Raw genomic sequence first — 230,686 nt, 5'->3', positions numbered from 1 at the left:
CGTATCTTGCGGCGCTTCGCCGTTGGCGATCTGGGTCGGCGTGTAGAACAGATTGATGTTCTGCTGCAGGGCGCTCAAGGCCAGGCCGACGGCAGCGCCGACCCCGACCAGAATGGCCAGAATGATGATCAGACGTTTCTTGCGCAGCGGATTCACTTGCCATTCTCCCGGCGCAGACGACGCGCCTCTTGTTGCAGATAGCGCTTGCGGGCCGCAATCGGCGCTACCACGTTGAGGATCAGCACCGCCAGACAGATGCCGTAAGCCGACCAGACATACAGGCCATGATGGCCCATGGCGAGGAAGTCGCCGAATGAAGCAAAACTCATCGAGCGGCCTCCAGACTGTGCTGCACTTCTTCTTTCACCCAACTGGCGCGGGCTTCACGCTTGAGCACTTCAAGACGCATGCGCAGCAACAGCACGGCACCAAAGAAGCAGTAGAAGCCCAGCACCGTCAGCAGCAGCGGCAGCCACATTTCCGCTGGCATCGCCGGTTTTTCCGTGAGGGTGAAGGTCGCGCCCTGGTGCAGGGTGTTCCACCACTCCACCGAGTATTTGATGATCGGGATGTTGATCACGCCGACGATGGCCAGCACCGCGCAGGCCTTGGCCGCGCTGTCGCGGTTGCTGATGGCATTGCCCAGCGCGATCACGCCGAAATACAGGAATAGCAGAATCAGCATCGAGGTCAGGCGCGCGTCCCAGACCCACCACGAGCCCCACGTCGGTTTGCCCCAGATCGCCCCGGTGACCAGCGCCACGGCGGTCATCCACGCGCCGATCGGTGCGGCGCATTGCAGGGCGACGTCGGCCAGTTTCATCTTCCACACCAGCCCGACCACACCGCACACCGCCAGCATCACGTAGATCGACTGAGCGAGCATCGCGGCAGGTACGTGAATGTAGATGATGCGAAAGCTGTTGCCTTGCTGATAATCCGGCGGCGCGAAGGCCAGGCCCCAAACGACGCCGACGCCAATCAGCAGCAACGCTGCGATGCTCAACCACGGCAGGAACTTGCTGCTGATGCCGTAGAACCACTTGGGCGAGCCGAGCTTGTGAAACCAGGTCCAGTTCATACTGTTTCCATCACGGGTGCCGCTCATCGGTGTGAGCAGTCTCAGGGTCTTTGCTGGTTAAATTTTAACCAGACCTCATTATTCGCCGACGCTGATCTTCAGGCCAGCAGCTATTGCAAAAGGTGTCAGGGTGATCGCCAGAGCGGTCAGGCTACCCAGCCACAGCAGATAACCGGTCGCCGGCATGCCTTGGAGGGCTGCCTGCAAGGCGCCACTGCCGAGGATCAACACCGGGATGTACAACGGCAGGATCAGCAGCGCCAGCAACAGGCCGCCACGTTTCAAACCGACCGTCAGTGCCGCGCCCACCGCGCCGAGCAAGCTCAGCACCGGTGTGCCCAACAGCAACGAAAACAGCAAAACCGGCAGGCAGGCGGCAGGCAAACCGAGCATCAACGCCAGCAGCGGTGAGAGCAAAACCAGAGCCAATCCAGAGAAAAGCCAGTGTGCCAGCACCTTGGCCAAGACCAGAAGTGGCAGCGGGTGCGACGAAAGGACCCACTGTTCCAGCGAGCCATCTTCGAAATCACTGCGGAACAGCCCGTCCAGCGAGAGCAGGACAGACAAAAGCGCCGCCACCCAGACTAACCCGGGGGACAGGTTTTGCAACACTTGAGTTTCCGGGCCGACGGCCAGCGGGAACAAAGCGATGACGATGGCGAAGAAAATCAGCGGATTGGCCAGTTCCGCCGGGCGGCGAAACAGCAGTCGGGATTCACGGGCAACCAGCAGGCCAAACACACTCATACTGCCCAGTTCCCCAGATCGATGTCGCGATAACCGGCCGGCATCCGGCTCAGCGTGTGGTGCGTGGTCAACACCACCAGACCGCCGCGTTCGCAGTGCCCGGCCAGATGTTCTTCGAGCTGCGCCACGCCTTGTTTATCGAGGGCAGTGAACGGCTCATCGAGAATCCACAGCGGTGGGCTGTCCAGATACAACCGCGCCAACGCCACACGGCGCTGCTGACCGGCAGACAGGCTGTGACAGGGAACATCTTCGAAGCCGCGCAATCCTACTGCTGCCAAGGCTTGCCAGATGGCCTCGCGTTCGGCGGGATGATGCAGGGCACAGAGCCAGGAGAGGTTTTCTTCCGGGGTCAGCAGATCCTTGATCCCGGCGGCGTGGCCGATCCACAGCAGGTTGCGTGCGAGTTCGCTGCGTTGTTCGGTCAGCGGCTGGCCATTGAGCAGGACTTGCCCGGCGGTCGGCTGCATCAGCCCGGACAGTAAACGTAACAGGCTGGTTTTACCGCTGCCGTTGGGGCCGCTGATCTGCACCATATCGCCGCTGGCCAGTCTCAATTCGAGATTTTCGAAGAGCAGCCGCAGATCACGTTCACACGCGAGGGCAACGGTTTGCAGGACAGGACTGGTCAAGGGATCACGGGCCTTATACGGTTCAAGTCGGCTCTGGTGCGGCCGTTAAAGAGATGCAGCATAGATGCATTGACGGCTCGATCCAGAGAGCTGGGTCAAACAATTGCTATGTTTTTTATTCGAAGCGCAAGACGGGCGGCATTATACATGCCGTGCCTTACTCTCAAGAGTGCAATTTCCTCAGGTTGTGTCCGCGTATGACAGGCGAAATGAACATCCTCCCGCTCCCGCCCACCACCCCGGCGACCGTTCGCCCGCAGGTCGGTGAGCTGCTCAAGCTGCTGACCCCGGTCGAAGGCCTGATCGGCGCCGGGCAAAGCGCCAAAGCCGAGGTGTTGTCGCTCAAGCAGGCGGATCAGACCTTTGAACTGCTATTGAAGGTCACCCTAGATAACGGTCGCCAAACCACCGTGCAGGCCAGCAGCAATCTGCCGCTGCTTCAGGGCACCAGTCTGGCGATCACTCAGCCCTCGGCGGGCAACCTGGCGATCACCGTGCAACAAGCCATCGCCAGCAGCGTCGCCACGCTCACCCGCATCGATACTGCGCAATTGCCTGTAGGCACCTTGCTGCAAGGCAAAGTATTGACCTCGCAAGTGCTGCCGCAGACGCCGGGGCAAGCCGCGGTATTCCGTTCGCTGGTCACTCTGCTCAACACCGCACAGAGCGGCAGCACCCTGACCATCGACAGCCCACAACCGCTGCGCATCGGCACCTTGCTGTCGGCGCTGGTGGAAGATGCACAAACGCTGAAGTTCCAGCCCATGAGCAGTCGTCAGGAACAATTGGCCGTGAGTCAGCAACTGCTCGGCCAACAAAGTCGTCAAGCTTCGCTGACCGGATTGCTGAACGCCCTGCAGAACCTGCCGCCGCCGACCGACCAAAGCTCTGCTGATCTGCGCGCGGTGGTCGACAAACTCCTTGCCAGCCTGCCGGACGTGCAACAACTGAGCACCGCCAAAGGCGTCGCACTGGCGCTGGCCAACAGCGGCGCGTTCCTCGAAGCAAAACTGCTGACCGGCCAGAACCCGACGCTGGCTCCGGACATGAAAGCCGATCTGCTCAAGCTGATCGCACAACTGACCCCGGGTCTGCCGAGCAGCACCAGTTTCAACGCGATCATCGCCGCCAACACCTTGGCGCAAGCGCTGCCAAGCTTCGTCCGCAACGCCCTCGGCATGCTTGGCCAGGTCAGTGCCAAACCCGTGCCCAGTAGCTTTCCGCTGCCCGAGCGTTTGCTGCAAAGTCAGGACGGCGAAGGCGATCTGGAACAGTTGTTGCGCCTCGCTGCTGCCGCCGTTTCACGCCTGCAAAGTCATCAACTGTCGAGTCTGGAGCAGACCGGCGTCACCGACGACGGGCGCCTGCTCAGCACCTGGCAGCTGGAGATCCCCATGCGCAACCTGCAGGACATCGTGCCGTTGCAGGTCAAGTTCCAACGTGAAGAAGCGCCGGAGCGAGAGCCGCAACCCAACGAACGCCGTGACGAGCGCGAGCCCAAGCAACAACTGTGGCGCGTCGATCTGGCGTTCGACATGGAACCGCTCGGGCCGATGCAGATTCAGGCGCAGTTGATCGCCGGCAGCCTTTCCAGTCAACTGTGGGCCGAACGGCCGTACACCGCCGACCTGATCGAAAGCAACCTGTTTGCCCTGCGCCAGCGCCTGCTCGATCGCGGGCTTAACGTCGGCGACATCGACTGCCACCTCGGCACGCCGCCGCAAGGCAACCAAACCCGTCTCGAACACCGCTGGGTCGACGAAACCGCATGAACGATTCCACTGCCCCACGCCAGGCCATCGCCCTCAAATACGACGGCAGCCACGCGCCAACCCTCACCGCCAAGGGTGATGACGAACTGGCCGAAGAAATCCTGCGCATTGCTCGCGATTGCGAAGTGCCGATTTATGAGAACGCTGAACTGGTGCGCTTGCTCGCGCGGATGGAATTGGGCGACAGCATTCCCGAAGAGCTGTACCGCACGATCGCCGAGATCATCGCGTTTGCGTGGAATCTGAAGGGCAAATTCCCCGAAGGGCAGGATCCGGATGCGCCGATGGTCGAGAAGCATGTAACCGATCGCGGGGATGATTACTGATCGTTCCCACGCTCTGCGTGGGAATGCCGCCCGTGACGCTCTGCGTCACATTTCACAGGCGGAACGCGGAGCGTCCCAAGATGCGTTCCCATGCAGAGCGTGGGAACGATCCCGGTACGACAATCAGTTCTTGTGAAGCTTGCGCATCAACTCCGCCTCAGCCTGGGTCAACCCACAGGACTGAGTCAGTTCATCGACGCTTGCGCCCATCCCCACCAGCTTCGCCGCCTGGGCGAATGACAGGCTCGACGGGTCGCGCTGTTCCAGCTGAACGATTTTGTCCGGCAACGGACCGACTACCGCGCGCAGCTCGTGCAGGGCTTCGCCCATGCGCACGTTGCCGTTCTGGTAATCGTCGACACGTTTGGCCAGGTCCTTGATGCGCTGATCACGCAACGCATCGCCCTGAGCCTGTTGCGCAGCGATCACTCGCTGCGCCTTGATGTACGACACAAACATTGCCAGTGTGCCTGCCCAGAAGAGGAACAGGACAATGACCGCGACCTCGAGAATCAATCAGATGCTCTCCAGTTCCGACCATTCTTCTTCGCTCATCATCTTGTCCAGCTCGACCAGGATCAGCAACTCGTTGTTCTTGTTGCACACGCCCTGGATGAACTTGGCCGACTCTTCGTTACCGACGTTCGGCGCCGTCTCGATTTCCGACTGACGCAGGTAAACCACTTCGGCCACGCTGTCGACCATGATGCCGACGACTTGCTTGTCGGCTTCGATGATGACGATACGGGTGTTGTCGCTGATCTCACCGGTGCTCAGGCCGAAGCGCTGACGGGTGTCGATCACGGTGACCACGTTACCGCGCAGGTTGATGATGCCCAGCACGTAGCTCGGCGCGCCCGGCACCGGAGCGATCTCGGTGTAGCGCAACACTTCCTGAACGCGCATCACATTGATGCCGTAGGTTTCGTTGTCCAGTTTGAAGGTCACCCATTGCAGGATCGGATCTTCAGAACCTTTTGCATTCGTCGCCTGACTACTCATACCCTGACCCCTCGAAAAAACCGCTCTGGGCGGTGTGTGTTCTGTGTGGCGGCATTCAACAATGCCGTCGCCTGATTGTTATGTCGGCTGCTACGTCGGTTTATGTAGCGGCTTGTGGCCGCCGAGGTGCTTTGCCCCACCGCTGGCGATCAACTCGGCCAGTGCGGAAACGTCAAGCAATGCACACATGTGCTCAATCACGGTGCCGGCGAGCCATGGCCGCTGACCCCGGTGACTTCTCCATTTGATTTCATTCGGGTCCAGACGCAACGAGCGGCTGACCTGATGCACCGCCAGCCCCCACTCGTAACCTTGTACCGAAATCACGTACTGCAAGCCCTGACGGAAGTCATCGCGATAGCGATCCGGCATGACCCAGCGCGCGGTGTCCAACACTTTCAGGTTGCCGGCCTGGCTCGGCAGAATCCCGAGGAACCATTCCGGCTGACCGAACAACGGCGTCAGCTCGTGGCCGGCCAACGAATAAATCGAGCCGAGGCACACCAGCGGCACGGCCAGCGTCAGCCCGGCGACGTCGAACAGCAGGCATTCGAACGCTTCCGAAGCCCAGGCCGGACGGCCGTCGGTTTCCACCGGTGGCGGCGTGTTGTTCGGCGGCAGATGCACTTCCACCAGAGGCGGCACCAGCGTCTGCTCGACGGGTGCGGGCGCAACCGGAGCAGGTGCTGGAGCCGCTTCGACCACGGCCGGTTCCGGCGCGGTTTTCAACAATTGGGTTTGCAGCAGCGGTGCGAGTGTCGACACTGGCGCGCGAACCGGCTCTGCTGTTTCGATCAATGCAACCGGTGCCTTGGCAGCCGGCGCAGCAACTGGTGAAACAACCGGCGCGACGGGTTTGGCCGCTTTCTGCGCATCACGCGCCTGCTCTTCCAGCACCGCTGCCTGGAACTCATCCAGCGCCTCAGTGCTTTCGACAACTTCAGGCTGCGCCTCGATGACAGGCGGCAGCTCCTCAGGAATTTCCTGCAGCAAATTATCCAGATAAGACTGCAACGCCAATTGCGGACGCGAGGTGAGTTTGACCGGGCGATTCATGCTCACGCCACCTGCGGAACAAGTTGTTGCGCCAACAGATGCTTGAGCAGCGCGCGATACGCCAGCACGCCACGGCTCTTGCCGTCGAATTGCGAAGGTGTGACACCGGCACGGCTGGCGTCGCGCAGACGGGTATCGACCGGGATGTAACCCTGCCAGATCTCCTCGGGGAATTTGTCGCGCAGCACACGCAAGGTGTGCATCGATGCCTGGGTACGGCGATCGAAAAGCGTCGGCACGATGCTGAACGGCAGCGCCTGTTTGCGCGAGCGGTTGATCATCGCCAGGGTGTTGACCATGCGCTCCAGACCTTTGACGGCCAGATGCTCGGTCTGCACCGGGATCACCAGTTGCTGGCTCGCTGCGAGGGCGTTGACCATCAGCACGCCTAGCAACGGCGGGCTGTCGATGACCGCGTAATCGAAGTCCTGCCATAGCTGCGCCAGACTCTTGGCGATCACCAGACCCAAGCCACTCTGCCCCGGCGACTGACGCTCAAGCGTCGCCAGCGCGGTGCTCGACGGCAGCAGGGAAATACGTTCGTCACTGGTCGACAACAGCAACTGCCCCGGCAGGCCTTGCGGCACGCTGCCCTTGTGCAGAAACAGGTCGTAGTTGCTGTGTTCCAGGCTGTCGGGGTCGTAGCCGAAATAGCTGGTCATCGAGCCGTGTGGGTCGAGATCGACCACAACCACGCGCTTGCCCGCCTCGGCCAGCAATCCGGCTAAAGCGATGGAAGATGTGGTTTTACCGACACCACCCTTTTGATTGGCGACTGCCCAGACTCTCATTCAGTTCGTTCCTCCCGGCCGATATGCTCGACCGAGACATAGCTCAGCGTGTTAATGCGGGTGACGGAGAATTGACGGCACTCTCGCGTCCCGGCGTCTTGACCGGGGTCGGTGCAGTTTGTGTGCCAGCACGCTTCAACGCAGCGTCCGGTTGCGCGTTAGCGGTTCCAGTGCCCGTGAGGCTGCGGCGCACATCGAGGTTTCGCGAGACCACCAGAACCACCCGGCGGTTTTTCCCCCGGCCTTCAGCGGTAGCGTTGTTGGCCACCGGTTGAAACTCGCCGTAACCCACCGACGCTAGACGACCAGGATTCACGCCCTGCATCGCCAGCATGCGCACGATGCTCGCTGAACGCGCCGAGGACAGCTCCCAGTTGGTCGGGTACTGCGCGGTGCGGATCGGTTGATCATCGGTGAAGCCTTCGACGTGGATCGGGTTGTCGAACGGTTTCAGAATCGCCGCCACCTTGTCGATGATGTTGAACGCAATGTCGCTCGGCATGGCGTCGCCACTGCCGAACAACAGGCTGGAGTTGAGTTCGATCTCGACCCACAACTCGTTGCCGCGCACGGTCATCTGGTTCGAGCTGATCAAGTCACCGAAGGCAGCGCTGATGTCATCGGCGATGCTTTTCAGCGGATCGCTGGCGCCGGCGATACCGGCGTCGATCTGCTCGGCGTCCTTGACCAGCGGCTTGGCCGGGGTCACGGTCTTCGGTCGTTCGTCGCCGATCTGGATCGGTTTCAGCGCGCGGTCGGAGTCTTTGAAAACGCCGACCAGCGCTTCGGAAATTTCCTTGTACTTGCCTTCGTTGATCGACGAAATCGAGTACATCACCACGAAGAACGCGAACAGCAACGTGATGAAGTCAGCGTAGGAAACCAGCCAGCGTTCGTGGTTGACGTGTTCTTCCTGATGCCTGCGACGAGCCATGAGGTTATTCCCTTAATCCATGAAGCCTTGCAGCTTCAACTCAATGGAGCGAGGGTTTTCACCTTCGGCGATCGACAGGATCCCTTCCAACAACATTTCGCGATAACGCGACTGCCGCAACGCAATTGACTTCAGTTTTGCGGCGATCGGCAGCAACACCAGGTTGGCACTGGCCACACCGTAGATGGTCGCGACGAACGCCACGGCGATACCGCTGCCCAGTTGCGTCGGATCGGCGAGGTTGCCCATCACATGGATCAGGCCCATCACCGCACCGATGATGCCGATGGTTGGCGCGTAGCCGCCCATGCTTTCAAAGACTTTTGCCGCTTCGATGTCGCGCGCTTCCTGGGTGTAGAAGTCCACCTCAAGGATGCTGCGGATCGCTTCCGGCTCGGCGCCGTCGACCAGCAGTTGCAGGCCTTTGCGCGAGTAATTGTCGGGTTCGGCATCGGCCACGCCTTCCAGGCCCAACAAGCCTTCCTTGCGCGCGGTGAGGCTCCAGTTGACGACGCGATCAATGCCACCGGCCAGATCGACCCGTGGCGGAAACAGAATCCAGGCGAGGATCTGCATGGCGCGCTTGAACGCGCTCATCGGCGATTGCAGCAGTGCGGCACCGATGGTGCCGCCCAGTACGATCAATGCCGCCGGGCCGTTGGCCAGCGCACCGAGGTGACCCCCTTCCAGGTAGTTACCGCCGATGATGGCGACGAACGCCATGATGATCCCGATAAGGCTTAGAACATCCATCAGATACACGCCTCGACAATGTGTTTGCCGATGTCGTCGAGGCTGTACACCGCGTCGGCGAGGTCGGCTTTGACGATGGCCATCGGCATGCCGTAGATCACGCAACTGGCTTCGTCCTGCGCCCAGACCGCGCTGCCGCCCTGCTTGAGCAGGCGCGCGCCTTCACGCCCGTCGGCGCCCATGCCGGTCAACACCACCGCCAGAACTTTGTCACCGTAGGACTTCGCTGCGGAACCGAAGGTGATGTCCACGCACGGCTTGTAGTTCAGACGTTCGTCGCCCGGCAGAATTTTCACCGCGCCACGGCCATCGATCATCATTTGCTTGCCACCCGGGGCGAGCAACGCCAGGCCCGGACGCAGGATGTCGCCATCCTCGGCTTCCTTGACGCTGATGCGGCAGAGCTTGTCGAGACGCTCGGCAAAAGCTTTGGTGAACGCCGCCGGCATGTGCTGGATCAGCACGATCGGCGCCGGGAAATTCGCCGGCAATTGCGTCAGCACCCGTTGCAGAGCGACCGGACCGCCCGTCGAGGTACCGATGGCAACCAGTTTGTAGGCTTTGCGTTTCGGTGCTGGCGACGAAGCGCTGGCCGCCGGGGCGCGAGTTGGCGCCGGCGCTGGAGCCGGACGTGCCGGGGCGCTGGAGCTGTGACTGCTGCTGTGGCTGCCGAAACTCGACGGCGCCGGAGCAGGCGTCGGTGCCGGTGCTGCGGCTGGAGCCGGGGCACTGTAAGCACTGAAACGACGGTTACTGCGCGAGATGCTATGCACCTTCTCGCACAGCAGTTGCTTGACCTTCTCGGGATTGCGCGAGATGTCTTCGAAATTCTTCGGCAGAAAATCCACCGCGCCGGCGTCCAGCGCATCCAGGGTGACCCGGGCGCCTTCATGCGTCAGCGAGGAGAACATCAACACCGGGGTCGGGCAGCGCTGCATGATGTGCCGCACTGCCGTGATGCCGTCCATCATCGGCATCTCGTAGTCCATGGTGATCACGTCCGGCTTTAGCGCCAGCGCCTGATCAATCGCCTCTTTACCGTTGGTAGCGGTGCCGACCACCTGAATGCTCGGATCCGCTGAAAGAATTTCCGAGACGCGGCGGCGGAAAAAACCCGAATCGTCCACCACCAGGACTTTGACTGCCATAAACACTCCATTAGGTGCAGCGGGACGTCATCGCCCCGCCGCCCCGGATTCAAATACGCCGTGCGGCGTAACGCTTGAGCATGCTTGGAACATCGAGAATCAGCGCGATGCGGCCGTCACCGGTGATGGTGGCGCCGGACATGCCCGGAGTGCCCTGCAGCATTTTGCCCAATGGCTTGATGACCACTTCTTCCTGACCGACCAGCTGATCGACGACGAAGCCGATCCGCTGAGTGCCCACCGAAAGGATCACCACGTGGCCTTCACGCTGCTCTTCGTGAGCGGCGGAGCTGACCAGCCAGCGCTTGAGGTAGAACAATGGCAGCGCCTTGTCCCGCACGATCACCACTTCCTGACCGTCGACGACGTTGGTGGTCGACAGGTCGAGGTGGAAGATTTCGTTGACGTTGACCAACGGGAACGCAAACGCCTGATTGCCGAGCATGACCATCAGGGTTGGCATGATCGCGAGGGTCAGCGGCACCTTGATGACGATTTTCGAGCCCTGGCCCTTGGTCGAGTAGATGTTGATCGAACCGTTGAGCTGGGAAATCTTGGTCTTCACCACGTCCATGCCGACACCGCGGCCGGACACGTCGGAGATCTCGGTCTTGGTCGAGAAACCCGGAGCGAAAATCAGGTTGTAGCACTCGGTATCGCTGAGGCGATCGGCCGCGTCCTTGTCCATCACACCGCGTTTTACCGCGATGGCGCGCAGGACGTTCGGGTCCATGCCTTTGCCGTCATCGGAAATCGACAGCAGGATATGGTCGCCTTCCTGCTCGGCCGCCAGTACCACACGACCGCCACGGGCCTTGCCCGATGCCTCGCGTTCTTCCGGCGACTCGATGCCGTGGTCGACCGCGTTGCGCACCAAGTGGACCAGCGGGTCGGCCAGGGCCTCGACAAGGTTTTTGTCGAGGTCGGTTTCTTCACCCACCAGTTCCAGGTTGATCTCTTTCTTCAACTGACGCGCGAGGTCGCGAACCAGACGCGGGAAGCGCCCGAAGACCTTTTTGATCGGCTGCATCCGGGTCTTCATCACCGCGGTCTGCAAGTCAGCCGTGACCACGTCGAGGTTCGACACGGCCTTGGACATGGCTTCGTCGCCGCTGTTGAGGCCCAGACGCACCAGACGGTTACGCACCAGCACCAGCTCGCCGACCATGTTCATGATTTCGTCGAGACGTGCCGTGTCGACACGCACGGTGGTCTCGGCTTCGCTCGCCGGTTTTTCCGGTGGCGGTGTCGCCGGCGCACGGGCCGGAGCCGGTGCAGCAGCGGCGGCGGCCGGTTTTGGCGCTTCTGCTTTCGGCTCAGGCTTGGCGGCAGGCTTGGGCGCTGCAGCAGCGGCCGGTGCCTTGGCAGCAGGCGTGGCGACGGTCGAAGCACTGCCAGCAGCAGCGGTGCCGACTTCGGAGAACTTGCCTTTACCGTGCAATTCGTCGAGCAGCGATTCGAACTCGTGATCACTGATCAGATCGCTGCCGGCCGCCGCGGCGGTTGGAGCAGCAGGCGCAGGTGCCGAAGCAATCGCCGACTCCAGCGCGTCCACGGCAAAGTTGCCCTTGCCATGCAGTTGATCGAGCAAGGCTTCGAATTCGTCGTCGGTGATGTCCGAGCTGTCGCCCGCCGCTGGCGCTGCCGGAGCCGCCGCAGCCGGTGCCACGGCATCCGCCGCGAACTGACCTTTGCCGTGCAACTGATCGAGCAACGACTCGAACTCGGCATCGGTGATTTCATCGCTTGCGGCTTCATTGGCCGTTTGCGCAGGAGCAACTGCCGGGGCTTCGGCTTCGGCCTTGACGGCGTTCAGCGAATCCAGCAGTTGTTCGAATTCGTTATCGGTGATGTCGCCCGACGCGTCGCCTTCGACGACCAGTTCTTCGATCATCTCGGCCACTGGCGAAGCCGGGGCTGCGTCTGCCGATTGCGGTTCGGCCAGACGCGCCAGGGCGGCCAGCAGTTCCGGGGTGGCAGCGGTGATCGGTGCACGCTCACGAACCTCAGTGAACATACTGTTCACCGCGTCCAGTGCTTCGAGGACAACGTCCATCAGTTCTGCATCAACGCGACGCTCACCCTTGCGCAGGATGTCGAACACGTTTTCGGCGATGTGACAGCACTCCACCAGCTCATTGAGCTGAAGGAAGCCGGCGCCCCCTTTTACAGTGTGGAAACCGCGAAAAATTGCGTTGAGCAGATCTGCGTCATCCGGACGGCTTTCCAGCTCGACCAGTTGTTCGGACAGTTGCTCAAGAATCTCGCCGGCCTCAACCAGGAAATCCTGAAGGATCTCTTCATCGGCGCCGAAGCTCATTAATGGGGTGCTCCTACAGGTCTAAAAACCCAAAAAACCCAAATTCCAAAATTCTAGAATCCAAGGCTGGATAACAAATCGTCCACATCGTCCTGACCGGACACAACGTCTTCTCGTTTATCGGCATGAATCTGCGGACCTTCACCCTGCGAGAGATGTTTTTGTGGATCTTTTTCTGCAAGCATCGCGGCGCGGTCATGTTCGATGCCCGCAAAGCGGTCAACCTGACTGGCCATGAGTACGAGTTTGAGCAAATTGCTTTCGACTTCGGTGACCAGTTGGGTCACACGCTTGATCACCTGACCGGTCAGATCCTGGTAATCCTGGGCCAGCAGGATGTCGTTGAGATTGCTCGACACCGCACGGTTGTCCGTGCTGCTGCGTGACAGAAAACCGTCGACCCGGCGCGCCAGTTCGCGGAACTCTTCAGCCCCGACCTCGCGACGCATGAAGCGACCCCAATCGGCGCTCAAGGTCTGGGCTTCATCAGCCAGACTGTTGACCACCGGCGTGGCGCTTTCCACCAGATCCATGGTGCGGTTGGCCGCGGCTTCTGTCAGCTTGACCACATAGCCCAGGCGTTCGGTGGCGTCGGTGATTTGCGACACTTCCTCGGCCTGCGGCATGTTCGGATCGATCTGGAAATTGACGATCGCACTGTGCAGTTCACGTGTGAGCTTGCCGACTTCCTGATACAGGCCACGGTCACGGGTCTGATTGAGCTCATGGATCAGTTGCACAGCGTCGCCGAACCTGCCTTTTTCAAGGCTTTCGACCAGTTCGACCGCGTGTTTTTTCAGGGTCGATTCGAAATCGCCCTGTGAAGATTCGTTATGCTCCATAGCTCCCCCGCGCGTTCATCAGCCGATGCGTTCGAAAATCTTCTCGATTTTGTCTTTCAACGCCTGAGCCGTGAAAGGTTTGACTACGTAGCCGTTCACACCGGCCTGAGCGGCCTCGATGATCTGCTCGCGCTTGGCTTCTGCAGTCACCATCAGCACTGGCAGGTGCTTGAGTTTTTCATCGGCACGCACGTGACGCAGCAGGTCGATACCGGTCATGCCCGGCATGTTCCAGTCCGTTACCAGAAAGTCGATGCTGCCGCTGTTGAGCACCGGAATGGCAGTCACGCCATCGTCAGCCTCGACGGTGTTGGTGAACCCAAGATCACGCAGCAGGTTCTTGATGATCCGCCGCATCGTTGAGAAGTCATCAACGATGAGGATTTTCATGTCTTTGTTCAATTCGACCTCCAAGCAGTCTTAAACGCGCCCAGCACCTGGACGCGCCACTTCAATCAATCGGCGCAGCACTCGAAGACTGTCTGGAGCACAACAGAGCAAGACCGGTGCTGTTCATCACCGCACCAGCCTCGTTCGCAGTGTCCCCACACCGCCTTCAGCGCGCTCGCCACTCCCCCAAACGCCCCCGCAAACGGGCCGCGCACTGGCTGTGTAACTGGCTGACCCGCGATTCACTGACGCCAAGGACTTCACCGATTTCCTTGAGGTTCAGCTCTTCGTCGTAGTACAGCGCCAACACCAGTCGCTCACGCTCCGGCAAATTGGCAATCGCGTCCGCCAGCGCGGCCTGGAAACGTTCATCTTCCAGATCGCGTGACGGCTCAAGATGAGCACTCGCGCCATCCTCGTGCAGCCCTTCGTGTTCGCCGTCCTGCAACAGGTCGTCGAAACTGAACAGGCGGCTGCCCAAGGTGTCATTCAAAATCCCGTAATAATCGTCGAGACTCAATTGGAGTTCGGCTGCAACCTCGTGATCTTTAGCGTCACGGCCGGTTTTAGCTTCAATTGAGCGAATTGCGTCGCTGACCATCCGGGTATTGCGGTGAACCGAGCGTGGCGCCCAGTCCCCTTTGCGCACTTCGTCGAGCATCGCGCCGCGGATTCGTATGCCCGCGTACGTTTCGAAACTGGCGCCTTTGCTGGCGTCATATTTGGTCGAGACTTCGAGCAGGCCGATCATCCCGGCCTGGATCAGGTCTTCGACCTGCACACTCGCCGGCAATCGCGCCAGCAAGTGATAGGCAATGCGTTTGACCAGTGGCGCGTAACGCTCGATCAACTCGTACTGCGCGTCACGTGCCGACTTCTTGTAGTAGTTCATACCGCTTGCGGTCATAGCACGGGCCCTGCCGTTTGCTGCACGAGGCGCTCGACGAAAAACTCAAGGTGGCCACGCGGGTTGGCGGGCAGCGGCCAGGTATCGACCTTCTGCGCGATCGCCTTGAACGCCAGTGCGCACTTGGAACGCGGAAAGGCTTCGTACACCGCGCGCTGCTTCTGCACCGCTTTACGCACGCTTTCGTCGTAAGGCACGGCGCCGACGTATTGTAGGGCCACGTCAAGGAAGCGATCCGTGACCTTGGTCAACTTGGCGAACAGGTTGCGCCCTTCCTGCGGGCTCTGCGCCATGTTGGCGAGGACGCGGAAGCGGTTCATGCCGTAATCGCGGTTGAGCAGTTTGATCAGCGCGTAGGCGTCGGTAATGGAAGTCGGCTCGTCGCAGACCACCAGCAACACTTCCTGGGCTGCGCGCACGAAACTGACTACCGAGTCACCAATACCCGCAGCGGTGTCAATCACCAGCACATCGAGATTGTCGCCGATGTCGCTGAACGCCTGAATCAGACCGGCATGCTGCGCCGGGCTCAGGTGCACCATGCTCTGCGTGCCGGACGCGGCCGGCACGATGCGAATGCCACCAGGGCCTTGCAACAGCACGTCGCGCAATTCGCAACGGCCTTCGATCACGTCGGCCAATGTGCGTTTAGGGGTCAGACCCAACAAAACGTCGACGTTCGCCAGTCCCAGATCGGCGTCCAGCAGCATGACCCGACGGCCAAGCTCTGCCAGAGCCAGAGACAAGTTCACTGACACGTTAGTCTTGCCGACGCCACCTTTGCCGCCGGTCACCGCGATCACCTGTACGGGATGCATGCTGCCCATGTTATTTCTTTACCTTGTCTTGCATAGACGGAGGCCACATTACTGGCTGCGCGTTCACAACCGGAACAATGCATGGCAGACCATCGATGTAGGTACAAAAACTGTTCATGAATACCTCAGCCTACCTGCTTGGTCGGGCTGTGATAGATATCAGCGAACATGTCAGCCATGGCTTCTTCGCTGGGTTCTTCCTGCATTTGCACGCTGACGGCGCGGCTGACCAGTTGATGACGGCGCGGCAGATGCAAATCATCTGGAATCCGTGGGCCATCGGTCAGGTACGCGACCGGCAATTCATGACTGATCGCCAGGCTCAACACTTCGCCAAGGCTGGCCGTTTCATCCAGTTTAGTCAGGATGCACCCGGCGAGCCCGCAACGCTTGTAACTGTGATAAGCGGCGGTTAGAACCTGTTTCTGGCTGGTGGTTGCCAAGACCAGATAATTTTTTGAACGGATGCCACGTCCGGCCAGACTTTCGAGCTGCATGCGCAGAGCCGGATCGCTGGCTTGCAGGCCGGCAGTATCGATCAACACCACGCGTTTGCGCAGCAATGGATCCAGCGCCTGCACCAGCGATTGGCCCGGATCGACGTGGGTCACCGGCACATTGAGAATGCGGCCCAGCGTCTTCAGTTGTTCCTGGGCGCCGATACGGAAACTGTCCATGCTCACCAGCGCGACATTCTGCGCGCCGTACTTGAGCACGTAACGCGCGGCCAGCTTGGCCAGCGTGGTGGTCTTGCCCATGCCGGCAGGGCCGACCATGGCAATCACACCACCCTCTTCCAGCGGCTCGACTTCCGGTACGGCAATCATCCGTGCCAAGTGCGCGAGCAGCATGCGCCAGGCCTGACGGGGTTCTTCGATATCGGTGATCATCGCCAGCAGATCGCGCGACAGCGGGCCGGACAGGCCGATACGCTGCAGACGGCGATACAGATTGGCTTGCGCCGGACGGCTGCCTTGCAGCTGATTCCAGGCCAGAGTGCCGAGCTGAACTTCCATCAGCTCACGCAGGCTGTTCAATTCAAAGCGCATTGAATCCAAGGCACGCGGATCAACGCCGGCCGATGGCTGCGCAGGCGTCGGGGCCGGACGCGACGGAGCGGCGTAAGTCGGCTCGGTCAGCGGTTCAGCGGCGGTCAGCGGCAGGCCAGCGGTCAATGGCAGACCGGCAAAGATCTGACGATTGCTGTTGCCATCGGCTTCGCCACGCAGGCTCAACTCGGCTTGGGCAGTGACGATGCGCGACTGGGTCTTGCGCAGCTCGTCTTCAAGTTCCATGTTCGGAACCCGTGGCGCCAGCGCCGACAATTTGTAATCCAGTGCCGCCGTCAACTCGACACCGCCGGCAATGCGGCGATTGCCAATGATGGCGGCATCAGCGCCCAGCTCATCACGAACCAGCTTCATGGCCTGACGCATATCGGCGGCAAAGAAACGCTTAACTTGCATAAACCACTACCTCAGCCGTTGGGCCCTACTGTCGCAACGATGGTCACTTGCTTGTTGTCCGGTATTTCCTGGTAGGCCAGCACATGCAGCCCAGGGACTGCGAGGCGGCCAAAGCGCGAGAGCATCGCGCGGATCGGGCCAGCGACCAAAAGGATCACCGGCTGACCTTGCATTTCCTGACGCTGCGCCGCTTCGATGAGCGAACGCTGCAGCTTCTCGGCCATGCTTGGCTCCAGCAGAACGCCCTCTTCCGAGCCTTGTCCTGCCTTCTGCAGACTATTGAGCAATATTTGTTCCAACCTTGGTTCCAAGGTGATCACAGGCAGCTCGGACTCAGTGCCTACAATGCTTTGGACGATGGCGCGCGATACGCCGACCCGCACAGCGGCGACCAACGCGGCGGTATCTTGACTCTTCGCGGCGTTGTTGGCGATGGCTTCGGCGATGCTGCGGATATCCCGCACCGGCACGTGTTCGGCGAGCAGCGCTTGCAGCACTTTGAGCAACTGCGACAACGACACCACGCCCGGCACCAGCTCTTCTGCCAGTTTCGGCGAGCTTTTGGCCAGCAATTGCATGAGTTGCTGCACTTCTTCGTGGCCAATCAGCTCACTGGAGTGCTTGTACAGAATCTGGTTCAAGTGCGTCGCGACCACGGTGCTGGCGTCGACCACCGTGTAACCGAGCGATTGTGCCTGGGCACGCTGGCTGATTTCGATCCACACCGCCTCGAGGCCGAAAGCCGGATCTTTGGCGTTGATACCGTTGAGCGTGCCGTAGACCTGACCCGGGTTGATCGCCAGTTCGCGATCCGGATAGATCTCGGCTTCGGCGAGAATCACGCCCATCAGCGTCAGGCGATAGGCGCTTGGCGCCAGATCGAGGTTGTCGCGGATGTGCACAGTCGGCATCAGGAAGCCCAGATCCTGCGAGAGCTTCTTGCGCACGCCCTTGATCCGCGCCAGCAATTGCCCGCCCTGATTGCGGTCCACCAGCGGAATCAAGCGATAACCGACTTCCAGACCGATCATGTCGATCGGCGTCACGTCGTCCCAGCCCAGCTCTTTGGTTTCCATGGCGCGGGCCGGCGACGGCAACAATTCCTGCTGGCGCTTGACCTCTTCCAGCGCCACGACCTTGGCCACGTTCTGCTTCTTCCAGAACAGGTACGCGCCGCCAGCGGCCAGCGCGGCCATGCTCAGGAACGAGAAGTGCGGCATGCCGGGCACCAGGCCCATGACCGCCATCAGACCGGCGGCCACCGCCAGCGCTTTCGGCGAGGCGAACATCTGGCGATTGATCTGCTTGCCCATGTCTTCCGAACCGGAAGCACGAGTCACCATGATCGCCGCGGCTGTAGATAACAACAGTGATGGCAATTGCGCCACCAAACCGTCACCGATGGTCAGCAAGGCGTAAACCTTGCCGGCGTCGGCGAAGGTCATGTTGTGCTGGAAGATACCGACGGCCATACCACCGATGAGGTTGATGAACAGAATCAGCAGGCCGGCGATGGCGTCACCACGGACGAACTTGCTGGCACCGTCCATCGAACCGTAGAACTCAGCCTCTTGGGCAACTTCCTGACGGCGCGCCTTGGCCTGGTTCTGGTCGATCAGACCGGCGTTGAGGTCGGCGTCGATCGCCATTTGTTTGCCGGGCATCGCATCGAGGGTGAAACGCGCGCTCACCTCGGAAATCCGCCCGGCACCCTTGGTCACCACGACGAAGTTGATGATCATCAGAATCGCGAAGACCACGATACCGACCACGTAGTTACCGCCGATCACCACTTCACCGAAGGCCTGGATCACCTTACCGGCAGCGGCGTGGCCGTCCTGACCGTGGAGCATCACCACCCGCGTCGAGGCCACGTTCAACGCCAGCCGCAGCAACGTCGCGACCAGCAGAATCGTCGGGAACACGGCGAAATCCAGCGGCCGCAGCGCATACACGCAGACCAGCAGGACAACAATCGACAGGGCAATGTTGAAGGTGAAAAACACGTCGAGCAGGAACGGTGGCACCGGCAACATCATCATCGCCAGCATCACCAGCAACAGCAACGGCACGCCCAGATTGCCTCGACTTAAATCGGCAACGTTTGTGCGTGCTGTGTTGAATAACTGAGAGCGATCCACCGGTTTTCCCCGTTCCTTTAAAGCAAACTTTTGACGCCCAGAGCGGGCTCACGGCGGGTACTGCAAGAAGCTTTCCAACTTTTGCCGGGGAGTGAAATCGAGAGAAAAAACATGATCAGTGTAGGAGTGAGCCTGCTCGCGATAGCGGTTTGTCTGGTTCGAATTCATCGACTGAAAAAAAACCATCGCGAGCAGGCTCACTCCTACAGGGGACCGCATTCCAAATGTCAGATTGGAATGCAATCCAAATGTGGGAGCGAGCCTGCTCGCGAAGGGGCCAATGAAGTCAGCGCAAATCGCCTTTTAAACTCAATTGTTTAAAAGACAACTTCAGACACGCCTTCGAGGCTACAAATCCTTGCGCCATTGCCTACAGCCAAGCCAGAATCCGCCGGCTTGTGCGCTTTGGGGTCGGGTTCTATTGTGGGTCGGTCGCTGACGAATCAGCGATCGGGTTTAGCGATCCGATACCTTACAGACGCTCAATCCCCAGTCTCAATTGCAGTTTTGTCTATCTGCACTTGGCGTCATGGTGGCTGTGCGTGGGAGACCTTCGGGTCTACCCGGGGTTTCTGTGACCCGGATCGCTAACCTGCGTACAGCCGCCACCTTTACTTGTTTAGCGATGAGCCGTGGCGGCCAAATCAACCACGGAGTCTCACCATGATCAAACCAACACCCAACCCACCCGAAACCGACCTCGCCTCCGCCTACGAATCCCTCGATTCAAAAAAACTCAACGACGCCGCCGAGCGCGCCCTCGATCACTATCTCTGCCCACCCGGCTCCACCCCACCGCCCCGTAGAACCCGCCGGATGTACGCCGTTACCGCCGACTTCAAAAACGAGGAACTGCTGGCCGATGCCAGCGAAACCCTCGCTTCAGCCAGAACCATCGCCCATGACTTCGCCCACCTCATACCCGCGTCGCAACGCAGGACGCTGCTGGGTATCGCGCAATTGATCATGCTCGGCGAACTGGCGGTGAATCGGGTGATGGATAATCTGGATTTGCCGCAGTAGCGCCTCCTCCCGATGATCGTTCCCACGCTCCCGCGTGGGAACGCCTCCACGGACGCTCCGCGTTCGGCTTTGGAAGCGACGCGGGCGTCCCGGGCTGCATTCCCACGCAGCGCGTGGTAACGACCAATCTCTAAGGTTTTTCAGCTTCGAATCGACCTCTCCCAACATTACCACCCGTCGGATTCAAGCCCGCACCTGTCAGATCTGACAGGTGCGCGATCCCCCGTTTAGCCGTTCAATCACTCCGTCACTTCCCGCCACGGAGTCCCCGCCCATGTCCGCCAAAGACCAGCCCGACAACGCCACGCTGCTGCTCAAAGAACTCAAGATCCCCGGCCGTACCGCGCAGCCGGTGTCCGAGAATCCTACGGTCTGGGGCATCAACCGCGCCGCGGCGCTGGACAATTTTCCGCGTCAGGGGCTGTTGTGCCAAGCCGGGCCTTGGGCGCCAATGAATCCGCGCGACGGGCTGGTGGGTTACAAAAACAACACCCTGGAAATATTGCGCGAAACCGTCGACGAGGACCATGTCAACACCGAGCTGCAAATGTTCATAGCGGCGCGGCACATCACCGAGGGCACGTACACCTTGTCCTACAGCGTCACCCGCCTGGGCCAGGTGCCCGAGAAATCGGAAGAGATGCTGGTGCTGGTCAAACTCACCCGCCCCGGTGGCGAGGATCATAGCGAAGAGCCCGGGCATCCGCATCTGGTCATGACCATCCCTGAAGAGATTCTCAAGGGGGGTATCGACAAGGATAACGTCGACGATGGCGTACCGATCACCATTGGCAACGCCGATGGCAAGTCACCCTATCCATTCGCCGCGGCCGGCGATGTAATCCGGGTCAGCTGGGGCGGTGTATTTGTACTCAGCGCTGCGTTGACTCAGGCGCAGGCTGATGGCACGGAGGCGATCATCGTAAAAATCGACGCAGACACCATCCGCAAGGCGGGCGACTCCGACGACTCGGGTCTGGCTGTGGTTTTCGAGGTTTACGACCTGGTCGACAATCGATCCTCGGACTGGAGTGTCGAACAACGGGTGTTGGTGGCGGTGGACAAAACGCGCTTGGTCGCGCCATTGCTCAAGGAGGCGCTGAACAATGTGCTGGACGTCGACAAACTGGGCGACGCCGACGGCACAGCGCAGGTCTGGGTGTCAGGCAGTTCGTTCAAGGTCGGCGACATCCCCATTTTGACAATCAAGGGAACGCCACAAGAAGGCCCGCCGGTTGATATTGAAGTGCCGGGTGAAGCGTTGGTCAGCGTACCGACCACCCATGAAACCAAAATCGCCAATAGCCTCCTGCGCCAATTGGCAAAAAGCCAGATCGCCCTGTCCTATCGCCTGCAAAAGGCCGATGGCTCTGCTGATCTACCTGCCAAAACCCAGTTCATCAGCGTTATCGGCGAGGTGCAGCGGCTGGAGGCGCCCAAGGCACTGGACGCGAAGCAAGGTGCCATCGATCCGCTGGACCCGGAACTGAAACAGGTGCGCATCGAAATCCCCTTCGACGCTGCGTTTCTCCCTGGCCAGACAATCAAACTGTTCTGGCTGGGCACCCGCCCCGATCTGGATACCTACCTGCCCACCCTGCCGCTGCGGCCGATTACCCAAGGTGATTACGACGCCAAGGAACCGCTGCTGATCCTCGTCGACAAGAAGCACCTGACACCGATCATCGGCGGCAAGCTGGAGTTGTATTACCAGTTGTTCATCGAGGATTCGCTGTTCAACCAGATGGATCGATTCAACAAGACCCGCGCCATCCGCGAGTCGAAACACGCCGACATCCTGCAAATCGGCGAACCGCGCAAAGAGTTGCCACAGCCCACGGTAGAAGGCGTGGTCGACGGCGTCCTGCCGCCCGATACCAACGGCACCCACCTGATTGTGGGCTACCTCAAGACCGTAGATAAAGATGTGCTGATTTATCAGTGGGAAGGTTCAAAAACCGGAGTGGACAGCGATTCACTCAAACTCAGCGAGTTCACCGCTGGCCAGCCTGTGCCGTTTACCATCAAGGCTGACCTGATCAAGGGCAACGAAGGCGGAACGGTAAAAGCCTCGTACGAACTCAAGCGCGCGGCGGGTGGGACGAGTTATTCGGATACGTTGGAATTCAGTGTCGGCGTGGCGCTGGATCTGAAAGAGCCGAAGATCAAGCAAGCTCCGAACGACACCAGCCTTGATCCGCTCGATGCCCAGAACGCACTGACGGCGGTGATCGATTATGACGGCATGCTGGTCGGCGACGAGATTATCGTCCGCTGGATCGGCGCGCCCGGAACGTTGCCTGGCGGCTCGGACACCACCGAACCATGGCCAGTCACCAGCATTGGCCCGCAGGAAATTCCGCTCGCTGTTTCGGTGCTCGCCTTCAACCTCGCGAAGTCAATCACGCTGGACTATTCCGTGACACGCGGCACTCAGGATCCGAAAGACTCGCGGAAGCGTTCGTTGGCGGTGCTACCAATTGCTCAAAGCAGTCTGCCCAAGCCGCTGATCGTGCAGGCATCCGAAGAAGGCGAAGGCCCCGAACTGGACGTCAGCCGGTTGACCACGAACGCCACCCTTCGCGCGAACAGTTACCCGCTTATTGCGTTGAAACAATATGTCTGGCTCAAAGCGAAAGGGACTTTGAAAGGCGGGGGTGTGTATTCGAAAACCTTCTGGCAACCGCCGAATTCGCAAACCAATGCGACATGGATCAACCAGGGTTTTTACACCCATGTGTTTCCTCTGGCGGACTTGCAAAACCTCGAAGATGAAAGCGACCTTATATTGGAGTTCAAGTCAGGCTTTAGTGGTACTCAGGTTGAGAGTGAGGCCGTGACGTTTGCCCTGCGTAGCTACAAGATCAAGGCCTATGAAAACATAGTGCCGACCCTCGACTCGGTAAAAGGCTCACCCAGCGGAAATGACATTCCTCACGGCAGCCCTACCGTAGAAACAGCTGTCACGCTGAGTGGAACGGCCACGCCTAATACAAAAATCGATCTGGCCAATAACGGCGCACTGATGCCGAATACTGAAATTCAAGTAGATTTAAAGGGAGAATGGACATTTCAACTAACGGGTCTGGTGGCCGGGAATATCTACAAACTGGGCGCCCGACGCGAGGACGGCACACTCTCCAATGCCCGCGATGTTGTAGTGGTCGCGCTGGTAGTGCCGACGCTGACCTGCGTGAAGGGCTCGCCGAGCGGTGTCGAAATCCCCAACGCAGGGTTTACGGTAGAAACCGCCGTAACGCTGTCCGGGGTTGCCGCCAAGGGTCAGCAAATCGAAGTATTCGATGATGCAACTTCAACAGGCAAACCGACTGCCGATCCCGCGACGGGCAAATGGGAGCTGCCGGTTACAGGCCTGAGCGTGGCCGCGCACAGTTTCAAGGCCAAAGCATTGTATGGCACGGGTGCCGAGTCGGCAGTCAGGACGCTGACTGTGACAACGGCTACCACACCGAGTCTCGATCACGTATTGGATGTCAATGGCAAGGAAGTGCCAGAAGGCGCCAGTACCGTTAGTACAACGCTGACACTCAAAGGCAAAGCAAGCCTCGGCCAGCAAGTGGAAATTTATGAAGGTAGGGAACCGAACGCAACCTCAAAAGGCACGGCGACTGCCGATGCAATCTCAGGGGAATGGGACAAAGAGATCTTCGTAGAACTGGGTGCGCGGGTCTTGTATGCCCAAGCGCTTTATCAAGTGAGCCCAGAGCACTCGAATATACGGCTATTGACAGTAGCGCAACCTATTCTTGAGGACTTTGAGTCGGTCACCCCGGGAAAGTTAACTGTTACAGGGCAGAGACTTGACGCCGGAATATTTACACTGACAGCACGTACTCTTTACCCATACGACTATATACAAATTCGTACAATGACTCTCAACCACAATCATTGCAAAGGTTTAGCAATTTATAACTACAAAGGAACTAACTCGCAGCCAGACAACCCAAATCTAAAGTATGAGATCGCACTCAAGAATGGCGTGGCAAGCAGAATAAGCTTTTGGATAGCCCAAGGAAACATAACCCAACCAAATTATTACCTACTTGCAGAGTTCCTTGACTCTTCCGGAAAAACCATACACTCGCTACGCCACGAATACGACCCCAATTATCTTGAGTACAAATACGATTCTGGAAACCTGAGCGGTATTAAATCCATACTAATCTCGACCTCCGGCCAATATTACGTTGATTACTTAGAAATAATTTCATAAGCATTAACCCAAAGCAATCCACCTAACACTTTCTGAAAAGGAGAATGAAAGGGGACAGATTTAATTAACCGAGATTTAAACAGCGAGACTTGATCGAGACTTTTCTGCTGACCGGGATGGCCCTTTCGCGAGCAAGCTCGCTCCCACAGGGAAACGCATTCCAAATGTGGGAGTGAGCTTGCTCACGAATGGGCCAGTGAAGTCAGCGCAAATCGCCTTTTAAACTCAGGTGTTTAAAAGACACTTCCAGACATGCCTTACAGGCTACAAATTCTTGCGTCTTTGCCTACAGCTACGCCAGAATCCGCCGGCTTGTGCGCCTTAGGGTCGGGTTCTATTGTGGTGCGGTCGCTGACGAATCAGCGATCGGGTCTCGCAGCCCGTTGATCTCTGGACGCACAACATCCGCTTTGCTTATGGCGGCTGTACGTGGGAGACCTTCGGGTCTGCCGGTTCTAGAGTCCCGGTCTGCGACCCGCGTATAGCTGCCACCCTCATTCGTCTCGCAGCGAACGCTGGCAGCTCCAATGACTCTAGGAGCTTCACCATGATCAAACCAACACCCAACCCACCCGAAACTGACGCCACCTCCCCCTACGAATCCCTCGATTCAAAAAAGCTCCACGAAGCCGCCGACCGCGCCCTCGATCACTACCTCTGCCCACCCGGCTCCACCCCACCACCGCGCAGAACCCGCCGGATGTACGCCGTTACTGCCGACTTCAAAAACGAGGAACTGCTGGCCGATGCCAGCGAAACCCTCGCTTCAGCCAGAACCATCGCCCATGACTTCGCCCACCTCATACCCGCGTCGCAACGCAGGACGCTGTTGGGGATCGCGCAGTTGATCATGCTCGGCGAACTGGCGGTGAATCGGGTGATGGATAATCTGGATTTGCCGCAGTAGCGCCTCCTCCCGATGATCGTTCCCACGCTCCCGCGTGGGAACGCCTCCACGGACGCTCCGCGTTCGGCTTTGGAAGCGACGCGGAGCGTTCCGGGCTGTATTCCCACGCAGCGCGTGGTAACGACCAGTCTCTAAGGTTTTTCAGCTTCGAATCGACCTTTCCCAACATTACCACCCGTCGGATTCAAGCCCGCACCTGTCAGATCTGACAGGTGCGCGATCCCCCGTTTAGCCGTTCAATCACTCCGTCACTTCCCGCCACGGAGCTCTCGCCATGTCCAGCCCGAACAAACCTCTGTTACTTGAGGAACTCAGCATCCCCGGTCGCAGCAAAGACCCGGTGTCGAGGGATCCCGATATCTGGGGCATCAACATCGCCGCCGCGCTGGGCAACTTTCCGCTTCACGGCCTGCTGAACCTGGCAGGGCCATGGGGGAACATGGCGCCTGGCGACGAGTTGAAAGTTTATTGGAACACCGGCATAGAAGTGTTGAGCAAGACCGTCGTCAAGGACGAGGTCAACACAAAACTGCGCATGTTCGTGCCTCCGCGGCACATGGTCGACGGCCAGTTCGCGGTGTCCTATTCCGTCAAGCCGTTGGGTGGCGTGGCTGAATCGTCCGAAGTCATGCTGGTGGTGGTCAAGCTGACGCGCCCGGGCGGCCATGATGACAACGGTGATGGCGGGCATTCCAAGCTGATCATGATCATTGCGCAGGACATTCTTGACGGCGGCATCGACAAGGACAACGTGGCCGATGGCGTGGAGATCCGCATTGGCGAGGCCGATGACAAACCGCCCTATCCCAACGCTGCGGCCGGCGATGTTTGTCGCGTAAGTTGGGGCGGGATCTACGTGCTCAGCGAGCCGCTGACCCAGGAGCAGGCCGAAGGCAAGACACCGATCACCGTGACCATCGACGAAAAGACCATCCGCGACGCCGGTGATGCAGAGTTTCCCGGCGTGGCCGTGGTGTTCGAGGTGTACGACAAGGTCTTCAACCGCTCCGAGGACTGGAGCCCCGAACAGCGTGTGGTGGTGGCCGTTGATGCGACCCGGCTGGGCGCGCCGTTGCTCAAGGAAACGGTAAACAATGTGCTGGACGTCGACAAACTGGGCGACGCCGACGGCACCGTACAGATCATCGCCACCGACACGAGCAATTTCAAAATCGGCGACATCCCGTTCATCAGGATCAAGGGCACGCCGGTCGAAGGTGCGCCGATTGATCGGGAAGTAGAAGGCACTGCTTTGACCAGCGTGCCGAGCGTTATTGAAATCAAGGCTCCCAACGCCGTGCTGCGCCAGTTGGCCAAGTCGCAGATCACCTTGTCTTACCGCCTGAAAAAGGCCGACAGCTCCGCCGACCTAAAATCCAAAAGCCAATTCATCCGCGCCATTGGCGAAGTCCAGCGGCTGGCCGCACCGGACGTGCTGGATGAGGATTCCGGTGCACTCGACCCCACACTGGCCCAGATACGCCTGGAAATTCCATTCGATAAATCCTTCGTCGAAGGCCAGGTCCTCCAGCCGGTCATGCTGGGCACCACGCCAGGCCTCAAACCGTACCTGCCTGAACTGCCAACCCGCCCCATCACCCGCAACGACATCGTCGCGGCCGAGCCGTTGTCTTACAACATCGATGGCAAACACCTGACCCCGGTCAACGGCGGCACAGCGGAGTTCTATTACCAGCAACTGATCGCGGATGCGGTATTCGCCAAGCTGGACGCGTACGAGGCATCCCGCGCCATCCGCGAGTCGATCCACAGCAAAATCCTGCGCGTCGGCGAAGCACGTCTGGAACTGCCGCAACCGGAGGTGGCCGGCGTGGTGGACGGCGTTCTGCCCGCCGACACGGCCGGCACCACCCTGACGGTGCCGTACACGGAAACAGTCAAAGACGATGAAGTGTTCATGTTCTGGACCGGCTCGATCACCGGCGAATACTCCGACTCGATCAAGCTGAGCGAATTCACCGCCGGTGAGCGAGTGCCGTTCCCCATCCCGGCCGCAGCGATCAAGGGCAATGAAGGCGGCACGGTGGTCGCCCGGTACGAGATCAAACGCGTGGCGGGCGGGACGAGTTATGCCGAGCCGTTGGAGTTCAGTGTCGGCGTGGCGCTGGATCTGAAAGAGCCGAAGATCAAGCAAGCACCGAACGACACCAGCCTTGACCCGCTGGATGCCCAGAACGCACTGACGGCGGTGATCGACTATGCCGGCATGCTGGTCGGCGACAAGATTATTGTCCGCTGGATCGGCGCTGCCGGCACGTTGCCTGCCGGCTCGGACACCACCGAACCATGGCCAGTCACCCGCGTTGGCCCGCAAGAAATCCCGCTGGACGTCTCGGTGATCGCCTTCAACCTCGCCAAGTCAATCACGCTGAACTATTCCGTGACACGCGGCACCCAGGATCCGAAAGACTCGCGGACGCGTACGCTGGCGGTGTTGCAACTGCGCGTGGATCTTTCGCACTCGCCGAAGATCATTCAGGCCGCCAACGGTGGTGACGGCACTGAGCTGGATGTGTCGACGCTCACTGCTGCGGCCACTCTTCGTGGCGGTTTCTGGCCGCACATTGCCGATGGCCAGCGTGTCTGGATGCGGGTGGAAGGCACAAAAAAAGACGGAACCGAGTACAAGCGCGTCGTTTGGACAGGTCCCGGCGATGCCGTTAACGCTCTCTGGATGTCGCAGCGTTACCTCGATGCGTCCCTGCCCCTGGCTGATCTGCAGTCGCTGGAGGATCTCAGCCCACTGAACGTGTTGTTCATGGCCTCCCCGGATCGCAGCACGGATGAAAACCTGGCGCTGAGTTTTCCGGTGCGCACGTATACGGTCAAAAACGTCGTAGAGGTGCTGCCGACTATTGAGTCAATCAAGGAATCACCCGGTGGGGACGAAATCCCACACGGCAGCCCGACAGTCAAAACAGCGGTCACGCTGAGTGGTAAGGCCACCCCGGGCAAAAAAATCGATCTGACCAATAACGGCGTATTGATGCCGAATACCGAAATTCAAGTAGATTCAAAGGGGGAATGGACATTTCAACTGACGGGGCTAGTTGCTGGAACTACCTACAAGCTGCGCGCCCGACGCAAGGACGGCACACTGTCCGATGCTCGCGATGTTGTTGTGGTCGCGCTGGTAGTGCCGACGCTGGACAATGTGCTGGATGACAAAGGGAAGGAGGTGCTGGAGGGTACAACTACGGTCAGCACCGATCTGATACTTAAAGGCACAGCGAGCTACGGTCAGAAGGTCGAAATTTTTGAAGGAAACGGCCCGAGCCACACCTCCAAGGGAGTGGCCACAGCCTCGACAACAACAGGCAGATGGGAGTTGTCGATTACTGTTGCAATGGGTGCCCGGAGGTTATACGCAGGGTCGCTGTATACTCCGTCCCCGCAATGGTCAAATGTGCGCACACTGACTGTGACGGCGGCTGCCGCACCAACGTTGACCTCCGTCAAGGGCTCGCCGAGCGGTGTCGAAATCCCCAACGCGGGGTTTACGGTAGAAACTGCCGTAATGCTGTCCGGGGTCGCTGCCAAGGGTCAGAAGGTCGAAATCTTTGACGACACTGTCTCCAAAGGTCAGGCAACGGCACATGCCACAACCGGTGTCTGGACGTTGCTCGTCAGTGCTCTGGCTATGACAGCACACAGCTTTACCGCCAAGGCGTTGTACGGTTCCGGTGCCGCGTCGTCCGCTCGCACTTTTACTATAATTGCCGCGGGAGGATATGAAGACTGGAGAGGTGTACCTAGTCAAGTTCTCGAGACAAATATCACTAAAAAATTCAATAGCGGATTGGAAATAACTCCTTTTGAACTTCTCCCATCTGTAAAGCACTTCATAAATAATGCGGGTCAGCTGGTTTTACAGAATGTAAGCAAAACAAAATTCGAATGGGCAGGTTCCGTAACAAAAATCTCTTTAACGTACAGGGAGATCTTCCAAAATGTTCACAAGATACGTTTTTATGACTCCAATGGAATTCTTATTGATGAACGAATTCTTCCCATAAGCAGTTTCACCTCCAAATTATTCAGCTATCAAGCTTCTTCCGGGAGACAAGTTTCATATTTCGAAATATGGGCCACACACGACTCAGCAACTCACCGCTTTTACATTGAGACCATAAAGTGGTTTAACTAGTAAAAAATGGACGGATTTATTTACCTTCCTTTAAAGCAAAATTTTGACGCCCAGAGTGGACTCACGGCTACCGCAAGAAACCTTCCAGCTTTTGCCAATGATTTAAACGGAGGGTTTTTAAACGTGAGTTTTCTACTGGCCGAACGGGCCCGTGAGGTCAGCACAGGGTGCCTATTAAACTCCAGCGTTTAGAAGACACCTCCAGACACGCCTTACAGGCTACAAATTCTTGCGCCTTTGCCTACAGCTACGCCAGAATCCGCCGGCTTGTGCGCTTTGGGGTCGGGTTCTATTGTGGTTCGGTCGCTGACGAATCAGCGATCGGGTTTAGCGACTCGGACCATCTCAGTGCATCAGCGTTCGTGGCTTCGTTGTGGGACTCTTCGCCCGCAATTACGTTATGGCGGCTGTATGCGGGAGACCTTTGGGTCTACCGGGGTGCCTGTGACCGGTTCGCTAACCTGCGTACAGCTGCCACCTTCACTTGTTTAGCGACAGGGAAAGAGTGGCTCCATAACCTCAGGAGCTTCACCATGATCAAACCAACACCCAACCCACCCGAAACCGACGCCACTTCCCCCTACGAATCCCTCGATTCAAAAAAACTCCACGAAGCCGCCGACCGCGCCCTCGATCACTACCTCTGCCCACCCGGCTCCACCCCACCGCCACGTAAAACCCGCCGGATGTACGCCGTCACCGCCGACTTCAAAAACGAGGAGTTGCTGGCCGATGCCAGCGAAACCCTCGCTTCAGCCAGAACCATCGCCCATGACTTCGCCCACCTCATCCCCGCGTCGCAGCGCAGGACGCTGTTGGGGATCGCGCAACTGATCATGCTCGGGGAGTTGGCAGTGAATCGGGTGATGGATAATCTGGAGTTGCCGCAGTAGTACAGTTCTGTGACAAGCCTTGAGTGACGCGTTGTGTCTGCTGATGTCTTCGCGGGCAAGCCCGCTCCCACACGGATCGGGGTCGATCACAAACCTGCATTACACGACTTGCTCCAGGCGGCGATCCGACGAAGGCGACCTTACAGCCAACCTGTGTTTTCAAGCATCAAAAACCGCCGCACCGCACAATCGGGACGGCGGTTTTTTAACGCCGGTTACTTCGCGGTCAGTATCTGCTTCGGCGCAATATTGCCGAAGCCGAGCTGGTCGCGGCCAACATAGCGCGTACCCCGTAAAACTTGCTCACCTTCGACCTCAACGTAATCCTCATCCATGTACATCAACACGACCTTGGTCACCGGTGCAATGCCCCCTGGCCTCGTCAGGTCACTTTGCAGCAAGTTGAGCATCCAATGAAACTGGATGACCGGCAAATCTTCGATTTCGATCTGACCCGTATCATCCAGCGATCTGAAATCTCTGCGTGCAGTCACGCGTAACTTGTGACCAACCGGCACAAACTCCGGTTTGCCATAACGCACCTGCCGATGAGGGCCGGTAAACCATTGATCGCTGTAGTACTTGGGTGAGGTGAAGAGTTCGAACAAAGCCTGATTGTCGCGAATGTTTCCCGCTGCATCGAACAGGTAGTTGTAGGAATAGTGGTCAGCCAGGCCATCCAGTTCAGGCCTGATCGCATTGACCGGGTTGTCGAGATAGTTCGGAATATATGCATTGGCCATCTTTTTGAAATGGGTGAAATCCAGATCCATGTCGAACGTGACGGTGTAACGGATGGCCCGCTCCTTCGGGTTCTGTTCCAGTCGCCCTGAAACATATTCCAGGCCCATGCCCTCGAGATTTCGGTAAATGCGCTCTGCCATGATCGTACTCTCCTGATTCGGTTAACTTGCGTCCCTATCTCGACGCCATGGACAGTCGTTCGTCTACTGTCAGAGTTGACAGGTGGATGGCATTTCCAGACCAACGGTCTCTCTGGAAAAGGGGACGGGTTTATTTACCAGTGATTTAACATCGGGGTTTGATCGAGATTTTTCTGCTGACCGGGATGGCCCTTTCGCGAGCAAGCTCGCTCCCACAGGGAAACGCATTGCAAATGTGGGAGCGAGCTTGCTCGCGAAGGGGCCAGTGAAGTCAGCGCAAATCGCCTTTTAAACTCAGGTGTTTAAAAGACACTTCCAGACATGCCTTACAGGCTACAAATTCTTGCGCCTTTGCCTACAGCTACGCCAGAATCCGCCGGCTTGTGCGCCTTGGGGTGGGATTCTATTGTGGGTCGGTCGCTGACGAATCAGCGATCGGGTTTAGCGACTCGAACTCAAGTCAAAGGTGCATCGGCGTTCCAGGCTTCGTTGCGGATCTGTATTTTCGCAATTTCGTCATGGTGGCTGTATGCGGGAGACTATCGGGTCTGCCGGGTGCCTTTGACCGGTTCGCTAACCTGCGTACAGCCGCCACCCCTCCTGTTTAGCGACAGGATTTGGCGGCTCCACCTCAAAGGAGTTTCACCATGATCAAAACAACACCCAACCCACCCGAAACCGACGCCACTTCCCCCTACGAATCCCTCGATTCAAAAAAACTCCACGAAGCCGCCGACCGCGCCCTCGATCACTACCTCTGCCCACCCGGCTCCACGCCGCCGCCACGCAAAACCCGCCGGATGTACGCCGTTACTGCCGACTTCAAAAACGAGGAACTGTTGGCCGATGCCAGCGAAACCCTCGCTTCAGCCAGAACCATCGCCCATGACTTCGCCCACCTCATACCCGCATCGCAGCGCAGGACGCTGCTGGGTATCGCGCAACTGATCATGCTCGGCGAGCTGGCGGTGAATCGGGTGATGGATAATCTGGAGTTGCCGCAGTAGCGACACGCGATGATCGTTCCCACGCTCCTGCGTGGGAATGCCTCAACGGACGCTCCGCGTTCGGCTTTGGAAGGGACGCGGAGCGTCCCGGGCTGCATTCCCACGCAGAGCGTGGGAACGATCAAAACCGGTGGCCCATTGAACAGGGCCGGCGGTTTTTTCGTTTTAGTGGCTTTGAGATAGATTGCTCAATACCGAAGGATTTTCACTTTTCCATTTTTGCTTTTTGGCATTTCGAACTCGACCTCGCCGCCCACTTTGACGTTTGCCTGTTGGGCATCGGCCAATGGAATGCTGAATCGGTACTCTTTGGCGGTCAGAAAAAAACCCGTGGCTTCGGCAAAGGAAAGGGATCGTCCCGATTGCTTCGGCGTGATGGTGCCTCTTCCGGTTTTTTCATCGTAGCTGCTGAAAACTCCTTTCATTGCCTTGCTCCCTTGCACTCGCCCGCCCGGCCGCGCCAGCGCGCGACAGCACCTTTCATCAAACTGCAAAATAGCGGCGAGCGCACCTGTCAGAGTTGACAGTAAAGGGAGATCTCAGACCAATGGCTGCAAACCAACATCAGGAATCCCGACGCAGATCCGGCGGAATCGGCAAGTCGTCCTTGAGTGGATCCGGGCGTTTGCCCTTGCCGGCGCGGTATTGGCGGATCTGGTAGACGTAGGCCAAGACCTGGGCAACCGCCAGATACAGCCCGCCGGGAATTTCCTGATCGAGTTCGGTGGAGTAGTAGATCGAACGCGCCAGCCCCGGCGATTCAAGAAGCATGACGTTGTTGGCCACGGCGATTTCGCGGATTTTCAGCGCGAGGAAGTCGCTGCCCTTGGCCAGCAGTATCGGCGCCCCGCCCTTCTCCGAGTCGTACTTGAGGGCGACGGCGTAGTGGGTCGGGTTGGTGATGACTACATCGGCGTCGGGAATCGCCGCCATCATCCGCCGCTGGGACATTTCGCGCTGGGTCTGGCGGATGCGCTGTTTGACTTCCGGGCGCCCTTCCTGGTCCTTGTGCTCGTCGCGCACTTCCTGCTTGGTCATCAGCAGTTTTTTGTGCGCTTCCCAGAGCTGCACCGGCACGTCGACGGCGGCGATGATGATCAGGCCGCAGGCCAGCCACAAGGTGCTCCAGCCAACCAGCGTGACGCTGTGAATGATCGCCATTTCAAGCGGCTCGTGGGCGATGCGCATCAAGTCATCGACATCCGATGACAGCACCACCAACGCTACCCCCAACGTGACCAGAAACTTGGCCAGCGCCTTGAGCAGCTCGACCACAGCCTTGAACGAAAACATCCGTTTCAAGCCTGCCGCCGGGTTCATCCGGCTGAATTTGGGCGCCATGGAACCGGCCGCAAACAGCCAGCCACCGAGGGAGATCGGCCCGATCAGGGCCGCCAGCAATAGCGTGATCATGAACGGCTGAATGGCCACCAGCGCCATCTGACCTGACTTCAACAGAAATGCGCCCATGGAACCCTGATCCATGATCACTTCACGGGACAGCGTGAAGTTCAGGCGCATCAGCTCCATCAGGTCTTCGGCGAGCATGCCGCCGAACACCAGCAGCGCACCGGCGCCGGCCATCATCACGGCGAGGGTATTGAGCTCTTTGGAACGGGCAATCTCACCCTTCTCACGGGAGTCTTTTTTGCGTTTGTCCGTGGGGTCTTCTGTTTTGTCCTGACCGCTTTCGCTCTCTGCCATGACTCAGCGCGCCCGTGCCAGTTCGCGTAACAACTGCAAGGCCTCGGTGGCCAGCGGCTGATACTGATTGAGAATGTCCGCCAGACCGACCCAGACAATAAACAGACCGAGCACCAGGGTCAGCGGAAAACCAATGGAGAAAATGTTCAGTTGCGGCGCGGCGCGGGTCATCACGCCAAACGCGATGTTGACCACCAGCAATGCGGTGACTGCCGGCAATACCAGCAACAACGCCGCACCGAGAACCCAGCCGAGTTTGCCGGCCAGTTCCCAGTAATGCGCCGTCATCAGGCCGCTGCCGACCGGTAGCGTAGTGAAGCTTTCGGTGAGGACTTCGAACACCACCAGATGGCCGTTCATCGACAGGAACAGCAGCGTCACGAGCATGGTGAAGAACTGCCCGATCACCGCCACCGACACCCCGTTGGCCGGGTCGACCATCGAGGCGAAGCCCATGCCCATCTGGATCGCGACGATCTGCCCGGCCACGGCAAAGGCCTGGAAAAACAGTTGCAGGGAAAACCCGAGTACCGCACCGACGAGAATCTGCTCGGCAATCATCAGCAAACCGCTGAGATCCAGCGGACTGACCGCCGGCATCGGCGGCAGGCTCGGGGCAATGCACACGGTGATGGCCACGGCGAAATACAGGCGGATCCGCCGCGACACCAGGGTGGTGCCGAACACCGGCATCACCATCAGCATCGAGGCGACGCGAAACAGCGGCAACATGAACGACGCCACCCAGGTACTGATCTGGGTGTCGGTCAGCTGAAGCAGCGATTGCATGGCTTAGCCGATGACCATCGGAATGTTTTTGTACAACTGAATGATGTATTCCATGAACGTCTGCACGATCCACGGACCGCCGATGATCAGGGTTACCAGCATCACCAGCAGACGCGGCAGGAAGCTCAAGGTCTGTTCGTTGATCTGCGTCGCGGCCTGGAACATCGCCACCAGCAAACCGACCAGCAGGCTCGGCACCACCAGAATCGCGACCATCAATGTGGTCAGCCAAAGGGCTTCACGAAAGATATCGACCGCAACTTCCGGCGTCATGGCGAGACACCTCCGAAACTGCTGGCCAGGGTGCCGATGATCAGCGCCCAGCCATCCACCAGCACGAACAACATGATCTTGAACGGCAGCGAAATGATCAGCGGCGAGAGCATCATCATACCCATCGCCATCAGCACACTGGCCACGACGAGGTCGATGATCAGGAACGGAATGAAGATCATGAAGCCGATCTGGAACGCGGTTTTCAGCTCGGAGGTGACGAACGCCGGCACCAGAATGGTCAGCGGCGCCTGATCCGGCGTGGCGATGTCGGTGCGCTTGGACAGGCGCATGAACAGCTCAAGATCGCTGGTGCGGGTCTGGGCGAGCATGAAATCCTTGATCGGCACCTGGGCTTTTTCCACCGCTTGCTGAGCAGTGAGGGTTTCCGCCAGATATGGCTGCAGCGCATCCTTGTTCACCCGGTCAAACACTGGGGCCATGATGAACAGCGTCAGGAACAGCGCCATGCCGGTGAGAATCTGGTTCGACGGCGTCTGTTGCAGACCGAGGGCCTGACGCAGGATCGAGAAGACGATGATGATCCGGGTGAAACTGGTCATCAGAATCACGGCCGCCGGAATGAAGCTCAGGGCGGTCATGATCAGCAGGATCTGCAGACTGACCGAATATTCCTGCGCGCCATCGGCGTTGGTGCCCAGCGTGATCGCCGGGATCGACAACGGATCGGCGGCGAACGCCAGTGGCGCGGCCAGCAACAGGGCCAGCGTCAAGACGATGCGTAGCGCACCCATTACTTCGTATCCTTCTGATCCTTGCCGAGAATCTTCAGCAGATGCTGAGCAAATTCCGGGCTCGCTTTTTCACTGGTCGCAGGCACGTCGACCGGTTCCTTGAGCACATGCAAAGCGGTGATGGTGCCGGGGCTGAGGCCGAGCAGAATCTGCTCGTTGCCAACCTGGACCAGCAGCAAGCGGTCTCGTGGGCTGAGGGCGCGCGAACCGATCAGCTCGATCACCTGGCCCTTGCCTGCCGGCCCTGCCTGCTGCACCCGGCGCAACAGCCAGGCGAGGAAGAAGATCAACCCCAGCACCAGCAACAGGCCAAATACCAGTTGCGTCAATTGCCCGGCCACGCCGCTGGTGACCATCGGCGCGGTCGCGGCAGGTACCGTGGTGGCGGTCGACGGCTCGGCGGCGAGCACGCTCAGCGGCAATGCCAACAGAGCCCAGAGAAACCGTTTCACTCAGCGCAGCTTCTTGATGCGTTCGCTTGGGCTGATCACGTCGGTCAGGCGGATGCCGAACTTCTCGTTGACCACCACTACTTCGCCGTGCGCAATCAGCGTGCCGTTGACCAGCACGTCCAACGGCTCACCGGCCAGACGATCGAGCTCGATCACCGAACCCTGGTTGAGTTGCAGCAGGTTGCGGATGTTGATGTCGGTGCTGCCGACTTCCATCGATATCGATACCGGGATGTCGAGGATCACGTCCAGGTTCGGACCGTCCAGCGTCACCGGATCGTTGTTCTTCGGCACGCTGCCGAACTCTTCCATCGGCAGACGCGAGCCGCTGGCTGCGTCGGCGGCCAGCAGCGCGTCGATATCAGCTTGACCGTCACCGGTTTCTTCCAGGGCCGCAGCCCATTCGTCAGCCAGTGCCTGGTCGTCCTGGGCGTTCATATCGTCGTTCATCATTTGTCCTCGGCGGGCAACAATTCAGCTAAATGTGTGGGGGGGGGTAAAAGCGCCGCCTCAGCGACGCTCGATCGGCTCGATCACCTGCAACGCGAGGTTGCCTTTGTGCGAGCCCATCTTGACCTTGAAGGCCGGCACGCCGTTGGCGCGCATGATCATTTCTTCCGGCATTTCGACCGGGATCACATCCCCCGGCTGCATGTGCAGGATGTCGCGCAGCTTCAACTGGCGGCGAGCGACGGTGGCACCGATTGGTACGTCGACATCGAGCACGTCCTGGCGCAGGGCGTTGACCCAGCGCTCGTCCTGATCGTCGAGATCCGACTGGAAACCGGCGTCGAGCATTTCGCGCACCGGCTCGATCATCGAGTACGGCATGGTCACGTGCAGATCGCCGCCACCGCCATCGAGCTCGATGTGGAAGGTGGAGACCACGATCGCTTCGCTCGGGCCGACGATGTTGGCCATGGCCGGGTTCACTTCCGAGTTGATGTACTCGAAATTGACTTCCATGATCGCCTGCCAGGCTTCTTTCAAATCGACGAAAGCCTGCTCCAGCACCATGCGCACCACGCGCAGTTCGGTCGGGGTGAATTCACGCCCTTCGATCTTGGCGTGACGGCCGTCGCCGCCGAAGAAGTTGTCCACCAGTTTGAACACCAGTTTGGCGTCGAGGATGAACAGCGCGGTGCCGCGTAGCGGTTTGATCTTGACCAGGTTGAGGCTGGTCGGCACGTACAGCGAGTGTACGTATTCGCCGAACTTCATTACCTGCACGCCACCGACGGCAACGTCCGCCGAGCGGCGCAGCATGTTGAACATGCTGATGCGGGTGTAGCGGGCAAAACGCTCGTTGATCATTTCCAGAGTCGGCATGCGTCCACGGACGATGCGATCCTGACTGGTCAGGTCGTAGCTTTTGACACTGCCGGGTTCGGCAGCGTTATCGGTCTGTACCAGACCATCGTCGACGCCATGCAACAGCGCGTCGATTTCATCCTGGGACAGCAGATCCTGCACGGCCATGTCGTGTTCCTACTGCAGTACGAAATTAGTGAAAAGCAACTGTTCGATCACCACTTTGCCCAGCTCTTTCTGCGCCACTTCTTGGACGCTGGCTGTGGCCTTCTGGCGCAACATCTCCTGGCCGACCGGGGTCGCCAAGGTGGCGAAATCCTGACCGGAGAAGAGCATCACCAGGTTGTTGCGGATCACTGGCATGTGCACTTTGAGCGCTTCCAGATCCGCCTGATTGCGCGCCAGCATGGTGATGCTCACCTGCATGTAGCGCTGACGGCCGTTCTGGTTGTAGTTGGCAACGAAGGCCGGCGCCATTGGCTCGAAGATCGCCGGCTGCTTACCGACGGGCGCCGCTTCGGCGGCCTCGGCAGGCTTGCTCTGGGCACTGTGCATGAAGAACCAGGTCGCCCCCACGGATGCACCAATGGCCAACAGCAACGCCAGCACGATCATGATGATCAGCTTGAGTTTGCCTTTGGTTGCGGGGTCTTTTACTGCTGCTGTTTCGCTCTTCGCCATGCCAATAATCCGTCACTAATCGGGTTTTCACAGTCGCACGGCAAGGCAAGAGCAAGTGTTATGCCAGAAGTGTCGGTGGCAGCGCAGACAACGCTAAAGTCAAAAGCGACCCTCACCCCAGCCCTCTCCCGGAGGGAGAGGGGGCCGACCGAGGTGTCAGACGTCAAATATCGACCTGAAAGACCGAGTCGATTATGGATTCAGCACGTGCTTACAGGTCGGCGCTTTTCTCCAGCATCCCCCAATCAGTCTCCTCTCCCTCCGGGAGAGGGCTAGGGTGAGGGTTCTCAGGGGCCGATCGAGGTGTCTTGCTTCATACGCCGATCTGAGAGATCGAGTCGAGGTGTCTTGTTTCATATACCGATCTGAGAGACCGAGTCGATTATGGATTCAGCACCGCGCTGACAGGTCGGCGTATTTCTCCAGCATCCCCCAATCAGTCCCCTCTCCCTCCGGGAGAGGGCTAGGGTGAGGGTTCTCAGGGGCCGATCGAGGTGTCTTGCTTCATACGCCGATCTGAGAGATCGACTCGAGGTGTCTTGTTTCATATACCGATCTGAGAGATCGACTCGAGGTGTCTTGTTTCATATACCGATCTGAGAGACCGAGTCGATTATGGATTCAGCACCACGCTTACAGGTCGGCGTATTTCTACAGCATCCCCCAATCAGTCCCCTCTCCCTCCGGGAAAGGGCTAGAGTGGGGGTTCTCAGGGGCCGATCGAGGTGTCTTGCTTCATACGCCGATCTGAGAGATCGACTCGAGGTATCTTGTTTCATATACCGATCTGAGAGACCGAGTCGATTATGGATTCAGCACCACGCTGACAGGTCGGCGTATTTCTACAGCATCCCCCAATCAGTCCCCTCTCCCTTCGGGAGAGGGCTAGGGTGAGGGGCTCTTGATTTTGATCAGGCGTAATAGTCGACCGCGCTTGTGCCGATCACGCTGGTGGTTTGAGCCGCGGCTTCAGCAATGGCAACTGGTGCCGATTCTTCATCCGCCGAATCGAGGCGACCACCAGCAGCGCTGGTGCGACCGCTCTGGCCCTGCTGCGCCTGTTCCTGACCTTGCTGCCCCTGCCAGCCACGGTTCTGGTCGGAGACACTGACGTCGACCTGGCCCATGCCCTGCTGGTTGAACATGTCGCGCAGACGATGCATCTGCCCATCCAGCGCTTCACGCACGCTTGGATGTGCACTCATGAACGTCACCTGGGTTTGCTGATCCGGCACCATGTTGACGCGAATATCCAGACGCCCCAACTCGGCCGGCTGCAACTGAATATCTGCCGCCTTCAGATTGGCGCTCGACAGATACATGACGCGGTTGACCACTTCTTCGGTCCAGCCGCTCTGATGCATGGCGATTGGCTGGTTCACCGGCACCGCGTTCGCGGTTTTCGGCGTGGCGGCCTGCGTCAGTGCCGCCAGACGGTTGGCGAAGTCATCGACACGGGTATCGCTGGTGGCGTTCTTGAGGTCCTTGAGGCCATCGTCGATCAAGCCGCTGAACGCTTTCTCGCCCCCCTGGCTGGTGCTGTCCTTGTCGGCTTGCACATCGAGCATGCTGGCCATGCCGGCGGCGAAGTTTTGCGCCGCAGTCAATTCGCCGTCAGCCTGAGCCTGTGCGGGCGTCGTTTTCGGTTGCGCCTGACTGGCGGCAGAAATGTGCCCGCCCTGCTCCATCGCCATGCGCACGGCCGGCATCGAGTCGAGCGGATCGGCCGAGGGGTCGAAATCGCTGTCGGTAGCCGGTGCCGGATCTTTGACCACACCCGGCAGTGCGGCAAGCGCAGGGGTTTCGACTTCAGGCTGGGCGCTGGCGACAACGGCCGGCGCCGGCGCCACGGGCGCCGCGACCACCGGTTGCGCTGCGGCGACCAATGCCGGATCGAGCGCCGGGTCTACCGGTGCAGCATCAACCACCAAGGGCGGGGACGTGTCAGTACTTTCATCGCTGGTGGCGGCTGTGGTGTCATCGGTCGCAGCGGGTTTATCGGCAGGCAAGTCGTTGCCGCTATCGGCAACCACCGGTTGCGCGGCGGCAGACTGATCCTTGCCAATGTCCTTTTTGCCGCTGTTGTCAGCGACCTTGTCGCGCGGCGACTTGGGCGCATTATCAGTGGTTGCAACAGCCTTGCTCGATCCCTGATCGGCGAACACTTTGGCGAAGCTTGAGGCTTTATCCCCGGCATCTACGGCCATGGCCGACGATTTGGCTGAGGCAGCTTGCGCCTTGGCCTGAGCGGCATTCTGAAGAAGGATGTTGGGGGTCGCAGGCATGAAACGGTCTCCGCTGCACTGGGATCGTAGGTACAGTTGCGGAGATAGCTGCAAGTGCCGGGCCAGTTTTGTCCGACGCTTGAGAAAAGCGCCGGACGGCGGGATCAGTGCGTGTGAGCGGGATGTTTTTCGCTTTCGTAAACCGGGCGAACTTCAGCAAATTCGCCGCTGATCTCAGCGACCAGTTTGACTATTTCCGCCGGGCTCTTGTCTTTGGCGTCCGATTCGAGCTCTTGGCAGAGCGCCGCCAAGCGGACAGCCCCCATGTTGCTGGCGCTGCCCTTGAAGCTATGGGCAACTTCCGACAACACCTTGGCATCAGAGGTCTTTTGCAACTCGCCCAAGCGACTTTCGGAATCCGCCAGAAAGGTATCCAGAAGCTCCGGATAACCCTCCTCCATGACTTCGCGCAGTACGCTCAGCGCCTCGCGATCAATATGTGTGTCAGCCACTTGTTCACTCCTTGATCAAGAATTGCGCGAATTATGCCTGAACCTCCCAGGAAAACTCCACGCGGGCACTGCGACCTTCGTCGGACCAACTGGCGTTACGCCCCAATTGCCGCACCAGACTGACGCCGCGTCCCGACAAACGGACTCCGTCCAGCGGTCGCTCCATGACCCGCGCCACATCAAACCCCTTGCCACTGTCCTCAACACGAATCACCAGACAACCGCCCTCGCCTTGTGGCTGCACCTGCAAATGCACGCGAACAAAACCATCCTGCAGAGCCTCCAGCCGATCATTGCGCTGCTGATAATAGCGGGCGAACCCGACCGCATCGCGCTTGAGACTGGAGTCCAGCCCAAGCACGCCATGCTCCAGCGCATTGGAATACAACTCGGCCAGCACGCTGTACAAAGCACCACTCTGCGCCCGCAACCCATGCACCTCAAGCAACAACTGCAACAGGTACGGCAACGGATTGAAGCGCTTAAGCGTGGCGCCGCGAAATTCGAAACTCACCGACCAGTCGAGCGGACAAGACTGGCCGCTGTCGGAATACACCGGCGTCGACGGCTTGACCTGCGCCGGTTCCAGCAGGCTGACCTCGACCATGCTGACATCGTCGCGCGCCTCGCCGCGAAAATCCCGCAACGCCTGCTCGATATCTTCGAACAAGCGATCCGGCTCGCGATTGGCGGCGAACACCCGCTGCAAACGCTCTACACCGAACAACTGATCGTTGGCATCACTGGTGTCGATCACGCCGTCGGACAACAGGAACACCCGATCACCAATGGCCATCGGGTGCACTTCCGTACGGTCATCGAACGCCTGCGCGCTCAACACCCCCAACGGCAAGTGCCGTGCAGCCAATGGCGCGCGCTCACCCGAGGCGATGCGATGCAGATAACCGTCGGGCATGCCGCCGTTCCACACTTCGACCGAACGTCGCTGAAAACTCAGGCAGAGCAACGTGGCACAACAGAACATGTCCACCGGCAGGATGCGTTTGAGCTTGGCATTCATCTCGCGCAGGGTTTCGGCGAGGCCGTAGCCCTTGGCGGTCATGCCGTAGAACACCTCGGCCAAGGGCATCGCCCCGACCGCAGCCGGCAGGCCATGGCCAGTGAAATCACCCAGCAGCACATGCATGTCACCCGCCGGCGTGTAGGCCGCCAGCAGCAGGTCACCGTTGAACAAGGCATAGGGCGATTGCAGGTAACGGATATTCGCCGCGCTCAGACAGCCGGAGTGCGCAACCTTGTCGAACACTGCTTTGGCTACGCGCTGTTCGTTGAGCAGGTAATCATGGTGTTTGGCGATCAGGTCGCGCTGTTGCAGCACGGTGGCCTGCAAACGGCGCAAGCGATCCATCGCCTTGATTTTGGCGGCAAGGATCACCTGGTTGTAAGGCTTCGCCAGAAAGTCGTCACCACCGGCCTCCAGACATCGGGCCAGCGCTTCGCTTTCGGTCAGCGAGGTGAGGAAGATGATCGGCACCAGCGTCTCGCCCGCCAGCGCCTTGATTTGCCGCGCAGCCTCGAAGCCGTCCATCACCGGCATCATTGCGTCCATCAGTACCAGATCAGGTTGTTGCCGACGAAACAGATCGACCGCTTCGGCACCGTTGGCCGCCGTCAGCACTTCATGGCCCTGGCGACGAACGATGGTCGACAGCAGCATGCGGTCGGCGGCGCTGTCTTCGGCGATCAGAATGATCAGCGGCTCTTGCGCCTGCATGGCCGTCAACTGATGTCGAAGAGTTTGTCGAAATTGGAGATGGCGAGGATCTTGCGCACATCCGAATTCGGATTCACCACCCGAATATCCGAATCATCACCACCGGCGTGATCACGCAAGAGCAACAGCATGCCAAGGGCGGAACTGTCCAGATAAGTGGTTTCTTTCAGATCCAGCTCGTAGGAATTGGGCTCTGGATCGACGCGCTCATAAGAATTGCGAAATTCTTGATGTTTGCCGAAATCGAATCGGCCTTTGACCGATATCTTAAGTTTCTTCCCATCCGGAGAGACTTCTGCAACGACTGACATTGACTGGCTTCCTTGTCATTGACGAACGTGTACAAGGTTTAGCACTTGGTAGACCCGTGGGCAAGGTGTAACACAGGAACAAAATGTGGGAGCGAGTCTGCTCGCGAAGGCGTCGTGCCAGTCAACAATTGAGTCAACTGACCGAATGCATTCGCGAGCAGGCTCACTCCCACAGGGTCTAGCGGTGCGATTTAGAACGGATTCTGCCGCGGCAAGCGCTGCGACAACTCATCCAGCAGCTTCTGCTCGCGCTTGTCTTCAAGGCGTTGCGCCTCTTCGCGATAACGCTGCACCAGTTTGCGCAAGCCTTCGACCTTGGCGAACGCCTGTTGCCATTCCTCACGGGCCTTTTCGAGTTTGTTCTGGTGCCAGACCAGGCTTTGCCGCTGCTGGTCGACGGCGGTGTCGAGCTGCGCCAGAAAGCCCTGAAAGCCCAGTAGCCATTGCCCGCTCACGCCGGTGCTGCCGCGCACGATCCATTGCTGCGAGTAATCCAGACGGAAGGCATTGAGGTCGGCCAGTTTGCTTTCAGCGACCTTCACCTGCCCCTGAAAATAGCCCAGGCGTTGCACCGCGGCTTTCTCGGCCTGCTCGGCCATGTCCACCACCGGCGCCAGACGCGCGGCTCGACTGACGGTAGCCATGAGCGGTTAGCCGCCCGCCGCAGGGGCAAACAGGGTTTCCAGATAAGCCTGGCTTTCGCCCATGTTGATTTTGTCGTTGAGGCCCTGACGCTGGTAGCGGACCAATTGCGGTTGCAGGGAGATCGCCAGATCGGTCTCGCGGTCGCCACCGGCAACGTAGGCGCCGACGCTGATCAGATCGCGACTCTGCTGATAGCGCGACCACAACTGCTTGAAGTATTGCGCGCGCTGCATGTGATCCGGCGAAACCACCGCCGGCATCACCCGGCTGATCGACGCTTCGATGTCGATGGCCGGATAGTGCCCTTCTTCGGCCAGACGCCGGGACAACACGATGTGGCCGTCGAGCACGCCTCGGGCCGAGTCGGCAATCGGGTCCTGCTGGTCATCGCCTTCGGACAGCACGGTGTAGAACGCGGTGATCGAACCGCCGCCCTTCTCGGCGTTACCGGCCCGCTCAACCAGTTTCGGCAATTTGGCGAACACCGACGGCGGATAACCCTTGGTCGCCGGCGGCTCGCCGATGGCCAAAGCGATTTCCCGCTGGGCCTGGGCAAAACGGGTCAACGAATCCATCAGCAACAGGACATTCTTGCCCTTGTCGCGGAAATACTCGGCGATGCGCGTGCAGTACATCGCCGCACGCAGACGCATCAGCGGCGCATCGTCCGCCGGCGAGGCGACGACCACGGAACGTTTGAGGCCTTCTTCACCGAGGCTGTGCTCGATGAACTCCTTAACTTCGCGACCCCGCTCACCGATCAGGCCGACGACGATAATGTCGGCCTCGGTGAAGCGGGTCATCATGCCCAGCAGTACCGATTTACCGACACCGGTACCGGCGAACAGACCCAGACGCTGGCCGCGACCGACCGTCAGCAAACCGTTGATGCAACGGATACCGACGTCCAGCGGTACGCTGATCGGGTCACGGTTGAGCGGGTTGATTGTCGGGCCGTCCATCGGCACCCAGTCTTCGGCTTTCATGCCGCCCTTGCCGTCCAGCGCGCGACCGGCACCGTCGAGTACGCGTCCGAGCATGCTCATGCCCATCGGCAACCGACCGGTATCCGCGAGCGGCACCACGCGCGCGCCAGGGGCGATGCCGGCGACACTGCCGACCGGCATCAGAAAGACTTTGCTGCCGGAAAACCCCATGACTTCCGCTTCCACCTGGGACGGGTGATAGCTGTCGTCATTGATCACCAGGCAACGCGTGCCCATCGCGGCGCGCAGGCCTTCGGCTTCGAGGGTGAGGCCGACCATGCGCAGCAGGCGACCCTCAAGAATCGGCGCGCCGGCAATCTCGGTGGCCTCAGCGTAACTGCTCAGGCGCTTGGCGAAACTGGTGCGTTCAAGGCGCATCGGGTTCGTCCGCGAGCGGCTCTTCAGGCGTGGCCGCCGGTTTTACGTCTTCCGGAATATCCAGAGTCAGATCCGCATCAGCCGGGTGCAAAGCCTGTTCATGCAACTGATCGAACAGTTTGGCCATAACCTGAGTGACGCGGGTTTCGATGCTCGCATCGATGCGACTGTGCTCGGTTTCAACCCGGCAACCACCCGGCAACAGCAATTCATCTTCGACAATGCGCCAGGTTTCCTCATGACGTTCGCGCAGGGCCTTGGCCTGTTCGAAGTCCTGCGGATTGACGTACAGACGCACGTTGTCGACGCCCAGCGGCAACAGCTTGAGGGCGTCGCGCATGACGTGTTCGATCTGGCTGGAATCGATGGCCAGTTCGCGCTTGATCACCTGTTTGGTGATGTGTTGCACGAGGTCGACCAGCGACTTTTCGATCTGCGTGTCTTGCTCGGCGATGGGCTCGAACAGGTTCACCATCAACTGCTCAAGGCTGGCGAGTTTGGCGGTGAGCGCCACCTCGGCTTCCTGACGCACCTTGAGCGTGGCGCTGTGAAAACCTTCTTTTTCGCCGATGCCGAAGCCCTCGTTGTAAGCCTCCTGACGGATGCTTTCGAGTTCTTCCAGGGTCAGTGGCTGGACTTCTTCCAGCGGCACTTCTTCCATTTCCGGCGGTTCGGGCTCCGGCTCAGGCTCGGGTTCCGGTTTCGGCGGGTCGAAGCTGGGCATGGCCCAGGATTCGAAACCACGGACATCGCGGGCGCGGATCAGATCCGTCACATCGTCGTCGTGCTTGTCCATGGGCTTAGATCATTTCCTCGCCACCTTTGCCACCGAGCACGATCTCGCCGGCTTCGGCCATACGACGGGCAATGGTGAGGATTTCTTTCTGTGCGGTTTCGACGTCGCTGACGCGCACCGGGCCTTTGGCCTCGAGGTCGTCGCGCAACAGTTCGGCGGCACGTTTGGACATGTTCTTGAAGATCTTCTCTTTGACACCTTCGTCCGAACCCTTGAGGGCCAGCACCAGCACGTCGGAAGACACTTCGCGCAGCAACGCCTGAATGCCACGGTCGTCGACATCGGCGAGGTTGTTGAACACGAACATGAGGTCTTCGATCTGACCGGACAGGTCTTCGTCGACTTCGCGGATCGAGTCCATGAGCTGGCCTTCGATCGAGCTGTCGAGGAAGTTCATGATGTCCGCCGCACGCTTGATGCCACCCAGGGTGGTGCGCGAGGCATTCGAGTTGCCGGAGAACTGCTTCTCGAGAATCTGGTTGAGTTCTTTCAATGCTGCCGGTTGCACGGTGTTCAACGACGAGACGCGCAGGATGATGTCCAGACGCACTTTGTGGTCGAAGTTGCCGAGTACTTCACCGGCCTGATCCGGGTCGAGGTACGCCACCACGATCGCCTGGATCTGCGGGTGCTCGTAACGGATCACGTCGGCGACGGCGCGCGGTTCCATCCACTTCAGGCTGTCGAGGCCACTGGTGTTGCCACCGAGCAGGATGCGGTCGATCAGGCCGTTGGCCTTGTCTTCACCCAGGGCCTGGGTGAGCATTTTGCGCACGTAGTCGTCGGAACCGACGCCGAGGCTGGTCTGGTCGCCGACGATGTCGACGAACTCGCTCATGACCTGCTCAACCTGCTCGCGATGGACATTGCCCATCTGCGCCATGGCCACGCCGACGCGCTGAACCTCTTTCGGGCCCATGTGGCGCAGCACTTGCGCGGCATCGGTCGAACCCAGGGACAGCAGCAGAATCGCGGCTTTGTCGACCTTGTTCAGTTTGACGGTTGCGGCTCGGTTATCACTCATCTGCGTTAATCCACTCTTTCACGACCTGAGCCACGCGACCCGGATCCTCGGCCACCAGACTCTTGATTGCATTCAGTTGCGCGTCATAACCCTCACTTGGGCTCGGCAACAGAATGCTCTGCGGACCACCGAGGCTCACGCGGTCGTTGGAAAGTTCGCCGTCCAGGCCGCCCATCCCGCCGAGTTCCACGTCGCTGCCAAGACCGGCCAGCTCCTTGCCTCTGCCGCCGCCGGTGATGTTGTTGAGCACCGGACGCAGCACACCAAACACCAGCACCAGGATGAACAACACACCCAGCACTTGTTTGACGATGTCCCAGAACCATGGCTGGGAGTAGAACGGAATATCGGCAATCACTTCGCCGCGCTCGGCGGAGAACGGCATGTTGATCACGCTGACGCTGTCGCCACGGCTGGCGTCGAAACCGACCGCGTCCTGGACCAGACGGGTGAAGCGCGCCAATTCGTCGGCGCTCCAAGGCGCACGGCTGGTTTCACCGTTGGCCGCGTTGACCTTGACCTGATCGTCGACCACCACCGACACCGACAGGCGATTCAGGCGACCCTGCTGCTGTTTGGTGTGGCTGATGGAACGGTCGAGTTCGAAGTTCTTGGTCGATTGTTGACGCTTGTCGGCCGGGTACGGCGCGAGCATTGGCTGGCCGGTGGCCGGGTCCATGATCTGCTGACCGTTGGCATCAACCAATGGCTGACCTGGCTGCACCATGGCGGCCGGCGCGGCGGCGCCACCGGTGGTTTGCGGTGCCGAGGCTGGCGACGGCGGCTGGTTGCTCAGGGCACCCGGCACGCCTTGCGGGCCATTGCTGGCAGTGCGTTGCTCGTTGACCGACTGCTCGCTGCGCAACGCCGGTTGATCCGGGTTGAACTGCTCGGCAGTCGACTCGACCGCATTGAAATCGATATCGGCCGAGACTTCAGCCTTGTAGCGATCGTTGCCCAGTACCGGCTGCAGAATGTTGTGTACACGCTGGGTGAGCATGCTTTCCATGCGGCGGCTGTAATCGAACTGCTTGCCGGCCATGGTCATTTCGGAGTTTTCCGCCTGATCAGAGAGCAGGTTGCCCTTCTGGTCGACGACGGTGATCTGCGACTTGCTCAACTCGGGAACGGAAGTCGCCACCAGATTGATGATCGCGATGACCTGACCTGGCTCCAGCGAACGACCGCTGTACAGCTCAACCAATACCGAAGCGCTTGGCTTGCGCTCGTCACGGACGAACACCGAGCTTTTCGGAATCGCCAGATGCACGCGGGCACCTTTGACGTTGTTCAGGCTGGAAATGGTCCGCGCCAGTTCGCCTTCGAGGCCGCGACGATAACGCGTGGCTTCCATGAACTGGCTGGTGCCCAGACCTTGTTCCTTGTCGAGGATTTCGAAACCGATATTGCCGTCGCTGGGAGTGACACCAGCAGCAGCGAGTTTCATCCGCGCACGGGACAAGTCATCGGCCTTGACCAGCAAGGCGCCGGAGTTCGGTTCAACGTTGTAAGGAATGTCGGCGGCGGCCAGGGTTTCCATGACCTGTTTGGCGTCCATGCCGGCAAGGCTGCCGTACAACGGACGGTAATCCGGCTGCTGCGACCACAGCACCACGGCAAAGCCAATCGCCACGCTCGCAGCCAGGCCGACCAACAGGCCCACCTGACGCAGCATGGTCATCTCGGAGAGGTTTTCCAGGAAGGACAGGCCGAACAGCGGCGGTTTGCCGTCTATCGGGGTGGCCTTGGCCGGAACGTTATCGGCGACTGCTTCTGCCATGACTCAATCTCGTCCTTATACCGGCATCTGCATGATGTCTTGATAAGCCTGAACCAGTTTGTTGCGCACCTGGGTCAGAGCCTGGAACGACACGCTGGCTTTCTGCGAAGCGATCATCACATCGGTCAGATCGACACCGCTTTTGCCCACTTCGAATGCGTTGGCCAACTGAGTCGACGCGGTCTGGGTATCGCTGACTTTGTTGATCGCCTGACCGAGCATGTCGGAAAAGCTGCTGCCTCCCAGCTCAGGGACAGCGGTCGTCGATTTCGGCGCAGACATGGCGTCCAATTTCATGGCCTTCATGTCCATCATCAACCGATTAAATTCAATACCTTGGCTCATGGTCTACTCTCTTGGGCGGCCCGCAATTTTTTGACACTCACTCGGCGGGTACACAGGTATTAGCAACAAGGGTGCCAGCTCACGGGCACCCCTTCAGAAAAGCATTTTCAAATCGTTGCATCAGGCGTCAGGTGGCGAACAGATAGCCTTCGACGTCCATCCCGGCATCGCGCATTTGCGCCAGTTTGTAGCGCAGGGTGCGCGGGCTGATACCGAGTTTTTCGGCGGCCTCCTTGCGACGGCCACGCTCGGCGCGCAGGGTGTCGATGATCATCTGAAACTCCCGGCGGCGCAGGTCATCGCCCAGGGCGCCAGCCGAATCCGCTTCGATTTCCACCTCGCGAAGCAGCGCTGGCACCGGCGCGGCGACGGGCATCGCGGTGTACGTCACGGGACCGGCCAGACAGAAATCCTGCGGCTGAATCAAACCGCCCTGCTGCAAAATCAGCGCCCGTTGAATGGCGTTATCCAGTTCGCGCACATTGCCCGGCCATGGGTAGGCGGTCAGGCACGTTTGCGCTTCAGGCGAGAGTTTCGCTGCGGCGTGCTTCATTTTATTGACGTGTTTGGTCAGCAACCTCTCGGCCAACGGCAAGATATCGGCAGTGCGCTCGCGAAGTGGACGCCAAGCCAGGGGAAACACCGACAGACGGTAAAAAAGGTCTTCACGGAAACGCCCGGCCGCCACTTCGCCGGCCAGATCACGGTTGGTGGTGGCGACCACGCGAATATCCAGGGCGATCGGCTTGCGCGCACCGACGCGCTCGACCTCGCGCTCCTGCAACACGCGCAGCAGTTTGGCTTGCAGGCCGAGAGGCATTTCGGAAATTTCGTCGAGCAACAATGTGCCGCCGTCAGCCTGTTCGAACTTGCCGGCTTGTGCGGCAATGGCGCCGGTGAACGAGCCTTTCTCATGGCCAAACAGCGTTGCTTCGAGCATGTTGTCCGGGATCGCGGCGCAGTTGATCGCAATGAACGGCTGACTGGAGCGATGGGATTGCTGGTGAATGTAGCGCGCCAGCACTTCTTTACCGGTGCCGGACTCGCCCGAGATCAGCACCGTGGAATCGCTGCGCGCCACTCGCGCGGCCAACTCGAGCAACTGCGCACTGGCGGGCTCGACTGCCACCGGACCTTCGCCTTCGTTTGCGCCAATGCTGCCCAGCGCATGCCGTGCCACCAGATCGAGCAAGGCCTTCGGCTCAAAAGGCTTGACCAGATAGTCCGCCGCACCTTGGCGCATCGCATCGACTGCACGCTCGACCGCGCCGTGCGCGGTCATCAGCAACACGGGCAATTGCGGTTGGCGTGCACGCAGCAGGGAGAGCAATTGATGACCGTCCATGCCCGGCATGTTGACGTCACTGACCACCAGACTGAACGCCTCACGCCCGACCGCCGTCAGCGCATCTTCAGCGCAACCGACCGCGTGGTAATCGTGGCCGGCCAACAGCAATGTATCGGCCAGCGCCTCGCGCAACGAGCGGTCATCCTCGACCAGCAAAACCTTGATGCCCATGTCTTTCACTCAGCTCCCTGAACAGCGGAAAACAGCGGCAGGATGACCTGCGCGCACGTACCGCGCCCGACCCGCGAACGCAGACGCAATTCTCCCTGATGCGCCCGGGCCACAGCCTTGACCACGGTCAGGCCCAGGCCGGTGCCGGTGACTTTGGTGGTGAAAAATGGCTCGCCGAGCCGCGCCAGAATGGCCGGTTCAATGCCGCTGCCGCTGTCGCTGATGCTCAGGCGCAGGCTGTTGTCGCGGCTGTAGCAATGCACTTTCAGACGCACATCACCGGCACTGGCCTGAATCGCGTTTTCGATCAAGTTCAAAAGCGCCCCCACCAGTGTGTCGCGATTGCACAGCAGCTCGCCGGCATGACTGTCGCACTGCCAGCGAATGGGCAGATCCTGCACGTGGGTCAGCGCCGCCGCTTGCAGCGCCTGCATCAAGGCATTCGGGGTCAGGCGATCAGTCAGCGGCAATTCACCGCGAGCGAACACCAGCATGTCGCGCACTTGATGCTCGAGTTCATGCAAACGTTCCTTCAGACGCCCGGCGAAACGCTGCTGAGTGGCGACCGGCAACTCTTGCTCAGTCAAATGACTGGCGTAGAGCAAAGCGGCGGACAGTGGCGTGCGGATCTGATGGGCCAGAGAGGCGACCATGCGCCCCAGCGAGGACAAACGTTCATGGCGCGCCAGTTGGTCCTGCAGATGACGGGTTTCTGTCAGATCGTTGAGCAGCACCAATTGCCCCGGCTCGGCATCCAGTGAGCGGGTGGCAATCGACAGGCGTCGACCATTTTTCAGGGAAATTTCATGACCGTCGTCTTCACGCGGGGCAAAGCAACGCGCAATCACATGGCGCCACAACTCGCCTTCAAGCGGCAGGCCGAGCAGTTCGATGGCGGCCGGGTTGGCTTCGCGCACCATGCCGTGACCGTCAATGACGATGACGCCACCGGGCAACAGATCCAGGAGGTTTTGCAGACGGTTGGCCAAGCGTTCTTTTTCTGCCAGTTCCTGCATGCGCTGGGCACTGACCACCGCCAGCTCACCCTTGAGCTCGGTCACCCGCGCTTCAAGCATGCTGTAGGAGTCCGTCAGTTGGCTGGACATCTGGCTGAACAGCTCGAATGCCTGCTCAAGACCCTGTCGGCTTGCCTGCTCTACGGAGGACGGCTGCCCCTCGGGACTGGAGGCAGAAGACATCTGGGCTTGGGGCATTGTGCTTTCTCGCTTGGCTGACCGTCAGTTAAACGGAACGTTGCGAGGGCTGTAGCAATACCCGTGCCTAAAAAAAACTGCTTATAAATTAAGCAGTTGAAAAACAGGCGTCAATCCTCCGCCTGTTCGTCTCCATCGCGCCGGCTCATGCCGTACTTGCGCATCTTCTCGACCAGCGTGGTACGGCGGATACGCAGACGTTCAGCCGCGCGCGCCACAATGCCGTTGGCATCGTCCAGCGCCTGTTGAATCAGGCCCTGCTCCAGACCACCGAGGTAGTCCTTCAGATCCAGGCCTTCCGGCGGCAGCATGGCATTGGCGGTGAAGTCCGGCGTATGGCCGTTGATCGCCACGCGCTCTTCGAGATCGCTGCGCAGGCTGTCGACCATTTGCTCGTCTTCGTCATCGACGTAACGGAATTTTTTCGGCAACTCGACCACGCCGATCACCCCGTACGGGTGCATGATCGCCATGCGCTCGACGAGGTTGGCCAGCTCGCGGACGTTGCCCGGCCAGCCGTGACGGCACAGCGACATGATCGCTGCCGAGTTGAAACGGATCGAACCGCGCTTCTCATGTTCCATGCGCGAGATCAGTTCGTTCATCAGCAACGGAATGTCTTCGACGCGCTCACGCAGCGGCGCCATCTCGATCGGGAACACGTTCAGGCGATAGTAAAGGTCTTCGCGGAAGGTGCCGATCTCGATCATGCTTTCGAGATTCTTGTGGGTCGCGGCGATGATGCGCACGTCGACGCTCTGGGTCTTGTTGCTGCCCACGCGCTCGAAAGTGCGCTCTTGCAGAACGCGCAGCAGCTTGACCTGCATCGGCAGCGGCATGTCGCCGATTTCGTCGAGAAACAGCGTACCGCCGTTGGCCAATTCGAAACGGCCGGCACGGCTGGTGATCGCACCGGTGAAGGCGCCCTTTTCATGGCCGAACAATTCGCTTTCGAGCAGCTCTGCCGGGATCGCCCCGCAGTTGACCGGCACGAATGGCGCATCGCGACGCTTGGAATGGTAATGCAGGTTACGCGCAACCACTTCCTTGCCGGTGCCGGACTCGCCGAGGATCAGCACACTGGCGTCGGTGTCGGCGACTTGCTGCATCATCTGGCGCACGTGCTGGATCGCCCGGCTGGTGCCGACAAGGCTGCGGAACAGGTTGGGCTCGCGATGACGACCGCGCTCGCGGGCCTGGTCATACATCTCGCGATAGACCTGGGCACGGTGCAGGGAGTCGAGCAGTTTGCTGTAGCTGGGCGGCATTTCGAGAGTCGAAAGCACACGGCGACGCTGGTCTTCAGGCAGGTCAACGGAAGAATTATCGCCCATCAACAAAACCGGAAGGAACTCATCCCAGGTCGAGAGTGTCTTTAGCAAGCCCAAAAGCGCGCCAGGAGCATTAACCGTCCCGATCAGTACGCAAATGACCTCACGACTAGACGACAAAGAGCCGACTGCCTGCTGCCAGTCATGGCTGCCGCAGGGTAAATTTTCTTCGCCGAGAAAATTTAGAATCACCGCCAGGTCGCGGCGGCGGACGCTATCGTCATCGATCAGCAGAATTTTGGTTTCACGCCACATGCAATAGCAACTTCCCTAGTCAACTCAATGCCCGAAATTAGGGGCAAGCGAGACGCTTGCAGGACACCATGTGCCTGTAGACGCCTGAAATCTGAAAACAGCCACTAGTTAAGTCAAAAAACCGTGCACAGTCAAATTTATGGCGCACATGTCTGGATTAACTGGGGGTTAATTAACCAAACAGATGGTAAACCTTTGCCGCCTTTTGCGCTTGGGTGATCTGCGACATCTCGTTGGCTATCGCCTGCCGCTCACCCATGGCCACCTCAAGAAGGTCCTTGTAGACGTGGAGCAACTCCTCAAGGTTGTCGCGCAATGCGACCTCGTCCAGCGCAGCCTCAGCCATGACGTCTTCCATGCAGGAACGGCAAGCCAGATCCAGCTCACCAATGGCTTCCCAGTTGCGCTCGGCCAGGGCACTGACCAACGCTTCTCGGGTATCGGCGATTCGCTGCAATACAAGACTCATGGCGCTCTCCTTAAAACTGTGGACCTGGTGGAGCAATACCGTCCCAGCCTTCCTTTACCGTGCGCAGGAGACCGGCAACTTCGTCGAGAATCTTCGGATCACTCTTGACGTTGGCCTCAGCCAATCGCTTCATCATGTAGATGTAGAGCTGGTTGAGTTCAGCTACCGCATCGGCGCTGTTTTCCAGATCGAGACCTTCACACAGGCCACCAATGATGCCCACGGCCTTGCTGATAGCCGTGCACTTGGCAGCAATGTCCTTGCGCTCAATGGCGCCTTTGGCCTCAGCGATACGCCCCAGACCACCTTCCATCAACATTTGCACCAGGCGGTGCGGGCTCGCTTCGGACGTCTGGGCATGTGCGCCGACTTTCTGGTATTGCCGAAGGGCTAACATCGGATTCATGTTCTACCTCATTGCCACAATGACTCGTATATCCAGTGTATCGCCAACGAGTCAGAGAACTTTAGATCAAAAGACAAAAACCCGGCACACGCCGATAAAGCGTAGCCGGGTTTTTGTCGTGCCTGCCTGTTACTTCGCGGACTGCTGAGCGGTCAGCGAGCTGAAGAACGAGGTAATGTTGCTCGCCGTCGCCTTCATCTGCCCTACCAGCAAGTCCATGGCGTTGTACTTTGCAGTCAACGTCTTGGTCAGGTTGGAAACACGCAAATCCAGCGCCAACTGCTGCTCGGTCAGGCTTTTGGTGTTTTTGGTAAGGATGGCCATACGCTGATCAAGCAAACCGGTACCGGACTTATTATCCGCTGGTGGCTTGAGGTACGGGTCCACCGCTTTGCTCATACGCGCCAACAGACCATTGGTGTCGTCGGTGCCAGTGAACAATTGCTGAACCTGACCAGTCATGCCTGGCTGGTCCATGGTTTTGTTGAATGCAGCGGTATCGAACGTCAGGTTACCGGTATTGCGGTCGGTCATTACACCCAACTGCGACAGCACCGCCAACGGACCGCCAGCGCCCTTGGCCGTCAACTCGCCACGAATATCGGCAATCAGTGCGCGCGGCATCGCATCGCCTGTGAATGCCGCTTGCACGGTCAGCTTGCCATCGGCATCCGGCGTAGCCTTGGACAGCGTATCGATGGTGGTCTTCAAGGTGTTGTAAGCGTCGACGAACGACTGAATCGATGCCTGCAGCCCCTTGGTATTGGCGTCCACGCTGACAACCGTCGGCTTGGCCGGCGTACCTTCGCTGACAGTCGTCAGATTCAAGGTCAGACCACTGATTGCGCCGCTCACCGTGTTGCTTTTGCTGGTGACTTCAAGGCCGTCGATGGTCAGTTTGGCGTTTTTCGCAACGCCGTTGACGGCGCCTGAAGCACCTGCAGCCGGGCTGGCGCCCATCGGCTGGGTACCATCGATTTCCAGACCGGCAATACCGCTGACGGAGAGGTCAGAACCTTCGCCGGTCTTGCTCGAACTGATCACCAGGCGCGAAGCACCGCTGCTGTCGGTCACGATGTTGGCGGAAATGCCGTTGGCGCCCTGAGCCTTGTTGATGGCGTCGCGGGTGGTCTGCAACGTGGCATCGGCCGGGATGTCGACATTGTAATCAGTGCCATTCTGACTGATTTTCAGGGTACCACTCGGAATGGCACTGGCGGCACCGCCGGCGAAAGAGGCGCTGGCGACTTTCGAGCCCGTGGCCAACTGACTGACAACAACGTTGTAATTACCCGCAACCGCGCTGCTATCGGAAGTAGCGGTCAGGTTCGTATTGCTGGAAGTCGCGGTGAAACCGGCAAATGCAGGGTTGGTCTTGCTGCTCAGATTGGCCATCGCCGTCTGGAAGGTGGTCAGCGCACTCTTCAACGAACCGATGCCGGAAATCTTCAGCGTATTGGCTTTGGTTGCGGTATCGATCTGGGTCTGCTTCGGCGCCTTGTCGGCGTTGACCAGCGCAGTGACGATCGCACCGATGTCCAGGCCGGAACCCAGTCCGGTACCCGGTAGAATTGGACTTGCCATGTGCATCTCCCTTCAGATTGTTGCCATTCTTTTGACCGTTACACGCGTCCTGAGAACGTACAAACATTATTCATGCCAGCTATCAGACTTTGGCGTCGAACAACACGTGGCTCGCATTGGCGAGGCTGTCTGCCAGCTTGAGGGCTTCTGCGGAGGGAATCTGTCGAACGACTTCACCCGTCTCGCTTGCGATCACCTTGACGATGACCTTCCCGGAATGCTCGTCGATCGAGAACTCCAGATTGCGCTTGATCGATTGGACAAACTTCTCGATCTCCTGCACCGCCAGTTTCAACTTGGCGTCGTCCGTAACCTGACTCTTGGCAGCGACCGGCGCTTCAGTCTTGGCAACTTTCGGCGTTTCTGACGGTTTGTCAGTAACCGGCGTGACTGGCTTGGGAGCCGGATAAGACTGGTTAAGCTTGACGCTCATGTCCATGCTCATCACCTCCTAACGTAAAAGGGCGAGAGAGCACGACCAGCGCACTCCCCCGCCCAAACTTGTTCCGAAATTACTGAAGCAGCTTCAGTACAGCGGAAGGCAGTTGGTTGGCTTGAGCCAGAACGGAGGTCGAAGCCTGCTGCAGAGTTTGCTGCTTGGTCAGGTTAGCAGTTTCTGCGGCGAAGTCGGTGTCTTGTACACGACCCTGTGCAGCAGTGGTGTTCTCAACGATGTTCTGCAGGTTGGCGATGGTGCTGGTCAGACGGTTTTGCGAAGCACCGAGGCTGGCACGGGTGTCACCGATTGCAGCGATAGCAGCGTCGATTGCAGTGATAGCGTTGTCGATGTTGCTACCGGCGTTTGCAGCGTCAGTACCGGTCAGAGCCAGAGTACCTTTGTCCACGGACAGGCTGACGGCGTCGAACTTGGAGCTCAGTACCAGGTCGATGTGGTTAGCAGTACCGGTGTTTGCGCCAACTTGCAGAGTCACAGTACCAGCCGAACCGTCCAGCAGGTTTTTGCCGTTCAGGTTGGTGGAAGCTGCGATACGGGTGATTTCGTCCGACATGTCGGCGAATTCTTTGTTGGTCGCTTTCTGGTCAGCAGTGCCGTTGGTGCCGGTACGTGCTTTAACAGCCAGTTCACGCATACGCTGCAGGATGTCGGTAGTAGCTTGCAGAGCGCCTTCAGCGGTCTGAGCAACGGAGATACCGTCGTTGGCGTTCTGGATAGCCTGGTTGCCACCGCGGATTTGCGATTGCATACGAGTGGAGATCTGCAGGCCAGCGGCGTCGTCTTTAGCGCTGTTGATTTTCAGGCCGGAAGACAGGCGCTGCATCGAAGTCGACAGAGCGTCGGAAGCGCGGTTCAGGTTTTTCTGAACGTTCAACGATGTGGTGTTGGTGTTTACTGTTAAAGCCATGACGAATTCCTCGTTGGTTGGGTACTGCGGCTTCCGGCCCTGGCAACCGCCGGGTATGGCCTAGAGAACCTTCGTAATAGTTATCGTCGGGATTGCAGGTTGCTTGAGGGCTTTTTGAAAAAAAATTGCCATCACCCGGCCACCCCCACGAAAACAAAGACTTAGCAGTACACCAGCCGCGAAAAAATGACGCCATAAAACCGACTGCTGCGCAAACCTGCGGGCCAGTGCTGTCGGCGTGTTCAGGCCGGGACGCTGTGCAGCAATTCGACCAGTTCGTACTCCATATAGTCAGCCAGTCCCAGCCAGTCCTGGCGTTCCTGGCAATCGAGCATCTGCGTGAGGACCTGTGCCCACAGCTGCTGGGTATCAGCGGGTGCGGACATCAATAACTGCTGCGCTCCCTCAAAGACATCGATCATGATCAACGCAGCCTCGACATCACGCCCCAGTCGAAACAGACCTGCACACTGACGGCATTCACCGACGCACGTTTCCATCGCCGTCATTGCACAAACTCCTGATTGAATTGCGTTCCGGCGATCAGTGCGCCCTCCCTGCTGCTGTTGAAAAACTGCACGTGCGGATGCTCAGCGATAAAGCGCTCAAGCACGCACAAATAACCACGGAAGTTCAGTTGCGTGCTGACCCGCCGGCCATTGCCGTCGCGCACCCAGTGCCGCGCCTGATTCACCCCGGGCCCCAAATCGCCATCACTCCAGCCGGCATGAGTCTTGTTCATCGGGAAGGCGAAGTCAGCGCCGAACAGGGTGATGCGGGCCGCGCCCATTTTCACTGCCAGATCCACTGCCGGGTGAATCACGCTGCCACCTACATGCAGTTCCCCGCGCGGATACTGCTCACGCAATTGCGCATACACCGGACTGGCCGAGTAGCCGCCATAGCGCTTGCCCTTCCACGCGCGCAATACCTCGGGATCGCTCATCGGCAAGTAGACCAGCGGGATATCGTCGGATGCTTCAAACGGCAGATGCCGAAAGCTGATGCGTTGATCAATGGTCACCACCAGATCCGGCACAATCCCGTGCTCAAGCAACGGCCGGTAAGCCGTGTCGACACAGATGATCAGTGGACGCTGGGCCCGAGCACGGATGGCCGCCAAACGCTCGAAATGCCCTTCAAGGGTCGGGCCGGTGCCGATCACGTAGATCTCGTGCCCGGTGCGCGTGCCAAACAGTTGCGCCACATCGTCATCGCCGAGCAGCACCGGCAAACATTCCTGCAAACGCTGTTGAATGAATGGCGACTGCGCATCGAATTCACGATTGTTGAAACTCAGATGAACTTCGTTGACCAGCCGATCGCGGATCTTCGCGTTGAAGTCATCGGCCAGCAACATTTCGGCAGGCAGCGCAAAAAACGGCGAGCAAATGTCCGAGAGGTCACCGGCGTAGAACACCTCGACGCATGGATCTTCCAGCCACTGGCGCTGATCAAGCAGTTGCAGCACTAGCGCGAACAACGCGCCGTTGAGGATGTGCACGTACAACCGTTGCAGGCCTTCGCGCTCCAGCAGCACAACTGGCAAATCCCCGAGGGCGGTGCCATAGACGTGCAACTGCGGCTTGTCGGGCAGGCTGGCGGCCTGAGTCTGCGCTTCATGGAGGCGATCGTGGCGACTGGTGAGTTGAATGCCGTTGACGCTCAGCGTCGAGCCAATTCCCTCAACGAGTTCAGCCGCTACGGACGCACTGTCTTCGGCCATCAGTCGCTCGAACAGCGCCGGCCAGCGCCGTTGCAACACCTCGGCATTGGCTTGAAAAAACTCGCTCATGGCGCCTCGCGCTCCGTTTCAGGCAAAAAAATAGCGTTCAAGGTTAACCTTGAACGCTATTTTTGTATCCGTCGTTTTTGATCGGACTCAAGGGCGATAGATGATCGCCGAGCCCCACGACAGACCTACACCGAAACCGCTGAGCGCAATGCGCTGCCAGTCGGAATCGATCACGTGTTTTTCCAGCAGTAACGGAATGCTCGACGACACGGTGTTACCGGTCTCGACCATGTCCTTGATGAATTTTTCCGGCTCGCCTTCGAAGCGCCGCGCCACGGCATCGACAATCGCCGCACTGCCCTGGTGAATGCAAAAGGCATCGATGTCATCGGCCTTCAGACCGGAATCATCCAGCAGTTCATGCAAGTGTGCAGGGACTTTAAGCAGTGCGAAGTTGAACACCTGACGACCGTTCATGAAGAACACGCCATCGGTGACTTTCAGGTGCGGCGCGCCGGAACCGTCGGTGCCGAACTTGGCCTTGCCCAGCGCCCAGGTCGGATCTTCGCCCATCCACGTGGCGGTAGCGGCGTCGCCGAACAGCATGGTGGTGTTGCGATCTTCCGGGTCAACGATTTTCGAATACGGGTCAGCGGTGATCAGCAGGCCGTTCTTCAGGCCGGCGGCTTCCATGAAGCCCTTGATCGCGTAGATGCCATAGACGTAACCGGAACAGCCCAGGGAAATATCGAACGCGGCAACGTTGGTCGGCAGACCGAGTTTGTCCTGCACGATCGCAGCGGTGTGTGGCAGGCCTTCTTCGTCACCGTTCTGGGTGACGACAATCAACGCATCAATCGATTCACGCTTCAGATCAGGGTTGCTGGCGAACAGCGCATTGGCCGCTTCCACGCACAGATCGGAAGTTTCTTGCTCAGCGTCTTTGCGCGGCAGGAATGCCGAGCCGATCTTGCCAAGGATGAATTCTTCATCCTTCTCGAATTTTGCACCTTGTGCGTAATTGTCCACGCCGGCTACAGGAACGTAGCTCGCAATGCTTTTTATGCCAATCATTACGGCTTCCCAATAAAAAACAGCCCAAGACCACCGCTCGCAAGGATTTCGAGGGGCGCCGACAAACAGAAAACGGCCGCCACAACGGGCAGCCACGGGGAGCGCAAAGGGCTATCACTGGAATCGAAAACGAGCCAGGCGCCATCTCCCCGATCAATACAATACAGTGAAGATGCGCGTTATGACTCGCAGGTCACGCTATTTTGCCGAATCGGTGCAGATCGGCTTATTCGACCAACGACCAGTCCAGCGGCGTGCCACGCTTGATTGGCGTGCGCGCGCGGCGACCGAGGACGGCGTCGGTGTGCTTGGGCGGCAGACCGAGACCCGGGCGAATGGCGCGCAGGTTGTCCCCGCTAAAGGTGTCACCGGCGGCCATATCGGCGGTGACGTACAGCGAGCGGCGATAGGCCAGCGACTTGCGCTCGGCCTCGGTTACACCGTAATGCACTTGGCCCATGGCTTGCCAGGCGCGCTCGGTTTCCAGCACCAGGCTGGCCATTTCCGCCGGTTCCAGCGAGAAACTGGCATCCACACCGCCCGCTGAACGGTCGAGGGTGAAATGCTTTTCCACCACCGTTGCCCCCAGAGCCACCGCCGCGACCGACACACCAACGCCCATCGAGTGATCCGACAGCCCCACCTCGCAACCGAACAATTCACGCAAATGCGGGATCGTGCGCACGTTGCTGTTGAGCGGTGTCGCCGGGTAGGTGCTGGTGCATTTGAGCAGCACCAGATCCTTGCAGCCGGCTTCACGCGCGGCGCGTACGGTTTCATCCAGTTCGGCGATGCTGGCCATGCCCGTGGAGATGATCAGCGGTTTGCCGGTGGCGGCCACGCGGCGAATCAACGGCAAATCGGTGTTTTCGAAACTGGCGATCTTGTAGGCCGGCACATCAAGGCTTTCGAGAAAGTCCACCGCGGTGTCATCGAACGGTGTCGAGAAGGCGAGCATGCCCAATTCTTTGGCCCGAGCGAAAATCGGCGCGTGCCATTCCCAAGGCGTGTGGGCTTTTTCATACAAGTCATAGAGCGAAGTGCCCGCCCACAGACTGGCGGGGTCCTTGATGAAGAATTCGCCTTCAGCCAGGTCCAGAGTCATGGTCTCGGCCGTATAGGTTTGCAGCTTCAAGGCATGCGCCCCGGCCTTGGCCGCCGCTTCGACGATTTGCAGGGCCACATCCAGCGACTGGTTATGGTTGCCGCTCATCTCGGCGATGATGAAGGGCGGCGCATCGGCACCGATCGAGCGGTTGCCGATCTTGAAACTAGTCATGGGGGTGATCCTTTAAAACACGGGTGAACGCACAGGCCCCTTGGGTAAACCCGGCGTCACGAAATACATTCAGTGAGGGCCGATTGTCCGGCGATACCTGAGCAGTCAGCGCCGTCACTTGCGGCCAGTGGCGGGTGACGAACGCTTCGCTCCGCGCCAGCAGCGACTTGCCCCAGCCCAGGCCGGAACGGCCCTCAAGCAGATAGATCGACACTTCAGCAGCAAATCCGCGCAGGTCGTAACGCAGAACGCCGACCGGGCCGTCATCGGCCTCGGCGATCAACAGCAAACGCTGCGGGTTGCGCAGACTGGCGGTCAGCCAGTTGAGGTGCTGCGGCCAGTCAATTTCCGCGTTGGCCTGCGACCAGCGTCGCACGGCCTCGGCATTGCGACCATCGAACAACAGTTGCGCATCCTCTTGCGTGGCGGGCCGGATAGTCAGCACCGCGCCGGATAACGCAGCGGCCACTCGCAAGGCGCCGCGACCGTCGACCAATTGCCGCGAACGCTCGGCCAGACTCTGGCGCAGATAATAATTGCCGGTGACAAAACCGATGGCATCGCGCAGTTGCTCGACACTGACCTGCTCGCGGGCGCCCATGAACACATGCGCCCCCGCTGCCGCCATCACTTCACCGTTGTTCTGCTGGTTGTTCGACACTGCAATGCAGATCGTCGGCAAGCCCAGCGCTGCGCGCTCCCAACTGGTGCCGCCGCCGGCGCCGATAAACAGATCCGCTTCAGTCATGCGCTGATGGAAATCGCTGACGAAACTGTGCAAGCGCCAGTTCGATCGCGTTTCGGCCAGTGCCTGCATCTGCACCCACGCCGGGTTGTCAGCGCCAGCGACGAAGTCCACTTGCAGTTCGGTGAAATCCGCCAGGGCCAGCATCGCGTGATGGGTTTGCATCGCCGCATCGAAGCCGCCGAAATTCACCAGCACACGTCGCGCTTTGGCTTTGATCTCGATCGGTGAGCAGTCGAATTCTTCGCGCAGCATGGCGAAGCGCGGGCCGAGCAACGTCCGGCAACCCTCGGGCAACAACGGCGCATAGTTTTCGCTGAGACCGGACAAATTCTGATTGAGCAAAAGATCGACGCTGTAGCGCCGGGTCGCCAGATCATCCACTGCAGCGATGCGATGCGCCCAGCGCCGTGCCGCAGTTTGCCAGTGATGATCGAGGCCGTAGTGATCGACGATGATCCAGTCAAACTCGGCCTGACCTTCAAGCTGCGCACCCAGCGCGTCGATGTCGGCCTGCCACGGCAGCATCGATTCGATGGCTTGCAGTGGATCTTCATAGGCGTAACGCTCAGGCAACGCGAACGTTTCAAAACCCTCGGCGTTCAATGCGTCCAGACGATGCCCTGGCAACCGCCGGCAAGCGAACGCGACATGACTGCCCTGCGCGCGCAGCACCCGCGCCAGTGTCAGGCAACGGGCAATGTGACCGCTGCCGATAGACGGCGAGGCGTCGGCGCGAATCAGCACTCTCATTGCAGTTCTCCGCCGGCCTTGAGCGCGGCGTACAAGTATTCGGCGCGTTTCCAGTCCTCAGGCGTGTCGATGTCCTGCACCAGATGCCGGGGCAGAACCACCGGCAGACTGGCTGGCGAATACACCACCTCACCGCGTAACCAGGCCTCACTGCGCCCCCAGTAAAACTGACCGGCATCCTGAAATGCCTCGGGCAGATCCTGCGAGCGGGTATTGCGGAATTCCGGATACAACGCCTTCAAGGCGCCCCGCTCGTCCAGCGTCAACGCACGCTGCACCGGAAAACCGAAACTGCACACGGAAAACGCAAATGACTTGTCGGGATGCTGCGCCAGCAACTCGATGCCCTGGCGCAAATAATACGCCTGCAGCAGAGGCGCCGTGGCGTACACACAGCAGGCGTAATCGAAGGCTGGCAGTTGCTGCAAGGCATGCACAATCACCGCCGCGGTGCCGGTGAAATCATCAGCCAGCGCCGCCGGACGCAGGAACGGCACCTGCGCCCCGTGGGCTCGCGCCACGTCAGCTATTTCGGCGTCGTCGGTACTGACCACGACCTGATCGAACAAGCCTGAATCCAGCGCCGTGCGAATTGAACGGACAATCATCGGCACGCCATCGAACGGCAAAAGATTCTTGCGCGGGAGGCGTTTGCTGCCGCCACGGGCGGGGATGATTGCAACACAGCTCACACTTGATTACTCCTCAAGAACCAGCCGACGCAATTGCTCGACCACGTAATCCTGCTGCTCATCGCTCAACAGGGGAAACAGCGGCAGACTGATCGCCTCGGTGTAGTAACGCTCAGCCTCGGGGAAGTCGCCCTCGGCAAAACCCAGGTCGCGATAGTACGGCTGCAAGTGCACGGGAATATAGTGCAGATTCACGCCGACACCGGCGGCACGCAAGCCTTCGAACACCTGACGATGGCTGAGGCCGATGCGCTCGGTCTGCAAGCGAATGACGTAAAGATGCCAGGCAGATTCTGCCTCTGGCTGAGGACTGGGCAACGTCACCGGCAGATACGTCAGCAGGCGATCATAACGCGCGGCCAACTCACGGCGGCGGGCGATAAACTCGTCGAGTTTGCCCAGTTGCGACAAACCCAACGCCGCCTGCAAATCAGTGATGCGGTAATTGAAGCCCAGCTCGGTCTGCTGGTAGTACCACGGCCCATGACTGGGCTCGGTCATTTGTTGCGGATCACGGGTCATGCCGTGGCTGCGCAGACGCAGCAGGCGCTCGGCCAGTTGGGGGCGATTGGTCAGCACCATGCCGCCTTCGGCGCTGGTGATGATTTTCACCGGGTGGAAACTGAACACGGTCATGGCGGCAAACTCGCCGCAACCGACCGGGCGCCCGGCGTAACTTGCACCGACGGCGTGCGAGGCATCCTCGATCACCGTGAAGTTGTAGCGCTCGGCCAGTTCAGCAATGCGCCGCATGTCGCAGCTCTGCCCGGAAAACGCCACCGCCACCAGCACTTTCGGCAAGGTGCCGTCCTGCTCGGCCTGATCGAGTTTCGCTTCAAGGGCGAAGGCATCGAGATTCCAGGTCAGCGGATCGATGTCGACGAAGTCGACCTCGGCGCCGCAATAGCGCCCGCAGTTGGCCGAGGCGAGAAAGGTGTTCGGCGTGGTCCACAACCGATCGCCCGGCCCCAGACCAGCAGCCAGACAAGCAATGTGCAGCGCCGCCGTGGCGTTGCACACCGCAACGGCGAAGTCTGCCTGGCAACGTTCGGCCATCGCCTGCTCGAAGCGCTCGATGGTCGGCCCTTGGGTCAGCCAGTCCGATTGCAGCACCTCGACGACGGCATCGATGTCTGCCTGATCGAGGCTCTGCCGACCATAGGGAATCATGCCGAGAGCTTCGCGTGCAGGTCGGCGATCTGCCCGACCGAGAGAAAGTGCGGATTGGTGTCGGAGCGATATTCGAAATCTTCGCTCACGGCACGCCCCTGCTCGCCAAGCTTGTCGATGGCAAAATCGACATCGACGCTGGTGAAGCGGATCGACGGCTGGATGGTGTAGTGATCCTCGAACTCAAGGGTCATGCGCGCGTCGTCCAGCGGCACCATCAATTCATGCAGCTTCTCGCCGGGACGAATGCCAACGTTCTTGTGCGGCAGATGCTCAGCCATGCCGCGCGCCAGATCGACAACGCGGATCGACGGGATCTTCGGCACGAACACTTCGCCACCGTGCATGCGCGCGAAGCTGTCGAGGACGAATTGCACGCCGTGGTCGAGGGTGATCCAGAACCGCGTCATGCGCTCATCGGTGATCGGTAACTCCTGCGCACCGTCAGCGATCAGCTTGCTGAAGAACGGCACCACCGAACCCCGGGAACCGGCCACGTTGCCATAGCGCACTACGGCGAAACGGGTTTCCTGCTCGCCGGCAATGTTGTTGGCGGCGACGAACAATTTGTCCGAGAGCAACTTGGTCGCGCCGTACAGGTTGATCGGGCTGGCCGCCTTGTCGGTGGACAACGCCACGACTTTTTTCACGCCGTTATCGATGGCGGCGGCAATGATGTTCTCCGCGCCATTGACGTTGGTGCGAATGCATTCGGTCGGGTTGTATTCCGCCGCCGGCACTTGTTTCAACGCGGCGGCATGCACCACGTAGTCGATACCGCGCATGGCCTGACGCAGACGGTCAGCGTCACGCACGTCACCGATGAAATAACGCATGCACGGTGCGTTGAACGTCTGCTGCATTTCGTACTGTTTCAGTTCATCACGGGAGAACACCACCACGCGCTTGGGCTGGTATTGCTCCAGCAGACGGGCGATGAACTTGCGCCCGAACGAGCCGGTGCCGCCGGAGATGAAAATCGATTTACCGTTGAACATAGGTTGATTCCTGTCCGGCACGCTTAGGCGAGCAACTGTGCCCAATTGATCGAGCGGTTTTCGCCCAGGGTAAAACCTTTGCCGGTCAGGGCCAGGTTGGCGTTGTAAGCCGGATCCTGCGCGAAGGCATCACTCCATTTCTCACGCAGTGCCGCCAGTGCTTGCGGCGCCTGCGGCAGCTCGCCGGTATGCAGCAACTGCACCGAAGGTGTCCAGACAGTGAGCAAACCGTTCTGACCGGCTTTGAGGCACAAATCGACATCGCTGAACCCGTCAGCAAACGTCACTTCGTCCAGACCGCCGAGAGCATTGAACAGCTCTTTGCCCACCATCAGGCAGACCTTCGACACAGCCGAGTAATTCTGCTCGACGGCCAAACGCTGCATGTAGCCCCCGGCCGCGTGTTTTTCGCCGATGAACGCCGAACCCACACCATCGTTCAGACCCAGAATCAAACCAGCCTGGGAGATCTTGCCATCGCGATCGACCAGTTTGGCACCGACGATGCCCACTTCCGGACGTTGGGCCTGGTTGAGCAACGAGTCGATCCAGTTCGGGTTGACGACTTCGCTGTCAGCGGCCAGCAACACCAGATACTCGCCTCGCGCCTGCTCGCTGGCGGCGTTATACAACGCCACTTCACCGAGCGTTTGATCGGCACGCAAGATATTGACGCGGGGGTTGCGCAACTGACCCAGCCAGTCGTTGACCGCCGCCGACTGATTCGGGTTAGCCGCCACCAGCAGTTCATAACGGCTGTAGCGGGTTCTGAGCAGCACACCCTCCACGCAACGGCGCAGCGCTGGCAGGTCATCACTGGCCGGCACAATGATCGACACCATTGGCAGTTCGGTATGACGATAATCGACCTGCCAGGTGCCTGGCAGCGACGAAGTGACCTTGGCGTTGTAGCCGCGATTACCCAAATGACGCAGCAACGCCAGGCGCTCGTGGGCATTCTCTTGCAGCGCAGCGGCCTGAGTGATCAGCAGCGGCTCGTCGAGGTGCGCCAGACCGCCGAGACCGCCCTGCTCAATCAGGCGCAACAACAGGTCAAACTCCAGCGCCTTGCTGAAGTCGGCCTGATAACCGCCCGCTTCAAGGAAAACGTCCCGTCGAATCAGCCAGTGGCGCGCCATCAGCGATGGAACGCTTTGCAGCAAATCGAGGTTGAAACCCGGGCGGAACACATCCACCAGCGCACCGTCTTCAGTGCGCTGGATTTCATCGGTGGCGACCGCGCGAAGATCCGTGGCTGACATCAACTCCAGGCCAGCGCGCAACAGGCCACCGGCGGTAAATTCATCGCCCACGTTGGCCAGCAGCAACCAGTCGCTTGGAGACTGCGCGGCGCTCAGGTTGAGTTTGTCGATGAAGTTGCCCGGCGTGACCCGGACAAAGTGCAGGGTATTTTGCGCGGTGGTCGCAGACTGCGGCTCGCCCGTGGTGAAAACCACGATCTTGAAGGCTTTGCTGTGCCCTTCGACGAGGCTGTCGAGGGTGACCTGCAGCTTGTCGACGTCGTTGTCCAGATCCAGCAGGAAAATGCCGAATTGTGGTCCGCCATTGTTCGCCGCCAGATGCGCAGCAATCAAACTGACCTGCTCAGCATCCGGCTTGCGGGCTGCCATCCATTCGAGCAAACGGCCTGAACGCATCTTGTTGAAGACCGGGTAGTGATCGACGTTAGACACGGCTTCAAGACCGGCCTCCCAATCAGCCATTTCCTGCGCTTGATCCTCTTCGCCGAGGACCTGCAGGTGCTCGGCCAGGCGCTTGACCACGCGACGGTTGAACGCGTTGGTGTCATGGGCCTGCCACAAACGGTCGAGGACACTTTCCGCCGTATCGTTATTGCGCGACTGCAGCAGGTACTCCTGCCGAGTCCAGATGCCTTCGAGCTTTTCCAGTTGAATACGCCCGGCCGGCATCGCGTGCAGCAGAAACTCGAACTGGGTCAGCAAGTCAAAAAAGCGCTGGTTGTAGAACGGCATCTCGACGTATTGCCGTGGCCCGAATTTGCGCACAGGCGCATTGGTCAGGGGGTTCCAGGTCGACTCGAAAATCACCTCGGCCGTCAACGCCCGCCCGGTGACCAGGCTGTCGGTCATGGCCGCGAAGCTTTCCAGGGCAAACGCCTTGCGCTGCGCCTGGTCGAGATCGTTGATCCCTGTCGGCAGCGACGCGAGGAATTCGGCGAAGGCTTCACGCTCGGCTACCGACTTGGAATCGGTGTACGACAGCGCGTGATACACCTCGGTGTTGTGGTCGGAGAAACCGACGTTGATCTCACGCACGACATAAGGAATCGGCAGGATCCGCGCCTTGGCGTTCGCCAGCAGGAAATAGGAGTGACCGATCTCCTGCCATTCGAAACTGGTGCCCGCCGGCAATGCCGCGTACCAGTCCTGAATGATCGAGGTACGGCATACGCCATAGAACGGCGGCACGTACTGGTGCATGAAATCGAGGACCCGATCCTCGGCGCGCTCTGAGGCGTAGTCTTCGCAGATTTTCTTGTCGCGGCGGTAGTAGGTGACGCTGCCTGCCAGCGCCAGGTACATCAGGCAATAGCCGTGGCACAAACCATAGTCGCGGTTCGCTTCCAGGAAGTTGACCGATTCAGCCAGCGACTCGTGCAGGATGAAGTCGTCGTCGGCGGCGAACACCATATAAGGCGTGGTCAGCTGCGCAACGCCGTAGGTCAGTTTGGCCTGCATGCCCCAGTAGGCGAATTGCGGCAGGTGCTGATAATCGACCGCCGAAAAATCACCTTCCGGGCGCTCGGGAGAAGAGTCCAGCACCAGGACTTTGCAAGGCAGAGTGCTGTAATACTGCAGCGCTCGACGCAGAAACGCCGGGCGGTTGTGGGTGATCAGTACCACCGTCAGCAACTCGCTCAATGGCAGCTTTTGTTCAGAAACAGACTTGCCTTGCATAACTTCTCCCACGACCGGCGAAACCGCCCGAAAAACGCTTTGATGATGGAACTGATTAACGAACCCGACGCAGATAACCGTCCGACGCAACGGTGATCAGCAGCTTGTCTTGCATCGCCTGATCGATCTCGAAATCGTCGTTCTCTTTGAGGTACGCCCAGACGGCGGTTTTCGGGTTGTCGCCCGGGCCCCATGGCCGATCCGGGAAGGCATCGGCGGGCATGTCTTCGACCACCGTATCCATGACCACGCAATAGCTGTCGAGCGACACCAGTGGTGCGTAAAAACGCAACTCTTCAAGGACATGCTCGTGGGTGTGATTGGAATCGAGTACGACGATGACTTTCTTGCCGGCGGCCGCCTGACGCACCTGCTCGACCACCGCCGGATCGAGGCTCGAACCTTCGATCATGCTGATGCGCTTGATCATCGGGTGGCTTTCGATGGCCTCGCGATTGTGCGCACGGATATCGCGATCAATGCCCAGCACTTCGCCGTGCCCCTGCAACTCCAGCAGCGAGGCGTAGTAAATGATCGAACCGCCATGGGCGATACCGCATTCGATCACCAGATCCGGCTTGATCCGCCAGATCAGTTCCTGCATCGCCATCATGTCTTGCGGCAATTGAATGATCGGACGGCCCATCCATGAGAAGTGATAGGTGTATTTATGCTTGGCCGACTGGTTGTAGAACTCCTGGGCCAGCGCCTTCAAATCCTTGTCCTGGCCCTGGGCAGTCACTTCGGCCTGGCACTCCGCCTCGAAGGCTTTGATTACGTTATCGCTCATTGTCCGGTCTCGCTGAAAAGTCATTTGATAATCACGCTGCCAAAAAGGCATTCGCTTGCAGGCGCATCAGTCGATGCGTTGCGCCTCGAGTAACTGTTGTAATCGGTCGACCACGGCCCAGAACGCCAGGGGTTCATGTGTCGGATAGGGGTAATGCCCCAAATTCAAATTGATCGAAGCGCCGCGCTCGCGCAGGCGTTGCTCGACCAGTGCTCTTACCGAAACCGGCTGACCGCTGGCGCAATTGATCACGCCGTTGAAGTCGTGGTTGTGCAGGATCGCAGCGAGGTAACCGGCAGCACGTTCAATGGCCAGAAAATCGCGCAATTGCTCGCCGGCCGACATGTTGAACGTGGGCTCACCGGCATCGATTGCGCGATCCAGTGCCGCCAACAGACTGTTGGGGTTTTGCCCTTCGCCATGCAGATAAAACAGGCGCGCCCACTGCAAGGTGAACGGTTGTTCCTGCTGCAGATTCTGCAAGAACAGGTGCAGTGTGTGTTTGGCCAGACCGTAAGGATTGCTCGGCTTTGGCTCGGTGCTTTCGCTGAGCGGCCCGCTTTGCATGCCGTATTCAAAACAGGTGCCGGTGACCAGAACCTGCTGCACGCCCGCCTCGACTGCGCTTTTGATAAAGCGGTAATCGGCCATCAGGTTGTGTTCGAAATGGAACAGCGCCCGATAGTTCGGCAAGCCTGGCCAGGCCAGATGCGCCAGCGCATCGATGCCTTCGACCAACGCAGCGACATCGAGATCGGCGGCGTGAATATCCGCGCTCACAAACTCGACGTCGTTGATCCACGGCATGCCTTGCGCCGTTTCCGCGTTGCGCGCCACGGCGCGGATTTCACAACCACGCGCCAGCAATGCGGCAACCAGATGCCGGCCGACAAAGCCCGTGGCTCCGGTGACCAGAACCTTCACAGCACTTTCAACTCAGGCACGGCAATCACAAAGCGCCCGTCCCACTGACGCACTTGCGTCAGTTGCTGACTGACTTCGTGCAGCAGGTTCCATGGCAGCACCAGCACGTAATCCGGTTTTTCGATGTCGATCTGCGCCGGCGCAACAATCGGAATCCGACTGCCCGGCAAAAACTTACCCTGCTTGTGCGGGTTGGCATCGGCCACCCAGGCGAGCAGGTCCGGTTTGACCCCGGCGTAGTTGAGCAAAGTATTGCCCTTGGCCGCCGCGCCGTAACCGACCACACGTTTGCCGTCGGCCTTGGCCTGCAAGAGGAAGCGCAGCAGTTCATGCTTGATGCGTTCAGCGGCGGGCGCGAGGGTCGCGTAGTACTCGGCGGTTTTCACCCCGGCATCGAGTTCGGCTTGCAACTGTTGTTGCACCGCCGCTTGCACCGCGCGGCGCTCGCCATCCTTGCGCTGGACGAATACGCGCAACGAACCGCCATGGGTGGCCAGTTGGCTGACGTCGAACACTTCCAGACCATTGCGCTCGCACAGGGTCTGCACGGCGGTCAGCGACAAGTACGAATAGTGTTCGTGATACAGCGTGTCGAACTGCGCGCCGGCTATCAGTGTCAGCAGTTGCGGAAATTCGAAAGTGGCCACGCCGGTAGGCTTGAGCAGCGTTGCGAAGCCGCCGAGGAAATCATTGATGTCCGGCACATGCGCGAGCACGTTGTTGGCCGCCATCAGGTCAGCGCCCCAGCCTTCGCTTTTCAATTGCGCAGCAGTGTTGCGACCGAAAAACAGTTCGCGGATTTCCAGACCTTTCTCGCGTGCGGCTTGCGCGGTGCTGCGCGTCGGCTCGACGCCCAGGCACGGAATGCCGCGACCGGCGACGTATTGCAGCAGGTAACCATCGTTGGCGGCGACCTCGACCACGCGGCTATCGGCGCTCAGGCCGAAGCGCTCGACCATGTCGGCGACATAGCGCTCGGCATGGGCCAGCCAGGTGCTGGAGAACGAACTGAAGTAGGCGTACTCGGCGTCGAACAAGCTGTCGGCACTGGTGTAATCCTCGGTCTGCACCAGCCAGCATTGCTGGCACACCGCGACCTTCAGCGGCACCCACTGCTCGGCCTGCTCAAGGCGATCGGCGTGGACGTAGGCGTTGGACGGCGGCGAGGTGCCGAGGTCGATCAGCGGCAGGCTCAGCGGTGCGGCGCACCCACGGCAGTTCATAGACGCACTCCAGCGAAGTGTTGATCGAGCGCGGGATGGCTGGAATCACGCGCTGACAAATTATTGACAGGCAACGGCCAGGCAATCGCCAGCCGTGGATCGTTCACCGACAGACCGCCCTCGTGCTCCGGCGCGTAATCGGCGCTGTGCAGGTAGAGCAATTCGGCGTCTTCGGTCAGGGTCTGGAAACCGTGGGCGAACCCGGCCGGAATCAACAGGCTGCGACCGTCACCGGCTTTCAGGTGCTCGGCGTGCCAGTGCAGAAACGTTTCCGAGTCGGGACGCAGATCCACTGCCACGTCCCACACTTCACCGCGCAGGCAGGTGATCAGTTTGGCTTCAGGGGCGTTGGCATTCTGATAATGCAAACCACGCACACTGCCCTTCTCGCGGGTGCAGGAGTGGTTGATCTGGCGGATATGGAATTCACTGCCGAACGCACTCAGGCTGCCTTCGCAGAACAGCCGGGCGAAGTGCCCGCGCTGATCTTCGAAGCGCTTGTGCTGGACGCTGAACAGTCCGGCCAGCGGCAACGCTTTCAGAGAAAACTCACTCACAGCGCGCCTCGGTACAGGTTCAATTGGCCGAGGGTGACGCTGCGCATGTCATCGCCGTTCTGCCACGCCAGGTGCCAGTCGAGGGTCTGGGTCAGGCAGGCTTGCAAGGTCCAGCGTGGCTGCCAGCCAAGCACTTGCCGCGCGCGACTGCTGTCCAGACGCAGCAGGCCGGCCTCGTGCAATTCACTTTTTTCGATGCGCAGCCCGCGCGCCTGTGGCCAGCGACTGGCAAGCAATTCGACCACTTCGCCGACGCTGCACATGTCCGCCTCGCCCGGGCCGAAGTTCCACGCCCCGGCGTATTCCGGGCCTTGTTCGTAGAGGCCGGCGGCCAGTTGCAGGTAACCGGCCAGCGGCTCCAGCGCGTGCTGCCACGGGCGCACGGCTTGCGGGTAACGCAGGGTCACCGGCTCGTCGGCGGTCCACGCTTTGAGTACGTCGGGAATCAGTCGCTCAGGGGCAAAATCGCCGCCGCCGAGGACGTTGCCAGCACGCGCGGTGGCCAGAGCCAGGCCGTGTTCGGCGTACTTGTCCGCCGGGAAAAATGACGCGGCATAAGACTGTGCGAGCAGTTCACAGCAAGCCTTGCTGCTGCTGTACGGATCGTGGCCACCAAGGGCTTCGTCTTCGCGGTAGGGCCATAGCCATTCCTTGTTGGCGTAGACCTTGTCGGTGGTCACTAGCACACAGGCGCGCACGCAACCGACCTGACGAATCGCCTCGAGCAGGTTCAGCGTGCCCATGACGTTGCTGGAATAAGTGCCGAGTGGGTCGCGATAGCCTTCGCGCACCAGCGGCTGAGCGGCCAGGTGCAGAACGATTTCCGGCTCGGTGTCGGCGATGATTTCCAGCAGAGCGCCAAGATCACGCAGATCACCGCGCTGATCGTTGATGCCTTCGTGCACGCGCGCCAACTCGAACAGGCTCGGTTCAGTCGACGGATCGAGGGAAAAACCGCTGACTTGCGCACCGAGGCTTTGCAGCCACAGGGTCAGCCAACTGCCTTTGAAACCGGTGTGTCCGGTGACGAGGACGCGCTTGCCGCGCCAGAAATCCGCACTCAGGCCCATTGCTTCCATGGGGCCTCCCCGCTCTGCCACAGGGCTTCGAGATGGTTCTTGTCGCGCAGGGTGTCCATGGGCTGCCAGAAGCCGTCGTGCTCAAAGGCGTGCAACTGCTCTTCGCTGGCCAAACGCGCCAGTGGCTCCGCTTCCCAAGTGGTTTCATCGCCATCGATGTACGACAGGATTTTGGGTGACAGCACGAAGAAACCACCGTTGATCCAGCCGCCATCACCACGAGGCTTTTCAGTAAAACCGAGGACCTGATCGCCATGGCGTTGCAGGGCACCGTAACGGCCTGGCGGTTGAACGGCAGTGACTGTCGCCAGACGACCGTGAGATTGATGGAATTTCACCAGATCACCGATGTTCAGGTCGGACACGCCGTCGCCATAGGTGAAGCAGAACGCCTCTTCATCTTTCAGGTAGCGGCTGGCACGCAGCAGACGGCCACCGGTCATGGTTTCTTCGCCGGTGTCGATCAGGGTAACGCTCCACGGCTCGCTGTAATTCTGGTGCACGTCCATACGGTTTTCGCGCATGTTGAAGGTGACGTCGGAGGTGTGCAGGAAGTAGTTGGCGAAGAAGTCCTTGATCGCATAACCCTTGTAGCCGAGGCAGATCACGAAGTCATGGATCCCGTGGGCGGAATACTGCTTCATGATGTGCCAGAGAATTGGCTTGCCGCCGATCTCGATCATCGGCTTGGGCTTGAGGTGCGACTCTTCACTGATGCGAGTGCCGAGGCCACCCGCCAAAATTACTGCCTTCATCGTCTCCCCTCTTGTTCGTCACCGGCTGCGCGCAGCTTTCTTGAGCTTTGCGGGCCATCTGGCTCAACCTTTCGCCGGTCCGGGCGCCGGCGGGATGACCGCTAGCGCTCGTTTTATGGCGATTTACCGGGGACTTGCAGGAAACGCGCCAGCTCGATGAGCCAATCGGCGGGCACAAAAAAGGGGCTGATCCAGTTCTTGCAAACCAGGTCAGCCCCCCGAAACGTCAAACGAAGCCTTCACGTTTCTTGCAGGCGCGAAAGTGCCTGATTCAACGATTAGCCGAACATGTTGAACGCATCATTGCTGGTTGGCAGGCCGATGTACTGGCCGTCAGCCGTCTTGATGACATCCATAGTGGCGGAACCGGCGAACCAGTCCTTCAGACGCACGCCTTCATCGGGAGTCTGACCGTCGAAAACACTGTATTTATGCAGGTAAAGGTCATTGCCGACGCGATCAAACAGCAGTTGCTGAGCGTTGATGTTTGTCAGGACCAACGTGTCGCCTTGACTGACACCATCATCCTGAATGGTCACCAATTTCCCGCTGGTGACGGTGTAGGTGTCATCACCTTCGCCGCCAAACGCCGAACCGGCGTTCTGCAGAATCAGCTTGTCAGCGCCGGCCCCGCCGAACAGCGAGAAACCGCTACCGGTACCGGTCAGCACATCGTTGCCTTCGCCACCGTCGGCCATGCCGTGCACCATGGTAATGGTGTCATTGCCGGCTTCACCAAAGGCCTGGGTGCCCCGGTCATCGGGCGCGCCAACGATGGTGTCGTCGCCATTGCCGCCATACAGCAGGTCAGCCTGCGGCCCACCCGCTGCAACATTAACGGCGAACGGCCCGAGCTGGGTGTACACGCTGCCATAGATGACATCGTTGCCATCCCCGCCATAAATGACGTCGTTACCCAGACCACCCTCCAGACTATTGGCGGCTGCGTTGCCGGTCAGCGTGTCATTGAAGCTCGTCCCGATCAGACTCTCGACATTGATGAATACATCACCTTCGGCATCGCCACCCTGACTGACGCCGGTCTGCAGATTGATCGTCACGGCGGTGGCGTTGTTGGCGTACCAGACCGTGTCGATGCCTTCACGGCCGTCGAACACATCGGCACCAGCGCCGCCAACAAAGTTGTCGTTGGCAGTCGAGCCCAGGAACGTGTCGGCGAAATTGCTGCCCTGGAAGATCTCGATCCCGGCAAAAGTGTCTCCCGCGGCATCACCGGCGTTGACATTGGTCTTCAGGTCGATGGTCACTGCGCCGTCCGAAGACTCATAGCTGACCATATCGATACCGGTACCGCCATTGAGTGCCAGTGCGGCGGAACTGCCGACAAAGATATCGTTGAACCTGGAACCCGTGATCGCTTCGATGCTGTCGTAGGTGTCGCCCATCGCGATGCCGCTGCTGACGCCGGTTTTCAGGTTGATGCTGACGCCCACAATGCTTTCGTCATAGGAAACCGTGTCCATGCCCGCGCCGCCGAAGAACTGGTCGGCACCGCCACCGCCAAACAGCACATCGTTACCGATACCACCCGTGATGATGTTGTCGCCGGCATTGCCATAACCGGTAAATGCGACCGTCCCGGTGTAAGTCAGGCGTTCGACGTTAGCCGCCAGGGTGTGTTCTTTGTAGCTGACCCGCACTTCATCATTGCCGCCACCGGCTTGCTCGATGACCGTCACACTGCCGCCGTTGACGAAGTAGACGTCATCACCGGCACCGCCTTCGAAGGTCACGGTACTCAGGGGAGCGGCGGTGAAGCTATCGTTGAAGGCCGAGCCGATGACTTTTTCGATGGCGGCCAGGGTATCGCCCTCGGCGTCGCCACCAGTGCCTGCCAGACCGATACCCGGGCGGACATCAATGTTGATGGCAGCGTCGGAAGTCGAGTAATCGACCGTGTCGGTGCCAGTCCCGCCGTCGAACGCAAATGCCCGGCCATCGGCGATGAAGGTGTCGTTGAAGTTCGAACCACGGATTGCTTCGATGCTGTCGTAGGTATCGCCCGCACCGATTCCGGAATTGACGCCGGTTTTCAGGTTGAGCGTGACGCCCACGGTGCTGTCGGTGTACGCCACGGTATCCATGCCGGCACCGCCGAAGAACTGGTCGGCACCGCCACCACCCAGCAATGTGTCATTGCCGTTGCCGCCAGTGATGATGTTGTCGCTGGCATTGCCGTAGCCGGTGAAGGATTCGGCTCCAACGTAGGTCAAACGCTCAACGTTGGCGGCCAGCTTATGTTCCTTGTAGCTGACCCGCACTTCGTCGTTGCCGCCACCGGTTTGCTCGATGACCGTCACACTGCCGCCGTTGACGAAGTAGACGTCATCACCGGCACCGCCTTCGAAGGTCACGGTACTCACGGGAGCGGCGGTGAAGGTGTCGTTGAAAGCCGAACCGATGACTTTTTCAATGGCGGCCAGGGTATCGCCCTCGGCGTCGCCACCGCTGCCTGCCAGACCGATACCCGGACGGACATCAACGTTGATGGCAGCGTCGGAGGTCGAGTAATCGACCGTGTCGGTGCCAGTCCCGCCGTCGAACGCAAATGCCCGGCCATCGGCGATGAAGGTGTCGTTGAAGTTCGAACCACGGATCGCTTCGATGCTGTCGTAGGTGTCACCCGCGCCGATTCCGGAATTGACGCCGGTTTTCAGGTTGATATTCATGCCCACGGTGCTGTCGGTGTACGCCACGGTATCCATGCCGGCACCGCCGAAGAACTGGTCGGCACCGCCACCACCCAGCAATGTGTCATTGCCGTTGCCGCCGGTGATGATGTTGTCGCTGGCATTGCCGTAGCCGGTGAAGGATTCGGCTCCAACGTAGGTCAAACGCTCAACGTTGGCGGCCAGCTTATGTTCCTTGTAGCTGACCCGCACCTCATCATTGCCGCCACCGGTTTGCTCGATGACCGTCACACTGCCGCCGTTGACGAAGTAGACGTCATCACCGGCACCGCCCTCGAAGGTCACGGTACTCACGGGAGCGGCGGTGAAGGTGTCGTTGAAAGCCGAGCCGATGACTTTTTCAATGGCGGCCAGGGTATCGCCCTCGGCGTCGCCACCGCTGCCTGCCAGACCGATACCCGGACGGACATCGACGTTGATGGCAGCGTCGGAGGTCGAGTAATCCACCGTGTCGGTGCCAGTCCCGCCGTCGAACGCAAATGCCCGGCCATCGGCGATGAAGGTGTCGTTGTACTTCGAGCCGGTAATCGCTTCGATGCTGTTGTAGGTATCGCCCGCACCGATTCCGGAATTGACGCCGGTTTTCAGGTTGAGCGTGACGCCCACGGTACTGTCGTCATAGGACACAGTGTCCATGCCCGCACCGCCGAAGAACTGGTCAGCACCGCCACCACCCAACAGCGTGTCATTGCCGTTGCCGCCAGTGATGATGTTGTCGCTGGCATTGCCCTTACCGGTAAAAGTCTCGGTACCCACGTAAGTCAGGCGTTCGACGTTAGCCGCCAGGGTGTGTTCTTTGTAGCTGACCCGCACTTCATCATTGCCGCCACCGGCTTGCTCGATGACCGTCACACTGCCGCCGTTGACGAAGTAGACGTCATCACCGGCACCGCCCTCGAAGGTCACGGTACTCAGGGGAGCTGCGGTGAAGCTGTCGTTGAAGGCCGAGCCGATGACTTTTTCGATCGCGGCCAGGGTATCGCCCTCGGCGTCGCCACCGCTGCCTGCCAGACCGATACCCGGACGGACATCGACGTTGATGGCTTCGGCAGAGGCCGAGTAATCGACCGTGTCGGTGCCAGTCCCGCCGTCGAACGCGAATACCCGACCATCGGCGATGAAGGTGTCGTTGTACTTCGAGCCGGTAATCGCTTCGATGCTGTTGTAGGTATCGCCCGCACCGATTCCGGAATTGACGCCGGTTTTCAGGTTGAGCGTGACGCCCACGGTACTGTCGTCATAGGACACAGTGTCCATGCCCGCACCGCCGAAGAACTGGTCGGCACCGCCACCACCCAACAGCGTGTCATTGCCGTTGCCGCCAGTGATGATGTTGTCGCTGGCATTGCCCTTACCGGTAAAAGTCTCGGTACCCACGTAAGTCAGGCGCTCGACGTTGGCCGCCAGGGTGTGTTCCTTGTAGCTGACCCGCACTTCATCGTTGCCGCCACCGGTTTGCTCGATGACCGTCACACTGCCGCCGTTGACGAAGTAAACGTCATCACCGGCACCGCCCTCGAAGGTTACGGTGCTGAGGGGAGCGGCGGTGAAGGTGTCGTTGAAGGCCGAACCGATGACTTTTTCGATGGCGGCCAGGGTATCGCCCTGCGCATCGCCACCAGTGCCTGCCAGACCGATACCCGGACGGACATCAACGTTGATGGCAGCGTCGGAAGTCGAGTAATCGACCGTGTCGGTGCCCGTGCCGCCGTCGAACGCAAATGCCCGGCCATCGGCGATGAAGGTGTCGTTGTACTTCGAGCCGGTAATCGCTTCGATGCTGTTGTAGGTATCGCCCGCACCGATTCCGGAATTGACGCCGGTTTTCAGGTTGAGCGTGACGCCCACGGTACTGTCGTCATAGGACACAGTGTCCATGCCCGCGCCGCCGAAGAACTGGTCAGCACCGCCACCACCCAACAGCGTGTCATTGCCGTTGCCGCCAGTGATGATGTTGTCGCTGGCATTGCCCTTACCGGTAAAAGTCTCGGTACCCACGTAAGTCAGGCGTTCGACGTTAGCCGCCAGGGTGTGTTCCTTGTAGCTGACCCGCACTTCATCGTTGCCGCCACCGGCTTGCTCGATGACCGTCACACTGCCACCGTTAACGAAGTAGACGTCATCACCGGCACCGCCCTCGAAGGTCACGGTACTCAGGGGAGCTGCGGTGAAGCTGTCGTTGAAGGCCGAACCGATGACTTTTTCGATGGCGGCCAGGGTATCGCCCTCGGCATCGCCACCGCTGCCTGCCAGACCGATACCCGGACGGACATCGACGTTGATGGCTTCGGCAGAGGCCGAGTAATCGACCGTGTCAGAACCTGCACCACCATCAATCTTGTCCGCACCGGCACTGCCCTTGATCAGATCATTGCCAGCCAGACCATTGATCTCATCATCACCACTGGTACCGATCAGCGTATCCGCGCCGCTTGTCCCGTTGATAACTGCCATTACTTCTTCCTTGCCTTGTTAAGAACCGGTACCGGCTCGCGCAGCGATTACACGTCATCGCGGCGAACGTTAAAGACTTACGAATGTGTTGCTATCGACAGAAAAGGGTCGCAGCTTGAGGCTGCGCAAAAAAATGTATCAAAACGGCTGCAAAGACGAATTTCAAAAAAACAGGCGACTCGAAAGTCGCCTGTTTTTTTTGGTAAACCCGAATGATAACTATCAGGTTCGCCCTCCTGCCTGCACCTTCAATCCCGTTGCAGGATCGACAGTGCTCGATTCAGCGATCAACCAAACATGGCAAACGCATCGTTATTGGCTGGCAGGTTGATGATTTGCCCGTTCGCCGTTTGAATTTGCTCGATGGTGTCGAAGCCGGCGTACCAACCCTTCAGCTGCACACCTTCCTGCGGCGTCGTGCCCGGAGCAAAACTCGAACGGTGCAGATACAGATCATCACCGACACGATCAATCAACAGTTCTGAACTGCTGATATACGACAGCACCAGTTTGTCCTCGCGGCTCGCGCCGTCATCCTGGATGGTCACCAGACCCGGGGTGCCGATTGTGTAAAGGTCGTTATCCTCGCCACCGTTGGCAAAACCGCTGGACTTCAACACCAGTTGATCTTTCCCTGCACCGCCAAACAATGCAAAGCCCAAGCCTGTACCGGTCAGCAGATCACCGTCCTCGCCACCGTCTGCCATGCCGTGAACCACGGTGATGACATCGCCACCGGCCTCGCCATACACGCGGCTTCCCACATCATTACTTGCAGTGAAAATGGTGTCGTTGCCATTGCCGCCATAGATTGTGTCGGCCTGCGGCCCGTTGACCTGCCCGTCGAGGGAGAACGGCCCGATCGAGGAAACCAGTCCGCCGTAGAGGTAATCGTTGCCGTCACCACCGAAGATGATGTCATCTCCCAATCCGCCTTCCAGGTAGTTGATGCCAGCATCGCCGGTCAGGCTGTCATTGAGGTGACTGCCCACGACACGCTCGATATTGCGCAATACATCGCCTTGCGCATCGCCACCCTCGTTGATATTGGTCAGCAGGTTGATGCTCACCCCGCTAGTGCTGGTGATGTACATCGCCGTATCTTGTCCCTCGCGACCATCGATTACATCCGCACCCAGGCCTCCGATGAAAACATCAGCAAGTCGAGAACCTGACAACGTGTCATCGAAGTGGCTGCCCTGAAAGAATTCGATGTTGGCGAAAGTGTCGCCCGCGGCTTCTCCAGAGTTGACATTGCTGATCAGGTCGAGGGTGATTGCAGCGTCGGAAAACTCGTAACTGATCAGGTCCTGACCGAAGCCACCGTCAACGCCCATAGCGGCGGCGCCACCGTAGAAGATATCGTCGAGCCCCGAACCCTTGACCGCTTCGATACCGCTAAAGGTGTCCCCGGCACCGATACCGGAATAGACATTGGTTTTCAGGTTGATGACCATCGCCGCCGTGCTGTCGTTATAACTGACGATGTCATAACCGGCACCGCCGATGAATTGGTCGGCACCCGCGCCACCGTACAGCGTGTCGTTGCCCGAACCGCCGGTGATGACGTTGTCGCTGTCGTTGCCGTAACCGATAAAGGCTTTGTCGCCGATATAGGTCAGACGCTCGACGTTCGCCGCCAGCCGCGTGCCACTTGGATTGATCGCTGTTACACGCACCTCATCGTTGCCGCCCCCGGCCTGCTCGACGATGGTCGGCGTAACGCCGGTGTTGATGTAGTAGATGTCATCGCCCGCGCCACCTTCAAGGCGAATGGCTGTGGCGGTGTGGTCAGGGCCCGACGTCAGGACGTCGTTGAACGCTGAGCCGATCACGTTCTCGATGCCGGTCAAGGTGCTGCCCTCGGCATCCCCGCCCTTGCCGACCGCGCCAGTGCCGAAGCGAACTTCCACATTGACCCCGGCGCTGGAGGTCGAATAATCAACCGTATCGACACCGCCACCGCCATCGAACGCCATGCCACGACCGTCGCCGACAAACGTGTCGTTGAAGTTTGAGCCTTTGATCACTTCGATATCGGTGTAGGTGTCGCCTGCCGCGATCCCGGTATGCACACCGGTTTTCAGATTGATCGTGACAGCAGTCGATTTGCTGTCGGTGTAACCCACGGTGTCGATTCCAGCACCGCCGATGAACTGATCGGCGCCCGCGCCACCGTACAGCGTGTCGTTGCCCGAACCGCCGGTGATGACGTTGTCGCTGTCGTTGCCGTAACCGATAAAGGCTTTGTCGCCGATATAGGTCAGACGCTCGACGTTCGCCGCCAGCCGCGTGCCACTTGGATTGATCGCTGTTACACGCACCTCATCGTTGCCGCCACCGGCCTGTTCGACGATGGTCGGCGTAACGCCGGTGTTGATGTAGTAGATGTCATCGCCCGCGCCACCTTCCAGGCGAATGGCTGTGGCGGTGTGGTCAGGGCCCGACGTCAGGACGTCGTTGAACGCCGAGCCGATCACGTTCTCGATGCCGGTCAAGGTGCTGCCCTCGGCATCCCCGCCCTTGCCAACCGCGCCAGTGCCGAAGCGAACTTCCACATTGACCCCGGCGCTGGAGGTCGAATAATCAACCGTATCGACACCGCCGCCGCCATCGAACGCCATGCCACGACCGTCGCCGACAAACGTGTCGTTGAAGTTGGAGCCTTTGATCACTTCGATATCGGTGTAGGTGTCGCCTGCCGCGATCCCGGTATGCACACCGGTTTTCAGATTGATCGTGACAGCAGTCGATTTGCTGTCGGTGTAACCCACGGTGTCGATTCCAGCACCGCCGACGAACTGGTCGGCGCCCGCGCCACCGTACAGCGTGTCGTTGCCCGAACCGCCGGTGATGACGTTGTCGCTGTCGTTGCCGTAACCGATAAAGGCTTTGTCGCCGATATAGGTCAGACGCTCGACGTTCACCGCCAGCCGCGTGCCACTTGGATTGATCGCTGTTACACGCACCTCATCGTTGCCGCCACCGGCCTGCTCGACGATGGTCGGCGTAACGCCGGTGTTGATGTAGTAAATGTCATCGCCCGCGCCACCTTCCAGGCGAATGGCTGTGGCGGTGTGGTCAGGGCCCGACGTCAGGACGTCGTTGAACGCTGAGCCGATCACGTTCTCGATGCCGGTCAGAAGATCGCCTTCGGCATCCCCACCCTTGCCGACTGCTCCCGTACCGAAGCGAACCTCAACATTTACGCCGGCGTTCGAGTTCGAATAATCAACCGTATCGACACCAGAGCCACCATCGATCTTGTCCGCACCGCCGCTGCCCTTGATCACATCATTGCCACCCAAGGCGTTGATCTCGTCATCGCCACTGGTACCTGTCAGCGTATCCACGCCGTTTGTCCCGTTTATAACTGCCATTTACTTCTTCCTTGCCTTGTTGTTGAACCAGATACCATCAAATAACGCTGGGGTTAATCTTGTTTGAATCGTGCTTCGAGCTCATGACCGCGGTCATTTCATGCAAGACCAGAAGGGAAAATATCCACTTGAGACGAAACAAAAACAGGCGACACAAGGTCGCCTGTTTTCGTCACCCGATCTCTCCATCACAACCGGCATGGAAAGCATCGGGGTGCGCTATCAACCGAACATGGCAAACCCATCGCCATTGATCGGCAGAACATCACCGTTGGCAGCCTTGAAGTGTTCGATGGTGTTGCCACCCGCGAACCAGTCCTGCAATTTGACACCTTGCTGGGTTGGGTCGGACGGTGGGAAATATCCGTCGCTGAGGTACAGATCATCGCCAACCCGCGCCAGCTGCAACGTGTCAGCCGAGCGGATGTTATTCAGGATCAAGGTGTCATTGGTGCTGACCCCGTCATCGCGAATAGTCACCAGCAGGCTGGTGTTGACGATATAGGTATCATCCCCCTCGCCGCCGTTGGCAAAGCCGTCAGCAGGCGCTTTCCACGGGAACACGTCCTTGAGGCCAATGTTCAGCAAGTCATTGCCCGCGCCGCCAAGCAACACGAAGTTGTCGCCCGTGCCGGTCAGGGTGTCATTACCGTCACCACCGTCGGCCTTGCCATGAGCAACAATAATGGTGTCTCTGCCCGCCTCACCATAGGCTACGGTGCCAACGTCGTCGGCTGCACTGTAGATGTAGTCGTCGCCATTGCCGCCATACAGCAAGTCCGCCTGCGGCCCGCTGGAAATACCCGCCAGGCTGAACGGTGCGACCGGGGAAACCAGTCCGCCATACAGGGTGTCACTGCCACCACCGCCATACAGCACGTCATTGCCCAACCCGCCCTCCAGGAGGCTGCCGACCGCGCTGGCTGTGATCGTGTCGTTGAAGTGACTTCCCACCACGCGCTCGATATTAAGCAAGATATCGCCTTGCGCGTCCCCGCCCTGGTTTACGTTGGTAGTCAGGTTGATGTTCACGCCAGCAGAACTGTTGACGTACCACGCACTGTCGAACCCTTCACGCCCATCGATCCGGTCGGCACCGGCGCCACCGACAAAGATGTCAGTGTTGGCCGATCCGGACAATATGTCGTCGAAGTTGCTGCCCTGGTAAATTTCGAAACCGGCGAACGTGTCGCCAGCCGCGTCACCTGCGTTGGCATTGGTTTTCAGGTCAATGGTCACGGCGCTATCGGATTGCTCATAGCTGACCAGATCGACACCATCGGATCCATCCATGGCCATGGCTGTACCGGAGCCGATAAAGATATCGCCGACCTTGGAGCCGAGGAATCTTTCGATGCCTGAATACGTGTCACCCGCGGCAATTCCGGAATTTATCCCGGTCTTGAAGTTCAGGGTCACACCAACGGTGCTATCGGTATAACCGGCGGTGTCCATGCCCGCGCCGCCAATAAACTGGTCAGCGCCGTCACCACCGAACAACACGTCGTTGCCGATACCGCCAGTGATGATGTTGTCGATAGCATTGCCGTAACCGGTGAACGCGCCGGTGCCGGTGTAGGTCAGACGCTCGACGTTGGCGTTAAGGCCTTGCACACCATAGTTGGTGCGCACTTCATCATTGCCACCGCCCACTTGTTCGATGACCGTGCCTCCAGCACCGTTGATGATGTAAACATCATCGCCCGCGCCGCCCTCAAAGGTCGCCGTGAGCAGGTCAATGCTGAAGGTATCGTTGAATGCGGTACCGATGACCTTCTCGATGTTGATCAGGGTATCGCCTTCCGAATCGCCGCCAATGCCTGCACGGCCCGGAGTGTTGTAACGGATGTCGACGTTGATGCCGGCAGCCGAAGTCGAATAGTCCACAGTATCCATGTTGCCGAGGCTGCCATCGAAGGCGATGGCCCGGCTATCAGCGACGAAGGTGTCGTTGAAGTTCGAACCGCGGATGCCTTCGATGTCGGTGAAAGTGTCACCGGTAGCAATACCGCTGTGCACACCGGTCTTCAGGTTGACGGTCACGCCGACGGTGCTGTCGGTGTAGCCCGCGACGTCAAAACCGGCACCGCCGATAAACTGGTCTGCGCCAGCGCCACCGAACAACACGTCGTTGCCTATACCGCCGGTAATAATGTTATCGCTGGCATTGCCGTAACCGGTGAACGCGCCGGTGCCGGTGTAGGTCAGACGCTCGACGTTGGCGTTAAGGCCTTGCACACCATAGTTGGTGCGCACTTCATCATTGCCACCGCCCACCTGTTCGATGACCGTGCCTCCAGCACCATTGATGATGTAAACATCATCGCCCGCGCCGCCCTCAAAGGTCGCCGTGAGCAGGTCAATGCTGAAGGTATCGTTGAACGCGGAACCGATGACCTTCTCGATGTTGATCAGGGTATCGCCTTCCGAATCGCCGCCAATGCCTGCACGGCCCGGAGTGTTGTAACGGATGTCGACGTTGATGCCGGCAGCCGAAGTCGAATAGTCCACAGTATCCATGTTGCCGAGGCTGCCATCGAAGGCGATGGCCCGGCTATCAGCGACGAAGGTGTCGTTGAAGTTCGAACCGCGGATGCCTTCGATGTCGGTGAAAGTGTCACCGGTAGCAATACCGCTGTGCACACCGGTCTTCAGGTTGACGGTCACGCCGACGGTGCTGTCGGTGTAGCCCGCGATGTCGAAACCGGCACCGCCGATAAACTGGTCGGCGCCAGCGCCACCGAACAACACGTCATTGCCGATACCGCCGGTAATAATGTTATCGCTGGCATTGCCGTAACCGGTGAACGCGCCGGTGCCGGTGTAGGTCAGACGCTCGACGTTGGCGTTAAGGCCCTGCACACCATAGTTGGTGCGCACTTCATCATTGCCACCGCCCACCTGTTCGATGACCGTGCCTCCAGCACCATTGATGATGTAAACATCATCGCCCGCGCCGCCCTCAAAGGTCGCCGTGAGCAGGTCAATGCTGAAGGTATCGTTGAACGCGGAACCGATGACCTTCTCGATGTTGATCAGGGTATCGCCTTCCGAATCGCCGCCAATGCCTGCACGGCCCGGAGTGTTGTAACGGATGTCGACGTTGATGCCGGCAGCCGAAGTCGAATAGTCCACAGTATCCATGTTGCCGAGGCTGCCATCGAAGGCGATGGCCCGGCCATCAGCGACGAAGGTGTCGTTGAAGTTCGATCCGCGGATGCCTTCGATGTCGGTGAAAGTGTCACCGGTAGCAATACCGCTGTGCGCACCGGTCTTCAGGTTGACGGTCACGCCGACGGTGCTGTCGGTGTAGCCCGCGACGTCAAAACCGGCACCGCCGATAAACTGGTCTGCGCCAGCGCCACCGAACAACACGTCATTGCCCGCGCCGCCAGTGATGATGTTGTCGCTGGCGTTGCCGTAACCGATAAACGCGCCGGTACCGGTATAGGTCAGGCGCTCGACGTTGGCATTCAGAGCGATTTGACCGAAGGTGGTCCGCACTTCGTCGTTGCCGCCGCCCACCTGCTCGATGACCGTCGCATTGCCAGTGTTGAGGATGTACACGTCATCGCCCGCGCCACCTTCGAAGGTGGCCGAGATGGTATCGATGCTGAAGGTATCGTTGAAGGCCGAACCGATAACCTTCTCGATGTTGAACAGGGTATCGCCTTCGGAGTCGCCACCGATTCCGGCACGGCCTGGCACGGTGTAGCGGATGTCGACGTTGATCGCGGCCGCCGAAGTCGAGTAATCCACCGTGTCGATGCCTGTGCCGCCATCGAAGGCAATGGCCCGGCTATCGGCGACGAAGGTGTCGTTGTAGTTCGAACCTCGGATGCTTTCGATATCGACGAAAGTGTCACCCTTGGCAATCCCCGAGTTGACACCGGTCTTCAGGTTCACAGTCACGCCGACGGTGCTGTCGGTATAGCCCGCGATGTCGAAACCGGCACCGCCGATAAACTGGTCAGCGCCGTCACCACCAAACAGGGTGTCGTTGCCGATGCCGCCAGTAATGATGTTGTCGCTGGCGTTGCCGTAACCGGTGAACGCGCCGGTACCGGTGTAGGTCAGACGCTCGACGTTGGCATTCAGGCCTATCACGCCGTAGTTGGTGCGCACTTCATCATTGCCGCCGCCCACCTGTTCAATGACCGTCGCATTGCCAGTATTGAGTATGTACACGTCATCGCCCGCGCCACCTTCGAAGGTGGCCGAGATGGTATCGATGCTGAAAGTATCGTTGAACGCCGAACCGATAACCTTCTCGATGTTGAACAGGGTATCGCCTTCGGAGTCGCCACCGATGCCGGCACGGCCTGGCATGGTGTAGCGGATGTCGACGTTGATCGCGGCCGCCGAAGTCGAGTAATCCACCGTGTCGATGCCTGTGCCGCCATCGAAGGCAATGGCCCGGCTATCGGCGACGAAGGTGTCGTTGTAGTTCGAACCTCGGATGCTTTCGATATCGACGAAAGTGTCACCCTTGGCAATCCCCGAGTTGACGCCGGTCTTCAGGTTCACGGTCACGCCGACGGTGCTGTCGGTATAGCCCGCGATGTCAAAACCGGCACCGCCGATAAACTGGTCAGCGCCGTCACCACCAAACAGGGTGTCGTTGCCGATGCCGCCAGTAATGATGTTGTCGCTGGCATTGCCGTAACCGGTGAACGCGCCAGTACCGGTATAGGTCAGACGCTCGACGTTGGCGTTCAGGCCTATCACGCCATAGTTGGTGCGCACTTCATCATTGCCGCCGCCCACCTGCTCGATGACCGTCGCATTGCCAGTGTTGAGGATGTACACGTCATCGCCCGCGCCACCTTCGAAGGTCGCCGAGATGGAATCGATGCTGAAAGTATCGTTGAACGCCGAACCGATAACCTTCTCGATGTTGAACAGGGTATCGCCTTCGGAGTCGCCACCGATGCCGGCACGGCCTGGCATGGTGTAGCGGATGTCGACGTTGATCGCGGCCGCCGAAGTCGAGTAATCCACTGTGTCGATGCCTGTGCCGCCATCGAAGGCAATGGCCCGGCTATCGGCGACGAAGGTGTCGTTGTAGTTCGAACCTCGGATGCTTTCGATATCGACGAAAGTGTCACCCTTGGCAATCCCCGAGTTGACGCCGGTCTTCAGGTTCACGGTCACGCCGACGGTGCTGTCGGTATAGCCCGCGATGTCAAAACCGGCACCGCCGATAAACTGGTCAGCGCCGTCACCACCAAACAGGGTGTCGTTGCCGATGCCGCCAGTAATGATGTTGTCGCTGGCATTGCCGTAACCGGTGAACGCGCCAGTACCGGTATAGGTCAGACGCTCGACGTTGGCGTTCAGGCCTATCACGCCATAGTTGGTGCGCACTTCATCATTGCCGCCGCCCACCTGTTCGATGACCGTCGAGTTGCCACTGTTGAGGATGTAGACATCATCGCCCGCACCACCTTCGAAGGTCGCCGAGATGGAATCGATGCTGAAAGTATCGTTGAAGGCCGTACCAATGACCTTCTCGACGTTGAACAGAGTATCGCCTTCGGAGTCGCCACCGATGCCCGCACGCCCTGGGGTGGTGTAGCGAATATCGACGTTGATGCCTGCGGCAGACGCCGAGTAATCCACCGTGTCGATACCTGCACCGCCGTCGATCTTGTCCGCACCGGCACCACCCAGAATCAGGTCGTTTGCGCCGAGACCATTGATCTCATCATCACCACTGGTACCGATCAGCGTATCCGCGCCGTTTGTCCCATTAATAACAGCCATTACTTCTTCCTTGCCTTGTTGTGAACCGGTACCGGTTCGCGTGGCGATCACACGTCATCGCGGCGAACGATAAAGAACCATGAATGTGTTGATATCGACAGGAATGGATCGCAACTTGAGCCGTTGCAAAAAAATGTATTGGCGTTGATACAAATACGAATGCACGGAGCAAAAAAAAACAGGCGACTGCAAAGTCGCCTGTTTTTATGTAGCCGGAGCTGATCGATCAATCCGCCAGCCAGCCATGCTCCCAGTAACGCAGGTTATCGCCGCGCAACACGTAGTCGCGCAGCACCACTTCACGCAATTCGTCGCCCATGCGGTAGCTGGCGTCCGGGTCAGCCAGGTGCATGCGAATCGCCTGCAGCCACTCATCCGTAGTGTTGGTCTTGATCCGCGTGCACGGCAGGTAACCGCGGTAGGCCTCGGTGTCGGTGCAGATCACCGGGTAGCCGCAAGCGCCATACTCCAGCAGCCGCAGATTGCTCTTGCAGTCATTGAAGATGTGGAACTCCAGCGGCGCCAGAGCCAAATCAAGATTGAGGCTGGCCAGTTTCGCCGGATACGCATCGAGGCCGATCACGCCGTGGAACTCATGCATGTAAGGGCGCAGATCATCCGGGCACATGCCGAAAAATACCCAGTCGACTTCATCCGCCAGTTCGCGCACGACATCGGCAATCACCGCCAGGTCACCATGGTGACTGGTGCCGCCGCCCCAGCCGACGCGCGGTTTTTTCGAGGTGCGGCGCTGGCTGCGCAGGTTGCTCCAGAACTCTTTGGCCAACATGTTCGGCACCACACGGATGTCGTGATGCATGTCCGACAAGGCGTTGGCCAACGGCGCCGTCGAGACCACGACGCGGTCGCACAGGCCGATCGCACGGCGAACGATACGCTCCATCTCATGCTTGTCCGGCATGTTGCGGATGTGCGCGTTGCGATGGGGCACATCGATGACGTAGTCGTCCAGCTCATAGATGCGCCGGGCGTTGAAGTAATTGCACAGCAGCGGAATTTCGTTGACCGACGAGGCGGTGTAACGCCCCTGCAGAACGATCACATCAGGCGACATGCGCTCGATTTCAACTATCGGCGGCAGGTTCACGCTATAGCGAATCTGCCCCTGTACCCGACCTGCCGCTTCGAGTTCGATCAGCGGCTGCGTGATCCTATAGTGACCGACTGCGGTGGCGTTGAGCGGCAACCCGAGAATCTTCGGCAAGGTGCTATTGCTGAAAGGACTCCACCCGGCGCGCAGGCCTGGCTCGAGGGTGAAGCTCGAAGCGGTGTGCTTGTGCAGCGAAAGATTGGGATTGTAGGCAGGGTCGCGGGCAATGACCGGCAGCCAGCGCTTGAAGAACGTTTCTTCCTGCTGATTGTGCGAGACGCCCTCTTCATTGATGACCGCCTCGACGGGCTGTGCGCCCAGCGCCAGCACCGCATAAGGCGTCCACACCACAAGATAACCCTGACGGGCGACGCGCAGAGCCAGGTCCACTTCATGCAGCATGCGTGGCAGGCTCTGCTCGTCCAGCCCGTCAACCGCATCGAACACCGACTTGCGCACCATCAGGCAATCGGCGCCGACGGCACTCAGGTCCTGAACGGCCTGCAACCGGAACATATACCCGGACGACTGCATGGCCTGACCATAAAACGGCAGACCGGCCGGCCCCTGCAAACCGAGCACCAGCCCCGCATGCAACACATAGCCATCGGGGTTGAAGATCTTGGCACCGACGATGCCGACTTCCGGGCGCTGGGCGTGATTGAGCAACTCGTCGAGCCAGTCAGCCTGAGTAATCACGGTGTAGGGGTTGAGCAGCAGGACGTATTCGCCCCTGGCATGGCCAACGGCAAAGTTGCGCAATGCGGCGACGTTACCCTGCTGCGGATACGTCAGCACGCGCACCCGCTCGCTGCCCAGTTGCGCCATGCCGTCCAGCCAGGCACGGGCTTCGGCAGTTTCGCTGGCGTTGTCGACCAGCAACAGCTCGTACTCGCTATAGGCGGTTTTTTCCAGCAGGCTCTCGACACAGCGCTGCAAGGCTGCAATCTGATCGCGAGTGCAAAGGATGATCGAGACCAGCGGCCGATGGGCATGCCGGTAATCGACTCGATTGAGCAGCTCGACGCTGCCGCGACGCAGATCGTGGACGATGCCCAGGCGATCAAGATGCGCCGACAGCAATCGCGCGTTGTTATCTGTTACAGCGGGCAGCGACAACCACTGGGCCAGGTCGAAGGACGACTCAATGGCAATCTCGGCCAGATGCCCCACCACCTGAGTGCCTTGATCCTCAACCATGCGCCAGAGGATGTCGTGAGGCGCGAGTTCGGTAAACGTCGAGTCGAAGCCGCCGAGCGCCAGGAAGGTCTCGCGCCGGAACGCCAGGGCGCGGCCGACATACGGGTAGGTGCGCATCAGATCCAGGTTGAAATCAGGCTTGAATGCCGGTTCCGCCGACTCGCCCGCACGCAAACTGCCTTCATCGCTGTACAGACAGTGCAAAGCGCTGTTGAAGGCGATGCGCTCGGCCATCATCAGCAAGGCCGGGGCCACCAGACGATCACCGGCGCGCAGCAGATAAAACCAGTCGGCGCCTTCCAGTTGTGGCAGCAACTGGTTGATCTGTTGCAGCTGGTCGTCCTGTAACGGCAAATGGAACACACGCCCATCCAGTACCGGTTCAGCGCAGTCGCTGGACAGCACCAGTGTCAGTTCGGGCGGATAGATCTGCGCGGCGAGACTTGCCAGCGTGCGCTCCAGCGCCGCAGGACTGCCCTGCTCATCCACCACGATGGGCACGATGCGCGGAGTGGATGGCCAGCCCGCCAGGGTGTCGGGCAGCAATCTGCTCTGGACGTCACTGAGCCTGCGGCACTCCAGCCATTGCGAATAGAGTTCGGAAAAGCTCTGGCTGTCAGCGCCAACCTGCCAGATCTGGGCGCTCTGTTTGGTACCGAGCGTTCGGCTCAGCGGCAGTTCTATCCAGACGCGGGGCGACTCATCCGCTTTGGGCAATGGCACATAACGCGCCCACCCCTTCGCAGGCGCCGACTCTCCGCTGCGCGCCTCGAGCATCTGCAGCAGCCATTTCTGCTCGACCCCCAACGCATCCTTCATCGCTTGCTGGCTGCTCAGACGATCCGGATACAGGCGCTCGATACTTAACACATGATTGGAGATAACCACGTTGCCGCGTCGCAGCAAGCACACGAACAACGCAAAATCGAGGCTGGCGACAAAGCAGTGTTCAGGCTGGGTCAACGCCGGCAGTAACTCGACAATGTCGGCGCGACGGAACAAGGCATTACTGAAGCCACCGAGGAGGTTCGACGGGAACGTCTCGAACAGCGCCAGCAGATCATCACCTTTGAACAGGCCGCTGATCGGCGATAGTGGCGTGTTTTCCAGCCGTGAAGGCAGCACCATGTCGTCGGCATCCCAGAACAGACGCTGGGCCAGCACCAGATTGACCTCGTCATGCTCAACGAGCACTTGGGCCTGACGCTCGATGCAACTGGTGAACAGCTGATCGTCGTCGCACAGAAACTTGATGAATTCGCCCTGCGCCTGATCCAGGCAGACCTGCAGGTTGCCGACCATTCCCAGGGTATGCGGATTGCGCACGTAACGCACGGCAACCCCGCTCTGCTCGATCATCGCGGTGACAATGGCTTCGATTTCAGGGCCACGACTGTCGTCGCAGACAATGATTTCAAGATTGCCGTAACCCTGACTGACGGCGCTGCGCAATGCCCGCTCGAAGAAGCGCGGATTGAAGGCTGGTATGACAAGGCTGACAAGGGGAAGTGACTGCACGGCGGACTCGCTAGCGGCGGGAACCCGACCGGAACTGCGAGCCCTCTGAAACCGCGAAAAAAGACATTGAAAACTCAAGAGCCGAAGTTTCGGGCGCTTGCGCGCCCGTCACCGTCAGATCTTGTTGAACAGCCCCAACTGGCTGATCTTGCTGAACGCCAATTGCGCAGCCTGCAACATGGTCTGCTGCAAGGTCAGGCGAGTCATGACTTCGGCCGGATCGGAATCGCGGATCGAGCCTTGTGTCGTCGTGTTGGCAGTGCTCAGGCTGTCGTTGGTGACACTTTGCATATCCAGCGACTGGCCACGGGCACCGATCGACGTGACTGCGCTGCCAATCTGGTTGGTCGCGGCGTCGAGGTTGCCGATACCGGCTTCCATCGCGCCCTGCAGTTTTTGCTTGGCAACCGGGTCACCATCGATTGGCGTGTTCAGTGCGGTGATCATCTGGCCCAGAGTGTCGAGCACGTTCTGGGTCTGATGGTTGTTCGGCTGGATCGAAAACTGATCACCGCTCGCCGGGGCGCTACCCAGTGCGAACGTCACACCAGCCGCCGTCGCATTGCCACCGACCACAGTGCCCGAAGACACAGGCTTGCTGTCTGCCGTGACCGGCGCCGCGTACAGATCAAACGCGGTGGCGCTGGTGAACTTGAGAACCGCCCCACCCTGCGGGAACGCCGCGTTGTAGGCCGCCTGGTCGGTGATGCTGGAACCGGTGATCACCGCAGTCGACGGGTTGCCCGGACTGCGTGCGGTGGTGAACGTGTCCGGGGTCACCGCCAGCTGAAAGCTGTGACCGGCAATGACCGCGTCCGGGTTGGTGTCACCCGCCTTCAGGTTGATGTTCAACTGCATGTCAACGCCGCGGAAGCTGAAGCTCTGGTTGGCGCCGCTGGTGTTGCTGATCACGCCGTTCTTGCTGGCATCAGCGGTCACGTCGTTACCCAGCGCATCGGTGATTTTCATCTGTGTGCTGCTGACGAAACTGACGGTATACGGCTGGCCAGCGGTGAACTGGGCATTGTAGGTAGCTTCAGTGCCGACGGTGCCGTTGGACAGCACCACACGGCCATCATCCACTGCCGGAGCAGTCCGGGTGACGTTGGTGCGAGCGGTGTTGATGGTCTGCTGGAACGCATCCCAACCGGTGGTGTTGGTGCCGACCGACAGGCCATCGCCGATGCCCAGATTGATGGTGGTCTGGTCACCGTTGTAGCTGTAGCTGCCGTCGCTGTTTTGCGAATACGGAGCCGTGTCGGTTTTCGAACCGGAGAACAGGTAATTGCCGTTGGCATCCTTGGAGTTCATCAGGCCCAGCACTTGTTTCTGGATCTCGCCCAGCTCCGAAGCATAAGCCTGGCGGTCCTTGTCGGTGATCGTGCCGTTGTTGGCTGCCAGCGACAGCTCCTTGGCTCGCGACAACGCCGTGGTGATGGCGTCCAGCGTGGACTCCTGCACGGTCAACGCACTTTTGGTGGTGCTGATGTTGGTGGTGTACTGATCCAGCATCGCGGCCTGTTGGCCCAACTGCAGCAAACGACCGGCACCGACCGGATCATCGGAGGCATTGGTGATGCGCTGCAGGCTGCTCGCCTCGCTGGCGGTGGCAACAGCCTTGTTGAAGTTACGCTGATAGTCCGACGCTTGCGTGCCGTAATACTGGGCGGTGGAAATGCGCATGAATTACGACTCCTTAAAGGCTGTTGATCAGCGTGGCGAAAGTTTCCTGCGCAGCTTTGATGATCTGCGAAGACGCTGTGTAGTACTGCTGGTATTTGACCAGGTTGCCGGTTTCTTCATCCAGGTTGACCCCGGACAGCGAATCCCGCGCACCTTTGGCGTTATCCAGAATCGCCGTGGTCGCGGTGCTGTCGGACTTGCCTTGAGCGGTCTTGGTGCCGACGTTGGTCACCAGTTTGTTATAGGCATCGGTCAGGCTGATGCCCTTGCTCGCCGACCCAGTGTCGACGGTCTGTTTGGTCTGCAGGCCAACCAGCGCTTGCGCGTTGCGGTTGTCCGACGACGCCGCACCGGTCAGGTTCATGGTGAAGGTTTCGCCAGGCTTCGGCGTGCCGCCAATGGTGGTCTGCACGGAGAAGGTTTTCTGCACGTTCGGCGTGACGCTGGTGTCCATGACCGGATTGCCGCTGGCATCGACGATGCCGACTTTCAGGTCCAGCGTGTTCGATTGACCGGGAACGATGGTGCCACTGCTGATGAGGCCGCCCTTGGCATCCACAAAACTGTAAGACTGGCTGCCACCGCTGACGTCACCAAACACCAGCTTGACTGGCGTCGAATTCTTCAGCGCCGCCTGCATGTCGGCCTGAGCAGTCGGGCTGTAGATGTCGATCTTGTCGCTGAGCGTCGGCTGGGTGTAAGTCCCCAGACCGGCAGCGCTGGCCACGCCGGTCAACGGACCTGCCGCAGCGATTTTCTTCGGATCGGTGAGCACCGTCTGGATGCTCGCGGCCGCATTGCGGGTCGGGGTCACTTTGAAGCTGTCACCGGCGCTCAACGCACCACCCTTCAGCGCGAGGGTGAAACCGTCGATCACTGGCGGTGGATTGGTCGTGGTGCTGAAGGTGCCCAGATCGGTGCCGTCGGAACGCTTGACCGAGTAGTCGGTGGCGCTGGTGAACGTGATCTGATAATCGCTGGTGGTCAGCTTGCCGCTGTCCTTGATGGTGACGTCAAGGTTGCCCGAGCCTGCGCTGTTGCCATCCTTCGCGATGCTGCGCTGGCTGATCAGCGCGGCACTGTTGATGTTGTTGAACAACGCTGCGCCGAAGTCACCGTTTTTGTCGATACCCTGGGCTTGCTGGCTGTTGACCTGATCAGCAATCACCAGCGCCACTCGCCCCAATTCATTGAGCGACGGGTCCAGGACTTCTTTGCGATAGGTCAGCAGACCACCGATTTCGCCACCGCTGATCACCGAGGTGATGTCGATGGTGCTCGAACCGCGATCCATCTGGATGCCCATGCGCGATGGGTCATCCTTGAGCGGCACAGTGCTCAGGGAGTTGGCGGAGTTGCCAATGACCAGTGGCTGGCCGCTACCGACGTAGATGTCGAAGCTGGTGCCACGCTCGACGACCTGCGCGCCGGTCAGCTCGGACAGCTGGCGCACGGCTTCGTTACGGCTGTCGAGCAGATCGTTCGGCGCACCACCACTGGTGGAGATCTCGCCGATCTTCTGGTTCAGGTTGGCAATCGAGGTGGCCAGCTTGTTCACCTGAGCCGCCATGTCGCCAAGGCTGCCATTGATGGTGGTGTTCTGGTCGTTGAGCTGTTTGGCGAGGGAGTTGAAACGGCTGGTCAGCGCCTGCGCACCGGTCAGCACCGATTGACGGGAGGTGTCATCGGTCGCGGACGTCGACACGCCCTGCATCGAGGTGAAGAATTTTTGCAGTACACCGGTCAGGCCGGTGTTGGTGTCGGACAGCATGGAATCCAGCGGCGTGGCCTGAGCCAGGTACGAGGCCGCTTCGCTGTTGAGCGAGGTCGCCGTGTGCAGCTGGGATTCCAGGTAAGAGTTGTACACCCGACGCACATCAGCCAGGGTCGTACCCGTGCCGATGAAAACGCTGCCGTACTGTTGCGAGGATTTGGTGCCCTGCACGGTTTGCTGACGTGAATAACCGGCGGTGTCGACGTTGGCAATGTTGTTGCCTGTCGTAGCCAAAGAGGACTGGCTGGCCGACAGTCCCGACATCCCGATATTGAGCAAACTCATGGTTCAGACCTTATACCTTGTGCCTTATAAAGGCGTGGTGGATACACCCGCCGCAGCGTAGTTTTGGAAACTGTTCATCTGCTTGGCAATCTGCGAAATCTTGCTTGCGTAGTTCGGGTCGGTGGCGTAACCGGCCTTTTGCAACTCGCGTACAAACTGTTCTGGGTTATCGGCAGACTTCACGACATCTTGATAGCGATTATTGGACTGCAGCAAAGTCACCAGATCGTGGAAGCTGTCCTTGTACGAGGCGTAGGAACGGAACTCGGCCGTCTCCTTGACCATCTGCCCGTCGCGGAACTCACTGGTAATCGCCCGCGCCGAATCGCCCTTCCAGTTGCTGCTCGCCTTGATGCCGAACAGGTTGTGGCTGCTACTGCCATCCTGAGCACGCATGACCGACTTGCCCCAACCGGTTTCCAACGCCGCTTGTGCCACCAGATAACGTGGATCGACGCCGATGCGGTCGGCCGCTTCCTTGGCCATCGGCAGCATGGTGTTGACGAATTCGTCGGCGGAACTGAAGGCTTTCTTCGCGGGTGCCAGCGGAATCTGCGCCATGGCGCGACCGTAGACCTGCATTTGCCCGCCCGCGGCCTTTTCGGTCTCGGCACGCGCCAGCCAGTCGCCGTTGTACAGCGGACCGGCACCGGTTGAGGCGGCGGTCGTGGCGCGCTGCGGCAATTGCGTTGCCGCTGCCGGCGTGGCTGATGGCACTAGCCCGGCGAGCAAACGATCGGCCAGTTTCGGCGGCAAGGCCAGACGACGCTGGTTGATCATTTCCATGTCGTTGCGATGGGCGAGTTGCGTGTTCGGCGCACTCACCGAACGCGACGCCCACAATGGGCGCTCGCCATTGAGCCGCGACAACGGGCCGTTGGTAGCCACGGTGCCGGCGGCAACCGGTGTGACCACGGCCGCAGCTTTCGCCTTGGCTTCTTCCTGCTTGGCAGCCGACGCTGCAGCTGCCTCGCCCGGTGCCAGCGGTTTGTTCTTCGACATTTGACGCATCAGCACATCGGCCAGACCGATACCCCCGCCCTCGCGGGACATGGAAACGGCCAGTTGCTGATCGTACATTTCCTGATACTGCTTGGCCGCCGGCGTGTTCAGCGGATTGTCTTCGCCCAGGGCGTTGGTCGCCGAACGCATCGACTTGAGCATCTCACCAAGGAACAGCGATTCGAATTCCTGCGCCACTTTGCGCAGGTTCGCATCACTGTTCTTGTCGCCGACCTTGAGCTGGTTCAGGCGATTGAGGTCCGAGTAGGAACCCGAATCGCTGCTGCTGACCAGACCGCTTTTGCGCATATCCATAAGGGTCGGCCTCAGATCACTATCAGGTCGGCTTGCAACGCGCCGGCCTGCTTCAAGGCTTCGAGGATCGCCATCAAGTCACCCGGTGCCGCGCCGACCTGGTTCACCGCACGCACGATCTCGTCGAGGGTGGTGCCCGGGCCGAACTTGAACATCGGTTTGGCTTCCTGCTCGGCGTTTACACGCGAGCGCGGCACGACAGCGGTCTGGCCGTTTGACAGTGGACCTGGCTGGCTGACAATCGGATCTTCGGTGATGGTCACGGTCAGGCTGCCGTGGGTCACGGCGGCTGGCGAAACCTTGACGTTCTGACCGATAACGATGGTGCCGGTACGCGAGTTGATGATGACTTTCGCCACCGCCTGACCCGGATCGACTTCGAGGTTTTCCAGGATCGACAGGTAGTCGACGCGCTGGCTCGGATCAAGTGGCGCAGTGACACGAATCGAGCCGCCGTCGATGGCTTGTGCGACGCCAGGGCCGAGCATGTCGTTGATCTTGTCGACGATACGCTTGGCGGTGGTGAAGTCGGAGCGATTGAGGTTCAGCGTCAGGCTGTTGCCCTGGTTGAAACCGCTCGGCACCGAACGCTCCACCGACGCACCGCCGGGGATGCGACCGGCCGACGGAACGTTGACGGTGATCTTCGAACCGTCACGGCCTTCGGCGTCAAAACCGCCGACCACCAGGTTGCCCTGAGCGACCGCGTAGACGTTGCCGTCGATACCCTTGAGCGGGGTCAGCAACAGCGTGCCGCCGCGCAAGCTCTTGGAGTTACCGATCGAGGACACGGTAATGTCGACCTGCTGACCCGGCTTGGCGAACGCCGGCAAATCGGCACTGATCGACACCGCCGCGACGTTTTTCAACTGCACATTGCCCGATCCCGGCGGTACCTTGATGCCGAACTGCGAGAGCATGTTGTTGAAAGTCTGCAGGGTGAACGGGGTCTGCGTCGTCTGGTCGCCGGTGCCGTTAAGCCCGACCACCAGGCCGTAACCGATCAACTGGTTGGAACGCACGCCGGAAATGCTGGCGATGTCCTTCAACCGTTCGGCTTGTGCATTGAAGGCCGCCGACATCAACAGCGCGGCCACCATAAGGCTTTTCAGATTCAACGTAGCCACCTAGAAAGGGAACAGCGGGCTGAGGAAGAAACGGTCGAACCAGCCTGGCTGACTCGTATCGGCAAATGCGCCGGTACCCGAGTAGGTGATGCGTGCATCGGCGACCCGGGTCGACGACACGGTGTTGTCCGTGGCGATGTCATCGGCGCGCACCAGACCGGCGATGCGTACCAGTTCGTCACCGGTGTTCAGCGTCAGCCACTTCTCGCCACGCACAGCGATGATGCCGTTGGGCAGCACGTCAGCGACGGTCACGGTGATCGAACCGGTCAGGCTGTTGCTCTGCCCCGACTTGGCGTCGCCCTTGGTCGAGCGGTCGGCACTGTAGCCGGCGTTCAGACTCAGGTCGTTGCCGCCGATCGGGTTGTTGGTGGTCAGGCTGGAGCCGAACAACGAGGTCAGACCGATCTTGTTGTCGCTGTTCTTGTCCATCTGCGAATTGGCGTTCTTGCTCGCCTGCGTGCGCTCGTTCAGGGTGATGGTGATGATGTCACCGACCCGGAAAGCCTTGCGATCGCTGTACAGGTTCTGCTCGAAACCGGCCTGATAGATCGAGCCGTTATTGGCAGCAGCCGGCAGCGGCGTGCGCGGCAACACCGGGGCGTAGTAAGGGTCATTGGGCTTGGGCGTCGGGGCGACGCAGCCCGCGAGCGAGACGACCCCACTCAATGCCAGAACAGATACAAAGCGATTCATGACCCTACCTCACGGTGTTGCAGGCGACCTCATGGCCGCCTCATAGACTTGATTACAGATTCTGCGTTACGAACGAGAGCATCTGGTCGGCGGTGGAGATCACCTTGGAGTTCATCTCGTAAGCGCGCTGAGTGGTGATCATGTTGACCATCTCTTCCACGGTGCTGACGTTGGAGGTTTCCAGGGTGTTCTGCAGGGTGGTACCGAAACCGGCCAGACCCGGGGTGCCGACTTGCGGCGCGCCGGAAGCAGCAGTTTCCAGGAACAGGTTGTTGCCCACCGCTTGCAGACCGGCCGGGTTGATGAAGTCGGCGGTTTGCAGGTTGCCGATCACCTGAGAGGCGGCGTTGCCAGCGACAGTGATAGACACGGTGCCGTCACGGCCGACGGTGAAGGTCTGGGCATCGTTCGGAATGACGATGGCCGGTTCCAGAGCGAAACCGCTGGCGTTAACGATCTGGCCATTGGAATCGAGGTGGAAGGTACCGTCACGGGTGTACGACGTGGTGCCGTCCGGTTGCAGGATCTGGAAGAAACCGCGACCGTCGATGGCCATGTCCAGCGGCTGCTCGGTGGTTTGCAGGCTGCCGGCGGTGAAGTTCTTCTGGGTGCCGACAATGCGCACACCGGTACCCAATTGCAGACCCGACGGCAGTTCGCTGTCTTGAGTCGACTGGGCGCCTGGCTGGCGTTTGATCTGATAGAGCAAGTCCTGGAACTCGGCGCGATCACGTTTGAAACCCGTGGTCGACACGTTCGCCAGGTTGTTGGAAATGGTGGTCAGGTTGGTGTCCTGGGCGGACAGACCGGTTTTGGCAACCCATAGAGCCGGAAGCATTCGATTCTCCTCGTGCGCCTGTTTTTCGGCGCGACGTTCTGATAATTAGCTGATCTGCAAGACCCGAGCCATGGCCTGGTCGTCGTCTTTGGCGGTGTTCATCATCTTGACGTGCAACTCGAACTGCTTGGCCAGGGCCAGCACCGAGGTCATCTCTTCAACGGCGTTGACGTTGCTCGACTCAAGGAAACCCGACACCAGTTTGACGTTGGCATCGGCCTGCGCCGGCTGGCCGTCCTTGGTGTAGATCGAGCCGTCGAGGCCCTTGTTCATGTTCTTGATGTCCGGGTTGACCAGTTTGATCCGGTCGACTTCCGCCATGACGCGCGGGCCTTCGCCCATCGCACGAATACTGATGGTGCCGTCTTCACCGACTTCGATCTGCTGCTCGGGCGGCACGGCGATCGGGCCGCCATTGCCGATCACCGGCATGCCGTTGCCGGCGCGCAGCACGCCGAGGGCGTCAACGTTGAGGCTGCCGGTGCGCACGTAGCTTTCGCCGCCGTTAGGGTTCTGCACGGCAATGAAACCGTTGCCGGTCACGGCGACGTCGAGGTCACGGCCGGTCTGTACCAGCGAACCCGGGGTGAAGTCGGTGGCGGGCCGTTCGCTCATGGCAAACGCACGCGCCGGAAAGCTGTCACCGAACACCGGCATCGAACGCGCCTGCTCCAGGTCGCGCTGAAAACCGTTGGTGGAGATGTTCGCCAGGTTGTTGGCATGAGCCTTCTGCGCCAGCGCGTTCTGGCTGGCGCCGGTCATTGCCACATAAAGGTACTTGTCCACACTCTTTCCTCTGCATGCCGGACGTTTGCCGCCCACCGCTGTACTGCTGAGCCATAAGCAATTTGCAGACCAACTTTTTTCTGGCGGGCAAAGACCCGGTAAACAAAGGACTTGAGGGATGTAGCGGGGGAATTGGAAATGTATCGAAGTCGAAAAACCGGCGGTGTTATGCCGCTTCGCGGCAATCCCGGCTAATGATCGTTCCCGCGCTCCGCGTGGGGATGCAGCCCGGGACGCTCCGCGTCCGAAACCGGACGCAGAGCGTCCATTGAGGCATTCCCACGCAGAGCGTGGGAACGATCATTCGCTGCTGCCGGGGTCTTTGCCGACTTCGTATTCACGCAGCTTGTTGGCAATGGTGGTGTGCGAAACACCCAACCGCTTACCCAACTGCCGACTGCTCGGATGCTCGGAATACAAGCGCTCCAGCACCGCTTTCTCGAACCGCCCGACAATCTCGTCCAGCCCACCCTCCAGCGAGAAATCGCCAAGCGGCTGACGCACGCCGTAATCCGGCAGACGAATATGCTCGGCCTTCACCGTACCGCCGTCGCACAGCGAAACCGCCTGGAACAGCACGTTCTCCAGCTGCCGCACGTTGCCCGGCCAGTGGTAATGACTGAGCCGATCCATCGCCGCCGGTGCCAGTTTCGGGAGCGAGCAACCGATCTGCCGACTGGCCTGATCGAGGAAGTGCTCGACCAGCGGCGTCAGTCCATCAAGGCATTCGCGCAACGGCGGGATGTGCAGGGAGAGCACGTTCAAGCGGTGATACAAGTCCTGGCGAAATTCACCGCGCGCGCACAACTCCGATAAGTCCACTTGCGTCGCGCAAATCACCCGCACATCCAGATAAACCTCTTCATCACTGCCAACGCGACGGAAGCAACCGTCCTGCAGAAAGCGCAGCAGCTTCACCTGCAAGCGCGGGCTCATTTCACCGACGCCGTCGAGAAACAGCGTGCCGCCTGCGGTCAGCTCCAGCAGGCCGAGTTTGCCTTCGGCCCGCGCCCCTTCGAAGGCGCCGGGGCCGTAGCCGAACAGCTCGGTCTCGGCCATCGACTCCGGCAAACCTGCGCAGTTGAGCGCCATCAGCGGCGACTGTCCGCGCGGGCTGGCAAGATGACAGGCACGCGCGAGCAATTCCTTACCGGTGCCGGTTTCGCCTTCAATCAATAGCGGCGCATCCAGTGGTGCCATGCGCCGCGCTTCACGCACCACGGCGGCCATCACTTTCGAACTCTGGAAGATGCTGTCGAAGCCCCGCAGCTCCTGCTTGCGCACGTTGTAGATGCGCTCGCCAACGCGGTCGGCGCGATGCAAGGTCAGCACCGCGCCGGCCATGGCTTCGCTGTCATCGTGTTCCGATTGCAGCGGCGCGATATCGGCGAGAAAGACGTCGCCCTTGACCTTGACGCGCATGCCGTTGATTCGCGATTTATTGGCGCGCACCAGCTCTGGCAAGTCGAAATCTTCGGCGTAGCGCGACAGCGGAATGCCCGGCACCTCGTCCACTCGCACCCCGAGCAGCTGCGCCGCCGCGCGATTGGCAGCGACGATCGAGCCGCCCATGTCGATCGACAGCACCGGAAACTCCAGCGCACCGAGCAAGGCGTTCAATTCCATGTGCCGTCGTTCGCTGGGCATCAGCCCTACCCGCTTGACGCCGAACACCCCGGCGATCGCCTCGAACTTGGGGCGCAATGCCTGGAACTGGATGTTGATCAGGTTCGGGCAGTGCAGGTAGATCGCATTGCCGTGTTCGCCGCCGACCTCACCGCGTGCGACGTTGATCCCGTAGGCCACCAGCAGGTTGAGAATGTCGCGCAGGATGCCGATGCGGTTCTGGCAGTGGACTTTGATGCGCATAGGAGAAAACCCGCCAAACCAGTCATAAGGTTAAATACAAAACCTGTGGGAGCGAACCTGCTCGCGAAGACGGCGGCACATTCAACATTAATGTGTCAGGCAGATCGCATTCGCGAGCAGGCTCGCTCCCACAAGGGATAGCACCACGACTTTTCTGTCGAGGCGCGCAGATAGTTGTCAAGATTATGTGACAGCCACCAGGCTTTTCAAACCTGAAAATCACCGAAAATGCGCGACGGCGGCCAAACCGTAACGATAACTTTACGAATTAAAGAGAAATTTCCTACGCGCAGACGATTCAACCTACTGCACATCAACCCGCTCTCAGGTAATTCTGAGTCCATCGCTGGACATAACAAGAACGAATTCCCCTAGCAGGAGAGCAGCATGAAGCAGACGCAATACGTGGCCCGCGAGCCCGATGCGCAAGGTTTTATCGACTACCCCGCCGAAGAACACGCGGTGTGGAACACGCTGATCACTCGCCAGTTGAAAGTGATCGAAGGGCGTGCGTGCCAGGAATATCTGGACGGTATCGAAAAACTCGGTCTGCCCCACGACCGCATTCCGCAACTCGGCGAGATCAACAAGGTGCTCGGCGAGACCACCGGTTGGCAGGTCGCCCGCGTGCCGGCACTGATCCCCTTCCAGACCTTTTTTGAACTGCTGGCCAGCAAGCAATTTCCGGTCGCGACGTTCATTCGTACCCGCGAAGAGCTGGACTACCTGCAAGAGCCGGATATTTTCCACGAGATTTTTGGTCACTGCCCGCTGCTGACCAACCCGTACTTCGCAGAGTTCACTCACACCTACGGCAAACTCGGTTTGCAGGCCACCAAGGAAGAACGCGTGTACCTCGCGCGCCTGTACTGGATGACCATCGAGTTCGGCCTGGTCGACACCCCGCAAGGCAAGCGCATCTACGGTGGCGGCATCCTGTCCTCGCCGAAAGAAACCGTTTATTCGCTGTCGGACGAACCTGAGCATCAGGCCTTCGACCCGCTCGAAGCCATGCGCACGCCGTACCGCATCGACATCCTGCAACCGTTGTACTTTGTCCTGCCGAACCTTAAGCGTCTGTTCGATGTGGCCCATGAAGACATCATGGCCATGGTTCGCCAAGGCATGCAGCTGGGTCTGCACGCACCGAAGTTTCCGCCGAAACCAAAAGCCGCGTGAACCGCGACTTTTGCTGACAATTGAGCCTGTCAGTCGCCGCCACTTTGGTTTAGCGTGACGGCATTGACGGCCGACAAGCTTTAATAAAAAAAACACACTCGATTTCAGGAATACACCATGTCCACTTTGAACCAAGCCCACTGCGAAGCCTGCCGCGCCGATGCGCCACAAGTCAGCGACGAAGAACTGCCGATCCTGATCAAGCAGATCCCTGACTGGAACATCGAAGTGCGCGACAGCATCATGCAACTGGAGAAAGTTTTCCTGTTCAAGAACTTCAAGCACGCGCTGGCGTTCACCAACGCCGTCGGCGAGATCTCCGAGGCCGAAGGTCACCACCCGGGCCTGCTGACCGAGTGGGGCAAAGTCACCGTGACCTGGTGGAGCCACTCGATCAAAGGCCTGCACCGCAACGACTTCATCATGGCCGCGCGCACTGACGAAGTGGCCAAGACTGCAGAAGGACGCAAGTAATGCACTTCGACGCCATCGGCCGGGTACCCGGCGACCCGATCCTCGGCTTGATGGAGGCGTATGCGCAGGACAGCAATCCGCGCAAATTCGACTTGGGCGTTGGCGTCTACAAGGACGCTCAGGGCCTGACACCGATCCCGGAAGCGGTGAAAATCGCCGAAGCGCGGCTGGTCGAAAGCCAGGACACCAAGACCTACATCGGTGGCCACGGTAATCCGTTGTTCGGCAAAGTCATCAATGAGCTGGTGCTCGGCGCCGACTCGAAGCTGATCGCCGAACAACGTGCCGGCGCCACCCAGACGCCGGGCGGCACCGGTGCCCTGCGTCTGGCGGCCGACTTCATCGCCCAGTGCCTGCCGGGCAAAGGCGTGTGGCTGAGCAACCCGACCTGGCCGATCCACGAAACCATTTTCGCCGCGGCCGGGGTCAAGGTCAGTCACTACCCGTACGTGGGCAGTGGCAACCGCCTCGACGTCGACGCCATGCTCGCGGTGCTCAACCAAGTACCGAACGGTGATGTGGTGCTGCTGCACGCGTGCTGCCACAACCCGACCGGTTTCGATTTGAATCATGACGACTGGCAGCGCGTGCTCGATGTGGTGCGCGCGCGCAATCTGCTGCCGCTGATCGACTTTGCCTACCAGGGCTTTGGCGACGGTCTGGAACAGGATGCGTGGTCGACGCGGTTGTTCGCAGCTGAAGTGCCCGAGTTGCTGATCACCAGCTCGTGCTCGAAGAACTTCGGTTTGTACCGCGACCGTACCGGTGCGCTGATCGTCTGCGCAAAAACCGCCGACAAGCTCATCGACATCCGCAGCCAACTGGGCAACATCGCCCGCAACCTGTGGTCGACGCCGCCGGATCACGGTGCTGCTGTAGTCGCGACCATCCTCGCCGATCCAGAACTGAAAGCCCGTTGGGCCGATGAAGTGGAAGCCATGCGCCTGCGTATTGCGCAACTGCGCAGCGGCCTGGTCGAAGCGCTGGAACCGCATGGCTTGCGCGAGCATTTTGCGCATATTGGCGTGCAGCGCGGGATGTTCTCTTACACCGGGCTGTCGCCGGAGCAAGTGAAGCAACTGCGCGAGCATCACAGCGTGTACATGGTCAGCTCGGGCCGGGCGAACGTCGCCGGTATCGACGCCACGCGCCTTGCGCTGCTGGCCGAGGCCATCGCCAGCGTCTGCAAATAGTTACTGCAACACAAAACCCTGTGGGAGCGAGCCTGCTCGCGAAAACGGCGTGTCATTCAACGAAAATGTTGCCTGACACACTGCCTTCGCGAGCAGGCCCGCTCCCACATTTGTTTGTGGTGACCTTGGGGTTTTGCCCTCCCCTGCGGCCATCTGTCGCATTAATTTGAATTAAAAGTCTGATTGTCATTTTTCCTGCTGTATCCTGCGCAGGCTTTCTAAAAGCGCGGATCTACCAGATCTATCAACAGACTTAGCGAGGAGCGCAACCATGCACGAGATTCCTAATCTCCCCTTCCCAAGCCTGCACGTACCTGAGCAGACGACCACGCAACAAGCCGGTGCTCAACAGGCCGAGCCGAAAGAAGCTGTTGAGAGCCGCCCGGCCGACAACGAAGAGTAAGACCCGTCGTACAGACCGTGTGGAAAGCGCTAACATGCGCTTTCCACACTGCCTGAACCCCGAGCCCGCCATGACCGACGAATTCTCCGAAAGCCAAGCTGCCGTGCTGATCGGCGCGACCGAGAAAATGATCGAGATCTGGAATCGTCTCTCGCCCGAGAAACAAGCTGCCCTGCTCGCCCGTTTCGGCAGTGAAGAAAATGCCCTGGCTGCGCTGGTCACCACGCAACTGGTCGCCCCCGCCAAACCCTGAAGCGGCCTTCCGGCAAATAGTTTTACTTTTCCCGCCCGAGATCCGTCCGCGCCGGTATCATAAGCAGCCTATCTAATCTGCCGTTCCCGTGGATCGTTACCCATGTCGTCCTCTATGTCCGAGCCCCAGCGCCCCCTGGCGGTTACGCTGCAAGTCGTTTCCATCGTCCTCTTCACCTTTATCGGTTATCTGAACATCGGCATTCCGCTCGCGGTGTTGCCTGGCTATGTCCACAGCGACCTGGGTTTCGGCGCAGTAATCGCCGGGCTGGTGATCAGCGTGCAATACCTCGCCACCCTGCTCAGCCGTCCGTACGCCGGCAAGATCATCGACAACCAGGGCAGCAAACGCGCGGTGATGATTGGCTTGGCCGGTTGCGGCTTGAGCGGTGTGTTCATGCTGATTTCGGCGTGGACTCCGAGCATGCCAATGCTCAGTTTGATCAGCCTGTTGATCGGTCGACTGGTGCTGGGCAGCGCGGAAAGCCTTGTCGGCTCCGGCTCGATTGGCTGGGGCATTGGCCGCGTCGGTGCAGCGAACACGGCGAAAGTGATTTCCTGGAACGGCATCGCCAGTTATGGCGCACTGGCCGTCGGCGCCCCGTTCGGCGTGTGGCTGGTCGGCCAGCTGGGCTTGTGGAGCATGGGCGTCAGCATCATCTTGCTGGCGATTCTTGGTCTGGCACTGGCGTGGCCGAAAACCGCCGCACCGATTGTCGCCGGCGAACGCCTGCCGTTCATGCATGTGCTCGGCAAAGTGTTTCCCCACGGTTGCGGTCTGGCGCTGGGCTCGATCGGTTTCGGCACCATTGCCACCTTCATCACCCTGTATTACGCCACCCAGCATTGGGACAACGCCGTGCTGTGCCTGAGCCTGTTCGGCGCCAGCTTCATTGGTGCGCGACTGCTGTTCGGCAACCTGATCAACCGTCTCGGCGGCTTCCGTGTGGCGATTGCCTGCCTGTCGGTAGAAACCCTTGGCCTGCTGCTGTTGTGGCTGGCACCGGACGCGCATTGGGCGTTGGCCGGTGCAGCGTTGAGCGGGTTTGGCTTCTCGCTGGTATTCCCGGCGCTGGGTGTGGAAGCAGTGAACCTGGTGCCGGCCTCCAGCCGTGGTGCGGCGGTCGGTGCTTATTCGCTGTTCATTGATTTGTCGCTGGGGATCACCGGGCCGTTGGCCGGGGCGATTGCGGCGGGATTCGGTTTTGCCTCGATCTTCCTCTTCGCCGCCCTCGCCTCGCTAAGCGGATTGGCACTGAGCGTGTATCTGTACAAGCACACCGCCAAGTACCGCGAAGACTAGAAATCCACCTTGCCGCGCCCGGCCTTGATGCTGCCGCGCTTGGTTTTCGATTCGAGTCGGCGCTTCTTTGAGCCGAGGGTCGGCTTGGTCGGCCGGCGTTTCTTTTCCACTTTGGTGGCGCTGAGGATCAGCTCGACCAGGCGCTCCAGCGCGTCGGCACGGTTGGCTTCCTGCGTGCGATATTGCTGGGCCTTGATGATCAACACGCCGTCGCTGGTGATGCGACTGTCGCGCAGCGCCAGCAGCCGCTCCTTGTAAAACTCGGGCAAGGACGAGGCCGGAATGTCGAAGCGCAGGTGCATGGCGCTGGAGACCTTGTTGACGTTCTGCCCACCGGCGCCTTGCGCGCGAATGGCTGTCAGTTCGATCTCGGCATCCGGCAAATGCACGTTGTTGGAAATCACCAGCATGGAAAAGCGTCCGTAATCAGAATGCGCAGGATACCGCGAAACAGACCTCGAACCTGCTGAAGATCCACCCTAGGCCTTCGCTTGTTCGGAGCCGCCCAACTGCGCAACTTCTTGCGCACCTGTCGTCGAAAAAACGCCCGCCAATCGCCTGCAGCCCATGTCACACGGGCCCTGTAGCCGAGTGCGCAAGAAGTTGCACAGCACTGCGCAACTTCTTGCGCACTTTGAGGCGGTTTCCCCAGTAAAAATCGATTTATCCCGCAGTCATTCGGCACAAACCCTTGCTGCGTAATGGCCATATAGTGGCTGGCACGGATTTTGATATCAAATCGGCACTAACGCCTGCTGAACGCAGGCAGGAAAGACAGGGTAGCTCGCCGAGCCAGCCACCCTCGGTCAAAGGAATGACGCAATGAAAGACGCAATTCGCTTGGGCGACTCCACCACTCACGGTGGCAAAGTCCTCGAAGCCTTCTCCCGCACCGACCTCAACGGCAAGCCGATTGCCGGGGTCGGGCACAAGGTCAGTTGCCCGCTGTGCAAAGGGATTTTCCCGATTGCCGAGGGCAGCAGCACCTACACCGTTGATGGCACCCCCATCGCACTGGACGGCATGAAAACCGCCTGCGGCGCCGCGCTGATCGCCAGTGGCCCGAAAGGCGCTGTCGTCAGCTAATCGCGTTTTTTCACTTTGATGCGTACCTCTGAGAGGCGGCTTGTTGTCGCGCGCTCGTTGAGGTCTTCAACTTTTTGTCCTCAAAGCCCGGCCATTGTTGGCGGGTGAGATGCCGTGATGACCACTGAAACTGCCGTCGCAACACGTGAGCCCCAAGCCGCCATCGTTCCACTCAATGCCATCGACGTTCAGGACGTCGCCAGCAGTGCGGCGGCTTTCGATGCCTGGCTGCAATCCGCCACCGATGGTGTGGTCACGCTTGACCGGATCAAGAACTACGCCGGTTTTTTGCCGGTGGTCGGTAACATCATGGCGCTGGTCGATGCGCTGAGTGACATTGTCACCCTGTCGGACGCCAAGCAACGCGACTTGCTCACGTGGGCCAGCCTTGGCATCAACCTGATCGGCGTATTGCCGTTGCCGCCGTCGATGGCAGCGGCGCGCATGACCCTGCGGCCGACGCTGTTTCTGGTACGTCAGGAGATGAGGGCCAGCGGCAAGTTGTTGCTCAGCACCTCCGTGATCGAGGTGCTGGTCGGTCACCTGAACGCCTCGATCATCGGCACCCTCGATGACTTTGTTGAGCAAGCCAAAGGCAAGTTACCGGGGATTCTGGCGGACGCTGGCAAGCTCGGCGAACAAATCATCAACGAGATTGCCACCGGTATCGAAACAACGGCCCTTGGCCGGCTGGATGCCAAGGGTGATCTGGAGGAAGCCAGCGCAAGAGCAAGCGTCGGGCGCGGCCAACTGCTCAACGACCCCCTCGCGACGGCCGACAACTTTTTAGCGGCTGCCAACAGCGCCTTGAAAGCGGCAGGCAAAGGGATGGTCAACAGCGTCGCGCAGAACCTGCTGCCGAACGAGCTCCAGAAACAGATCACCACCGAGACCGGCAAACTGCGCGCGATGGGCCCGGAACTGCGCACGCAGTTGAGCAAGCTCGACGATAAAAATGTGCAGAACTCCATCGGCTGGCTGCTGCAGATCCTCTCCAGTGCCGTGATCCTGTGGCGCAAGCGCAATGCCCATGGCCAGAACGCCGCGGTCCATACCGAGAAGACCGGTAAGGCCACCCACACGGCAGCGGAAGGCGAATTGGGTGTTAACAACAAGCAAGCCCCAGCGAAAAGCGCGCCCAATCCGGAGAAAGGTCCCTGTAAATGCGCCACTGAATTCAGCATCAACTTTGCCTTGGGTTCGGAAAGCCTCAGCCATACCGATTTCAGCCTGCCCGGCCCCTTCCCGATCGAATGGACGCGCACCTACAACTCACGCCTCGACGCTTACGATCAGAGCGAACTCGGCGCTCGCTGGATCAGTGAATTCACCACACGTTTTGACTGCGTGGACGATGGTCTGACGTTCTACGGCGCCGACGGCCGCGACCACAGCTACCCACTGCCTAAAGTCGGCCTGTTCCACTACGACGCCATCGAAAACATCACCCTGGTCCGCAACAGCGAAGACCAGTTGTTGCTGTGCCGTGGTTTCGAACGCAAGGAAACCTACGTCCGCCGTGGCCAGCGTTTTGTGCTGAGCAATATCTCGCTGCGCAACGGCGCCGGGATCATGCTGCATTACGAGCATCGACACGGCGAACACTCGGTGCTCTCCGACCTGATCACCTATCAGGAAAACGACTTCACCAAAGTCCATTTGCACCTCGGCACGATGATCGACGATCACGGCCGGTTTATCGGCCTTTGGCAGATCGTTGACGGCGAACCACTGCGCCAGCTCTGCGCCTACCAGTACGACGCCTATGGCGACCTGATTCAGGCGCAGGACGAGAACGGTGCAGTCTGGTCGTATCAGTTCGAGCATCACCTGATCACCCGCTACACCGACCGCACCGGGCGCGGCATGAACCTGCAGTGGGACGGTTCGAGCGCCAAGGCCAAAGCCGTGCGCGAATGGGCCGACGACGGCAGTTTCGACACGCGTTTGGAATGGGACGAAAACATTCGTCTGACCTACGTCACTGACGCGCTCGGCAACGAAACCTGGCACTACTACGACATCCTTGGCTACACCTACCGCATCCGTTACGCCGACGAGCGTTCGGAATGGTTCTTCCGCGACGAGGCGAAGAACATCGTGCGCCGTGTGAATGCCGACGGCAGCACCGATCGCTACAGCTACGATGAACGCAGCAACCTGCTCGAACACATCCGCGCCGACCACACGGTAATGCATTACGCCTACGATGATCAGGATCTGCTGATCAAGATCAGCGATGCCGAGGGCGGTCAGTGGCAGCGCGCCTATGACGACCAAGGCAATCTGGTCGAAGCGCTCGATCCGCTGGGTAACAAAACCGAATACGCCTACAACAAATCCGGCCAGCCCACCGCGATCAAGGACGCCAACGGCAACGAAAAGACGTTGGACTACAACGACGCCGGGCAACTGGTGGAGTACGTCGATTGCTCGGGCAAAACCAGCGCGTGGGAGTACAACGAACTGGGGCAGATGATCTGCTTCACCGACGCTGCCGGCAACGCCACCGAATACCAATACAAGGCCGGCCAACCGGTGCTGATCAAGCACCCGGACAAGACCGAAGAGCGCTTTGAGCGCGACGCCGAAGGTCGGTTGTTGGCGCACGTTGATGGACTTGATCGTTGCACCACGTGGAGCTACAGCGCCGCCGGTTTGATCGCCGAGCGTGTCGATGCCGCCGAGCAAACCCTGCGCTATCGCTGGGACCGTCTCGGACGGTTAACGGCTTTGGAAAACGAAAACGAACAACGAGCGCACTTCCACTACGACCCGGTCGGTCGTCTGCTCGAAGAGCGCGGTTTCGACGGCCGCAGCACGCGCTATCAGTACGACCCACTCACCGGCCGCCTCGCGCAATCGATCAATGGCCAACGCGTCATCTCTTTGAGCTTCGACCCGATGGGCCGCTTGACCGAGCGTCGCGCCACTCTGGGCGACCAGTCGCAAAGCGAAACCTTTGCCTACGATGGCAACGGCAACCTGGTGCTGGCCGACAACGCCGACAGCCGTCTGCAATGGTTTCACGACCCGGCCGGCAATCTGCTGCGCGAACACCAACATTACCTCGGTCTGGAAAAACCTACCGTCGCGATCTGGCAGCACGAGTACGACGTGCTCAACCAACGAGTCGCCAGCGTGCGCCCGGACGGCCACCGCGTCAGCTGGCTGACGTACGGCAGCGGTCACCTGCTCGGCCTGCGCCTCGATGAACACGAACTGATCGGCTACGAACGCGACGACCTGCACCGCGAAGTCGCCCGCCATCAAGGCAACCACCTGCTGCAAACCCAGAGCTGGGACCCGGCCGGCCGCTTGCAAGAGCAACTGCTGGGACGCAGCGACGACAAATCCACCCTGCTCAAACGCGAGTACACCTACGACGCGGCCGGCCAACTGACCGACATCAACGACAGCCGCCGCGGGCCGCTCGCCTATCGTTACGATCCCGTCGGCCGACTGCTCAGCGCTACCACACGTCAAGGCGTGGAAACCTTCGCCTTCGACCCGGCCGGCAACCTGCTCGACGACAACGCGACAGAGATTCGCCGCCCGCTGGACCTGACCCCACCGCGCAGCAAACTCGTGGACAACCTGCTGCGTGAATACGCCGGCACCCACTACGACTACGACGAACGCGGCAACCAGATCCAGCGCTGGCATAACGGCCAACGCAGCGACCTGCGCTGGGACCTGTTTGATCGACTAGTGCATTTCGAAGACCCGCGCCTCAGCGTTGATTTCGCCTACGACGCACTGGGACGCCGCCTGCACAAAAACTCGCGCGCGCACTACAAACAGCGTCCTGAAGCAGGCTCTCTCTGGAACAGAAACGAACACGCGCGCAAACAACGCGAACTCGGCTGCGGCTTCACCTTGTACGGTTGGGATGGCGACAACCTCGCCTGGGAAAGCAGCCCGGCACAAAGCGATGGGGAACCGGGTCGCACGGTGCACTACGTCTTTGAACCGGGCACTTTTGTCCCTGTGGCACAGGCTGTGCGGCACGCGCCGATCGATCTGATTGGGCTGCCGGATTACAGCGGTGAATACAGCCTTGATGAAGATCCAGTGTGGAATCACAAGGCAACGGCGTTACCGTTTGATGCGTTGGCCTGGTACCAGTGTGATCACCTCGGCACGCCGCAGGAATTGACGGACTCGCACGGCAACATGGCGTGGACCGCGCAATACAAGGCGTGGGGACAGGTGACGGAGCAACGTTCGGAATGGGCGCGGCAACATGGCGTGATCAACCCGATACGGTTCCAGGGGCAGTATCACGATCATGAGACGGGGCTGCATTACAATCGGTATCGGTACTATGATCCGGGGGTTGGTCGGTTTATTAGTCAAGACCCGATAGGTTATTCGGGCGGTTTGAATCTTTACCAATATGCTCCAAACCCAAGTGGTTGGATTGATCCGTTAGGACTGGCAAAACATGATCCAAACGGTGCATATTGCCGAAACCTACAACAAAAAATGATCAATGTTCGGCAGAGCCTAGACAAACGATGGCAGGAACTGCAATCCGATGATCAGGGGTTGCCTGAATATATTGGCCCAGGAGAAAAGTTATTCCAAACGCGCAGAGGTCATAGAACCCTCATAAATAGGGAAGACCAAAATATACGGCGTCTTGAAGCTGAGTACGATGAGCAGTGCGGCGGTAACGAAAAGCCATCTTGCTCCTGCCGATTGAAAAAGTAGAAGTCTATCGTTGATTACAAAAATGAAGAGGCAGTAATGGAAGAGCTAAGAAAAGCACTATATGAGATAGAAGGAAAGGGCGCGCGCAAGCGGATAATGAAGCTCGCAACTGAATATGACCGACTGGCAATGGGGCATGATACATTCCCTCAAATATGTTTTGACCTGATTATAGAAATACTATCGACCGAAGAGCTTTTCAATAAACCGGGAATGGATGTATTTCTGATGAATATTTCAACGGATACAGAAAGGCTGTCGAAGGAGCGAAAGCAAAAACTGCTGGATACTATCCGAGATAACTACTCAAAATATGCCAATTTGGAATTTTGCTGGATTGCAGGAGACATGCTCGCACGTTATTTTGATCGCGAATATGTAATGTATGTCTTCGACACTCTATTTACCAAGTCAACATCTGAGGGTAAGGAAGGTATTGCTCTAGGCTTGGATATAATTGCGAAGCACTCCAAGCGAGATCCAAGCATCATGAAAAAAATTGAAAACATCCTGAATAACCCCAAATAAAACTGGTTGAAATCTATAAAAAAACTATAAGCAAAGAGCCGTATAACAATATGAGGGCATTCTTTGAAATAAAAGCCTTGATTTTTTGGATCTCAAGACGTCACGCTTGCGCAATATCAATTGTGGAGGAGATAAAGACAAAAATTCAGCGCGGGTTATGGCTTAATAGCAATTCGACGCCCCCTCGACGCTGGACATTTTTTGAATATTTCCTGATCGTTGTCTAACCCTTAAAAATTGTTGAATAAAAACGCAGCATGCAGTTTTTAACCCTTTAGTAAAAAATTAACTTTAATGTTGTCACGGCATGTGGAGAAAGACAATGACGTCAGCGTTTTCAAGCAAGCTTTCCAATTCCCCCCCGAGAGTTTTACAGCTTTACGCATCAACACTTTTGCAGACTTATTGCACAGCCAAGTCTTTTCAGCACTGCGCCATCAACGACTTGATAGCACACCTGAACAATTACCCTGAAAACCATACCCTAAGTGAATGGGAGAAAATGGGCGCCTTGTTGCCACTTAATGGGAGGGGCGATGATATGCCATCAGATCTTAGTGAATCGATCCCAGCACAAGATATGGAAGATTTTTGCCAGATTGTGGATAGCGCGGTCGAGGTGGGGATAGTCGATTTGTATGGCGCACCAACCGACCTGCCGGTGAAGTTCATAGAAAAGATGTCCTTGATTCTCAGCAGAAATAAAATTGATCTCCCCCCAGTTTTAGCAAGAGAGTAAAATCAACATGAGTGCAAGCGGATGCATATAAAATCCTGGCTAAGCGTTTCATACCTATATGCCATAAAAGCTATCTATACCTAAACGCTTACCATGCACCCACTGTTCGAAATGCCGGAGACTCCGCTTCCACTATTCCCCGCTACCTGTCCTGTTACTCATATCAAAGCAGCAGGCAAAAATCCGGCAGCGCGAAAGCAAGAGAACATATTACTTTTATTAATTTCATATGCTGACTGAGCTTTGACAAATAGGACAGGGAGTCTGTGTGCGGTTGTTTTTGGATTAAACAGCTTTTCTGAGGCAGTCTTCTATAAACATGGGTGCTGCAAATGAATATAGATCCTTATAAAAGAGAAGTTCTTTATAGAAAGGTTCAAGGAAAAAACTGCTTAGTCACTATCAAGAAAAGTTAGCCTCACTTGTAGGGCTACCTTTTGATGGATCGCTGCTTTTAAGTTTACCGGAAACAGATAGCGTAATCGCAGCGCTAATGACGAAGCGCGAGATCTCCTGTGTGCGCAAAGAATATTCGTTATCCACTGAAGCAATTAACTTTTCTTCGTCAGCAATCGAGAATCGGAAATACTATTTGTTAATAGATGAGGACTGGAAATATTGTGGAGCCTACATGCTCGCAAGCGGCGCTTCCCTATGTGCGAGCTTTGATTTTGATAAATCCAAAAGTGACGAGATCAGGTTAATTGACGCCGAACTTTCTATGCAAATCTCTGTTGACTATAGTGAAATTTGCGAAGAGAACATATTTGAATGCTGTATAAAAAAATATGAGTAAGCGACAGGAAATACTTGATGTTCTTGATAAGTTTTTAAGCGATATTTACGAAGAGGCTTCGAGGCATCTAAATATTGTATTAAAAAGAAATTACGGTTACTACGAGTATTCGGGCGATAGATTCAGTGCCTACTTGACGTTTCTTCCTAGTGAAGTAGACTATTATTCGACGGAGAGGAGGTTGATGCTGAAAACTTTATTACTCCTTGGATTTGTGTACCTCCGATGGAGAAGTACTTGGTAGGAAAATAGTATCTGCAAGTGGAAATTCTGCCGAGATCGGGGTGATATTGGCCTCTACTGGTGAGCCCGTCCTTACACAGTTATTAGCGTTCTTGAATAACAGCATTACCGTTTATTCGCTGGAAAGGTCCACGATCAAAAAAAGTATGGATTGCTGACACTGATACCTACGGCGAATATATGAGCAACATAAGAGTGGGCAGGAAAAAATATAAACTTTAAATCTTTGAAGTGCAAGGATGCTAAATGATTACGTCTGCTGAAGAATTTGTCGCGCTGCGCGATAGTGAAATAAAAGTCGATCATGATCGAGCAGCAATGGAAGAGGCTCCTCTTTCAGTGTGGCGCGAAGTAATTGAAAGATTTCCTGAGCATAGAAGATGGGTGGCTCACAATAAAACAGTACCACTGGAAATTCTTGAAGAGCTATGTGCGTTCGATGCCAGTGTCCGACGTTTCGTTGCATCCAAGCGAAAATTATCACTTACATTGTTCGAGCGACTTTCCTTGGATCCCTGCTCCGTGGTGAGAGGTGCAATAGCTGCAAATAGAAAAACACCTATCGAAATTCTTGAAAAGCTGCTCAATGATGAAAGCGAGAACGTTGCAAGAGTGGCGGAGTGTAATTACAAAGAAAGAAAGCCTTGATTGTGCGGCCTTGAAGTAGATCTTGCGGAGCATATAGGGGGTGGATCATATGGTCAAAAAACCAACATACACCGTCTACCCCTAACAAGATCGGCACCCTAACATCTGTTCTTGATCCGCGAGCCGTCTATTTTAATTCAAGTAAAGTGCCTCAGGGTTGATAATCCGCCCGAACTAATACTATATTAGCTTACAAAAAGCCCTGACCATATATGATTTCTACTGATTCCGATAAGCTGATTTAGCTGTTTATAGCTGGGATGGATAATCTCCACGTCGCCTAGCTTGGCTTATTAAATTTCTTGAATATAGTCCACCCCTGAAAAAATTAAGATAATGTCACCCCCTCCTTTTCTAACGATTTAAATGAAGAACATTAGTTATATGAGAACCAAGATTAAAAAGGGTAGCCACAATGAAAACCATCGTTGATATCGGGTCTGTTCTTGCTACCAAATCTGGCGGGTTTCACTTTGATAACTCATGCGACTCATTATGGTATCTGGCTACAGGCTATGATTACGGGTCGATCTTTGATTATTTGGCTCCAATTTTCTTTCGATATAATATATATACCGTACTTGCTACCGAACTCGATTCAAGTAGCAGTATTGCGAAAAAACTAGGCCTACATAAAAGAGCATTTGGAAAGCTTGGTTTGGCCGCGACGAACAAAAGAAGACATCTCGAATTAAACTTAGACATTGAGGGGAAGCATAATTTCTGCGACCTCTCAACCGTCTCCAGTAGCGAAGAGATAAAAACACTTTTGAAAGCCATATACAAAGGATGGAGTGCGTTAATATTTTTGTCAGAGATGGAGTTGGATGAAAATGATAAAAAAGAGGTCCTCAGTGTAATTGCTGAGATTTATGGAACTTCAGGTACAGACTTCTCTCAAGCTTCCTCATTAAATTTATTTCATAAAGTGTTAGCAGTACTATTTTCGAAAAAATGCATTGTTATCATGCTAGGTGAAGATCACTCTGACACTCGAGCAATATTAATCTCTGGCCCTGCCGAACAGATAGTAGAATTTTCAGAGCTTGCGAATAATTTTGCTGAAGCCGACTCCGACCCTACTCCAACACCGTTAACTCGTGAATTTACACTTAAAACTCCTTTTGTGAGAAGGCGTATGTTTTAGATATAAATAAAATCGTAAAAAATTGCATTACCCTCTTCGCGCGCCAATGGTTATTTTGACTATTGTGTACAAGCACAAAGAATCTCTCGTGAAAAGACAAGTTATTGAAGATTAATAAAACGAAGTCTGTCCCTGGTAGAATCGACAACCTTTCATCTGGTCATGACACGGGGTGCCATCCACCTCGAATCAAGTGCAGCTCATCTGAGATGAGGAGTAACCCAATCAGGTATGCAATACTCACCACCCTTAGGTAGGTAGATATGACACTGTCTATGGAACAAGTAAGCAAGGTTTCGGAGGCCTTTCATCGTTTTGAAGATGGGTTAATTATTTCTTTCGAATTTTTTTACCTTCCCAATGAACCCCTTGCCGCGCAAGTAATATTCCATGCCAGAGATCATAGAGTTAAAGGCAACGTATGGAAGAAAGTAAAGATGATAGTGGGGGCGGTGGAGGAGTTAAGTGCAAAAATCAAAGGCAATCAGTTTAACTCAATATGCTCTGGGGTTAGGATCTTGAAATTTGACGACGTCTGGTGTGTGGAAATTGATGGAAATTACGACATGGATGCCGCCCCCTCTTCACTTGCCCAGATACGCGAGGATGGAGAGCTTTACATAATTGGCCGACAGATAAAAATCCTCGAGATTGAAGACTGATTTTTATCGGTTTAGTTTTCGAAAAATCGAACCGTTGCGGAACTTCGTCCCGCGTGAGCATCCGCCACGGGACGCGCTAACCGCGATCTAGCGTTTGCACCTTTGAGCACCTGCAAGGAGAGGAAATCCTCGAGGACTAGCCTCACTCCACTTTAAGATAGCCGCTCACGGACTCACGCGCGCCTCTGGACTCTGCACCGAACTCCATCCCTATTTCGAGTATCATCTCCACCTTTGCCCCCAAGACCTCAATGCAGGAAGCATAACCATGACCAACAAAGCAGTTATCGTATTCAGCGGCGGGCAGGACTCCACCACGTGTTTGATCCACGCCCTGACCCATTACGATGAAGTCCACTGCATCACGTTCGACTATGGTCAGCGTCATCACGCTGAAATTGAAGTGGCACAGCAGCTGTCGAAAAAGCTCGGTGTGACCGTGCATAAAACGCTGGATGTGTCCTTGCTCAATGAGCTGGCCATCAGCAGCCTGACCCGCGATAACATTCCGGTCCCGACCGTGAACAGTTCCGGCGAGAGCCTGCCAAGCACCTTTGTTCCGGGGCGGAACATTCTGTTTCTGACCTTGGCTTCTATCTATGCCTATCAAGTCCAGGCCAAAACCGTCATTACCGGTGTCTGTGAAACCGACTTCTCGGGCTATCCCGATTGCCGGGATGAATTCGTCAAGGCGTTGAATAAAGCCCTTGAGTTAGGCATGGATTACAAGCTGCAACTGGATACGCCATTGATGTGGATGAACAAGGCCGAGACCTGGGCCTTGGCTGATTACCACCATCAACTGGATCTGGTTCGCGAGGAGACCCTGACTTGCTATAACGGCATCAAAGGCACTGGATGTTCCGATTGCGATGCCTGTAATCTTCGCGCAAAAGGCTTGAATGAGTTCCTGAACAATAAAGTACAGGTGACTCAACGCTTGAAAGAGAAACTTGGCTTAAAGTAATACTGCAACAACAAGCGCTCACTCAAGCATGCTGAGTGAGCGCCCTCCTCTGCTTACTGCGTCTGCGCACCCGTCAGGTATTTCTTGAACAATGATCTTGCGCCGTAGGCCGGCAAGATATTAAAGAAGGCAAAACCTACCTTGATTGCGATCTGAACGTAGATCATGCCCAGTATCGCGCTATTTTCCATCGTTCCGTAAAACGCGATATAGCAGAACAGAAAACTGTCGATGATCACGGCAAACAATGTGCTTAAAAACACTCGCAAGAACAGAAATCTGGAATTTGTCAGCTCTTTAATCTTGCACAACAGATACGAGTTTATGTTCTCGGAAACCAGAAACGATACAGAAGACGCTACAAGGACTGCCGACAACTGACTGATAACGTCATTGTAAGCCCCATCGAGCTTCCAACCCGGCAGACCCGGAAGATGGGTCGTGATGGCCAGCAGAATGATAATTGCGGCGTTGCTGATGAACGCGAACAGAATCGCTTTTCGCGCGAGCCTCAGGCCAAACGTTTCGTTGAGCAAGTCAACGATCAGAAACGTCAGCGGATAGAGGAAGGTGCCCGGCGTTACGACAATATCGAAATACTCGAGGTAGATCGGTTTTGTCGCAGCAATACTGGTGAAGATGTAAAGCGTGAACAGCATCAGGTTCAGGATGATGTAGATCATCCAGGAACTCTCATGCCGGTCATTGATTTCGTAAGCGGTGAGTGCGCCGCCCTGGGAGTAAAACTTCTTGTAGAGGTTTTTCACTTCGATTTTATTCAGATTATCCATAATCTCACTATTCAACACTTCACTTAGCTTTATTTTAATTATTTTGCCTGTCGCAATGACCATGATAACGGCCAGGCTTTTTCCATTTTCGAATCCCAGCAACTTGTACTTGCTGTTTTCCAACTCAACACTGCAATCCATTAAATCGTTCCTCGATTACATCTCCGATCACGCATACACGATCCGTATCAAAGTTGCCTTCATGGCTTATAGATAACTTCGCTGTGATTTTGTCATACACCAGCTTTTCCCTGTCGCTGGTCGATGCTCCTTTCTGCACGATTAATAGATCGCCGGGTTCATTCAGGCCGCTGATTTCGTTTTCCAAAAGCACGCCAATCAGGTTAAAGGACGAGCCAAAGTAGTAAGTCAATGGATAGATAGTAGCTAACTCGCCAATTCTTTTATCCAGACTTTGCAGCAGCATACTTTCTTTAATCACCGGAACAGCGGCCGGATTCATATTCCCCTGTGGCGAAATACTGCTTTCGATGATTTCCTTTTCTTCAAAATCAATCGTCTCTATTTCCTCGTAAGACACGCCGAAGAAATCAGAAATCTTGCGCACAGTGGACTGTTGTACATTGACCACCTTGCCTTCAAGAATGTTATAGATGGTCGTGCGGGTCAAACCACTGGAGTGGCACAGGGACAACTGAGTTTCCCCGCGACTCTTGATCAGGTATTTGATGTTGTTCTTCAGATTCTCCGATCTTTCTCTTCTGTGCATCACATGCTTACCATCCGTTGTTAACTGCAATCAATGCCACGCCCCGAATGATCATTCCGGACATACACAAGTGAGGTAGGAAATTGCAGTTATATCCCTGTCAGTGCCGCGCAGGATCATAGCATTCTCCCTCCTTGGATTCGGTATAAAAAGTCAGCTTTCACAGGCTGCTTCCGCCAACGTGCGGGGTCATTTCAGCCTCCGTACTGACTCGTCAGTTCCTGTCGACCTCCACCCGAGGCCTGAAAATCGGCACCGGGCAACGCCTGTTTTACACCCGCAGCGACTACAAAAAGAATCATTTTCTTTGAAGAATGTTCATTTTTCTGATTAATTCTGTGGCGTTCCTCAGTGAAAAATTTATGATGCGTCAATCCCGCGTCCCATTCTCGAGAGTGAAAGGTCGAAAAAACGGGCGGCCTGTACAGGGTTTAGTTTTGCACGCACAGCGGTCAAAACACGGATTCGCCTGTACAGATCTGGCAAGCAAGGACATGCGCAAATCACGCAAAACCAGGGAAGGAATCAAGCAATGGCAGTCATTACTGAACCGCTCAATCACCAGGCTGACTTGCTGCGACGCGGCCTGGCGGATCTTCGCGCAGAAGACGCCGAACTGGCGGCGATTCTCGACGCTGAAGTCACGCGTCAACAGCACACGCTTTCGTTAGTCTCCTCCTCCTGCGCAGTGCAGCCACGAACGTTGGTGGCATCCGCGTCAGTGCTGGTCAACGTGACTGCTGAAGGCATGTCCGGTAAGCGTCACAGCGCAGGATGCGAGAACGTCGAGCGGGTCGAATCAATGGCCATCCGCAGGGCGCGGGAACTGTTCGGTGCGCAATACGCCAACGTGCAGCCACACTCAGCGTCGAACGCCGTTTACCAGGTGCTCACCTCCTTGCTAGAGCCGGGCGATACCTTGCTCGGCATGGCGGTGGAGCACGGCGGTCATCTGACGCATGGTAGCCTGGCCGCGTTTTCGGGTGCCTACTACAAGGCGATCCAGTACGGCACGACAGCAGACGGCCTCATCGATTACGACAAGGTTTGCCTGCTCGCACTCGCCCATCGCCCACGCGTCATCCTCTGCGGCGCCACCGCCTATTCGCGGGTGGTGGACTTCAAGCGCTTTCGCGCAATTGCCGATGAAGCCGGGGCCATCCTGCTCGCCGACATTTCGCACATCGCCGGGCTTGTCGCCACCGGTCGCCATCCAAGCCCGATCGATGCCGCCCACGTCACCGTCACTTGCACGCACAAGCAACTGGCCGGTCCTCGCGGTGGCGTGATTCTCAGCGGTGCTGATGCGAACACCAAGATTCCCGGTTTGCGGACCACATTCAGTCGCCTGCTGGATCAAGCCGTTTACCCGCGAATGCAGGGCGCGCCGGCCGCCAACATGATCGCGGCGAAGGCTGCCGCGCTGGGTTACGCAATGTCCGCAGAATTCGATACCTGCATGGCGCAGATCCGCCGTACGGCGGATGAAATGGCCAATGCGTTTCAGGCCAAGGATTATGAAGTGGTCGGCGGCTGCAGTGAAAACCATACGGTTCTGGTTCGCTTGCGCGGTGGCATCACGGGCGCTATCGCGGAGGCGGCGCTGGGGCACTGCGGGATCATTGTCAGCAAACATCGCGTACCCGACGATCCCCGCTCGGCACTGGTTACCAGCGGGCTGCGTATCGGCACCGCTGCTCTGGCGCAACGCCGGGTCGATGTCCACGGCAGCCGCCAGATCGTCGATTTGATCGTGCGGATTCTGAACACGGTGGCGCCGCTCGGCGAACAGGATTACACCCTGGAACCCCTGCTCCTCGCGCAGTTTCGCTCAGAGGTCGAAACCCTGTGCAGGGACTATCCTTTCACCGACTATCAATAGCGCCCCAACATTTGCGGCCATAAAAAAACCCGGCACTCAGGCCGGGTTTTGTGTTTCTGCGTCAGCGCTTACTTGACAGCACCTGCCGCGTGCACGGCCTGCTGCGCACCGCGCTTGTTCTTGATCACGTAGCAGACCCACATGAACACGACCCACACCGGAATCGCATACACCGAGATCTGAATGCCCGGGATCAGCAGCATCACGCCAAGGATGAACGCGACGAACGCCAGGCAGATGTAGTTACCGTACGGATACCACAGCGCCTTGAACAGCGGCGTCTGCTGGGTCTTGTTCATGTGCTGACGGAACTTGAAGTGCGAGAAGCTGATCATCGCCCAGTTGATCACCAGCGTTGCAACCACCAGCGACATCAGCAGTTCCAGCGCATGTTGCGGGATCAGATAGTTGAGCAGCACAGCGACCAGCGTCACCGCCGCCGAAGCCAGAATCGAACGCACCGGTACACCGCGCTTGTCGATCTTCGCCAGACCTTTCGGCGCATCACCCTGCTCGGCCATGCCCAGCAGCATGCGGCTGTTGCAGTAGGTGCCGCTGTTGTACACCGACAACGCGGCGGTCAGCACCACAAAGTTGAGGATGTGCGCGGCGGTGTTGCTGCCGAGCATCGAGAACACTTGCACGAACGGGCTGCCGCTGTACGAATCGCCGGACGCGTTGAGGGTTGCCAGCAGGCTGTCCCATGGGGTCAGCGACAGCAGGATCACCAATGCACCGATGTAGAAAATCAGAATCCGGTAGATCACCTGGTTGATCGCTTTCGGGATCACGGTCTTCGGTTTGTCGGCTTCAGCAGCGGTGAAACCGAGCATTTCCAGACCGCCGAAGGAGAACATGATGATCGCCATGGCCATCACCAGACCGCTCACGCCATTGGGGAAGAAACCACCGTGCGACCACAGGTTTGTCACCGAAGCCTGCGGGCCACCATTGCCGCTGACCAGCAGGTAGCTGCCCAGCGCAATCATGCCAACGATCGCCACAACCTTGATGATCGCGAACCAGAACTCGGCTTCACCGAAGACTTTGACGTTGGCCAGGTTAATCGCGTTGATCAGCACGAAGAAGGCTGCCGCAGAAACCCAGGTCGGAATGTCCGGCGCCCAGTAGTGGATGTATTTGCCGACCGCGGTCAGCTCCGACATGCCCACCAGAATGTACAGAATCCAGCAGTTCCAGCCCGACAGGAAACCGGCAAAGCCGCCCCAGTATTTGTGCGCGAAATGGCTGAAGGAACCGGCCACCGGCTCTTCGACGATCATCTCGCCGAGCTGGCGCATGATCATGAAGGCGATGAAGCCGCAGATGGCGTAGCCGAGGATCATCGACGGGCCGGCGGATTTCAGTACCCCGGCCGAGCCGAGGAACAATCCGGTACCGATCGCGCCACCGAGGGCGATCAGTTGAATGTGGCGATTTTTCAGGCCGCGTTTCAGCTCGCCTGATTGCGAGGGTTGTCCACTCATGAAAAAGGTCTCACGCAAGGTTTGATGGTGTTCAGTAGACGTTGCTGCAAGGTTGCGATTTCAGGCAGCCCCGATCAAACCCCAGCGCAGGCACCAGGAGTTCAGCTTATTTACAACGGTCATGCGTCACCTGTTTGTTTTTATCTGTGACGAAATCGAACCCGAAACGCTTGTGGCGCCACGGAGTGAACAAGGCGGATAGCCTTGAGATTTGCGCGATTACGCAGAGGGTCACAGTTAAAACGCGGCGCATTGTACACCGCTAACCCCCCGCTGCCAGACCCCGCTGGATCAGCGTGTCGGTTGCCGGGATTGCGTGTGTCCGCCACGAAACACTCGAGCGGCTGCAAAAATTGAGTCAGGCCTTTGCAGGCCATCGGCGTGGACGAGGAAAAAACCGTCCCACGGAGAGAGGTGGAGATCAGTCACGGCGTTCATTGCGCCTCCTTCTTGTTATGCACCTGCACGACAGGCATGGGGCGCATCTCACCCTGCAAACGCCGCTGAAACAAGCGCGCCAGAGCCTTGCGCAGCGCCCGGCTGAGCAGGCTTCGGCAGCTTTTCCTTACAGCCTCCATGGAGGGTTGCATTCACTCGGCTTTTCCGGCTTTTTCGTAAACATTTCTTTACGCCGCGTAACGCAGAGTTTCCATTTCAGAAATTTCTGTCAGACGTCTGCAAATTGACGGTAGCAAGCTTGCTAATGAAACTCGCGGCTTAGTTTTTTGTTTTCAAATAAGAAAACTGCCGCCGAAAAACAGAATAAAAAGTCTATTTAAAAATTAAATGAATAATTTTTTGCATTACAAAAAACCCTGAACTAGGTTCTTCACGTCTCGCCGGCCACCTCGACCGGCCAGTCACAACCGTGAAAGTCATCTAGGAGATCGACCATGCAAGCACTGGAAAAAGACTTGGATACCGAACTGCAACTGGACGAATGGTTTGAAGCACCGACCCACGAGGCGGCTGTAGAAATGATGCAAGCCGATGCGGTAGTTCCGTTCGGCACGGCGATGTGGCCTCTGTAAGACATCTCCGGGCAGGCACGATCCGGCCGGTCGTGCCTGCCACTTTCTTCACGGTCAGTCAGGGAGGACTCATGGATAAGCCCCGCGCGATCTCGCATTTCCTTTACTACCTCGAACACCACCCTGCCCTTGCCGGTCTCGACTCGGCGAAGGTACTGCTCGGCCACACGGCGGATTACGAAGCGCTGACCGGCGCCATCGCCGAACAGGCCGGCGATCATCCTCGTTTCCAGTTCAGCGCCCGACGTCTGGACCTGGAAAGCACTGCAGCGCTGACTTCGGCAATCACCGACAGCGATCTGTACATTTTCTTCTACGACTCTTCTACCCTGCCCAATCCGCGCCCAGACGGCCCGGATTTCGTCCGCGCGCTGCAAGCGGTGATGGCGGAAAACTGGAAGAAGTCGCTGCTGTTCAAGGATTACGGCGATTATTTCTACGACACCTTCAGCGTCACCCCGCAGCGCATAGCTGGCCTGAACAGTCACCTGATTCAGCGCATGTCCCAGGCGACCACGCTGAGTTTCAAGGACGACGACGGCTCATGGTTTGAAACGCCGCTGAGCAGCATCAAGAAATGGACCGACATCAACGGCGTCGGCAACTTCGACCTGGCCCCCGGCGAAATCGCCACGCACAGCGAGGCCATTAACGGCCATGTGAAATTCAAGGGCACGTTCCTCAGCACCATTCCGTTTGCGCGCAAGTACGGCGTGCTGGAATCGCCGCTGGAGTTGTGGATCGAGAACTCGACCATCAGCCGCATCGCCACCGACGTGCCGGGGCTGGAGCATGATTTCAACAAATATCTGGACGCCAATCCGTCGAACCGGCGCATCGAGGAGTTGGGGATTGGCACCAATGAAGGCGTGAAGGATCTGTATGCGCGCAATGCCGGGTTTGAAGAGCGGCATTGTGGGTTGCATCTTGGGTTGGGCGGTGGCGCCAAGGGTAGTCATCACCTGGATCTGATCTTTTCGGGCGGGGTGTTGGCGCTGGATGACAAGCCGGTGTTTGACGGGCGCTTTGTGTTTTAGGGCCGGCACCTGATCGTTCCCACGCTCCGCGTGGGAATGCAGCCCGGGACGCTCCGCGTCCCTCTAGAGCCGAACGCGGAGCGTCCGTTGAGGCATTCCCACGCAGAGCGTTGGAACGATCGGTGCGCGCAGACAAAAAAACGCCAACCCTGAGGTTGGCGTTTTTGCTTTGGCTTGAAGCTTGCCGCTAGAAGCTCACAGCTGCCTTATTCCGGCTTCTTGCGACCAAACCCCGGACGCTGACCGGAACCGGCCGGTGCGCCACGACGCTTGCCCGACGGCTTGTCACCGTCAACCAGTTTGATCCCCGGACGCTTCGGCGCAGGCTTGGCCGGGCGCTTGTTGGTGGTGTCTGCTGGACGATCTGCCACTGGCGTACCACGACCGCTCGGAGCACCACGCTCGCCACGCTCAGTGCGACCGTTGGCCGGACGCGGAGCGCGCTCGCCGTCACGGGCGGCAACTGGCTTGCGACCTGGACGCTCGCCTTCGATCTGCGGCTCACGGCTTGGGCGTGGGCCAGTCGGCGCGCCAGCGGCTGGACGCAGCGTGCGTACGCGCTCGGTCTTGGCCATTGGACGCGACGATTTGCGCTGCATGCGCTCGAGCTTGTCTTTGCTCTTGGCGTTCAGTTGCGGCATCGCAACCGGGGTCAGGCCGACTTCAGCACTGAGGATGTCGACTTCGTACTGGCTCATTTCGCGCCAGCGGCCCATCGGCAGGTCGGAATTGAGGAACACCGGACCGAAACGCACGCGCTTCAGACGGCTGACCACCAGACCTTGCGACTCCCACAGACGACGAACCTCACGGTTACGGCCTTCCATCACCACGCAGTGATACCAGTGGTTGAAGCCTTCGCCACCCGGCGCCTGCTTGATGTCGGTGAACTTGGCCGGGCCGTCTTCCAGCACCACGCCGGCCTTCAGGCGCTCGATCATTTCGTCGTCGACTTCACCGCGTACACGCACGGCGTACTCACGGTCCATTTCGTAGGACGGGTGCATCAGGCGATTGGCCAGCTCACCGTCAGTGGTGAACATCAGCAAACCGGTGGTGTTAATGTCGAGACGACCGATGTTGATCCAGCGACCTTCTTTCGGACGCGGCAGCTTGTCGAACACGGTCGGACGGCCTTCCGGGTCGTCACGGGTGCAGATCTCGCCATCGGGTTTGTTGTACATGATCACGCGGCGCACCGATTCGGCCGCCTCTTCGCGCTTGATCACCTTGCCATCAATGGTGATGGCGTCGTGCATGTCGACGCGCAGACCGAGGGTGGCGTCTTTGCCATTGACCTTGATCCGGCCCTGGCTGATCCAGGATTCCACGTCACGGCGCGAGCCGACGCCGATACGGGCGAGGACTTTCTGCAGCTTTTCGCCTGCTGGGCCGATTTCCTGGTCGTCTTTCTGAATGATGTCGCTCATCTGGGCACCTCCCGGTGTGGTCTGTTCAGGCGGCGCCTGAAGCATTGAAATCTGGGTTCCAAGCCGAAGGGATCGGCGAAGGGTCGCGAATCATACGCGGATGTGCGCCGTCGCGCATCAGAGACTAGCTGATCGATCGACAGTTATTTCTTTTTCCGCCGACCGGCGCCACCGAGTTTGCTCAGGCGCAGCGCGGCTTCGGCCAGTACGCTGCGCTTGTCGTCCTTGTCGAGTTTCTTCCAAGCTTTGATTTCGCGCTTGCTGCGGCCGCAGCCGAGGCAGATGTCGTCGGTGAATTTGCAGAGGCTGATGCAGGGGTCTTTGGTGGAACTCATCACTCACTCCGAATATTCACCGTTTCCTGTGGGAGCGAGCCTGCTCGCGAAAGGGCCCTGTCAGTCAACGTCATCGTTGTCTGACACACCGCATTCGCGAGCAGGCTCGCTCCCACAGTTGTTCGTAATCAGTCCTCGAATTCGCGGCGTTCGGCTTCGATGGCTTCGGCCAGGGCGCGGGCTTCGGCTTCTTCTTCGCTCAGCTCCGGTTCGGGGGCTGGCGCCGGTTGTTCGAGGGCGGCGACGGCGGCCAGAAGTTTTTCGCGGGCCTCAGCGACGCCAAGAATGTCCTCTTCGGTTTCGGTTTCGGCTTCAGGCTCTGCCTCAAGTTCAACTTCAATGGAAGGCTCGGCGATCTCAACTTCGACTTCCGGCTGGGTCGTCGGTGCTTCTGCATCCGCCGCATCCCGCAGCAAATCATCAAAGTCGGTCTTGATCCCCTCCTCCATGCTGTCCAGTTCCAACAGCAAAGTATGGAAGCTGGTTTCCTCCTTCTCTTCCTCCGGCTCGGCGCTGGCATCGGCCAGTTCCTGCAAGCCTTGCGGAACCGGCGCATCGTCGAAATCGAGCACCGGATCGGTTTCCATCTCGCGCAGTTCGGCCAGCGGCGGCAGGTCTTCGAGGTTCTTCAGGTTGAAGTGATCAAGAAACATCTTGGTGGTGGCAAACATCGCCGGTTTGCCTGGCACGTCGCGGTAACCAACGACGCGAATCCACTCACGTTCCAGCAAGGTTTTGACGATGTTGCTGTTCACCGCGACCCCACGCACATCTTCAATCTCGCCACGGGTAATCGGTTGGCGATAGGCGATCAGCGCAATGGTTTCCAGCAACGCGCGCGAGTAGCGCTGCGGGCGTTCTTCCCACAAGCGGCCAACCCACGGCGAAAACTTTTCGCGAATCTGCAAGCGATACCCGGACGAGACTTCCTTGAGTTCGAACGCTCGCCCCTCACAGGACTTGCCGAGCAGGGTCAGGGCTTTCTTGAAGACCGCCGGCTCAGGGCGTTCGCCCTCTTCGAACAGTTCAAAGAGACGATCAAGGGATTGCGGCTTTCCCGAGGCCAACAGAAAGGCTTCAAGCAGGGGCGCCAGCTCGCGGGGTTCAGTCAGGTTCATGTTTCGACTCGTTATTCGGCTCGGGCTCGCACGTGGATCGCTGCGAACGGCTCATTCTGCACCAGCTCGACCAAGGATTCCTTGACCAGTTCAAGGATCGCCATAAAGGTCACCACCACACCCAGCCTGCCCTCTTCGGCCGTGAACAGCTCGACGAACGGCACAAAGCCACCGCCCTTGAGCCGTTCCAGCACATCGCTCATGCGCTCGCGGGTGGACAATGCCTCGCGGCTGACCTGGTGGCTTTCAAACATGTCGCCACGGCGCAGCACTTCGGCCATGCACATCAAAATCTCTTCCAGCGCGACATCCGGCAACAGCTTGCGCGCCCTTGCTTCCGGGGCATCGAGCTTGGGCACGATCACATCGCGGCCAACGCGGCTCAAGCCGTCGATGCCTTCGGCGGCAGCCTTGAAACGCTCGTATTCCTGCAAGCGGCGGATCAGTTCGGCGCGCGGATCATCTTCTTCGTCTTCGACGGTTTCCGCACGCGGCAGTAGCATGCGCGACTTGATCTCGGCGAGCATCGCGGCCATCACCAGATACTCGGCGGCGAGTTCCAGGCGCACCGACTGCATCAACTCGACATAGCCCATGTACTGGCGGGTGATTTCCGCCACCGGAATGTCGAGGATGTTGATGTTCTGTTTGCGGATCAGGTATAGCAGCAGGTCGAGCGGGCCTTCAAAGGCTTCGAGAAAGACTTCCAGCGCATCCGGCGGGATGTACAGGTCCAGCGGCATCTCCATGACCGCCTGGCCATAGACCATGGCAAACGGCAGCTCCTGCTGGGCGCCGGCCTGGGGATCGACAACGGTTTCCACTGCGGACATTCAGGCCTCGACCATGAACGGCGTCGGATCGCCGCAACCGACGCGGACCACTTCCGGGTCGTCGCCGGTCAAGTCGATCACGGTGGAGGCTTTGATGCCGCCGAAACCGCCGTCGATGATCAAGTCCACCTGGTGTTCGAGCAACTGGCGCATTTCGTAGGGATCGCTGAGCGGGTCGTCATCACCGGGCATGATCAGGGTCACGCTCATCAGCGGCTCGCCGAGCTCGGCCAGCAGCGCCAGCGCGATCGGATGGCTCGGCACTCGGAGGCCGATGGTGCGCTTCTTCGGATGCAGCAAAAGACGCGGCACTTCGCGGGTGGCGTTGAGAATAAAGGTGTACGGCCCCGGCAGATGCGCCTTGAGAATGCGGAAGGTGCCGGTGTCGATCTTGGCGTAATTGCCGAGTTGCGACAGGTCGCTGCAGATCAGCGCGAAGTTGTGCTTTTCATCGAGCTGACGCAGGCGACGCACGCGCTCGATCGCGGTCTTGTCGCCAATCTGGCAACCGATCGCGTAGGAAGAGTCCGTGGGATAAACCACCACCCCGCCCTTGCGAATGATCTCGACCGCCTGTTTGATCAGACGCGCTTGCGGGTTTTCCGGATGAATCTGGAAAAATTGACTCACATTTTCTACCTGTTCAGACGGCGGCAATATCTGTGTCATGTTTGAACCGACACCACAGGGGTGGAAGGTCCTCGGGAACCGGCCGGTACTGGCCGATCTCGGACCAGCCGCCAGGGCCATGGAAGTCACTGCCGGCGCTGACCAGCAGACCGAACTCACGGGCAAGGATTGCCAGGCTGCCGACCTGTTCCGCAGGCTGATGGCCATTGACCACCTCGATTGCATGCCCGCCTGCTTGAATATAGTCGGCAATCAGCTTTCGGCGCTTGCTGCGGGTGAAATCGTAGTGCCACGGATGCGCGAGGCTGACCCAGGCATTGGCGGCGCGCAGTGTGCCGACGGTGTCTTCCAGGGTCGGCCAGTGCAACTTGACGTCACCCAGCTTGCCGGCGCCAAGCCATTTGCGAAAGGCCTCGGCGCGATCCTTTACAAACCCTTCACGCACCATCCAGTCGGCAAAATGCGGACGGGCCGGGGCGTTGCCGCTGTCGCCCAGTTCCTGCTGGATTTTCCGCGCGCCGTCGAGGGCGCCGGGCATGCCTTTGAGGGCGAGCTTGCGGCTTATTTCTTCCGACCGCAGCCAGCGCCCATCGTGCAATTTGGCGATCGCCTCGACCAACGGTGCGGCGTTGACGTCGAAACCGTAGCCCAAGACATGAATGGTCGCGCCGCCCCAAGTGCAGGACAACTCGACGCCGTTGACCAGTTGCATACCCAATTCATTGGCGGCCGTACGCGCTTCGGCGAGACCTTCGAGGGTGTCGTGGTCGGTCAACGCCAGGACTCGCACGCCGTTCTCGAACGCACGCGCAACCAGAACCGCAGGCGCCAGGGCGCCATCGGAGGCCGTGCTATGGCAGTGCAAATCAACATTCACGGGGAGTTGTAACCTCAAATCAGCTGGCGCTATCGCGCGCCCATATGTTTGTTATTATGCCGCCACATCCAGCTTCTGGCTCTCACTGTGAAACAATTCATCGATTTCATCCCGCTTCTGCTGTTCTTCATCGTTTACAAACTTGATCCACGGGTCGTCGACATCGCTGGCCATGAAGTGACTGTAGGCGGTATTTACAGCGCCACGGCGATGCTGATCATCAGTTCCCTGGTGGTGTACGGCGCGTTGTTCATCAAACAGCGCAAGCTGGAAAAGAGCCAATGGCTGACCCTGATCGCCTGCCTGGTGTTCGGCAGCCTGACGCTGGCGTTCCACAGCGAAACCTTCCTCAAGTGGAAGGCGCCGGTGGTCAACTGGCTGTTCGCCGTCGCTTTCATCGGCAGCCACTTCATCGGTGACCGCCTGCTGATCAAACGCATCATGGGCCACGCGCTGACCCTGCCGGATCCGGTCTGGACCCGCCTGAACATCGCCTGGATCGCCTTTTTCCTGTTCTGCGGGGCCGCTAACCTGTTCGTCGCCTTTACCTTCCAGAGTTACTGGGTGGATTTCAAGGTGTTCGGCAGCCTGGGCATGACCCTGGTGTTCCTGGTCGCACAGGGCATTTACCTGTCGCGCCATCTGCACGATGCCGATACCACAACAACACCAAAAACCGAGGACTGACATGCTCTACGCCATCATTGCCACCGACGTCGCCAACTCGCTGGAAGCACGCCTGGCCGCACGCCCTGCGCATCTGGAACGCCTGCAAGCGCTCAAGGGCGAAGGCCGCATCGTATTGGCCGGGCCGCACCCGGCCGTCGACAGCAATGATCCGGGCGCAGCGGGTTTCACCGGCAGCCTGATCGTCGCTGAATTCGATTCCCTGAGCGCTGCGCAAGCGTGGGCCGATGCCGATCCGTACATTGCCGCTGGCGTTTACGCCAATGTGATCGTCAAGCCGTTCAAGCAAGTCCTGCCGTAACCCTTTCCCACGCGATGAACCTTCTTGGTTCATCGCGTTCTCAATCGCTCATTATTCTCGTTTGCCTGCCGACAACCTGCCCAATATCCATTTGGAAACAGGTGTCGCGATGCGCAAGGGTCCGTTGTGTCTGATGTTGGTCACGTTGTCGATCATGGCACCCGCCCATGGTGAGGAAACCACCGAAGGCGGCAACTCCACGCCATTGTCGTTAAGCGCCGGCAGCCAGATCACCGAGTTGCAGCAGCGCCTCAAGGCCAGCGAGCAGCAGCGGGAAGAACTGAACAAACAACTGCAAAATGCCGACAACACCCGTGAAAGCGCCCAGCTTGCCCGGCTGCGCCAAGAGAACCAGCGTCTCAAGCTGCAACTCAAGGAAGCCCAGGCCAGCCCGCTGCCGCGTCTGTTGACCGAGCAGCAGCAGTGGTTCGTCACGGGAGCCGGGGTAGCGCTATTGGCGCTGCTCTGCGGTATCTTTGCCAGCGGAGCAAGCCGAAAACGTCGGCAATGGCTAAATTGAGTGAGTCATGAGCGAGCTGTTACTGATTGATGATGACCAGGAGTTGTGCGAACTCCTGAGTAGCTGGTTGAGCCAGGAAGGCTTCCAGGTGCGTGCCTGCCACGATGGTCAGAGTGCGCGCAAGGCCTTGGCTGAAACCGCCCCGGCGGCGGTGGTGCTGGACGTGATGCTGCCTGACGGCAGCGGTCTGGAACTGCTCAAGCAATTGCGCAACGATCACGCCGATCTGCCGGTGCTGATGCTCTCGGCCCGTGGCGAGCCGCTGGACCGTATCCTCGGCCTGGAGCTCGGCGCCGATGATTACCTGGCCAAGCCTTGCGATCCGCGTGAACTGACCGCCCGCCTGCGCGCGGTGTTGCGCCGCAGTCACCCGGCAGCGGTATCGACCCAGCTTGAACTGGGCGATCTGAGTTTCAGCCCGGTGCGCGGTGTGGTCAGCATCGACGAGAAAGAGCTGACCCTGACCGTTTCCGAAAGCCGTCTGCTTGAAGCGCTGCTCAAGCAACCCGGCGAGCCGCTGGACAAACAGGAACTGGCGCAACTCGCCCTCGGTCGCAAACTGACCCTGTACGACCGCAGCCTCGACATGCACGTCAGCAACCTGCGCAAAAAGATCGGCCCGCACCCGGACGGTCGTCCACGGATCGTCGCCCTGCGTAGCCGCGGTTACTTCTATAGCCTCTGAACCGCGCGCGGCACGCTGCGATCGATCGTTCCCACGCTCTGCGTGGGAATGCAGCCGGGGACGCTCTGCGTCCCACAGCCTCAAGATCGCAGCGTGCCGCAGCTCCTGCACCGGATATGTGTAAGGCTTACAACAAAGCGTCTTTACCCAAGCTTTACGTAGCGCTGACCGCCGCTGACCTTGATCTCCGTAATCTGAACTCATCCGGAACGTACCGGGAACGAGACAAGGAGATACACCATGCGCAAGACTCTTATCGCTCTGATGTTCGCTGCCGCTCTGCCAACCGTCGCCATGGCCATGCCGCAAGATGGCGGCCCGATGGGTGGCCCGCTTGACGGCCCACGCCACGGCGGTCAGATGCACGGCATGCACGGCAAAGGCCCGTACAGCCAACTCGACCTGTCCCGCGAACAGCGCGAGCAGATCCGCAAGATCATGGGCGAGCAGATGCACGAGCGTAAGCAAGTGGTCGACAAGTACCTGGAAAAACTCTCGCCGGCCGACCAGAAAGCCATGAAGGACGAGATGGCGGCCAACCACAAGAAAGCCGAAACCGATGTGCGGGCGCTGCTGAAACCGGATCAACAGAAGAAATTCGACGAGATCCAGAAGAAGCAGGCCGAACGTCGCGCCGAATGGGCCGAGTTCAAGGCGTGGAAAGCGCAGCAGCCGCAAAAGGCGCAATAATGATCTAACTTCAGGCCCGACGGCTCACCACCCCGCCGGGCCTGTTTTCACCCGTTCAACTGTGGGAGCGAGCTTGCTCGCGAATGCGGTGTATCAGACACAGAAATGTTGACTGACACTCCGCTTTCGCGAGCAAGCTCGCTCCCACATGGGTTTTGCATTGTTCTGAGGATTTTCTGTGCGTTCACTGTTCTGGCGTATTCTCGCGAGCTTCTGGCTGGCCATCGCTCTGGTGGCCGGGTTGTCCATTCTGCTCGGGCACATGCTTAACCAGGACGCGTGGATTCTCAGCCGCCATCCGGGCCTCAACACCCTCGCCGGCGAATGGACACAAACCTACGAAGCTCAGGGCGAAGAAGCCGCCCAAGACATCCTCGAACAGCGCAAACGCCAATATCACATCGACGTTCAGGTGCTCAATGAATCCGGCGACCCGGTGGTGCGCGGCACCTTTCCGCGCCGCGCCGCCGCCTTCGAAGCACGCCAGAATAATGATGACCGCCGCCTGCCATGGCGGCGCCTCACTGACGAATTCACCAGTGAAAAAACCGGCGACACCTACCTGTTCATCTACCGCATCCCGCACCCGGAACTCGACTCGTGGCACCGCGAAAGTCTGCTCTGGCCATTGAGTGCGTTGGGCATCGCGCTGGTGGTGCTGACTCTGTTCAGTTTGCTGGTGACCTTCTCCATCACCCGCCCGCTCAGCCGTTTGCGCGGCGCGGTGCATGATCTGGGGCAGACCACCTATCAGCAGAACAGCCTGGCGAAACTGGCCAACCGTCGTGATGAATTCGGCGTGCTCGCCAATGACTTCAACCGCATGGGCGCACGCCTGCAAAGCTTGATTGGCAGTCAGCGTCAGTTGCTGCGCGACGTCTCTCATGAGTTGCGCTCACCGTTGGCTCGGTTGCGCATTGCCTTGGCACTGGCGGAACGCGCCAACCCTGAAGAACGGGAAAAACTCTGGCCACGCCTGACCCGCGAATGCGATCGACTGGAAGCGCTGATCAGTGAAATTCTGGTGCTGGCGCGGGTCGATGCTGACAACGCCAGTGCCGAAGACGTGGATTTGAATGCGTTGCTCGGCACGTTGCAGAAGGACGCGAAGCTGGGATCGCCCGAGCAGATCGTGCGCCTTGATGCCGAACCGCAGTTGAACCTGAAGGGCTGGCCGACCATGATCGAGCGTGCCGTCGATAACCTGCTGCGCAATGCCCAGCGCTTCAACCCGGAAGGTCAGGCGATTGAAATGCAGGCGTCGCGTCAGGGCGAAAAAATTGTCGTGAGTGTGCGTGACCATGGGCCGGGGGTGCAGGCCGAACATTTGAGCCAATTGGGCGAGCCGTTTTACCGCGCTCCGGGGCAGACGGCGGCAGGGCATGGCTTGGGGCTGGCGATTGCGCGGCGTGCGGCGGAACGCCATGGCGGGAGTTTGACGCTGGCCAATCATCCACAGGGTGGGTTTATTGCCAGTCTGGAATTGCCGTTGGTGCCGGGAGCGGTGGTGCAACCCTGAGAGCCGCCCTCACCCCAGCCCTCTCCCGGAGGGAGAGGGGGCCGACCGCGATGTCTTGCGTCATACATCGACCTGAAAAACCGAGTCGATTATGGACTCTGAACCCGTAATCAACCCTGTATCGACTTAACCCGAAATCGATTATGGACTTTGAACCCGTAATCAACTCTGTATTCGACTTAACCCGAAGTCGATTATGGGCTCTGAACCCGTAATCAACTCTGTATTCGACTTAAACCGAAATCGATTATGGATTCATTGCAGATCGCTCAAGTCGGCGTACCTCTACAGCATCCCCCAATCAGTCCCCTCTCCCTCTGGGAGAGGGCTAGGGTGAGGGGCTTTTGATCTTCAGCCCTTACCGGGCCAGGCGCTGACAAACTCAGCCAGATCAACCTTCTCCGCCACACGCGGCTCTTTCTGCGGCGTCCCAAGGTAGAGAAACGCAATTACCTCCTCACCTTCCGCCAAGCCCAAGCCTTGCGCCACATGCTTCGAATAAGCCAAATCCCCCGTACGCCACACCGCACCAATCCCCTGCGCATACGCCGCCAGCAAAATCCCGTGCGCCGCACACCCCGCCGCCAGCAACTGCTCGGCCTTCGGATATTTAACGTGCTCCTGCAATTTAGCGATCACCACAACCACCAGCGGCGCACGTAGCGGGCCGTTGCGCGCCTTGTCGATCATCGCTTCGGTGACTTCGCCTTCCTGCTGCTGCGCAGCCTCGGCCAGCAACTCGCCCATCTGCTCGCGCGCCGCGCCTTCGACGGTCAGGAAGCGATACGGCTGCAAATGCCCGTGATCCGGTGCACGTAAAGCTGCGCCAAACAGGGCTTCGCGCTGCTCGGCAGTGGGGGCCGGTTCGACCAGTCGTGGAACGGAAACACGGTTGAGCAACGCGTCGAGAGCCTGCATCGGCCACCTCCTGAAAAATATGTGCGGCTATTCTAGCTTCATCTGCCAACAGGATGCCGGTTTACATGCCCTGCCCCACGGGTAGAATGGCGCCCTTCCTACATCAGCCCGAGCGGACTTCATGGCGTTGCCGACCTTACGGATCATTGGTTTCATCATCGGCATCTTCCTGATCACCCTGGCCGTGGCCATGGTCGTGCCGATGGCCACCCTGGTGATTTTCGAGCGCACCAGCGACCTGCCGTCGTTCCTCTGGGCGAGCATGATCACCTTTGTCGCCGGCCTCGCACTGGTGATCCCTGGCCGTCCGGAACACATACACCTGCGCCCGCGCGACATGTACCTGCTGACCGTCAGCAGTTGGCTGGTGGTGTGCATTTTCGCCGCGCTGCCGTTTCTGCTGACCCAGCACATCAGCTACACCGACTCGTTTTTCGAAAGCATGTCGGGCATTACCGCCACCGGCTCGACCGTGCTCAATCATCTCGACGACATGTCACCGGGCATTCTGATGTGGCGCTCGTTGTTGCACTGGATCGGCGGCATCGGCTTTATCGGTATGGCGGTGGCGATTCTGCCGCTGCTGCGCATCGGTGGCATGCGCCTGTTCCAGACTGAATCCTCGGACCGTTCGGAAAAGGTCATGCCGCGCTCGCACATGGTGGCGCGGCTGATTGTGGCCGCTTACGTCGGCATCACCATTCTTGGCAGCCTGGCGTTCTGGTGGGCGGGAATGAGCCCGTTCGATGCGATCAACCACGCGATGTCAGCGATTTCCACCGGTGGTTTCTCGACTTCCGACCAGTCGCTGGCCAAGTGGACGCAACCGGCGGTGCACTGGGTCGCGGTGGTCATCATGATTCTCGGCAGCCTGCCGTTCACCCTGTACGTGGCGACGTTGCGCGGCAACCGCAAAGCGTTGATCAAGGATCAGCAAGTGCAGGGGTTGCTCGGCATGTTGCTGGTGACCTGGCTGGTGCTCGGCACCTGGTACTGGTGGACGACCAACCTGCATTGGCTGGATGCCTTACGACACGTGGCGCTGAACGTGACCTCGGTGGTCACCACCACAGGCTTTGCCCTCGGCGATTACAGCCTGTGGGGCAACTTCTCGCTGATGCTGTTTTTCTATCTGGGGTTTGTCGGTGGCTGTTCCGGCTCGACGGCGGGCGGGATCAAGATCTTCCGTTTCCAAGTCGCCTATATCCTGCTCAAGGCCAACCTTAATCAGCTGATTCACCCGCGCGCGGTGATCAAGCAGAAGTACAACGGTCATCGTCTCGACGAGGAGATCGTGCGCTCGATTCTGACCTTTTCGTTCTTCTTCGCCATCACCATCTGCGTGATCGCCCTGCTGCTGTCGCTGCTCGGCGTTGACTGGATGACCGCGCTGACCGGCGCCGCCAGCACCGTGTCCGGCGTCGGCCCGGGCCTGGGTGAAACCATCGGCCCGGCGGGCAACTTCGCCACCCTGCCGGATGCTGCCAAGTGGATCCTGTCGTTCGGCATGCTGCTCGGCCGACTGGAGATCATTACGGTGTTTGTGCTGTGTATTCCGGCCTTTTGGCGTCACTGACCGCACCCGGCGCCTGCAACAACCGCGTCCGGTAATCGCCGGGCGTGGTGTCGAACCAGCGGCGGAACGCGCGAAAGAAGTTGCTCGGATCGGCAAAACCCAACAGATAAGCAATTTCCAGCAAGGTCATGCTCGGCTGCGCCAGATATTGCTCGGCCAATTCGCGGCGGGTGTCATCGAGCAGTTGCTGAAAACTCGTGCCCTCCTCCTGCAAACGACGCTGCAAAGTGCGCTGCGACAAATGCAGGGTCTGCGCCACGGTGTCGCGCTTCGGTTCACCTTGTGGCAGCAGACGGCACAACACCTGGCGCGCCTTGTGGGTCACGCGGCTTTCGGAAAATCGCGCCAGATACTCCCCGGCAAAGCGGTCATGCAACAGCGCCATGGCCTCGTTGGCGGTGGGCAGCGGCGCTTCCATATCAGCCCGTTCAAAAATCAGCGCGTCGTAGGGTGCGTTGAACACCAACGGTGCGTGAAAGGCTTGTTTATAGGGTTCCAGATTATCCGGCTGATCACCCTGCACCAGCACCTTGACCGGATGCAGGGTGCGCCCGGTCAGCCAGCCGCACAGGCCCAGCGCACAGGCCAGCGACGCTTCGGCACTTTGTCGGGTCGGCGGCAGATGGTCGCCGTGCACGGTCAGAATCAGCGCGTAACCTTCTTCCAACAGGCGAAAACTCAGGTCGGCACTTTCGGCAATGATCCGCTGATAACGCACCAGTCGCTGAAAGCCTTCGGCCAGAGTATTGCTCGACATCAACGCGTAGCCAGCGACATGAAACGACGCCGGTCGCACCACTTTGCCCATGTTCAGGCCGATCGCCGGATTGCCGGACAGCTCGACCGCCCGTTGCCAGAGGCGGGTCATGGAATCTTGTGGAAAGCGCGCATCCGGATCATCCAGAGCCGTGTAATCGAGCCCCAGTTGCTTGAACAGAACCCGGCAATCCAGGCCGTCCATCTCCAATGCTTTGACAATCCCCATCGCCCAGCTTGCAGAAGTCGTTCGTTCGCTCATGGCGTTTTTCTTTTACATGAGGGGCCGCATGTTACGGCCTGATTTGCGAAGGATACTAAAGTGGCGCCGATTGTCACTGGCCCACGCCAATGATCACTCTAGACTCAAATAAGCTACCCGCAGAACAACTCGTCGCCAGAACAATAACCACAGAGAACGCGGTCGTGGAAAACATCAAGCATTTCAACAGCTTCGCTGAGTTCTATCCGTATTACCTCAGCGAGCACAGCAACACTACCTGCCGGCGCCTGCATTTCATCGGCACCTCGCTGGTGATTTTCATTCTGGCGATGACCATCGCCAAGGGCGCCTGGCTGCTGTTATTGGCCGTGCCGCTGGCCGGCTACAGCTTTGCCTGGGTCGGGCACTTCTTCTTTGAGAAGAACCGACCGGCGACTTTCCAGCATCCGCTGTACAGCCTGCTCGGCGACTTCGTCATGTACCGCGACATGATTCTGGGTCGCGTGGCGTTCTGAATGAGGGTCAGCCAATGAATGCCAATGCCCGCTTCACTCACATGAAAGACGGCACCCAAGAAGACTGGGCGATCATCGCCGCGGACTTCAGTGCCTACGCCAAACAGTTGTCCTCCCGGATCCTGGCGCACCTGAAATTGCTCGAAGGCGATTTCGGCGGTTTTCCCGTGGATCGCCTGACCCACTCACTGCAAACCGCGACCCGCGCCTTTCGTGATGGCCGCGACGAAGAATATGTGGTTTGTGCGCTGCTGCATGACATTGGCGACACACTGGGCTCGTACAACCATCCGGACATTGCTGCGGCGATTCTCAAGCCGTTCGTCAGTGCCGAAAATTTGTGGATGGTGGAGAAACACGGCGTGTTTCAGGGTTATTACTTTTTCCATCATCTGGGCATGGATCGGCATCTGCGCGAGCAATTCAAAGAGCACCCGCAGTTTCAGGCGACCGCCGAGTTTTGTGCCAAATACGATGCGGCGGCGTTTGATCCGGAGTACGACACGCTGCCATTGAGTTTCTTCGAGCCGATGATGGAACGGTTGTTTGCGCAGCCGAAGAACTCGATTTACAAGGCTGCAATGGAGGAACACACCACGGCCTGAGAACACCACGTCCCATTGTGGGAACGAGCTTGCTCGCGAATGCGCAGTGTCAGGCAGTAAACCTGTGCCTGATGCACTGCATTCGCGAGCAAGTTCGCTCCCACAGGGGATTTCGGTTGTTCAGGCGATTTCGGCGACTTTGGCAGCCCTGAGCTCAGCCTCGCGCGCCTGCGCATCCGCCAGTCGATACAACTCGATCGTGCCATCCCAATGCTCGATCAACGCCGTGCACGACTCCAACCAATCGCCACAATTGAGGTAGTCCACCTCACCCACCTTGCGGATCTCGGCATGGTGAATGTGCCCGCAGACCACGCCATGCAACTCGCGCTTCACACATTCATGAGCGATGGCTTCTTCAAAGTCGCTGATGAAACTCACCGCCGTTTTCACCTTGTGCTTCAGGTACGCCGACAACGACCAGTAACCGTAGCCATAGCGCGCACGCCAATGGTTGAGCCAGCGATTGAGGGTCAGGGTGAATTCGTAGGCGGAATCGCCGAGAAAGGCCAGCCAGCGATGATAACGGGTGATGACATCGAACTGATCGCCGTGAATCACCAATAGATGCCGCCCGTCGGCGGTGACATGCACCGCCTCGTCGACCAGTTGGATATTGCCCAGAATCAGCTTCGAATAACGGCGCAGGAATTCGTCGTGGTTGCCAGTGACGTAAATGACCTCGGTGCCGCGCTTGCTCATGGTCAGCAAGCGCCGAATCACGTTGGTATGCGCCTGCGGCCAGTACATGCCGCCGCGCAGTTTCCAGCCGTCAATGATGTCACCGACCAGATAAATCTTGTCGGCATGGTAGCCCTTGAGAAATTGCGACAAGTGCTCGGCCTGGCAATCCCGCGTGCCCAGGTGCACGTCGGAAATCCACAGGGTTCGCACCCGTTGTTTGCGGCTGGGTCTGGCGAGCTCGGCGCTGGTCATGGGCAACCCTCTGCGATGTTTTCGCCACTCTGCGCCCGCCCGGTTAATCGACCATGACAAGCATGAGTCAGTCCTGTGACAACGCATCCGGCGTACGCCGGTGTAGACTGACGGCCACTTCGGAGACAACCTGCCATGCGACCGATCCTCACCCTGCGTCAGTACACACACGATTTGATTGTGCATAGCCACGAGCACGCGCAATTGGTATTCGGGCTGTCCGGTGCGCTGGATTTCGAGGTCGAGGGCTGTGGCAGCCAAGTGCGTCAGCAGAGTTTTGTGGTTATTCCGTCCGGCGCTCATCATGCCTGCGGCAGTCCCGACGGCAGCCGCTGTCTGGTCCTCGACATCCCTGAGGGGCAATGGGTGAAGGACTCGCTGGGTGAGCACGCCGAGGCCAGCCAACGCTTGCTCGACCTGCCGGCGCGACTGTCACTCGATGCGGGGCAAAGCCAATTGGTCAGCTGGCTGGCGAACAGCCCGGTCAGCGATCCGTTGATCGCGCAACAAGGCGCGGTGTTGCTGCTGGCCAGTCTCAATCACGCGCAACCTGGCGAACTCGGCGCGCGTCGCCTGCCCTACGCCGCGCTGGATGCGCACATCGAGCAACACGCCGCTTATCCGTTGCAAGTCGCCGACCTGGCGCGCGTGGCCGGGTTGTCCAGCGCGCGCCTGCACGCACGGTTCATGGCCGAATGTGGACAGACGCCGATGGATTACATTCGCAGTCGACGCCTGCATCTGGCGGTGCAACTGCTGCGCGACACTGCATTGCCGATTGGTGAAGTAGCCAGTCGCGTCGGTTACAGCTCGCAAAGTGCGTTCTCGGCCGCAGTCCTACGTGAGTTCGGCTCATCGCCCGGCCAGCTTCGGCGCGATTCCTACGACAAAAGACGATAGCCTGCCGACAGACTTGTAGGCCGATACAGGGTTCAATGGACGTATTGATCGTTTCCGCGCTCCGCGTGGGAATGTAGCCCGTGACGCTCCGTGTCACTGGACGCAGAGCGTCCCTAGAGGCATTCCCACGCAGAGCGTGGGAACGATCAATCACAAGAAACCGTGTCTGGATTAAGGAATGCAATGACTCCGCGTACCGCCCTCGGCGCTCTGCATATCGGCGCTTTGATGTTTGGCCTGACCGGTGTGTTCGGCAAACTCGCTGCCGCGTCCCCTGCTGTGATCGTCTTTGGACGTGCGGCTTTCGCCGTTGTCGCCCTGGCATTCTTCGCCCGTTTCGCCAGCCAACACGGCTGGCAGAAACTCCAGGCCGTGGACTGGCGCCGCCTCGCCCTCAGTGGCGTGTTGCTGGCCGGGCACTGGGTGAGCTTCTTCATTTCGGTGAAAGTCGCCGGGGTCGCCATCGCGACGTTGGGTTTTGCCAGTTTCCCGGCCTTCACGGTGATTCTCGAAGGGCTGATCTTCCGCGAACGCATCCGCGCCAACGAGATTCTGCTGGTGGTACTGGTCAGCATCGGCCTGATTCTGGTAACCCCGGCCTTCGATCTCGGCAGCGGTGCGACCATCGGTTTGCTCTGGTCGGTGCTTTCGGGGCTGCTGTTTTCCCTGCTGTCGCTGACCAACCGCGCCAGCTCCGGGCGCATCCCGGCGGTGCAGGCGGCGCTGTGTCAAAACGTGGTGGTGGCATTGTGTCTTTTGCCGGTTGCAGCACCGCAACTGAGCGAGGTGCGTGCACTGGATTGGCTGTGGATCGCCCTGCTCGGGGTGTTCTGTACCGGCGTCGCCCACAGCCTGTTCGTCGCCAGCCTGGCGGTGATCAAGGCACGCACGGCGGCCGTGGTGTTTGCGATGGAACCGGTCTACGGCATCACCGTCGCCTGGCTGTTGTTCAATGAAAACCCGACGCCGAAGATGTTGATTGGCGGCGCGCTGATCATTGTTGCCATCGTTGTATCGGCGCGGATGTCAGGCCATGCCGACAAGAAAGCCGTCGCCGCCGAGGCTGCGTCTCACTGAGTGCGATCGTTGTGACCGAGATCGCGGTCAGGATCGATCTGATCGCGAACCCGCTGCTTCAACACCTTGGCCTCGGGAAACCCACCGTCAGCCTTGCGTTCCCAGATCTGCACGCCGGCACAAGTGATGTGAAATATCCCGCCGGTGCCCGGCACCAGGGAAACTTTGCCGAGGTCATCAGCAAAGGTGCTGAGCAGTTCCTGCGCCAGCCACGCGGCGCGGAGCAGCCATTGGCATTGGGTGCAATAGGTGATGACAACTTCTGCTTTTGCGACAGTCATGTTCGCTGAAACTCCTGAGACAGAGGGCGCCGCTATAATAGCCGGCTTTATCGCTTGCCCCGAGACTCACAATGCGCCGTCTGCTGTTCTGCCTGCTGCTTGGTTTCCTTCCACTGTTAGTTAACGCCAGTGAGGCGCCGCGACCGAAAGTCGGCCTGGTACTGTCCGGCGGGGCCGCGCGCGGGCTGGCGCATATCGGTGTGCTCAAGGCGCTGGAAGAGCAAGGCATCAAGATCGATGCGATTGCCGGCACCAGCATGGGCGCGGTGGTCGGCGGCCTGTACGCCTCGGGTTACAAGATCGATGAGCTGGAAAAACTCGCGCTGAACATCGATTGGCAAGCCGCACTGTCCGACGCCCCTCCGCGTGAAGACGTGCCGTTTCGGCGCAAGCAGGATGACCGCGATTTTCTGGTCAAACAGAAACTCAGCTTTCGCGACGACGGCAGCCTCGGCCTGCCACTGGGCGTGATTCAGGGCCAGAACCTCTCGTTGTTGCTGGAAAGCCTGCTGGCCCACACCAGCGACACCCGGGATTTCGACAAACTGCCGATCCCGTTCCGCGCCGTGGCCACCGACATCTCCAATGGCGAAAAAGTGGTATTTCGCAAAGGCCACCTACCCCAAGTGATCCGCGCCAGCATGTCGATCCCGGCGGTATTCGCCCCGGTCGAACTCGATGGTCGGCTACTGGTGGACGGCGGCATGACCGACAACATCCCGCTCGATGTGGCGCGGGAAATGGGCGTCGACGTGGCCATCGTCGTCGACATCGGCACACCGCTGCGCAATCGCAAGCAACTGACCACCGTGGTCGACGTGCTGAACCAGTCGATCACCCTGATGACCCGCAGTAACTCCGAAGAACAACTGGCTGCACTGAAATCTTCAGATGTGCTGATCCAGCCAGCACTGGCCGCATACGGTGTCACCGATTTCGGAAAAGCCCAGGACATGATCGACGCCGGCTACCGCGCCACCCGCATCCTCGATGCGCGCCTCGCCGTGCTCAAACCCAAAGAGTCCCAGGACGCCGAACTCAACGCCGCGCGTTCGCCGGGTCAGCGCACGCCGATCATCACCGCGATCCGCGTCGAGAACGACTCGAAAGTCGATGACGATGTGATCCGCTACTACATCCGCCAGCACATTGGCGAGCCACTGGATCTGGCGCGGCTGCACTCGGACATGGGCACTTTGTACGGCCTCGACTACTTCGAGCAGGTGCAATACCGCGTGGTGCACAAGGGCCAGGATCACACGCTGGTGATCAGCGCCCGGGGCAAGCGTAGCGGCACCGATTACTTGCGCGTTGGCCTCAATCTGTCAGACGACATGCGCGGCGACAGCGCCTTCAACCTCGGAGCCAGTTACCGCATCAATGGCATCAACCGCCTCGGTGCGGAATGGCTGACCCGCGCGCAGATTGGTGACAAACAAGAGCTGTACACCGAGTTCTATCAACCGCTGGACGTCGGTTCGCGCTACTTCGTCGCGCCGTATGCATCGTTCGAAGCGCAGAACGTTGAAGCGGTACTCGACAACGATCCGATCGCGCAGTATCGCGTCGAACGCTACGGGTTCGGCCTCAACTTCGGCCGACAGATCGGCAACAACGGCGAAGTGCGTTTCGGTATTGGCGAGGCTTGGGGCAAGGCCGATGTACGCATTGGCGACCAGGATCTGCCAAGTGAAAACTTCAACGAAGGCTTCTATGCGCTGAAGTATTCATACGACTCACTGGATAACGTGTACTTCCCTCACGAAGGCAAGGACATCAGTCTGACGCTGACGCAGTTTGAACCCGGCCTGGGTTCGGACACGCGCTATCGACAGTGGGACTTCAAAATCGACAAAGCCATGAGCCATGGACCGGATACGCTGATTCTCGGCGGGCGCTACGGGCGCACGCTGGACGACGCCAATGTGGTGACATCGAGCTTCCTGCTCGGCGGTGCGCGGCAGTTGTCGGGTTTCCGTGAGGACGCGATTTCCGGGCAGAACATCAGCCTGATGCGCGCGGTGTACTACCGCCGGTTGACGCCACGTTCGTATCTGCCGCTGGATTTCCCGCTGTATGCCGGCGCCTCGCTGGAGCGTGGGCGGGCGTGGAACAACGACAATGAGTTCGACAGTGGCTACATCAACGCCGCCAGTGTGTTCATTGGTTTTGACACGCCGCTGGGACCGTTGAATTTCAGTTATGGGTTGAATGATGCGAATGAGCAGGCGGTTTATCTGAATCTTGGCCAGACCTTCTGATCAGGGCGCCTGACAATCCGTCTTCGCGAGCAGGCTCGCTCCCACCGGGGAACGCATTCCAATTGTGGGAGCGAGCCTGCTCGCGAAGGCGGTATCAGATCAAGCGCAAATCGGATCGGAGGCTTCAGCGAATCCCCGCCAGCAATGTCCGCGCCGTTTGCTTCAACGGCTCATCGCCTTCCTTGAGCAATTCGTTGAGCAGCGCAATCGCGCTGTCGATGTCACCGTCGTCAATGCACGTCTGAGCCTGTTCGAGCTTTCCAGAGTTTTCATCGTGCAGCGGCTCAGGTTCCTGCAAATCCAGCGGTTGCAACGCCAGTGACGGCTCGGCATCAGCAAACTCATTGAGAAAATCTTCATCCAGCGGCTCGGCGTCCGGCTCGGGGATCCACTCAAGCTCAGTGTCCTCACCCGCCGCTACCGGCAACTCGAAGTCCTGCGGCAACACTTGCAGGCCGGGACCGAGGGCCGAGGTGTCCGCCGGCGGCTCAGGAGTAAGCGGTCGACTGTCCTCCAGATCCCAACTGGAATCCATCGACAACTCGCCCAGGTTCAACTCGAAATCATCTTCCGGCACCGCTGGCGCAGCAACAATGGGGGCAGCCGCAACAACCGGCGGTAGCGTGGTCAATGGCGCGGTACCCACCAGCTTCGGATGTCGGGCGCGCACATCCTGCAACGTCTGGGCATCCACTCCCAGCTCACGCAAATGGCTTTCCTGTTGATCAAACGCAGCGCTGTCACCCTGGCGCCCAAGGACTTCCAGCAACTGCAAACCGATATCGGTGCGCTCCGGCTCCTTGTGCAAGGCATCGCGCAACAGCCCGGCGGCTTCCCCCAGTCGGCCATAGGCCAGATAGATCCCCACCGCCTCCAGCACATCGCCAGCCGCCGGTTCTTCGCGGTGTTGGGCTGAAGCATGAGTATTGATGGGTGCTGCACTTTCGCCATCCGCTACGTCCGGCTGATTATCCAGCGGCAACAGCGGCAACGGCTCGTCAGTCGGTATCTGTTGCTGTCGTCGACGATGTACGAACAGCCCGGCCAGCGCCCCCAGCAACAGCAACAAACCACCGAGCAATGGCCAGTTCAAACCTTCATCGGTGGATTCCACCGGCGCCACAACCGGTGCCGGAACAGGTGTCGGTGCCACCACGGCCGGTGGCGGCGCTTTCTGAAGTTCGACCAGCCGCGTCTGCAGGTCAGTGATCTGCTTTTTACCATCGGCAATCTGTACATCCTGCGTCTGCAGTTTCCCGTTAAGTTCATCGACGGTCTTCTGCAGTTGCTGACTCAGCAAGACACTGGCGGCCAATTGCTCGGCCAGTGCATCGTTGGCAGGCGGCGTTGCAGGTGTTGGCGGCGTCTCGCGCTTGGCCTGAGGTGCCTGCGGCGCAGCTACGGCAGGCTCGACGGTGGGAAACCCGGAAGACTGCGCCTGCGGATCCGGCTCATCGGTGGCCGGCACGATACCCGGCGAACCTGGAGGATCGATCAGCACCGTGTACTCACGCAGCAATCGGCCATTGGGCTGATTGAGCTGCACGAGAAAATTCAGAAAGGGTTCGTTGACTGGCTTGCTTGAGGTGACCCGGATCACCTGGCGATTGCCATGCAGGATCGGGATGAACTTGAGGTCGTTGAGGAAGAACACTCGCTCGACCCCGGCTTCGGCGAATTCATCCGCTGTGGCCAGGCGCACCGTCAGATCATTTTGCGTCAGCCCGCCAACATCGACCAACGCAATGTCGGCCTTGAGCGGCTGATTGAGGCCAGAGTGAATGGTGATATCACCCAGCCCCAAGGCCATCGACCAGGCTGAATAGCTGAATACGCCAGCGGCCAGCAGCCATTTGGCGCCACCGCGCAGTACCACGTGCCGACTTGCGAGCATGAGCATCCCTTAAATAAGCAAAACCGACTTCTATGCGTTCGCACATCCGGTACGAACACGATATTGCCTAGTAGTTCTTATAGTCGGCTCAGCGCGATCTCTCAAAGATCCGGCACGTGGATGTGCCTCAAGACTTTTCCAGGTTGCCCAGAATGTGCCCGTGAACGCGCATGCACACCTTCAAATCCGCCTCGTCGACGCCTTCGAACAATTCGTGGCGCAGTTGCGTGGCAATGGTTTCGATTTGTTCGATCAGCGGCAGGGCCGGGGCGCAAAGGACGATTTTTTTCGCCCGACGGTCTTCCATTACGGACTGGCGTTGCACCAGGCCCTGACTTTCCAGACTATCGAGCAAGCGAGCGAGGGTCGGACCTTCGACGCCGACGCTCTGCGCCAGCTCTCGTTGGGTCGGTGCTTCTTCGAAACGCGCCAGATGCAGCAGCACCAGCCAGCGCGCCTGGGACAGACCCAGCCCGGCCAGTCGGCGGTCCAGTTCGGCACGCCAGCCACGGGACATCTGGGCCAGTTGCATGCCAAAGCGGTGTTGATCGGTTAACGGCATAAAACACTCACGGTTAGACTGAAAATAAAGAAAATCTAATTATTAGCCAGCTAAGCATGAGCTGCAGTTATAGGCAAGTGGCGGTCTGTACTGAATCGTTACATCTTGAAAGCCCCTCACCCTAACCCTCTCCCAGAGGGAGAGGGGACTGTATGGGGGATATTTGGGAGTTACGCCGACGTGGCAGATCGGCGCTGAATCCATAATCGACTCGGTCATTCAGGTCGATGTATAGCGCAAGACACCTCGGTCGGCCCCCTCTCCCTCTGGGAGAGGGCTGGGGTGAGGGTCGAGACCGAATTTCACATCTCAAATTCCGACTGCAACGCAGCCCGCACGCAATACAGCACGCCCTCCGGTACACGCCCGGCAAACAACTCGGCCACTTCAGCGACCGACGGCAACTCGCCTTCGCCATCAAGGAACGCGTCCTGCACTTCACCCATCAACTCTTCAGGCAAATCCAGCGCCTGCTCGAGCGACAGTTGCTGCTTGCCGATCGCCTCGGCAAGCATGGTGTAGACGTTCTTCTCCGAGCACTGCAACTGACCGGCGATCTGCAACGGCGTCATGCCGGCGCGAGCCAGGGTGATCAATTCGTGGCGCACATCGGCCACCGCTTTCGGCGCTTCGACCTCACCACCGAGCACTTCGAGGAAGGCATCGCCATAGCGTTCCAGCTTGCGTGCGCCGACACCGCTGACCCGGGCCATTTCCGCCAGCGAGGTCGGCTGGCTGCGGAGCATTTCCAGCAAGGTCGAGTCGGGAAAGATGACGTACGGCGGCACGCCATGTTCTTCGGCCAGTTTGCGGCGCAGGGCGCGCAGGGCTTCCCACTGTTCGCGCTCTTCGCCGCGTACCAGTTGGCTGGCCGGGCTCTTGCTGGCGGTTTTGGCGGTAACCTGCGGTTTGAGATCGCGGCGCAACTCCAGCGTGACTTCGCCCTTGAGCAATGGCCGGCAACTGTCATTCAGACGCAGGCCGCCATAGCCTTCGTGATCGACATCCGCCAGACCGCGCGCCACCAATTGACGGAACAACGAGCGCCACTCGCTTTCGCTCAGAGCCTTGCCGACGCCGTACACCGACAGATGCTGATGGCCGAAACTGCGGACTTTTTCGTTTTCCTTGCCCAGCAGCACATCGACCAGATGACCGACACCATAACGCTGGCCGGTGCGGAAAATCGCCGACAATGCCTGACGTGCAGGCTCGGTGGCGTCCCAGGTCTGCACGCCATCGACACAATTGTCGCAATGGCCGCACGGCTCGGGCATGTCTTCATCGAAGTACGCCAGCAGGGTCTGACGACGGCAACGGGTCTCTTCGCAGAGCGACAGCATGGCGTCGAGCTTGTGCTGCTCCAGACGCTTGTGCCGCTCGTCACCTTCGGAGTTCTGCAGCATCTGCTTGAGCATCACCACGTCTTGCAGACCGTAGGCCATCCAGGCATCCGCTGGCAGGCCGTCACGGCCGCCGCGACCGGTTTCCTGGTAATACGCTTCAAGGGATTTCGGCAGATCGAGGTGGGCGACGAAACGCACGTTGGGCTTGTCGATGCCCATGCCGAACGCCACGGTGGCGACCATGATCAGGCCTTCTTCGTTGAGAAAACGCTTCTGGTTGAAGGCTCGCAGATCGTTGGGCAGGCCAGCGTGATACGGCAATGCCGGGAAGCCCTGCTCGCTGAGGAATGCCGCGACTTCCTCGACTTTCTTGCGGGACAGGCAATAGACGATGCCGGCATCGCTGCGCCGCTCGGCGAGGAACGCCAGCAACTGCTTGCGCGGCTGCTCCTTGGGCACGATGCGGTAAAAAATGTTCGGTCGGTCAAAGCTCGACAGAAACCGTTCGGCGTTCTGCAGATGCAGGCGCGTGACGATTTCTTCGCGGGTACGCTTGTCGGCGGTGGCGGTCAGGGCGATGCGCGGCACGTCGGGGAACAGCTCGGCCAACTGGCCCAGTTGCAGGTATTCCGGACGGAAGTCGTGGCCCCACTGCGATACGCAGTGCGCTTCGTCGATGGCGAACAACGCGATGTTCAAGCCTTGCAGGAACGACAGCATGCGTGGCTGCACCAGGCGCTCGGGCGCCAGATACAACATCTTCACTTCGCCGCGCTTGATCCTCGCCGCAAGGTCACGCTGCTGCTCGGCGCTCAAGGTGGAGTTCAGCGCGGCGGCGGCCACACCGAGTTCTTCGAGGGTGGCGACCTGATCGTCCATCAGCGCAATCAGCGGCGACACCACCACCGCCAGGCCATCGCGCAACAGCGCCGGTACCTGGAAGCACAGTGACTTGCCGCCACCGGTAGGCATCAGCACCAGCGCATCCCCGCCGCTGGCCACGCGCTCAATGATCGCACCCTGACGGCCACGGAAACTGTCGTAGCCGAAGATGTCCTTGAGGACGCGTTGAGCCTGTTCGAGCATAAAAACTCCAAAAATCTACCGATACATCCCTGCGCAGGCTGGTTCAGAACAGCCACGGCTGCTTAAACAAAACGTAAGAGCGCATTGCACGACAACCGCAATGCGGGCAGGGATCGCAAAACGCGGCAGTATACCCGAGCCCTCCCCTGCACAGGGTGCCGCTGATAAGACACTGATAAACCTGCCACAGGATTTGTATGCAGCCCGGCAATTGCGGCAAATCTGCCATGCGGCTGGCTTGAGCGCGCAAGAAGGCCTAGAATTCCCGCATTGTTTATTCCCCAAGGTAGCCCCGTAATGTCCTTCGCTGAGCAACTGACCCGCCTGCAAGTTTTCCTCGACGCCGACGAGCTGCATGACGAGGCGCTGGATTACGTGGCCGCTCACGGCTACCTGACCGCGCTGTCGATCTGCGCTGAAGACGTACCGGAGCGTGAGTGGATCGACGCCCTGTTCGCCGAAGAGCCGCATTACAGCAGCGACGCCCAGCGCGAAGAGATCGAAGCCACCCTGATCGGCCTCAAGGCCCACATCGCCCGCCAACTGGCCTCGGATGAAGAATTCGAGCTGCCTTGCGAACTGGATCTGGGCGACGAGCCGGACGACTCCGAACTGCGCGGCTGGTGCATCGGTTTCATGGAAGGCGTGTTCCTGCGTGAAGCGGCCTGGTTCGAAACCGCTGAAGAAGAAGTCAGTGAAATGCTCCTGCCGATCATGGTCGGTTCGGGCCTGTTCGACGAACAACCGGAATTCGAAGACATCGCCAAGGACGCCAACCTGATGGACGACATGATCGTGCAGATCCCGGAAGCCCTGACCGCGCTGTACCTGCTGTGCCAGGCACCCGACGAAAAACCGGCGATCCTCAAGCCACGTCACCACTAAGATCCGGCCTATGGACAATCCCATAGGCAACCGATCCCTGATGTTGCGCTACATCCTGCTGGCCGTCGGCTGGCTCAGCGTGGCATTGGGGGTGATCGGGATTTTCCTGCCTGTTTTACCCACCACACCTTTCCTTTTGCTCGCCGCAGCCTGCTTCGCGCGCAGCTCTCCGCGCTTCTATCAATGGCTGGTCGAGCATCCACGGCTCGGGCCATGGATCCGCGATTACCTCGATGGCAACGGCATACCGCTCAAGGGCAAGGTCTACGCGATCGGTCTGATGTGGGCGAGCATTCTGTTCTCCTGTTACCTGGTGCCACTGCCGTGGGCGCGGGGGTTCATGTTGACGAGTGCGGTGTTGGTGACAATTTACATTTTGCGGCAGAGAACGCTGCACAAGCCTTGAACCGACGTTGAACTCCGAGCGAATAACGCCCCCCGTTGATACCACTCGTCGGATACCTCCACACACCTGTCAGATCTGACAGGTGTGCAATCCCATCAACACAGGTTCAATCACTCCACCACCCGGCGGGAGTGCATTCCCGTGTTCGTCAACCTCCTCAAGCCTGAATCCACCCTGATTCTCATTGAGTTCGACTGCAGCGGCCGTCATCAAAAAACGCCTGAATTCTCTTCAAGAGGACTTGCCAGATGCCTTCTCACAAGCGTTTCCGCTTCCCTCCCCTGACGGAAGGCAATAACACACTGGCGCTGCGTCCCCTGCTGATTCCGGGGATGGTCGAGCCGGTGCAAGACGGCGATGGCGGGATCAGCATCAAGGTCGCCACCACAGACCCTGAAGGCTTGCAATGCGTCATCAATCCTTACCTGAGCCCAATGAGCGAGGGTGACAAACTCGAGATTTATTACAACAACACAAAAGTACTCGAGCGCTTCGTGAAGGCCGAAGAAGTCAACCAAAGGGTGTTCTTTCATCTGCCGACGCCGGTCGAGTCGGGGTGGCTTGAAAACTGCCACTATGTGCTGACCCGCGCAGGCGAGACCGAAGCCGATCCGCCCTCTGCGGCCTTGCGGATATGGGTCAAGCTTTACAAACCGGGAAATCGTGACAAGGAACCGCATTTGCCCGACGGCCACTCAGAGTTGAACATCGTGCAACTGCCGCCCGAGCTGGTCGAACAGGGCGTGATAGACGCCGAATGGGCCAAAAAAGGCGTCCTGGCCACCATCCCTCATTACGTGAATTGCACGCGTAACGACAAGGTCCGTTTACAGCTGGGCGACTATCGGCTTCCGGCGCACCGCATCACGCAGGAGCAAGCCGACGGCCAGCAGCCGATCGAGATCCTCATTGATCCGGACGCCATTTTCGGCACCGGTGACGGACTCAAACGGGAAATCAAATACGACATCAATGACGAAGTCTGGAACTGGGCCGACCGCCACTCCAAACGCACCTACATCGACGTGGACGCGGGCGGCTGGCGACTGGATGCACCGATCATCAGGGAAGCCGTCAACGGCTTCATTACCATCAGGGATTTGAACAAGCAGCCGGTCACGATTCAGATCCATGTCAGCAGCCAGTACTTCGGCGTGGGCGACAAGGTGAAAATGACTTTCATCGGCACGCCGCCGGGTGACGCTGAACCGCTCATCTGCAGCAAAACCCGCGACATCGACAACGTCCCTTCAGTGCTGGAAATCGAAGTGCCTTATGAGTTGATCAGGGCCATCGCCCAGGGGCGCGCCGATGCGTCTTATATTCTCTACAAAAAGGACGGCGGCGACCCGCAGTATTCCAAGCGCACCTTTGCCAGTGTCGTGGGCGACGTCAACATGCTCCCCGAGCCGAGCATCCGGGAACTGCTGGGCGATACCCTCGAACCGGACGAGCTCTACGCCACGGTCGATGTGCGCTACGCGATGAAGAATGGCGACCTGATCTGCCTGAGATGGTCTGGCACCAAGTCCGATGGCGGCGACTATCCGCATGAGGTTTCGCATATCGTCAGCAACAACGAAGCCAAGGAAGGCCTGGTCACGTTCTACATCGATTCCCAGCACATCAGTGTGCTTGATAACGGCACGCTCGACCTGTCCTACGTGGTCGCAAACGATGCCTTCGGCCTTTACGACATCAGAGAATCCGAGCGGCTGCTGGCCAAGGTCGAAAAGGTCAGGGCGACGCTGCCGGCACCCGAAGTAGAAGAGGCCGATCCGCCGGGGGATGTGCTCGATCCGTCCAAGGTGTTCGATAGGGTGCATGTGTATATCAGCGAGGCGAAGACCCTCAGCAAAGATGTTCTTACCTATTACTGGCGCAGTCCCAATCCCTTCGCCAGCACCAGTGACTGGTTGCCCATCACTACCGTGACCGAAGGTCAACCTGTGCGTTTTCCGGTGGACGCTGAATTCGTGACGGCCAACATTGGCCAGTATGTGAAAGTGCGCTACTCGGTGTTGCGGGTTTCGAGCAAGCTGTATGAGCACTCGGCCACGCTCAATTTGCTTATAGGAGAACTGGTCGGTGAGTTGCCACCGCCCGAAGTGGTACAGGCTCCCGATAAAATCCTCAACCCGAAGGATGGTTTGAACGGGGTAGATGTCGACGTCGGCTACGCCAGCATGAACGCTGACCAGGATACGATCCGTCTGAAATGGTTAGGGACGCCCGGCGCGGGCACCTCCGACGACCTAAAGCTGCCAGGCAGTCCCACTGGCACCGTGCAATTTCATTTACCCGCTTCAGTGGTTGGCGCCAATATTGCGAAAAGGGTGATGGTTGAATACGAAGTAACCCGCTATACCCTCACAACTCCCTCGCAAATGCTCGACCTTTATGTTTCAAACTTTCAGGACCCCGAAAACGAACTGCCCCACCCGCAAGTACCTCAGGCACAGAACAATGTCCTGGATCTGATGACCTTCAGCGGGGACGCAAAAGCACTTCTCGCTACATGGCCCTACATCGCATTGAAACAGCGCCTCTGGTTCTACCTGACAGGACAAACCACTTCAGGCGCGTCCCTGACTATCCCGCTAATCCCCGGTCGGGAAATAACCTCCAGCGAAGTCAGCAGCGGCCTCAACGAAACCCTGCTCAGAAGCGAACTGATGAAACTGGGCCACTCCACACCCGCCAATCTGATCTGCAAAGTGGCATTCGACGGCAGTGAAAATGAGGACACTGCCTGCTTGTTCCCACAGCTACCCCTGACCATCAGAACCCGCTACGACTACGTGCAACCGGTCATCACCGCTGTGACGGACTCGCGGGGCGATGTCGAAGAGGGTGGCAAAACCCGCGACGAAAAAGTCACCGTGACCGGCACGGCCACACGCGGCGAAACGGTCGAGCTGTTCGATGGAACGACGACATCAATGGGCACCGCACTAGTGGACGCCGACACCACCTGGAGCCGCGAGATCGGCCCATTGACCGAGAAGCCTTACCGCATCAGCGCAAAGGCTCTTTATGACGCCGAACCGGTGTCCAGCGATCCCCGCACATTCACTGTGAAGTTCGCACAGACCCCGGAGATCCTCTCGGTCACCGATTCACGGGGGGACGTTGCCCATGGGACGACCACTTATGACAGCAGTGTGCAGGTGGCCGGCAGCGCGACGCCAAACCTGCAGGTCAAACTGCTGGAGAACAAACAGCCGCTCATTACCCTTGACGTCGACGATAAGGGTGACTGGAACCACCGCCTCAACGATCTGAAAGTTCGCTCCTACAGTCTCACTGCCGAGGCGTTGTACGAGATTGACCCTGCGACCAGTCCGCCTCGGGATTTCGTCGTGGCGCAAGCGGTCACGCCGACGATCTCCCGTGTGAGTGACCTGCGCGGTGAGGTCGCCGCCAATGGTACGACCTACTACCGGACCGTCACCCTGACGGGCAAGGCCAGTCCAAACGAAAAGATCATTCTGCTCAATGCCGGTGCGAACGTCGAAACGGTGGATGTCAACGGCAGCGGCGATTGGCAACATGTTTTCAGCAACCTGAACCTGACCACTTACCGCCTGACCGCGCGAGGCGACTACGGCAGCAATCCGGAGTCCAGCCCTCCTCGGGTCTTTACAGTTGCAGCCTTCGTTTCACCGACGATTACCGCTGTGACCGACTCGGTTGGCACGGTGGGACCCAATGGAACGACCTACGACACCGCGGTGACCGTCAAAGGTGAGGCCACCCCGCGCGAGCAGATTCAGATGTACGACAATGGCGCCCCCGTCGGTACGCCGGTCAGCGTCAATGCCGATAAACAGTGGACAACGTCTGTCACCGGTCTGGCCATCCGCTCCCACAGTCTGACGGCCAAGGCCATGTATGACGCGGTTCCGGTAGAGAGCCCGGCGAGAAACTTCAACGTCGCCGCCCACATCGCGCCGACGCTGACGTCTGTGCATGACGGCATCAGTGAAATCGGCAATGGCGGGCAAACCAAAAGCGCTTCGGTGAACCTGCGCGGCACGGTCACACCGAATCGTCAGGTCCAGATTTACGACAACAACAGCCCAAGGCACACGGTGACTGCCGTGGGCAGCGACTGGAACACTACCTTGTCGGTGGGTTTGGGCGGGCATTCGCTGAGAGTAAAAGCGTTGAGTACCGGGCAGGATTCAAATACGCGAACCTTCACTGTGATCTCACCGATTCCGCCGTTGAATTTCAACACGGGCAGCGTGACATTGAGTGGCAGGTGTTACCTCATACCTGACTGGGCTGCATATCCAAACTTCGGTCCTGGCACATATGTACAGCACACGGCAAGCGGCGGAGTTCTTCCCTATCGTTATACGTCGAGTAACAACAACGTCGCCGCGGTAGACGGTTCAGGGTTGGTGACTGTCAGGGGTAATGGGGTCTCAACGATCACTGTCATCGACAACGCAAGCCAATCCAAGAGTTACAACGTTCATGTCACAGGAGTGAAATTCGTTTGGGGGCTGGACGGTGGAAACTGGAACACGATCAGAGGCAGGGCAGAAGCCCGAGGAAAGCGATTGCCATCAATGGGTGAGTTGCGGGAAATCCATAACGCTTGGGGTGGTCGTTGGCCGATGGGTGACTATTGGTACTGGGCCGCTGACTCCGCAGGTGGCTGGCCAGCTCGGTACTGGTTAAAAAACCTGGTCAATGGCGCAGAAGGGCACGTCCAGTCCTACGGATCTGCCTTGGGAGTTTGCATTGACCGATAGGGATGAAAAACGCCCCACAAGTCGTGGGGCGCCTTCACTTGGGATCATCCCGATGGCTCTTTACCAAAAATACCGCAACCCCAGATTCACCCCGTAAGGCTGCTCAATATGCTCCCCATTGGCATAGTCCAGATCGACATGCATCTGCCACCGCTCGGACATTGCCACAGCCACCCCCGCCCCAAACTCCGCCCGGGAGCCTGACAAGTCATTGTTGAATACATTGTTGTTGACCTTCACTTCGTTGTTGGAAGCAAATTCATGAGCAACCGCCGCGCGCACATAAGGCTGGGCGACTGCGCCGTTACCAAAACCGAAGTTGCGCCCGAACGTGGCACCGGCCTTGCCGAGCAGTGAGCGCATGCGATCACCGTCGGCGTCCATGTCGTTGTCCAGCGTGTAGTGTTTGCCCTGGATCTGCACGGCCGACAGTTGCGCGAACGGTTCGACGAAGTAGTCGTTGGCCAGTTTGATATGCCGACCGAACTCGGCGGAACCGCCTACCCCCCAGTTGTCGTAGTCGCCCTTGGTGCGGCTGCCGTCGCTCAGGTTGACCTTGGACTCGTTGCGAAAGCGGTTGAACTTGAGCACGCCGTCGAAGTAGTAGCCGGTGTCACTGTCCAGCCAAGTGACATAAGGCCCGACGTAGTAACTTTTCACCGTTCCCGACGTACCGCGATTGAGATCCAGATCGGACTCGCTCGTGCCGGCGAGCACCCCGACCAGCACCTGGCTTTCACCCACCCGGGCATCGGCGCCCAGGGACAAGCCCTGTTGCGTCTGCTGATAGCCCACACCCGAGCCATCGGCAACGTTGTACTTGTTGCCGTAAGTGCGGATCCATCCGCCGGACTGCCCGCCATTCAAACGCAGCTCACCCATACGGCTGCGCAACGAGGACAACTCGCCGTACCACACGGTCGGCGCAGTGTTGAACAAGGCCAGTACCGAACTTGCGCCGGGACTGATGACTTCTGTGGTCGGGTCGAGAAACCACTCCTTCGCTCCCCCTTCAATCTCCCGACTTGCCAGGCTGTAGGACCAGGTGCCTACATCAACCCGTTGATTGCCGGCCAGCGCAAAGTTAGCGCTGTCGAGGGTGCCGGTACGCACCAGCGTCAACGCCTGCGGCGAAGCGGCGTCCAGGCCAGAGGCCGCAACCGCCAGCGTGAAGTCACCCGCCGAAGCCCCCCTCACATTGAGAAAATCCCGCTCGCCGCTGACGAAATCACCCTTCATCGCAAATGTCCCGCTGCCGGACAGCGAACCGACATCCAGCGTGTAATACGTACCAGGGGCGTCTGTTGTGCCGCCGAAGGTGACAGTGCCACCGTTCATGCCCAGTGCACCGATCGAATCATTGCCGGTCAGTGTCCAGTTGGAATTGCTGTTGATGCTCACGCTGTCGACGTTGTCGAGGCGCCCGGTGAATTGCGAGAGGTTGTCCAGCGTGACGGTGGCGGTAGAGCTGCCATCGACCAGCACGTCCCCGGTTATTCTCCCCTGATTGAAAACGAGATTGGCCGTGCTGTTGTCCAGCACGCTGATGTCGCCATTCAGGGTGCTGTTGGCAACGGTCATGCTGACGGTCGATGAGCCTTGAACATCCAGTAATCTGCCGTTGCCAGCGAGAAGGCTGGAACCGTTGGAGACGCCTATCGTGGCCTGAGTGCCGCGATCCACCAGAATCGCAGAACCGCTGATACCTTGCACCGTTGAGTTATCCAGCGACAAGGTACGACCGCCCACATTGACAGCGTCATTGACCATCCGCACCCCTGTCGCCTGGCCGGTGATGGTCGTACCCGCGGAAGCACTGACCTCACCACCCAGTATATTCACACCAATGCCATCGCTGGCCGCACCGATGATTTGCGTGTTGCTCAATGACAGCAAACTCAGCCCCGTGACCTGCGACCCAATCAGTTGTGCACTGATCTGGCTATTGGAAACTGTCACAGTAGCCCCCCCCGCCGCGACACTGGAGCGATTGACCGCTAGCCCGATTTCATCACTGGTCACGGTCGTTTGATCGATGGTTGCCTGACTGCTCGTCACTGTTACGCCATCACCCCCGTCGTTACCAACGATGGTGGCCCCGTTGAGGTTTAACGACGAACCGGACTGCGCCGTGATCGATCGGGTATTGGCGCCGGAGGCGTTCAATATGCCACTGTTGCGCACCAGATAGTCTGTAGATGCAACCGATGAATCGATATCCAGCCTGGTGTTATCGACAATAGTTGCCGAATGTGCAAAACCTGCGAAAAAAAAAACAGCAGGTAGGCAGAGCGATACTCCGGACCTGCCTGTTGGAAAAACGCGAACGTTTGATACATCCAACATTTTCATGATTGATTCACCTCAAAATAATTACAGGCCAAAGCAGCTCTGCGTCAGCGGGCGTACATTAACGTTACCTACTCCCTGAAAATGTAGGAAAAGTCCTCAATACACATTAGAAAAGTCCTAGCGCCAGGTAATCCTTATAAGAAAAAGGGAGGCATTTAATGCCTCCCAGACCTCGAAGATCAGATATCACACACTGATCCATCACCCTTTTTCATGTGCACCCTGACAAGGTGTCGCTGAGATGGCACCGGGCGTCCGTCAATCATTGCCGTATAAGTTATATCGCCCCACGCACTCTCCGTCGCCAAAATTTTCTGATAGGGAATTTTCACGACAAACCCGGCATTCGCTTCCTGTAACGTTGGCGTATATGTGACCTTCTCCTCAGTACCAGCTTTTATAATAGTACCTGCCGAATCGGTATAACCCTGGTAGACAAATTCCAGTGTTTGATCGGCCAACTGCGGTTCACCAGGAGAAACCAGTACTTCTGCACATTTAACCAGTACCGGATCTGATCGCAGGGAGCCACAGTTGAACCAGTCTGTGAAGTCCGGATCAAGATGTTGAAACTTAACTTCAGGAACAACACCGGGTCGAATATTCACATCGACATCTCGGGGCTGCGAGTGGACTTCATTATCATTAATATCAGGATTGGTAATTTTATAGGTGACTGGCAGCGGGTTACCGTTACCGCCCGCATCCACGACAGCCCATAATACATCGAACGTAAAACTTCCGGTTTCTGTCCCATCAAGCTCAATAACACCACCTTGTGCCGCCGTGAGTTCGACCCCTTTCCATATCAACGTAATAATGTCTCCATCTTTAACACCAGCAAAGACAGCTACAGTTACATCGACATTACCAATCGCGTCGGCAGCCGTCAGAATGTTCGGGCCATTTTGACCTGCACCCTGCACAGTAACCAGCGCCAGACTAGGATCCGGGTTTTCCCCACCGTCGCCATCTCCCGGCCGGCGCAGATCGACATCCACATCTTTTGCAGGCGCCGCTGTTCCCAATGGGTAGCGCAAGTTATGGCGTTTGATCCGATAACTGACGGCTACCGTTTTTTCATCCAGGTTGTTGTTGAATACATCCCGGTAAGGAATGTTCACATAGAATGGAAAGGCATTGATTTTCTGCGCCGGTTGCACGATACCGTCAAATGTCACTTCCAGTTCGTCGATATCAGCCAGGTAGTTTGTGTACTCAGCTAGAATACCAACCCCCAATGGGGCCTGAGCATCGGCCAGATCCACCAGTTTTGGTGCTGCGTCGTCATCAAAGAGCGGAATACTGGGTTCCAGAAGCCCTGCGGGTGGGTCGGTCAGAGTGACATTCAGTTCAGTGTAATATTGTGGTGTATTGCGGTTACCCTTACGGTCGCTGAGGTAATAAAAAATAGATCTTAAACCTTCCTCGTTACCAACCAGCGCGGGAGTCAATTCAAACGTGATCGGAGCTGCGACGTCCGTTATGGTCAACACGCCGACCAGCGTCGGGGTTGGCAAACTTGAGCCAAAAAAGCATTCAACGACGTCGCCGAGCTTTTTACTCCCATAGTTTGGAATGGTGATTAATACAAAACCGTTATCATCGAGGTATTTTTTTGTAATACCATCTCTTTCCACCTCGGGAGGAACAGTCGCCTTGCCGAACGCTATCGGTGCTGTTGCATCAATATTGATTTCAAGGGGAGTTCCCGCAGATGGATTACCACCAAAATTCAACACGTAGCCCAGCTCATGAGGTCCTGGCGCCGATGTGTAGCCTTGAGGCAATTCAAGATCAAATTGGGTAGTACCTGTATCAACGGGTGTTTCGAAAGGTACTCGAGTCGAACGTATGCTGGTGCCGTCCCACATTAGTTCAAGATATCCTTTAACTTCGTTTGGATCATCCGCCTCGGCAAATCGCGGGATCTGCACCTTCAGAGCAAACCCTTGAAAGCTTGAATGCAGTTGGTTGGGACTATCATCCACTTCATCATCCAGCAACGGATTATCCGGATGAAGTGTCGGTGGTAATGGTGCAGCTTTTGGACTGCGAAATCGAACACCAAAGAAACGTTCGCGATTCTGCGCCGGTGTCAATGAGTGAAAACTTGTCATCTTCTATCATCCTCTCAGCAACTTGATTGACTGGCACAGGGCAAACAACCGCCTTGCCAGAGTTATTACACAATGACTGCATGGGTTAAACAGAATTTAATAAAACCTGAAACCATCTTCGATCAATACAGCGTCAGCACTTCTACAACTTACTCTTCACAAAGGTCGTTATCCGGACCGCAAACTTCACCACTTGGCATCGTACGATTGATAATGACAAACTCCTCTTTTGAATTACCGATGCCACCGTTGGCTTTTTTCAGGTAATAACTGCACAACGCCGAGCCATCGTTCACCATTGGCGAAATCAGACGCTCGTAATCACTGACATGCACATCAAAACCTTCACGAGCCTGTTTGGCAGTGAGTTTTGTCTCGAATGTGTCGTAGGTTCCGTCAATCGGCCTGGTCCCATTCGGACCAAAACACCCCTGCCAGGACAATTCGACGATATCGTCTTCATCAAAGGAAGCATTGCCGTTGATATGAACCCAGACACCTTCCCACAACCTGGGTTTGGCGCAGCAGTGAAGAGTTCCATCACGGTTGGCGTGCGGAAACCTCGGTTCCGGCATGTTCTCGATCACGATGATCGCCACTTCAACGGCCGTCACCTCAGCCTGCTGCAGATTCACGCCATTACTGGTGGTGTACCAAGTCAGCAGCGAGGGATTTACTTTGTCCTGTTCGATTGCCTCCCAAGGAATGAGGAACCTGATCGGCTTACCGGCGACGTCACCGGGTTCAACCTCGTACTCGGCGACTGGTGTGCCAATTGCACCCCAATAGAGGAAGAGCTTTTCACCGGGCACCGGAGTGTCATAAAGCGCCAGATGTGCTTCGGCCGCCTCGCCGTAATCTACGGTTAACAGCTTGTTCCGTTGTTTCGATATGGCACCGTAAACTTCCAGCCGGGCCAATGTGGTATTCAACAAAGCCGGGGCGTTGGCATGATCCTGCCCGGCGACTGTCAGATTCACCAGCACCCGCGTTTCGGCAGATGGCAAGGTCGGTGTGCCGCCGCGCTGAATGCGGTAGTTCACTCGAACGTCCAGTGGTCCTAAGCCATCTGCCGTCAAGATCGACCAAGGCACGGGAGCGACTTGGGGAAACTTGCCGGGATCGACGTCAAGCGGGGCCAGATCATGCCCGTTCCACTGAATCAGGACCTTGTCGGAAGGATCCGGGTTCTCATACTTATCAATTTCGACAGTGACAGCCCGCTGGCTCACCGCGCCCTCGCGGGCATGTTGACGGTCAATCAAGCCACGCGTTGACAACGGCACTCTCGGCGGTTTGAGAACGCCAGGGGCCGGATTCAAATTGACAAAAGCCGCTAAAAGCGTGGAACGCGGACCGCGATTTCCGGCCCAGTCACGGAGCCGATAATAAATGTAACGCTGCCCGGCCCCGATACGACGAATATCCGCCTCATACATGGTGATGATCAGACGTTTCTGATCGATGTCTAGCTGACTGAATTCTTGCTCACCAATGTCGATTTCGGAATCCGGAGGATCCGGGTCATCTGTCCAGTAATAGATCGCACGATCCTTGGCCTTGACGTCGACATACAGCGGTACCTGGAACCGGACTTCACCATACCGGGAGAGATAGTCGTCAGTGATATCACCTGTCACATCCAGCATGATCAGACGATCGGGTTCCTGATTGTCGTTCGGCGGCGATCTGTCGACCGTGACTCGTTTGGAATGGGAGTACAGAGGGTTGCCGCCATAGCTGACGTTGTACGACAAAGCATAGATGCCGTGATCGAGTTTCAACTTCTCCCGTGGCACAACCAGGGTCTTCTCTCCGGGATTGTCAAAAGGTTCACGGTAGACCTCAGTGAACACGCCACCTTGCTCAACCCAACTGACCACTATGATGAAGGGAATGGGATCGTCAAATGGGGCGCTCCAATCAGGGATGATGACCGTCAGATCTTCAGCCAAAGCACTACGCGGCAGCAGCCCTTCAGGACTCTCATTTCCGTCTTCGTCCTTGAGGATGGCAGGTACGCGTGGCACCTCAAGCAGGTCTTCATCCCTGTGTTCAGAGCGTGTCATTGAACTTACTCCCTCGCATCAAACCAAGCAGAACAGCGCGCAAATGACCAAGGTGTCTATGGGCCTTGCTGTGATTGATTTAACGACGCTGGAAGAGTCCTGCCTACTGTCAGAAATTACAGGTATTGCTACCGCTCGTCGGAATCAGTGCTCATGCGCGAGGGAATTAAACAGATACGCTTATCAGAAACGTCTGAAGTACGACTCAAGTAATACGACATTGCGCCATCGCCATGACGCCGCTGCCCTAAACGCTGTTGGGCGTTGCACAGTTGATCATGCTCGGGGGGCTGGCGGAGAATCGGGTGCTGGATAATCTGTGTTGCCGGGATGAAGCAGGTAGAGAACACCTGCTGATTGATCGGACGCCCACTCTGGCGCTTTCGCGAGCAAGCTCGCACAGTGACCGCGTTCCAATATGGGGGCGAGCCTGCTCGCGAAAGCGCCAGAATGAGCAACCATCAGGCAGAAAAAACCCGCCGCCCCGGTTGAACGGGGCGGCGGGTTTTGTCGTTTCAGCCTTCGCTTACACGGTATCCACCTTCAACGAATGATCATTCAACATCCCGCTGATGATCGTCGCCGTGTCATGCCCACCAGCCACTACCCCGCCCGCTCCCGGCGTCACGCCGTAGTGGCTGGCGAGGTTGACGCCGGCCAGGTCGATGGTCTGGTTCGGCGTGGCGCCGGCCATGGCGCTGACGTCGATGCTGGTGAGGACCGAAGCGCCGCTGCCGCTGACGGTGAAGTGCAGGTAGTCATCCAGCGAGGCGGTGGTGCCGTTTTCACCTTGCAGCAGTTGCGACAGGTCGAGCTTGTCGGTGCCGGGGGTGAAGTCGGTGATCAGGTCGTGGCCGCTGTTGCCCTTGAGCCACTGGAAGGTATCGGCCCCTGCGCCGCCGGTCAGCGTGTTGTTGCCCATGCCGCCAATCAGCAGGTCGTCACCGCCGCCACCGTTGAGGATGTCGTTGCCGAGGCCGCCGTTGATCACGTTGTTATTGTTATCGCCGGTCAGGGTGTCGTTGAAGTTCGAGCCGATCAGGTTCTCGATCCCGGTGAGGGTGTCGGTGCCGGCGCCGAGGGTGTTTTGCGCACCGAGCAGGCCGAGGTTGACCGTGACCCCGGCGGTGGCATGGGCGTAGCTGGCGGTGTCGCTGCCAGTGCCGCCGTCGAGCAAATCATTGCCCGGCCCGCTGTAGAGCAAGTCGTTACCGGCGCCGCCGTGCAACTCGTTGTTGCCTGAGCCTGCGGTGAGCACATCGTTGCCGTCGCCGGCGTTGATGATGTTGTCGCCGCTGCCGGCCACCAGCACGTCATCCCCCGAGGTGCCGGTGAGGGTGTGGCCGTCCTGATAGCTGATGCTCACATTGGCGGTGTCGCTGCCACCATGGTTGTCGTTGGCGGTGTAGCTGCCGTGGAAGTCCGGGGTGATGTCGTGGGCCCCGGCGTAGTTGAGGGTCATGGTCAGCTGATAGTTCTCCGCCGCGTTGGCATTGCCGCCCGTGGTATTGGTGATGTTGGAGATGTGGATCTGATAGACGCCATCGGCCGAAGCGGTGAGGGTTTGCCCGTCTGCCAGTGTTGTGTAGGCGCCACCGTTGATCGAGTACTCCATGGTGACGTGACCGGCCGCCAGATTGTGATCAAGGTTGAGGGTTTCGCCCTGGCGCAGGTTGACGGTGATGCGGTCCTCATCGTTAGCGTTGCTGTTGGTCACCGCGCCGAGATAGCCGCTGACCACCAGCACGGCGGTCATGGTTGCGGCATTGGCACTGAACGCATTGCGCACGTTGGCCAGGTTCTGGTTGGCGGCGGTGTTGACGTTAGTCCCGGTGAAGTTGATCGCCCCGGTGCCGGTGAAATCCGCCGCTTTCGAGATCCAGCCCGTATTGAAACTGGTCGGCGTGGCGTTGAGGGTGTCGCCGTTGAGGTCGGTGTCGTTGGCCAGCAACAGTTCGCCCGGCACCACGATATTGCCCGAGAGCACGTTGGTGATGACGTGGTCGTCGACGGCCACCGGCGGCGCGTTGGGGATCACTTTCACGGTCAGCGTCGAACTGGCGAGGTCGCCGTCGTTGTCGCTGACGGTGAAGCCGATGTTCTCGGTGATCACCACAGCGGTGGTTTTCTGCGAAGTGTAGGTGTAGTCGCCGCTGTCGAGGTTGATCAGCAGTGTGCCGCCATTATTGGTGGCGATGCTCAACGTGTTGTTTACGGTGTTGAAGGTGCCGTGATTGGTGCCGCCGCTTGGCGTCAACGAACCTTGGCCACTGAGGGCTTTCGGGTCATAGGTGTAGGTGGTGCCGTCAACCACAATGGATTTGATGAAACCGCCATCGGCGCCAAAAGTGCCGCCCTCGCCCAGCAACGAACCGGTGACCGGCGCGCCCTGCACAGTACCGGACAGTACCGAGTTGAGCTGATTGAGATCGGTGACCACCACCGCGTTGGTGTTGGTGTGGCTGATGCCGTCATACGCCAGTGGGTCGAGGTTGGCGTTGCTTACGCCGCTGCCGAGGCCGATCGCGTAGTTCTTGATGTTGTTGGCATCGAGGAAGTTTTTCAGTGCGGCTTCGTCAGCGGCGTTGATGTCGCCTTCGTTGGGTTTGCCGTCGGAGAAGAAGTAACCGACGTTCTGCGCTCCGGTGAGTTTGCCCGAGGTGTTGAACGCGGTTTGCATCACTGCCACCGCGGCGTCGTAGTTGGTGCCGCCACCCGCCGTCAGACCGGCGAGAATCGTCTTCGCCGTCGCCACATCGACCCATACCGAGGTTCGGTCTGTGGCGTTGCTGCTGAAGGTGACGAGTTGGACTTTGACATCGCCGAGGTCGTCGTACTTGTCGAGCAAGGCGCTGATCGCCTGCTTGGCCAGGGCCAGCCGCGACAGGCCCGGTACACCGGAGGCGTCGGCCATACTGCCGGAGATGTCCAGAACGATGAGCAGGTTGGAATCGATCTCCACCGCCGCCACCGAACGGTCCGACGCCACCGCTTTTGGCACGTCGTCGACGATGTTGACCACGAGGGTGCTGGTGGTGCTGTTGCCCAGCGCGTCAGTGGCTTTGTAGGTAAAACTTTCGCTGAGGGTGTTGGCCCCATCGTTGGCGTTGGGCGAGGTTTTCGGCGCCGAGGTCAGCGTGTAGGTGTAGGTGCCGTCGGCGTTGAGCTGGATCTGCCCATAAGTGCCGGTGGCGCTGCCGACCAGGGTGTAGGTGATCGCGCCCGTACCGCCAGTGACTGCTCCGACCAGGGTGCCGGTGGCGGTTTCGCCGGTGTTGCTCGGGTCGCTGCCGGTGACCGTACCGGGGGCAAGATCCGCGCCGTCCTTGCTCAGGTCGAGGGCTTTTTCATAGACCGTCACGTCCTGATCAACCGAAGCCACCAGTTTGCTGTCGGCGACATTGATGGTGATGGTCGTGGTGCTTTCGTCGCCGTCGCTGTCGCGGATGGTGTAGGTGAAGGTGTCGGTGGCACCTGGTGGGCTCACCGAGTTCGGGTTGCTGTGGTAGACGGCGTTGCCCGCCGCATCCAGGGTCAGGTAACCGAAGTTGCCATTGATGTTGCTGTTGAGGCCGCCGATGGCCGAAGTGCCGGTGTTGCTGCCAGCACGCACGCCAACCACCGTGGCCGCGCCATCAGCACCGCTGATGTCATTGCCCAGCACACTGACGTTGACCGTGCCGCCCTCGGCCACCGAGCCGGTGTCGGGTTTGGCGGTCGGCAGATCGTCGATGATGTTGACATTGATCTGGCCGCTGGCAGTGCTGCCATCGGTATCCGTCGCCACCACGTTGAAATTCTCGGTGAGGCTGTTGGCACCGTTGGCGGTCGGGTGGGTTTCGTTGTCGACCAGGGTGTAGCTGTAACTCACAACACCGGTCGCGGGGTTGTAACCAGTGACGGTGAAGGTGCTGCCCAGCGGCGAGACGACCGATTGCGGGAAGCCTGCGGCGAAACCGTTGGTGACCACGGCAATGCCGCCGACGGTGAGGGTTTGCAGGCCATCGAGCGCGGTCACGGTGAAAGTGCCGCTCTGGGTTAGCGCCGGGGTGTCGGGGCTGGTGCCGTCGCTGAGGTTTTTCTCGTAGACGGTGAGTTCGCCACCATTGACGTCGAGGCCGTTGAGCAGCACAGGATCGTCGTTGTTGTGGATGTTCAGCACCAGGTTGGCGGTGCTGGTATCGCCGTCAGCATCGGTCAGCGTATAGGTGAAGGTCTCGGTGCCGTTCCCGCCGCCATGCAGGTTTTTGAAGTCGGCATCGTTAGGGTTCAGCGTGTAGGTGTACGTGCCGTTGGCGTTGAGCACCAGCGTGCCGTACGTACCGGTGAAGGTGCCGGCGGTGATCGGCCCGGCATTCGGTCCGGTCGCGACCACGTCGGCGCCTTGCAGATCGTTGCTCAGCACATTGCCGGTCAGGGTCAGCTGGGTTTCCGAGGCGCTGTTGAGGTTGCTGTCGTTCACCGCTTTCGGCACGTCATCGACGATGTTCACCACAATGGTGCTGGTGACGATGTTGCCCAGCGAATCGGTGGCCTGATAGGTGAAGGTTTCGCTCAGGCTGTTGGCGCCGTCGTCGGCATGCGGCGTGGTGCTCGCCGGTGAGGTCAGCGTGTAGGTGTACGTGCCGTTGGAGTTGAGGACGATCTGCCCGTAGTTGCCGGTGGCGCTGCCAACCAGCGCGTAACTGATCGCACCGACTGCCCCGGTGACCGAGCCGACCAACGTGCCAGACGCGGTTTCACCGGTGCTGGTCGGGTCGCTGCCGGTGACCGTACCGGGCGCCAGATCCGCGCCGTCTTTGGTCAGATCCAGCGCTTTTTCGAAGACGGTGACGTCGGTGTCGCTGGTCGCGCACAGTTTGCTGTTGGAAACATCGATGGTGATGGTGGTGGTGCTTTCATCGCCGTCGGCATCACGCACGGTGTAAGTGAACACATCCACCGCGCCCGGGCCGTTCACGGCGTTTGGATTGCTGTGATAGACCGCGTTGCCGTTGGCGTCCAGGGTCAGATAGCCGTAGGTGCCGTTGATGTTGCTGTTGAGGCCGCCGATGGCCGAGGTCGATGTATCGGCGCCGGCACGCACGCCGACCACCGCCCCGGTGACGGCCGGGCCGTCGGCACCGCCGATATCGTTGTCCAGAACATTGCCGCTGACGGTACCGCCCTCCGCCACCGAAGCAGAATCAGGATGAGCGCTCGGCAGATCATCGACGATGTTGACGTTGATCTGGCCGTTGGCGGTGCTGCCATCAGTATCGGTGGCGACGACGTTGAAGTTCTCGGTGATGCTGTTGGCGCCGTTGGCGTTCGGATGGGTTTCGTTGTCGACCAACGTGTAGCTGTAACTGACTACGCCGGTGGCTGGGTTGTAACCGGTGATGGTCAACGTGCTGCCGAGCGGCGTGACGACCGATTGCGGGAAGCCTGCCGCCACGCCACCGGTGACCACGTTGATGCCACCCACGGTCAGGGTTTGCAGACCATCCAGTGCAGTGACGGTGAAGGTGCCGCTTTGAGTCAGCGCCGGTGTATCTGGAGCGGTACCGTCGCTGAGGTTTTTCTCGTAGACAGTGAGTTCGCCGCCATTGACGTCGAGGCCGTTGAGGTAGACCTGATCGTCGTTGTTATGGATGTTCAACACCAGATTGGCGGTACTGGTATCGCCGTCGGAATCGGTGATGGTGTAGGCGAAGGTTTCCGTGCCGTTGCCGCCGCCGTGCAGGTTTTTGAAATCCGCGTCATTGGTGTTCAGGGTGTAGGTGTAAGTACCGTTGGCGTTGAGCACCAAGGTGCCGTAAGTCCCGGTGAACGTGCCCGGGGTCACTGGTCCGGTCGGCACACGGTCGGCACCCTGCACATCGTTGGTCAGGACGTTACCGGTCAACGTCAGTTGGCTTTCTGAAGCTGTGGTTGCATTGCTGTCATACACGGCTTTGGGCAGGTCGTCGACGATGTTCACATCGAGGGTGCCGTTGGCGGTGGTGCCGTTGTCATCGACCACGGTGACGGCGAATTGCTCAGGCAGATTGTTCGCGCCGTTGGCGTTCGGATGGGCTTCGTTGTCGACCAGGGTGTAGCTGTAGCTGACCACGCCGGTGGTGGCGTTGAAACCGGTAATGGTCAACGTGCTGCCCAGCGGCGTGGTGATCGATTGCGGAAATCCGGCAGCCACGCCGTTGGTGACGACGGCGATGCCGCCGACGGTCAGCGTGGTGACGCCATCAAGTGCAGTGATGGTGAACGTGCCGCTCTGGGTCAGTGCGGTGGAGTCCGGTGCGCTGCCGTCGCTGAGGTTTTTTTCGTAAACGGTGAGTTCGCCGCCATTGACGTCGAGGCCGTTGATGATCACCGGATCGTCGTTGTTGTGGATGTTCAACACCAGATTCGCCGTGCTGGTATCGCCGTCGGAATCGGTGATGGTGTAGGCGAAGGTTTCCGTGCCGTTGCCGCCACCGTGCAGGTTTTTGAAGTCGGCGTCGCTGGTGTTGAGCGTGTAGGTGTACGTGCCGTTGGCGTTGAGCACCAAGGTGCCGTAAGTGCCGGTGAATGTGCCCGGGGTGACTGGCCCGGTCGGCACACGGTCGGCGCCTTGTACATCGTTGGTCAGGACGTTGCCGGTCAGTGTCAGCTGCGTTTCAGACGCGGTGCCGGTGTTACTGTCATCCACGGCTTTGGGCAGGTCGTCGACGATGTTCACATCAAGGGTGGCATTGGCGGTGGTGCCATTGTCATCGACCACGGTGACGGCGAACTGCTCAGGCAGGTTATTCGCGCCGTTGGCGTTCGGATGGGCTTCGTTGTCGACCAGGGTGTAGCTGTAGCTGACCACGCCGGTGGTGGCGTTGAAACCGGTAATGGTCAACGTGCTGCCGAGCGGAGTGGTGACGGATTGTGGAAATCCGGCAGCCACGCCGTTGGTGACGACAGCGATGCCGCCGACGGTCAGGGTCGTCACGCCATCGAGTGCGGTGATGGTGAACGTGCCGCTTTGGGTCAGCGCGGTGGCGTCCGGCGTGCTGCCGTCGCTGAGGTTTTTCTCGTAAACGGTGAGTTCGCCGCCATTGACGTCGAGGCCGTTGATGGTCACCGGATCGTCGTTGTTGTGGATCTGCAGAACCAGATTCGCAGTGCTGGTATCACCGTCGGAATCGGTGATGGTGTAGGCGAAGGTTTCCGTGCCGTTGCCGCCGCCGTGCAGGTTTTTGAAGTCGGCGTCGCTGGTGTTGAGCGTGTAGGTGTACGTGCCGTTGGCGTTGAGCACCAAGGTGCCGTAAGTCCCGGTGAATGTGCCCGGCGTGACTGGCCCGGTGGGCACACGGTCGGCGCCTTGGACATCGTTGGTCAGGACGTTGCCGGTCAGGGTCAGCAAGGTTTCAGAGGCGGTGCCATTGGCGTCGTCAACCGCACGGGGAACATCGTCGACGATGTTCACGTCCAGCGTGCCATTGGCGGTGGTGCCATTATCATCGACCACGGTGACGGCGAACTGCTCTGGCAGGTTATTCGCACCGTTGGCGGTGGGATGGGCTTCGTTGTCGACCAGGGTGTAGCTGTAACTGACCACGCCGGTGGTGGCGTTGAACCCGGTAATCGTCAGCGTGCTACCGAGTGGAGTGGTCACGGATTGTGGGAAACCTGCGGCTACACCGTTGGTGACCACGGCGATGCCGCCGACAGTCAGCGTGGTGACGCCATCAAGTGCAGTGATGGTGAACGTGCCGCTCTGGGTCAGTGCGGTGGCGTCCGGTGCGCTGCCGTCGCTGAGGTTTTTCTCGTAAACCGTCAGCTCGCCGCCCTCGACGTTCAGGCCATTGATGGTCACCGGATCGTCGTTGTTGTGGATCTGCAACACGAGGTTGGCAGTGCTGGTATCACCGTCGGAATCGGTGATGGTGTAGGCGAAGGTTTCCGTGCCGTTGCCGCCACCGTGCAGGTTTTTGAAGTCGGCGTCGCTGGTGTTGAGGGTGTAGGTGTACGTACCGTTGGCGTTGAGCACCAAGGTGCCGTAAGTCCCGGTGAAAGTGCCCGGGGTGACTGGCCCGGTCGGCACACGGTCGGCGCCTTGTACATCGTTGGTCAGCACGTTGCCGGTCAGGGTCAGCAAGGTTTCAGAGGCGGTGCCATTGGCGTCGTCAACCGCACGGGGAACATCGTCGACGATGTTCACGTCCAGCGTGCCATTGGCGGTGGTGCCGTTGTCATCGACCACGGTGACGGCGAACTGCTCAGGCAGATTATTCGCGCCGTTGGCAGTTGGATGCGCTTCGTTGTCGACCAGGGTGTAGCTGTAGCTGACCACGCCGGTAGTGGCGTTGAAACCGGTAATGGTCAGTGTGCTGCCCAGCGGAGTGGTGACCGATTGTGGAAATCCGGTAGCCACGCCGTTGGTGACCACGGCGATGCCGCCGACAGTCAGCGTTGTCACGCCATCGAGTGCGGTGATGGTGAACGTGCCGTTTTGGGTCAGCGCGGTGGCGTCCGGTGCGCTGCCGTCACTGAGGTTTTTCTCGTAAACCGTCAGCTCGCCGCCCTCGACGTTCAGGCCGTTGATGATCACCGGATCGTCGTTGTTGTGGATCTGCAGAACCAGATTCGCCGTGCTGGTATCACCGTCGGAATCGGTGATGGTGTAGGCGAAGGTTTCCGTGCCGTTGCCGCCGCCGTGCAGGTTTTTGAAGTCTGCGTCGTTGGTGTTGAGCGTGTAGGTGTAAGTGCCGTTGGCATTCAGCACCAAGGTGCCGTAAGTCCCGGTGAATGTGCCGGCCGTCACCGGCCCGGTGGGCACACGGTCGGCGCCCTGCACATCGTTGGTCAGCACGTTGCCGGTCAGTGTCAGCTGCGTTTCAGACGCCGTGCCATTGTTGTCATCAAAGGCTTTGGGCACGTCGTCGGTGATGTTGACGTCCAGCGTGCCGGTCGCGGTGTCGCCATTGCTGTCGCCGGCAATCACGGTGAACTGTTCGCTGAGGTTGTTTGCGCCATCGCCGGCCGCATGACTTTCGTTGCCGTTGAGGGTGTAGCTGTAAGTGACCACGCCGGTCGCCGGGTTGTAGCCGGTGATGGTCAGGGTGTTGCCCAGTTGCGTGGTGATCGACTGCGGGAAGCCGACCGCTACGCCGCCGTTGATCAGGTTGATGCCACCGATGCTCAGGCTGGTCAAACCGTCCGGCGCCGACACCGTGAAGCTGCCGTTTTGCGTGAGTGCACTCGGGTTGGCCGAAGAACCGTCAGGCAGGTTGGCTTCACTGAGGTTCAGTTCACCGCCCGCCACATTCAGACCGGCGAGGGTCACCGGATTGTTGACCGGTGGCGGCACCACGACAGCCGGGGTGTCATCGCCGTTGTCGATCACCGCGTTATGGCGTTCTTCAGGGAATTCGGGAATACCGCCGAACCCGGCAGTGGGAAACCCGATGATCGGATCGACCCGGCCGCCGACTTCCGTCAGCAGGACAAAACTGTGGCCACCGCCCAGCTCACCTGGCGCACCGCCCGGGGCATTCGGGCCGGCCGCGGTGGCTTCAGCGGTTTTGCTCGGGTCGTCACCGGCGGCGATAGCTTTCTGGATCTGCTCGACGTCGGTCAATTGCGCGTCGCTCGGGGTCACGGCCTCCGCGGCATTGACATGCGTCGCCTGACCGGCCAGCAGTTCACCGGTCATGGTCATGCTGCTGCCGCGTCCGAGGGTCAGTTCCTGGCCGTTTTGCAGATGAACGGCGACGGCCCCTTCCGCGCCGGTGATCAGTTGATCGCCGGCAAACAGGCGATCCCCCTCAACCAGTGCGCGTTTGGTACCGTCGGCTGACTGGGCGAAAACCTGGCCAATGACTTTAGTGACTGTGCCGATGAGCGTTGCCATGTGAAATCCTCCGCTGCCGACCACCGTCGGCGCTGGTAAGCGAAGCAGCCCATGGCTCAATCGGGTTGTCGGAGGCGACGCTCGCACCTTCGACAGTTCGTTTCGCGGGTGACGCCTTGGGGAAACTTCAGTGCGATCAAGCACTTCCGAGTCCTGTTCAAAGCGGCATGCCCACTAACGCTACGTAACGGTGGTGAATCACCAGAGTGACAAAAATCTGTCGCTCATCAGCCGCTACGCGTCCCTCCCCTTCAGCAGTACTTCGCCGTATGTCGCAAAGTGAGTGGAACTTTCCTCAAGCCTTTCTGTGCTCCCTAAAGCGCATAAAACAAAGGCTTTCGTGCTGAACAATGTGCCGGTTTTTACAAAGCGCATAAGTTTTTTTTGGCATAACCCTTATGAAAATTTTTTCTTAGCTACGCTCTAGGATGTTCTTAGCTCTGTTGTTACAAGAGTGAAACGCATACACCTAAAAATATCGTCAAATATTTGGCGACAGTAACACACCATCAGGACTCAGGGAGATGCACCCATGCGCGTTCTAACCCCCCTCTGCAGCGCGGTTTTGCTGGCCATGGCTTGCACTTCTCAAGCCCAGGCCATGAACCTCACCGAGGCCATTCAAAGCACCATCGCCACTCACCCGGAACTCGCTTCGCGCGTGGACGCCCGCCTGTCGGCTGATGAACAAATCAAAGTCGCCAAGGGCGGCTTCTATCCGTCCGTCGATTTGAACGCCGCCTATGGCCGCGGCTATAGCGACAACACCAACACCCGGGCCTTCGGTAATCACCACACCGAAATCCTCAATTACACCCAGTCCGAGCTGCGTCTGCGGCAGATGCTGTTCGACGGTTTCAACACCGCCAACGAAGTCGAGCGCACCAAAGGCGTGTCGAATTCGCGCGCGTACTACGCGCAAGGCACCGCCCAGGATCTGGCTCTGCGCACCATCGAGGTTTACCTCGAAGTGCTCAAGCGCCGCGAACTGGTGACCTTGGCCCGCAACAACCTGCAGGCGCACTTGCGCGTCAACGACCAAATCGGCCTGCGCACCGAGCGTGGCGTCGGCAGTACCGCCGACTCCGATCAATCGGTCGCTCGTAAGGCGCTGGCACAGAACAACCTCGACACCGCCGAAGTCGATCTGTCTGACGCCGAAGCCAACTTCTACAGCGTGGTCGGGCGCATGCCCGATGAGCTGGAAACGCCGGCCTCGACCCGTGGCGAACTGCCGACCGAATTGCGTGAAGCCCAGCAGAGCATGGTCGACAACAACCCGTATCTGAAGTCCGCCCAGGCTGACGTGCAATCGGCCGAGAGCCAGTACGAAGTCGCCAAATCGCCGTTCTATCCGCGCTTCGATGCCGAAGCGGCCGTCGGTGCGAACAATAACGTGCAAGGCGATGAAGGCCACGACAACGAATGGCGCGTGGGTGTGGTGATGAACTACAACCTGTTCCGAGGCGGCAGTGACAAGGCGCGTCTGGCCTCCGATGCGCACCAGATCAATCAGGCCATGGATATCCGCAACAACGCCCTGCGCCAACTCAACGAGAACATCCGCCTGGCGTGGAACGCCATGGAAAACGCGAAGAAACAGACCCCGACCGCCCGTGAATACGCCGAAACCACCAAACGCGTGCGTGCGGCGTATCAGGATCAGTTCGGCCTCGGCCAACGCACCCTGCTCGACTTGCTCGACAGCGAAAACGAGCTCTATAACGCCAACCGCCGCTACACCGAAATCCGCTACACCGAGGAATATTCGATGTATCGCGTGCTGGCGAACATGGGCCAGTTGCTGAGCAAACAACGGGTGGTACTGCCGGCCGATGCGATCGCTGCGACCGAAGTCAAAAACGAAGCGCGCTTGCCAGAGCTGAAATAAGTCCCCTGTTGATCGTTCCCACGCTCTGCGTGGGAATGCCTCAATGGACGCTCTGCGTCCGCTTTGGGACGCGGAGCGTCCCGGGCTGCATTCCCACGCGGAGCGTGGGAACGATCAATGTGTGGATTCCCGTGCCCGTTCAACAGAGGCGATCAATATGACCAGCATGGAACCCGGCCACACCGGGGTCGATCCGCGGCTGAGCTTCGATGATCCGTTACTCGACGGTCTGTTGATCCTCTGCAAACTGCATGGCGCGACGGTCAGTCGCGCCAGCCTGAGTGCCGGGCTGCCGCTCAACAAACAACGCCTGAGCCTCGATCTGCTGTCTCGCGCCGCCGCTCGGGCCGGGTTGCAGGCGCGTATTCTGCGCCGTGATCTGAAAGATATCTCCCCACTCAACCTGCCGATTCTGCTGCTGCTCAACGACGGCCGCACCGCCGTGTTGCGACGTTTCGGCGACGACGGCAAAGCGCTGATCCTGCCCAGTGAAGCCGATGGTGGCGAGCAATGGATCAGCCGTGAAGAACTCACCGAGCACTACAGCGGCCAAGCCTTGTTCGCCCGCCCGCGTCACGAACTCGAAGACCTGCGCTCGCCACTGGTGCCGCGCGTTCATGCGTGGTTTCGCGACACCCTCAAGCTGTCAAAATGGCTCTACAGCGATGCGATTCTCGCCAGTTTCCTGATCAACCTGTTAGGCCTGATGGTGCCGCTGTTCGTCATGCAAACGTATGACCGCGTGGTGCCGAATCAGGCGACATCGACCCTGTGGGTGCTGTCGATCGGGCTGCTGATCGGCACCGGTTTCGAACTGGTTTTGCGGGTGGTGCGTGCGCACCTGCTCGACACCGCCGGCAAGAAAACCGACGTGATCCTTTCCGCGACTTTATTCGAACGCATCACTGGCATGTCGATGAAGGCGCGGCCGGCGACCATCGGCGGCTTTGCGCAAAGCATTCATGACTTTCAGGGCCTGCGTGAATTCCTCACGGCAGTGACGCTGACCAGCCTGATCGACCTGCCCTTCGTCGTGCTGATGCTGGTGGTGATCGGCCTGCTCGGCGGCTGGCTGGTGGTAATTCCGCTGCTGGCGTTTCCGATCACCATCATCTTCGCGATGATCATTCAAGTGCGCCTGCGTGACACCGTGCAAAAGAGCCTGAGCCTCGGCGCTGAACGCCAGGCGGTGCTGATCGAAACCCTCGGTGGCCTGGAGACCCTCAAAGCCTGCAGCGCCGAAAGCGAGCGCCAGCACAAATGGGAAAGCACCCACGGCGCCCTCACCCGCCTCGACAGCCACGCGCGCAATCTCTCGGCGCTGGCCACCAACGGCACGTTGTTCATTCAACAATTCTCGGGAATGGCGACCATTGTCGCCGGGGTCTACAGCATCATCGCCGGCAATCTCAGCGTCGGTGCGCTAGTCGCCAGTTACATGCTCGGCAGCCGTGTGCTCGCGCCGCTGGGGCAGATTGCCGGGCTGATCACCCGATATCAGCAAGCGCAACTGACCATGAAAAGCACCGATGCGCTGATGGCTCTGCCGCAGGAACGCGACGGCAAACAGCGGCCGCTGGAGCGCACGCAACTGCAAGGTGCGCTGGACGTCAGCGGCGTGACCTTTCACTACAACGGCCAGAACGCGCCGGCACTGAGCAATGTCAGCTTCAGCCTGAAACCCGGCGAGCGGGTCGGCATCATCGGCCGCAGCGGTTCGGGCAAAAGTACCTTGGCGCGTTTGGTCATGGGCTTCTATGAACCCGAGGAAGGCCAACTGCTGCTCGATGGCCTCGACCTGCGCCAACTCGACGTTGCCGACCTGCGCCAGCAAATCGGTTACGTCGCCCACGACCTGCCATTGCTCGCCGGCAGCCTGCGCGACAACCTCACGCTCGGCGCGCGTTACATCAGCGATTCACGCATGCTCGAAGTCGCCGAACTGACCGGCGTTACCGAACTCGCTCGCCAGCATCCGCAAGGTTTCGATCGTCCGGTGGGTGAACGCGGGCAATTGCTTTCTGGCGGCCAACGTCAGGCCGTGTTGCTGGCACGTTCGCTGTTGCTCGATCCGCCGATCATGCTGCTCGACGAACCCACCAGCGCCATGGACAACAGCAGTGAAGACTTGCTGCGGCAGAAACTGCATGGCTGGGTGCAAGGCAAAACCTTACTGCTGGTGACCCACCGCACCTCGATGCTGAGTCTGGTGGACCGCTTGCTGGTGCTGGACAACGGCCGGGTCGTCGCTGACGGCCCGAAAGAAGCGGTCATCGATGCACTGCGCAAGGGCCGTGTCGGCTCGGCGGCGGTCTAGGAGTTGCCCCATGTCTGCTTCCTCCGATAGCAAAGATCGCGGCTACTTCGACAGTTTCGGCAAAAGCGCCGAAGCCGAATTCATGCCGGAAACCGCCGGTGCTTCGTTGCAGGATTCGCCACGCTGGTCGCGGATCACCGTGTGGCTGGCCGCAGCGTTGCTGATCAGCGCGGTGGTCTGGGCCAAATTCGCCGTGCTCGAAGAAGTGACCATGGGCGAAGGCAAGGCAATTCCGTCGAGCAAGGTGCAGGTGATCCAGAACCTTGAAGGCGGGATCGTTACCGAGATTTTCGTGCGTGAAGGGCAAATGGTGAACAAGGGCGACACCCTGCTGCGCCTGGATGACACGCGCTTTCGCTCGAACAAGGGTGAGAGCGAAGCTGATCGCTATGCGCTGACCGCGCAGGTCGAACGGCTGTCGGCGGAGGCCGAGGGCCGGCCGTTCAAGCTCTCCGATGAAGTCATCGCCAAGGCGCCGCAAGTCGCCGAAGACGAGCGCTCGCTGTACGAACAACGCCAGCGCCGACTGGCCAGCGAGCAGCGCACGTTGAGCGAACAACTGCGGCAGAAGACTCAGGAGCTTGCCGAGTTTCGTTCCAAGCAAGGTCAGTTCAGCTCGAGTCTGGCATTGCTGCAGCAAGAAATGAACATGTCCGAACCGCTGGTGAAAACCGGCGCGGTATCACCGGTGGAAATCCTCCGACTCAAGCGCAGCGCGGTAGAAATCCGAGGCTCATTAAACGCGACGACGCTGGCGATTCCCCGCGCCGAATCGGCGATTGCCGAGATCCGCAGCAAGATCGACGAATCCGAACAGACCTTCCGTTCCGAGGCGGCCAAGGAGCTGAACGAGAAACGCACCGACCTGTCGAAAATCACCGCCACCAGCATCGCCATCGATGACCGAGTGACCCGCACCACGGTCATATCGCCCGTGCGCGGCGTGATCAAGCAAATGAAGGTCAACACCATCGGCGGCGTGGTCCAGCCGGGCAGCGACATGGTCGAAATCGTGCCGCTGGAAGACAACCTGCTGATCGAAGCCAAGGTGCGGCCACAGGATGTCGCGTTCCTGCATCCGGGCCAGAAAGCCATGGTCAAGTTCAGTGCTTATGACTACACGATTTACGGTGGGCTGAGTGCCAAGCTTGAGTTGATTGGTGCGGACACGATTACCGATGACAAGGGCAACAGCTTTTATCTGATTCAGGTGCGCACCGATAAAAACCATTTGGGCGGGGATGTGAAACCGTTGCTGATCATTCCGGGGATGGTGGCGACGGTGGACATTATTACCGGGGAGAAAAGTGTGTTGGATTATCTGCTCAAACCAGTGCTGAAAGCCCGGACCGAGGCGATGCGTGAGCGCTAGTCAATGATCGTTCCCACGCTCCGCGTGGGAATGCCGCCCGGGACGCTCCGCGTCCCTTTGCGACTGTGACGCAGAGCGTCACTGGATGCATTCCCACGCAGAGCGTGAGAACGATCATTTGTGACCATGATTACGCTGAAAGGTCTCCTCCCCCATCGCCGCAATCTGCCCCTCGATCAACGCCTCGAACGGCTTGAGCAACGGCTCGAATGAAACCGACGGTTCCAGCGTCTGCAATGCCTGCACAATCGCCTCAATCGTCGACAACGCCCCCGGCCCCGGTGCCTTGCGCAAGCGATAGCGCGACACCCCGCCCTCGGCCAGCGTCACCCGTGGCAACGCCGCCAGCAGCGGATTGAGGTGCAACATCTTGCGCGCCTTGCGCCAGGTGCCATCCGGCACCACCAGCAACAACGACTCATCGGACTCGCCATAAGCCTGCATCGGCTGCGCATCATCAGCGGGAAACAACAACCGCGCCCGATACCCCGGCCGGTTCAACAGCGTCGGCAAATCTTCGAACACCTCGCCCACGATCAGCTCGGCATTGGTCAATCCCAGCGCCGCTAACCGCGCAGTGTTCAACGCATGATTGACCTCGCTCGGATGCTGCAACAGCAACACCCGCGTGCGGCTGTCGAGGCTCGGGATCAGCGGGCACAGGCAATGGGTTTGTGGGCGCAGGCAGCGCGGGCATTGGGGTCTGGACATACTTCTTTTTCCTGCAAGCTAAGCCTGATTGAGCTGTGCTTTGAGCAAATCTCGGAAAGTCTGGATCAGCGGCTCGCGGCTGCGGCCCCGGCGCATGATCATCGAAAACGGTGCCTGATAACCGAAGGTCGCCGGCAGCAGTACGCGCAAGTCGCCCTTGTCGGCCCAGGCCTGAGCGTAGTGTTCTGGCAAGTAACCGATATAGGCGCCGGACAGCACCAGAATCAGCTGCGCCTCCATACTTTCCACCGTAGCGGCGCTGTGTTTGAAGCCGTGGCGCGCCAGTTCGGCCTGACTCCAGTAACCACGTCCGACCATGCGTTGCTGGGTGATGACTTGCTCGGGAATCCGCCGCTCGTTGAACAACGGATGACGGCTGCTGCAATACAACCAGTGTTGTTCGCGGTACAGCGGCATGTACACCAGACCGCTCATACGCGTGGAAAACGCACCAATGGCCAGATCGAGGCGGTTGTCCTGCACGCCGAGTTGCAGTTCGTACGGGCTCATCACCGACAGATGCAAATGCACCGCCGGGTGTTCCTGACTGTAAGCGCCAATCGCTTCGGCAAATGGCAGAGCCTTGTCGCTGACGGTGGAGTCGATCACGCCGAGGTTGAGCGTGCCGCGCAGTTCGCCCTTGAGCGCAGCGGCGTATTGCTCGAAACCTTCGAGCTCGGCGAGCAGGCGCAGGGTTTCCTGATGGAACAGCTCACCCTTGCTGGTCAGGCTGAACCCGCCGCGTCCGCGATGGCACAGCACCAGGCCGAGCGCGGCTTCGAGCTGGCTCATGTAGGTGCTGATCGCCGAAGTCGACAGATTCAACTCCTGCTGGGCGTTGGCGAAACCCTGATGACGGACGACGCTGACGAAAATGCGTAATAGTTTCAGGTCGGGTAAAGCGTTGGCCATGTCTACTCCGGGCTTTGCAACTGTGTGTCTGTGGGAAAAGCCCCTCACCCCAGCCCTCTCCCCGAGGGAGAGGGAGCTGATCTCCATGGCTTTCAAATCCTGAGCTCGACTCGATTTTTCAGGTCGATGCAGATTCCGCCAACAACTCGGTCGGCTCCCTCTCCCTCTGGGAGAGGGCTGGGGTGAGGGCAGCAATCCCCGGCCGATCACAATCTTGAACCCGCCAAAGTCTAATCCCAGCCTCGCCATTAGTTTAGAAAAATCTGAACTAAGTTTTTGCCCGTAGCGATTCTTTCCCCTCACTACATTTCGCATCATCGGCCCCACAGCGGCGTCCGAACCTTTGCTCAACGGCGCGCCGACATAAATAAAACAAAGACGATGAGGCCTTACCCGTGGACAAGATTCTTCACCAACCACTGGGCGGCAACGAAATGCCGCGCTTCGGCGGCATCGCCACCATGCTCCGACTCCCCCATGTACCGACCGCTGCCGGCCTGGACGCTGCCTTCGTAGGCGTGCCACTGGACATCGGTACTTCGCTGCGCCCCGGCACCCGCTTCGGGCCACGCGACATCCGCACCGAATCGGTGATGATCCGCCCTTACAACATGGCCACCGGCGCTGCGCCGTTCGACTCGCTGTCGGTTGCCGACATCGGTGACGTGGCAATCAACACCTTCAACCTGCTCGACGCCGTGCGCATCATCGAAGAAGCCTACGACAACATCCTCGAGCACAACGTGATCCCGATGACCCTGGGTGGCGACCACACCATCACCCTGCCGATCCTGCGTGCGATCCACAAAAAGCACGGCAAGGTCGGTCTGGTGCACATCGATGCCCACGCGGACGTCAACGATCACATGTTCGGCGAGAAAATCGCCCACGGCACCACCTTCCGTCGCGCGGTTGAAGAAGGTCTGCTCGATTGCGATCGCGTCGTGCAGATCGGTCTGCGCGCTCAGGGTTACACCGCTGACGACTTCAACTGGAGCCGCGATCAGGGCTTCCGCGTCGTACAAGCTGAAGAGTGCTGGCACAAGTCGCTGGCACCGCTGATGGCCGAAGTGCGCGAAAAAGTCGGTGGCGGCCCGGTGTACCTGAGCTTCGACATCGATGGCATCGACCCGGCCTGGGCACCTGGCACCGGCACCCCGGAAATCGGCGGTCTGACGACCATTCAGGCGATTGAAATCGTTCGCGGCTGCCAAGGCCTCGACCTGATCGGTTGCGATCTGGTAGAAGTCTCGCCCGCTTACGACACCTCCGGCAACACCTCGCTGCTGGCCGCCAACCTGCTGTACGAAATGCTCTGCGTACTGCCTGGCGTGGTTCACCGCTGAGGGTTGGGTCATGAACGAACGTGATCAGGTTCTGCAAGCGGCCGCCGAGCTGGTGGCTGCTTTTGCCCGTAACGATCGCGAGGCTTACTTCGGCGCATTCAGCGCCGATGCAAGTTTCGTCTTCTACACCCTCGAACAGCCGCTGCTGTCGCGCGATGCCTACCAGGCCTTGTGGGACAGCTGGCGCGCCGAGGATGGCTTCGAGGTGCTTGCGTGCACCTCGAGTAACGCCTTTGTCAGCCTGCAAGGTGACGTGGCGATTTTCATCCATGACGTGGCCACCGAGCTGCGCATGCAAGGGGAGCAACACTTCAGCCAGGAGCGCGAGACGATTGTTTTCAAGAAACAAGCGTCGAGCCTAGAACAACAAGGCCATTGGCTGGCCTGCCACGAACATTTGTCCGCAATGCCGGAAGGGCTGCCATCCCCTTAGCCAAACGGGTGACGCCTCACGCACGATGAGGCGCGCCTTTATGATCGGAGCAGATCATGAATAACAACAACAACGACCAAAGCCTTACGCAGATTGAAACCCACGGGGTCGAACAGATCCCGGACCACGAACGCAGCGCAGGCCCGACGGACTTGTTCCGGATGATCTTCGGTGGTTCGAATACCTTTGCCACCGCCGTGCTCGGCAGTTTCCCGGTGCTGTTCGGTCTGTCTTTTCAGGCCGGTGTCTGGGCGATTGTGCTGGGCGTACTGCTTGGCTCGCTGATCCTCGCACCGATGGGCCTGTTCGGCCCGCTCAACGGCACCAACAATGCCGTGTCATCCGGTGCGCACTTCGGCGTGCACGGGCGGATCGTCGGTTCGTTCCTGTCGCTGTTGACCGCTATCGCGTTTTTCTCGCTCTCGGTGTGGAGTTCGGGGGATGCGCTGATCGGTGGTGCAAAACGCCTGATCGGTTTGCCGGAAACCGACCTGACTCTGGGCCTGGCCTACGGTCTGTTCGCGATTCTGGTGCTGACCGTGTGCATCTACGGCTTCCGCTTTTTGCTGTGGGTGAACAAGATCGCGGTGTGGAGCGCCAGCCTGTTATTCCTGCTGGGTATCTTCGCCTTCGCCGGTCCTTTCGACGCGCATTACGCGGGCACCGTCAGCCTCGGGCAACCGGGCTTCTGGGCCGCGTTCATCGGCGCAGCGCTGGTTGCGATGAGTAATCCGATATCCTTCGGTGCGTTCCTCGGTGACTGGTCGCGCTACATCCCGCGTGAAACCTCCAAGCAACGGATCATGGCCGCCGTCGTGCTGTCGCAGATCGCCACGTTTATCCCGTTCCTGTTCGGCCTGACCACCGCGACCATCGTCGCGATCAAGGCGCCGGACTACATCGCGGCGAACAACTATGTCGGTGGTCTGCTGGCGGTGTCGCCGAGCTGGTTCTTCCTGCCGGTGTGCATGATTGCGGTGATCGGCGGCATGTCCACCGGCACCACGTCGCTGTATGGCACCGGGCTGGACATGTCCAGCGTGTTCCCGCGCGTGCTGTCGCGAGTGAAGGCGACGCTGCTGATCGGCGTGCTGTCGATTGCCTTCATCTTCATCGGTCGCTTTGCGGCGAACCTTGTGCAGAGCGTGTCGACTTTCGCCGTGCTGATCATCACCTGCACCACGCCATGGATGGTGATCATGATCATCGGCCTGCTGGTGCGTCGCGGCTTCTACTGCCCGGATGACCTGCAAGTGTTCACTCGCGGCGAACAGGGCGGCCGCTACTGGTTCAGCCACGGCTGGAACTGGCGTGGTCTGGGTGCATGGATCCCGAGTGCGGCCGTTGGCCTGTGCTTCGTGAACTTGCCGGGGCAATTCGTCGGCCCGCTGGGTGAAATGGCCGGCGGCATCGACATCAGTTTACCGGTGACCCTGGGCCTGGCCTCGGTGGTGTACCTGACGCTGCTGAGCCTGTTCCCGGAACCGCGCGAAGTGTTCGGCCCGAAGGATGCCCGTAGCCAGATCGTAGAAAAACCTGAACTGCGTCAGGCCGCCTGACGCAGATCCCCTGTGGGAGCGAGCTTGCTCGCGAAAGCGATCTATCAGTCACATCAATTTGAATGTGCCGACGCCTTCGCGAGCAAGCTCGCTCCCACAGGAGACAGAATTCAGCCTCACATAAAAAAGACAATCGGAGACACGCCATCATGGCTTTGGATTTATTCGTCGTCCTCATCTACGCCGCCGGCATGCTCTTGCTCGGCTACTTCGGCATGCGCAAGGCCAAGACCAACGAGGATTTTCTCGTTGCCGGTCGCAACCTCGGCCCAAGCCTGTACATGGGCACCATGGCCGCGACCGTGCTCGGTGGTGCGTCGACCGTCGGCACCGTGCGTCTGGGCTACGTGCACGGCATTTCCGGTTTCTGGCTGTGCGCGGCACTGGGTTGCGGGATCATCGCGTTGAACCTGTTCCTCGCCAAACCGCTGCTGAAACTGAAGATCTACACCGTTACCCAGGTGCTGGAAAAACGCTACAACCCGATGGCCCGCTCGGCGAGCGCGATCATCATGCTGGCCTACGCGCTGATGATCGGCGTGACTTCGATCCTGGCAATCGGCACCGTGCTGCAAGTGCTGTTCGATCTGCCGTTCTGGGTATCGGTATTGCTTGGTGGTGGTGTCGTGGTGGTCTACTCGGCCATCGGCGGCATGTGGTCGCTGACCCTGACCGACATCGTCCAGTTCATCATCAAGACCGTGGGCCTGATGTTCATCCTGTTGCCGATCTGCCTGTACCGCGTCGGCGGCTGGGACGAACTGGTGCTGAAGTTGCCGGCCGCTGCGTTCAACTTCACCAGCATCGGCTGGGACACCATCATCACCTACTTCATGATCTACTTCTTCGGCATCCTGATCGGTCAGGACATCTGGCAACGGGTGTTCACCGTCAAGAACGAAAAAGTCGCCAAGTACGCCGGCACCTTTGCAGGTTTCTACTGCATCCTTTACGGCCTGGCCTGCGCCCTGATCGGCATGGCCGCTCACGTCCTGATCCCGGACCTGAGCAACGTCAACAACGCCTTCGCCGCCATCGTCAAACTGTCGCTGCCGGACGGCATCCGTGGTCTGGTGATCGCTGCAGCACTGGCGGCGATGATGTCCACCGCCAGCGCCGGCCTGCTCGCAGCGGCCACCACCGTGACGGAAGACCTGCTGCCGAAACTGCGCGGCGGCAAACAGTCGAGCCTGGGCATCAACCGCTTGTTCACCCTGCTGACCGGCATCGTCGTGCTGGGCATCGCGCTGGTGGTGAACGATGTGATCAGCGCACTGACGCTGGCGTACAACCTGCTGGTGGGCGGCATGCTGATCCCGCTGATCGGCGCGATCTTCTGGAAACGCGCGACCACTGCCGGCGCCATCGCCTCCATGGGCCTGGGTTTCGCCACTTCGCTGCTGTTCATGTTCAAGGACGGGCTGGATGCCAACACGCCGATCTACTTCAGCCTCGGCGTAGGTCTGGTGAGTTTTGTGGTGGTCAGCCTGGTCTCCCCTCGCCCGGCAACCGTGGCGAGTGCGATCTAAGCTCTGATGTAACGACTTGATGCTTTCTTCGACGGGTGTGGCGTCGGTTGCCACACCCGTTTTTTTACGTCTGGAGAAAATGATTTATGAAGATCGTTTCTCGCGATCAGTGGTTTGAAGTGCAGCACCTGAACGATGGCATCCGGCTGATTCACGAGCCTTATATTCGGCCATTCTACCGCTGCAACCTCTGGCACATTCAGGGCCGCGACAAAGACCTGTTGCTCGATAGCGGCTCAGGGCTGGTCAGCCTGCGCGAGCAATTGCCATGGATAACCGAGCGGCCGGTGGTGGCGGTGGCCAGTCATTGCCACTTCGACCACATCGCCGGGCATCACGAATTTGCCGAACGTCTGGTGCATCGCGCCGAGGCCGATATTCTTGCGGCGCCGGATGGCGAGAATGATTTGAGCCGCGCCTTCGTCGGCGATGACATGTTCGAAGCGCACCCGGATTGCCCGTTGTGCTACGCCGAATACCGGGTCAAAGCCGCGCCCGCCACCGGGTTTGTCGAGGACGGCGACGTGCTGGATCTGGGCAATCGCACGCTGCAAGTGCTGCACACGCCGGGGCATTCGCCGGGCGGGATCAGCCTGTATGAGGTGGCGACGGAAACGTTATTCAGCGGCGACATCATCTATGACGGGCCGCTGATCGAGGACGCCTACCACTCCAATCTGCTGGATTACGCCACCAGTCTGCGGCGGTTGCAGGCGTTGCCGATCCACACGGTGCATGGCGGGCATTTCGGCAGTTTTTCCGGGGAGCATTTGCGTTCGATGATTGACCAGTGGTTGCGCGGGCATGCCTGAGGCCTGCTTCACTCAAGCAGAACAACCATCAGAAAAATCTGCCATGAGAAGAGCTGCTGTGCGTGCCGCCGTGCACCGATATATCCGGCGTCTGCTGGAAACCCGCGAATTCACCGACAACACCAGTCTGGTGCAACTGGGCCTGGAGAAAGCCGATATCGAAGATTTGATCTTTCATCTGGAAGATGAATTCGGACTGACGGCATTCACTGCCGAAGAAGACCGCATGCTCAAGACCGCGAAGACGGCAAATGACTTGAGCCGGTTTCTGCTTGAGATCGGGCGGCACTGAAAAAGCAAAAGATCGCAGCCTGCGGCAGCTCCTGCACCGTTTTATGCAGGAGCTGCCGCAGGCTGCGATCTCTTGATCTGAATCCTTTGATCTCGGATCGGGGGCGTTACCGGCGCCGTTGTTGACGGCGGCGCTGCTCGTCATCGGTGCGGATCGGTACGGGTTGCAGAGGCGGTTCGATCAAACCGAGGGCAACACCCAAATCGTGCAGCCAGTTTTGAATTTTCTCTTTCATCGTCATGCCCCCTTCAGGGTGGTGCTGAGCGGCCGGAATTCTGAGGCCGCTTCGCACTGATAATAGTCCGAAGTCCTACGCAATGCTCGGCCAAATCCGCAATGATCTGTTACTGAATTGAACAGAATTCGTCAGCATTGGTTCAGGCTGTTTCTCGGGTTTCGATCTGAGCCGCGGGATAGACGCCCTGCTGCACCTCGATCCACGCATTGAGGTTGGCGCCGACCATGCCCTTGCGCCACATGAGCCATGTTGTCGCACCCACGAATGGCTCGGCCAACGGGTGCGCGGCGACGCTCTCGCGGCCAGGCAGACTGGCCAGCATCGACTCCGACATCAACGCCACGCCGCTACCGGCAATCACACAGGCGAGCATGCCCTGATAGGACTCGATCTCCATCGCCCTGCCCATGGTCGCTTGGTAGTGCGAAAACCAGGCTTCCAGCCGCATCCGGTAGGAACAACCGCGGCGAAAGGTAAACACCGAACGTCCTTCCACATCCCGGGCGCTGCGCACCGGCGGGTGGTCGATTTCAGTGATCAACACCAGCCGCTCTTCGCACAACGGCACGCCATCGAGCCCGGCCAGTTGCAGTGGGCCGTCCACCAACGCGGCATCGAGGCGGCCGGTGAGCAAACCCTCCAGCAACTCCCCGCTCGGCGCCGACTGCACTTGCAGATTCACTGCCGGATACTGCTTGTGATACCTCGCCAGCAGCGCCGGCAAATGGATCGCTGCCGTGCTATACATGGTGCCCAAAGCGAAGTCACCGGCGGGTTTGCCGCCCATCACCGCCGCACTGGCCTGATCGCGCAGGGCGAACAGTTTACCGGTGTAGTCCAGCAAGACTTTTCCCGCAGGCGACAGCTGCAAGCGCTGACGCTCACGGACGAAAAGCTCGACGCCCAGTTGCTCTTCGAGCTGTTTAAGCCGGGTCGACAGATTCGACGGCACCCGATGCAGGCGTTCGGCAGCGCGAGTGATCGAACCCTCCTCGGCCACAGCCTGAAAAATCCGCAGTTGACTGAACTCCACAGCCTTTCTCCAGAACAGAACAAGTTACTCACTATTATTCAATTTTAAAGAAAGTCAATCAGTCCTAGCCTGACGGTCATTGAAGCCCTCACGGAATTTCGACCATGTCGCCACTGATTCGCTTATCCGCCTGCTTCGTGGCCCTGATGATGGCCATGGGCATCGGGCGCTTCGCCCTCACCCCGCAAATGCCGCACCTGCTCAGCGAAGGCCAGATCGACCTGACGGCCGCCGGTCTGATTGCGGCGGCCAACTACCTCGGTTACCTGCTCGGCGCAGTGGATGCGATGTTCGCCCATCGCCCGCAACAGGTTCAGCGGCGCTTGCATGGCGGGTTGTGGTTATGTGTGTTGCTGACCCTGGCATCATTCTGGGCTGACGGGTTCTGGTCGCATCTCGTGTTGCGTTTCGGCACAGGTGTGGCAAGTGCGTGGGTGCTGGTGATGATCACGTCATTAAGTCAGCCATTGGCAGCGGCGGCAGGTCGACCACGCTTGGGCGCCCTGGTATTCGCTGGACCGGGTCTGGGGATTTTTCTGACAGGATTGTTGGCGCTGGTCTCACATCTGCTGAAGCAGACGTCCGCAACGTTGTGGTTGATTTATGCGGCGGCTGCGCTGGTGATGATGCTGGGCGTGTGGCGACTGCTGCCGCAACCGGTCGCGGCGAAAACGGTTGCCATGGCGGCCGCCCGTTCATCGAATCGCGGCATCGGTCGGCTGGCCGTTATTTATGCGCTATACGGTGTCGGCTACATCATTCCGGCGACATTCCTTTCGCAGATGGCCAATGCGCAATTTCACGGGCAATGGCAGGCAGACCTGTTCTGGCCGTGTTTCGGTCTGGCCGCGGCGCTCGGGGTGTTGCTGGTGAGTCTGCGGCGTCACGATCCCGAAACCACCCGCCACTGGCTGATGGCAACGTTGTGGCTGCAAGCGGCCGGTGTATTTGCCTGCCTGCTTGGCAGCGGCCTCGGCCTGGCGCTGGGCGTGATCCTCTGCGGCACACCGTTCCTGGCTTGCATGCAACTGGTGATGCAGCGCTCGCGGGAACTGGCCCCTCACGCCACCCAGCGCAACGCCGGGATGCTCACCGCCTGCTTCGCCGTCGGCCAACTCAGCGGCCCGTTGCTGGCGGCGTTGAGCAGCCACTTCAGCGGCGGCTTACAACCGGCGTTGGTAATCGCCGGCTGCGGTTTGCTGATCGCCGGCGGCCTGGCGATGCACTCGGTTACCGCTGGCCCAGCGCCTTGCGCAAACGCCGACGCAGCCATTGCTCGGCGCTGACAAAGGTGATGCCGAGCAACACCAGCACGGCGCCGATGACGAAGTTCACGCTCAACTGTTCGCCAAGCAGCAACACGCCAAAGGTCACGCCAAACAGCGGCGTCATAAACGAAAACACCGCGAGGTTGGCGGCCATATAACGGCGCAGTAACCAGAACCAGACCAGATAACTGAAGAACGACACGACCAACCCCTGGAACAGCACGCTGGCCACCGCCACGGTGGTCAGACTGACATGGGTGATCTGGCCACTGAACAGCGCGATCAATAGCAGGCCGACGAAACCGACCATCAATTGGTAGAACAGCGTCAGCGTCACCGGCGCCTCTGACAGCCGCGAAGCGCGCACCACCACTGTCGTCGCCCCCCAACAAGCACCGGCGAGAATACCGAAGGCATCGCCCAGCAGCATGCGCCGGTCGAGGTTGTCCCACGACACGCCGCCGGCGAAGGCAATCGCAATGCCAATGAACGCGAGCAGAATGCCTAGCCACTGCAACGGTCGTAGACGCTCGCTGGCCAGCAGAAAATGCACACCCAGCGCGGTAAAAATCGGTGCGGTGTAGAGGAACACCGACATGTGCGCAGCGGTGGTCAACTGCAAGCCTTCGGCGATAAAGAAAAACTCCAGACCGAACAGCGCACCGGCCAGCAAACCACCGCGCCAAGTATTGCCAACCTGATCCCAACCGCCCTTCCAGCAGATCAGCAGGCCGACCAGCAACGCGGAAATCCCCGAGCGCGCGGCTGCTTGCATCACCGGCGCAATGTCCGGCGCTGCCCACTTGATCATTACCTGCTGCACGCCCCAGATCAGGCACAGGCCGATCATCACTTGCAGAGCAAAACTGTCGGCATTGCGCCGTTCGACAATCACCGCAATACCTCGAACACACACAACATGGCAGGCCATCCATCGGGCAAAAACAATGCTGTGGATTATCAATCAGTCGAGCGGAAAAAGCCGTCTGGAAAAGACATTTTGTGCTTCAACGGCGTCAGTGGTGAATGGCTGTCGGCTGCGCCGCCATTCGCGAGCAAGCTCGCTCCCACAATCGGAATGCATTTCCCTGTGGGAGCGAACCTGCTCGCGAAGAGGCCGGCACAGCCAACCCGCATTACCGATCAGACCTGCCAAACCGCCTCGCCACCCAAAACCCCGCAGCACAAGCCACTCCCGTGGCAAACGTCCCCCAGGCCCAATCCATCAACGACACCTGCGCCGACCAGCCGCGCAACGTCGCCCAATTGGTCAGGTCATAGGTGCCATAAGCCACCAGCCCCAACAATGCGCCCCGCTTCGCCGCCCATTGCCAGGACGCTGCCGGCATCACCACAAACATCACACAGCCAAAAACATACAGGCAATAAAAAACCGCTGCCGGAACCAGCAGCGGTTTTTCGAGCATCAGCGAACCGAGCAGTTCGCGATAGGTCGGCGCCATCAATACGCCGAGCCAAATACCGTCGAGCAGCAGAAACATCACCAGTGTGGCGACGTAAGCCATCAGCGATTTTTTCATTGAACCGACCTCATGTGTGCCCATGCAGGATGGGCCACCCAAGGCTCAGGTTAGTTCAATGCGATCGGCGTGAATGACGATCTTGCCTTCCTTGTACAGCGAACCGATGGCCTTCTTGAAGTTGCCCTTGCTGACGCCGAACAGGCTGCTGATCAATGCCGGATCGCTTTTGTCGCTGACCGGCAATGTGCCGCTGTTGTCGCGCAACTTGGCGAGGATCTTCGAGTTCAGGCTGCTCGCCGCTTCCTGGCCAACCGGTTGCAGGCTCAGGGCGATCTTGCCGTCGGCACGCACTTCCTTGATGTAACCCTTTTCGATCATGCCGGCGCGCATGAACTTGAAGATTTCATTCTTGTGAATCAAACCCCAGTGCTTGTTGTTGATGATCGCCTTGAAGCCCATGTCGGTGGCTTCGGCAACCAGCAGGTCAACTTCCTGGCCCTGGCTGTAGTTGGCCGGGGTCTTGTCGAGGTAGCGATCCAGTCGTGCAGTGGCGGTGATGCGGCGGGTGTGCTTGTCGAGGTAGACGTGCACCACGCAGTATTCGCCGGCGGTCATCTGACGCTTTTCTTCGGAATACGGCAGCAACAGATCCTTCGGCAGCCCCCAATCGAGGAACACACCAATGCTGTTGACTTCAACGACTTTCAGACTGGCAAATTCACCGACCTGAACTTTTGGTTTTTCCGTGGTAGCGAGAAGTTTGTCTTCGCTGTCCAGATAAACAAAAACGTTGAGCCAATCTTCATCTTCGCTGGGAATATCTTTCGGAATATAACGATTGGGCAAAAGAATTTCGCCATCGGCACCGCCATCCAGATATAAACCAAAGTTAGTGTGTTTAACCACTTGCAAACTGTTGTAACGCCCGACTAAAGCCATTTCCAGAACCCTCATTGCGTGGGCGGCATTCTACCCGTTTTTGGCGTGGCCGTCGGGTGGCAGATCCGCACGCTGGTGAAACCGGCTCAAGGCCTTGATTTTCCGTGTTCACGGTCGTGTCGAGATGCCGCCCGTCAGGCCGGCACGAGCGCTGACCGTGGAGCATTTCAATGCCCCGAAATATAAATGTTTTTATTTAAAACAGCAGGTTAGCCGGATATTTCGAATATTGAATCGAGAATAATGCAGCCTCGCACTGGGTTATTCCGGGGGATATTTACCAAGCAATTGTCAAGTTATTCCTGTACGATGCCTGGCCGAGTTACTTTTCTACAGGTTAATGGCCGCCATGCGTGTAAAAGCATCCACCAGCAAAGCAAAGCCTGCTCCAGCCGTTGAAACCAGCGAATCGATCAACGATCAGATCGCAGCGTTCCTCAAGTCCGGCGGCGAGATTCAGCAAATTGCCAAAGGCGTCAGTGGCCAAACGTTCGGCCCGTCCAAGCAGATCAGCCTGGGCAAGAAGTAATACCCGGTTTTACACCCGTCCAGAGGCGCTTTGAGCTTCGAAGCGCCTGGACTGGCACCGCGCGACACTCCCTTCGCTTTAAACAAAAATCCTTGAAATCGACGAACGGCCTTCAATGCCGATCATTCGCCGGTATCCTTGCACGCGTCTAGATCAAGCGTTTCAGCAGGCCCGCTGCCCTGCCCTCGCTGTTCATGGAGTGACGCATGCGCAAATCTTCCTGTTTATTGCTCGCTGGCCTGATGGCTGGCCCGACTGCGCACGCGCAGATTTTCCAGCGTGAACTCGGCGACTTCGATCTCAAACTCGGTACCACCCCCACGCGCAGCATGGCTCAGGGTCTGGTCAAACCCGCAGCAATCGGCTCCTTCCACGGCGGCCTCGACCTGAGCCACGACAGCGGCCTCTATGTCGGCCAGTACGCACCGAGCATGGGCATCTCACCGGGCAAGAACCTCGAAATCGATTCCTACATCGGTTTTAAACAGCCTTTCGATCAGACCCTCGGCTACGAAGTCGGGATGATCCATTACAGCTATCCCAAAGTAGACACCCTCGACAGCCAGGAGCTGTTCGGTGGCCTGACCCTGCTCGGCAGTCGTTTTGGTGTCGCCTTCAGCAACGACCCGGATAAACAGAACAACACCTTGTTTGCCGATCTCGGCGGCAATCAGCCGTTCGGCATCGGCGTCAGCATGAAATACACCACCCACCAGCTGAACACGCCCGTCGCCGTGGACGGTGGGTATGTCAGCAGTTTTACCGATTGGTCGGTGAAATTGTCTCGACCGTTCATGGGCGTCGATCTCGACCTGATCTACAGCAATTCCAGCCTCAGCGGCAGCGATTGTTCGGCCTACTCCGGGCACAACAGCGAATGCGACGGACTCGTCACCCTCAAGGCTGCGCGCGCATTCTATTGATTGGCTGAACTGCCGGGTTCATTCTGCGCTCACATAGGAATCAGTCCCTCGAAGCCAGGCTCACGCAAGGATTCGCCCATGTCTCGCTGGTTCAAGCACATCACCGCGCTACTGATCTTCACCCTCGCCCTCGGCGCGTGCAGCCGCGTCGGCCTGGCCTATCGCAACCTCGACGTGATCATTCCATGGACGCTCAGCGACTATCTGGACATGAACGGCGAACAAAAGGACTGGTTCAACGATCGGCTCAAAGACCACCTGAACTGGCATTGCACCACGCAGTTGCCGGGTTATCTGGACTGGCTCGATCGTCTGCAGACGATGGTCGAAACCAATCAGGTCACCGATGCCGCGTTGCAGGCGCGTACCGTCGAAGCCAAGCAGGCCATTGCCGAAACCGCTCGAGAGATCACCCCGTCGGCGATCGAGTTGCTGCAAGGGCTGGATGACAAACAGGTTGCCGAGATGAATGACGCGTTTGCCAAGGATCTGCGCAAGCGTCAACAGGAGTACCTCAAACCACCGCTTGAGCAGCAAATTGCCGAGCGTGGGGCGCGCATGGTCAAGCGTCTGAACGATTGGCTGGGGCCGTTGAGCGCCACTCAGGAACAGCGCGTGATGGCGTGGTCGACCGCATTGGGCGATCAGTACACCCAATGGATTGCCAACCGGGCCCATTGGCAGAAGCAGTTCAGCGCCGCCGTCGCCCAACGCAAAAGCCCCGAATTCCCACAGAGAATCGAGACCCTTCTGGTCAATCGCGAGAGTCTATGGACAGCGGATTACCGCAAGGCCTTCGCCGATACCGAAGCCCAGGGACGCTCGCTGGCGGTGGACCTGATGGCTGAAAGTACACCGCAACAGCGGCAGCGGTTATTGAAGAAGATCGAGGGCGTGCGCAAAGACTTCAACGACCTCAAGTGCCTCAAGGCCGCGCAAAAAACCTGAACAAAACGAAGATCAATGTGGGAGCGAGCCTGCTCGCGAAAGCGGTGCATCAGTTACCTCAAATGTCACTGACCGACCGGATTCGCGAGCAGGCTCGCTCCCACATGGGGATATCTTTGATCTCAGGCGATCTGGGCTTTAGACGCCACTTCATCGAAGGTTGCCTCGGCCAGCGCATCCTCCTGCTCATCCAGCACCTGACGCGGATGATCGTTGCCGGGAATGCTGCTGTCGATCAGGCTGAGCAGGCTTGATCCCCGCGCGGTCAGCTTGAAATTGTTGCCTGTGCTGCCCTCCGCATCGGAGCGTGGCTCGATGTATCCACGATCAAGCAGCAGACTTTCATATTCACAGGCCTGCGTTTTCAGATGATCAAGGTTCTCGATAGGCTCGCCCGCGCTGGCTTTCGCGGCCGCATAGTCCTCGGCATAAGCCCGAGGGGCAAAACTGTGGCCGGCACTGTTCTGCACTTCGTGCAGCAAGCGTTCAATCAAATCCCAGTTATAAGTCGTCATCCTGATACAACCTCCGGTGCGCGTGATTTATGGCACGTTCATAGGTTGTGACCAGAGTGGCTCGTAGCCGTTCAGCCGCATCTCCCGAGCCGACCGACCGGCGGTCTGTCGATTTCCAGCAGGGTTAAACGACTAGTCTGAAACAGACGGTTTCAACCCCGCAGGAGAAATCATCATGAACGTTGAGAATCATCCGGTGGTGTCGCGCGAAGAATGGCTCGCCGCCCGTAAGCAGCATCTGATTCACGAGAAAGCCTTCACCAAGGAACGCGATCGCCTCAGCGCAGAACGTCGCGCGTTGCCATGGGTGAAGGTCGACAAGGATTACCACTTCCAGGGTCCGAACGGTGAGTTGAAACTCGCTGACTTGTTTGGCAAGCACAGCCAACTGGTGGTTTACCACTTCATGTTTGCCAAGGATTGGGAGGAAGGTTGCCAAGGTTGCTCGTTCCTCAGCGACCACATTGATGGCGCGAACCAGCATCTGGCCCATCACGACATCGCCGTTGTGGCTGTTTCTCACGCCTCCTTCAACGAGTTCCAGAACTTTAAACGCCGCATGGGCTGGAAGTTTGATTGGGTGTCGTCAGAGGGTTGCGACTTCAATTATGACTTCGGGGTTTGCGCCCGGGCAGAAGATGTCGCGGCGGGAAAGGCTACGTACAACTACGAAAGAACTGACAGCGCCGAGGAGGAAATGCCGGGATTGAGCGTTTTTTATCGCGACAACAATGGCGACATTTTCCACACCTACTCCACCTATGCCCGTGGCCTGGACCTGTTGGTCGGCGCCTACAACTACCTTGATCTGACACCCAAGGGCCGCAATGAGGACGAGATCATGGAGTGGGTTCGGCATCATGATCGGTATGAGGGCGGCAGTCAGTCGAGTTGCTGTCACTCTGAGTCATGAGCAATGAACTTTTCGCCCGCTCAAGGCCTCAACCGGTTAACCCGCCTTAACCGGAACTGAGGCCTGCCCCGATGAAAACCCTGATCAAGCTCACCCTAGCCGCCACCCTCGCCTGCGCCCTGCCTGTCTGGGCCTGCACGCCGGAAGAAGCCACCGCCAAACGCGAACAGCTGGCCAAGGAAGTCTCGAAGCTGACCGAACAGAATCCGGCCAAGGCCAAGGAGATCAATGCCGAATTGCAGAAAATGGATCTGGGCACGGCCAGCAAGGATTTGCCCGACAAATGCCAGCTAATTGATCAGCGTTTGAAAGAATTGGGTACCGCTGAGAAAAAGGCCGAAAGCTAAAAGCCAAATCAAATATCGCAGCTTCGACAGCTCCCCCGATCCCTGAAGGAGCTGCCCAAGCTGCGATTTTTCGGCCCTGAAAATGCATAAGTGCATTTATTTATTTGCACAAATGCATATCCGCATCTACGGTTACATCGAGCAACGAGATCGGAACGGGCCATCTGACATGGCAACCCTGCACACCGATTGCTCAGCAACACCGCAACACCCACACAAGCTGGACGCTTGTTTTCACTCATGGAGGATTGAAAAATGTTAACCACAGAAGCAACACAATTCACTGGCGAATCTTTGCCAAGGTGCCTGACCGGCCATCTGCTCGACCCACAACTGGTGGAGATCGAGGCCGCTGCACAGATCAGCTCCCTCGCCGCTGGCAGCCTCAACTTCAACATGCAGCAACAGACCCAGACCAACTGGTGCTGGGCCGCTGTTTCGGCCTCGGTCGGCAACTACTACGGCACCGGCAACTGGACGCAGTGCGGCGTCGCCAGCACCCAACTGGACCGCAACTGCTGCAATCAGCCGGGGCCGTGCAACGTCTACGGCTATCTGGATTCGGCCCTGCAAACCACCCGCAGTTACAACGGCATGAATCAGGGTTCGCTGCAGATGTCGGCCATTCGGAACCAGATCAGCATGGGCCGCCCGGTGGGGCTGCGCTGTGCGTGGTACGGCGGCGGTGCGCATTTTCTGACGATCTACGGCACCAACGGCGATTACGTGTTGGTCGCAGACTCGATCTATGGCTATTCGACCCGTGCGCTGAACGCGTTCCCCCGCGCCTACAACGGCGGCGGCAATTGGACTCACACCTACTTCACCGTGAAAAACTAGGAGGCGACATCATGCAACTGACTTATCCAAAGGCGCCTTCCAACGGCGTACAGACTCTGCGTCCGGCACTGCAAGCGGCGCTGCAAACCCAGGGTTTTGGCGCCAATCGCCAGTTCGCCAACGCGGCACCCGCGAAGATCAGTCTCAGCGAAGCCTATCGTGGCTATTCGCTCAGTCTGGATGACCTGAGCCACGGCAAAGGCCTGAAAGACGCCCGCCTCGGCGACTGGCATTATCTGGTGTTTGCCGATGGCGTGACGGTTGCCGATGCGCAATTGGCCGAGGTGCGCGGTCACGTCGAGTTCGCCTCGCTGAACCACGGCGATCACGCTGCTGCTGCGGTAAATGCACTGAAACTGGCAGAACAAGCACCGCAACTACAGGGCAAGACCGTTGAGTTGCGCGTGCTGTTTGTCTCGGCACTGCACGTTGTGGCGATCTGGCTGCATGCCGACGGTGAAGACGTGCTAATCCCGATCGAGCCGACACCCAAGGAATTGGCGACTACTCGGTTGTACAGCGAAGCGGCACTGCTCGCCGCACTGAAACTGGCGGCTGATCAAGCCAAGCGGCGCTTTGACGCCGACACCAGTGGCCAGCTCGGCAATTGATGGACGAAAAAAAACCCGGACACTGTCCGGGTTTTTTCTGTGCGCCTGAAAAGACTTACTCAGCCGCTGGCTCTGCCGGCTTGCGGCGCTTCAGCGGCGCCATGCCGTCGCTGCTCACCAGAGAATCCGGCTTCGGACGGTTGACGCTCTTGCGTTTTGTCGGCGTCTTGGCGGCGGTTTTCTTCTTGTCGCCCTTGGCGTCAGTCTTTTTCTTCTTCACGCCAACGGCTTTACCCGAAGCCTTGACCTTTTTCGGTCCGCCGTAGGTGCCTTTGACTTCCTTGATGGTGCGGCGCTCGAAGCTCTGCTTCAGGTAGCGCTCGATGCTCGACATCAGGTTCCAGTCGCCGTGGCAGATCAGCGAGATCGCCAGACCATCGTTACCGGCACGACCGGTACGACCGATGCGGTGCACGTATTCGTCGCCGCTGCGTGGCATGTCGAAGTTGATCACCAGATCCAGACCATCAACGTCCAGACCACGGGCCGCGACGTCGGTAGCGACCAGAATCTTCACGCCGCCCTGCTTCAGACGGTCGATCGCCAGTTTGCGATCCTTCTGGTCTTTCTCGCCGTGCAGCACGAACGCTTTGTATTCCTGAGCCACCAGACGCCCGTAGATGCGGTCGGCCATGGCGCGGGTGTTGGTGAAGACGATGGCCTTCTGATAGGTCTCGTTGGCCAGCAGCCAGTTCACAATCTGCTCTTTGTGCTGATTGTGATCGGCGGTGATGATTTGCTGACGGGTCGTCGAGTTGAGCTGGCTGACCGCGTTGAGCTGCAAATGCTCTGGGTTGTTCAGCACCTTGCCGATCATCTCGCGCAGGCCGGAACCGCCGGTGGTAGCGGAGAACAGCATGGTCTGCTGACGGTTCGGGCATTCGTCGACCAGACGCTGTACGTCTTCGGCGAACCCCATGTCGAGCATGCGGTCGGCTTCGTCGAGCACCAGTACTTCGACTTCTTTGAGGTCGAGGTTGCCGGCGTTGAGTTGCTCGATCATCCGGCCCGGGGTGCCGATGAGGATGTCCGGCACTTTGCGCAGCATCGCGGCCTGGACCTTGAAGTCTTCACCGCCGGTGATCAGGCCGGACTTGATGAAAGTGAACTGCGAAAAGCGTTCGACTTCCTTCAGGGTCTGCTGGGCCAGCTCGCGGGTCGGCAGCAGGATCAGCGTTTTGATGCTGACGCGAACCTTGGCCGGGCCGATCAGGCGATTGAGGATTGGCAGAACGAAAGCGGCGGTTTTGCCGCTACCGGTTTGCGCCGTCACCCGCAGATCACGCCCTTGGAGCGCCAGCGGAATGGCCGCGGCTTGCACAGGCGTTGGCTCGACAAATTTCAGCTCGGCCACAGCTTTAAGCAGGCGTTCGTGCAGGGCGAATTGGGAAAACACGGGTGCTACCTCGAAGATATGCAAAAAAACAGCTGCATAGGTTACCGGTTTCGAGCGCTCAGGCCGAGTTTCTTTATGCAAACGGACGTAATCAGTGGCTTTTTTGTTGCTCGATTTGTCTCCAACGGTAATACACGGCGGCTTAAATGCTCTAATCGCCCATCGCGTCTTACAGAAGAATCGTTACTCATATGGATTTCAAACAGCTCTGGCTCAACGCCCAGGACCTCTGGGGCACCCTCGAACAGCATCCACTGTTGCAGGCCGGTCTGGCTTTGACAGTGTTGCTGGTGATCGCGCTGCTGCTCGGACGAGTGGCGCGTTACCTGATTCTGCACGCCAGCCGCATGCTCGGGCGCCAGCCGGCGCTGCACTGGATCAATGACTTCCGCCACAACAAGGTGTTTCAGCGTCTGGCGCAGATGACGCCATCGCTGGTGATCCAGTTCGGCCTCCATCTGGTGCCCGAACTGAGCAAAACCGCCATGACCTTTCTCGGCAATGTGGCGCTGTCGTTCACCATTCTGTTCCTGCTGCTCTCGGTCAGCGCCCTGCTCAATGCCCTGCTCGACATCTACGCACGTACCGAACACGCCCGTACGCGCTCGATCAAAGGCTACGTACAGCTGGCGAAAATGGTTTTGTACGTGTTCGGCGCGATCATCATCGTCGCGACGTTGATCGACCGATCACCGCTGTTGCTGCTGTCCGGTCTGGGTGCGATGTCGGCGGTGATTCTGTTGGTCTACAAGGACACGCTGCTGTCGTTCGTTGCCAGCGTGCAGTTGACCAGCAACGACATGTTGCGGGTCGGCGACTGGATCGAAATGCCGCAGGTCGGCGCCGATGGCGACGTGGTCGACATCACTCTGCACACGGTCAAGGTGCAGAACTTCGACAAGACCATCGTCTCGATCCCGACCTGGCGGCTGATGTCCGAGTCGTTCAAGAACTTCAGCGGACGCCCTTGGAAAACATACTATCCCCAGCAAGCCCCCCAGCCCCATTGAGTGGGCTATTAGTACAGGTACTACAGCCGGCTGTACTATTCCTAAACCCAACCTCCTGCAAGCCCCTATCTCCAAGCATAAATCCACCTAGGATTAGATAGCCTTGCAAGCGATGCGTTAGCGATGCGCGGCACTTTCCTCCCAGTCCTCGAATCTATCCGACACCACCAGTCCTCGCCCAGCCGTGTCCAGTAATCACATCCATGAACTTGTCATGCGATGCCCAGGCATTGAGATCTCAAGGCATCTCACCTCCCAACGGTGGACGCTGCGTACGCCTGAGACGGATTTCGGAATTGCTGGTGCAGAGCCGCTGCTGGCGAATGAACTGAGTTAATGCTTGATGCGGGAGAGAGAGATAGCCTTCTGACACCATGCGATTGTACGATCTGTACTATCGGCTTACTCAACGAAACCACTGATCAAGGATTGAAAATGTTGGAAAGAAAGGCTCTTGCTGATGAGATCACGACTCATTTTATATTCCTTCAATTATTCATAGAAACCAACTCAGCCTCCGGCCTTATTGATGAAAATATAATAAGCGAGGACTTTGTTGCTAGCATTTTGAATACATCTCACAAATGGAACTTAACCAATACCAACCATGTCACTCCAAATACACAATCCATTGACTTATTGGATGCAGGAAACCGAATAGGCGTTCAAGTAAGCTCACGAATTGATTTGAAAAAAATCAACTCAACCATTACCAGTCTAATCGATAGCGAGCATCGCGAAAAAATTGACGAGCTATTCTTTTTCTCTTTAAAGCCCAAGAAATTTAGATCTAAAGTTAGCGCCATCTGCCCAGGCGTGAAATTTACCAACAAAAACGTCCTGGACTTTAACCTAGTATTGAGAAAGACGAAAGCCTTATCCACAGGAGTAGATGACTTAAAGCTGTTGCGCGACATTGTAGTCAAAAATTTCGCCGAAACACCTAAGCGCATCATTAAAACAGCGACAGCCATGAGTAAATGGCTGTCAAAATTTGACAATTCCATGATTGGCGAACAGCTAGAGGAACTACTAGGCCGATCCTTTCAAACTGGAGAGACAATTAAAGCCCAAGTCATTCTTCTTATTGAAAAGAACGAACCAAGCCAGGCAAAGGAACTACTGGACAGTTTAGCCAAAACCAGTAAAGCCATGGCAGCGCAAGACTTGATCGATATAGCCAACCTGTACGCGCTGCTAGACTCCGACCAAGCTGACATTTATTATTCTCACGCAGCAAGCTTGAACCCCGAAAGTGTGAAAGAGGCTAACATTTATGCCACAAGCCTTATGCTTAGAGGTAGGCTGCCGGAGGCCGAAAAAATCTTTAATGCATGCCTCGAAAAAGCAGATATAAGCCCACGCGAACGGGAAGCCGTACTAGGAAATCTAGGCTTTCTTTACAAAAATAACGGGCGAGTGCCTGATGCCATCGAAGCTTTTGAAAAGGCGCTTGTAATATCCGAAAGCATTGATCACAAAATAGGCCGAGTGAAACATCTCAATGGCCTTAGCAGCTGCTATACAAATCTAGGAAACCTCGAACTATCAGAGAAATATTACAACAAAGCAAAGCTACTACTTGACGAAGTAATGGACAACTCAAAGAGCGAAACTGAAAGAAGAGAACTACGTTCGATCAAGTCTTATCTACTGACAAATCTCGCTATTCGATTGAAATACAAGGCCGAAATCTCAGGCGACGAGAGTTTGCTTCATCAAGCACTGGAAGTATTGCATCACGCCATTGACTTGGCAGAACTGCTGAAAGACTCGGGGAGCTTATTAAAGCACTACGGCAATATCGCAAACATCTACCAGAACCTTAAAAATCTAGAAAAATCAAGGGAATACAACTTAAAAGCCTACGACCTATCCGTCAAAGAAGAAGAAAAACGTTCTCAAATAGCAGCACTTTTAAATCTCGGCCTGGTGGACAAAGATGAAAACGACTTACCTTCTGCAAAGTCAAATTTAGAACTTGCCCTCAAGCTGGAAGAAAACCTATATCCAAATCTTCGAGGCCACATACTGGCCAGCTCCTCGCTCATCCATAAAGCATTGGGGGAGCACTCACGAGCTAAAGAAGACTTTGCGCAGGCGGAGCAAATTTATAAAAAGCTGGGCCTGCGAGATCACCTGCATAGTTTGCACGTAAGATTTTCACAACTTGATCAGAAGATCTCATAACTACTACCAACTACCGTTCAAATTGCCGAGCCACATTTTAAATCAAGAGATGGACTGGAGTTCCAAAGGAAGCCCAAGGCAAAGACAAGCTCAATGCTGCTGATGCCATCTCAATAGGATTGATCGAGAAGGCATGGAAATGCAAATGGGTGATTCCGCTCATTTCCATATCTGCGGGCTACCCGATGCGACTGAAAGCAAATTCTGTTGAAGGACGCAGGCCAACACGGCATCAGCATAGAGTGCGATATCTGATCATAGCCACCCACTCCGGTATCACGGGGTGGGTGGCGTCGGCTGACAATCGCGCAGCCACCTTATCGGCACAAGACGACCGCCAGAACCGGTATGACTTACACAAACACTTCCCTGCTCCCGCTAGTCACCAAAGATAGACTCAGTCAAGAGCGAATTTGAAGTTTATGAAGCCAGCCTTCATGTAAGCATCACATGCTGCTGGCAACCAAGCATTGGCTTACACAACCTCACAGGCAGCACTTTTTGTACTTGAGTCCACTTCCGCAGGGGCACGCATCGTTACGCCCATGCTTTTTGGGGGCAAACAATCTCTCCATGGCCTTCAGGCCCTGTCTAACCGATGAAGATGGTTTCATTTCCCTTGTTAGATCATCCAGCTGGGTGGACTTCTCCCACGGGAAATTCAGGGTTATGCCAAACTGAATTTCACCATTAACTCCCACCGAAACCCCGTACCATTCCGGCGTCTGATGTGTGTACTTGCGTTTGGCACAGTGCACCTCCAGCGTTCGAACGGCTTCCTCGGAAGGAGTGGGGTTACAGTGAAAACAAATCCCCACCCCATGCTCAGTCATACCAATCGTAAAATCATGGCGCTTGCCATCGATTTTCGTCATGTTGGTCAAGCGCTCAATGGCATGATGAACCGCATTACAGGTTTCTTCGCTCATAGAAAGCAGGGTGAAACCCAGTTCAAGAATTGCTGGGTTAGGCCGGCGCTCAATTTGCTCAATCAAGCGCTCGTAGTACGTCCCTTTCATCCTAGTGAGAATGCCTTCAGGGACTCGCTGGCCCGGTAGTCCTTCCCGCCGGACAACCATGGCGGCATCTAACTCTGCTGCGATCGAGTCCTCCAGCATCACCATATTGAACTGATCGTCGAGCCAGAGATTGCACCGCAGATGATAGGCCAGGGCTGTGAGCTCGTGCCCCGGCATCAGCTTTGATGATGACTCTGAGCGCATTCGGACATAGCTTAGAAAACGCATGGGCGTATCAAGCATCTCCGCAAGGACATCCAGCAGGAATACATCCATCACCAAAGGTGGACGAACGACCTCATCGGCTGAGTATTTGAGGTATTGGCTGGCTTGGAATGCTAACGCCGGGTAGTGGTCGGACACGACGCAGAACGGGTAGATCTCTTTGACCTGCTTCGGAAGCGCAACAGCTTGGCCCTGATCATCTTCGAGGCGGCAGCTCCCAGCTCTGATAGCTGTCGCACATTCAGCCCCTTGGTCATAGGCTTTCTGAATGGCAGCAGCAAAATCAGCCTTGATGTGTCCATCGCTACCTTTGCGGGCCGCCAGGGTCAGCTTTTTAGCTTTAGCCTGAACGATGATAATCCGATCCCCGAAGATGACCAGCACGTCCGCTTCTGCGACGATCCGCTTCCCCTCGATCAAATTGACGTTGGTGTGGACGTTTGACTTTCCGAAGACCGATACCAAGCGGCGCAGAGAGAACTGTTCGGTAAATGCACCACGATTGTCTGAGGCCTGTTGCTTGTAATCCTTATCCTGATTCATCCAGAAGAAAGGCGACTCGTACAGGGCTTCGTAAATCATGTGATTAGAGAACAGAAGTACTGAGTCCCGACCTGTTGGCAGCAGAGGCGTAGCCGCTACCTGGTTGAAGTCCCCAACCTCCCTGAACAGGCCATTATCACCACTGAACGTCAGCGCTTTGAAAACTGCCTCAACGACACCCTGTTCCAGGCCCGAACAATGGGCTACTTCTTGCGCCCTGAACTCGAAAAGCTCCAGCACCGAGCCTGTCGGCATCTGGCCTAGCTGGGGTTCACCAGTCAGTCGCGCTCCGTTGTTAGCTCGCTCGTTCATCAACGAACACATCGCGTTCGCCACTCGTAAAGCTTGGGCGCTGCTGAACCCCATGACCCGCTCTAACCAGGCATCATCCGGCGCGTGTTTCTCTGCAAAAAAATCTCGATACTGGAAGCTGTAGGCTGATTCGGTGGCATAGAAAATGGGCTCCTTCATCATCGGCCCTTGCCAAAAGTCCTCCACGACTTCGCCCTTCTGGGCTTGTGGGGCCAACTCGCCGATCACCTGGCCGTTGAGAGCACTGTGAAGCTCACCCAATAGCTGGTCAGTGCGGGAGGCATAGCCTCTAAGTGTGGTTTCATCGACCTCAGACAGATCGAGAGGCTGACGCATCATCAGACCCAACACCGTGCTTATTTCATTGCGGTTGAGTCTTTTACGGTCAAATATATGATCAAGATCAGAGGGCTTGTGCTCACCCTGGAACGACACAAAGTTGTCGCGATGACAAATCCCGGCTATAGCGTGAGCGTAGCCTGGTCGAGCCGTCAGATTTATCAGTTCCTTGAAAACTTCGGCTTCACTTCGGTGCGTGGGATTCATTCCTGCTGCTCCAAGGTTCGTGATTCCTATGGGAGGGTGGACTTCCCGTCTCCCTCCCCCCATCGGTGATGTTGCTTGGCGAACTTACTCGTTAGATTTTGGCACATATCGCTTATCAGGTATGGCAGTACGCAAGCAACAATCCGGCCCGAAACCTACACCCTAAACTCCTTGGTCATGGTGCTAACGACATAGGGGTGGGCTGTGGGTTGATTATCGACGTCCAAATCGAAGCGAGCAGCCTGGTAATCCGGCTCAAAAACCACGGGATGCTTCGCTGAAATTCGCTCTGACTGGAATGTACGAGCCTGTCCCGGGAATTCGTAAACCACTTTGAGAAGGCTCCGCTCGTGAGCCGGCAGGTTCCAATAGTCATTGGTACTGGCAACGGTGCCCACATAGAGGAAGCGCAAGCCATAGTCACGCAGATGGCGCTTGCCCTTTGGGAGCGGGGGGAAGTCCATCAGCGTCAGCAGGACAGGCAGCACATCCTTAACACCCATGTCCCGGTACCGCCAGATGCCGTGGCGATCAGCGTATCTGAGGACGGAGACAAAATCGAAGACCGAGGCGTAACCGATGATCCGGTCGAATTCTCGCCAGTGATACCGCCAGATCGCAAAGAAGTCCTCTCGAAGCCTCTGAGCGTCGTCGGCATTGCCCTGTCCGGGATGGAGTGCGCGGTAGGCTCGAGCGTTGAAGGCTTTGACCGGACAGGGAGCGCTGTCCTCGAAGTGAACGAAATTGGGAGTGCGAAGCTTGCTGTGCTCAGCTCGCAAGAACACATCTTGTCGGCAGATATCACAAAGGGCCGGAGGTCGTACTCGCTCCTTGCCATTTTTATCAACGGGCTTTCCATAGGCGTCTTCATAGCCCTGAGCATCCAGGGTTTCGAGGGTGTCACGGTGTAGTGCTGTCCGCATGCCAATTCTCGACTGAATCAATCGGCCATAGTGGCGACACTTCGACTACCAAGCAACGACCAGTTGGTCTCACAGCAGCGAGATAGAGCCATCCACCCTTCACCCTAGAGAGTCATCAAATAGCGGCATTACCTCTCGACACGCCCAGATTGTAGTAGTGGAGGCCTGGGGAGACCGCGACAACTACCGAAGCTGAAGCAGATAAAGCGAAGAAAGCCGATGATGAGAAGTTGGCGGCCCAAACAAAAGCAAAACCTGAGCCGAAATCAGCCGGCAACGCATCTGCTGGTCGACAGCCATTGAGGGCGGCGCACTCTACTGCCCCGAATGATCAGCAGCAGAACTGGTCAGAAAACAGCCCAGACCGAGAACAGGAGCTAGTCTGGATTGCGCTGCTGTTTACGTCCTCAGCACCCTACCTCAGAGGTTTTTTGTCGGACATAGAAATGCAAAAAGCCCCCGAAGGGGCTCTTATCCGCATCATCGTCATCCAATCGGTGTGCGGTACTACCGGGGAACATCGCAATGCTCATTACTGCTCAACTGATTTGAGAGGGAACCCGTCGGTAGATGATTTAACTGTATATCCGTACAGCTATAATGTCAACAGCTATTTCGAAAGCTGTGGCTCCATTCCCTATTGTTTGGTGTGCTGGCTAGTGGCTGCCGTGAAGGACGCGCGAGCGGCTCTCTAATGCCATGTAGCAGACTTACCTGCTAAGCCAGATCACCTCCTCCTCCAGCACCTTGCAAGTCACCCAAACAAGCACGCATGCTCAGCGTCTTGCCTGTAACCATTCAGCTGACGAGCGAAGGAGCAAAATGATGGGGTCGTACGGGGGTTACATTGAGCGGTTGGCCAAGAAGGTCGAAGCTCGGTTGCAGGATATCGAAGCGATCTACAACTTCGACCTGGGCGACGAATTCGAACTCGCCCTTTGCGCCTTGCTGGAGGACGTGCTGCCTGCCAAGTACGGGGTTTGTCGTGGCTTCGTTGTCGCCGAAGATGGCAGGACAGCTGGGGATGACGTCATCATCTACGACAAGATGGCCAGTCCAACCCTGCGCTCCAGCCTGAGCCGGCAGTTTCCGGTCAAGGAGCAGATCCCGGTTGACGCTGTGTACGGCTACATCGAGTGCAAGCACTCTATAGCGACCTCAGAGGTACTGGAGAAGGCAATCGGCCAGGCCGAGGCGGTGAAGAAGCTTGTGCTCACGCGCCGTGGCCTCAACAACCCTGACTATGAAAAGGATGGGCCGGTTTACAACGGGCGGCCCAGGGATTGGCCACGTACGTACCCACCACTGAAAAACCAGCCTTTCTGTGCAGTATTTGCACGCAAATTTTCACCCGACGTCGCCCTCCCTCGCACTTACGGCGAACACACACCTGATCTATTAATCCTAGGTAACAGCCACATCGCGACTCAGACGGTGAACCTGGGCCCAGACGGCATCAAGTCATCACTCTTCTTTGACACCAAGTACGGGGCAGGCTTGTACACAGAACAGGCCCCCGAAAACGCGTTTGGCCTCGGCTTAGTGACCCTGCTTGAGGCCCTGAGCTGGGTTGAATTGCTGCCCATCGACTGGACTGGCACGCTCAACGCTACCTTCTTCGAAAACCTGCGAAAGGTAAGAGCCAGCACTCAGTCCTAGTACTGCTTGGAAGAGTCTGGCTAGCAACCCAGCCCGACCACGTCAGGTGAGCTGGCAAGCGAAGGCCACCCTACGGTCGGGATTTACCTTCCGACCATCTAGGGCCATGATGACAAGCGCAGCAGGCTCGCCTTGCGTGAGCCATCGGAAAGGTTACGGACAACGAGTGCTTTCATGGCTGAGCAATTTCACTATCCGGCAGACCTCCTGGAACTGCTGATCAAGACCATCCCGAAACTGGTCAAGTCCAAGCAATCCGTCATCCTATTTTTCCAGGGTGCCGGGGTCACTGAGGAGGATTTGGCAGCCGTCAGCGCAACGGTGAAAACCACGCCAGGCTCGATCAGCAAATACGAGATCGTGCGCACCGTGCTGACACGCTTAAACATGCGTGGTGATAACGGATTAGGCCCACGTCGCGGGGTGATCCGTCGGGTCGTCGAATTTGAGGATTTCGAATCTTGCTGGCCAGACGACCGTCTCGAAGCCAAGGGCTTGGTAGCAAGCGTCCGTGATGCAGTGAACAAGAAAGATGCGTTCACCAGGATGCAGCAGGAGCGAGAGGCTGAACGCGATCAAGCGCAAGCAACACACCGTGCAGCCCAGCAGGAAGCCGCGCGCAAGCGCAGCGAGGTCGAGGACGTAAAGAACCGTCTATTCGCCCTCTTCGGTATGGACGACCAACCCCAAGAAAGAGGCCGACGCCTGGAGGTGGTGCTGAATGATCTCTTCCGTGCTTACGGCATCCATGTGAGAGAGAACTTTGTCCGCAGGGCACCGGACAGCGCGGTGGTGCTGGAGCAGATCGACGGCATCATTGAACTCTCGGGCACCCTACACGTGGTGGAAATGAAGTGGCTTAAAGACCCTGTAGGTGTAGGCGATTTCAGCTCGCACCTAGCGAGGGTGATGAACCGAGCAAACGTGTCGGGCATCTTCATTTCAAACAGCAGGTACACGCAGGCCGTCATCAGTCAGTGCGCAGAGTTCCTTAATCACAGAACCATTTTCCTGTGCACCCTAGAAGAAATCGTGAGCCTGTTGCAAAACCAGGGCGATTTAGTCGAACTTCTTAAAAAGAAGTCTCAAGCCGCAATCATCGACAAGAAACCGTTTCTAGAGGTACGAAATTAAGAATCATTTTCGACAAGCTGAGACAGCTACATCGCAAGCATTACAATGAAACACCCAACAACCACGAGCACAAAAAACACAATGAAAGTCAAGCCAGGAACTAAATTTACACTGTGCTCGCCAGATGAGCTTGGAAGTCTTGATTACACCACTAGTGTCATCCTCTTAAACACCTATTCCGCCAAAGATAGGAAGATGATCCGATCGGCACTCAAGGCTGGACTTAGCACAGGCAAGCTCACCCCTTCTGAAAAAGATGCCTATAACCTCTGCATCCATGAGTATACTCATTATCTTGACCTGACGACTACGGTATGGGGCGCTGAGTTTCTTTTGCGCCGGAATGCCGCCTTGTCAAAGATCTTGACGCAGGGCAAATTCGCTGCCTCGGTGGTGATGTTGAACATAACCGAAATCATGATGCACGAGGCCTTCAACCGGGTCTTTCATCAGGTCAAGCTAGACAACCTGGTTCTCAACAACCGCCTGCACTACTCCGAAACCTACGGTACGATTGTAATCATTACGTTGATTAAAGGTGGAGTACCCATCGCAGAGACGGCTTTCAGCATGCTCTCAGTTCTTGAAGCCAACGCCATTGCCAGTGAATTTGAAGGTGAATATAAGTGGGTTACCTGTAGATTAGATGGACTAAGCCAATTTCAGCAAAACAGGATAGAGTCTAAATTTCAAAACTTACTAGAAGACAGCCAGAGGCTCGAATACAACATCATCCACATTCTCATCGCCACCCACTTCCCAGAACTACCACTTCGCCACAGACTCAAACTCGCCTCGACACTTTGCCACCTCGCGCTTGACATGTCGAACATGAATCTTGCGATGTTGGCCAACATAATTAATGACTTTGTTCTCAACAAAAAACTGGGAGATGTGCTGTGCAACGACATCTGTCGTGGCATGTCGCGTCACGTCGTGGTTTTTTATTTAATACTAATGCTCCATGGATATACCAAACAGGTCGACATGACAGCTGCGCAAATGGCTGACCGTATTGAAGACTCAGCCCTCCAGCTAATTGATGACATGCTGAAGCTTTGGGGAATAAGTTATCCACTCTCTGAAGCTCTAAGCGACCGAGAGTTCGCACTGGCCATCAAACTACTTAGGCAAGAAGACTCCAAGTTCAGGCATACTGGGCTGCTCCGTGCTGCAAGTTACAATCGAAAGCTCCGCAAGACCAGTTTCAAAACAAGCGATGGCTTCCGGCGTTTCAAATTGCCTGACATCCTCCTCGATGATCACACCAGGATACGCGCACCATCTCGAATACGCGCCAACGTCTTGACCCATTGGGAGCGCATTTACGATGAGTGCAGCGCGCTTGATCAACTCGTTAATGATGCAGAGTCAATGAGAAAGTTTCACATGCCACTTGGTGTTTACGGCCCCATGCAACAACGGCGTGAGGATCACTTTATGCAGCATCTGACCAATACCGATGATGATCTAGAGTGAAATCCGGCATAGCATTGAACCTACGCGCCTCAACGGCGCGCAGGCTTGTCATCAGTCAACTTATCTCTTTAACAAGCCTACGACAGCTCCACCAGCGCTTTAAATGCTGATTCCGAATCCCTGAAAATCACTCTTCAGCGTCGCCTGGCTAAGAATTGAAGGAATTTTGAAGAGGAACTTATAAGCTTGATAAACGAATAGTGGCATCAACAGAAGCCCTAGGCCATAAGTCGCCACAGCTACGATTATGGGCGCTGGCACAGCAGCAACAGCATAAATAACACCCTGCACCCTGGCGCCCTTGGAAAGGGTCTTTATTTCGTCAAGGTCGTAGTAAAACTTGCCCGAACCGTCTTCAAATCCAACGATCACAACAGTATGTTTATCAATATTTTTAACATACCACGTCCGTGGCACATCATTGCTGAAAGCCCCTTTTCTAGCTAGATAGTCAGGGACAACCAAGCGCTTGATGTAGTATGTCTTGCCAGACTCATCTTCAAGGCGTAGCCATCCCCAAATTGAACGCAAACGGACTGTTCTGACGGAGATCCGCACCACCCCCGGCCACCACCTCCACGCAGGTGGTGGCTTTTTTTCGGAAAGAAGAAATCTTTAACACCTAGGCATGCGATGGCATCAAGGCCATGTGGGAGATCGGCTGATGTCGATGGGGGAGCTGTGCTCCTGCGCCATACCCCTCAATCATCTCCATCGACGCGTCTCATGATTTCAAGGTAGGCCTGACGACCAGCGAAGTTGAAGGCGTGCGGCTTGAAACTCAAGAATGCGTCCACCCCTAGTGCCAAGAAACCTACTATGAGGGTTGCGAATTCGGTAGGCACCTGACCAGGACTCCCCTCATGCCAATTGATCTATTTACCCACCAAGTCGAGGTCGACGCTCAGCACTCGATCTTCAAGATGATGAATGAAAGTCCCTACGGGCCTGAGCGCGCTGTACTGGCTCAATGGGCTGAGGGCTTTGCAGACCGTGATGGGAAGTTTGTGAGGGAGCTCCAAACGACTTTCGAATCGTCTTTCTGGGAGCTCTACCTGTTTGCCGCACTAAAGGAGTGGGGTCTACCGATCGACCTTCGTCACCATGCCCCCGACTTCGTGGTGGAGGGCGAAGTGCCCTTCTGCCTGGAGGCGACGATTGCGAATCCACCGGCTGGTGGTGAGCCTGCATACGGCTTTCCTATGTCTCCGCCGCCGAAGGATTTCACTGATTTCAACATTGAATCGACCCTGCGGATCTGCAACAGCTTCAATGCCAAGGTCAAGAAATACCGAAAAAGCTACCTCAACCATCCCCATGTTGAAGGCAAACCCTTCGTGATAGGCATCGCGTCATTCGACAGGCCGCATTCACATTTCGCATCTGGCCGCCCCATCCTCGCGGCACTGTACGGGCTTTACCACGATGAGGCGGCGACCAAACCAGGGGATACCCACGTAGCATCGTACAACGTCACGGCAGCCCCAAAGAATGCCAACACCAACATCGACGTCGGACTCTTTTGCGACGATGCTCATGCGGAAGTATCAGCGGTTGTTTATAGCTGCCTGGCCACATGGGGGAAGCTGAGAGCTCTGGCCGACAATCCTGAAGCACCGTCCGTGTACACCAGCTTCCACCCCAATCCAGGGAGCCTGTTTCCAGTGGTGCGGACAGCACCGAAACGAGACTATGCCGAGCACCTTATGGACGGCCTGTATGTGCTCCACAATCCATTTGCTCGCAATCCTCTGCCTCCCGGGTTACTGAGCCATCCTCGGCTCTGCGAGGTCAGGGTCGCGGATGATGGAGAGCTCATCATGGATGCCCCGGATGACTTTCTGTTGTTGAGGATGCTGCACAGCGTAAAGCTCACTTGATAGCTGACTGGTCGCTTCAGGTGCCCAACCCTCTAATCCACTGTATCCTGCCAGATCAGATGAAGCGGGCTTCGATCCGCTGTTCCTAAAGGCAACTCAGATGTCCGTCAGGTTCATACTCTTCGACGCCTTCGGCACCTTGCTTCGAATCCCGCAGGGCAGACACCCATATCGCATGATTTTGAAAGAAGGCATCCGCCAAGGGCGTCGACCTCAATCGAACGATCTACACCAAGTCATGACCCGCAGCCTGGGCCTTGCGGAAGCGGCAGAGCTTTTCGGGATCAGCATCCGACCCGATCTCATGGCCGAAATCCAAGGTGCGCTTGACGCGGATCTCAGTAGCATCGAACCGTATGATGATGGGTTGCGGGCCGTGGAAATGTTGCAGGCCGAAGGCATCAAGATCGCCGTTGCCTCCAATCTCGCTGCGCCGTATGGAGAACCCGTCCGCCGACTGTATCCAACGCTTGATGGTTATGGCTTCAGCTACGCAATTGGCGCGATGAAACCTGAACCGTTCATGTACAGGGCAAGCTGTGAACTCATCGGTGCCGATACCAGTGACTACTTCAGCAGAGACCAGGTCATGATGATTGGTGACTCGATCCAACGCGATTGTTACGCGCCTCGCGAAGTGGGTATCCGAGGCTTCTTCTTGAATCGCAGAGGTGGTGAGGGCTTCAAGAACCTGACCGACTTTGCTGACCACGTGTTAGCCACCAGCAGCGGGTTGGCATCTTAAACTCTCAACGGCACACCGAGATCGGGGAAGGCGACATCCATTGCGGCATGCTATTTGAAAAATACCTTGCTTTACACCGGCATCAAACCCATCAGACCGGGACGACCGAAATCAGCTCGATATACTTGAACCGTTTTTTCCTGGCTGCGCTTCTAGCCTCTTGCTCTGCCAGGAGTTTGCTCAAGGTACTCGCGTCGTAGCTGAAGAGTTCCTCATCGCCTTCAAAGACCTTGCTGACCTTCAGCGTTACTCGAAGCTTAGGTGAGGAGAATTTACGCTCTGCCTTTTTCTCGGGGATCGGTTTGATAGCTTCAGGTGTAGGAGGTTTTTCAATTGGACGGAAGCAGAAGTAGAGGTGCCGAACAGCGCCCGGCGCATTTCCTCCTCACTCAAATCAAGGGTCATTTCAGGTGTCTCACGGAGGGTGAAGTGGAGTGCATACAGCAATATGACCAAAGCATGCCAGCCATCGAAACTGACCCGATCATTATGACTGAACGAAAGCCAGGGCGCCGCAGGGATCTACCGATAGGGAGTTCCTACTGCATGGCTTTGTGCGAGCTGACCATACTGCGCCTGATCAGGCTTAAGAGCGCCGATGAAATGCAAAAGCTGTAAATCCATTTTTTGTACTGTAAACCGACCTAGTTAACAGTGCAAAAAGTGGTTTACAGCCCAAAGCTTTTTACGGTTCGGGAGGTTGGCCGGGGTCTACGCGCCTGCCGCCCACTGCCGCATCCGCTCTCGACTGGTTCAGTACATTGGGGGGCGAAGATGCACGGTTCGACGCCAGCTGCTCACGCATCCATTCACCTGATAGATCGAATTCTTTCATCATGGCCGCGAACTCCTCATTACTCAGAGCCAGGGCTATGCGGTCTTGCGTCATGGAAACTCCTCAGCAGCCAGGGTAAGTCGTGCCTGGTTGTCTCACTGCTCGCTCACCAGCCTACGTCTGCCCCGAAGAGCGCATCACGCATCACCGGCGGCGCTGCATGCTCAAAGACCAGCCGGCGTAAGAGATACTGGTTCAAGTGTGAACGAAGTCGAGAGCGCAGTTCGACGCACAGTTCCGACTGCCCAAAGTCAACGTTAGGCCAGCGCACCAACAACGCCTTCCGCAAAATCGGCAGCACCTGATGCCCAGCAGTGTTGGGATATAGGCGAGTCAAATCGTCCAGCCCAGAACTGCGCTTGTAGCCCGCCAACGCCAGGCTCAGAATCTCGCCCAGAGCATCCCCGTAGACCTGCGAGGCCATCTCCCACATCCGCTTCTCGACATCACTTTTCAAATCAAAACCCCACAACTACTTCGTCACCGCACCATGCGGTCTTCAACCGCAGCCTGACGATTACTCCCGCCCAAGGACGATCAATCATGCACGTGGAACTCGATCTCAATCAAAACGACCTAGAAGCCCTTCTACGACACTGTGAAGCGTTCAGGCCTGATAGCGGCGACCCTCGGGAGGATCAGCGCTTGGCAGACGCACTAGAGGCTCTGGAAGAAGCTCTGCGGGAGGCTAACGCATCACGATGAGGCTCGGGGCTGGCACAGCAGAACAATTTATCAATAACCAGGGCTAACGTTGCCAACCCCTCTTCTCAGCCAACATAGCCGCCGTTGGATGAGACGGGTGCAATTCCAGGCGGAGCGATTCACTCAAAAAAAATATGGAAATCGCGGTCGTTTGTTTTCAAAGCGTAAGCAGGGCCTACGGCCCTAAAAACCGATCTCCCTGAACACCCCGCCTCGCCATGCGGCAAGGCAACCTACAGGCGAAAAAGCGAGAAGCAAAAGCCGGCAAGACACGCCATCAAATAGCGCGTTGATCGTGCATCAGCGGTGGTGCAAACACCGTTAAAATTCTTTTGCTCTCAAATATAAGAGCTCCGTCTCGTTTAAAAATTTTCAAGAGGGAGGGGTCAACAAGTTGTCGCAAAACTGAATCTTTTGTCGCCTCAAGGACAGTTTGTCTGACGCTGTCCAAAGCTTCTCCCCGAAACCGCCTTGTGCGCCACACCGTCAGGGAGAGATGAGACTTGGCCACCCGCAGCTTCAGTACCCCAGATCGATTGAAAAATAATCGTCTCGCACGACGCCAGGAGCATGCCCATCCCGCACCAGCCGATGCTGAAGACAACGCTTTAGATGCAATCGAGCCTCCCAGCGAAGCTCGATATGATCGCCATGGTGTACATGCCAGATGTGCCTAGGGCTCTGCTCCGTAAGCGAACAGCCAACACACCTTCCGAGCACCCAAATTAAGGGCGATGGTGTCCGCCTATTTTTAAGCGGACGCGATAGCCCTTAATGCGCCAACGAAACTCTTACCCCAAGTCGTTCAAAGCCCAGGTCGTCCAGGAATGCCTGCAACCTGGTGCTTCCATATCCAGTGTTGCCATCAGCCACGGCATCAACGCCAACGTGATCCGAAAGTGGATACCGCTTTACCGGGACAAATCACCTGCAACACTGCCGGCGTTCGTTCCGGTAAAGATCGCACCGAAAAGGCCGACTGAAGCCTCAGCGATCGTCGAGCTGATTTGTGGCGAGCAAACCATCACGGTGAAATGGCCATCTTCCGATCCCACGGGCTGTGCCCAGTTTGTACGCGGGCTGACACAGTGATCCGCATCGACACAATCTGGCTGGCCACCGAACCGATGGACATGCGCTGCGGCACCGAAAAAGCCCTCGCCCGTGTCGTGGCTGTCTTCGGTGCGGCGCAGCCGCACTACGCCTATCTGTTTGCCAATCGCCGAGGCAATCGCATAAAAGTCTTGGTGCACGATGGCCTTGGGGTTTGGCTGGCAGCACGCCGTCTGCACCAGGGAAAATTCTCCTGGCCAAATCATCGGCAGGGTGACCGGATGGAGCTGAATGCTGAACAGCTCCAGGCCTTGGTGGTCGGTCTTCCCTGGCAGCGCCTTGGGTCTGACAGAGCGATCCGTACCCATTAAGAGAAATGGCTGACATACATCGATCAATTGATCGGGCACAGTCATCGCCATGACGCTTACTCTGCTCCAACATCGTACCAAGATACTTGAAGCCAAGGCTGCTCAACGCGACGTGGTCTACTCGTGTTGGGTCGTCATAACCAGGCCTGCGCCTAAAGGACGAAAGCGCCTCTCGAAGCATCTGAGGAACCTCCTCGGGAAAATGCGAACAGGAGAGACGCCACACTTGTGCTTCCACATCGGAGTTCAAAAATAGTACCAGCCATCATGAGCAAGCTCGGCCAGGGTATCGGTTACCTTGGCCAGAGGCCTCGGATTATTCTGCGATCAGCCCCTGCTTCCTCCACCGTCTGCGGACGAAGGTTTCGAACACATAATCGCCCTGCAGCGGCAAATTATCGGCATGGTCGCACACGATAATCTGCGGCATTACCCCAGTGTTTTTAAAGGTGATATCGCAGAATCTTGCGAGGTTGCTGAACATCTTCGAAACTGCGCTCACGTCCTCGTCGACCGTTCTGGTGGTCTTCCGGTCACCGCGCAACTCATCTGCAACGAATGAGTCAGCATCATCGGTCGAAGGGAAGTAAACCTGCGTCGGTTGGTCGAGAAATAGGATCGGTGGCACCTTGCATGTTGGATGTGCGGCGAACTGGTAATGCAGAGCCATGAAAAGGGTCAGGTGGGAATACAGCCAGTTGGCACCACTCCCCATAGACCGCAGAAACACCTTTTTGACCCGCCCACCTTCGATAGGTTTTTCATGCCAGAGGTCGAAGGTCTCTACGTCAAATTTCAAAGAGCCGGATTTATACGAGTCCTCGAAATCAAAGTTTTTACCCAGAGCCCTCATGGTTTTGTTGATGTCGTTCTGCAGGGCCCAGAGTTTAGACTCAACGTCATACTGGGCCATCAGCTCATCAAATCTTTCGACCTCGTTCTGCCAAAATTCCACCATTCCTTCTACTTCTGAGGGAGGATTGGCGATACGCCGCTCGATTGCCAACTCAAGCTTGAGCTTTGCCTTCTGGGCTGCAGCATCGACAGACTTGGATTTCTCCAATCGATCCGCTTCATCATCAAGAGGTTTCAGAGCGGCTTCAATCGCTGCCAGCTCTTTACGATATTGTTTGAGGTCATTATCAATCTTGCGGCGCTCTTCACCGAAGCCTTCTCGCGCGTAACTCGATACCTTGAGCTCCCCATTCAACCAGTGAATGGCTGCCGACAATTTGTTGGCTTCGTCCTCAGCGACATCAGATTGGGATGCGCAAACAGGGCACGCTGCATGTTCCAGATTAGTCGCCGAAGGAATGGGCAGTGCGGTTAGAGATTCGGCGAAGCCTGATGCTTGTTCAGTCGAAACCTTCAGCAGGTAGCGGGTATTGAGCGCCTTCTGGATCGTGGACATCAGCCCGGCTTTTTGGTCACGTAATTCATCCCGTCTCGCCTCAAAAGCGTTGGACAGACCATCGACCCTGACCGAAATACCGGTGATGCGCTCAAGGGCCGGCTTGGGCTTCGCCCAGATTTGCCCAGGAGTAAGCTCTGTCAGTGGCTGACCAGCCAGTGCCTCATACTCCTTCAGCAAGGTTTTGAATTCGTCGAGATACTCCTCCTTGATTTTTTCCTGCTTGGGTATCTGCGCTATGGCGCGCTTGAGCTCATACAGAGCCTCGGTACGCAGCTTCGCCAGATCGAAGTAGTCTTCCCCAACGATGTTCATGAAGATTTTGAACTGATCTATGGCTTGATCACGTTTACGCTTTTCTTCGAACCGGTAGAAAATCGCATGCCGATTCGCTACCAGATTTTGATGCTGCAACATGAACGATGCGAAGCTGCGCACTGAGGGCGTAGCGCTCCACTTTCCGGTCATTTCTTTGTGCAGAGGATCGGTGTCGATGTTTTGCAACGTGACGCCGAAATAGCGCCCAAGGCTCTTGAGAAAGGCATCCTTGTGTTGGAAGAAATTCTGAGTGAAGAAGGTGTCGACGTCCTCGATGAGCTCAAGCGCGTCGTCCACGGCTGGCCCGGAAAGCTCACGCAGGAAGCAGCTATTGCCTGCTGCCATTCGTCCCGTCACGACTGAGACACCTGGAAAGCGTAGGACTGTGAAAAAATACTTTGCACGATCCGTGATGATGCCTTCAGGAATCGTGTCCTCGGAGCTGCCAAGGCAATAATCAAATATGTCGAGGATCGCACTCTTACCCTTCGACGATCTGCCCGTCACGATGTTGAGACCAGGCTTGAAGGGAACGTGATGGACACCGTGTTCTTTGTCCACCACCCCGATGTACTCTACATAACACTTCATAGCGATTTAAGTCCCAACATCCTGTAAATGGAAACGACGTTCTCACCGGACAGCACCATGGCCAGCTTCTGGCTGTACCGCACCAGCGACTTGTCAGCATTGATTGATTGCGGTTTCTGAAGTGATTGAACCGACAACTCGGCAGTGACTTCCAGGCTTTTCTCAGCGGCAAGGATGAGCAATGCGGCGTTCGTAATCGGCTTGAACTCCTCTACTCGCATCGCGAGCCCGACGAGCCTGGAAGGATCTGCGGCCATGGTTCGGACATTGCTATCCCTGCGAGCCCACTTCAGAAACCCATGCATCGGCTTGTAGGTGACCAGCGGAAGAATGAGATAACTGAGCAGAATATCCTTCTCGATCGGCTCCCAGTGCTCGTAGAAGCTCTGGATGACTGGAGCCAGTGCAAAGGGGGTTCGGTGCAGGGTGTACAGGTGGTCAGAGACTTGAGTGGTCATTTCCAAAGCCTCCAATGGAACTCATCATCTTCATCCTCTGGCTCCTCGCTGGCGAGGATGTGATAGATGCCATTGCGAAACTCGGGCATCGTGTTTTCCAAGCCACAGAAAGGCTCAACAGCCAGAGCGTTACGCTCCAGATAGAACATCATCGAGCGGGTACCCAGCGCGGCTGGACACGTCACTCCCGCACAGCCGAGCATCGCAAGCGCACGTCCGTATCGATGCTGTGTGAGATGATTGCCGAGGTAGAGATCCACCATCGACTTGAAGAGCACGCCATCAGTGTAAAGATCCGAGATCGTGGTCTGCGCAACGACCCGATGCAAGGCGGCTTCCTTCAGATGGGTCTCACCACCGATCTCCACAATCTTCTGAGCAAACAGCATGGGGCGAATTTCTTCGGCGTTGATGGTTTTCTTCAGCGCCTTTACGTCCACTGCCGGGAATGTTCGCGGATGCTTCATGTATCGATGGGTGAGTTCTGACAATTTGTCAGTAAAGGCTTTGTGGGTTATTACCCACCTGCCGATCACAAGCTGCGGACTGCTTATGAAACCCAGCAGCTCTTCGATGAATTGCTTGCACTTGGAAGGCCGAATGGGCTTGAGATGCCGGGTCTCGTAGTTCTGGAGACGTTGCTCCAACGAGTCGGCACCAGTCGTGATGTGCATACGCTCCAGCACTTCCATCAGTGCGTCCCGGCGCTCGGGCGCCATCACATATTGCTGAAGCGATTTGGACTTCGAGGCCTTTGCAGCACTCGCTTCGGCGTCAGGCTCGTCTTTTGAGTTCGTGTTGGCATCGGCTTGGGACGGCGCAACGATGCTCTCCATGATGGCGAACCGCTCTGCGGGAGTGGCGGTGTTCCAGCCCTTTAGGAGTGTCAGCGCTCCGAATTTCTGAGTCGTCAGCAACACCAAGGTTTTGAAAGAGGTGCGCTCAAAATTTTCATGGAGCCAGTTTTTTATAGTGTTCCAGAAATTGGCATGACTGTCAGTGAGGCTATCGGTGTAGAGCTTTACCTCAGCCTGAGTTTTCCCGGGAACAGTGACATCCCCCATGGCTTCCAGCCACATACATTCACCTGGTGCCAGGTCGTAGCAGTACTCCACTGCCACCAGCAATTGATACTGGAGCGCCTTGAAGAGCAATGTCGCATCGAACGGCAAGGGCGCGGCGCCGGGCAGCGTCGCATTCTCTGGTTGCGTCGTATCCATAGACATTCCAATGTTTGGCCATGCTTCCCTGACCAGCGACTCACCTAGCACATCGAGCACACGCTTCAATTCTGAATACGCGTCAGCAAATCAATGCCAAGCCTCAGCCGAAGGCATCGGTGAAGGGAACACTACCGTTATTCAAATACTGTATATAAATACAGCTCAAACTCAATGTTTGAGTATATGCTACCAACATTTTCATCTGGTGATTTCGAAAAGCCATCACGATTTCCATCGCACCTCAGAAACATCGGGTTTGCTTCATAGAGGGCTGCAGGCATGGTTGATAATGATCGCCTAGACGATCGTGCTTCCAGGACTGGGGCGACGATGCCGCCAAGCTGATTAGGACGTCATTGAGCATGACGTGCAACGTCACCGCATCTTTGAACGGGTGTCACGGTGCAGGGAGCACTCTAGGAATTCAGGCATAAGCTCACGGTCACCAAGGTATTTGCCTGGCTGCAGCGATTGACATAAATTTCGCCCGCATAGAGCTCCGCTCATCATTGATGTCCGGAGGAGCCCTCTTGGGCGAACCCCATCAAATGCCCGAAAACCAATCGAAGGAATTCGCCATCAATACCCAGGCATTTAGCGTCCAAGCTGACAGCTACGGCTTCACCAGTTGTAGCTACGCCGACATCGTAACCCTGGTGGATGAGGCGGTAATCATCCTTCAGGAACGCGGTATACGCTTCACTCCTGGGAGTGTGCTTCACAAGCTTTTTGCAGACGCCCGTAAGCTCGACAAGCAATGGACGCAGAGCAAAACATCACCCAATTTGGTAACGGGTATCAACGCCGCTTACGCAGAGAAGATTGCTCGGATCATCTCCACGCTCAATGATGAGCCGGGTATTGATGAAGCCCTTCAGCGAATCTCTGGGGCAGACGTGAACCTGTCGAACCGATCCAAATCCCAAGGCAAGGACGCATTATGGGAGCTCTCGCTTCTGACCGCCCTCAAGCGCAGGATGCCGGCCCAGTTGATCGACCCTCCCGACATTGTTGTCGACTTCGGATTTGGTAACTACTCAATCGCCTGCAAGAAAATCTATGAGCGCAAAAGCCTTGTCTCTAGGTTACGGGACGGTGCCAAGCAAATCCGCGAATCAGAGAACCCTGGCTTCATCGCCCTGAACATCGACGACCTCCTCCCGGGTGAACAGATTCTGACGTCGCAGACCCCGGCATCAGCCCTTCAAATGCTTTCCAAAGAGATTCGGGAGTTTGTCGAAGACGAGTCGGGTGCATTTGGACGGATCAAAAATAAGACCTACCTCGACGGCGTTTTGATTTCAGCATCGACCATTTCTGACATCAAGGAAACGAGCACCCGTCTCAACCTCACAACCACTTTCGACTTTTACCCGTTCCAAACTGATGGACTGGGCATGGAACGCTTTATTGCGCTGAGAAAAAGACTATCCCCTCGCACAACCATGGGAAAAGGGCCCTTGGCTGTAAACATCACCTGGCCAAAGTAAATCTTCTGGCAAAGGCAATAGTGCGGAGATTGGTTTGACTACCATAAGATGCGGGCTGTGTGATTCAAGAAGCATCAGCGTCCCCGCCAATCTCCAGGTTCAGGCATCCTGGCCATAAGCTAGGCCGACTGCCACCTCAGCTTCAAAAAACGCGAAGCACTGCCGACAAAGGCATCGTTTTTCGACGACCATGGCTGAGCAGCACGTAAAGTTTGTTCTGCGTCTGAAAAAACATGCCGTCGCTGAAATCAATCAACGGTGACGAGCGCAGCCAGAGGGCGCTGCTGGTTTTGGTACAGCTATCGAAGACCACATTGAGCATCAGCAGCATCACCGGCTTCTTGCCCTCCATAGCCAACTCCTGGACGACCAAATCAGGCGCATCGAGATCAAGCCAAACCCACTCATCGACGATGCAAAAGCTCCTATCCGGGAATCTCGTCTCTGTCATCCGGATCGCTTCCTCAAGATCCATTTCCACCCCTGGCATGACCGCGCTTGGGCCAACGATCTCCTCGATGTCTATGTATGACATGGTAACTCCTGCCCATCCATTGCTTCGCCAAATGGCCTTGTTTCGAAGGCTTACGAGCGCGCGGAAGCTTCTCGGGTCATCGACATCACCACTGTCTGCTGCCCCCCGTCGACCTCCTCAATCATGAACATAAGAAAGCTCACGATGACATATCGATCACCCGCTGTGGTGACAGCGATCGAATAGCCGTGCTGCTCTTCCATCGCCGCCAAATCCTCGGTGACGACCGTATCCCCGTTTTCGGCGCGCTGGTGGATGTCAAAAAACATCGCCGCTTTGAAGCCCAGTCCGACCGGACGAGCATCGAGCAAATAACCGCTGATCTGTCCCTGGAAAGTGACCCTCGTGGCCTTCAGCAACGATTCTGGAAAATACACTGCAAACATCCTCTTCTCGCACGCTTCAAGCCATTCAAAGCGTGATCACACACTGGTTGTTGAAATCGACGTCTTCCCCTGGATAACCCCTTGGATTGGACAGAAATCTGATTCCATTGATCGTTTCATCGACAGCCACGTGAGTGTGTCCAAAGATCCAGAGATCGACCTTCATATCCAGGAATTCCTCCCAGTTGTTGCCGTAAGCGGCCCGCAAATGCGGATGCGTTCCATAGTCCGGAACAAAATGCATCAAAGGCGGGAAGTGAGTCACCACGATCGTTTTTCCCTGAAAGGGTTGTTCCAGCTCGCGATGAAGCCACTCACGAGACTCTTGCGCGACTTTGCGAGTCTGTTGGGGTACCAGGGTTCGATATTGCGGCTCGACCCGAATGACTTTGTAGTCATTCATGAGCGCCCGTGCGTCCAGCATCGCCAATGGCGCATTCCCGGTACCTTCAAAATCAGACCACCCGGTGCATCCCACGAATCGAACGCCATCGAGGACAAGCGTGCGCTGCTCCAAAAAGTGAACGTGGGCAGCTTGGGGGTTGCTAAGCTGATCGAGCGTCTTGTACCAGCTCGATTTGTAAAACTCGTGGTTGCCAGCTACGAGCACGGTCTCCTTCGAAAAATGTTCGCAGGCCCAATTGGAGCTCCGACCTTTGATGTTGATGTCACCAGCGAGAATGGCAACGTCATACAGAGATGGGTCGGGCAGCTCGACGGGCTGGAACTCGACATGGAGATCCGACATTACGAGAAGTCGCATGAGCCACCCCTCGCCATCATGGCGTGTCTCAAAATCTCCTGGCCTGCCATCAGGTTTGCTCGTAAGACTGCAATGCGCATGAGCCTCGTTAAAAAGGAACCAGACATCTAGCCTCCCCGATTTTCAGTAGAGATTAACAATTGCCATGACGGTCTCCAGGCTGGCTTTTTTTCTCTGACCAGGGCCTGTCAAAATATATAGAGTGTTACGCGTTTCAAACACGTAGCCGTCGGTGAGCGATCTTTGGAAGGTTGACCGAACCCAGTCGCCGACCTGCCGCTTGTTCGCACTGTGGGCCAAGACATTGGATGCATACAGCACACAAGGTTGTAACCCGTCGGCAGCAAGAGATTCGCGGTACTCATCAGTCACCTCAATCTCAATCAGCATCCACTCTCTTACGATGCAGTACGGCTTCCATGAGCGATGACTGATGGCTTCAGCATCAGCCTGGCCGGCATCACCCTCGAAGCCCACCAACTGCTCTCCATCGTTGCTGAACAGCTCCACGATGTCTCGTAACCCGTCACTCATGTAACACCCTGTTCTGCAGCTTTAAATGATCCTAGGCATTGGATTTTTTCGTCATTAGCACCCGGGCTGGTAGATGGCTAGCTGCCCAACACACCTGGCCAACCATCACCCACAGCACATCATCACAAGGGCCTGGCGCACCATCTGGAGATCACGCACAGCAGGCATTCGAACCTCTGAGTCCCACCTCTGCAATCTCAATGGCCCTCGATTAAACGCTGAATTGAAAAGCATCTCTCTAGCCCAAGCTCCCATTTCTTACCTCTCAACCGGCCACATACATCGAGCGATTGTTCGGTTTAGGTGTAAATTGATTCAGGCGGGGCATATGCACCACCGTCTCTATGCTTCAGTCCTCACAGGCCCGTACGCAATACAAGCCAGCGTCTGAAACGCTCAATGCCACTATGAATCAGCCGAGACCTATAAGTCCGGCGATGACAACTATATACAGTAGAACCGGACTATGCAACGTGGCCTCATCCTCCCCTTTTGAGGATCGCCCATGCCCCTGAAACGTGCGTTCGCAGCCGTTCTGCGAGTTCTTCGCAGTCGCAAAGGGCTTTCGCAGGAAGGGTTGTCCGAAGCAGGTACTCGGACGTACCTCGCACAACTCGAAAAAGGCGAATCCGGTATTACCCTCGATAAGCTTGACCTCCTGAGCAAGGCTCTCGATACGAGCCCCCTGACCTTGCTTGCGCTCACGCTGGCCATCCGTCAAAACGAACCGATAGAGTCCGTCTTGGGCCGGCTCACCGCTGAGCTTTCGGAGCACCTGCAAACTGGCTTGATGGAGGAGCTCAAAGCGCAACTGCAAGATGACGCATTGGTGGTGCGTAAGCCCGGCAAGCCAGTTGACGAGAACAGGTTGAGACAGGTACATCAGCATAAGGCCGAAGGTTTGACTCAAAAGCAGATTGCCGAAAAATTGGGGCTGTCCAAGCAGACCGTTCACGACCTGTGGCATCGAAAATCCGATACATAGGGTCTTGGTAAGCAAGAGCAAGAGGATAGTTTTACAACATGGATAGCACAGCATGAACTGGAGCAGGCTTCGACTCGGTTGGTCGGCAGGCATCATCGCATCGATCGTTTACCTACTGCCGCATCTAAGAGATTTCTCAACCATCGTCGGCCCTTGGGCAGCCTATATCAGTCCCCCCAGCTCATCCGATGGACTGAATCCCAAATTGCTGGGACTGTGGCATGAGAAATTTCAATATCCACAGCCCAATGGTGTTGTCGGCTTCGAAGGTACTATTGAGTACTTTCGCAACAAGACATACCGAATCAATGGTCTGCTGAAGAGCACGACGTTTGCACCCTCCACTCCAGCAACCACAAGCTACAGATTCGAAGGCAATGGAGAATGGCTGGCCTCTGATGAGGAGCTGGAAACCAGCTTGATGGATGTGAGAGTTCGAGTCGTCGCCAAATCCTTAGGCGATATAAGCATCCCCACTGCCCCCTCACCCAATACTGAAGAATCCGAGATTGAACGAGGTCTGTTGCTGGCCAAGTCTCAGCGATATGACATCCGCAGCGCTGGGAAGGACGAAATCGTGCTGGAATCGAACGGTCTTTACGCTGATAGCTACGTCATCAAATTGAATCGAACCAAGCAGATGTATATGAGATAGCTGCATCTCATTCCAGCCCATCTGGCCTTCTGGAAACAGGCTACCAGAGAGTGCTCGATAGAGCTGCTACCACCAGGGCTCCACCTGATTTGATCCTCCGCGCGCTTATGAGCCCTCCTCGTCGTGCATCGCGAGTCCGCGCCGCTTACGAGGAGAGCCTATGCGTATAGGTTGGTTTTTGAGTCCGCAGCGAAGAAAGATCAAGGTGGTAAATTCCTACAATTTCAAATGCCGACGCGGGTAGCCATCACCACTCCCGCCCATGGGCAAGCTTTTCCTTGATCTCGGGATCAGAAACGCAATCACATGGTTGTAACTCCGATCTTGCCGGTAGGCTTCGTCCATTCGCTCAAGGCCCTCGCGGATCAACTTCTTCCTCCGCTGCCAGGTCTGCTTGGCGTCTTGGTCAGCCAACAGTTGCTCGTTCGCGAACGCTCGCAGCGTCCATCCGAAGGCGAGTAAATAGCCCTTGTAGTGATCGAAGGCGGTGTTGGCCACGTTAAGGAGGCGAGGCAGGTTGTAGCCCACTGGATGCCCAAAACGGGCACTCAACATAATCGACACAGCCCCATGGAATTTCCCCATTCGGTAGTCCGAAGGCAGCGGAAGGTCAGGACTTGCCGTTTTCATTTGTTCCCGCAAAGTTCGCCACGCCTCATCCGACTCTTTGCTGTCCGTTGCTGCATGCTGCATCCAGAAATCGAGAAAGGCCTGCCGGGCTCGGTCGCTGCTCACGCTACTCAATAGCTCGGCCCTTAGCGTGTCGTAGTCCTTGAAAAAAACCTTTTGCTCTTGGGCGTTCACGATCAGTTGATCAAGAAACACCTCCTCCATTACCCATTCGTCAATGATCGTCTTGCCCCTGAGATGGGGTATGGCGTACCAGCAGTCTAGGGCCATGCGCCTCGCCACCCGAGATCGAGCAAGCGTCGCTTCATTTACGATGAAGACGTTGTTGTTATTCAGGAAGAAAATGTCCTCTTCAGAGGTGCGGGTCGAACTCGGGTCGAAGCTATGGAATATCCAGACCATAGCCCCGTTGTTCGCTCGGTAGAACTCACGTCGACCCGCGATTTCTGTCAGGTACGTGGTCGAAAGCTGCACCTCAAATGCCAGGCGTTGGCCATTGAGCTCAGCTTGGACATCGGGCTTTCGCCATTGCGCGCGATCGGCGAGGCGCACGCCCTTCCACACCTTCTCCACCAACGGCTCGGAGCACTGCTCATCGACTATAAGGCTGTCTCGAATAATGCCTTTGAGCCTCAGGTGTGCTGCGCTCTCCTTCGCAGCGTTGTACTTGATGCAGTTGATCTGCTCGGCACTCAATTGCCCACGCGTTGAAATTGAGCATTTTTGCTCTGCCTCCGCACGTGGGTGATGACGGAAATGGAAGCGCCGTTCCATGGTGCGCACGAGTATCACCGGGGCCATGCACAACGCGCACACAAGCCAAGGATTGCCGGGATCACGAGCATAACGACTCGCCAACTCCCCCCTGTCTTTCATGACCAAACCCAGATCGCGGGTCAAGAAGCTCTGCAGTTCGACATCCAATCCCGTTTCTTGATCGAGGATCTCCGTCAGGAGCATGGTGGCAGTGGGTTGAGCGACCTCATACGTGAACATACAGTTTCCTTTGGCTGGAACTCGCAGCCCCAACCTTTAACCTAAAGCCGTAGGTGATTCCACCCAACACCGTGCGTTTGCCTACCCCTGCCCCAGGTCTCTATCTCGCCTAGCCTGAAGGGGTCGTTGCCACGTTGCATTTCAGTCAGAGGTATTTCAGGGCCTTCTCCAATGCCGGGAGAGTACCTGGATGAAACACCGTGTCCCCCTTGGCGTTCAGCACATCCCCCCTCTTCCCCCGCTCAAACCTCCACTGCAGCAGGAAGCTCTCCGACAATAAGAATGTTAGGGCGTCGCGCTCGAACTCGTTCAGCTTAAAGCTTGGAACGACCTCAGATGACTGCCCACGACGATCGTCGACTCTAAACTCAATACCCGGAGGTATCAGCTCCTTGAGCTCACTCCTTGCTTCAGCCAGTTCAGCGAGCGTCCGGTCAACAAGAATTCGAAGCTTCGGATCCTTGATGCCGTCAACCCAGTCAGTGGAGGACGATGATTTTTTTGCCCGCTTACGAGTACCAGGGGCGTCCTTGAAGCACTTGATCAGAGCTTTGAAATTGTCGCCAGTTTTATTCCGAATCGTCTGTGCACGGGGCCCTCCTCGGGTAGCCCCCACCCGGCCAATATGCTCCGAAGTAAAATTCGTCCCCCCCGCGTCCACAATCTCTTTGCAGATGGCATAAACCACCTCCAATGAGCTTTTTTGGCGTGGCGATTTTGCGCAAAGCAAGGCCAGCATTTCTTCAGGCGTCATTCTATTGAACCTCCAGATTTGAAAAACAGTAAGCGGTCGGTGATCCGACCTGTCTAGGGGTCAATGACAGGGCTCTACTTCAATCAATTGGGGCTGCCGAGCATAGCCAGTGGGAATACCATCGAGGCCGGGCAATGACTCGCTGGACATGAGGGTGGTGATCTCCTTCACACTGATGATGTGCTCTCCTTGCAAGTCCTCCAGCCGCAACTGCCCGCTGATCAACTCGTCGACCTTCTTTCTGCTTTTCAACCTACTGAACAGGAATGACGAGACCTGGTTGCCGAGACGAAGCTGCTCACGCTCATCGAGCTGGAGCATCACTGGACGAATGCCATTGTTGAGGGCGAGTCGATCCAGCAACTGCGCCCTACGAGGAGTCGCCATCACCGCTGAAGCTGATTGATAAAGCGTGGCGTTCTGGCAAACCTCGTTCAGCTGATGGAAAAGCGACGTCTCCTCATACACGATTTCAAGTTCGTGCCGGTCGCTCACCAGCAGTTGCATACCATCAGTCTTGGGGGACTCTGCCTGGCTATTGGTATTAAGCAAGACCTTGCATTCCGAGATCAGCTTAGTCAGTGCCTGCAAATCACCGATGTACATGTCCATTTTCGTGACGACACCTTCCTGGTCTGCTTCAAGCTTGCGGATCGCGACGTTGATCCGCTTCAACTCCCGATCATTGAAAGGCTTACCTACTTGAGCGCAGTCGAACTTCTCGTTCCGGAGATCTTGAAGGCGCGACCGATAGTCAGAAAGCTTTTGATCAATGTCGGCATAGCTTTGCCAGTTGAGGTTTACAGTTAGAGAAATTTCATTCCACAAAGCAGCCAGTCCACCCAAGAACACAGGGCCAGTAACGAAGTGCCGGCACCGTGGGCAATTTTGCAGTCCCAGATGCCCGGCCTGGACAGGCAACCACTGCTTGCCTGTCGATTCACCACCATCGCCACAACGAGCGCCGGCATAAGGACACATGCCGTAGTCCCTTACCAACTGAGTACCGCTGTTACCGGCAAGTAGAGCTTCAAGTGCTTCCTTGGTGCTGCCAACCATCTGATGCTGGAGCTCATCCAACCGCTTCTGTTCCACCATGATCTGCATATCGGTTGCATCGTCTTGCAACGCCCGCTTCTCTCCTTCCGTCATAGCCTGACGGACTGACGCAGATCCGACTTTCACGTAATAAATCGTCATCACGATCGAAGCATGGCCAACGATCTTCATGATGATCTCTACGGGCATGCCGAACTTCATTACATAGGCGGTGATCAAACTGACTCGCATCGAGTGAGTCGTAAACTCCGAGGAGTACCGAGTCAGAGTCGACTTAGCGACGCGATCCGACCTTTCATAGGTGTCATCGAATGACGCCAGGACAAGGTCATCAGGCTGGATATTATAGAGCGTTGCAGCCAATCGGCTGGCAACACCACCCGCATAAACTGGGGGCTTATCTTCACCAAACGCCCTAAATAGAAAACACGCATCCGGTTTCTTCTTAAGTTTGATTTTGCTGAAGTTACAACGACTGGCGCAATCTACCCAACGTGTCCGCTTAAGAACAGGATTGTACTTCTTCTGCCACTCACGCAGTACCGTTAACCAGTACACAAGCGGCTGAGGAATCCAAGGTACGTCATAGCCTCCCCCATCGTAGCTAGTCTTGTTGGACGTGAAATGCATCCCCCAATTCCCTTTTTCATCATGAGAAACAAAGGCCTGCTGAAGCTCTTTTTCAGCCATCGGGCTGGTATTTAGCACCCATTGAGGCTCACCATTACTAATATCAACGATAAATTCATCAGCTTCTCCCGAATCGTTGTACATTACTTGACGCGCCCGGGCCGGAACGGACAACAGGGTGTACACCGCAATCCAATACATGGGAATCCAGAGATAATACTGATCTCCGCTTTTGCGGTAGACGCAGTTAGGATCATCAAAATCAATCATCGACTCGTCGACAGCTAAGTAATCTGAATCGAAACCATGGATATTGACAAGATCACGGAGTGTTTTGGCATGCGGCTGCACGATCCAATCTTTGGCTGCTTTGACGAACTGGTACGCTAGAGGTGGCTTTGTGGACTCAGATGGCCTATGGAACTCACCATTGTACTTAATTGCTGCCAATGGATTTGCGGCATCTGCAGTTCTATAGATTTTCCCACTCTCATCTTCATCAAAGAAATGACGTTTCAAGGCATCATTTAGGTACTCTTGGATTTCGTACCAAGTGCGCCTACAACTCGCAGGCTTTCCCTGAGAAGCGATAAATTTCTCAAATTGTACGGTATCGACACGCTTTAGCTGGAGGAAATCCTGTACGGTAGCGCCATACCCATTAGGCTCAATGTAATAACGAATGAATTTACATACGGAATACTCCCGGGTACCTACAGCCGGCAACCGTTCAAGCCAATAGGCCACGTCAGCAATCCAACCTGCGCTTTGCTTAGAGACGAACGTGAGCAAGTTAGGTAGATCTCTGCTCAGAAAATCATAGACACTCACCCACTCTTTGTAATGAAGCTCAGGCCTGTTAACCATTCTAGAATCACCAAGCTTTCTCGCTAACTTCCTATAGTCTTTCAACGTTTTACAATCATGGCTCTGCGCAATTGATTGAAGCTCCTGATATGAATAAGGCGTAATGAATCCACAGGCATCGTACCAATCCACCCACTCATCTGAGAAAAGCACTTCCGGATTCTCAGGCAACACTGGGAATCTACTTCTGGCCTCAAGATAAGCGTCTTGGGTCTTCACTCCCAAGAGTTTGATAGCGAGCTTGAGATCGGCCAGCGTTTCATAAATCTCTGGCAGCAAAAAAGCAGGCCAGCCAGGAAAGTCAGGATATTTCTTGATCGGATCGGCGGGAAGGCGAGTGTCCACTTTATAGCCAACCCTATAGGCTGAGTACCCATCAAAACGATACGGCAACACCACAGCCTTTGCTTCTTGCCAGGTCTTGCACGCGAAGCGCGCACGACCAACCATCGCCTTTCCCCAGCCCGGCCAGTCCTCTAGATAAACTCGCTCCGGCCAAACTGGCAGGCGAGCGTCTTCGACACGCCGCTCCATGTACTCACTCTGGGTTTTAATACCCAAGTACGAAACAGCCGCCGAGAACTCTTCCCAAGTTGCATAAACATTACTTTCCTCTGCTAACTTAACCCCATTCAACTTATCTGCCATCTGAAGAAAGTGCGGCCAACCTCTCCACTCATTGCGATAACGCTTTAGAGGACTAGCAATCAGCTTAGGATCCTTCTTTCGGTTCCTACGGTAAGCGTCAGGACTGATAATTCCCAAGCGCTTTGCTGCATCCGATGCTTCTTGATAAGTTTCGTAGGGTGCATCTCCAATACCCAGAAACACTTCATAGCCTGGAAACTCTTTATAGTGGTTTTCAGGGGTGTAGGGTAATCGCGGATCGATCTTGGTAGCCTTAATATAACTCGCCCGACTTTTTACACTCAAGGAGCGTGCAGCCTCTTGAGCCTGTTCTAAGGTCGCATAGAACTCAGGTCTGCCCGTAAAATGGTTCCAACTCAAAAACTCGGTACCGTAATGAACATCTGGATCCCAAGGCAACATGGGATGATCTTTGCGAAACCGATTATATTCAGACTTAAGTAAAATTTTATTATCAATGATCAACTCTCTTGCTTCTTCGTAGCTATAGAACACCTGTGAAACTCTGCGAGGGCGTTGGGGATAGCTCTTACTTGATGCCTGCTCGACGTTGGCATCTCCAACAATCTCACCGTCGGGCATAATAGTATCAACAGCAACAATGGCGCCGCCCCGTTTATATCGTACTTTTACTGATTTCCCGTTTTCGCCAAGAACCCTGGGAGATGCAACCCTTTTAGCCATGAAGTAGTACCTAAGGTGTGGTTTTCCTAAAAAAGTACTAAGTCGCCGAGAAGATGTCACTCGAAACAGGCAAAAGTTGGCCGGCCAGATCCCATTAAAAACTGATCAATAGTTGATCAACTTCCGACTCAATTCAAAATTGAGCTGGCGAGATTTGAATCTGATGGTAATAACACTGAATTTCGTCCGCAGATTTTCATGTAGCAGCGCTCAATTCTGAATTGAAGGCCGAGAATGGAGGTTTTGGAGGCTGTTTTTAAATTGAAGATAATGATGGTTTTGTGACAGCCATCACATTTTTGACATGCATCCCTGAGGCGATCCAGCTGCACCCAGCACCGCCGGAAGGTGGGCTGAGAGCTGATGGATTACTGGGGTGTCTCGCGGAAAGGTCAGTTTCTGCTCGGCTCGAATGTGCCAAGCGGCGCCTGGAGTCAGCGCTTATGCGCCATTGCGCTCGGCTTCTTCGAAGGCTTTGCGAACATCGTCGGCGTCAGGCTGCGTATAGACTTTGTATGAATTCGGATTTTTATGGTGCATGGCTTTTTGGATGATATTCGGCTTAACACCCTTCTCGATCATGCGATATCCGTAAGCATGGCGGTGACCGTGCTCGGTTGTACCCAGTTTTTTCCTGTGGACAAGCCCGATTC

At 57.9% G+C, this 230,686-nt stretch carries 189 protein-coding genes and 1 pseudogene (2 of these 190 running past the window's edge); 70 read left to right on the top strand and 120 right to left on the bottom strand.

All coding sequences use genetic code 11. The annotated features are described in order from the left end of the window. From ccmE to ccmA, 5 genes are all read right to left on the bottom strand, one after another. Window positions 1-156: the beginning of a cytochrome c maturation protein CcmE gene (gene ccmE, locus ACZZ0G_RS20425; RefSeq protein WP_463557317.1), read on the bottom strand. Its footprint begins 300 nt before the window's first position; only the first 156 of its 456 coding nucleotides appear in the window; the start codon lies at window positions 154-156; its stop codon lies beyond the left edge, outside the window. Then, the gene (gene ccmD / locus ACZZ0G_RS20420; RefSeq protein ID WP_003222944.1) at window positions 153-329 is read right to left on the bottom strand and encodes a heme exporter protein CcmD; all 177 of its coding nucleotides are present in this window, start codon (window positions 327-329) and stop codon (window positions 153-155) included. Before ccmD ends, ccmE begins: the two co-directional genes overlap by 4 nt. Further along, window positions 326-1,081 carry a heme ABC transporter permease gene (locus ACZZ0G_RS20415; protein WP_016987487.1) on the bottom strand — a complete coding sequence of 252 codons (756 nt, stop codon included), beginning with the start codon at window positions 1,079-1,081 and terminating at the stop codon, window positions 326-328. The genes ccmD and ACZZ0G_RS20415 overlap by 4 nt, the downstream gene beginning before the upstream one ends. Window positions 1,082-1,159: 78 nt before the next feature. Then, the gene (gene ccmB, locus ACZZ0G_RS20410; protein WP_008083427.1) at window positions 1,160-1,828 is read right to left on the bottom strand and encodes a heme exporter protein CcmB; all 669 of its coding nucleotides are present in this window, start codon (window positions 1,826-1,828) and stop codon (window positions 1,160-1,162) included. Next, window positions 1,825-2,460 carry a cytochrome c biogenesis heme-transporting ATPase CcmA gene (gene ccmA / locus ACZZ0G_RS20405; RefSeq protein WP_016987486.1) on the bottom strand — a complete coding sequence of 212 codons (636 nt, stop codon included), beginning with the start codon at window positions 2,458-2,460 and terminating at the stop codon, window positions 1,825-1,827. Before ccmA ends, ccmB begins: the two co-directional genes overlap by 4 nt. Window positions 2,461-2,657: 197 nt before the next feature. On the opposite strand from ccmA, the gene fliK reads away from it, so the two are divergent. Further along, window positions 2,658-4,232, top strand: a complete 1,575-nt coding sequence (gene fliK / locus ACZZ0G_RS20400) for a flagellar hook-length control protein FliK (RefSeq protein WP_463557316.1) — start codon at window positions 2,658-2,660, stop codon at window positions 4,230-4,232. Continuing rightward, window positions 4,229-4,558 carry an EscU/YscU/HrcU family type III secretion system export apparatus switch protein gene (locus ACZZ0G_RS20395; protein ID WP_463557315.1) on the top strand — a complete coding sequence of 110 codons (330 nt, stop codon included), beginning with the start codon at window positions 4,229-4,231 and terminating at the stop codon, window positions 4,556-4,558. The genes fliK and ACZZ0G_RS20395 overlap by 4 nt, the downstream gene beginning before the upstream one ends. 123 nt (window positions 4,559-4,681) lie before the next feature. On the opposite strand, the gene ACZZ0G_RS20390 is transcribed toward ACZZ0G_RS20395, so the two are convergent. The 14 genes from ACZZ0G_RS20390 to flhA all read right to left on the bottom strand — a co-directional run bounded on the left by ACZZ0G_RS20390 (window position 4,682) and on the right by flhA (window position 19,126). Next, on the bottom strand, window positions 4,682-5,074 hold the full coding sequence (locus ACZZ0G_RS20390; protein WP_322846361.1) for a DUF2802 domain-containing protein: 393 nt from the start codon (window positions 5,072-5,074) through the stop codon (window positions 4,682-4,684). Beyond that, a complete protein-coding gene (locus ACZZ0G_RS20385) occupies window positions 5,075-5,560 on the bottom strand; it encodes a chemotaxis protein CheW (RefSeq protein ID WP_095050193.1) in 486 nt (161 codons plus the stop codon). A gap of 90 nt (window positions 5,561-5,650) precedes the next feature. Beyond that, the gene (locus ACZZ0G_RS20380; RefSeq protein WP_463557314.1) at window positions 5,651-6,616 is read right to left on the bottom strand and encodes a CheW domain-containing protein; all 966 of its coding nucleotides are present in this window, start codon (window positions 6,614-6,616) and stop codon (window positions 5,651-5,653) included. A 2-nt stretch (window positions 6,617-6,618) separates the two neighbouring features. Continuing rightward, entirely contained in the window at window positions 6,619-7,407 is a 789-nt protein-coding gene (locus ACZZ0G_RS20375; RefSeq protein WP_007919990.1) for a ParA family protein, read from the bottom strand. Between the two features lie 43 nt (window positions 7,408-7,450). Then, entirely contained in the window at window positions 7,451-8,341 is an 891-nt protein-coding gene (motD, locus tag ACZZ0G_RS20370; RefSeq protein WP_064390875.1) for a flagellar motor protein MotD, read from the bottom strand. Between the two features lie 12 nt (window positions 8,342-8,353). After that, complete coding sequence (locus ACZZ0G_RS20365) at window positions 8,354-9,094, bottom strand: flagellar motor protein (RefSeq protein ID WP_016987476.1); 741 nt, start codon at window positions 9,092-9,094, stop codon at window positions 8,354-8,356. Then, complete coding sequence (locus tag ACZZ0G_RS20360) at window positions 9,094-10,242, bottom strand: protein-glutamate methylesterase/protein-glutamine glutaminase (protein WP_463557313.1); 1,149 nt, start codon at window positions 10,240-10,242, stop codon at window positions 9,094-9,096. Before ACZZ0G_RS20360 ends, ACZZ0G_RS20365 begins: the two co-directional genes overlap by 1 nt. A gap of 49 nt (window positions 10,243-10,291) precedes the next feature. Further along, window positions 10,292-12,562, bottom strand: coding sequence for a chemotaxis protein CheA (locus ACZZ0G_RS20355; protein ID WP_463557312.1), 2,271 nt, complete (start codon window positions 12,560-12,562; stop codon window positions 10,292-10,294). A gap of 53 nt (window positions 12,563-12,615) precedes the next feature. Then, window positions 12,616-13,404, bottom strand: coding sequence for a protein phosphatase CheZ (locus tag ACZZ0G_RS20350; RefSeq protein ID WP_007920000.1), 789 nt, complete (start codon window positions 13,402-13,404; stop codon window positions 12,616-12,618). An 18-nt stretch (window positions 13,405-13,422) separates the two neighbouring features. After that, the gene (locus tag ACZZ0G_RS20345) at window positions 13,423-13,794 is read right to left on the bottom strand and encodes a chemotaxis response regulator CheY (RefSeq protein WP_161986607.1); all 372 of its coding nucleotides are present in this window, start codon (window positions 13,792-13,794) and stop codon (window positions 13,423-13,425) included. A 166-nt stretch (window positions 13,795-13,960) separates the two neighbouring features. Then, the gene (fliA, locus tag ACZZ0G_RS20340) at window positions 13,961-14,701 is read right to left on the bottom strand and encodes an RNA polymerase sigma factor FliA (protein ID WP_007920004.1); all 741 of its coding nucleotides are present in this window, start codon (window positions 14,699-14,701) and stop codon (window positions 13,961-13,963) included. Continuing rightward, entirely contained in the window at window positions 14,698-15,528 is an 831-nt protein-coding gene (gene fleN, locus ACZZ0G_RS20335) for a flagellar synthesis regulator FleN (protein ID WP_003222917.1), read from the bottom strand. The genes fliA and fleN overlap by 4 nt, the downstream gene beginning before the upstream one ends. A 116-nt stretch (window positions 15,529-15,644) precedes the next feature. After that, entirely contained in the window at window positions 15,645-16,985 is a 1,341-nt protein-coding gene (gene flhF / locus ACZZ0G_RS20330; protein ID WP_463557311.1) for a flagellar biosynthesis protein FlhF, read from the bottom strand. Window positions 16,986-16,996: 11 nt separating this feature from the next. Then, on the bottom strand, window positions 16,997-19,126 hold the full coding sequence (gene flhA, locus ACZZ0G_RS20325; RefSeq protein WP_463397190.1) for a flagellar biosynthesis protein FlhA: 2,130 nt from the start codon (window positions 19,124-19,126) through the stop codon (window positions 16,997-16,999). A 663-nt stretch (window positions 19,127-19,789) separates the two neighbouring features. Here flhA and ACZZ0G_RS20320 point away from each other — a divergent pair. The 5 genes from ACZZ0G_RS20320 (at window position 19,790) to ACZZ0G_RS20300 (ending at window position 30,351) form a co-directional block, all read left to right on the top strand. After that, window positions 19,790-20,149, top strand: coding sequence for a DUF6124 family protein (locus ACZZ0G_RS20320; RefSeq protein WP_463557310.1), 360 nt, complete (start codon window positions 19,790-19,792; stop codon window positions 20,147-20,149). 274 nt (window positions 20,150-20,423) lie between these two features. After that, the gene (locus ACZZ0G_RS20315; protein WP_463557309.1) at window positions 20,424-24,383 is read left to right on the top strand and encodes a hypothetical protein; all 3,960 of its coding nucleotides are present in this window, start codon (window positions 20,424-20,426) and stop codon (window positions 24,381-24,383) included. A 547-nt stretch (window positions 24,384-24,930) separates the two neighbouring features. Beyond that, window positions 24,931-25,290, top strand: a complete 360-nt coding sequence (locus ACZZ0G_RS20310) for a DUF6124 family protein (RefSeq protein WP_463557308.1) — start codon at window positions 24,931-24,933, stop codon at window positions 25,288-25,290. Between the two features lie 274 nt (window positions 25,291-25,564). Continuing rightward, window positions 25,565-29,458, top strand: a complete 3,894-nt coding sequence (locus ACZZ0G_RS20305; RefSeq protein ID WP_463557307.1) for a hypothetical protein — start codon at window positions 25,565-25,567, stop codon at window positions 29,456-29,458. Window positions 29,459-29,991: 533 nt separating this feature from the next. Next, complete coding sequence (locus ACZZ0G_RS20300; protein WP_110720010.1) at window positions 29,992-30,351, top strand: DUF6124 family protein; 360 nt, start codon at window positions 29,992-29,994, stop codon at window positions 30,349-30,351. A 215-nt stretch (window positions 30,352-30,566) separates the two neighbouring features. Here ACZZ0G_RS20300 and ACZZ0G_RS20295 read toward each other — a convergent pair whose 3' ends face one another. Continuing rightward, entirely contained in the window at window positions 30,567-31,235 is a 669-nt protein-coding gene (locus tag ACZZ0G_RS20295) for a hypothetical protein (RefSeq protein WP_463557306.1), read from the bottom strand. 647 nt (window positions 31,236-31,882) lie between these two features. Between ACZZ0G_RS20295 and ACZZ0G_RS20290 the strand changes: the two genes are divergently transcribed. Beyond that, window positions 31,883-32,242, top strand: a complete 360-nt coding sequence (locus tag ACZZ0G_RS20290; protein WP_463557305.1) for a DUF6124 family protein — start codon at window positions 31,883-31,885, stop codon at window positions 32,240-32,242. 188 nt (window positions 32,243-32,430) lie between these two features. On the opposite strand, the gene ACZZ0G_RS20285 is transcribed toward ACZZ0G_RS20290, so the two are convergent. The 54 genes from ACZZ0G_RS20285 to ACZZ0G_RS20020 form a co-directional block, all read right to left on the bottom strand. Further along, window positions 32,431-32,667, bottom strand: coding sequence for a hypothetical protein (locus ACZZ0G_RS20285; protein ID WP_463557304.1), 237 nt, complete (start codon window positions 32,665-32,667; stop codon window positions 32,431-32,433). A 139-nt stretch (window positions 32,668-32,806) separates the two neighbouring features. Continuing rightward, window positions 32,807-33,946: a flagellar biosynthesis protein FlhB gene (gene flhB, locus ACZZ0G_RS20280; RefSeq protein WP_463557303.1), complete on the bottom strand. Its 1,140-nt coding sequence runs from the start codon at window positions 33,944-33,946 to the stop codon at window positions 32,807-32,809. 3 nt (window positions 33,947-33,949) lie between these two features. Further along, a complete protein-coding gene (fliR, locus tag ACZZ0G_RS20275; RefSeq protein ID WP_095114145.1) occupies window positions 33,950-34,735 on the bottom strand; it encodes a flagellar biosynthetic protein FliR in 786 nt (261 codons plus the stop codon). Between the two features lie 3 nt (window positions 34,736-34,738). Continuing rightward, on the bottom strand, window positions 34,739-35,008 hold the full coding sequence (gene fliQ, locus ACZZ0G_RS20270) for a flagellar biosynthesis protein FliQ (protein ID WP_038363854.1): 270 nt from the start codon (window positions 35,006-35,008) through the stop codon (window positions 34,739-34,741). Next, entirely contained in the window at window positions 35,005-35,763 is a 759-nt protein-coding gene (gene fliP, locus ACZZ0G_RS20265) for a flagellar type III secretion system pore protein FliP (RefSeq protein ID WP_150649707.1), read from the bottom strand. The genes fliQ and fliP overlap by 4 nt, the downstream gene beginning before the upstream one ends. Then, the gene (gene fliO / locus ACZZ0G_RS20260) at window positions 35,763-36,215 is read right to left on the bottom strand and encodes a flagellar biosynthetic protein FliO (protein ID WP_463557302.1); all 453 of its coding nucleotides are present in this window, start codon (window positions 36,213-36,215) and stop codon (window positions 35,763-35,765) included. Before fliO ends, fliP begins: the two co-directional genes overlap by 1 nt. Continuing rightward, complete coding sequence (gene fliN / locus ACZZ0G_RS20255) at window positions 36,216-36,665, bottom strand: flagellar motor switch protein FliN (RefSeq protein WP_007920031.1); 450 nt, start codon at window positions 36,663-36,665, stop codon at window positions 36,216-36,218. 60 nt (window positions 36,666-36,725) lie between these two features. Next, a complete protein-coding gene (gene fliM, locus ACZZ0G_RS20250; protein WP_038363850.1) occupies window positions 36,726-37,694 on the bottom strand; it encodes a flagellar motor switch protein FliM in 969 nt (322 codons plus the stop codon). Between the two features lie 9 nt (window positions 37,695-37,703). Continuing rightward, on the bottom strand, window positions 37,704-38,207 hold the full coding sequence (fliL, locus tag ACZZ0G_RS20245; RefSeq protein ID WP_463557301.1) for a flagellar basal body-associated protein FliL: 504 nt from the start codon (window positions 38,205-38,207) through the stop codon (window positions 37,704-37,706). Window positions 38,208-39,118: 911 nt separating this feature from the next. After that, the gene (locus ACZZ0G_RS20240; RefSeq protein WP_463557300.1) at window positions 39,119-40,492 is read right to left on the bottom strand and encodes a flagellar hook-length control protein FliK; all 1,374 of its coding nucleotides are present in this window, start codon (window positions 40,490-40,492) and stop codon (window positions 39,119-39,121) included. 104 nt (window positions 40,493-40,596) lie between these two features. Next, window positions 40,597-40,944: an Hpt domain-containing protein gene (locus tag ACZZ0G_RS20235; RefSeq protein WP_105709138.1), complete on the bottom strand. Its 348-nt coding sequence runs from the start codon at window positions 40,942-40,944 to the stop codon at window positions 40,597-40,599. A gap of 31 nt (window positions 40,945-40,975) precedes the next feature. Next, window positions 40,976-42,679 (bottom strand): ATP-binding SpoIIE family protein phosphatase, encoded by a 1,704-nt coding sequence (locus ACZZ0G_RS20230; protein ID WP_463557299.1) that lies wholly within the window; start codon window positions 42,677-42,679, stop codon window positions 40,976-40,978. A gap of 5 nt (window positions 42,680-42,684) precedes the next feature. Then, the gene (locus ACZZ0G_RS20225; protein WP_038363841.1) at window positions 42,685-42,990 is read right to left on the bottom strand and encodes an STAS domain-containing protein; all 306 of its coding nucleotides are present in this window, start codon (window positions 42,988-42,990) and stop codon (window positions 42,685-42,687) included. 191 nt (window positions 42,991-43,181) lie between these two features. Then, on the bottom strand, window positions 43,182-43,634 hold the full coding sequence (fliJ, locus tag ACZZ0G_RS20220) for a flagellar export protein FliJ (protein ID WP_463557298.1): 453 nt from the start codon (window positions 43,632-43,634) through the stop codon (window positions 43,182-43,184). Between the two features lie 6 nt (window positions 43,635-43,640). Beyond that, a complete protein-coding gene (gene fliI, locus ACZZ0G_RS20215; RefSeq protein WP_463557297.1) occupies window positions 43,641-44,999 on the bottom strand; it encodes a flagellar protein export ATPase FliI in 1,359 nt (452 codons plus the stop codon). Continuing rightward, window positions 44,989-45,795 (bottom strand): flagellar assembly protein FliH, encoded by an 807-nt coding sequence (fliH, locus tag ACZZ0G_RS20210; protein WP_463557296.1) that lies wholly within the window; start codon window positions 45,793-45,795, stop codon window positions 44,989-44,991. The genes fliI and fliH overlap by 11 nt, the downstream gene beginning before the upstream one ends. Before the next feature lie 4 nt (window positions 45,796-45,799). Next, window positions 45,800-46,819 carry a flagellar motor switch protein FliG gene (fliG, locus tag ACZZ0G_RS20205; RefSeq protein ID WP_007920042.1) on the bottom strand — a complete coding sequence of 340 codons (1,020 nt, stop codon included), beginning with the start codon at window positions 46,817-46,819 and terminating at the stop codon, window positions 45,800-45,802. Continuing rightward, window positions 46,812-48,599, bottom strand: a complete 1,788-nt coding sequence (gene fliF / locus ACZZ0G_RS20200; RefSeq protein WP_463557295.1) for a flagellar basal-body MS-ring/collar protein FliF — start codon at window positions 48,597-48,599, stop codon at window positions 46,812-46,814. Before fliF ends, fliG begins: the two co-directional genes overlap by 8 nt. Before the next feature lie 15 nt (window positions 48,600-48,614). Then, window positions 48,615-48,944, bottom strand: a complete 330-nt coding sequence (fliE, locus tag ACZZ0G_RS20195; protein ID WP_150708273.1) for a flagellar hook-basal body complex protein FliE — start codon at window positions 48,942-48,944, stop codon at window positions 48,615-48,617. Window positions 48,945-49,071: 127 nt separating this feature from the next. Then, window positions 49,072-50,463: a sigma-54-dependent transcriptional regulator gene (locus ACZZ0G_RS20190; protein ID WP_463558870.1), complete on the bottom strand. Its 1,392-nt coding sequence runs from the start codon at window positions 50,461-50,463 to the stop codon at window positions 49,072-49,074. Window positions 50,464-50,468: 5 nt separating this feature from the next. Continuing rightward, window positions 50,469-51,677: a sensor histidine kinase gene (locus tag ACZZ0G_RS20185; RefSeq protein WP_463557294.1), complete on the bottom strand. Its 1,209-nt coding sequence runs from the start codon at window positions 51,675-51,677 to the stop codon at window positions 50,469-50,471. Window positions 51,678-51,787: 110 nt separating this feature from the next. After that, window positions 51,788-53,263, bottom strand: a complete 1,476-nt coding sequence (locus ACZZ0G_RS20180) for a sigma-54 dependent transcriptional regulator (protein ID WP_007920053.1) — start codon at window positions 53,261-53,263, stop codon at window positions 51,788-51,790. Between the two features lie 172 nt (window positions 53,264-53,435). Continuing rightward, window positions 53,436-53,732 (bottom strand): flagellar protein FliT, encoded by a 297-nt coding sequence (locus ACZZ0G_RS20175; RefSeq protein WP_250603742.1) that lies wholly within the window; start codon window positions 53,730-53,732, stop codon window positions 53,436-53,438. Window positions 53,733-53,742: 10 nt separating this feature from the next. Continuing rightward, window positions 53,743-54,138 carry a flagellar export chaperone FliS gene (gene fliS, locus ACZZ0G_RS20170; protein ID WP_463557293.1) on the bottom strand — a complete coding sequence of 132 codons (396 nt, stop codon included), beginning with the start codon at window positions 54,136-54,138 and terminating at the stop codon, window positions 53,743-53,745. Between the two features lie 129 nt (window positions 54,139-54,267). Further along, window positions 54,268-55,722, bottom strand: coding sequence for a flagellar filament capping protein FliD (fliD, locus tag ACZZ0G_RS20165; RefSeq protein ID WP_463557292.1), 1,455 nt, complete (start codon window positions 55,720-55,722; stop codon window positions 54,268-54,270). 82 nt (window positions 55,723-55,804) lie between these two features. Then, window positions 55,805-56,161 carry a flagellar protein FlaG gene (locus tag ACZZ0G_RS20160; protein WP_463557291.1) on the bottom strand — a complete coding sequence of 119 codons (357 nt, stop codon included), beginning with the start codon at window positions 56,159-56,161 and terminating at the stop codon, window positions 55,805-55,807. A gap of 73 nt (window positions 56,162-56,234) precedes the next feature. Then, window positions 56,235-57,086, bottom strand: coding sequence for a flagellin domain-containing protein (locus ACZZ0G_RS20155; RefSeq protein WP_463557290.1), 852 nt, complete (start codon window positions 57,084-57,086; stop codon window positions 56,235-56,237). 242 nt (window positions 57,087-57,328) lie between these two features. Further along, a complete protein-coding gene (locus ACZZ0G_RS20150; protein WP_463557289.1) occupies window positions 57,329-57,595 on the bottom strand; it encodes a hypothetical protein in 267 nt (88 codons plus the stop codon). Then, window positions 57,592-58,881 carry a motility associated factor glycosyltransferase family protein gene (locus tag ACZZ0G_RS20145; RefSeq protein WP_463557288.1) on the bottom strand — a complete coding sequence of 430 codons (1,290 nt, stop codon included), beginning with the start codon at window positions 58,879-58,881 and terminating at the stop codon, window positions 57,592-57,594. Before ACZZ0G_RS20145 ends, ACZZ0G_RS20150 begins: the two co-directional genes overlap by 4 nt. 87 nt (window positions 58,882-58,968) lie before the next feature. After that, window positions 58,969-59,895: a ketoacyl-ACP synthase III gene (locus tag ACZZ0G_RS20140; protein ID WP_007920064.1), complete on the bottom strand. Its 927-nt coding sequence runs from the start codon at window positions 59,893-59,895 to the stop codon at window positions 58,969-58,971. Between the two features lie 226 nt (window positions 59,896-60,121). After that, window positions 60,122-61,174: a pseudaminic acid synthase gene (gene pseI / locus ACZZ0G_RS20135; RefSeq protein WP_463557287.1), complete on the bottom strand. Its 1,053-nt coding sequence runs from the start codon at window positions 61,172-61,174 to the stop codon at window positions 60,122-60,124. Further along, the gene (gene pseG, locus ACZZ0G_RS20130) at window positions 61,167-62,672 is read right to left on the bottom strand and encodes a UDP-2,4-diacetamido-2,4,6-trideoxy-beta-L-altropyranose hydrolase (RefSeq protein WP_463557286.1); all 1,506 of its coding nucleotides are present in this window, start codon (window positions 62,670-62,672) and stop codon (window positions 61,167-61,169) included. Before pseG ends, pseI begins: the two co-directional genes overlap by 8 nt. Then, on the bottom strand, window positions 62,669-63,364 hold the full coding sequence (pseF, locus tag ACZZ0G_RS20125; RefSeq protein WP_463557285.1) for a pseudaminic acid cytidylyltransferase: 696 nt from the start codon (window positions 63,362-63,364) through the stop codon (window positions 62,669-62,671). Before pseF ends, pseG begins: the two co-directional genes overlap by 4 nt. Before the next feature lie 6 nt (window positions 63,365-63,370). Beyond that, on the bottom strand, window positions 63,371-64,534 hold the full coding sequence (pseC, locus tag ACZZ0G_RS20120; protein WP_463557284.1) for a UDP-4-amino-4,6-dideoxy-N-acetyl-beta-L-altrosamine transaminase: 1,164 nt from the start codon (window positions 64,532-64,534) through the stop codon (window positions 63,371-63,373). After that, the gene (gene pseB / locus ACZZ0G_RS20115) at window positions 64,531-65,532 is read right to left on the bottom strand and encodes a UDP-N-acetylglucosamine 4,6-dehydratase (inverting) (protein WP_463557283.1); all 1,002 of its coding nucleotides are present in this window, start codon (window positions 65,530-65,532) and stop codon (window positions 64,531-64,533) included. Before pseB ends, pseC begins: the two co-directional genes overlap by 4 nt. A gap of 23 nt (window positions 65,533-65,555) precedes the next feature. Beyond that, entirely contained in the window at window positions 65,556-68,471 is a 2,916-nt protein-coding gene (locus ACZZ0G_RS20110) for a glycosyltransferase family 2 protein (RefSeq protein ID WP_463557282.1), read from the bottom strand. Window positions 68,472-68,526: 55 nt separating this feature from the next. Beyond that, window positions 68,527-69,261, bottom strand: a complete 735-nt coding sequence (locus ACZZ0G_RS20105; protein WP_463557281.1) for a cephalosporin hydroxylase family protein — start codon at window positions 69,259-69,261, stop codon at window positions 68,527-68,529. Window positions 69,262-69,327: 66 nt separating this feature from the next. Further along, a complete protein-coding gene (locus ACZZ0G_RS20100) occupies window positions 69,328-70,185 on the bottom strand; it encodes an NAD-dependent epimerase/dehydratase family protein (protein ID WP_463557280.1) in 858 nt (285 codons plus the stop codon). After that, window positions 70,182-71,408: a methyltransferase domain-containing protein gene (locus ACZZ0G_RS20095; RefSeq protein WP_463557279.1), complete on the bottom strand. Its 1,227-nt coding sequence runs from the start codon at window positions 71,406-71,408 to the stop codon at window positions 70,182-70,184. Before ACZZ0G_RS20095 ends, ACZZ0G_RS20100 begins: the two co-directional genes overlap by 4 nt. Next, a complete protein-coding gene (locus tag ACZZ0G_RS20090) occupies window positions 71,405-71,965 on the bottom strand; it encodes a dTDP-4-dehydrorhamnose 3,5-epimerase family protein (RefSeq protein ID WP_093439614.1) in 561 nt (186 codons plus the stop codon). Before ACZZ0G_RS20090 ends, ACZZ0G_RS20095 begins: the two co-directional genes overlap by 4 nt. Beyond that, complete coding sequence (rfbG, locus tag ACZZ0G_RS20085; RefSeq protein WP_322846327.1) at window positions 71,962-73,044, bottom strand: CDP-glucose 4,6-dehydratase; 1,083 nt, start codon at window positions 73,042-73,044, stop codon at window positions 71,962-71,964. Before rfbG ends, ACZZ0G_RS20090 begins: the two co-directional genes overlap by 4 nt. Then, window positions 73,026-73,799, bottom strand: a complete 774-nt coding sequence (gene rfbF, locus ACZZ0G_RS20080) for a glucose-1-phosphate cytidylyltransferase (protein ID WP_463557278.1) — start codon at window positions 73,797-73,799, stop codon at window positions 73,026-73,028. Before rfbF ends, rfbG begins: the two co-directional genes overlap by 19 nt. A gap of 278 nt (window positions 73,800-74,077) precedes the next feature. Continuing rightward, on the bottom strand, window positions 74,078-78,964 hold the full coding sequence (locus tag ACZZ0G_RS20075) for a beta strand repeat-containing protein (RefSeq protein WP_463557277.1): 4,887 nt from the start codon (window positions 78,962-78,964) through the stop codon (window positions 74,078-74,080). Between the two features lie 287 nt (window positions 78,965-79,251). After that, window positions 79,252-82,344: a beta strand repeat-containing protein gene (locus ACZZ0G_RS20070; RefSeq protein ID WP_463557276.1), complete on the bottom strand. Its 3,093-nt coding sequence runs from the start codon at window positions 82,342-82,344 to the stop codon at window positions 79,252-79,254. Window positions 82,345-82,566: 222 nt separating this feature from the next. Beyond that, window positions 82,567-88,110: a beta strand repeat-containing protein gene (locus ACZZ0G_RS20065; RefSeq protein ID WP_463557275.1), complete on the bottom strand. Its 5,544-nt coding sequence runs from the start codon at window positions 88,108-88,110 to the stop codon at window positions 82,567-82,569. 226 nt (window positions 88,111-88,336) lie between these two features. Next, a complete protein-coding gene (locus tag ACZZ0G_RS20060) occupies window positions 88,337-91,939 on the bottom strand; it encodes a glycosyltransferase (protein ID WP_463557274.1) in 3,603 nt (1,200 codons plus the stop codon). A gap of 114 nt (window positions 91,940-92,053) precedes the next feature. Further along, a complete protein-coding gene (locus ACZZ0G_RS20055; RefSeq protein ID WP_463557273.1) occupies window positions 92,054-93,622 on the bottom strand; it encodes a flagellar hook-associated protein 3 in 1,569 nt (522 codons plus the stop codon). Window positions 93,623-93,635: 13 nt separating this feature from the next. Further along, on the bottom strand, window positions 93,636-95,681 hold the full coding sequence (gene flgK, locus ACZZ0G_RS20050; protein ID WP_463557272.1) for a flagellar hook-associated protein FlgK: 2,046 nt from the start codon (window positions 95,679-95,681) through the stop codon (window positions 93,636-93,638). 24 nt (window positions 95,682-95,705) lie between these two features. After that, the gene (gene flgJ / locus ACZZ0G_RS20045) at window positions 95,706-96,998 is read right to left on the bottom strand and encodes a flagellar assembly peptidoglycan hydrolase FlgJ (protein WP_463557271.1); all 1,293 of its coding nucleotides are present in this window, start codon (window positions 96,996-96,998) and stop codon (window positions 95,706-95,708) included. 11 nt (window positions 96,999-97,009) lie between these two features. After that, a complete protein-coding gene (locus ACZZ0G_RS20040) occupies window positions 97,010-98,098 on the bottom strand; it encodes a flagellar basal body P-ring protein FlgI (RefSeq protein ID WP_064119566.1) in 1,089 nt (362 codons plus the stop codon). A 27-nt stretch (window positions 98,099-98,125) separates the two neighbouring features. Then, a complete protein-coding gene (gene flgH, locus ACZZ0G_RS20035; RefSeq protein WP_158830659.1) occupies window positions 98,126-98,821 on the bottom strand; it encodes a flagellar basal body L-ring protein FlgH in 696 nt (231 codons plus the stop codon). Window positions 98,822-98,873: 52 nt separating this feature from the next. Further along, window positions 98,874-99,659 carry a flagellar basal-body rod protein FlgG gene (gene flgG / locus ACZZ0G_RS20030; protein ID WP_007920118.1) on the bottom strand — a complete coding sequence of 262 codons (786 nt, stop codon included), beginning with the start codon at window positions 99,657-99,659 and terminating at the stop codon, window positions 98,874-98,876. A gap of 45 nt (window positions 99,660-99,704) precedes the next feature. Further along, complete coding sequence (locus ACZZ0G_RS20025) at window positions 99,705-100,445, bottom strand: flagellar basal body rod protein FlgF (protein ID WP_038363771.1); 741 nt, start codon at window positions 100,443-100,445, stop codon at window positions 99,705-99,707. A 300-nt stretch (window positions 100,446-100,745) separates the two neighbouring features. Further along, entirely contained in the window at window positions 100,746-102,314 is a 1,569-nt protein-coding gene (locus tag ACZZ0G_RS20020) for a sigma-54-dependent transcriptional regulator (protein ID WP_463397229.1), read from the bottom strand. 387 nt (window positions 102,315-102,701) lie between these two features. Here ACZZ0G_RS20020 and phhA point away from each other — a divergent pair, with 387 nt between their 5' ends. The 6 genes from phhA to ACZZ0G_RS19990 all read left to right on the top strand — a co-directional run bounded on the left by phhA (window position 102,702) and on the right by ACZZ0G_RS19990 (window position 107,118). Beyond that, the gene (gene phhA, locus ACZZ0G_RS20015; RefSeq protein ID WP_007920123.1) at window positions 102,702-103,493 is read left to right on the top strand and encodes a phenylalanine 4-monooxygenase; all 792 of its coding nucleotides are present in this window, start codon (window positions 102,702-102,704) and stop codon (window positions 103,491-103,493) included. Window positions 103,494-103,610: 117 nt separating this feature from the next. Next, entirely contained in the window at window positions 103,611-103,967 is a 357-nt protein-coding gene (locus ACZZ0G_RS20010) for a 4a-hydroxytetrahydrobiopterin dehydratase (RefSeq protein ID WP_003222798.1), read from the top strand. Further along, window positions 103,967-105,160 (top strand): amino acid aminotransferase, encoded by a 1,194-nt coding sequence (locus tag ACZZ0G_RS20005; RefSeq protein ID WP_463557270.1) that lies wholly within the window; start codon window positions 103,967-103,969, stop codon window positions 105,158-105,160. Before ACZZ0G_RS20010 ends, ACZZ0G_RS20005 begins: the two co-directional genes overlap by 1 nt. 271 nt (window positions 105,161-105,431) lie before the next feature. After that, window positions 105,432-105,563 carry a hypothetical protein gene (locus ACZZ0G_RS20000; RefSeq protein WP_263597615.1) on the top strand — a complete coding sequence of 44 codons (132 nt, stop codon included), beginning with the start codon at window positions 105,432-105,434 and terminating at the stop codon, window positions 105,561-105,563. 34 nt (window positions 105,564-105,597) lie between these two features. Beyond that, window positions 105,598-105,816 carry a hypothetical protein gene (locus tag ACZZ0G_RS19995; protein WP_463557269.1) on the top strand — a complete coding sequence of 73 codons (219 nt, stop codon included), beginning with the start codon at window positions 105,598-105,600 and terminating at the stop codon, window positions 105,814-105,816. 114 nt (window positions 105,817-105,930) lie between these two features. Beyond that, window positions 105,931-107,118: an MFS transporter gene (locus tag ACZZ0G_RS19990; RefSeq protein ID WP_463397231.1), complete on the top strand. Its 1,188-nt coding sequence runs from the start codon at window positions 105,931-105,933 to the stop codon at window positions 107,116-107,118. Here ACZZ0G_RS19990 and arfB read toward each other — a convergent pair. Beyond that, entirely contained in the window at window positions 107,115-107,528 is a 414-nt protein-coding gene (gene arfB / locus ACZZ0G_RS19985) for an alternative ribosome rescue aminoacyl-tRNA hydrolase ArfB (RefSeq protein ID WP_007920134.1), read from the bottom strand. The two genes, ACZZ0G_RS19990 and arfB, sit on opposite strands and share 4 nt — an antisense overlap. A gap of 412 nt (window positions 107,529-107,940) precedes the next feature. Here arfB and ACZZ0G_RS19980 point away from each other — a divergent pair, with 412 nt between their 5' ends. From ACZZ0G_RS19980 to queC, 8 genes are all read left to right on the top strand, one after another. Continuing rightward, window positions 107,941-108,204 (top strand): PAAR domain-containing protein, encoded by a 264-nt coding sequence (locus ACZZ0G_RS19980; protein ID WP_011333757.1) that lies wholly within the window; start codon window positions 107,941-107,943, stop codon window positions 108,202-108,204. 117 nt (window positions 108,205-108,321) lie between these two features. Beyond that, the gene (locus tag ACZZ0G_RS19975) at window positions 108,322-112,920 is read left to right on the top strand and encodes an RHS repeat-associated core domain-containing protein (RefSeq protein ID WP_463557268.1); all 4,599 of its coding nucleotides are present in this window, start codon (window positions 108,322-108,324) and stop codon (window positions 112,918-112,920) included. A 36-nt stretch (window positions 112,921-112,956) separates the two neighbouring features. After that, window positions 112,957-113,448 carry a hypothetical protein gene (locus ACZZ0G_RS19970; RefSeq protein ID WP_463557267.1) on the top strand — a complete coding sequence of 164 codons (492 nt, stop codon included), beginning with the start codon at window positions 112,957-112,959 and terminating at the stop codon, window positions 113,446-113,448. A gap of 322 nt (window positions 113,449-113,770) precedes the next feature. Continuing rightward, window positions 113,771-114,187: a hypothetical protein gene (locus ACZZ0G_RS19965; protein WP_463557266.1), complete on the top strand. Its 417-nt coding sequence runs from the start codon at window positions 113,771-113,773 to the stop codon at window positions 114,185-114,187. A gap of 1,285 nt (window positions 114,188-115,472) precedes the next feature. Beyond that, complete coding sequence (locus ACZZ0G_RS19960) at window positions 115,473-115,874, top strand: hypothetical protein (protein WP_463557265.1); 402 nt, start codon at window positions 115,473-115,475, stop codon at window positions 115,872-115,874. Window positions 115,875-116,289: 415 nt separating this feature from the next. Further along, complete coding sequence (locus ACZZ0G_RS19955; protein WP_463557264.1) at window positions 116,290-117,021, top strand: hypothetical protein; 732 nt, start codon at window positions 116,290-116,292, stop codon at window positions 117,019-117,021. A 263-nt stretch (window positions 117,022-117,284) separates the two neighbouring features. Then, complete coding sequence (locus tag ACZZ0G_RS19950) at window positions 117,285-117,683, top strand: hypothetical protein (RefSeq protein WP_463557263.1); 399 nt, start codon at window positions 117,285-117,287, stop codon at window positions 117,681-117,683. 268 nt (window positions 117,684-117,951) lie between these two features. Then, window positions 117,952-118,650 (top strand): 7-cyano-7-deazaguanine synthase QueC, encoded by a 699-nt coding sequence (gene queC / locus ACZZ0G_RS19945; RefSeq protein ID WP_463557262.1) that lies wholly within the window; start codon window positions 117,952-117,954, stop codon window positions 118,648-118,650. A 53-nt stretch (window positions 118,651-118,703) separates the two neighbouring features. On the opposite strand, the gene ACZZ0G_RS19940 is transcribed toward queC, so the two are convergent. Together ACZZ0G_RS19940 and ACZZ0G_RS19935 are read right to left on the bottom strand one after the other, a co-directional pair. Further along, the gene (locus ACZZ0G_RS19940) at window positions 118,704-119,582 is read right to left on the bottom strand and encodes a queuosine precursor transporter (protein WP_064119579.1); all 879 of its coding nucleotides are present in this window, start codon (window positions 119,580-119,582) and stop codon (window positions 118,704-118,706) included. Continuing rightward, the gene (locus ACZZ0G_RS19935; protein WP_463398681.1) at window positions 119,566-120,171 is read right to left on the bottom strand and encodes a helix-turn-helix transcriptional regulator; all 606 of its coding nucleotides are present in this window, start codon (window positions 120,169-120,171) and stop codon (window positions 119,566-119,568) included. The genes ACZZ0G_RS19940 and ACZZ0G_RS19935 overlap by 17 nt, the downstream gene beginning before the upstream one ends. 532 nt (window positions 120,172-120,703) lie before the next feature. Here ACZZ0G_RS19935 and ACZZ0G_RS19930 point away from each other — a divergent pair. Beyond that, window positions 120,704-122,053: a serine hydroxymethyltransferase gene (locus tag ACZZ0G_RS19930; protein WP_463557261.1), complete on the top strand. Its 1,350-nt coding sequence runs from the start codon at window positions 120,704-120,706 to the stop codon at window positions 122,051-122,053. 68 nt (window positions 122,054-122,121) lie between these two features. Here the strand turns inward: ACZZ0G_RS19930 and ACZZ0G_RS19925 are convergent, their stop codons facing one another. Next, window positions 122,122-123,540, bottom strand: coding sequence for an amino acid permease (locus ACZZ0G_RS19925; protein WP_463557260.1), 1,419 nt, complete (start codon window positions 123,538-123,540; stop codon window positions 122,122-122,124). A gap of 893 nt (window positions 123,541-124,433) precedes the next feature. Here ACZZ0G_RS19925 and ACZZ0G_RS19920 point away from each other — a divergent pair. Together ACZZ0G_RS19920 and ACZZ0G_RS19915 are read left to right on the top strand one after the other, a co-directional pair. Next, window positions 124,434-124,571 carry a hypothetical protein gene (locus tag ACZZ0G_RS19920; RefSeq protein ID WP_003222780.1) on the top strand — a complete coding sequence of 46 codons (138 nt, stop codon included), beginning with the start codon at window positions 124,434-124,436 and terminating at the stop codon, window positions 124,569-124,571. A gap of 71 nt (window positions 124,572-124,642) precedes the next feature. After that, window positions 124,643-125,608, top strand: a complete 966-nt coding sequence (locus ACZZ0G_RS19915) for a M29 family metallopeptidase (protein ID WP_463557259.1) — start codon at window positions 124,643-124,645, stop codon at window positions 125,606-125,608. Window positions 125,609-125,814: 206 nt separating this feature from the next. Here the strand turns inward: ACZZ0G_RS19915 and rluB are convergent, their stop codons facing one another. The 6 genes from rluB to ACZZ0G_RS19885 all read right to left on the bottom strand — a co-directional run bounded on the left by rluB (window position 125,815) and on the right by ACZZ0G_RS19885 (window position 130,831). Further along, entirely contained in the window at window positions 125,815-127,038 is a 1,224-nt protein-coding gene (gene rluB / locus ACZZ0G_RS19910) for a 23S rRNA pseudouridine(2605) synthase RluB (RefSeq protein ID WP_116254430.1), read from the bottom strand. A 143-nt stretch (window positions 127,039-127,181) separates the two neighbouring features. Next, window positions 127,182-127,373 (bottom strand): DUF1289 domain-containing protein, encoded by a 192-nt coding sequence (locus ACZZ0G_RS19905; protein ID WP_463557258.1) that lies wholly within the window; start codon window positions 127,371-127,373, stop codon window positions 127,182-127,184. Window positions 127,374-127,501: 128 nt separating this feature from the next. Next, entirely contained in the window at window positions 127,502-128,491 is a 990-nt protein-coding gene (gene scpB / locus ACZZ0G_RS19900) for an SMC-Scp complex subunit ScpB (protein ID WP_463557257.1), read from the bottom strand. 11 nt (window positions 128,492-128,502) lie between these two features. Then, the gene (locus tag ACZZ0G_RS19895) at window positions 128,503-129,201 is read right to left on the bottom strand and encodes a segregation and condensation protein A (protein WP_172828192.1); all 699 of its coding nucleotides are present in this window, start codon (window positions 129,199-129,201) and stop codon (window positions 128,503-128,505) included. Window positions 129,202-129,324: 123 nt separating this feature from the next. Next, a complete protein-coding gene (locus tag ACZZ0G_RS19890) occupies window positions 129,325-129,954 on the bottom strand; it encodes an L-threonylcarbamoyladenylate synthase (protein ID WP_463557256.1) in 630 nt (209 codons plus the stop codon). A 13-nt stretch (window positions 129,955-129,967) separates the two neighbouring features. Next, a complete protein-coding gene (locus ACZZ0G_RS19885) occupies window positions 129,968-130,831 on the bottom strand; it encodes a PHP domain-containing protein (RefSeq protein WP_034153247.1) in 864 nt (287 codons plus the stop codon). Between the two features lie 87 nt (window positions 130,832-130,918). On the opposite strand from ACZZ0G_RS19885, the gene ACZZ0G_RS19880 reads away from it, so the two are divergent. The 6 genes from ACZZ0G_RS19880 (at window position 130,919) to ACZZ0G_RS19855 (ending at window position 135,233) form a co-directional block, all read left to right on the top strand. Then, window positions 130,919-131,518, top strand: a complete 600-nt coding sequence (locus ACZZ0G_RS19880; protein WP_007919675.1) for a septation protein A — start codon at window positions 130,919-130,921, stop codon at window positions 131,516-131,518. A gap of 1 nt (window position 131,519) precedes the next feature. Continuing rightward, window positions 131,520-131,819, top strand: coding sequence for a YciI family protein (locus tag ACZZ0G_RS19875; RefSeq protein ID WP_016987935.1), 300 nt, complete (start codon window positions 131,520-131,522; stop codon window positions 131,817-131,819). A gap of 109 nt (window positions 131,820-131,928) precedes the next feature. Further along, window positions 131,929-132,339 (top strand): translation initiation factor 2, encoded by a 411-nt coding sequence (locus ACZZ0G_RS19870; RefSeq protein WP_463557255.1) that lies wholly within the window; start codon window positions 131,929-131,931, stop codon window positions 132,337-132,339. Window positions 132,340-132,346: 7 nt separating this feature from the next. After that, window positions 132,347-133,024 carry a response regulator transcription factor gene (locus ACZZ0G_RS19865; protein ID WP_007919679.1) on the top strand — a complete coding sequence of 226 codons (678 nt, stop codon included), beginning with the start codon at window positions 132,347-132,349 and terminating at the stop codon, window positions 133,022-133,024. Between the two features lie 240 nt (window positions 133,025-133,264). Then, a complete protein-coding gene (locus ACZZ0G_RS19860; protein WP_122600208.1) occupies window positions 133,265-133,714 on the top strand; it encodes a Spy/CpxP family protein refolding chaperone in 450 nt (149 codons plus the stop codon). Between the two features lie 178 nt (window positions 133,715-133,892). Next, window positions 133,893-135,233, top strand: a complete 1,341-nt coding sequence (locus tag ACZZ0G_RS19855; protein WP_463557254.1) for a sensor histidine kinase — start codon at window positions 133,893-133,895, stop codon at window positions 135,231-135,233. 351 nt (window positions 135,234-135,584) lie between these two features. On the opposite strand, the gene ACZZ0G_RS19850 is transcribed toward ACZZ0G_RS19855, so the two are convergent. Beyond that, on the bottom strand, window positions 135,585-136,151 hold the full coding sequence (locus ACZZ0G_RS19850; protein ID WP_463557253.1) for a nitroreductase family protein: 567 nt from the start codon (window positions 136,149-136,151) through the stop codon (window positions 135,585-135,587). 121 nt (window positions 136,152-136,272) lie between these two features. Between ACZZ0G_RS19850 and ACZZ0G_RS19845 the strand changes: the two genes are divergently transcribed. Continuing rightward, on the top strand, window positions 136,273-137,727 hold the full coding sequence (locus ACZZ0G_RS19845; RefSeq protein ID WP_016984216.1) for a TrkH family potassium uptake protein: 1,455 nt from the start codon (window positions 136,273-136,275) through the stop codon (window positions 137,725-137,727). Here ACZZ0G_RS19845 and ACZZ0G_RS19840 read toward each other — a convergent pair. Beyond that, window positions 137,684-138,745 carry an AraC family transcriptional regulator gene (locus tag ACZZ0G_RS19840; RefSeq protein ID WP_463557252.1) on the bottom strand — a complete coding sequence of 354 codons (1,062 nt, stop codon included), beginning with the start codon at window positions 138,743-138,745 and terminating at the stop codon, window positions 137,684-137,686. The two genes, ACZZ0G_RS19845 and ACZZ0G_RS19840, sit on opposite strands and share 44 nt — an antisense overlap. A 164-nt stretch (window positions 138,746-138,909) precedes the next feature. On the opposite strand from ACZZ0G_RS19840, the gene ACZZ0G_RS19835 reads away from it, so the two are divergent. Further along, window positions 138,910-139,221: an Mpo1-like protein gene (locus ACZZ0G_RS19835; RefSeq protein WP_463557251.1), complete on the top strand. Its 312-nt coding sequence runs from the start codon at window positions 138,910-138,912 to the stop codon at window positions 139,219-139,221. A 14-nt stretch (window positions 139,222-139,235) separates the two neighbouring features. After that, complete coding sequence (locus tag ACZZ0G_RS19830) at window positions 139,236-139,826, top strand: HD domain-containing protein (RefSeq protein WP_463557250.1); 591 nt, start codon at window positions 139,236-139,238, stop codon at window positions 139,824-139,826. A gap of 120 nt (window positions 139,827-139,946) precedes the next feature. On the opposite strand, the gene ACZZ0G_RS19825 is transcribed toward ACZZ0G_RS19830, so the two are convergent. Further along, on the bottom strand, window positions 139,947-140,762 hold the full coding sequence (locus ACZZ0G_RS19825; RefSeq protein ID WP_463557249.1) for a UDP-2,3-diacylglucosamine diphosphatase: 816 nt from the start codon (window positions 140,760-140,762) through the stop codon (window positions 139,947-139,949). Window positions 140,763-140,897: 135 nt separating this feature from the next. Between ACZZ0G_RS19825 and ACZZ0G_RS19820 the strand changes: the two genes are divergently transcribed. Then, window positions 140,898-141,662, top strand: coding sequence for an AraC family transcriptional regulator (locus ACZZ0G_RS19820; RefSeq protein WP_463557248.1), 765 nt, complete (start codon window positions 140,898-140,900; stop codon window positions 141,660-141,662). Window positions 141,663-141,845: 183 nt separating this feature from the next. Then, window positions 141,846-142,739, top strand: a complete 894-nt coding sequence (locus ACZZ0G_RS19815; protein WP_463557247.1) for a DMT family transporter — start codon at window positions 141,846-141,848, stop codon at window positions 142,737-142,739. On the opposite strand, the gene ACZZ0G_RS19810 is transcribed toward ACZZ0G_RS19815, so the two are convergent. Next, complete coding sequence (locus ACZZ0G_RS19810) at window positions 142,733-143,020, bottom strand: Rdx family protein (protein WP_463557246.1); 288 nt, start codon at window positions 143,018-143,020, stop codon at window positions 142,733-142,735. The genes ACZZ0G_RS19815 and ACZZ0G_RS19810 overlap by 7 nt on opposite strands. A 71-nt stretch (window positions 143,021-143,091) precedes the next feature. On the opposite strand from ACZZ0G_RS19810, the gene ACZZ0G_RS19805 reads away from it, so the two are divergent. Beyond that, entirely contained in the window at window positions 143,092-145,281 is a 2,190-nt protein-coding gene (locus ACZZ0G_RS19805; protein ID WP_463557245.1) for a patatin-like phospholipase family protein, read from the top strand. 124 nt (window positions 145,282-145,405) lie between these two features. Here the strand turns inward: ACZZ0G_RS19805 and ACZZ0G_RS19800 are convergent, their stop codons facing one another. From ACZZ0G_RS19800 to recQ, 3 genes are all read right to left on the bottom strand, one after another. Next, window positions 145,406-147,175, bottom strand: a complete 1,770-nt coding sequence (locus tag ACZZ0G_RS19800) for a FimV/HubP family polar landmark protein (protein WP_463557244.1) — start codon at window positions 147,173-147,175, stop codon at window positions 145,406-145,408. A gap of 127 nt (window positions 147,176-147,302) precedes the next feature. After that, the gene (locus tag ACZZ0G_RS19795) at window positions 147,303-147,737 is read right to left on the bottom strand and encodes a MarR family transcriptional regulator (protein WP_016984207.1); all 435 of its coding nucleotides are present in this window, start codon (window positions 147,735-147,737) and stop codon (window positions 147,303-147,305) included. Window positions 147,738-148,039: 302 nt separating this feature from the next. Next, complete coding sequence (gene recQ / locus ACZZ0G_RS19790; protein WP_463557243.1) at window positions 148,040-150,169, bottom strand: DNA helicase RecQ; 2,130 nt, start codon at window positions 150,167-150,169, stop codon at window positions 148,040-148,042. A gap of 297 nt (window positions 150,170-150,466) precedes the next feature. Here recQ and ACZZ0G_RS19785 point away from each other — a divergent pair, with 297 nt between their 5' ends. From ACZZ0G_RS19785 to ACZZ0G_RS19775, 3 genes are all read left to right on the top strand, one after another. Continuing rightward, the gene (locus ACZZ0G_RS19785; RefSeq protein ID WP_016984205.1) at window positions 150,467-151,054 is read left to right on the top strand and encodes a UPF0149 family protein; all 588 of its coding nucleotides are present in this window, start codon (window positions 150,467-150,469) and stop codon (window positions 151,052-151,054) included. Between the two features lie 10 nt (window positions 151,055-151,064). Continuing rightward, window positions 151,065-151,460 carry a YbaN family protein gene (locus tag ACZZ0G_RS19780; RefSeq protein ID WP_463557242.1) on the top strand — a complete coding sequence of 132 codons (396 nt, stop codon included), beginning with the start codon at window positions 151,065-151,067 and terminating at the stop codon, window positions 151,458-151,460. A 248-nt stretch (window positions 151,461-151,708) separates the two neighbouring features. Beyond that, window positions 151,709-156,226, top strand: a complete 4,518-nt coding sequence (locus ACZZ0G_RS19775) for an Ig-like domain repeat protein (protein WP_463557241.1) — start codon at window positions 151,709-151,711, stop codon at window positions 156,224-156,226. 60 nt (window positions 156,227-156,286) lie between these two features. On the opposite strand, the gene ACZZ0G_RS19770 is transcribed toward ACZZ0G_RS19775, so the two are convergent. The 4 genes from ACZZ0G_RS19770 to ACZZ0G_RS19755 form a co-directional block, all read right to left on the bottom strand. Continuing rightward, entirely contained in the window at window positions 156,287-158,578 is a 2,292-nt protein-coding gene (locus ACZZ0G_RS19770) for an autotransporter outer membrane beta-barrel domain-containing protein (protein WP_463557240.1), read from the bottom strand. A 179-nt stretch (window positions 158,579-158,757) separates the two neighbouring features. Then, entirely contained in the window at window positions 158,758-160,698 is a 1,941-nt protein-coding gene (locus tag ACZZ0G_RS19765) for a hypothetical protein (protein ID WP_463557239.1), read from the bottom strand. A 149-nt stretch (window positions 160,699-160,847) separates the two neighbouring features. Further along, a complete protein-coding gene (locus ACZZ0G_RS19760; protein ID WP_463557238.1) occupies window positions 160,848-162,767 on the bottom strand; it encodes a hypothetical protein in 1,920 nt (639 codons plus the stop codon). 526 nt (window positions 162,768-163,293) lie between these two features. Continuing rightward, a complete protein-coding gene (locus ACZZ0G_RS19755) occupies window positions 163,294-172,629 on the bottom strand; it encodes a retention module-containing protein (RefSeq protein ID WP_463557237.1) in 9,336 nt (3,111 codons plus the stop codon). A gap of 532 nt (window positions 172,630-173,161) precedes the next feature. Here ACZZ0G_RS19755 and ACZZ0G_RS19750 point away from each other — a divergent pair. The 3 genes from ACZZ0G_RS19750 to ACZZ0G_RS19740 all read left to right on the top strand — a co-directional run bounded on the left by ACZZ0G_RS19750 (window position 173,162) and on the right by ACZZ0G_RS19740 (window position 178,209). Beyond that, window positions 173,162-174,520, top strand: a complete 1,359-nt coding sequence (locus ACZZ0G_RS19750) for a TolC family outer membrane protein (RefSeq protein WP_064119607.1) — start codon at window positions 173,162-173,164, stop codon at window positions 174,518-174,520. A gap of 157 nt (window positions 174,521-174,677) precedes the next feature. Beyond that, window positions 174,678-176,837 (top strand): type I secretion system permease/ATPase, encoded by a 2,160-nt coding sequence (locus ACZZ0G_RS19745; protein WP_463557236.1) that lies wholly within the window; start codon window positions 174,678-174,680, stop codon window positions 176,835-176,837. A 10-nt stretch (window positions 176,838-176,847) separates the two neighbouring features. After that, the gene (locus ACZZ0G_RS19740) at window positions 176,848-178,209 is read left to right on the top strand and encodes an HlyD family type I secretion periplasmic adaptor subunit (RefSeq protein WP_122600191.1); all 1,362 of its coding nucleotides are present in this window, start codon (window positions 176,848-176,850) and stop codon (window positions 178,207-178,209) included. A 114-nt stretch (window positions 178,210-178,323) separates the two neighbouring features. Here ACZZ0G_RS19740 and ACZZ0G_RS19735 read toward each other — a convergent pair whose 3' ends face one another. Both ACZZ0G_RS19735 and ACZZ0G_RS19730 read right to left on the bottom strand, forming a co-directional pair. Further along, the gene (locus tag ACZZ0G_RS19735) at window positions 178,324-178,920 is read right to left on the bottom strand and encodes a tRNA-uridine aminocarboxypropyltransferase (RefSeq protein WP_463557235.1); all 597 of its coding nucleotides are present in this window, start codon (window positions 178,918-178,920) and stop codon (window positions 178,324-178,326) included. A gap of 18 nt (window positions 178,921-178,938) precedes the next feature. Next, entirely contained in the window at window positions 178,939-179,832 is an 894-nt protein-coding gene (locus tag ACZZ0G_RS19730) for a LysR family transcriptional regulator (protein WP_007956593.1), read from the bottom strand. Window positions 179,833-180,227: 395 nt separating this feature from the next. On the opposite strand from ACZZ0G_RS19730, the gene speB reads away from it, so the two are divergent. The 6 genes from speB to ACZZ0G_RS19700 all read left to right on the top strand — a co-directional run bounded on the left by speB (window position 180,228) and on the right by ACZZ0G_RS19700 (window position 185,803). Then, window positions 180,228-181,178, top strand: a complete 951-nt coding sequence (speB, locus tag ACZZ0G_RS19725; RefSeq protein ID WP_463557234.1) for an agmatinase — start codon at window positions 180,228-180,230, stop codon at window positions 181,176-181,178. A 10-nt stretch (window positions 181,179-181,188) separates the two neighbouring features. Beyond that, the gene (locus ACZZ0G_RS19720) at window positions 181,189-181,611 is read left to right on the top strand and encodes a YybH family protein (protein ID WP_053118199.1); all 423 of its coding nucleotides are present in this window, start codon (window positions 181,189-181,191) and stop codon (window positions 181,609-181,611) included. Window positions 181,612-181,667: 56 nt separating this feature from the next. Then, the gene (locus ACZZ0G_RS19715) at window positions 181,668-183,170 is read left to right on the top strand and encodes a purine-cytosine permease family protein (protein ID WP_463557233.1); all 1,503 of its coding nucleotides are present in this window, start codon (window positions 181,668-181,670) and stop codon (window positions 183,168-183,170) included. 149 nt (window positions 183,171-183,319) lie between these two features. Next, complete coding sequence (locus ACZZ0G_RS19710; RefSeq protein WP_463557232.1) at window positions 183,320-184,699, top strand: sodium:solute symporter family protein; 1,380 nt, start codon at window positions 183,320-183,322, stop codon at window positions 184,697-184,699. A gap of 86 nt (window positions 184,700-184,785) precedes the next feature. Next, the gene (locus ACZZ0G_RS19705) at window positions 184,786-185,511 is read left to right on the top strand and encodes an MBL fold metallo-hydrolase (protein WP_463557231.1); all 726 of its coding nucleotides are present in this window, start codon (window positions 184,786-184,788) and stop codon (window positions 185,509-185,511) included. 43 nt (window positions 185,512-185,554) lie between these two features. Continuing rightward, window positions 185,555-185,803 (top strand): phosphopantetheine-containing protein, encoded by a 249-nt coding sequence (locus tag ACZZ0G_RS19700; RefSeq protein WP_016985936.1) that lies wholly within the window; start codon window positions 185,555-185,557, stop codon window positions 185,801-185,803. 106 nt (window positions 185,804-185,909) lie between these two features. Here ACZZ0G_RS19700 and ACZZ0G_RS19695 read toward each other — a convergent pair whose 3' ends face one another. Then, window positions 185,910-186,038, bottom strand: a complete 129-nt coding sequence (locus tag ACZZ0G_RS19695; protein ID WP_007914492.1) for a PA1414 family protein — start codon at window positions 186,036-186,038, stop codon at window positions 185,910-185,912. A gap of 142 nt (window positions 186,039-186,180) precedes the next feature. Beyond that, window positions 186,181-187,074, bottom strand: coding sequence for a putrescine utilization regulator PtrR (gene ptrR / locus ACZZ0G_RS19690; protein ID WP_463557230.1), 894 nt, complete (start codon window positions 187,072-187,074; stop codon window positions 186,181-186,183). Window positions 187,075-187,178: 104 nt separating this feature from the next. Between ptrR and ACZZ0G_RS19685 the strand changes: the two genes are divergently transcribed. Beyond that, window positions 187,179-188,360, top strand: a complete 1,182-nt coding sequence (locus ACZZ0G_RS19685) for an MFS transporter (protein ID WP_463557229.1) — start codon at window positions 187,179-187,181, stop codon at window positions 188,358-188,360. On the opposite strand, the gene ACZZ0G_RS19680 is transcribed toward ACZZ0G_RS19685, so the two are convergent. From ACZZ0G_RS19680 to ACZZ0G_RS19670, 3 genes are all read right to left on the bottom strand, one after another. Further along, entirely contained in the window at window positions 188,305-189,273 is a 969-nt protein-coding gene (locus tag ACZZ0G_RS19680; protein WP_463557228.1) for a DMT family transporter, read from the bottom strand. The two genes, ACZZ0G_RS19685 and ACZZ0G_RS19680, sit on opposite strands and share 56 nt — an antisense overlap. Window positions 189,274-189,478: 205 nt before the next feature. Beyond that, complete coding sequence (locus ACZZ0G_RS19675; RefSeq protein ID WP_463557227.1) at window positions 189,479-189,883, bottom strand: DUF2177 family protein; 405 nt, start codon at window positions 189,881-189,883, stop codon at window positions 189,479-189,481. A 45-nt stretch (window positions 189,884-189,928) separates the two neighbouring features. Beyond that, entirely contained in the window at window positions 189,929-190,765 is an 837-nt protein-coding gene (locus tag ACZZ0G_RS19670) for a CvfB family protein (RefSeq protein ID WP_463557226.1), read from the bottom strand. Between the two features lie 340 nt (window positions 190,766-191,105). Here ACZZ0G_RS19670 and ACZZ0G_RS19665 point away from each other — a divergent pair, with 340 nt between their 5' ends. The 3 genes from ACZZ0G_RS19665 (at window position 191,106) to ACZZ0G_RS19655 (ending at window position 193,165) form a co-directional block, all read left to right on the top strand. Continuing rightward, window positions 191,106-191,294: a hypothetical protein gene (locus ACZZ0G_RS19665; protein WP_016985943.1), complete on the top strand. Its 189-nt coding sequence runs from the start codon at window positions 191,106-191,108 to the stop codon at window positions 191,292-191,294. 206 nt (window positions 191,295-191,500) lie between these two features. Continuing rightward, on the top strand, window positions 191,501-192,217 hold the full coding sequence (locus tag ACZZ0G_RS19660) for a TorF family putative porin (protein ID WP_463557225.1): 717 nt from the start codon (window positions 191,501-191,503) through the stop codon (window positions 192,215-192,217). Window positions 192,218-192,295: 78 nt separating this feature from the next. Beyond that, window positions 192,296-193,165, top strand: a complete 870-nt coding sequence (locus tag ACZZ0G_RS19655; protein ID WP_463557224.1) for a DUF6279 family lipoprotein — start codon at window positions 192,296-192,298, stop codon at window positions 193,163-193,165. Between the two features lie 122 nt (window positions 193,166-193,287). Here ACZZ0G_RS19655 and ACZZ0G_RS19650 read toward each other — a convergent pair whose 3' ends face one another. Further along, a complete protein-coding gene (locus ACZZ0G_RS19650) occupies window positions 193,288-193,680 on the bottom strand; it encodes a transcriptional regulator (RefSeq protein WP_463557223.1) in 393 nt (130 codons plus the stop codon). Window positions 193,681-193,855: 175 nt separating this feature from the next. Between ACZZ0G_RS19650 and ACZZ0G_RS19645 the strand changes: the two genes are divergently transcribed. From ACZZ0G_RS19645 to ACZZ0G_RS19630, 4 genes are all read left to right on the top strand, one after another. Further along, window positions 193,856-194,593, top strand: coding sequence for a DUF899 domain-containing protein (locus ACZZ0G_RS19645; protein ID WP_463557222.1), 738 nt, complete (start codon window positions 193,856-193,858; stop codon window positions 194,591-194,593). A 71-nt stretch (window positions 194,594-194,664) separates the two neighbouring features. Then, window positions 194,665-194,940, top strand: coding sequence for a hypothetical protein (locus ACZZ0G_RS19640; protein ID WP_034153213.1), 276 nt, complete (start codon window positions 194,665-194,667; stop codon window positions 194,938-194,940). A 255-nt stretch (window positions 194,941-195,195) separates the two neighbouring features. Beyond that, window positions 195,196-195,780: a papain-like cysteine protease family protein gene (locus ACZZ0G_RS19635; RefSeq protein WP_463557221.1), complete on the top strand. Its 585-nt coding sequence runs from the start codon at window positions 195,196-195,198 to the stop codon at window positions 195,778-195,780. Between the two features lie 11 nt (window positions 195,781-195,791). Then, window positions 195,792-196,391 (top strand): hypothetical protein, encoded by a 600-nt coding sequence (locus ACZZ0G_RS19630; protein WP_463557220.1) that lies wholly within the window; start codon window positions 195,792-195,794, stop codon window positions 196,389-196,391. Window positions 196,392-196,446: 55 nt separating this feature from the next. Here the strand turns inward: ACZZ0G_RS19630 and ACZZ0G_RS19625 are convergent, their stop codons facing one another. Beyond that, a complete protein-coding gene (locus ACZZ0G_RS19625) occupies window positions 196,447-197,787 on the bottom strand; it encodes a DEAD/DEAH box helicase (RefSeq protein WP_038358505.1) in 1,341 nt (446 codons plus the stop codon). Between the two features lie 191 nt (window positions 197,788-197,978). Here ACZZ0G_RS19625 and ACZZ0G_RS19620 point away from each other — a divergent pair. Further along, a pseudogene (locus ACZZ0G_RS19620) lies at window positions 197,979-198,749 on the top strand (mechanosensitive ion channel family protein); the annotation flags it as partial. A 483-nt stretch (window positions 198,750-199,232) separates the two neighbouring features. Beyond that, window positions 199,233-200,987, top strand: a complete 1,755-nt coding sequence (locus ACZZ0G_RS19615; RefSeq protein WP_463557219.1) for an SMEK domain-containing protein — start codon at window positions 199,233-199,235, stop codon at window positions 200,985-200,987. Window positions 200,988-201,472: 485 nt separating this feature from the next. Here the strand turns inward: ACZZ0G_RS19615 and ACZZ0G_RS19610 are convergent, their stop codons facing one another. Both ACZZ0G_RS19610 and ACZZ0G_RS19605 read right to left on the bottom strand, forming a co-directional pair. Continuing rightward, on the bottom strand, window positions 201,473-203,632 hold the full coding sequence (locus tag ACZZ0G_RS19610) for a YecA family protein (protein WP_463557218.1): 2,160 nt from the start codon (window positions 203,630-203,632) through the stop codon (window positions 201,473-201,475). A gap of 155 nt (window positions 203,633-203,787) precedes the next feature. Further along, window positions 203,788-204,555, bottom strand: coding sequence for a hypothetical protein (locus ACZZ0G_RS19605; RefSeq protein WP_259198746.1), 768 nt, complete (start codon window positions 204,553-204,555; stop codon window positions 203,788-203,790). A 230-nt stretch (window positions 204,556-204,785) separates the two neighbouring features. Here ACZZ0G_RS19605 and ACZZ0G_RS19600 point away from each other — a divergent pair, with 230 nt between their 5' ends. From ACZZ0G_RS19600 to ACZZ0G_RS19585, 4 genes are all read left to right on the top strand, one after another. Further along, window positions 204,786-205,250 carry a hypothetical protein gene (locus tag ACZZ0G_RS19600; protein WP_463557217.1) on the top strand — a complete coding sequence of 155 codons (465 nt, stop codon included), beginning with the start codon at window positions 204,786-204,788 and terminating at the stop codon, window positions 205,248-205,250. A 127-nt stretch (window positions 205,251-205,377) separates the two neighbouring features. Then, a complete protein-coding gene (locus tag ACZZ0G_RS19595; RefSeq protein WP_259198748.1) occupies window positions 205,378-206,214 on the top strand; it encodes a DUF6602 domain-containing protein in 837 nt (278 codons plus the stop codon). A gap of 174 nt (window positions 206,215-206,388) precedes the next feature. Beyond that, complete coding sequence (locus ACZZ0G_RS19590) at window positions 206,389-207,348, top strand: restriction endonuclease (RefSeq protein ID WP_463557216.1); 960 nt, start codon at window positions 206,389-206,391, stop codon at window positions 207,346-207,348. Window positions 207,349-207,429: 81 nt separating this feature from the next. Next, window positions 207,430-208,827: a hypothetical protein gene (locus ACZZ0G_RS19585; RefSeq protein ID WP_463557215.1), complete on the top strand. Its 1,398-nt coding sequence runs from the start codon at window positions 207,430-207,432 to the stop codon at window positions 208,825-208,827. 99 nt (window positions 208,828-208,926) lie between these two features. Here ACZZ0G_RS19585 and ACZZ0G_RS19580 read toward each other — a convergent pair whose 3' ends face one another. Then, on the bottom strand, window positions 208,927-209,358 hold the full coding sequence (locus ACZZ0G_RS19580) for a hypothetical protein (protein ID WP_463557214.1): 432 nt from the start codon (window positions 209,356-209,358) through the stop codon (window positions 208,927-208,929). A gap of 332 nt (window positions 209,359-209,690) precedes the next feature. Between ACZZ0G_RS19580 and ACZZ0G_RS19575 the strand changes: the two genes are divergently transcribed. Beyond that, window positions 209,691-210,707, top strand: coding sequence for a glycosaminoglycan attachment site (locus ACZZ0G_RS19575; RefSeq protein WP_463557213.1), 1,017 nt, complete (start codon window positions 209,691-209,693; stop codon window positions 210,705-210,707). A 100-nt stretch (window positions 210,708-210,807) separates the two neighbouring features. After that, window positions 210,808-211,452: an HAD family hydrolase gene (locus ACZZ0G_RS19570; RefSeq protein WP_463557212.1), complete on the top strand. Its 645-nt coding sequence runs from the start codon at window positions 210,808-210,810 to the stop codon at window positions 211,450-211,452. Between the two features lie 685 nt (window positions 211,453-212,137). On the opposite strand, the gene ACZZ0G_RS19565 is transcribed toward ACZZ0G_RS19570, so the two are convergent. Further along, window positions 212,138-212,341, bottom strand: a complete 204-nt coding sequence (locus ACZZ0G_RS19565) for a hypothetical protein (protein WP_463557211.1) — start codon at window positions 212,339-212,341, stop codon at window positions 212,138-212,140. 52 nt (window positions 212,342-212,393) lie between these two features. Continuing rightward, window positions 212,394-212,744, bottom strand: coding sequence for a hypothetical protein (locus ACZZ0G_RS19560; RefSeq protein WP_463557210.1), 351 nt, complete (start codon window positions 212,742-212,744; stop codon window positions 212,394-212,396). A 1,022-nt stretch (window positions 212,745-213,766) separates the two neighbouring features. Between ACZZ0G_RS19560 and tnpA the strand changes: the two genes are divergently transcribed. After that, the gene (tnpA, locus tag ACZZ0G_RS19555) at window positions 213,767-214,084 is read left to right on the top strand and encodes an IS66-like element accessory protein TnpA (protein WP_463557209.1); all 318 of its coding nucleotides are present in this window, start codon (window positions 213,767-213,769) and stop codon (window positions 214,082-214,084) included. Then, window positions 214,081-214,416 carry an IS66 family insertion sequence element accessory protein TnpB gene (tnpB, locus tag ACZZ0G_RS19550; RefSeq protein ID WP_463557208.1) on the top strand — a complete coding sequence of 112 codons (336 nt, stop codon included), beginning with the start codon at window positions 214,081-214,083 and terminating at the stop codon, window positions 214,414-214,416. The genes tnpA and tnpB overlap by 4 nt, the downstream gene beginning before the upstream one ends. A gap of 316 nt (window positions 214,417-214,732) precedes the next feature. Here the strand turns inward: tnpB and ACZZ0G_RS19545 are convergent, their stop codons facing one another. The 3 genes from ACZZ0G_RS19545 to ACZZ0G_RS19535 are packed head-to-tail and all read right to left on the bottom strand — an operon-like array spanning window position 214,733 to window position 218,414. Next, complete coding sequence (locus tag ACZZ0G_RS19545; RefSeq protein ID WP_016771179.1) at window positions 214,733-216,736, bottom strand: DUF3732 domain-containing protein; 2,004 nt, start codon at window positions 216,734-216,736, stop codon at window positions 214,733-214,735. Further along, entirely contained in the window at window positions 216,733-217,194 is a 462-nt protein-coding gene (locus ACZZ0G_RS19540) for a three component ABC system middle component (RefSeq protein WP_016771180.1), read from the bottom strand. The genes ACZZ0G_RS19545 and ACZZ0G_RS19540 overlap by 4 nt, the downstream gene beginning before the upstream one ends. Further along, window positions 217,191-218,414: a hypothetical protein gene (locus ACZZ0G_RS19535; RefSeq protein ID WP_016771181.1), complete on the bottom strand. Its 1,224-nt coding sequence runs from the start codon at window positions 218,412-218,414 to the stop codon at window positions 217,191-217,193. The genes ACZZ0G_RS19540 and ACZZ0G_RS19535 overlap by 4 nt, the downstream gene beginning before the upstream one ends. Before the next feature lie 533 nt (window positions 218,415-218,947). Here ACZZ0G_RS19535 and ACZZ0G_RS19530 point away from each other — a divergent pair. After that, the gene (locus ACZZ0G_RS19530) at window positions 218,948-219,907 is read left to right on the top strand and encodes a hypothetical protein (protein ID WP_157221863.1); all 960 of its coding nucleotides are present in this window, start codon (window positions 218,948-218,950) and stop codon (window positions 219,905-219,907) included. Window positions 219,908-220,049: 142 nt separating this feature from the next. On the opposite strand, the gene ACZZ0G_RS19525 is transcribed toward ACZZ0G_RS19530, so the two are convergent. The 4 genes from ACZZ0G_RS19525 to ACZZ0G_RS19510 form a co-directional block, all read right to left on the bottom strand. Beyond that, window positions 220,050-220,442: a DUF6957 family protein gene (locus ACZZ0G_RS19525; RefSeq protein WP_016771183.1), complete on the bottom strand. Its 393-nt coding sequence runs from the start codon at window positions 220,440-220,442 to the stop codon at window positions 220,050-220,052. 50 nt (window positions 220,443-220,492) lie between these two features. Beyond that, window positions 220,493-220,819: a hypothetical protein gene (locus ACZZ0G_RS19520; protein WP_038861093.1), complete on the bottom strand. Its 327-nt coding sequence runs from the start codon at window positions 220,817-220,819 to the stop codon at window positions 220,493-220,495. A gap of 34 nt (window positions 220,820-220,853) precedes the next feature. After that, complete coding sequence (locus ACZZ0G_RS19515) at window positions 220,854-221,591, bottom strand: metallophosphoesterase (protein ID WP_038860516.1); 738 nt, start codon at window positions 221,589-221,591, stop codon at window positions 220,854-220,856. Between the two features lie 123 nt (window positions 221,592-221,714). Then, window positions 221,715-222,125 carry a DUF6957 family protein gene (locus tag ACZZ0G_RS19510; protein WP_016771187.1) on the bottom strand — a complete coding sequence of 137 codons (411 nt, stop codon included), beginning with the start codon at window positions 222,123-222,125 and terminating at the stop codon, window positions 221,715-221,717. 505 nt (window positions 222,126-222,630) lie between these two features. On the opposite strand from ACZZ0G_RS19510, the gene ACZZ0G_RS19505 reads away from it, so the two are divergent. Next, window positions 222,631-223,110, top strand: coding sequence for a helix-turn-helix domain-containing protein (locus ACZZ0G_RS19505; RefSeq protein WP_016771188.1), 480 nt, complete (start codon window positions 222,631-222,633; stop codon window positions 223,108-223,110). Between the two features lie 52 nt (window positions 223,111-223,162). Beyond that, complete coding sequence (locus ACZZ0G_RS19500) at window positions 223,163-223,765, top strand: hypothetical protein (RefSeq protein WP_016771189.1); 603 nt, start codon at window positions 223,163-223,165, stop codon at window positions 223,763-223,765. Window positions 223,766-223,981: 216 nt separating this feature from the next. Here the strand turns inward: ACZZ0G_RS19500 and ACZZ0G_RS19495 are convergent, their stop codons facing one another. The 4 genes from ACZZ0G_RS19495 to gmtY form a co-directional block, all read right to left on the bottom strand. Further along, window positions 223,982-225,391, bottom strand: coding sequence for a DUF6035 family protein (locus tag ACZZ0G_RS19495; RefSeq protein ID WP_463557207.1), 1,410 nt, complete (start codon window positions 225,389-225,391; stop codon window positions 223,982-223,984). 145 nt (window positions 225,392-225,536) lie between these two features. Further along, window positions 225,537-226,145 (bottom strand): gamma-mobile-trio protein GmtX, encoded by a 609-nt coding sequence (gmtX, locus tag ACZZ0G_RS19490; protein WP_122554438.1) that lies wholly within the window; start codon window positions 226,143-226,145, stop codon window positions 225,537-225,539. Window positions 226,146-226,205: 60 nt separating this feature from the next. After that, window positions 226,206-230,033 carry a gamma-mobile-trio integrase GmtZ gene (gene gmtZ, locus ACZZ0G_RS19485; protein WP_463557206.1) on the bottom strand — a complete coding sequence of 1,276 codons (3,828 nt, stop codon included), beginning with the start codon at window positions 230,031-230,033 and terminating at the stop codon, window positions 226,206-226,208. Between the two features lie 441 nt (window positions 230,034-230,474). Beyond that, window positions 230,475-230,686 carry the final stretch of a gamma-mobile-trio recombinase GmtY gene (gene gmtY / locus ACZZ0G_RS19480; protein ID WP_259198001.1) on the bottom strand. The gene runs 1,144 nt beyond the window's last position, so the window shows 212 of its 1,356 coding nt (coding positions 1,145-1,356); the start codon falls outside the window, past its right edge; its stop codon occupies window positions 230,475-230,477.

Source organism: Pseudomonas sp. AC169 (assembly GCF_979258515.1).
This window is presented reverse-complemented; position numbering and strand designations above follow the sequence as displayed.

Bases quoted from the DNA above. Each gene is read 5' to 3' on its own strand.
- ccmD (WP_003222944.1), bottom strand. From the start codon at position 329: ATGAGTTTTGCTTCATTCGGCGACTTCCTCGCCATGGGCCATCATGGC.
- ACZZ0G_RS20415 (WP_016987487.1), bottom strand. From the start codon at position 1,081: ATGAACTGGACCTGGTTTCACAAGCTCGGCTCGCCCAAGTGGTTCTAC.
- ccmB (WP_008083427.1), bottom strand. From the start codon at position 1,828: ATGAGTGTGTTTGGCCTGCTGGTTGCCCGTGAATCCCGACTGCTGTTT.
- fliK (WP_463557316.1), top strand. From the start codon at position 2,658: ATGACAGGCGAAATGAACATCCTCCCGCTCCCGCCCACCACCCCGGCG.
- ACZZ0G_RS20395 (WP_463557315.1), top strand. From the start codon at position 4,229: ATGAACGATTCCACTGCCCCACGCCAGGCCATCGCCCTCAAATACGAC.
- ACZZ0G_RS20385 (WP_095050193.1), bottom strand. From the start codon at position 5,560: ATGAGTAGTCAGGCGACGAATGCAAAAGGTTCTGAAGATCCGATCCTG.
- ACZZ0G_RS20380 (WP_463557314.1), bottom strand. From the start codon at position 6,616: ATGAATCGCCCGGTCAAACTCACCTCGCGTCCGCAATTGGCGTTGCAG.
- ACZZ0G_RS20375 (WP_007919990.1), bottom strand. From the start codon at position 7,407: ATGAGAGTCTGGGCAGTCGCCAATCAAAAGGGTGGTGTCGGTAAAACC.
- motD (WP_064390875.1), bottom strand. From the start codon at position 8,341: ATGGCTCGTCGCAGGCATCAGGAAGAACACGTCAACCACGAACGCTGG.
- ACZZ0G_RS20365 (WP_016987476.1), bottom strand. From the start codon at position 9,094: ATGGATGTTCTAAGCCTTATCGGGATCATCATGGCGTTCGTCGCCATC.
- ACZZ0G_RS20360 (WP_463557313.1), bottom strand. From the start codon at position 10,242: ATGGCAGTCAAAGTCCTGGTGGTGGACGATTCGGGTTTTTTCCGCCGC.
- ACZZ0G_RS20355 (WP_463557312.1), bottom strand. From the start codon at position 12,562: ATGAGCTTCGGCGCCGATGAAGAGATCCTTCAGGATTTCCTGGTTGAG.
- ACZZ0G_RS20350 (WP_007920000.1), bottom strand. From the start codon at position 13,404: ATGGAGCATAACGAATCTTCACAGGGCGATTTCGAATCGACCCTGAAA.
- ACZZ0G_RS20345 (WP_161986607.1), bottom strand. From the start codon at position 13,794: ATGAAAATCCTCATCGTTGATGACTTCTCAACGATGCGGCGGATCATC.
- fliA (WP_007920004.1), bottom strand. From the start codon at position 14,701: ATGACCGCAAGCGGTATGAACTACTACAAGAAGTCGGCACGTGACGCG.
- fleN (WP_003222917.1), bottom strand. From the start codon at position 15,528: ATGGGCAGCATGCATCCCGTACAGGTGATCGCGGTGACCGGCGGCAAA.
- flhF (WP_463557311.1), bottom strand. From the start codon at position 16,985: ATGCAAGTTAAGCGTTTCTTTGCCGCCGATATGCGTCAGGCCATGAAG.
- ACZZ0G_RS20320 (WP_463557310.1), top strand. From the start codon at position 19,790: ATGATCAAACCAACACCCAACCCACCCGAAACCGACCTCGCCTCCGCC.
- ACZZ0G_RS20315 (WP_463557309.1), top strand. From the start codon at position 20,424: ATGTCCGCCAAAGACCAGCCCGACAACGCCACGCTGCTGCTCAAAGAA.
- ACZZ0G_RS20310 (WP_463557308.1), top strand. From the start codon at position 24,931: ATGATCAAACCAACACCCAACCCACCCGAAACTGACGCCACCTCCCCC.
- ACZZ0G_RS20305 (WP_463557307.1), top strand. From the start codon at position 25,565: ATGTCCAGCCCGAACAAACCTCTGTTACTTGAGGAACTCAGCATCCCC.
- ACZZ0G_RS20300 (WP_110720010.1), top strand. From the start codon at position 29,992: ATGATCAAACCAACACCCAACCCACCCGAAACCGACGCCACTTCCCCC.
- ACZZ0G_RS20295 (WP_463557306.1), bottom strand. From the start codon at position 31,235: ATGGCAGAGCGCATTTACCGAAATCTCGAGGGCATGGGCCTGGAATAT.
- ACZZ0G_RS20290 (WP_463557305.1), top strand. From the start codon at position 31,883: ATGATCAAAACAACACCCAACCCACCCGAAACCGACGCCACTTCCCCC.
- ACZZ0G_RS20285 (WP_463557304.1), bottom strand. From the start codon at position 32,667: ATGAAAGGAGTTTTCAGCAGCTACGATGAAAAAACCGGAAGAGGCACC.
- flhB (WP_463557303.1), bottom strand. From the start codon at position 33,946: ATGGCAGAGAGCGAAAGCGGTCAGGACAAAACAGAAGACCCCACGGAC.
- fliR (WP_095114145.1), bottom strand. From the start codon at position 34,735: ATGCAATCGCTGCTTCAGCTGACCGACACCCAGATCAGTACCTGGGTG.
- fliQ (WP_038363854.1), bottom strand. From the start codon at position 35,008: ATGACGCCGGAAGTTGCGGTCGATATCTTTCGTGAAGCCCTTTGGCTG.
- fliP (WP_150649707.1), bottom strand. From the start codon at position 35,763: ATGGGTGCGCTACGCATCGTCTTGACGCTGGCCCTGTTGCTGGCCGCG.
- fliN (WP_007920031.1), bottom strand. From the start codon at position 36,665: ATGAACGACGATATGAACGCCCAGGACGACCAGGCACTGGCTGACGAA.
- fliM (WP_038363850.1), bottom strand. From the start codon at position 37,694: ATGGCCGTGCAGGATCTGCTGTCCCAGGATGAAATCGACGCGCTGTTG.
- fliL (WP_463557301.1), bottom strand. From the start codon at position 38,207: ATGGCGAAGAGCGAAACAGCAGCAGTAAAAGACCCCGCAACCAAAGGC.
- ACZZ0G_RS20240 (WP_463557300.1), bottom strand. From the start codon at position 40,492: ATGCCTGCGACCCCCAACATCCTTCTTCAGAATGCCGCTCAGGCCAAG.
- ACZZ0G_RS20230 (WP_463557299.1), bottom strand. From the start codon at position 42,679: ATGCAGGCGCAAGAGCCGCTGATCATTCTGATCGCCGAAGACAGCGCC.
- ACZZ0G_RS20225 (WP_038363841.1), bottom strand. From the start codon at position 42,990: ATGTCAGTCGTTGCAGAAGTCTCTCCGGATGGGAAGAAACTTAAGATA.
- fliJ (WP_463557298.1), bottom strand. From the start codon at position 43,634: ATGGCTACCGTCAGTCGAGCCGCGCGTCTGGCGCCGGTGGTGGACATG.
- fliI (WP_463557297.1), bottom strand. From the start codon at position 44,999: ATGCGCCTTGAACGCACCAGTTTCGCCAAGCGCCTGAGCAGTTACGCT.
- fliH (WP_463557296.1), bottom strand. From the start codon at position 45,795: ATGGACAAGCACGACGACGATGTGACGGATCTGATCCGCGCCCGCGAT.
- fliG (WP_007920042.1), bottom strand. From the start codon at position 46,819: ATGAGTGATAACCGAGCCGCAACCGTCAAACTGAACAAGGTCGACAAA.
- fliF (WP_463557295.1), bottom strand. From the start codon at position 48,599: ATGGCAGAAGCAGTCGCCGATAACGTTCCGGCCAAGGCCACCCCGATA.
- fliE (WP_150708273.1), bottom strand. From the start codon at position 48,944: ATGAGCCAAGGTATTGAATTTAATCGGTTGATGATGGACATGAAGGCC.
- ACZZ0G_RS20190 (WP_463558870.1), bottom strand. From the start codon at position 50,463: ATGGGCATCAAGGTTTTGCTGGTCGAGGATGACCGCTCGTTGCGCGAG.
- ACZZ0G_RS20185 (WP_463557294.1), bottom strand. From the start codon at position 51,677: ATGCCCCAAGCCCAGATGTCTTCTGCCTCCAGTCCCGAGGGGCAGCCG.
- ACZZ0G_RS20180 (WP_007920053.1), bottom strand. From the start codon at position 53,263: ATGTGGCGTGAAACCAAAATTCTGCTGATCGATGACGATAGCGTCCGC.
- ACZZ0G_RS20175 (WP_250603742.1), bottom strand. From the start codon at position 53,732: ATGAGTCTTGTATTGCAGCGAATCGCCGATACCCGAGAAGCGTTGGTC.
- fliS (WP_463557293.1), bottom strand. From the start codon at position 54,138: ATGAATCCGATGTTAGCCCTTCGGCAATACCAGAAAGTCGGCGCACAT.
- fliD (WP_463557292.1), bottom strand. From the start codon at position 55,722: ATGGCAAGTCCAATTCTACCGGGTACCGGACTGGGTTCCGGCCTGGAC.
- ACZZ0G_RS20160 (WP_463557291.1), bottom strand. From the start codon at position 56,161: ATGGACATGAGCGTCAAGCTTAACCAGTCTTATCCGGCTCCCAAGCCA.
- ACZZ0G_RS20155 (WP_463557290.1), bottom strand. From the start codon at position 57,086: ATGGCTTTAACAGTAAACACCAACACCACATCGTTGAACGTTCAGAAA.
- ACZZ0G_RS20150 (WP_463557289.1), bottom strand. From the start codon at position 57,595: ATGACGGCGATGGAAACGTGCGTCGGTGAATGCCGTCAGTGTGCAGGT.
- ACZZ0G_RS20145 (WP_463557288.1), bottom strand. From the start codon at position 58,881: ATGAGCGAGTTTTTTCAAGCCAATGCCGAGGTGTTGCAACGGCGCTGG.
- ACZZ0G_RS20140 (WP_007920064.1), bottom strand. From the start codon at position 59,895: ATGATTGGCATAAAAAGCATTGCGAGCTACGTTCCTGTAGCCGGCGTG.
- pseI (WP_463557287.1), bottom strand. From the start codon at position 61,174: ATGACTAGTTTCAAGATCGGCAACCGCTCGATCGGTGCCGATGCGCCG.
- pseG (WP_463557286.1), bottom strand. From the start codon at position 62,672: ATGAGAGTGCTGATTCGCGCCGACGCCTCGCCGTCTATCGGCAGCGGT.
- pseC (WP_463557284.1), bottom strand. From the start codon at position 64,534: ATGATTCCCTATGGTCGGCAGAGCCTCGATCAGGCAGACATCGATGCC.
- pseB (WP_463557283.1), bottom strand. From the start codon at position 65,532: ATGTTCAACGGTAAATCGATTTTCATCTCCGGCGGCACCGGCTCGTTC.
- ACZZ0G_RS20110 (WP_463557282.1), bottom strand. From the start codon at position 68,471: ATGCAAGGCAAGTCTGTTTCTGAACAAAAGCTGCCATTGAGCGAGTTG.
- ACZZ0G_RS20105 (WP_463557281.1), bottom strand. From the start codon at position 69,261: ATGAGCGATAACGTAATCAAAGCCTTCGAGGCGGAGTGCCAGGCCGAA.
- ACZZ0G_RS20095 (WP_463557279.1), bottom strand. From the start codon at position 71,408: ATGAACTGCCGTGGGTGCGCCGCACCGCTGAGCCTGCCGCTGATCGAC.
- rfbG (WP_322846327.1), bottom strand. From the start codon at position 73,044: ATGGAAGCAATGGGCCTGAGTGCGGATTTCTGGCGCGGCAAGCGCGTC.
- rfbF (WP_463557278.1), bottom strand. From the start codon at position 73,799: ATGAAGGCAGTAATTTTGGCGGGTGGCCTCGGCACTCGCATCAGTGAA.
- ACZZ0G_RS20075 (WP_463557277.1), bottom strand. From the start codon at position 78,964: ATGGCAGTTATCAACGGGACAAGCGGCGCGGATACGCTGATCGGTACC.
- ACZZ0G_RS20070 (WP_463557276.1), bottom strand. From the start codon at position 82,344: ATGGCAGTTATAAACGGGACAAACGGCGTGGATACGCTGACAGGTACC.
- ACZZ0G_RS20065 (WP_463557275.1), bottom strand. From the start codon at position 88,110: ATGGCTGTTATTAATGGGACAAACGGCGCGGATACGCTGATCGGTACC.
- ACZZ0G_RS20055 (WP_463557273.1), bottom strand. From the start codon at position 93,622: ATGCGCATTTCCACCGCCCAGTATTACGGCACGCAAGCGTCGGACTAT.
- flgK (WP_463557272.1), bottom strand. From the start codon at position 95,681: ATGAGTTTGCTCAATATCGGGATGTCGGGACTGTCGGCCAGCCAGTCC.
- flgJ (WP_463557271.1), bottom strand. From the start codon at position 96,998: ATGGATATGCGCAAAAGCGGTCTGGTCAGCAGCAGCGATTCGGGTTCC.
- ACZZ0G_RS20040 (WP_064119566.1), bottom strand. From the start codon at position 98,098: ATGGTGGCCGCGCTGTTGATGTCGGCGGCCTTCAATGCACAAGCCGAA.
- flgH (WP_158830659.1), bottom strand. From the start codon at position 98,821: ATGAATCGCTTTGTATCTGTTCTGGCATTGAGTGGGGTCGTCTCGCTC.
- flgG (WP_007920118.1), bottom strand. From the start codon at position 99,659: ATGCTTCCGGCTCTATGGGTTGCCAAAACCGGTCTGTCCGCCCAGGAC.
- ACZZ0G_RS20020 (WP_463397229.1), bottom strand. From the start codon at position 102,314: ATGCGCATCAAAGTCCACTGCCAGAACCGCATCGGCATCCTGCGCGAC.
- phhA (WP_007920123.1), top strand. From the start codon at position 102,702: ATGAAGCAGACGCAATACGTGGCCCGCGAGCCCGATGCGCAAGGTTTT.
- ACZZ0G_RS20010 (WP_003222798.1), top strand. From the start codon at position 103,611: ATGTCCACTTTGAACCAAGCCCACTGCGAAGCCTGCCGCGCCGATGCG.
- ACZZ0G_RS20005 (WP_463557270.1), top strand. From the start codon at position 103,967: ATGCACTTCGACGCCATCGGCCGGGTACCCGGCGACCCGATCCTCGGC.
- ACZZ0G_RS20000 (WP_263597615.1), top strand. From the start codon at position 105,432: ATGCACGAGATTCCTAATCTCCCCTTCCCAAGCCTGCACGTACCTGAG.
- ACZZ0G_RS19995 (WP_463557269.1), top strand. From the start codon at position 105,598: ATGCGCTTTCCACACTGCCTGAACCCCGAGCCCGCCATGACCGACGAA.
- ACZZ0G_RS19990 (WP_463397231.1), top strand. From the start codon at position 105,931: ATGTCCGAGCCCCAGCGCCCCCTGGCGGTTACGCTGCAAGTCGTTTCC.
- arfB (WP_007920134.1), bottom strand. From the start codon at position 107,528: ATGCTGGTGATTTCCAACAACGTGCATTTGCCGGATGCCGAGATCGAA.
- ACZZ0G_RS19980 (WP_011333757.1), top strand. From the start codon at position 107,941: ATGAAAGACGCAATTCGCTTGGGCGACTCCACCACTCACGGTGGCAAA.
- ACZZ0G_RS19975 (WP_463557268.1), top strand. From the start codon at position 108,322: ATGACCACTGAAACTGCCGTCGCAACACGTGAGCCCCAAGCCGCCATC.
- ACZZ0G_RS19970 (WP_463557267.1), top strand. From the start codon at position 112,957: ATGGAAGAGCTAAGAAAAGCACTATATGAGATAGAAGGAAAGGGCGCG.
- ACZZ0G_RS19965 (WP_463557266.1), top strand. From the start codon at position 113,771: ATGACGTCAGCGTTTTCAAGCAAGCTTTCCAATTCCCCCCCGAGAGTT.
- ACZZ0G_RS19960 (WP_463557265.1), top strand. From the start codon at position 115,473: ATGATTACGTCTGCTGAAGAATTTGTCGCGCTGCGCGATAGTGAAATA.
- ACZZ0G_RS19955 (WP_463557264.1), top strand. From the start codon at position 116,290: ATGAAAACCATCGTTGATATCGGGTCTGTTCTTGCTACCAAATCTGGC.
- ACZZ0G_RS19950 (WP_463557263.1), top strand. From the start codon at position 117,285: ATGACACTGTCTATGGAACAAGTAAGCAAGGTTTCGGAGGCCTTTCAT.
- queC (WP_463557262.1), top strand. From the start codon at position 117,952: ATGACCAACAAAGCAGTTATCGTATTCAGCGGCGGGCAGGACTCCACC.
- ACZZ0G_RS19940 (WP_064119579.1), bottom strand. From the start codon at position 119,582: ATGGATTGCAGTGTTGAGTTGGAAAACAGCAAGTACAAGTTGCTGGGA.
- ACZZ0G_RS19935 (WP_463398681.1), bottom strand. From the start codon at position 120,171: ATGCACAGAAGAGAAAGATCGGAGAATCTGAAGAACAACATCAAATAC.
- ACZZ0G_RS19930 (WP_463557261.1), top strand. From the start codon at position 120,704: ATGGCAGTCATTACTGAACCGCTCAATCACCAGGCTGACTTGCTGCGA.
- ACZZ0G_RS19925 (WP_463557260.1), bottom strand. From the start codon at position 123,540: ATGAGTGGACAACCCTCGCAATCAGGCGAGCTGAAACGCGGCCTGAAA.
- ACZZ0G_RS19920 (WP_003222780.1), top strand. From the start codon at position 124,434: ATGCAAGCACTGGAAAAAGACTTGGATACCGAACTGCAACTGGACGAA.
- ACZZ0G_RS19915 (WP_463557259.1), top strand. From the start codon at position 124,643: ATGGATAAGCCCCGCGCGATCTCGCATTTCCTTTACTACCTCGAACAC.
- rluB (WP_116254430.1), bottom strand. From the start codon at position 127,038: ATGAGCGACATCATTCAGAAAGACGACCAGGAAATCGGCCCAGCAGGC.
- ACZZ0G_RS19905 (WP_463557258.1), bottom strand. From the start codon at position 127,373: ATGAGTTCCACCAAAGACCCCTGCATCAGCCTCTGCAAATTCACCGAC.
- scpB (WP_463557257.1), bottom strand. From the start codon at position 128,491: ATGAACCTGACTGAACCCCGCGAGCTGGCGCCCCTGCTTGAAGCCTTT.
- ACZZ0G_RS19875 (WP_016987935.1), top strand. From the start codon at position 131,520: ATGCTCTACGCCATCATTGCCACCGACGTCGCCAACTCGCTGGAAGCA.
- ACZZ0G_RS19870 (WP_463557255.1), top strand. From the start codon at position 131,929: ATGCGCAAGGGTCCGTTGTGTCTGATGTTGGTCACGTTGTCGATCATG.
- ACZZ0G_RS19865 (WP_007919679.1), top strand. From the start codon at position 132,347: ATGAGCGAGCTGTTACTGATTGATGATGACCAGGAGTTGTGCGAACTC.
- ACZZ0G_RS19860 (WP_122600208.1), top strand. From the start codon at position 133,265: ATGCGCAAGACTCTTATCGCTCTGATGTTCGCTGCCGCTCTGCCAACC.
- ACZZ0G_RS19850 (WP_463557253.1), bottom strand. From the start codon at position 136,151: ATGCAGGCTCTCGACGCGTTGCTCAACCGTGTTTCCGTTCCACGACTG.
- ACZZ0G_RS19845 (WP_016984216.1), top strand. From the start codon at position 136,273: ATGGCGTTGCCGACCTTACGGATCATTGGTTTCATCATCGGCATCTTC.
- ACZZ0G_RS19840 (WP_463557252.1), bottom strand. From the start codon at position 138,745: ATGAGCGAACGAACGACTTCTGCAAGCTGGGCGATGGGGATTGTCAAA.
- ACZZ0G_RS19830 (WP_463557250.1), top strand. From the start codon at position 139,236: ATGAATGCCAATGCCCGCTTCACTCACATGAAAGACGGCACCCAAGAA.
- ACZZ0G_RS19825 (WP_463557249.1), bottom strand. From the start codon at position 140,762: ATGACCAGCGCCGAGCTCGCCAGACCCAGCCGCAAACAACGGGTGCGA.
- ACZZ0G_RS19820 (WP_463557248.1), top strand. From the start codon at position 140,898: ATGCGACCGATCCTCACCCTGCGTCAGTACACACACGATTTGATTGTG.
- ACZZ0G_RS19815 (WP_463557247.1), top strand. From the start codon at position 141,846: ATGACTCCGCGTACCGCCCTCGGCGCTCTGCATATCGGCGCTTTGATG.
- ACZZ0G_RS19810 (WP_463557246.1), bottom strand. From the start codon at position 143,020: ATGACTGTCGCAAAAGCAGAAGTTGTCATCACCTATTGCACCCAATGC.
- ACZZ0G_RS19805 (WP_463557245.1), top strand. From the start codon at position 143,092: ATGCGCCGTCTGCTGTTCTGCCTGCTGCTTGGTTTCCTTCCACTGTTA.
- ACZZ0G_RS19800 (WP_463557244.1), bottom strand. From the start codon at position 147,175: ATGCTCGCAAGTCGGCACGTGGTACTGCGCGGTGGCGCCAAATGGCTG.
- ACZZ0G_RS19795 (WP_016984207.1), bottom strand. From the start codon at position 147,737: ATGCCGTTAACCGATCAACACCGCTTTGGCATGCAACTGGCCCAGATG.
- recQ (WP_463557243.1), bottom strand. From the start codon at position 150,169: ATGCTCGAACAGGCTCAACGCGTCCTCAAGGACATCTTCGGCTACGAC.
- ACZZ0G_RS19785 (WP_016984205.1), top strand. From the start codon at position 150,467: ATGTCCTTCGCTGAGCAACTGACCCGCCTGCAAGTTTTCCTCGACGCC.
- ACZZ0G_RS19780 (WP_463557242.1), top strand. From the start codon at position 151,065: ATGGACAATCCCATAGGCAACCGATCCCTGATGTTGCGCTACATCCTG.
- ACZZ0G_RS19775 (WP_463557241.1), top strand. From the start codon at position 151,709: ATGCCTTCTCACAAGCGTTTCCGCTTCCCTCCCCTGACGGAAGGCAAT.
- ACZZ0G_RS19770 (WP_463557240.1), bottom strand. From the start codon at position 158,578: ATGAAAATGTTGGATGTATCAAACGTTCGCGTTTTTCCAACAGGCAGG.
- ACZZ0G_RS19765 (WP_463557239.1), bottom strand. From the start codon at position 160,698: ATGACAAGTTTTCACTCATTGACACCGGCGCAGAATCGCGAACGTTTC.
- ACZZ0G_RS19760 (WP_463557238.1), bottom strand. From the start codon at position 162,767: ATGACACGCTCTGAACACAGGGATGAAGACCTGCTTGAGGTGCCACGC.
- ACZZ0G_RS19755 (WP_463557237.1), bottom strand. From the start codon at position 172,629: ATGGCAACGCTCATCGGCACAGTCACTAAAGTCATTGGCCAGGTTTTC.
- ACZZ0G_RS19750 (WP_064119607.1), top strand. From the start codon at position 173,162: ATGCGCGTTCTAACCCCCCTCTGCAGCGCGGTTTTGCTGGCCATGGCT.
- ACZZ0G_RS19745 (WP_463557236.1), top strand. From the start codon at position 174,678: ATGACCAGCATGGAACCCGGCCACACCGGGGTCGATCCGCGGCTGAGC.
- ACZZ0G_RS19740 (WP_122600191.1), top strand. From the start codon at position 176,848: ATGTCTGCTTCCTCCGATAGCAAAGATCGCGGCTACTTCGACAGTTTC.
- ACZZ0G_RS19735 (WP_463557235.1), bottom strand. From the start codon at position 178,920: ATGTCCAGACCCCAATGCCCGCGCTGCCTGCGCCCACAAACCCATTGC.
- ACZZ0G_RS19730 (WP_007956593.1), bottom strand. From the start codon at position 179,832: ATGGCCAACGCTTTACCCGACCTGAAACTATTACGCATTTTCGTCAGC.
- ACZZ0G_RS19720 (WP_053118199.1), top strand. From the start codon at position 181,189: ATGAACGAACGTGATCAGGTTCTGCAAGCGGCCGCCGAGCTGGTGGCT.
- ACZZ0G_RS19715 (WP_463557233.1), top strand. From the start codon at position 181,668: ATGAATAACAACAACAACGACCAAAGCCTTACGCAGATTGAAACCCAC.
- ACZZ0G_RS19710 (WP_463557232.1), top strand. From the start codon at position 183,320: ATGGCTTTGGATTTATTCGTCGTCCTCATCTACGCCGCCGGCATGCTC.
- ACZZ0G_RS19705 (WP_463557231.1), top strand. From the start codon at position 184,786: ATGAAGATCGTTTCTCGCGATCAGTGGTTTGAAGTGCAGCACCTGAAC.
- ACZZ0G_RS19700 (WP_016985936.1), top strand. From the start codon at position 185,555: ATGAGAAGAGCTGCTGTGCGTGCCGCCGTGCACCGATATATCCGGCGT.
- ACZZ0G_RS19695 (WP_007914492.1), bottom strand. From the start codon at position 186,038: ATGAAAGAGAAAATTCAAAACTGGCTGCACGATTTGGGTGTTGCCCTC.
- ACZZ0G_RS19685 (WP_463557229.1), top strand. From the start codon at position 187,179: ATGTCGCCACTGATTCGCTTATCCGCCTGCTTCGTGGCCCTGATGATG.
- ACZZ0G_RS19680 (WP_463557228.1), bottom strand. From the start codon at position 189,273: ATGGCCTGCCATGTTGTGTGTGTTCGAGGTATTGCGGTGATTGTCGAA.
- ACZZ0G_RS19675 (WP_463557227.1), bottom strand. From the start codon at position 189,883: ATGAAAAAATCGCTGATGGCTTACGTCGCCACACTGGTGATGTTTCTG.
- ACZZ0G_RS19670 (WP_463557226.1), bottom strand. From the start codon at position 190,765: ATGGCTTTAGTCGGGCGTTACAACAGTTTGCAAGTGGTTAAACACACT.
- ACZZ0G_RS19665 (WP_016985943.1), top strand. From the start codon at position 191,106: ATGGCCGCCATGCGTGTAAAAGCATCCACCAGCAAAGCAAAGCCTGCT.
- ACZZ0G_RS19660 (WP_463557225.1), top strand. From the start codon at position 191,501: ATGCGCAAATCTTCCTGTTTATTGCTCGCTGGCCTGATGGCTGGCCCG.
- ACZZ0G_RS19655 (WP_463557224.1), top strand. From the start codon at position 192,296: ATGTCTCGCTGGTTCAAGCACATCACCGCGCTACTGATCTTCACCCTC.
- ACZZ0G_RS19650 (WP_463557223.1), bottom strand. From the start codon at position 193,680: ATGACGACTTATAACTGGGATTTGATTGAACGCTTGCTGCACGAAGTG.
- ACZZ0G_RS19645 (WP_463557222.1), top strand. From the start codon at position 193,856: ATGAACGTTGAGAATCATCCGGTGGTGTCGCGCGAAGAATGGCTCGCC.
- ACZZ0G_RS19640 (WP_034153213.1), top strand. From the start codon at position 194,665: ATGAAAACCCTGATCAAGCTCACCCTAGCCGCCACCCTCGCCTGCGCC.
- ACZZ0G_RS19635 (WP_463557221.1), top strand. From the start codon at position 195,196: ATGTTAACCACAGAAGCAACACAATTCACTGGCGAATCTTTGCCAAGG.
- ACZZ0G_RS19630 (WP_463557220.1), top strand. From the start codon at position 195,792: ATGCAACTGACTTATCCAAAGGCGCCTTCCAACGGCGTACAGACTCTG.
- ACZZ0G_RS19615 (WP_463557219.1), top strand. From the start codon at position 199,233: ATGTTGGAAAGAAAGGCTCTTGCTGATGAGATCACGACTCATTTTATA.
- ACZZ0G_RS19610 (WP_463557218.1), bottom strand. From the start codon at position 203,632: ATGAATCCCACGCACCGAAGTGAAGCCGAAGTTTTCAAGGAACTGATA.
- ACZZ0G_RS19605 (WP_259198746.1), bottom strand. From the start codon at position 204,555: ATGCGGACAGCACTACACCGTGACACCCTCGAAACCCTGGATGCTCAG.
- ACZZ0G_RS19595 (WP_259198748.1), top strand. From the start codon at position 205,378: ATGATGGGGTCGTACGGGGGTTACATTGAGCGGTTGGCCAAGAAGGTC.
- ACZZ0G_RS19590 (WP_463557216.1), top strand. From the start codon at position 206,389: ATGGCTGAGCAATTTCACTATCCGGCAGACCTCCTGGAACTGCTGATC.
- ACZZ0G_RS19585 (WP_463557215.1), top strand. From the start codon at position 207,430: ATGAAAGTCAAGCCAGGAACTAAATTTACACTGTGCTCGCCAGATGAG.
- ACZZ0G_RS19575 (WP_463557213.1), top strand. From the start codon at position 209,691: ATGCCAATTGATCTATTTACCCACCAAGTCGAGGTCGACGCTCAGCAC.
- ACZZ0G_RS19570 (WP_463557212.1), top strand. From the start codon at position 210,808: ATGTCCGTCAGGTTCATACTCTTCGACGCCTTCGGCACCTTGCTTCGA.
- ACZZ0G_RS19565 (WP_463557211.1), bottom strand. From the start codon at position 212,341: ATGACGCAAGACCGCATAGCCCTGGCTCTGAGTAATGAGGAGTTCGCG.
- tnpA (WP_463557209.1), top strand. From the start codon at position 213,767: ATGCGCCAACGAAACTCTTACCCCAAGTCGTTCAAAGCCCAGGTCGTC.
- ACZZ0G_RS19545 (WP_016771179.1), bottom strand. From the start codon at position 216,736: ATGAAGTGTTATGTAGAGTACATCGGGGTGGTGGACAAAGAACACGGT.
- ACZZ0G_RS19540 (WP_016771180.1), bottom strand. From the start codon at position 217,194: ATGACCACTCAAGTCTCTGACCACCTGTACACCCTGCACCGAACCCCC.
- ACZZ0G_RS19535 (WP_016771181.1), bottom strand. From the start codon at position 218,414: ATGGATACGACGCAACCAGAGAATGCGACGCTGCCCGGCGCCGCGCCC.
- ACZZ0G_RS19525 (WP_016771183.1), bottom strand. From the start codon at position 220,442: ATGTCATACATAGACATCGAGGAGATCGTTGGCCCAAGCGCGGTCATG.
- ACZZ0G_RS19515 (WP_038860516.1), bottom strand. From the start codon at position 221,591: ATGCGACTTCTCGTAATGTCGGATCTCCATGTCGAGTTCCAGCCCGTC.
- ACZZ0G_RS19510 (WP_016771187.1), bottom strand. From the start codon at position 222,125: ATGAGTGACGGGTTACGAGACATCGTGGAGCTGTTCAGCAACGATGGA.
- ACZZ0G_RS19505 (WP_016771188.1), top strand. From the start codon at position 222,631: ATGCCCCTGAAACGTGCGTTCGCAGCCGTTCTGCGAGTTCTTCGCAGT.
- ACZZ0G_RS19500 (WP_016771189.1), top strand. From the start codon at position 223,163: ATGAACTGGAGCAGGCTTCGACTCGGTTGGTCGGCAGGCATCATCGCA.
- ACZZ0G_RS19495 (WP_463557207.1), bottom strand. From the start codon at position 225,391: ATGTTCACGTATGAGGTCGCTCAACCCACTGCCACCATGCTCCTGACG.
- gmtX (WP_122554438.1), bottom strand. From the start codon at position 226,145: ATGACGCCTGAAGAAATGCTGGCCTTGCTTTGCGCAAAATCGCCACGC.
- gmtZ (WP_463557206.1), bottom strand. From the start codon at position 230,033: ATGGCTAAAAGGGTTGCATCTCCCAGGGTTCTTGGCGAAAACGGGAAA.